The sequence below is a fragment of the Planctomyces sp. SH-PL14 genome (genome assembly GCF_001610835.1).
Taxonomy (GTDB): Bacteria; Planctomycetota; Planctomycetia; order Planctomycetales; family Planctomycetaceae; genus Planctomyces_A.
Genome location: NZ_CP011270.1, coordinates 7,691,684 through 7,922,369 on the forward strand (window position 1 = coordinate 7,691,684; position 230,686 = coordinate 7,922,369).

170 protein-coding genes and 10 tRNA genes (1 of these 180 only partly in view) are annotated in these 230,686 nt (G+C 65.6%); 100 read left to right on the plus strand and 80 right to left on the minus strand.

Features of this window, described 5'->3' with window-relative positions:
* The first annotated feature begins 315 nt into the window (after nt 1-315).
* From gap to accD, 4 genes are all read left to right on the plus strand, one after another.
* A complete protein-coding gene (gene gap, locus VT03_RS29620) occupies nt 316-1,341 on the plus strand; it encodes a type I glyceraldehyde-3-phosphate dehydrogenase (protein WP_075096342.1) in 1,026 nt (341 codons plus the stop codon).
* A 255-nt stretch (nt 1,342-1,596) separates the two neighbouring features.
* Nucleotides 1,597-2,301: a ribulose-phosphate 3-epimerase gene (gene rpe / locus VT03_RS29625; protein WP_075096343.1), complete on the plus strand. Its 705-nt coding sequence runs from the start codon at nt 1,597-1,599 to the stop codon at nt 2,299-2,301.
* Nucleotides 2,302-2,316: 15 nt separating this feature from the next.
* Nucleotides 2,317-2,940: a histidine phosphatase family protein gene (locus tag VT03_RS29630; RefSeq protein ID WP_075096344.1), complete on the plus strand. Its 624-nt coding sequence runs from the start codon at nt 2,317-2,319 to the stop codon at nt 2,938-2,940.
* A gap of 114 nt (nt 2,941-3,054) precedes the next feature.
* Nucleotides 3,055-3,939 (plus strand): acetyl-CoA carboxylase, carboxyltransferase subunit beta, encoded by an 885-nt coding sequence (gene accD / locus VT03_RS29635; protein WP_082846843.1) that lies wholly within the window; start codon nt 3,055-3,057, stop codon nt 3,937-3,939.
* Between the two features lie 332 nt (nt 3,940-4,271).
* Here accD and VT03_RS29640 read toward each other — a convergent pair whose 3' ends face one another.
* Nucleotides 4,272-9,047, minus strand: a complete 4,776-nt coding sequence (locus VT03_RS29640; protein ID WP_075096345.1) for a PQQ-binding-like beta-propeller repeat protein — start codon at nt 9,045-9,047, stop codon at nt 4,272-4,274.
* A 537-nt stretch (nt 9,048-9,584) separates the two neighbouring features.
* Complete coding sequence (locus VT03_RS29645; RefSeq protein ID WP_075096346.1) at nt 9,585-10,880, minus strand: Gfo/Idh/MocA family protein; 1,296 nt, start codon at nt 10,878-10,880, stop codon at nt 9,585-9,587.
* A 273-nt stretch (nt 10,881-11,153) separates the two neighbouring features.
* Between VT03_RS29645 and pckA the strand changes: the two genes are divergently transcribed.
* Together pckA and VT03_RS29655 are read left to right on the plus strand one after the other, a co-directional pair.
* The gene (gene pckA / locus VT03_RS29650) at nt 11,154-12,758 is read left to right on the plus strand and encodes a phosphoenolpyruvate carboxykinase (ATP) (protein ID WP_231870554.1); all 1,605 of its coding nucleotides are present in this window, start codon (nt 11,154-11,156) and stop codon (nt 12,756-12,758) included.
* A 315-nt stretch (nt 12,759-13,073) separates the two neighbouring features.
* Complete coding sequence (locus tag VT03_RS29655) at nt 13,074-15,896, plus strand: 2-oxoglutarate dehydrogenase E1 component (protein WP_075096347.1); 2,823 nt, start codon at nt 13,074-13,076, stop codon at nt 15,894-15,896.
* A 410-nt stretch (nt 15,897-16,306) separates the two neighbouring features.
* On the opposite strand, the gene VT03_RS29660 is transcribed toward VT03_RS29655, so the two are convergent.
* A complete protein-coding gene (locus VT03_RS29660; RefSeq protein WP_156514845.1) occupies nt 16,307-16,750 on the minus strand; it encodes a hypothetical protein in 444 nt (147 codons plus the stop codon).
* Between the two features lie 59 nt (nt 16,751-16,809).
* Nucleotides 16,810-19,143 carry a hypothetical protein gene (locus tag VT03_RS29665; RefSeq protein WP_075096349.1) on the minus strand — a complete coding sequence of 778 codons (2,334 nt, stop codon included), beginning with the start codon at nt 19,141-19,143 and terminating at the stop codon, nt 16,810-16,812.
* A 492-nt stretch (nt 19,144-19,635) separates the two neighbouring features.
* On the opposite strand from VT03_RS29665, the gene VT03_RS29670 reads away from it, so the two are divergent.
* The 3 genes from VT03_RS29670 to VT03_RS29680 all read left to right on the plus strand — a co-directional run bounded on the left by VT03_RS29670 (nt 19,636) and on the right by VT03_RS29680 (nt 23,594).
* Nucleotides 19,636-20,820, plus strand: a complete 1,185-nt coding sequence (locus tag VT03_RS29670; RefSeq protein WP_075096350.1) for a DUF1559 domain-containing protein — start codon at nt 19,636-19,638, stop codon at nt 20,818-20,820.
* A gap of 230 nt (nt 20,821-21,050) precedes the next feature.
* A complete protein-coding gene (locus VT03_RS29675; RefSeq protein WP_075096351.1) occupies nt 21,051-22,181 on the plus strand; it encodes a DUF1559 domain-containing protein in 1,131 nt (376 codons plus the stop codon).
* Between the two features lie 282 nt (nt 22,182-22,463).
* Nucleotides 22,464-23,594: a DUF1559 domain-containing protein gene (locus VT03_RS29680; RefSeq protein ID WP_197489120.1), complete on the plus strand. Its 1,131-nt coding sequence runs from the start codon at nt 22,464-22,466 to the stop codon at nt 23,592-23,594.
* A 609-nt stretch (nt 23,595-24,203) separates the two neighbouring features.
* Here the strand turns inward: VT03_RS29680 and ggt are convergent.
* Complete coding sequence (gene ggt, locus VT03_RS29685) at nt 24,204-25,901, minus strand: gamma-glutamyltransferase (protein ID WP_075097372.1); 1,698 nt, start codon at nt 25,899-25,901, stop codon at nt 24,204-24,206.
* Between the two features lie 311 nt (nt 25,902-26,212).
* On the opposite strand from ggt, the gene VT03_RS29690 reads away from it, so the two are divergent.
* Nucleotides 26,213-27,034: an inositol monophosphatase family protein gene (locus VT03_RS29690; protein WP_075096353.1), complete on the plus strand. Its 822-nt coding sequence runs from the start codon at nt 26,213-26,215 to the stop codon at nt 27,032-27,034.
* 198 nt (nt 27,035-27,232) lie between these two features.
* Here VT03_RS29690 and VT03_RS29695 read toward each other — a convergent pair whose 3' ends face one another.
* Nucleotides 27,233-27,556: a branched-chain amino acid aminotransferase gene (locus VT03_RS29695; protein WP_075096354.1), complete on the minus strand. Its 324-nt coding sequence runs from the start codon at nt 27,554-27,556 to the stop codon at nt 27,233-27,235.
* Between the two features lie 421 nt (nt 27,557-27,977).
* Here VT03_RS29695 and VT03_RS29700 point away from each other — a divergent pair, with 421 nt between their 5' ends.
* From VT03_RS29700 to VT03_RS29715, 4 genes are all read left to right on the plus strand, one after another.
* On the plus strand, nt 27,978-28,586 hold the full coding sequence (locus tag VT03_RS29700) for a nitroreductase family protein (RefSeq protein WP_075096355.1): 609 nt from the start codon (nt 27,978-27,980) through the stop codon (nt 28,584-28,586).
* Nucleotides 28,587-28,965: 379 nt separating this feature from the next.
* On the plus strand, nt 28,966-30,444 hold the full coding sequence (locus VT03_RS29705; RefSeq protein ID WP_075096356.1) for a DUF1501 domain-containing protein: 1,479 nt from the start codon (nt 28,966-28,968) through the stop codon (nt 30,442-30,444).
* 446 nt (nt 30,445-30,890) lie between these two features.
* A complete protein-coding gene (locus VT03_RS29710) occupies nt 30,891-31,352 on the plus strand; it encodes an SRPBCC family protein (RefSeq protein WP_075096357.1) in 462 nt (153 codons plus the stop codon).
* Nucleotides 31,349-31,657: a hypothetical protein gene (locus VT03_RS29715; RefSeq protein ID WP_075096358.1), complete on the plus strand. Its 309-nt coding sequence runs from the start codon at nt 31,349-31,351 to the stop codon at nt 31,655-31,657. Before VT03_RS29710 ends, VT03_RS29715 begins: the two co-directional genes overlap by 4 nt.
* Before the next feature lie 174 nt (nt 31,658-31,831).
* Here the strand turns inward: VT03_RS29715 and VT03_RS29720 are convergent, their stop codons facing one another.
* Complete coding sequence (locus VT03_RS29720) at nt 31,832-32,629, minus strand: DUF1571 domain-containing protein (RefSeq protein ID WP_197489121.1); 798 nt, start codon at nt 32,627-32,629, stop codon at nt 31,832-31,834.
* A 460-nt stretch (nt 32,630-33,089) separates the two neighbouring features.
* Between VT03_RS29720 and VT03_RS29725 the strand changes: the two genes are divergently transcribed.
* From VT03_RS29725 to VT03_RS29755, 6 genes are all read left to right on the plus strand, one after another.
* A complete protein-coding gene (locus tag VT03_RS29725) occupies nt 33,090-33,689 on the plus strand; it encodes a hypothetical protein (RefSeq protein ID WP_075096360.1) in 600 nt (199 codons plus the stop codon).
* An 85-nt stretch (nt 33,690-33,774) separates the two neighbouring features.
* Complete coding sequence (locus VT03_RS29730; protein WP_156514846.1) at nt 33,775-34,425, plus strand: hypothetical protein; 651 nt, start codon at nt 33,775-33,777, stop codon at nt 34,423-34,425.
* A 1,433-nt stretch (nt 34,426-35,858) separates the two neighbouring features.
* A complete protein-coding gene (locus VT03_RS29735; protein WP_075097373.1) occupies nt 35,859-36,632 on the plus strand; it encodes a FliA/WhiG family RNA polymerase sigma factor in 774 nt (257 codons plus the stop codon).
* Nucleotides 36,633-37,040: 408 nt separating this feature from the next.
* Nucleotides 37,041-38,372 carry a CpaF family protein gene (locus VT03_RS29745; protein WP_197489395.1) on the plus strand — a complete coding sequence of 444 codons (1,332 nt, stop codon included), beginning with the start codon at nt 37,041-37,043 and terminating at the stop codon, nt 38,370-38,372.
* A gap of 89 nt (nt 38,373-38,461) precedes the next feature.
* A complete protein-coding gene (locus VT03_RS29750; RefSeq protein ID WP_075096363.1) occupies nt 38,462-39,430 on the plus strand; it encodes a type II secretion system F family protein in 969 nt (322 codons plus the stop codon).
* Between the two features lie 129 nt (nt 39,431-39,559).
* Nucleotides 39,560-40,486 carry a type II secretion system F family protein gene (locus tag VT03_RS29755; RefSeq protein WP_075096364.1) on the plus strand — a complete coding sequence of 309 codons (927 nt, stop codon included), beginning with the start codon at nt 39,560-39,562 and terminating at the stop codon, nt 40,484-40,486.
* A 462-nt stretch (nt 40,487-40,948) separates the two neighbouring features.
* Here the strand turns inward: VT03_RS29755 and VT03_RS29760 are convergent, their stop codons facing one another.
* The 14 genes from VT03_RS29760 to VT03_RS29825 all read right to left on the minus strand — a co-directional run bounded on the left by VT03_RS29760 (nt 40,949) and on the right by VT03_RS29825 (nt 52,257).
* A complete protein-coding gene (locus VT03_RS29760; RefSeq protein ID WP_075096365.1) occupies nt 40,949-41,872 on the minus strand; it encodes a malate dehydrogenase in 924 nt (307 codons plus the stop codon).
* Between the two features lie 88 nt (nt 41,873-41,960).
* A complete protein-coding gene (locus VT03_RS29765; RefSeq protein ID WP_075096366.1) occupies nt 41,961-42,866 on the minus strand; it encodes a class II aldolase/adducin family protein in 906 nt (301 codons plus the stop codon).
* A 92-nt stretch (nt 42,867-42,958) separates the two neighbouring features.
* Nucleotides 42,959-43,240, minus strand: coding sequence for a EutN/CcmL family microcompartment protein (locus tag VT03_RS29770; protein WP_075096367.1), 282 nt, complete (start codon nt 43,238-43,240; stop codon nt 42,959-42,961).
* A 51-nt stretch (nt 43,241-43,291) separates the two neighbouring features.
* Nucleotides 43,292-44,041: a hypothetical protein gene (locus VT03_RS29775; protein WP_075096368.1), complete on the minus strand. Its 750-nt coding sequence runs from the start codon at nt 44,039-44,041 to the stop codon at nt 43,292-43,294.
* Between the two features lie 51 nt (nt 44,042-44,092).
* On the minus strand, nt 44,093-44,350 hold the full coding sequence (locus tag VT03_RS29780) for a EutN/CcmL family microcompartment protein (protein ID WP_075096369.1): 258 nt from the start codon (nt 44,348-44,350) through the stop codon (nt 44,093-44,095).
* Between the two features lie 25 nt (nt 44,351-44,375).
* Nucleotides 44,376-45,878: an aldehyde dehydrogenase family protein gene (locus VT03_RS29785; protein WP_075096370.1), complete on the minus strand. Its 1,503-nt coding sequence runs from the start codon at nt 45,876-45,878 to the stop codon at nt 44,376-44,378.
* A gap of 69 nt (nt 45,879-45,947) precedes the next feature.
* Nucleotides 45,948-46,421 carry a hypothetical protein gene (locus VT03_RS29790; protein ID WP_075096371.1) on the minus strand — a complete coding sequence of 158 codons (474 nt, stop codon included), beginning with the start codon at nt 46,419-46,421 and terminating at the stop codon, nt 45,948-45,950.
* A 12-nt stretch (nt 46,422-46,433) separates the two neighbouring features.
* Entirely contained in the window at nt 46,434-46,742 is a 309-nt protein-coding gene (locus VT03_RS29795) for a EutN/CcmL family microcompartment protein (RefSeq protein ID WP_075096372.1), read from the minus strand.
* 8 nt (nt 46,743-46,750) lie between these two features.
* A complete protein-coding gene (locus VT03_RS29800) occupies nt 46,751-47,941 on the minus strand; it encodes an acetate/propionate family kinase (protein WP_075096373.1) in 1,191 nt (396 codons plus the stop codon).
* A gap of 56 nt (nt 47,942-47,997) precedes the next feature.
* Nucleotides 47,998-48,264, minus strand: coding sequence for a BMC domain-containing protein (locus tag VT03_RS29805; RefSeq protein ID WP_075096374.1), 267 nt, complete (start codon nt 48,262-48,264; stop codon nt 47,998-48,000).
* 121 nt (nt 48,265-48,385) lie between these two features.
* Complete coding sequence (locus VT03_RS29810) at nt 48,386-48,688, minus strand: BMC domain-containing protein (protein ID WP_075096375.1); 303 nt, start codon at nt 48,686-48,688, stop codon at nt 48,386-48,388.
* Between the two features lie 116 nt (nt 48,689-48,804).
* A complete protein-coding gene (pduL, locus tag VT03_RS29815; protein WP_075096376.1) occupies nt 48,805-49,500 on the minus strand; it encodes a phosphate propanoyltransferase in 696 nt (231 codons plus the stop codon).
* Between the two features lie 74 nt (nt 49,501-49,574).
* Nucleotides 49,575-50,345, minus strand: coding sequence for a DeoR/GlpR family DNA-binding transcription regulator (locus VT03_RS29820; RefSeq protein WP_075096377.1), 771 nt, complete (start codon nt 50,343-50,345; stop codon nt 49,575-49,577).
* A 682-nt stretch (nt 50,346-51,027) separates the two neighbouring features.
* Nucleotides 51,028-52,257: a protein-L-isoaspartate(D-aspartate) O-methyltransferase gene (locus VT03_RS29825; protein WP_075096378.1), complete on the minus strand. Its 1,230-nt coding sequence runs from the start codon at nt 52,255-52,257 to the stop codon at nt 51,028-51,030.
* 511 nt (nt 52,258-52,768) lie between these two features.
* Here VT03_RS29825 and VT03_RS29830 point away from each other — a divergent pair.
* Nucleotides 52,769-54,091, plus strand: coding sequence for a hypothetical protein (locus VT03_RS29830; protein ID WP_075096379.1), 1,323 nt, complete (start codon nt 52,769-52,771; stop codon nt 54,089-54,091).
* Nucleotides 54,092-54,476: 385 nt separating this feature from the next.
* On the opposite strand, the gene VT03_RS33000 is transcribed toward VT03_RS29830, so the two are convergent.
* Complete coding sequence (locus VT03_RS33000) at nt 54,477-57,560, minus strand: outer membrane protein assembly factor (protein ID WP_082846638.1); 3,084 nt, start codon at nt 57,558-57,560, stop codon at nt 54,477-54,479.
* 735 nt (nt 57,561-58,295) lie between these two features.
* Here VT03_RS33000 and VT03_RS29855 point away from each other — a divergent pair.
* From VT03_RS29855 to VT03_RS29865, 3 genes are all read left to right on the plus strand, one after another.
* The gene (locus tag VT03_RS29855) at nt 58,296-59,294 is read left to right on the plus strand and encodes a zinc-dependent alcohol dehydrogenase family protein (protein WP_075096380.1); all 999 of its coding nucleotides are present in this window, start codon (nt 58,296-58,298) and stop codon (nt 59,292-59,294) included.
* A gap of 244 nt (nt 59,295-59,538) precedes the next feature.
* Complete coding sequence (locus tag VT03_RS29860) at nt 59,539-60,048, plus strand: hypothetical protein (protein ID WP_075096381.1); 510 nt, start codon at nt 59,539-59,541, stop codon at nt 60,046-60,048.
* Between the two features lie 525 nt (nt 60,049-60,573).
* Nucleotides 60,574-60,777, plus strand: coding sequence for a cold-shock protein (locus tag VT03_RS29865; protein ID WP_075096382.1), 204 nt, complete (start codon nt 60,574-60,576; stop codon nt 60,775-60,777).
* A 194-nt stretch (nt 60,778-60,971) separates the two neighbouring features.
* Here VT03_RS29865 and VT03_RS29870 read toward each other — a convergent pair whose 3' ends face one another.
* From VT03_RS29870 to VT03_RS29900, 7 genes are all read right to left on the minus strand, one after another.
* Nucleotides 60,972-62,240 (minus strand): AI-2E family transporter, encoded by a 1,269-nt coding sequence (locus VT03_RS29870; RefSeq protein ID WP_075096383.1) that lies wholly within the window; start codon nt 62,238-62,240, stop codon nt 60,972-60,974.
* A 134-nt stretch (nt 62,241-62,374) separates the two neighbouring features.
* Nucleotides 62,375-62,764 (minus strand): hypothetical protein, encoded by a 390-nt coding sequence (locus VT03_RS29875; RefSeq protein ID WP_075096384.1) that lies wholly within the window; start codon nt 62,762-62,764, stop codon nt 62,375-62,377.
* 225 nt (nt 62,765-62,989) lie between these two features.
* Nucleotides 62,990-63,391, minus strand: a complete 402-nt coding sequence (locus VT03_RS29880) for a hypothetical protein (protein ID WP_075096385.1) — start codon at nt 63,389-63,391, stop codon at nt 62,990-62,992.
* Between the two features lie 76 nt (nt 63,392-63,467).
* Complete coding sequence (locus VT03_RS29885; RefSeq protein ID WP_075096386.1) at nt 63,468-66,311, minus strand: ABC transporter permease; 2,844 nt, start codon at nt 66,309-66,311, stop codon at nt 63,468-63,470.
* Between the two features lies 1 nt (nt 66,312).
* Nucleotides 66,313-67,266, minus strand: coding sequence for an ABC transporter ATP-binding protein (locus tag VT03_RS29890; protein ID WP_075096387.1), 954 nt, complete (start codon nt 67,264-67,266; stop codon nt 66,313-66,315).
* Between the two features lie 53 nt (nt 67,267-67,319).
* Nucleotides 67,320-67,697: a GntR family transcriptional regulator gene (locus VT03_RS29895; RefSeq protein ID WP_075096388.1), complete on the minus strand. Its 378-nt coding sequence runs from the start codon at nt 67,695-67,697 to the stop codon at nt 67,320-67,322.
* Between the two features lie 430 nt (nt 67,698-68,127).
* Nucleotides 68,128-69,120, minus strand: coding sequence for a helix-turn-helix transcriptional regulator (locus VT03_RS29900; protein ID WP_082846640.1), 993 nt, complete (start codon nt 69,118-69,120; stop codon nt 68,128-68,130).
* 68 nt (nt 69,121-69,188) lie between these two features.
* Here VT03_RS29900 and VT03_RS29905 point away from each other — a divergent pair, with 68 nt between their 5' ends.
* From VT03_RS29905 to VT03_RS29925, 5 genes are all read left to right on the plus strand, one after another.
* Nucleotides 69,189-70,418, plus strand: coding sequence for a DegT/DnrJ/EryC1/StrS family aminotransferase (locus VT03_RS29905; RefSeq protein WP_075096389.1), 1,230 nt, complete (start codon nt 69,189-69,191; stop codon nt 70,416-70,418).
* 157 nt (nt 70,419-70,575) lie between these two features.
* Complete coding sequence (gene yajC / locus VT03_RS29910) at nt 70,576-70,914, plus strand: preprotein translocase subunit YajC (protein WP_075096390.1); 339 nt, start codon at nt 70,576-70,578, stop codon at nt 70,912-70,914.
* Between the two features lie 136 nt (nt 70,915-71,050).
* Nucleotides 71,051-74,026: a protein translocase subunit SecDF gene (locus VT03_RS29915; RefSeq protein ID WP_075096391.1), complete on the plus strand. Its 2,976-nt coding sequence runs from the start codon at nt 71,051-71,053 to the stop codon at nt 74,024-74,026.
* 85 nt (nt 74,027-74,111) lie between these two features.
* Nucleotides 74,112-75,050, plus strand: a complete 939-nt coding sequence (locus tag VT03_RS29920) for a hypothetical protein (protein WP_075096392.1) — start codon at nt 74,112-74,114, stop codon at nt 75,048-75,050.
* Between the two features lie 606 nt (nt 75,051-75,656).
* The gene (locus VT03_RS29925; RefSeq protein ID WP_075096393.1) at nt 75,657-78,158 is read left to right on the plus strand and encodes a DUF1549 domain-containing protein; all 2,502 of its coding nucleotides are present in this window, start codon (nt 75,657-75,659) and stop codon (nt 78,156-78,158) included.
* Between the two features lie 359 nt (nt 78,159-78,517).
* Here the strand turns inward: VT03_RS29925 and VT03_RS29930 are convergent, their stop codons facing one another.
* From VT03_RS29930 to VT03_RS29945, 4 genes are all read right to left on the minus strand, one after another.
* On the minus strand, nt 78,518-79,174 hold the full coding sequence (locus tag VT03_RS29930) for a hypothetical protein (protein WP_075096394.1): 657 nt from the start codon (nt 79,172-79,174) through the stop codon (nt 78,518-78,520).
* Nucleotides 79,175-79,258: 84 nt separating this feature from the next.
* A complete protein-coding gene (locus VT03_RS29935) occupies nt 79,259-79,888 on the minus strand; it encodes a peptidoglycan recognition family protein (RefSeq protein ID WP_075096395.1) in 630 nt (209 codons plus the stop codon).
* A gap of 163 nt (nt 79,889-80,051) precedes the next feature.
* Nucleotides 80,052-82,055 (minus strand): hypothetical protein, encoded by a 2,004-nt coding sequence (locus VT03_RS29940; protein WP_156514847.1) that lies wholly within the window; start codon nt 82,053-82,055, stop codon nt 80,052-80,054.
* A 404-nt stretch (nt 82,056-82,459) separates the two neighbouring features.
* Entirely contained in the window at nt 82,460-83,776 is a 1,317-nt protein-coding gene (locus VT03_RS29945; RefSeq protein WP_075096397.1) for a DUF1501 domain-containing protein, read from the minus strand.
* A gap of 327 nt (nt 83,777-84,103) precedes the next feature.
* Here VT03_RS29945 and VT03_RS29950 point away from each other — a divergent pair, with 327 nt between their 5' ends.
* From VT03_RS29950 to VT03_RS29965, 3 genes are all read left to right on the plus strand, one after another.
* A complete protein-coding gene (locus tag VT03_RS29950) occupies nt 84,104-86,569 on the plus strand; it encodes a DUF1549 domain-containing protein (protein ID WP_075097377.1) in 2,466 nt (821 codons plus the stop codon).
* A gap of 116 nt (nt 86,570-86,685) precedes the next feature.
* Nucleotides 86,686-87,516, plus strand: coding sequence for a hypothetical protein (locus VT03_RS29960; RefSeq protein WP_156514848.1), 831 nt, complete (start codon nt 86,686-86,688; stop codon nt 87,514-87,516).
* A gap of 149 nt (nt 87,517-87,665) precedes the next feature.
* Entirely contained in the window at nt 87,666-88,967 is a 1,302-nt protein-coding gene (locus VT03_RS29965) for an L-fuconate dehydratase (protein WP_075096400.1), read from the plus strand.
* Nucleotides 88,968-89,004: 37 nt separating this feature from the next.
* Here the strand turns inward: VT03_RS29965 and VT03_RS29970 are convergent, their stop codons facing one another.
* Together VT03_RS29970 and VT03_RS29975 are read right to left on the minus strand one after the other, a co-directional pair.
* Entirely contained in the window at nt 89,005-89,505 is a 501-nt protein-coding gene (locus VT03_RS29970; RefSeq protein WP_075096401.1) for a hypothetical protein, read from the minus strand.
* A 192-nt stretch (nt 89,506-89,697) separates the two neighbouring features.
* Nucleotides 89,698-91,827, minus strand: a complete 2,130-nt coding sequence (locus VT03_RS29975; protein ID WP_075096402.1) for a patatin-like phospholipase family protein — start codon at nt 91,825-91,827, stop codon at nt 89,698-89,700.
* Nucleotides 91,828-92,191: 364 nt separating this feature from the next.
* On the opposite strand from VT03_RS29975, the gene VT03_RS29980 reads away from it, so the two are divergent.
* From VT03_RS29980 to VT03_RS30010, 7 genes are all read left to right on the plus strand, one after another.
* Complete coding sequence (locus VT03_RS29980; protein ID WP_075096403.1) at nt 92,192-92,626, plus strand: VOC family protein; 435 nt, start codon at nt 92,192-92,194, stop codon at nt 92,624-92,626.
* 58 nt (nt 92,627-92,684) lie between these two features.
* On the plus strand, nt 92,685-93,164 hold the full coding sequence (locus tag VT03_RS29985) for a GNAT family N-acetyltransferase (protein WP_075096404.1): 480 nt from the start codon (nt 92,685-92,687) through the stop codon (nt 93,162-93,164).
* 252 nt (nt 93,165-93,416) lie between these two features.
* A complete protein-coding gene (locus VT03_RS29990) occupies nt 93,417-94,358 on the plus strand; it encodes a glycoside hydrolase family 43 protein (RefSeq protein ID WP_075096405.1) in 942 nt (313 codons plus the stop codon).
* Nucleotides 94,355-95,230 carry an alpha/beta fold hydrolase gene (locus VT03_RS29995; protein WP_075096406.1) on the plus strand — a complete coding sequence of 292 codons (876 nt, stop codon included), beginning with the start codon at nt 94,355-94,357 and terminating at the stop codon, nt 95,228-95,230. Before VT03_RS29990 ends, VT03_RS29995 begins: the two co-directional genes overlap by 4 nt.
* A 294-nt stretch (nt 95,231-95,524) precedes the next feature.
* Nucleotides 95,525-96,619 (plus strand): efflux RND transporter periplasmic adaptor subunit, encoded by a 1,095-nt coding sequence (locus VT03_RS30000; RefSeq protein ID WP_082846641.1) that lies wholly within the window; start codon nt 95,525-95,527, stop codon nt 96,617-96,619.
* A 172-nt stretch (nt 96,620-96,791) separates the two neighbouring features.
* On the plus strand, nt 96,792-100,085 hold the full coding sequence (locus tag VT03_RS30005) for an efflux RND transporter permease subunit (RefSeq protein ID WP_082846642.1): 3,294 nt from the start codon (nt 96,792-96,794) through the stop codon (nt 100,083-100,085).
* A 714-nt stretch (nt 100,086-100,799) separates the two neighbouring features.
* Complete coding sequence (locus VT03_RS30010) at nt 100,800-102,575, plus strand: TolC family protein (protein ID WP_082846844.1); 1,776 nt, start codon at nt 100,800-100,802, stop codon at nt 102,573-102,575.
* Between the two features lie 67 nt (nt 102,576-102,642).
* On the opposite strand, the gene VT03_RS30015 is transcribed toward VT03_RS30010, so the two are convergent.
* From VT03_RS30015 to VT03_RS30030, 4 genes are all read right to left on the minus strand, one after another.
* Nucleotides 102,643-103,380 carry a hypothetical protein gene (locus tag VT03_RS30015; protein WP_075096408.1) on the minus strand — a complete coding sequence of 246 codons (738 nt, stop codon included), beginning with the start codon at nt 103,378-103,380 and terminating at the stop codon, nt 102,643-102,645.
* Nucleotides 103,381-103,777: 397 nt separating this feature from the next.
* A complete protein-coding gene (locus tag VT03_RS30020; protein ID WP_075096409.1) occupies nt 103,778-107,950 on the minus strand; it encodes a ThuA domain-containing protein in 4,173 nt (1,390 codons plus the stop codon).
* Nucleotides 107,951-108,061: 111 nt separating this feature from the next.
* Entirely contained in the window at nt 108,062-108,967 is a 906-nt protein-coding gene (locus VT03_RS30025) for a phosphoenolpyruvate hydrolase family protein (RefSeq protein ID WP_082846643.1), read from the minus strand.
* A gap of 23 nt (nt 108,968-108,990) precedes the next feature.
* A complete protein-coding gene (locus VT03_RS30030; RefSeq protein WP_075096410.1) occupies nt 108,991-110,238 on the minus strand; it encodes a Tm-1-like ATP-binding domain-containing protein in 1,248 nt (415 codons plus the stop codon).
* A 272-nt stretch (nt 110,239-110,510) separates the two neighbouring features.
* Here VT03_RS30030 and VT03_RS30035 point away from each other — a divergent pair, with 272 nt between their 5' ends.
* Both VT03_RS30035 and VT03_RS30040 read left to right on the plus strand, forming a co-directional pair.
* Nucleotides 110,511-112,238 carry a phosphoenolpyruvate hydrolase family protein gene (locus VT03_RS30035; protein ID WP_075096411.1) on the plus strand — a complete coding sequence of 576 codons (1,728 nt, stop codon included), beginning with the start codon at nt 110,511-110,513 and terminating at the stop codon, nt 112,236-112,238.
* Nucleotides 112,239-112,411: 173 nt separating this feature from the next.
* The gene (locus VT03_RS30040) at nt 112,412-113,716 is read left to right on the plus strand and encodes a DUF1552 domain-containing protein (protein ID WP_075096412.1); all 1,305 of its coding nucleotides are present in this window, start codon (nt 112,412-112,414) and stop codon (nt 113,714-113,716) included.
* A gap of 368 nt (nt 113,717-114,084) precedes the next feature.
* Here VT03_RS30040 and VT03_RS30045 read toward each other — a convergent pair whose 3' ends face one another.
* From VT03_RS30045 to VT03_RS30055, 3 genes are all read right to left on the minus strand, one after another.
* Nucleotides 114,085-114,498 (minus strand): YbaN family protein, encoded by a 414-nt coding sequence (locus VT03_RS30045; RefSeq protein WP_075096413.1) that lies wholly within the window; start codon nt 114,496-114,498, stop codon nt 114,085-114,087.
* 59 nt (nt 114,499-114,557) lie between these two features.
* Nucleotides 114,558-116,657, minus strand: a complete 2,100-nt coding sequence (locus tag VT03_RS30050; RefSeq protein ID WP_075096414.1) for a hypothetical protein — start codon at nt 116,655-116,657, stop codon at nt 114,558-114,560.
* A gap of 145 nt (nt 116,658-116,802) precedes the next feature.
* On the minus strand, nt 116,803-117,552 hold the full coding sequence (locus VT03_RS30055; RefSeq protein WP_075096415.1) for a metallophosphoesterase family protein: 750 nt from the start codon (nt 117,550-117,552) through the stop codon (nt 116,803-116,805).
* 455 nt (nt 117,553-118,007) lie between these two features.
* On the opposite strand from VT03_RS30055, the gene miaB reads away from it, so the two are divergent.
* Both miaB and VT03_RS30070 read left to right on the plus strand, forming a co-directional pair.
* Nucleotides 118,008-119,648 carry a tRNA (N6-isopentenyl adenosine(37)-C2)-methylthiotransferase MiaB gene (gene miaB / locus VT03_RS30060; RefSeq protein WP_082846644.1) on the plus strand — a complete coding sequence of 547 codons (1,641 nt, stop codon included), beginning with the start codon at nt 118,008-118,010 and terminating at the stop codon, nt 119,646-119,648.
* A 394-nt stretch (nt 119,649-120,042) separates the two neighbouring features.
* The gene (locus tag VT03_RS30070) at nt 120,043-121,146 is read left to right on the plus strand and encodes a glycosyltransferase family 4 protein (protein ID WP_075096416.1); all 1,104 of its coding nucleotides are present in this window, start codon (nt 120,043-120,045) and stop codon (nt 121,144-121,146) included.
* Nucleotides 121,147-121,254: 108 nt separating this feature from the next.
* On the opposite strand, the gene VT03_RS30075 is transcribed toward VT03_RS30070, so the two are convergent.
* A complete protein-coding gene (locus VT03_RS30075; RefSeq protein WP_075096417.1) occupies nt 121,255-122,427 on the minus strand; it encodes a M24 family metallopeptidase in 1,173 nt (390 codons plus the stop codon).
* Nucleotides 122,428-122,711: 284 nt separating this feature from the next.
* Between VT03_RS30075 and VT03_RS30080 the strand changes: the two genes are divergently transcribed.
* On the plus strand, nt 122,712-122,975 hold the full coding sequence (locus VT03_RS30080) for a hypothetical protein (RefSeq protein WP_075096418.1): 264 nt from the start codon (nt 122,712-122,714) through the stop codon (nt 122,973-122,975).
* 27 nt (nt 122,976-123,002) lie between these two features.
* On the opposite strand, the gene argJ is transcribed toward VT03_RS30080, so the two are convergent.
* Entirely contained in the window at nt 123,003-124,208 is a 1,206-nt protein-coding gene (gene argJ, locus VT03_RS30085) for a bifunctional glutamate N-acetyltransferase/amino-acid acetyltransferase ArgJ (protein ID WP_075096419.1), read from the minus strand.
* A 181-nt stretch (nt 124,209-124,389) separates the two neighbouring features.
* Between argJ and VT03_RS30090 the strand changes: the two genes are divergently transcribed.
* Together VT03_RS30090 and VT03_RS34420 are read left to right on the plus strand one after the other, a co-directional pair.
* The gene (locus VT03_RS30090) at nt 124,390-125,772 is read left to right on the plus strand and encodes an SGNH/GDSL hydrolase family protein (RefSeq protein WP_075096420.1); all 1,383 of its coding nucleotides are present in this window, start codon (nt 124,390-124,392) and stop codon (nt 125,770-125,772) included.
* Between the two features lie 427 nt (nt 125,773-126,199).
* Nucleotides 126,200-129,202, plus strand: coding sequence for an ankyrin repeat domain-containing protein (locus VT03_RS34420; RefSeq protein WP_075096421.1), 3,003 nt, complete (start codon nt 126,200-126,202; stop codon nt 129,200-129,202).
* A 630-nt stretch (nt 129,203-129,832) separates the two neighbouring features.
* On the opposite strand, the gene VT03_RS30100 is transcribed toward VT03_RS34420, so the two are convergent.
* Nucleotides 129,833-130,255, minus strand: a complete 423-nt coding sequence (locus VT03_RS30100; RefSeq protein ID WP_075096422.1) for a hypothetical protein — start codon at nt 130,253-130,255, stop codon at nt 129,833-129,835.
* A 273-nt stretch (nt 130,256-130,528) separates the two neighbouring features.
* On the opposite strand from VT03_RS30100, the gene VT03_RS30105 reads away from it, so the two are divergent.
* Nucleotides 130,529-131,467, plus strand: a complete 939-nt coding sequence (locus tag VT03_RS30105) for a carboxylesterase family protein (protein ID WP_197489122.1) — start codon at nt 130,529-130,531, stop codon at nt 131,465-131,467.
* A gap of 55 nt (nt 131,468-131,522) precedes the next feature.
* Here VT03_RS30105 and VT03_RS30110 read toward each other — a convergent pair whose 3' ends face one another.
* On the minus strand, nt 131,523-131,849 hold the full coding sequence (locus VT03_RS30110; RefSeq protein ID WP_075096424.1) for a hypothetical protein: 327 nt from the start codon (nt 131,847-131,849) through the stop codon (nt 131,523-131,525).
* Nucleotides 131,850-131,981: 132 nt separating this feature from the next.
* Nucleotides 131,982-132,215 carry a hypothetical protein gene (locus VT03_RS30115; protein ID WP_075096425.1) on the minus strand — a complete coding sequence of 78 codons (234 nt, stop codon included), beginning with the start codon at nt 132,213-132,215 and terminating at the stop codon, nt 131,982-131,984.
* Nucleotides 132,216-132,934: 719 nt separating this feature from the next.
* Here VT03_RS30115 and VT03_RS30120 point away from each other — a divergent pair.
* Nucleotides 132,935-133,645 (plus strand): hypothetical protein, encoded by a 711-nt coding sequence (locus tag VT03_RS30120; protein ID WP_075096426.1) that lies wholly within the window; start codon nt 132,935-132,937, stop codon nt 133,643-133,645.
* A gap of 95 nt (nt 133,646-133,740) precedes the next feature.
* Here VT03_RS30120 and VT03_RS30125 read toward each other — a convergent pair.
* From VT03_RS30125 to VT03_RS30135, 3 genes are all read right to left on the minus strand, one after another.
* Nucleotides 133,741-133,813, minus strand: a tRNA-Phe gene (locus VT03_RS30125).
* A gap of 132 nt (nt 133,814-133,945) precedes the next feature.
* Nucleotides 133,946-134,506, minus strand: coding sequence for an isochorismatase family protein (locus VT03_RS30130; RefSeq protein WP_075096427.1), 561 nt, complete (start codon nt 134,504-134,506; stop codon nt 133,946-133,948).
* Nucleotides 134,507-134,603: 97 nt separating this feature from the next.
* A complete protein-coding gene (locus VT03_RS30135; RefSeq protein WP_156514849.1) occupies nt 134,604-136,121 on the minus strand; it encodes a pectate lyase in 1,518 nt (505 codons plus the stop codon).
* Nucleotides 136,122-136,197: 76 nt separating this feature from the next.
* On the opposite strand from VT03_RS30135, the gene VT03_RS30140 reads away from it, so the two are divergent.
* The 7 genes from VT03_RS30140 to VT03_RS30170 all read left to right on the plus strand — a co-directional run bounded on the left by VT03_RS30140 (nt 136,198) and on the right by VT03_RS30170 (nt 146,272).
* Nucleotides 136,198-137,442, plus strand: coding sequence for a DEAD/DEAH box helicase (locus VT03_RS30140; RefSeq protein WP_231870555.1), 1,245 nt, complete (start codon nt 136,198-136,200; stop codon nt 137,440-137,442).
* Between the two features lie 309 nt (nt 137,443-137,751).
* A complete protein-coding gene (locus tag VT03_RS30145) occupies nt 137,752-138,207 on the plus strand; it encodes a hypothetical protein (protein WP_156514850.1) in 456 nt (151 codons plus the stop codon).
* A gap of 63 nt (nt 138,208-138,270) precedes the next feature.
* Complete coding sequence (locus VT03_RS30150; RefSeq protein ID WP_075096429.1) at nt 138,271-139,818, plus strand: TolC family protein; 1,548 nt, start codon at nt 138,271-138,273, stop codon at nt 139,816-139,818.
* Nucleotides 139,819-140,250: 432 nt separating this feature from the next.
* Nucleotides 140,251-140,703: a hypothetical protein gene (locus tag VT03_RS30155; protein ID WP_075096430.1), complete on the plus strand. Its 453-nt coding sequence runs from the start codon at nt 140,251-140,253 to the stop codon at nt 140,701-140,703.
* Between the two features lie 195 nt (nt 140,704-140,898).
* Complete coding sequence (locus VT03_RS30160) at nt 140,899-142,407, plus strand: efflux RND transporter periplasmic adaptor subunit (RefSeq protein ID WP_075096431.1); 1,509 nt, start codon at nt 140,899-140,901, stop codon at nt 142,405-142,407.
* A gap of 31 nt (nt 142,408-142,438) precedes the next feature.
* Complete coding sequence (locus VT03_RS30165) at nt 142,439-145,666, plus strand: efflux RND transporter permease subunit (protein ID WP_075096432.1); 3,228 nt, start codon at nt 142,439-142,441, stop codon at nt 145,664-145,666.
* A gap of 60 nt (nt 145,667-145,726) precedes the next feature.
* The gene (locus VT03_RS30170; protein ID WP_075096433.1) at nt 145,727-146,272 is read left to right on the plus strand and encodes a hypothetical protein; all 546 of its coding nucleotides are present in this window, start codon (nt 145,727-145,729) and stop codon (nt 146,270-146,272) included.
* A 356-nt stretch (nt 146,273-146,628) separates the two neighbouring features.
* Here VT03_RS30170 and VT03_RS30175 read toward each other — a convergent pair whose 3' ends face one another.
* Complete coding sequence (locus tag VT03_RS30175) at nt 146,629-147,804, minus strand: glycosyltransferase (protein ID WP_082846646.1); 1,176 nt, start codon at nt 147,802-147,804, stop codon at nt 146,629-146,631.
* Nucleotides 147,805-148,225: 421 nt separating this feature from the next.
* Here VT03_RS30175 and VT03_RS30180 point away from each other — a divergent pair, with 421 nt between their 5' ends.
* The 6 genes from VT03_RS30180 to wbaP all read left to right on the plus strand — a co-directional run bounded on the left by VT03_RS30180 (nt 148,226) and on the right by wbaP (nt 156,841).
* Nucleotides 148,226-149,065 carry an ABC transporter permease gene (locus VT03_RS30180; RefSeq protein WP_197489123.1) on the plus strand — a complete coding sequence of 280 codons (840 nt, stop codon included), beginning with the start codon at nt 148,226-148,228 and terminating at the stop codon, nt 149,063-149,065.
* Between the two features lie 127 nt (nt 149,066-149,192).
* Nucleotides 149,193-150,626 (plus strand): ATP-binding cassette domain-containing protein, encoded by a 1,434-nt coding sequence (locus VT03_RS34425; protein ID WP_075096435.1) that lies wholly within the window; start codon nt 149,193-149,195, stop codon nt 150,624-150,626.
* 229 nt (nt 150,627-150,855) lie between these two features.
* Complete coding sequence (locus VT03_RS30190; RefSeq protein WP_075096436.1) at nt 150,856-151,944, plus strand: UDP-galactopyranose mutase; 1,089 nt, start codon at nt 150,856-150,858, stop codon at nt 151,942-151,944.
* 65 nt (nt 151,945-152,009) lie between these two features.
* Complete coding sequence (locus VT03_RS30195) at nt 152,010-154,076, plus strand: glycosyltransferase (RefSeq protein ID WP_075096437.1); 2,067 nt, start codon at nt 152,010-152,012, stop codon at nt 154,074-154,076.
* Between the two features lie 77 nt (nt 154,077-154,153).
* Nucleotides 154,154-155,167: a glycosyltransferase family 8 protein gene (locus VT03_RS30200; protein WP_156514851.1), complete on the plus strand. Its 1,014-nt coding sequence runs from the start codon at nt 154,154-154,156 to the stop codon at nt 155,165-155,167.
* Between the two features lie 150 nt (nt 155,168-155,317).
* A complete protein-coding gene (gene wbaP / locus VT03_RS30205) occupies nt 155,318-156,841 on the plus strand; it encodes an undecaprenyl-phosphate galactose phosphotransferase WbaP (protein ID WP_197489124.1) in 1,524 nt (507 codons plus the stop codon).
* Between the two features lie 537 nt (nt 156,842-157,378).
* Here wbaP and VT03_RS30210 read toward each other — a convergent pair.
* Nucleotides 157,379-157,452: transfer RNA gene (locus VT03_RS30210), tRNA-Val, on the minus strand.
* Between the two features lie 173 nt (nt 157,453-157,625).
* On the opposite strand from VT03_RS30210, the gene VT03_RS30215 reads away from it, so the two are divergent.
* Nucleotides 157,626-157,982 (plus strand): metal-sulfur cluster assembly factor, encoded by a 357-nt coding sequence (locus VT03_RS30215; RefSeq protein ID WP_082846846.1) that lies wholly within the window; start codon nt 157,626-157,628, stop codon nt 157,980-157,982.
* A 26-nt stretch (nt 157,983-158,008) separates the two neighbouring features.
* Here VT03_RS30215 and VT03_RS30220 read toward each other — a convergent pair whose 3' ends face one another.
* From VT03_RS30220 to VT03_RS30230, 3 genes are all read right to left on the minus strand, one after another.
* Nucleotides 158,009-158,845: a hypothetical protein gene (locus tag VT03_RS30220; protein ID WP_075096439.1), complete on the minus strand. Its 837-nt coding sequence runs from the start codon at nt 158,843-158,845 to the stop codon at nt 158,009-158,011.
* A 184-nt stretch (nt 158,846-159,029) separates the two neighbouring features.
* On the minus strand, nt 159,030-159,821 hold the full coding sequence (locus VT03_RS30225; protein ID WP_075096440.1) for a hypothetical protein: 792 nt from the start codon (nt 159,819-159,821) through the stop codon (nt 159,030-159,032).
* A gap of 370 nt (nt 159,822-160,191) precedes the next feature.
* A complete protein-coding gene (locus VT03_RS30230) occupies nt 160,192-161,832 on the minus strand; it encodes a ThuA domain-containing protein (RefSeq protein ID WP_075096441.1) in 1,641 nt (546 codons plus the stop codon).
* 491 nt (nt 161,833-162,323) lie between these two features.
* Here VT03_RS30230 and VT03_RS30235 point away from each other — a divergent pair, with 491 nt between their 5' ends.
* From VT03_RS30235 to VT03_RS30245, 4 genes are all read left to right on the plus strand, one after another.
* The gene (locus tag VT03_RS30235; RefSeq protein WP_075096442.1) at nt 162,324-163,238 is read left to right on the plus strand and encodes a ThuA domain-containing protein; all 915 of its coding nucleotides are present in this window, start codon (nt 162,324-162,326) and stop codon (nt 163,236-163,238) included.
* Between the two features lie 179 nt (nt 163,239-163,417).
* On the plus strand, nt 163,418-165,775 hold the full coding sequence (locus tag VT03_RS30240; protein ID WP_075096443.1) for an FAD-dependent oxidoreductase: 2,358 nt from the start codon (nt 163,418-163,420) through the stop codon (nt 165,773-165,775).
* A gap of 62 nt (nt 165,776-165,837) precedes the next feature.
* Nucleotides 165,838-165,975, plus strand: coding sequence for a hypothetical protein (locus VT03_RS33890; protein WP_156514853.1), 138 nt, complete (start codon nt 165,838-165,840; stop codon nt 165,973-165,975).
* A 243-nt stretch (nt 165,976-166,218) separates the two neighbouring features.
* Nucleotides 166,219-168,438, plus strand: a complete 2,220-nt coding sequence (locus tag VT03_RS30245; protein WP_075096444.1) for an NfeD family protein — start codon at nt 166,219-166,221, stop codon at nt 168,436-168,438.
* 93 nt (nt 168,439-168,531) lie between these two features.
* On the opposite strand, the gene VT03_RS30250 is transcribed toward VT03_RS30245, so the two are convergent.
* Nucleotides 168,532-170,544, minus strand: a complete 2,013-nt coding sequence (locus tag VT03_RS30250) for a hypothetical protein (RefSeq protein WP_075096445.1) — start codon at nt 170,542-170,544, stop codon at nt 168,532-168,534.
* Nucleotides 170,545-170,834: 290 nt separating this feature from the next.
* Here VT03_RS30250 and VT03_RS30255 point away from each other — a divergent pair, with 290 nt between their 5' ends.
* Nucleotides 170,835-172,109, plus strand: coding sequence for a lactate racemase domain-containing protein (locus VT03_RS30255; RefSeq protein ID WP_231870557.1), 1,275 nt, complete (start codon nt 170,835-170,837; stop codon nt 172,107-172,109).
* 3 nt (nt 172,110-172,112) lie between these two features.
* Here VT03_RS30255 and VT03_RS30260 read toward each other — a convergent pair whose 3' ends face one another.
* Both VT03_RS30260 and VT03_RS30265 read right to left on the minus strand, forming a co-directional pair.
* Nucleotides 172,113-174,008, minus strand: a complete 1,896-nt coding sequence (locus tag VT03_RS30260) for a HEAT repeat domain-containing protein (RefSeq protein WP_075096447.1) — start codon at nt 174,006-174,008, stop codon at nt 172,113-172,115.
* 54 nt (nt 174,009-174,062) lie between these two features.
* On the minus strand, nt 174,063-175,931 hold the full coding sequence (locus VT03_RS30265; protein WP_075096448.1) for an ABC transporter ATP-binding protein: 1,869 nt from the start codon (nt 175,929-175,931) through the stop codon (nt 174,063-174,065).
* Nucleotides 175,932-176,759: 828 nt separating this feature from the next.
* On the opposite strand from VT03_RS30265, the gene VT03_RS30270 reads away from it, so the two are divergent.
* The 8 genes from VT03_RS30270 to VT03_RS30310 all read left to right on the plus strand — a co-directional run bounded on the left by VT03_RS30270 (nt 176,760) and on the right by VT03_RS30310 (nt 187,400).
* A complete protein-coding gene (locus VT03_RS30270) occupies nt 176,760-177,077 on the plus strand; it encodes a hypothetical protein (protein ID WP_075096449.1) in 318 nt (105 codons plus the stop codon).
* 133 nt (nt 177,078-177,210) lie between these two features.
* Nucleotides 177,211-178,407, plus strand: coding sequence for a HEAT repeat domain-containing protein (locus VT03_RS30275; protein ID WP_075096450.1), 1,197 nt, complete (start codon nt 177,211-177,213; stop codon nt 178,405-178,407).
* Nucleotides 178,408-179,343: 936 nt separating this feature from the next.
* Nucleotides 179,344-180,384 (plus strand): rod shape-determining protein, encoded by a 1,041-nt coding sequence (locus tag VT03_RS30280; protein WP_075097384.1) that lies wholly within the window; start codon nt 179,344-179,346, stop codon nt 180,382-180,384.
* A 291-nt stretch (nt 180,385-180,675) separates the two neighbouring features.
* Entirely contained in the window at nt 180,676-181,566 is an 891-nt protein-coding gene (locus VT03_RS30285) for an ABC transporter ATP-binding protein (RefSeq protein WP_075096451.1), read from the plus strand.
* A gap of 42 nt (nt 181,567-181,608) precedes the next feature.
* Nucleotides 181,609-183,246: an ABC transporter permease gene (locus tag VT03_RS30290; protein WP_075096452.1), complete on the plus strand. Its 1,638-nt coding sequence runs from the start codon at nt 181,609-181,611 to the stop codon at nt 183,244-183,246.
* The gene (locus tag VT03_RS30295) at nt 183,243-184,604 is read left to right on the plus strand and encodes a hypothetical protein (protein ID WP_075096453.1); all 1,362 of its coding nucleotides are present in this window, start codon (nt 183,243-183,245) and stop codon (nt 184,602-184,604) included. The genes VT03_RS30290 and VT03_RS30295 overlap by 4 nt, the downstream gene beginning before the upstream one ends.
* Before the next feature lie 362 nt (nt 184,605-184,966).
* Nucleotides 184,967-186,538 (plus strand): 2-isopropylmalate synthase, encoded by a 1,572-nt coding sequence (locus tag VT03_RS30300; RefSeq protein ID WP_075096454.1) that lies wholly within the window; start codon nt 184,967-184,969, stop codon nt 186,536-186,538.
* A 553-nt stretch (nt 186,539-187,091) separates the two neighbouring features.
* Nucleotides 187,092-187,400 (plus strand): hypothetical protein, encoded by a 309-nt coding sequence (locus VT03_RS30310; protein WP_156514854.1) that lies wholly within the window; start codon nt 187,092-187,094, stop codon nt 187,398-187,400.
* A gap of 68 nt (nt 187,401-187,468) precedes the next feature.
* Here the strand turns inward: VT03_RS30310 and VT03_RS30315 are convergent, their stop codons facing one another.
* Nucleotides 187,469-188,137: a hypothetical protein gene (locus tag VT03_RS30315; RefSeq protein WP_075096457.1), complete on the minus strand. Its 669-nt coding sequence runs from the start codon at nt 188,135-188,137 to the stop codon at nt 187,469-187,471.
* 274 nt (nt 188,138-188,411) lie between these two features.
* Between VT03_RS30315 and VT03_RS30325 the strand changes: the two genes are divergently transcribed.
* The gene (locus VT03_RS30325) at nt 188,412-189,503 is read left to right on the plus strand and encodes a formylglycine-generating enzyme family protein (RefSeq protein ID WP_075096459.1); all 1,092 of its coding nucleotides are present in this window, start codon (nt 188,412-188,414) and stop codon (nt 189,501-189,503) included.
* Nucleotides 189,504-189,573: 70 nt separating this feature from the next.
* Here VT03_RS30325 and VT03_RS30330 read toward each other — a convergent pair whose 3' ends face one another.
* Entirely contained in the window at nt 189,574-190,503 is a 930-nt protein-coding gene (locus tag VT03_RS30330; RefSeq protein ID WP_075096460.1) for a hypothetical protein, read from the minus strand.
* A 359-nt stretch (nt 190,504-190,862) separates the two neighbouring features.
* Nucleotides 190,863-191,438 carry a YceI family protein gene (locus VT03_RS34430; RefSeq protein ID WP_075096461.1) on the minus strand — a complete coding sequence of 192 codons (576 nt, stop codon included), beginning with the start codon at nt 191,436-191,438 and terminating at the stop codon, nt 190,863-190,865.
* Nucleotides 191,439-191,788: 350 nt separating this feature from the next.
* Between VT03_RS34430 and VT03_RS30340 the strand changes: the two genes are divergently transcribed.
* The 5 genes from VT03_RS30340 to VT03_RS30355 all read left to right on the plus strand — a co-directional run bounded on the left by VT03_RS30340 (nt 191,789) and on the right by VT03_RS30355 (nt 193,435).
* On the plus strand, nt 191,789-192,250 hold the full coding sequence (locus VT03_RS30340; protein WP_075096462.1) for a MarR family winged helix-turn-helix transcriptional regulator: 462 nt from the start codon (nt 191,789-191,791) through the stop codon (nt 192,248-192,250).
* 139 nt (nt 192,251-192,389) lie between these two features.
* Complete coding sequence (locus VT03_RS30345) at nt 192,390-192,752, plus strand: hypothetical protein (protein ID WP_156514855.1); 363 nt, start codon at nt 192,390-192,392, stop codon at nt 192,750-192,752.
* 387 nt (nt 192,753-193,139) lie between these two features.
* Nucleotides 193,140-193,210 (plus strand) — tRNA-Gly (locus VT03_RS30350).
* A gap of 34 nt (nt 193,211-193,244) precedes the next feature.
* Nucleotides 193,245-193,327: transfer RNA gene (locus VT03_RS33895), tRNA-Ser, on the plus strand.
* A 36-nt stretch (nt 193,328-193,363) separates the two neighbouring features.
* Nucleotides 193,364-193,435 (plus strand) — tRNA-Val (locus VT03_RS30355).
* Here the strand turns inward: VT03_RS30355 and VT03_RS35300 are convergent.
* Complete coding sequence (locus VT03_RS35300) at nt 193,396-194,703, minus strand: tyrosine-type recombinase/integrase (protein ID WP_082846847.1); 1,308 nt, start codon at nt 194,701-194,703, stop codon at nt 193,396-193,398. The two genes, VT03_RS30355 and VT03_RS35300, sit on opposite strands and share 40 nt — an antisense overlap.
* An 84-nt stretch (nt 194,704-194,787) precedes the next feature.
* Entirely contained in the window at nt 194,788-195,255 is a 468-nt protein-coding gene (locus VT03_RS30365) for a hypothetical protein (protein WP_156514856.1), read from the minus strand.
* Between VT03_RS30365 and VT03_RS33900 the strand changes: the two genes are divergently transcribed.
* The 4 genes from VT03_RS33900 (at nt 195,244) to VT03_RS30390 (ending at nt 201,167) form a co-directional block, all read left to right on the plus strand.
* Nucleotides 195,244-195,444, plus strand: a complete 201-nt coding sequence (locus VT03_RS33900; RefSeq protein WP_156514857.1) for a hypothetical protein — start codon at nt 195,244-195,246, stop codon at nt 195,442-195,444. The two genes, VT03_RS30365 and VT03_RS33900, sit on opposite strands and share 12 nt — an antisense overlap.
* A 1,159-nt stretch (nt 195,445-196,603) precedes the next feature.
* Complete coding sequence (locus VT03_RS30375) at nt 196,604-197,815, plus strand: putative sensor domain DACNV-containing protein (RefSeq protein WP_075096466.1); 1,212 nt, start codon at nt 196,604-196,606, stop codon at nt 197,813-197,815.
* 651 nt (nt 197,816-198,466) lie between these two features.
* Complete coding sequence (locus VT03_RS30385; protein WP_075096468.1) at nt 198,467-199,270, plus strand: hypothetical protein; 804 nt, start codon at nt 198,467-198,469, stop codon at nt 199,268-199,270.
* 832 nt (nt 199,271-200,102) lie between these two features.
* The gene (locus tag VT03_RS30390; protein WP_156514859.1) at nt 200,103-201,167 is read left to right on the plus strand and encodes a WD40 repeat domain-containing protein; all 1,065 of its coding nucleotides are present in this window, start codon (nt 200,103-200,105) and stop codon (nt 201,165-201,167) included.
* Nucleotides 201,168-201,286: 119 nt separating this feature from the next.
* Here VT03_RS30390 and VT03_RS30395 read toward each other — a convergent pair whose 3' ends face one another.
* From VT03_RS30395 to VT03_RS30425, 9 genes are all read right to left on the minus strand, one after another.
* A complete protein-coding gene (locus VT03_RS30395; RefSeq protein ID WP_156514860.1) occupies nt 201,287-201,805 on the minus strand; it encodes a hypothetical protein in 519 nt (172 codons plus the stop codon).
* Nucleotides 201,806-201,949: 144 nt separating this feature from the next.
* Nucleotides 201,950-202,462 carry a hypothetical protein gene (locus VT03_RS30400; protein ID WP_075096471.1) on the minus strand — a complete coding sequence of 171 codons (513 nt, stop codon included), beginning with the start codon at nt 202,460-202,462 and terminating at the stop codon, nt 201,950-201,952.
* Nucleotides 202,463-202,596: 134 nt separating this feature from the next.
* Complete coding sequence (locus tag VT03_RS30405) at nt 202,597-202,875, minus strand: hypothetical protein (RefSeq protein ID WP_075096472.1); 279 nt, start codon at nt 202,873-202,875, stop codon at nt 202,597-202,599.
* Between the two features lie 215 nt (nt 202,876-203,090).
* Nucleotides 203,091-205,073, minus strand: a complete 1,983-nt coding sequence (locus VT03_RS30410) for a hypothetical protein (protein ID WP_075096473.1) — start codon at nt 205,071-205,073, stop codon at nt 203,091-203,093.
* A gap of 617 nt (nt 205,074-205,690) precedes the next feature.
* Nucleotides 205,691-205,900 (minus strand): hypothetical protein, encoded by a 210-nt coding sequence (locus tag VT03_RS33905; protein WP_156514861.1) that lies wholly within the window; start codon nt 205,898-205,900, stop codon nt 205,691-205,693.
* A gap of 52 nt (nt 205,901-205,952) precedes the next feature.
* Nucleotides 205,953-206,165 carry a hypothetical protein gene (locus tag VT03_RS33910; protein ID WP_156514862.1) on the minus strand — a complete coding sequence of 71 codons (213 nt, stop codon included), beginning with the start codon at nt 206,163-206,165 and terminating at the stop codon, nt 205,953-205,955.
* A 209-nt stretch (nt 206,166-206,374) separates the two neighbouring features.
* Nucleotides 206,375-207,907 carry a DUF3987 domain-containing protein gene (locus tag VT03_RS30415; RefSeq protein WP_075096474.1) on the minus strand — a complete coding sequence of 511 codons (1,533 nt, stop codon included), beginning with the start codon at nt 207,905-207,907 and terminating at the stop codon, nt 206,375-206,377.
* Nucleotides 207,908-208,028: 121 nt separating this feature from the next.
* The gene (locus tag VT03_RS30420) at nt 208,029-208,268 is read right to left on the minus strand and encodes a helix-turn-helix transcriptional regulator (RefSeq protein ID WP_156514863.1); all 240 of its coding nucleotides are present in this window, start codon (nt 208,266-208,268) and stop codon (nt 208,029-208,031) included.
* Nucleotides 208,269-208,518: 250 nt separating this feature from the next.
* The gene (locus VT03_RS30425; RefSeq protein ID WP_075096476.1) at nt 208,519-209,343 is read right to left on the minus strand and encodes a hypothetical protein; all 825 of its coding nucleotides are present in this window, start codon (nt 209,341-209,343) and stop codon (nt 208,519-208,521) included.
* Nucleotides 209,344-209,555: 212 nt separating this feature from the next.
* On the opposite strand from VT03_RS30425, the gene VT03_RS30430 reads away from it, so the two are divergent.
* The 7 genes from VT03_RS30430 to VT03_RS30450 all read left to right on the plus strand — a co-directional run bounded on the left by VT03_RS30430 (nt 209,556) and on the right by VT03_RS30450 (nt 213,597).
* Nucleotides 209,556-209,629, plus strand: a tRNA-Asp gene (locus tag VT03_RS30430).
* Between the two features lie 438 nt (nt 209,630-210,067).
* A tRNA-Ser gene (locus tag VT03_RS33915) sits at nt 210,068-210,149 on the plus strand.
* A 221-nt stretch (nt 210,150-210,370) separates the two neighbouring features.
* Nucleotides 210,371-210,442, plus strand: a tRNA-Cys gene (locus tag VT03_RS33920).
* Nucleotides 210,443-210,548: 106 nt separating this feature from the next.
* Nucleotides 210,549-210,624: transfer RNA gene (locus VT03_RS30435), tRNA-Leu, on the plus strand.
* 392 nt (nt 210,625-211,016) lie between these two features.
* Nucleotides 211,017-212,126 carry a slipin family protein gene (locus tag VT03_RS30440; protein ID WP_231870558.1) on the plus strand — a complete coding sequence of 370 codons (1,110 nt, stop codon included), beginning with the start codon at nt 211,017-211,019 and terminating at the stop codon, nt 212,124-212,126.
* 338 nt (nt 212,127-212,464) lie between these two features.
* Complete coding sequence (locus tag VT03_RS30445) at nt 212,465-212,824, plus strand: hypothetical protein (protein ID WP_075096477.1); 360 nt, start codon at nt 212,465-212,467, stop codon at nt 212,822-212,824.
* Nucleotides 212,821-213,597, plus strand: coding sequence for a hypothetical protein (locus tag VT03_RS30450; protein WP_075096478.1), 777 nt, complete (start codon nt 212,821-212,823; stop codon nt 213,595-213,597). Before VT03_RS30445 ends, VT03_RS30450 begins: the two co-directional genes overlap by 4 nt.
* A gap of 251 nt (nt 213,598-213,848) precedes the next feature.
* Here the strand turns inward: VT03_RS30450 and VT03_RS30455 are convergent, their stop codons facing one another.
* The 3 genes from VT03_RS30455 to VT03_RS30465 form a co-directional block, all read right to left on the minus strand.
* Nucleotides 213,849-215,846: an ATP-binding protein gene (locus VT03_RS30455; RefSeq protein ID WP_156514864.1), complete on the minus strand. Its 1,998-nt coding sequence runs from the start codon at nt 215,844-215,846 to the stop codon at nt 213,849-213,851.
* Between the two features lie 29 nt (nt 215,847-215,875).
* Nucleotides 215,876-217,399 (minus strand): ATPase domain-containing protein, encoded by a 1,524-nt coding sequence (locus VT03_RS30460; RefSeq protein ID WP_075096480.1) that lies wholly within the window; start codon nt 217,397-217,399, stop codon nt 215,876-215,878.
* Nucleotides 217,400-217,858: 459 nt separating this feature from the next.
* Nucleotides 217,859-218,209 (minus strand): VOC family protein, encoded by a 351-nt coding sequence (locus VT03_RS30465; protein WP_075096481.1) that lies wholly within the window; start codon nt 218,207-218,209, stop codon nt 217,859-217,861.
* A 210-nt stretch (nt 218,210-218,419) separates the two neighbouring features.
* Here VT03_RS30465 and VT03_RS30470 point away from each other — a divergent pair, with 210 nt between their 5' ends.
* The gene (locus tag VT03_RS30470) at nt 218,420-218,686 is read left to right on the plus strand and encodes a VF530 family DNA-binding protein (protein WP_075096482.1); all 267 of its coding nucleotides are present in this window, start codon (nt 218,420-218,422) and stop codon (nt 218,684-218,686) included.
* Nucleotides 218,687-218,953: 267 nt separating this feature from the next.
* Nucleotides 218,954-220,156 carry an ankyrin repeat domain-containing protein gene (locus VT03_RS30475; protein WP_075096483.1) on the plus strand — a complete coding sequence of 401 codons (1,203 nt, stop codon included), beginning with the start codon at nt 218,954-218,956 and terminating at the stop codon, nt 220,154-220,156.
* Nucleotides 220,157-220,302: 146 nt separating this feature from the next.
* On the opposite strand, the gene VT03_RS30480 is transcribed toward VT03_RS30475, so the two are convergent.
* Nucleotides 220,303-220,773: a VOC family protein gene (locus VT03_RS30480; protein ID WP_075096484.1), complete on the minus strand. Its 471-nt coding sequence runs from the start codon at nt 220,771-220,773 to the stop codon at nt 220,303-220,305.
* 425 nt (nt 220,774-221,198) lie between these two features.
* On the opposite strand from VT03_RS30480, the gene VT03_RS30485 reads away from it, so the two are divergent.
* The gene (locus tag VT03_RS30485) at nt 221,199-221,747 is read left to right on the plus strand and encodes a pyridoxamine 5'-phosphate oxidase family protein (RefSeq protein WP_075096485.1); all 549 of its coding nucleotides are present in this window, start codon (nt 221,199-221,201) and stop codon (nt 221,745-221,747) included.
* A gap of 205 nt (nt 221,748-221,952) precedes the next feature.
* Here VT03_RS30485 and VT03_RS30490 read toward each other — a convergent pair whose 3' ends face one another.
* Complete coding sequence (locus VT03_RS30490; RefSeq protein WP_075096486.1) at nt 221,953-222,447, minus strand: hypothetical protein; 495 nt, start codon at nt 222,445-222,447, stop codon at nt 221,953-221,955.
* A 138-nt stretch (nt 222,448-222,585) separates the two neighbouring features.
* On the minus strand, nt 222,586-222,978 hold the full coding sequence (locus VT03_RS30495) for a hypothetical protein (protein ID WP_075096487.1): 393 nt from the start codon (nt 222,976-222,978) through the stop codon (nt 222,586-222,588).
* Nucleotides 222,979-223,121: 143 nt separating this feature from the next.
* On the opposite strand from VT03_RS30495, the gene VT03_RS30500 reads away from it, so the two are divergent.
* The 3 genes from VT03_RS30500 (at nt 223,122) to VT03_RS30510 (ending at nt 226,109) form a co-directional block, all read left to right on the plus strand.
* Nucleotides 223,122-224,867, plus strand: a complete 1,746-nt coding sequence (locus VT03_RS30500; protein ID WP_075096488.1) for an alkaline phosphatase family protein — start codon at nt 223,122-223,124, stop codon at nt 224,865-224,867.
* A 123-nt stretch (nt 224,868-224,990) separates the two neighbouring features.
* Complete coding sequence (locus tag VT03_RS30505) at nt 224,991-225,275, plus strand: hypothetical protein (protein WP_075096489.1); 285 nt, start codon at nt 224,991-224,993, stop codon at nt 225,273-225,275.
* A gap of 102 nt (nt 225,276-225,377) precedes the next feature.
* Nucleotides 225,378-226,109 carry a hypothetical protein gene (locus tag VT03_RS30510; protein WP_156514865.1) on the plus strand — a complete coding sequence of 244 codons (732 nt, stop codon included), beginning with the start codon at nt 225,378-225,380 and terminating at the stop codon, nt 226,107-226,109.
* A gap of 136 nt (nt 226,110-226,245) precedes the next feature.
* Here VT03_RS30510 and VT03_RS30515 read toward each other — a convergent pair whose 3' ends face one another.
* Together VT03_RS30515 and VT03_RS30520 are read right to left on the minus strand one after the other, a co-directional pair.
* Entirely contained in the window at nt 226,246-227,727 is a 1,482-nt protein-coding gene (locus VT03_RS30515) for a hypothetical protein (RefSeq protein ID WP_075096491.1), read from the minus strand.
* Nucleotides 227,728-228,362: 635 nt separating this feature from the next.
* Nucleotides 228,363-229,166 (minus strand): sugar phosphate isomerase/epimerase family protein, encoded by an 804-nt coding sequence (locus tag VT03_RS30520; protein ID WP_075096492.1) that lies wholly within the window; start codon nt 229,164-229,166, stop codon nt 228,363-228,365.
* A 403-nt stretch (nt 229,167-229,569) separates the two neighbouring features.
* Here VT03_RS30520 and VT03_RS30525 point away from each other — a divergent pair.
* Nucleotides 229,570-229,643, plus strand: a tRNA-OTHER gene (locus VT03_RS30525).
* A gap of 498 nt (nt 229,644-230,141) precedes the next feature.
* Nucleotides 230,142-230,686, plus strand: the start of a protein-coding gene (locus VT03_RS30530) for a hypothetical protein (protein WP_156514866.1). It continues 1,339 nt past the right edge of the window; 545 of the gene's 1,884 nt are visible here — the first part of the coding sequence; its start codon is at nt 230,142-230,144; the stop codon falls past the right edge of the window.

The window sequence follows — 230,686 nt, forward strand, 5'->3', positions numbered from 1 at the left end:
AGTTTCCACCCCCTCCGTCGCCCGTTCAATCGTGGTGACGTTCCGGGGATCCGGAATCGATTCCCGATCGTGTCGCGCTCGACCAGAACCTTCGGGATCGACCGCAGCAGCGGCTGTCAATGGATGCAAGGTCCCGGGGCCGGACAGGTTAGTTTTCGCGGTCGTGTCGACGCGGTAAACCTTGATGCGTGCGGTGGTTTCCGTCGTTTCGGAAAAGGTCTTGCGACCATACCATTCCTTGTGACCCGCGGTGTGCGCTTGTAAACTCTCGCCGCGCAATTAAGCGAAGAACCGCATTTTCGGAGGAAATCAGAAGTGGCAGTTGCCGTCGGTATCAATGGATTCGGTCGAATTGGACGTATCTCGCTGCGGGCCATGCTTAAGCGTGGCGGTGAATTCGATGTGCTGGCCATCAACGACCTCAGCGATCCGAAGGCGCTGGCTGTTCTCTTCAAGTACGACAGCATCCAGGGTCGCTACGAAGGCGAAGTGAAGGCTGAAGGGGACTCGCTCATCATCGACGGCAAGAAGATCAAGGTCGTCGCCGAGCGCGATCCGGCCAAGCTGCCGTGGAAGTCGATGGGCGTGAAGGTCGCCCTCGAGTCGACCGGCTTCTTCACGAAGCGGGCCAACGGCGACAAGCCGGGCTACGACAGCCACCTCGCCGCCGGTGCCGAGAAGGTCGTCCTGTCGGCTCCGTCCGACAAGGACTCCCCGACGGACTACACCTGCGTCATGGGTGTGAACGACGCCGGCCTGACCGCCGCTCACAAGACCGTCTCGAACGCGAGCTGCACCACCAACTGCCTGGCCCCTCTGGCCAAGGTCCTGGATGAGCAGTTCGGCATCGAGAAGGGGCTGATGACCACGGTTCACGCCTACACGAACGACCAGCGCGTCTCGGACCAGATCCACAGCGATCTCCGCCGGGCCCGTGCGGCCGCTCTCAACATCATCCCGACCTCGACCGGTGCCGCGAAGGCGGTCGGCGAAGTGCTGCCGAAGCTGAACGGCAAGCTGACCGGGATTTCGCTCCGCGTTCCGGTTGGAACCGGCTCGGTGACCGACCTCGTCGCCGTCATGGGCAAGACCGTGACCGTCGAGTCCGTCAACGCCGCGATCAAGGAAGCGGCCGAAGGTCCTCTCAAGGGGATCCTGGTTTACAACACCGACCCGATCGTCTCGAGCGACGTCATCGGTCACCCGGCTTCGAGCATCTTCGATGCGAGCTGGACGCAGGTCATCGGCGGGAACCTCCTGAAGGTTCTCAGCTGGTACGACAACGAGTTCGGCTACTCCAACCGGACGGCCGACCTGATCGCCAAGATTGCGAAGCTCTAAGAGTCGAATCACGAGAGCCATCTGCGGCACGGTCCGGAGATGGCTCTCGGTCTATACCGAACCTGTTACGTGCGTTGCTTTTCCGTTTGCCCCTCCGCTGAGGTTCCGCGAACGGAGTGTTCGCTCTGGACGCAACCCGGGCGACTTTGCACAATTTACACTCCCTTCAGATACGCAGTCGGTCGGAAGCGATCGAATGCGAAGCGGAACCAGGATTCTGGTGACCGCATCATTCCTTAAGGATATCCCCTACTGATGGACTATTCGGTCCATGTGCAACGACTGCACGCTCAGCGTCCCGCTATTGCGCCTTCGATGTTGAAGTGCGATTTCGGCGATCTGGCGGGGGATCTTCGGCGGCTTGATGAAGGGCAGGCTCCGGTCATTCACTGGGATGTGATGGACGGGCATTTCGTTCCGAACCTGTCCTACGGGGCGATGGTGATCGAACGGAATCGGGCGCGGACGAAGACCCTCTTCGATGCGCACCTGATGGTGTCCGACCCGGCCAAGTACCTGGACGAATACGTCAAGGCGGGCTGCGAACTCATCACATTCCATATTGAAGCCGTTCCCGACCCGGTCCCGCTGCTCAGACGGATTCGCCAGTCCGGCTGCGGCGCGGGAATTGCCCTGAATCCAAAGACCTCCGTCGAGGCGATTCGGGGCGCGGTCGGAGAATGCGACCTGGTTCTCGTGATGAGCGTGGAACCGGGGTTCGGCGGACAGTCCTTCATCCCCTCCGCTCTGGAGAAGGTGCGGGAAGTCCGGCGGACGTTCGGCAAGGAGGTCCTGATCTCCATCGACGGTGGGATCGGGACAAAGACCATCGCTTCCGCGGCTGAGGCTGGCGCGGATGTGTTTGTGGCGGGTAGCGCCATTTTCGACCAGCCCGACTACCGCACGGCGATCAACGAGCTCAGGCAACTTGCCGAGCAGGGTCGCCGCGGCGCACATTGAGAGCCTTCGGGTTCCATGTCACAGATTGTGATTCGCCCCGGCGAAACGGATTTCGATGTCCAGCATCGGATTCAAGGGGCCCTCGACCTCCCGCTCACCGAGCGGGGCCGGTCGCAGATTAACGAGATCGTGAATCAGCTTCGCGGCCACGATCTCGACGTCATCTACACCTCTCCTTCCGAGCCGGCCCGCTCTACGGCCGAGGCGGTCGGCGAGATCCTCGATGTCCCCGTTCAGCCGATCCCCGGGCTCTGCAATGCCCATCTGGGATTGTGGCAGGGGATGCTCGTCGACGAGATCCGCCGCAAGCAGCCTCGCGTCTTCAAGCAGTGGGAAGACGAGCCGGAGGCGATCTGCCCTCCCGAAGGGGAGTCGTGCGAGGACGTCTATCAGCGGGTCCATCGGGGCCTCCGGAAGCCGATGCGGCGGGACGAGAGTTTCGCCATTGTCGCTTCGGAGCCGGTGGCGACCGTGATCGTCTCGGTCCTCAAGGGGAAGCAGCCCGAGTTCTGCGGTCCCCATACGGGAGGATGTTCCCGGCAGCTCGTCGAGTTTGTTGACGCGGACGCGGAACGTTCCGATGATCTCCTGACTTCCTCCAACCCGTTTTTGTGGTGGCGGGGCGTGGCACAGCAGTGACCGTCTCGGACGCACGGTGGAGGTCCGGGGTCGAGAGTTCAGGGTGAGAGCTGAGCGCGAAACGCCCTCGGCCCTCGCCTTTTGAACCTGGCTTTTCCCTCCCGGGATCCCGAAATGGATGCGGACGCCGTCAACGCGACCGAGAACGGTCTGCCTCAGTCTCCTCCGGATGCCCCTGCGCCGCTGAAAGAGCCGCGCAAGAAACGTGGCGTTCCCGAGGGGCTGTGGATCCGCTGCGAGCGCTGCCAGGCGCCGAACTTCCGCAAGCACCTCGAGCAGAACCTGAACCTCTGCCTGGAGTGCGGCCATCACTTCTACGTCCCGGCCAAGTTGCGGATCGCGCAGCTGCTGGACGCGGACTCGTTTGAAGAGTGGTTCCCGAACCTCATGCCGGTCGATCCGCTCGGGTTCACGGACAAGAAGGCCTACAAGGTCCGTCTGGTCGAGGAGCAGAAGAAGACGGGGATGAACGACGCGTGCGTCGTCGGCAAGGGGTATATGCGGGGCCGTCCGCTCGTCTTCGGCCTGACCGACTCCTCGTTCATCATGGGGAGCATGGGCTCGGTCGTTGGCGAGAAGCTGACGCGGGCGATCGAAGAGGCGACGAAACAGAAGCTGCCGCTCCTCATCATCAGCGGTTCGGGGGGCGGAGCCCGGATGCACGAGGGGATTTTCTCGCTCATGCAGATGGGGAAGGTTTCGGCGGCGCTGGCCCGTTATCACGAATGCGGCGGGCTCTACATTTCTGTCCTGACGAACCCGACGATGGGTGGTGTGGCCGCCAGTTTCGCTTCGCTGGGGGACATCGTGATCGCTGAGCCGGAGGCGCTGATTGGCTTCGCCGGGCCGCGGGTCATCGAGGCGACGGTCAAGCAGAAGCTTCCCGAGGGCTTCCAGAAGAGCGAGTTCCTGCTGAAGAAGGGCTTTGTCGACCGCATTATTCCTCGTCCGGAGCTCCGGACGGAGATTTCGCGGATCATCGACTACTGCACGCGGTAGATCACCGGGTCCAGGGGCACCCTGGTCAGGGGGTGCAGGGGGCAGAATGCCCCTTGCCCGCCGGAGGCCTAGCCGTCGGGGACTGTCTGAAGGAGCACATGTCCAAGCGGGGACAACGTGCCGGATGCCCCCTCACCAACCCGCGGGGATTGCAAAGCAAGCGGTGTCGATTGAGGGAGTCCTCATAGCCGGGACCACAAAACGGACGTCCGTTGTGTCCCACGGTTCCTCATGGAAGTGCCTCCGGCGGCAAGGGGGCGAGGCCCCCTTGACCCCAGCGGCCGTGGCACGTTGGGTTTGAGCCAACAGAACCGCGTCGGCCAGCATGCGGTTTAAATCTCTCGCGCGGGCTCCGTCTGCGGCGGCGGCCCCTCCTTCGGAACCTCCGGCTTCTTGCGGTTCCTCCGACTCTTCGCCCGCTCCGCGTCCGCCGCGTTCGACGGATCGTACAGACGAATGTCGAACACGTTCATACTGTGCTCGACACTCAGGCGATTGAGCGCCTCCGCCTTCCACTGGTAATACTCCTTGTTCCGCAGCCGCGAGAGCTCCTGCGACTGAATCGTCGTCCCCTTCCGCGTGTCGACGACATCGACCGAAGCGGTCCAGGTCTTCGTATCGAGATCCTTCTCCTCCAGCACCATCAGGAACGGCCAGCGGGCGGGACAGTTGTTGCTCACGATCAGCGCCCGGTACTGCGCCGCGTCCCGCTGCCAGATCTTCCGGCCATCGTGCCCCACCACGAACAGCGGCCCCGTGAACTCCGTCCGCAGGTACGACTCGAAGTGCCGGGCCAGGCTGTAAGCATGGATCTGCCGCCGCCGCGGATCGGACTTGTCGGGCTGCTCCCGGTATCCGGTGTTGCCGTAGGTCCACGTGAAGATCCCGTACCGGTGGCCGTCGTCCCGGACGACGAACCCGTCGAGCTTCGGAATCGCGGCCAGCTCCGTCCGGAAGAGCGTCTCACCGGTCCGGAAATGGACGATCTCGAACGCCCCTTCCGGAGTCAGGAACGCGAGGTTCTCGCCATCCGCGGAGGTCCACTCCGTCCCCGGCGGGAAGGCGCGGTTCCAGACGTCGGCCTTCTTGACGGGATCGAACATCCGGTAGCGGATCCCCTCTTTGCTCACCGCGGCGGCCAGGATGTGCCGTCCCCACTCCGCTCCGCGGCGGCTGCGGACGACGTCCTTGGGGACCGACGCTTCCCCAACCTGCGCCCCGTCGGCGGTCCGGTAGATCTGGAGCAGCGGAGAGAATGGAGCGCACAGGACGACGTATTCCTCGTCCATCAGGATCTCGCACCCTTCCGGGAGCTCGCTTCGCGTCCAGTGCAGCTGGCCGGTTGCCGGGTGGACGCAGAACAGGCGATTGCCACGCTGGTAGCACAGGGAGTCGAACGTCGGCTGGCCGACGTTGCCGCAGTGCCCTGCCCCGGTCGGTCCCGGGACGAGCGGCGCCCGGATCCCTTCCCGCAGCTCTTCGGGCATGATCGATCGTCCGCGGAGCTGGCCGGAGAACTGCGACTGCGGGGTGTCGACGAGCGGCTCGTTGAGGACTGATTCACCGGTTGCGGAGTCGACGACCAGGACCCGGTCGACCGAGACATAGACCACCATCCGGCCGATCGGGGCGACGTACCGAGCTCCGAAGAGCCCGTGCCCCGGCTCCACGCCGGTGGCCGCTCCGAGCTGCGTGTCGAACCCGTAGCGGTCCCGCGCCGTGAGAGTCTGTCCGTCCGACGAGACCGCGAACTGCCATCCGTCGAGCGGCCCGCGGGTCGGCCCCCGGACGAGAACCGGCGTGAACTTCGCGTCGGCCGAGCCTTCGGTCGGGGCGTCGGATTCCATCACCGCCGTTTCCCACTTCGGTCGGAGCACGAGCGCTCCCCCCATCGCGGCGTCCCCCTGCCACTGTTTGAGGAGCTGCTCGCCCGTCGTCTCGCCGCGGACCTTGACCTGAGCCCAGTCCGTTTCGAACCGGTCGAGGAGATCGCTGACCGGCTCCGCCTTCCCCCGCCGCAGCCGGAGCTCCACGAGCCGGGCGGCGGCGACCGCCGCGGACTCGTCGGCCGTCGGCCGGGCCGCGACCTGCCAGAGGAGCTGTTCGAGCTGTCGCTCCGCGCGGAGGTTGCCGTCGGGGATGGGAAGTTCGGAGATCGACCGCGCGAGCTGGGGGCTCAGTCCGCCCCGCTCAAGGGCCGCGAATGCGAGGGAGGCGTCCTTCTGGCGGACCGTTTCGATCCAGGCGCGGGCCGATTCCCTCAGCTCGGCGGCATTCGCGGCCGACGAGAGAAGCCGTTCGATCCGTCCGCGGATCCACCGCTCATTGGAGACCGACAGGTTCGCTTCCAGCTCTTGGGAGCCCGGGGCAAACGGGATCTGCAGGTACTCGTCGAGAGCCTCCGCCGTCCGTCCCGCTTTCTCGAGCCCCTCGGCGCTCGCCAGGTGGAGCCAGAACTTCTGCTCGGGATCCTGCGCCAGTTTGCGGATCTCCTCCACGTGGACCTGGCCGCGGGCGTAGTCCATTCTCAGGACCGCCAGGAGCGACTGGACGAGGAGGCGGCGGGTCGCGGCGGAATCCCGGGCTTCGAGCGCCGTCCGGAGATCCTGCTGTCCTTCGGAGCTGCTCCCTTCGTGGAGCCGCAGCGTTCCGCGGTCGGAGAGGGCGTCGGGATCGCGGGGGTTCTTGGCGAGGGTGGCCTCGATCTCCTGCCGCGCGCGGTCGAGCGCGGGGAGGCCGCAGACGCGCGTTGCCGTCTGGAGAATGATCTGCCCGTTCCCGGCCGCGAGGTTGGTCGACCGGACCCCGTCCGGCAGTGCGGACTGGGCGAGGATCTGCCCGTTCCGGAGGTCGATCGTGGCGAGTTCCCCCTGGGCGAGGGGGAGCGTGAGCCGCCCGTCCTGGCGGAAGCCGCGACCGGAGACGCCGGGGGCGTCGAGGGAGCACCGCCACAGGAGTTTCCATGACGCGATCTCGCGGGCCTCCACGGCCCGCTGTTCCACCACGATCACCCGGTCCGGCTCGGCGGCGGCGATGTAGAGCCCTTCCCCGCGCTCCCGCGGAGGCCAGAGCGGGGTGCCGGTTTCGAGATCGAGGGCGTGGAGGCGGTTGTCGTCGTTGGGGGTCAGGAGCACGGTCCGGCCGGCGATTGTCGGGAGCGAGTCCCACCAACCGATCTCCCGCATCTGGTCCTGTACGACCATGTCTTCGCCGTTATGGCCGGCGTTGATCTGCTGCATGAACATCAGATTGCGGTTGGGCTGCGGATCGGCCGGCCGGTAGCGGTGCGACCAGACGACGCTGCGGAGCGTCGGATCGACCGCGGTGACGACGCCGTCCGCGAGCTCGCAGACGAGGAGCCCCTTGTCGAGGACCGGCATCAGCCCCCCCATCCGCCGGGGGACGTTGTCGAGCAGCGACGCGTTGGTCGTCGGGTTCAGCAGGGGGAGCGACCACAGGACTTCGCCGTGCGCGGCGGCGGGATCGGGCGAAAGGGCGAACAGTTTCACCTGGCCCCGGTCCTCGCCCAGGACATACAGGACGTCGTCCGCCGGCAGCGGCGGCCCCAGGAAGTAGACTCCCGGCAGGCCCACCGGAAGATCATCGGCTGGGGTCGGCTGGTCGCGGGGGCCGGGCGGGAAGTCGGCGAGCCCTCCGACGGAGGGGCGGCCTCCCATGCTCCAGCGGATCGTCCCTTCCGTCGCGATGTCGAAGGCGACGAGGCGGTTGTCGGACCGGGGGGGCGGGGCGTTGCGGGCGACCATCGGACCGAAGGGAAGCGTCCGCGGCGAGACCATCATCCCCGTGTCGACGATGGCGTAGACGCGGCGTCCGTCGGAGGAGAGGTTTGCGGCGGTGCGGTTGACCCACGCCCGTTGGGAGAGGAATGCGTCGAGCAGCCGGCTGGGAATCAGCGAGCCGTCGGTCTTGGTGTTGAGGCGGTTCAGTGTCTGGAACGTGCCGTCGACCTCGACGGTGGTCCAGCGGAACGCGCCGGTCCGGGCGTCGAAGGCCTTGAGCGAGGCGGGCCCGGAGACGATCACCGTCCCGCCGACGACGAGCGGCATTCCGGCGGGGGCCAGCGGCTGCTTGAGGAGGTTCTGCGCGACGAACTTCTCTTCCAGCCCCTTGAGCTTGTCCTGCACGGACTTGACGTTGGCCAGGATGCCGGGCTCGGTGGGGAAGATCGGATCGATGTCGAAACCGTCGATCAGCGTTCCGGCCCACGCGCCGCGGGCGATCGGCGAAGCGGGCATCGCGCGGGTCGGCCCGGAGGCGGAGCCGCGGGGGAGGCGCCATTCCTGTACGGCCGATTCCAGGGGCGCGCGCGGGGCGACGCCGGTCACCTGGGTGAGCCAGCGCGGGGCGTCCCCTGCCCCGTCGAAGAGGGGCCCCTGGCGGCCGAGGGCCGAGACCGGAGCGGGGTGGGCGGCTTTCAGGCGGGCGAGGACGTTGGCGGCGGCGAGTTCGTCGCCGGAGGCTCGCCAGAACTGGGCGGCGGAGAGGGCGAGGTCGGGGCGGTCGGGAAGGCGCTGGCGGCGGGCGAGGTGTCCATCGAGGACACGGGCGGCGCGGTCGAACTCACCCTGGTCGGCGAGGGCGTTGGCGAGGCCAGCGAGGGCGGCTTCGCCGGTGGAGGTCCAGCCGAACCGGCGGACGACTTCGGCGAGGCCGGCGACGCTTCGATCGGTGAGGGCCTGATCGAAGAGCTTGCGGGCTTCGGGATTGAACTGGCGGTCGTAGACGGCGCGGAATTCGGCGGGGGAGCGGGCGAGGAGTTCGTCGATCCGGGCCCGCATTCCTTTGTCGACGCGGTAGTCGGCGAGGAGGAAGTAGTCGTAGGGTTGGTCGAGGAGTTCCTGGAGGGATTCGGCGGCCTTGGCGTATCCGTCGGCTCCGCTGGCGAGGGCGGCTTCGACTTCGAGGAGCAGCGATTGCGCGCGGTAGTCGCGCGGCATTTGCTGGGCGTGGATGACTTCGGGGCTGGCGGCGGGTTCGGCCTGGGGGAAGTTGAACTGGGCCGGCAGAGTGCTGGGGAGGAGCAGGAGGAGGGTCAGCGCGGTGGCTGTTCTCCACCTGTTCAGTCCCTGAAGCCGGCATCCTGTCATGAGAGTCTCCAACGCGATCTCTGGTTGGAAAAACCGGAGGATCTAGCGAAGCGATCGGCGCAGTTTCAAGAATACTGGTTGGTGATGCGGCGGGTCTACGGAGAGTGGCGTGAGGGAAGGAAAGCGTTGTTGAACCGGGTCCAGGGGCACCCTGGTGGGGAGTGCAGAGGGGCAACGCCCCTTTGCCCGCCGGAGGCTTGGCCGTCGGGAGATGTCTGAAGGAGATCGTGTCCAGACGCGGACAACGTGCCGGATGCCCCTCACCAACCTGCGGAGATTGCAAAGCCAGCTGTGTGATGTGAGGGAGTCCTCAACGCTGGTCCCACAAGGGGGACGTCCGTTGTGTCCCACGGTTCCTCATGGAAGTGCCTCCGGCGGCAAGGGGGCGGGGCCCCCTTGACCCCAGGCTGCCGTCGCACGTTGGGTTTGAGCTATGGGAGTCGTGCCGGCACGCAGGTTGTTCGAGCGGCAATGAAAAGACCCCTCGGCGAATGTTCGCCGAGGGGTCGAAGGATTCATCGCGATGAAGCGACCCGCTTACGCCTTCACGCCCGGCATCGCCACCGGAGCGACCGGGAGATCCGTCCAGGCATATTCCGACGGGCCCAGCTTCGTCTCCGACTTGAGCAGGTCCTCCCAGGTGATCCGCTTGCCCGTGTAAGCAGCTTCGCGGCCCAGGATCGTCATCAGCGTGCTGTTGACCATGTACGCGCCATTGTTGATCGGCTCACCCTTCCGGATCGCCGCGAACAACGCGTTGTGCTCCAGCTGATACATATCGCCGCCGAGCTTGTCCGAGCTCCACGGCTTCTCCCCTTCGATCCGGGCCTTGTCGCTCTGGATGTGGCAGAGTCCCTTGGTCCCATAGATCGTGTCGGAGACGTCCGGATAGCACCCGGCCTGCTGACGGCACCGGCCAAACCCGCGAACGCCGTCGTCGTACTCGTATTCGACCGCGAAGTGGTCGTAGATGTGGCCGTACGCGGCATCGGTCCGGGTCTGACGACCCCCGGTCGCCGAGGCGGCAATCGGAGCCTTGTCGCCGACGGCCCAAGCCATCTTGTCGACGCTGTGGATCGCCTGCTCGGAGAGGTGATCCCCCGAGAGCCACGTGAAGTACAGCCAGTTCCGCATCTGCCACTCGACGTCCGACCACCCCTCCTTGCGGCCGTGGTTCCACAGGCCGCCGGTGAAGTAGCTGCACCGCATCGCGACGACATCGCCGATGTCGCCGGCGTGCACCCGCTGCATCGCCTCCCGGATCGCCGGGTGGTACCGCCAGCACAGGCCGGAAACGACGTTGAGCTTCTTCTCCTTCGCCTTCTCGCACGAGGCGAGGACCGACAGCGAGCCGGGGACGTCCACGGCGATCGGCTTTTCGGCGAAGATGTGAATCCCCTTCTCGACCGCGGCCGCGATCTGGGCCGGGCGGAAGTGCGGCGGCGAGGCGAGCAGGACGACGTCGACCCCGCTGTCGATCAGCTTCTGATAGCAGTCGAAGCCGACGAACTTGTGATCGTCCGCGACGTCGACCTTGTCCTTGAGGTCCTTCTGACCGCTCAGGATCGTGACGCACTGGTTGAGGCGGTCGTCGAAGGCGTCGGCCACCGCGACGAGCTTGACGTTCGGGTCGGCCCGCAGAGCCTGGCTGGCGGCGCCGGTCCCCCGGCCTCCGCAGCCGACGAGGCCGACCTTCAGGACATCGCTCCCCGCGGCGTGGACCGCCGAAGCGGCGCCGAACGAGGAAAGCAAGCCGCCGCTGAGCGCCAGTCCCGTGGACGTTTTCATGAACTCCCGGCGGGATCGGTTCTCAGACGGTTTCACTTCGGACATGCGGACTTCTCCACAAAACAAGACGGACAATTTCGGACAACGCGTCGCTTCAACACAACGTCGCTGAGGACCCCACCGCAGCGGGGGCGAGCAAAACCAGTGTAAACGGCGCGAGGCGGGAAGTCACCGGTATCGAATCTTTCCGATGGGTGCGGTCCGCCCGGCGGTGACGCTTGGCAGGCGCGGCGGTGGTGTCGATCATAAGGCCGACGCTCACTGCTGCGACCCGGCCGCGCCTCGCCGGTCGCCCCGCAAGGAAAGGAACTCCCGACCGTGGCTGACATCGACGACAGCGCCGCACCGTTCGACCTCGCTTCGCTGGGACTGACCGTTGCCGAAGTCCACCGCAACCTCTCCCCCTCCGTCCTGTACGAAGAAGCGATCCGCCACGAGCCGGGAACGACCATTTCCGATACCGGGGCCCTGATCGCCTACTCCGGGAAGAAGACCGGCCGGTCTCCGAAGGACAAGCGCGTCGTCCGGCATCCGGAGTCGGAGCGGGATGTCTGGTGGGGACCGGTCAACTTCCCGCTCGATGAGATCACGTTCGCCATCAACCGCGAACGGGCGATCGACTACCTCAACACACGGCCGCGGCTCTATGTCGTCGATGGCTACGCCGGCTGGGATCCCGCGACGCAGATCAAGGTCCGGGTCGTCTGTGCCCGGCCCTACCACGCGTTGTTCATGCACAACATGCTGATCCGGCCGACGGACCAGGAGCTCCGGACGTACGGGCAGCCGGACCTGGTGATCCTGAACGCCGGCCGCTTCCCGGCGAACCGCTTCACGACCGGCATGACCTCGACCACGAGCGTCGACCTGAGCCTGGAGAAGAAGGAGGTCGTGATCCTGGGGACGGAGTACGCCGGCGAGATGAAGAAGGCGGTCTTCACGTACATGAACTACGCGATGCCGCGGTCGGGCATCCTCTCGATGCACTGCTCGGCGACGGCGGACCGCGCAACGGGGGACTCGGCAGTCCTGTTCGGCCTCTCGGGGACCGGCAAGACGACGCTTTCGGCGGATCCGAAGCGGGACCTGATCGGCGACGACGAGCACTGCTGGTCCGATACCGGGGTCTTCAACATCGAGGGGGGCTGCTACGCCAAGGCGGTCTACCTGACCCGTGAGGCGGAGCCGCAGATCTTCGACGCGCTCCGGTTCGGCGCGGTCCTCGAGAACGTGGTCTACGACAAGGCGCACCACCACGTCGATTTCGGGAACACGAGCATCACGGAGAACACCCGCGGGGCGTATCCGATCGAGTTCATCCCGAACGCCAAGGTCCCGTGCATCGCCGGGCATCCGAAGCACCTCATTTTCCTGACGTGCGACGCCTTTGGCGTGCTGCCGCCGGTGGCCCGCCTGACCCCGGAACAGGCGGAGTATCACTTCATCAGCGGATACACGGCCAAGGTGGCGGGGACGGAAGTCGGCGTGAAGGAGCCCGAGGCGGTCTTTTCCCCGTGCTTTGGCGGGCCGTTCCTGGTGTGGCATCCGGGGAAGTACGCCGAGCTGCTCTCGGACAAGATCCGCCGGCACGGTGCGGATGTGTGGCTGGTCAATACGGGATGGTCCGGCGGGCCGTACGGAGTCGGAGCCCGGATGAAGCTCGGCTACACGCGGGCCATCATCGACGCCATCTACAGCGGTGAACTGCGGGACGCTCCGACGAAGGTCGACCCGACATTCGGCATTCACACCGTCCTCAAGTGTCCCGGTGTGCCGGACGCGGTTCTCGATCCTCGGACGACCTGGCCGGACAGTGCCGCCTACGATGCGGCGGCGGCCGATCTCGCCAAGCGGTTCCATGCCAACTTCGCCCGCTTCAAGGACGGAGTGCGGCCGGCGGTGATCGAGGCGGGACCGCGGTAAGACGCCGTGAGAGCCGCGGTTCCGCGAAAGGGGCTCTTCTCTGCGGTCGATTATGCATTCGCGGGAGCCATCCGCTGCTCGATTCGAGTAGCGAATGCTGCTCCCGCGATGGGATTCGGCGGGCCAATACAGACCGATTCCCGATGAAAATACCCAGGCGGCAGATTCCGCAAGGTCGTCCCAGGCTTCCCGTTTCGACATTGATTTCCGCTGGGCGGTCCCCTATGGATTCCACAGTAGAGGTTCCTGCTCGATGGGAATGACGCCGGGTTTTCGCGTGGAAATCCGCCTCTTCTCCCGCATCCGCGTACCACCATGGCCGTCCCCGCCACGATCTCTCCCCAGCTCAGCAGCCAAAGTCTCTCCTACATCGAAAGCCTGTACGCCGACTACACGGCCGGCAAGACCGACGCGGTTCCGGCCGAGTGGCAGGCCTACTTCCATGAGCTGAGCAACGGTCACGCGAACGGGACGACGACGACGACCTGGTCCGACCAGCCGCCGTTCCCGCAGCACAGCATCTTCAACCCTCCCGGGGCCGGGGCCGCGAAGCAGGACTTCCGCGACGAGCAGCGGATGGGAGCCGCCGCCCAGCAGGAGCGGCTGGACGACCTGATCCGCAACTACCGCGTCATGGGCCACATGGCGGCCTCGCTCGACCCGCTCGGGACGGTCCGCCCCGCCCCGCCGGAGCTCGATCCGGCCAACTACGGATTCACGAAAGAAGACGAGAACCGCGAGTTCTCCACCTACACGATGGGTGGTCCGGACGTCCGGACCCTCGGGCACATCGTCCACTGGCTCAAGCAGACGTACTGCCGGTCGATCGGCGTGCAGTACATGCACATCAACAACTCCAAGGTCCGCGACTGGCTCAAGGAGCGGATGGAGTCGACGGGGAACCGGGCCAAGCTCAGCCGGGACGAGCAGAAGCGGATTCTTGAGCGTCTCTGTGACGCGGAGCTCTTCGAGGAGTTCATCTCGGTCAAGTTCCAGGGAGCCAAGAGTTTTTCGCTGGAAGGGGGCGAGGCCCTCATCCCGATGCTCGACATGGCGATCGAGCGGGCCGGTGAAGAAGGGGTCCGCGAGATCGTCATCGGGATGGCCCACCGCGGCCGCCTGAACGTCCTCGCGAACATCATGGGGAAGAACCCGCGGCAGATTTACCGCGAGTTCATGGACCAGGATCCCAAGCTCCACTACGGCCGCGGCGACGTGAAGTACCACATGGGGTACAGCACGAACTACACCGCGAAGAACGGCAACCGGGTCCACCTGTCGCTCTGCTTCAACCCCAGCCACCTCGAATACGTCAACACGGTGGCCCAGGGGCGCATGGCGGCCAAGATGGACCGCTTCAAGGACTTCGACCGCCGCAACGGCTGCGTGTTCCTGATCCACGGGGACGCGGCGTTCATCGGCGAAGGGATCGTGCAGGAGACGCTGAACCTCTCGCAGCTCGAGGGCTACAAGGTCGGCGGGACGATCCACATCATCATCAACAATCAGGTCGGCTTCACGACCGATCCCTCCGACGCCCGCTCGACGGAGTACGCCTCCGACATCGCCAAGATGCTGGAGATCCCGATTTTCCATGTGAACGGCGAAGATCCGGAAGCGGTCGCCCAGGTCGTTCGTCTCGCAATGGACTTCCGCAAGGAGTTCCAGCGGGATGTCGTGATCGACATGTACTGCTACCGTCGTCGCGGTCACAACGAAAACGACGAGCCCGAGTTCACGCAGCCGCTGATGTACAAGAACATCAAGCAGCGGCCGTCGGTGTTCGACGCCTACCTCAAGGGGCTCAAGTACCTGACGAAGGAGGAGTCGGACTCGATCGAGGCGGAGCGGAAGGCGAAGCTGGAAGCGGAGCTCCAGGCCGCGAAGGCAGAGGACTTCAAGCGCGAGTTCCACCACATGGGGGGGATCTGGGCGCACTTCACCGGGGGCCTGGCCTCGAATGCCGACAACCCGGTGACATCGCTCGACCGCCTCAAGGCGATGGATCTGCTGCAGGCGGTGTCACAGGCGCCGTCCGGCTTCACGCCGCATCCGAAGGTCGCCCGCGTTCTCGACGGCCGGCGGAACATGGCGGCCGGCAAGCAGCCCCTCGACTGGGGCGGCGCCGAGATGCTGGCTTACGCCTCGATTGTGGCGGACGGCCACCGGCTCCGCATGACCGGTCAGGACGTCCGCCGCGGCACGTTCAGCCATCGGCATGCGGTTCTGACCGACTACGAGAACGGGACGCCTTACCCGCTGCTGTCGAATATCTCGAAGGACCGCGGCCGGGTGGCGATGTTCAACAGTCCGCTCTCCGAGGCGGGAGTGCTGGGCTTCGAGTATGGCTACAGCCTGGACATGCCCGAGGGCCTGACGGTCTGGGAAGCGCAGTTCGGCGACTTCGCCAACGCGGCCCAGGTGATCATCGATCAGTTCATCTCGAGCGCGGAGGACAAGTGGGACCGCCTGAGCGGTCTCGTGATGCTCCTGCCGCACGGTTATGAGGGACAGGGGCCGGAGCACTCAAGTGCCCGGCTGGAGCGGTTCCTGAGCCTGGCCGCGGACGACAACATGCAGATCGTCCAGCCTTCGACCCCGGCTCAGTTCTTCCACATGCTTCGCCGGCAGGTGAAGCGGAAGTGGAAGAAGCCGCTCGTCGTCATGACGCCGAAGCAACTCCTCCGCTGGCCCGCCTGCATCTCGTCGCTCGACGACATCACGCACGGTTCGTTCCAGTCGGTCATTGGCGATCCGGTGGCGGAGGCCAAGGCCGGAGAGGTGAAGCGGATCCTGCTCTGTTCAGGCCGTGTGTACTACGACCTGGTCGACCAGCGGGCGAAGGCGGAGCGGAGCGACGTGGCGATCATCCGCGTCGAGGAGCTTTATCCGGTTCCTGAGGCGGCGCTGAAGCAGGCGCTCGCTCCTTACAAGGACGGGATTTCGGCGATCTGGGTGCAGGATGAGCCGGAGAACATGGGGGCCTGGCGGTTCCTTCGCGTGATGCTTGGGGAGAAGCTGTTCAAGCGGTTCCCGTTCTATTACGTGTCTCGTTCGCCGTCTCCGAGTCCGGCGGTTGGTTCGGGCCGGATGCACAAGGATGAGCAGGCGGAGATTCTGGGCCGTGCGTTTATGTGATTTGAGTGTTTGATGAACAGGACCCGTCGTTTGCCGTTGTGGTGGACGACGGGTTTTTGTTTGCGCGGGTGAATAAAACCGGGGTCCAGGGGGCTACCCCTGGTGGGGGATGCAAGGGGGCCACGCCCCCTTGCCCGCCGGAGGCCTGGCCGTCGAGAGACGTCTGAAGGAGATCGTGTCCAAACGCGGACAACGTGCCGTATGCCCCCTCACCAACCCGCGGGGAGTGCAAAGCGAGCGGTGAGTCCTCAACGTCGGTTCCACAAAGGGGACGCCCGTTGTTTACCACGGTTCCTCATCGAAAATGCCTCCGGCGGCAAGGGGGCGTGGCCCCCTTGACCCCAGGCTGCCGTCGCACAATGGGTTTGAGCGAACAGCACTTCGCCGGCGAGGACGGTGTTCGCGCGACCTCAGGCTGCTTCCATCCGCCGCTCGAGCTCCGCCGTCAGCGCCTTGTGACAGACCACAAACGCTCCCACTCCGTCCTCATCCGTCACATACGCCTGAATCAGCGCCGTCTCCCACATGTCATCCCCGGCCGCCCCATGCCGCTCCGCCAGCGCCGACCGCACCGACGCCACCGCATCGCCGCCAAAGAAACCGTGCAGCACCGCCACGGTGTCGTCGACGCACTCGACGAGCAGCGTCTCCACCACCCCGCCCAGCACCTCGAGCTTCGCCGCGTCGGCATCGATCGACACCCGGCGGATTCCCCGCTTGATCGACGCCGGAGTGTTCAGCTCCGGAGCGTCCTCCAGGGCATCCGCGGCGAAACGGGAGAAGAGATCCGCCAGCGTCGTCTCGCCGACATAGATCCCCGCAAGTTCAAAGGCGTTTCCGGAAGCGGCAGACATCGTGACCTTGGAGTAGACAAAGGAAACTGCAAAGAACGGAACCGGAACATCCCGGCCGCTCACTTCTGTATGTCGATCTTGGCCCACACCGGCCGCTCGCGGTCCCCCGTGATCCCCAGCCGCTGCAGCGTCGCCGAGACATCGGGCTTCACGAAGTCCCGGAACCGCCCGCCGTTGTTGACGTGCACCGTGATCCGCTTGTCGAAATCGACGAGCTCCGGCGTCAGCCACAGCGTCGACCGCCGGCCGGGATTCGAGACGTAGATCGTCCCCCCCGCCGTGATCTTCCCCGAGACCGTCATCGGCGTGATCTTCGCCCCCGGCGAGTCCCACAGCGGCGGCCGCAGAATGTCGGCCGGGAACGCCGAACAGGTGAGCCAGCCGAACTCGTTATCGGTTACGCGGAGCGTGCTCGCTTCGAACGTCCCCCGGTCTTTCAGCGGAGGGCGGCGGACGGTCTCGAGCCAGTCGAACAGCCGCGGAAGCTCCTCGCGGTAGTTCTCGTAGCCGCGGGCCTTGAAGTCGCAGATCGTCACATCCTGCTTGACCCGCATCCGGTTGAGGTCCCGGGCGTTGTCCTGGCGGACGCCGGGAGACTCCCGCTCTCCGGAGACGACGTACCACGCAATGTCCTGGGCGTTCTCATAGAGGTGCGACGATGACCGGTAGCTGTGCCCGCAGATCGGCACCGCCCCCGCGAACAGGTCCGGGGTCGCGGTCGCCATGTCGAACACCGCGTCGCCGCCGGCGCCGTGTCCGGCGATCGTCACCCGGTCGGAGTCGATCGAGAACCGCTTCCGCGCGTGCAGCAGCGTTTCGATAATCGCCCGGTGGGCCTCGGGCGAGTGGCTGTAGGCGGTCTCGCCGTCGGCGAAGTAATGCGGGGCCAGCACGATGTAGCCGCGGCGGATCGCCCAGCCATCGGGCCCGCCATCGCCGGCACCCGCCCACCAGCGGAGCTCGTCTTCCGGAGTCTTCCCCACGTCGTGCAGGACGACGATCGCCGGGTAGCGATGACGGGGAGAGTATTCGGGCGGAAGGATGGCGGAGTACTTGACCGGAGCGCCGACGTTCATCGGCTCCGTGATCGCGACGTCGTGGACCGTGCGGGGCTGCGTGGAGACCGGCTCGAATGGCAGCGGGAGCTGCGGAACCATCTGGACCAGCTTCTCGACCGTCAGGTTCTCGACTCCCCTCAGCTCTTCGAACAGCTCCTCCTGGCGGGGAGGATTCCGCTCCGCCCGCAGGGCTTCGAGGGCCAGGAACCGCGCGTTCCACAGGCGGACCGCGTCCTGGATCTCGAGACCGGCCGCGGCGTCTCCCAGCACCCAGCCGGAATAGGCGAGGGCCAGCTGCTGCTTGGGAGTCAGGTCGGGATCCCGCTCCGAGCGGACGAACGTCGCCAGCCGCGGCAGCGTCTCGTAGTGCAGCTCGTCCGCGAGCTGCGAGCGGAGCGGCCGGAGCCGGTCCGCCAGCTCCGGCTCGACCTTGGCCTGAAGCTCGTCGAGCCGCATCAGGATCCGGTTGCGGGAGTCGAGAGCGGCGTCGTAGGTGGCCAGGATCTCGTCCGCCTGCCGGACGATCTCGGCGCTGATCCCGTCGCGGGGGAAGACCCGGGCGTATTCGTAAGCCAGGGCATGCTGCCCCGCCGCGATCCGCCGCTGGATCTCGTTGATTCCTTTGAGCGCGAACCCCTCGGCAATCTGCGGCCGGAGAGAATCGGCCCAGTCCTTGAGTGACGGAAAGTCCTGGACGGCGTTCTGCAGCTCGCTGTCCGCCTCCGGATACATCTGGGCCTGAATGAAGAGGAGCACGACCGCTTTGCGGTCCTGTTCGTTCTTGGGGTCGATCCCGAGTTCGAGGACCGATCTGAGGGTCTCGACCGGGAGCGAGCTCGGGAGGACCGCGAACTCCCAGCTGTAGTCGAGCCCTTCGACTTTGACGGCATCCGGCGAGATTTCCGTGATCCCCAGCGAGATCGCGAGGTCCTTGTTCCGGACCGTCAGCGTCACCATCCCATGGCCGGTGTCGTTGAAGGGCCGGACATCGCGGAACCCGCCGATTACCTCCGGCCCGCTCGTTCGCCCGGTCTTCCGCTGCGGAATCTTGATCCGGACCCGACCGGCGAGGTCGTCCACTTCCTTGAGGTCCGCCACCCGTTTCCAGGGGACGAAGTACTGGCGGACCTCGTCGTCGATCATGACGAAGGGGTTGCTGACGGTCGGGCCGGCGTTGTTCTGCTGGGCGGTCCGGTTGTTGAGCCCCGGAACCCGGCTGGCGATCCCCCGGTAGATGAGGCCGTTCTTGAGCCGCACCGTGTCGGCGGACGCGGAACTCCCCGCAAGGAGCGACGCGACGAGCAGGAGCGCCGGGAGGGAGACGCGATCGATCACGGACCGGATACCTCGGGATCGTTCACTCCGGTGTCGACTCGTCGACACCGATTCGGGCAGAGAGCGGAAGAACGGCGGCGGGATCAGGGGAGGTCGGAACGGGGAACGGGGCTGGCAGGAGGATCGATCGAAACCATCGGCCGCGGGGGCGCGGCCGTCCCCGACATGATCGAATCCTCCCGCCGCGAATACCAGAAAAATTCCGGGCAACCGCTTCCGCCGCGACGACCCGTTTCCCTTGCCCAAGGCTCACAGTCGGAACAGCTTTCCCGACGCGTCGCGGATGAGGCCTCTTCACGCGGTATGAAGCGGACGTCAAGAAGAACTTAAGTTTCGCTGTGGCAAGGGCTTCGACCTGGTCGGATTCAGCTCGATTTCAGGCAATCGCGCGGAACCTCGCTCCCCGCGCCGCGATTCAGGTCCAGCTTCGCGAATACGGGCAAGCCGCCAGGTCACGGGCGTCTTTTCATTCTTTTCTATGAAGGCAGGAGCATGCGCACTCGAGTCGGACAACGGGGTTTCACACTCATCGAATTGCTGGTCGTCATCGCCATCATCGCCGTCCTGGTGGCGATTCTCCTCCCGGCCGTGCAGCAGGCGCGGGAAGCGGCCCGTCGCAGCACCTGCAAGAACAACCTCAAGCAGATCGGGCTGGCTCTCCACAACTACGAGTCCGCCTACAAGCGGTTCCCGAGCGGCGGGAAAGGGATGGATGCCGTCGCCAGCACGACGCAGGCTTCGAGCCTGAAGATCGGCTCGGTCGGATACGCGCCGAACTGGGACGGCACCGCCGGCAAGTACGGCGTCGGAGTCGATCCGCACTCGACGCTGACCTCGCTGCTTCCCTACGTCGACCAGGCGCCGGTCTACAACACGATGTCGCTGGCTCTCCCCTACAACTCCACGCTCGGCACCGTCGGGGCCCGGAACAAGGATGCGACCTCGACCAAGGTCGCGGCGTTCCTGTGCCCCAGCAACGGGGTCTATGTCGACGATGCGGCCGGTTTCGGGCAGACCGACTACGCTCCCACGGTCTTTACCGACGTCGAGACGACCGACGGCAGCACGACGCTCGGCCAGAGCCGGCCTCCCGTCCCTGGTTCGTCCACGACGGCGCTTGGCCGGCGTCCAGGCGCTCTCGCTCTCGGGGGAACGGCGATGGGGCTGCTCGTCGACGGTACGAGTAATACCGTGGCGATTGCGGAGTCCGCCGGCCGGGAATGGGCCGTCGCCAACAGCAGCAGCAACTTCGGCTTTGGTGCGGATCCCTACAGCGGGAACACGGTCCTGGGGGTCGTGACCGCCGACACGTGCGGAGGAAACCGCTGTCCGAACCGCTGGGGCGAGCCGGCGAGCGGAATGGGAGTGACCGGGGGATGCGGCAACTCGGCCGCCACGCCGGGGTCGACTTTCAATCCGGGCCGGCTCATCAACAACCACAACCGGCCGACCGGCGGGAATGTGGCGGCCGTCGCTCCGGACACCGCCGCCAGCCTCTGGTCGACGCGGGACTGCGGCCCCAATGACGAGATGTTCAGCTTCCACACCGGCGGGATCCAGGCCGTGTTCGCTGACGGGGCCGTGCGGTTCCTGTCTGAGAACACGGACGCCTCCGTCGTCGCCCGGCTCATTGCCCGGGCTGATGGGGAGCAGGTCGATCTGCCGTCCACCAACTGAAGCCGTTCTTCAAAACGACACAGTCTTTTTGCAGCGGAGGCTCTGTCTAAGCGCCGGCCACCGCACCCGACGACGGGGGCGGTGGCCGGTTCGATCACCTTAAGAGAAAGAGAGAAAATCTCCAGAAGTCCCGATTTTCAAGGATGCGTTCAGGAAATGATCAGGTTACGTTAACGCTCTCTTCTTGTTGAATTAACGTTCCGTTCATTTCTCATTTCTGGAGGTTCGCTATGGGACGGTCTCGTCGAGGTTTTACTCTCATTGAGCTGCTGGTGGTCATTGCGATCATCGCAGTGCTGGTGGCGATTCTGCTGCCGGCCGTGCAGCAGGCACGGGAAGCGGCTCGCCGCAGCACCTGCAAGAACAATCTGAAGCAGTTGGGACTGGCTCTCCACAACTACGAGTCCGCCTACAAGCGGTTCCCGTCGGGTGGCGAAGGAACGGACTGGACCGGGACCGCCGCGTCGTACCTCGTGAACCCCGGGTATCCGATGCCGCCGATGGCGGGCACCCAGATGGGAACGGCGTTCGATACGCACTCGACATTCACGTCGCTGCTGCCGTACTTCGACCAGGCTCCGGTCTACAACTCGATGGACCTGAAGCTGCAGTACAACGCAGCCGGGACGTCGACGGCCGCCACGAACAACCGTGCTGCCGCGAAGACGAAGATCGCCGCGCTGCTCTGCCCGAGCAACGGGGTGTATGTCGACGACGCGAATGGCTACGGCCAGACCGACTACATGCCGACCGTCTACACGGACATCGTGGTCGCGACGACCGACCTGACTGGCATGACGAGCACCAGCGTCGCTCCTGGCCGCCCGAACCCGGCTGCGGCTCCGAACCGGAACTCGCGCCGTGACGGCTGCCTCGCTCTGGGCGGTACGGCCATGGGCCTGATCACCGACGGAACGAGCAACACGATCGCGCTCGGCGAAGACGCCGGGAAGCAGTACCTGATCGCCAACGGCGGCATGCGGAGCCCGTACACGGCTCCGACCGCGAACGGCGGCGTGACGGAAGGTTGTGCGGACAGCGGTGGATCGGGTACGGCCAACCGTTGCCCGAACCGCTGGGCCGATCCGGACAACGGTGCCGGCGTGAACGGCCCGGGTTGCGGAACGTTCCGCCTGATCAACAACAATAACCGCCCGACCGGCGGTATCCCGGCTTGTCCCTGGACGCAGAACAACATCGGTCCGACCGGCGAACTGTTCAGCTTCCACACCGGCGGCATCCAGGCCGTGTTTGCTGACGGGGCCGTGCGGTTCCTGTCGGAAAACGCGGACGGAGCCGTTGTGGCCAAGCTGGTCGCCCGGTCCGACGGAGAGCAGGTCGACCTGCCGTCCACGAACTGACCTTACGGAGTTGTCTCCCCTCGAACCGTGTTCGTCACGGTTCGAGGGGCTTTCCCCCGACCCGAATGCGGGGCCATTCAGGAAGGCTTTATCGACTGGACGAACTTCACGGGCGGATCGGGATTCGCCGGTGAGGCGTCACCGGAGCGATGAAACTCCACATATCGGGGGTCGTTTACCGTTTCAGCTTGACATTCTTTGAAGAAACTTCATCCTAGACACTGAATCTCTGTTCTGGAGATTCGGTCGTTTTCCCATTTCTTCTTTTTGGGGATGAAGTCGATGCAAAGGTCTCGTCGCGGTTTTACTCTCATTGAACTGCTGGTGGTCATTGCGATCATCGCAGTGCTGGTGGCGATTCTGCTGCCGGCCGTGCAGCAGGCACGGGAAGCGGCTCGCCGCAGCACCTGCAAGAACAATCTGAAGCAGTTGGGACTGGCTCTCCACAACTACGAGTCCGCCTACAAGCGGTTCCCGTCGGGTGGCGAAGGAACGGACTGGACCGGCACCGCCGCCTCGAACCTCGTGAACCCGGCGTATCCGGCGCCTCCGGCTGCCGGCCCGGCGATGGGAACGGCGTTCGATACGCACTCGACGTTCACGTCGCTGCTGCCGTACTTCGACCAGGCTCCGGTCTACAACTCGATGGACCTGAAGCTGCAGTACAACGCAGCCGGGACGTCGACGGCCGCCACGAACAACCGTGCTGCCGCGAAGACGAAGATCGCCGCGCTGCTCTGCCCGAGCAACGGGGTGTATGTCGACGACGCGAACGGCTACGGCCAGACCGACTACATGCCGACCGTCTATACGGACATCGTGGTCGCGACGACCGACCTGACCGGCATGACGAGCACCAGCGTCGCTCCTGGCCGCCCGAACCCGGCTGCGGCTCCGAACCGGAACTCGCGCCGTGACGGCTGCCTCTCCCTCGGTGGTACGGCCATGGGCCTGATCACTGACGGAACGAGCAACACGATTGCGATCGGCGAAGACGCCGGCAAGCAGTACCTGATCGCCAACGGCGGCATGCGGAGCAAGTACACCGCTCCGACCGCGAACGGCGGCGTGACGGAAGGTTGTGCGGACAGCGGTGGATCGGGTACGGCCAACCGTTGCCCGAACCGTTGGGCCGATCCGGATAACGGCAGCGGCGTGTCGGGCCCGGGCTGCGGGACGTTCCGCCTGATCAACAACAACAACCGCCCGACCGGCGGCATCCCGGCTTGCCCTTGGACGCAGAACAACATCGGTCCGAACGACGAGCTGTTCAGCTTCCACACCGGCGGCATCCAGGCCGTGTTCGCTGACGGAGCCGTGCGGTTCCTGTCGGAAAACATGGACGGAGCCGTTGTGGCCAAGCTGGTCGCCCGGTCCGACGGAGAGCAGGTCGACCTGCCGTCCACGAACTGATCGGTCCTGCTGGACTTGATGGAATGCCGAAAGCCCTCCTGAGCAATCAGGAGGGCTTTCTTTTTTGATGGATCGTCAGCGGGATACGGGCGGAAGCTCTGCGGCTGCGATGGGGATCGAGGGACAGTGGTTCTGCCGGTCAGGGGCCGGATTGGTGAGGTGAGGCGAGCCGGGGGCCGGAGAGGTCCGTGGGTGGGGCGCGGTTCTCGAGCAGAGAGCGCGAGTCCATCGTCTGCGCGAACCGCGTCCTTGCCGGCACAGCGTCCATTGCTCAAGCCCAACGTGCCACGGCAGTCGGGGTCAAGGGGGTCTTGCCCCCTTGCCGCCGGAGGCACTTCCACGAGGAACCGTGGAAAGCAACGGATGTCCGCTTTGTGGAACCGGCTATGAGGACTCCCTCACCCGACACCGCTCGCTTTGCAATCCCCGCGGGTTGGTGAGGGGGCGTCCGGCGCGTCGTCCTCGCTTGGGCACTCACTTCTTCAGACATCTCTCGACGGCCAGGCCTCCGGCGGGCAAAGGGCCAAAAAACAACACAGGCCCCTCTGCACTCCCCACCAGGGGGACCCTGGACCCGGTGAGTGAATGGCATGGCCGCTTTATTGCTTGCTAATAGCCTGCGGCCGAGCCGTCTTTTCTCGCTTCCGTTCCACCATGCAGCACGCCCCGCGGACGATCGATCAGGATCCCCTGGAAACCGCCGTAACCGCCCGGAGAGACGATCACCGTGTGCCCCCGCTCCCCGAGCGCCTTCCGCACCCCCTCGGTGATCCCGCTCTCCACATAGACCGTCCCGCCATTCGGCGCGGCCGGCTCGCCGGTCGGCGACGCGGAGCCGCGGTGCAGCACGCGGGCCGCGTCCCCCGCCGCCTGCACGTTCATCTTGAAGTCGATCAGGTTCACCAGCACCTGCACATGCCCCTGCGGCTGCATGTCCCCCCCCATGACGCCAAACACGAAGTACGGCAGGCCGTCCTTCGTCACCATGGCCGGGATGATCGTGTGGAACGGCCGCTTGTGAGGCTCGAGCTTGTTGGGATGCTGTTCGTCGAGAGCGAAGAGGCACCCCCGATTCTGCATCGCGAAGCCGACCTGCCCGGGAACGATCTGGCTTCCGAACCCAAAGTACAGGCTCTGAATCAGGGAGCAGCAGTTCCCCTCGGCATCGACCACGCTCAGGCAGATCGTGTCCCCTTTCTTGAGCGGATCGCCGGGGGGAACCTCGGGAGCCGCCTTGTTCGGGTCGATCCGCTTCCGCTGCCGGACCGCGTAGTCCTTGGAGATCAGCTCCGCCGTGGGGACCTGGGCGAAAGCGGGGTCCGCGTAGAACCGGGCCCGATCGGCAAAGGCCAGCTTCTTGGCCTCCACCAGCAGGTGCAGGTAGTCCGCCGAGCCGGGCCCCATCTTGGAGAGGTCATAGGCTTCCAGGATGTTGAGCATCTGCAGGACGGCGATCCCCTGCCCGTTGGGAGGAAGCTCCCAGACGTCGAAGCCGCGGTAGTTCGTCGAGACCGGCGAGATCCATTCGCTCGTGTGCGCCTCGAAGTCCTTCGGAGTCAGGTATCCGCCGTTGGCGGCGCTGTACTCGCAGATCTGCCGGGCGATCTCTCCCTTGTAAAAGGCGTCCCGCCCTTCCGTCGCCAGGCGACGGTAACTCGCGGCCAGCTCGGGGTTGGAGAAGACTTCGCCCACCGCCGGGGCCTTCCCCTCGCGAAGGTAGGTCCGGGCCGCGTCCGGGGACATCGCCAGCGAACTGGCGGCGTCGGCCCAGTGTCCGGCGATCACTTCGGTGACGGGGAATCCTGACTCCGCGATTTCGATTGCCGGTTCGAGTAGCGCCTTGAGGTCTTTCCGCCCGAACTTGGCGCGGAGCTGTTCCCAGCCGTCGACGCAGCCGGGAACCGACCAGGAAAGGGGGCCGGACTCGGGAATCTGCGTCAGTTTCTTCTCGGCGAAGACTTCCCGCGTCAGCGAGTAGGGGCTCCGCCCGGAGGCGTTCAGTCCGTAAAGCTTCTGGGTTTTGGCGTCCCAGTACAGGACGAAGAGGTCGCCGCCGATTCCGCAGCTCATCGGCTCGACGGCGCCGAGGACGGCGTTGGCGGCAATCGCCGCGTCGGCGGCGGTGCCCCCCGCGCGGAGCATCTCGAGACCGACCTGCGAAGCGAGCGGGTGACTCGTCGCGACCATCCCCTTGCGTCCGAGGACCGGGGAGCGGGACTGATGCGGAAAGGGGCCGGGACGGTCGTACGCTGTGGCGGACGTTCCCCACACGGAAAACAGCAGGGTCGCCAGAACAACCGACCGCATCGACATCATCTCCCCCCTCCCCCCCGGGCCACGCGTGAGGACACTACCGGACAGGTTGCCGACGTCGCAAGTTCTCCGGTGAACAGGGGAAGAAATTTCGCTCGACGGTGAATTCACGCCCCCGCTCGCGGCCGGGTTTACCCTGCTCTTCGCTCCCGGATGGCCCCCTTCACCACCCTGTTTCGGACGGGGAGGCCGCCCGATCCCGTCAGTGTCCGTTGATGGAAGCCGCCCGGCAGCCTGGGGTTTCTGGACGCGCGCGGCCCGGTCGTCCAAGCTACGGCTGGTCGCGAAGTCCCCAGAGAACAGGCATGGCTCCTCAGAACCTTCCTCCGCATCCGCAACTCCGAACCGCCGTCGCGGCCGCCGACGTCGCGGGAGAGATCCTCAAGTCGTACTTTCGCGGGACCTTCAACGTTCACGTGAAGGATGGTCCGGACGTCGTGACGCAGGCCGACCTCGACGCAGAAAAGGCGATCCTGGCGCGAATCCGGGAAGAGTATCCGGACGATCAGTTCCTGGCGGAGGAGAGCGCCCGGGATGCGGTGGAGTCGCCGCGGCTGTGGATCATCGACCCGGTCGATGGGACGACGAACTTCCTGCACGGCGTGCCGCAGTTTGCGGTTTCGATCGCGTACTACGAGAGCGGCCGGCCGGTGTGCGGTGTCGTCTACAACCCGATCCTGGGGGACTGGTACACGGCGCTCGCCGGGAGCGGAGCGTGGTACAACGATGAGCCCGCCCGGGTTTCCTCGGCGACCGAACTCGAGAAGGCGCTGCTGGCGACCGGCTTTTACTACGATCGCGGTCCGCTCATGGAGGGGACCGTCGAGGCGGTGCGGGAGGTGTTCCGCCGCGGGGTGCACTGCGTCCGGCGGATGGGGGCGGCCTCGCTGGACCTGGCCTACGTGGGGACGGGCCGGTTCGGGGCGTACTTTGAGTACCTGCTTTCGCCGTGGGACTTCGCGGCGGGGCGGCTGTTTGTCGAGGAGGCAGGAGGGCGGGTGACCGATTGCCTCGGAGCGCCGCTCCCGATGGCGCGGACGCACATCCTGGCGACGAACGGTCCCCTGCACGGTGTCGTTCAGGAGATTGCGGGAAAGCACCTTCCCGCTGCGTCGCCGAAAAACTAGCCCCTGTTTGGAAGCTCACACCAGCCCGATGCGCAAGCGAGGGACGACGCGGAAATTCCCTCGCTTGCGCGTCGGGCTGGTGTTGGCAGGACGCTTTCGAGATCCGTTTTCAAGCAGAGCCAGTCCCGGAAAACGAACATGCCTCGCGTGAAAACGCGAGGCATGGCGAGGGAAAAGTCCCGATCCGGGGGCGTTGGCTCAGTCGTGGTACTTGCCCGACTCGCCGCGGCTGCCGCTGTTGTCGCAGGAGAGGTCGTACTGGCCGTCGCAGAAGTCTTCGCCGTCTTCGAAGCAGCTTCCCTTGACGCAGCCCTTGTGGCCCGAGACGCCGCTGTAGCGGAACGTCTGGTTGACGCTGCCGTAGGCCGAGCCGACGTCTTCGAGTTCTTCGTTGATGCCCCAGGCCACTTCGGACAGGCCGACGACCATGCTGAGCACGGCGATCGTGGCGATGAGGACGAGTTCGGCGGACACAACGAAACCGGCTTCGTCGGCGATCAGCTTGTGAGCGAGATGAATCATGATGTCTCCACGGGAATCGGGGGTTGAGTGTTCCCCGGTGTGATCTCGGTACCGGGGTGGTGTTCGTACGAGATGTAAAGCAGGGTGAATGCCAATCTTTCTTGACACCGAAAAACGGCGAGCCTGTTAGCGGCTGGCGGATTTGTAAACTGCTCTGGCGATGGCGTTTACGGCGATGCTTCTAATGTTTCGTCCGTCCCCGGACTGAACTGCCTCTCCAAGGCCCGATGTTGCCCGGCGGCAACAGACGACTGTGTCGTGGCCCGCTTCGCCTCGCGAGCCCTGATGTTTTCCAGGGTTTCGCTCGATGTGATGCCGAAAGGGTGCATGTTGCCTCGACGCAACATCCTTGTTCCGGTGCGGGGGCTGGGCGAAACTGGTCACGACATTTTCCTCCACGGTTCCCTTCTGAAGTCCTGCCATGACGGAATCCTCCCGCAGCGCCCGGCCCGATCATCCGATCCATGAGGCGCTCGTTCGCCGCTGGAGTCCGAGTGCTTTTTCGTCGCGGTCGGTTCCGGCCGGGGATCTGCGGTCGATCTTTGAGGCGGCGCGGTGGGCGCCTTCGTCGTACAACGAGCAGCCGTGGCGCTATCTGGTTGCGACGCGCGAGACGCCGGAGAGGTATGAGCAGATCCTGAAGTGCCTGGTGGATGCGAACCAGGCGTGGGCCAAGTCGGCTCCGGTTCTGGCGATCGGATGCGTCCACCTCAAGTTCAGTCGGAACGGGCGTCCCAACGGGGTGGCGCTGCATGATCTGGGGGCGGCGAGTTCGTATCTGACGTTTGAGGCGACGGCGCGCGGCTTGTTCGTTCACCAGATGGCGGGGATTCTGCCGGACCGGGTCCGGTTGCAGTTTGGAGTTCCGGAGGACTACCAGCCGGTGACCGGGCTGGCGATCGGCTATCTGGCTGATCCGCAGGACGTTCCGGCGGATCTTCGGGCGCGGGATACGGCGCCGCGGGAGCGGAACCCGTTGTCGACGTTTGTTTTCGAGGGTGGGTGGGGAACGCCTTCGAGTTTCGTCTGAAGCGAAACCGTCCTCGCCGGGACGACGTTGATTGCTCAGACCCATCGTGCCACGGCAGCCGGGGTCAAGGGGCTCGCCCCTTGCCGCCGGAGGCGCTTCCATGAGGAACCGTGGTCAGCAACGGACGTCCGCTTTGTGGAACCGGCGTTGAGAACTCACCGCTCGCTCTGCAATCCGCGCGGGTTGGTGAGGGGGCATACGACACGGCGTCCGCGCTTGGACACGCACTCCTTCAGACATCTCTCGACGAGAGGGCCTCCGGCGGGCATGAGGGCTTCGCCCCCCTGCACCCCCCACCAGGGGCCAGCCCCTGGACCCCGGTGCGACGAACCGGTGGTGCCGCTATGATCAAGGACGACTGATCCGAGGAGCGCTCCCGATGTCGTCCGATCCGAACCGACTGTTTCCCTCTCTCTCTCGCCGGGACCTCCTCCAACAGGCCGGCTGCGGCGCCGGCATCCTGGGACTGGCATCCCTCCTCAAGGATGAGCAACTCCTTGCTGCCACCCCATCGGCCCAGGTCGACGCCCTCAACCCCCTCGCGGCGCGGCAGTCACACTTCCCCGCCCGCGCCAAACGCGTCATCTGGATCTTCGTCAACGGCGGACCCAGCCACGTCGACACCTGGGACTACAAGCCCGGCCTCGAAAAGTGGAACGGAAAGACGATCAAGGAGTTCGACTCCTCCTTCACCAACACGACCGGCTTCTTCAAGGACGCCGTCGGGGCCCTGATGAAGTCCCCTTTCGAGTTCACGCCGCGGGGAGAGTGCGGAAAGAAAGTCTCGTCGATCTTCCCGCACCTCGGCGAACACGTCGACAAGATGGCGTTCATCCACTCCGGCTACTCGACATCGAACAACCACTCCCCCGCCCTGTTCATGATGAACTGCGGTTTCACCCGGATGGGGATGCCGTGCGTCGGCTCGTGGGTCACCTACGGCCTCGGCAGCGAGAGCAGCAACCTTCCCGCCTTCGTCGTCATGAGCGACCCCAAGGGACGCGGGCTTCCGAAGGGGAACGCCGCCAACTGGACCGCGGGTTTCCTTCCCGGTGTCTTCCAGGGGACGTACCTCAAGCCCCAGGGGGACCCGATCGACAACCTGCAGCGGCCGTCCCAGATGACGGACCAGTCGCAGCGGACGCAGCTCGACCTTGTGAAGGCGCTCAACCAGATCCACGAACGGGACCGTTCGGCCGACGGCGAACTGGCGGCGCGGATCGAGAGCTTTGAGCTGGCATACCGGATGCAGTCTGCCGCTCCCGAGGCGATGGACCTCACGGCCGAGCCGGAGCACATTCAGAAGCTCTATGGGATGGGCGATGAGCGGTGCGACCACTTTGCCCGGCAGTGCCTCACCGCGCGGCGGCTCGTCGAGCGGGGTGTGCGGTTCGTCCAAATCTACTCGGGCGGGATGGAGAATCAGAGGTCGTGGGACGGGCACAACGACATCGAGGGGAACCATTCGCAGTTCGCGGGGGAGACCGAGCAGCCGGTGGCCGGGCTGCTGACCGATCTGGCGGCTCGCGGGATGCTGGAGGACACGCTTGTCATCTGGTGTGGTGAGTTCGGCAGACTGCCGATTGCGCAGACAGGGGGGAAGCCGGGACGGGATCATAACCCGCACTGCTTCACCGCCTGGCTGGCTGGCGGGGGGACGAAGGGGGGGACGACGTACGGGGCGTCCGATGAGGTGGGTTACAAGGCGGCGGAGAACAAGGTCAGTATTCACGACCTGCACGCCACGATCCTGCATCTGCTGGGGATGGACCATGAGCGGCTGACGTACAAGTACAACGGCCGCCGGTTCCGGTTGACTGATGTTGAAGGCGAGGTCATCCGGCCGATCCTCGCTTAAACCGTGTCCTTGCCGGCTCGACTCGATAGCTCAAACCCAACGTTCCACGGCCGCTGGGGGTCAAGGGGCCAAAAAACAACACAGGCCCCTTGCCGCCGGAGGCACTTCGATGAGGAACCGTGGGACACAACGGGTGTCCGCTTTGTGTTCCCCGCGCTGAGGACTCCCTCAACCCGCACCGCTTGCGATGAAATCCCCGCGGGTTGGTGAGGGGGCATACGACACGGTGTCCGCGTCTGGACACGTGCTCCTTCAGACATCTCTCGACGGTCAGGCCTCCGGCGGGCAAAGGGGCGTGGCCCCTCTGCACTCCCCACCAGGGTACCCCTGGACCCGGTGAGAAATGCGTCTCGTGACTGCGGGACTGGCCCCCGTCACTCCCGCGGAATAGAGTGGCGGAATCTTTCCTGCCGGCCTCCGCCGCACCACTCCGAGAACTGCCATCCATGCCGCTGTTTGAAGACGAACTCGTCGTGAACTGCCCCATCGACCGGGTGTTCGACTTCCTCCTCCGCCCGGCCAACGTCGTCCGGATCAGCGACCCCTCCATGGGACTCCGGTTCCTCAACGCCCCGGAAATCGTCGAGCTCGGAAGCCGCCTCACCTTCCAGATGATGGGGATGGGACAGGTCCAGGAGTGCGAGCACCACATCGTCTCCATCACCCCTCCCCAGCTCATCGTCGAAGAGCAGACCAAGGGGATCATGCGGAAGTGGCGGCACGAGCACATCTTCGAATGCCAGGGTGACGGGACGACCCGGGTCATCGACCGCATCGAGTTCGAGCCGCCCGGCGGAATCGTCGGCTTCATCGTCACCGAGAAGAAGATCCTCGGCGCCCTGGAAGACGGCTTCTTTCACCGGCATCAGCAGCTCAAGCGGATCCTGGAAGCGGAGTGCCGCTCATGACCGCCAAGCCCCGTCTGCCCGCGCGGGAACGGCCGATCACCCGGCAGGACCGGGACGGCAGCACGTTCCTGGCGCTCGGAGTCGTGATCGCGATCGCCAGCGGACTCATCGCCCTGACGGCGATGGTCTTTCCGGGCCTGGCGAGCGTCGTGGGGCTGATGGCGGCGGCGGGACTCTTCTTCGTCCTGCACTACGTCACCTGGGGCCGGGCCATGATGAACGCCCGTGCCCGAGAGGGCTTTCAAGACGAACCGCTCCCCACCCCGCCGGACCCCGAAGGCCTCGGAGACCAGGGCGACGTCTGACCCGTCAGCGCCGCGTGCGCGCGACGGCAGAGACCGGAAGAGTTAAACACCAAGACACCAAGTTTCCACCAAGATCACCAAGGAGACTCGCGCGAGACGGGATCCTTTGTGACCTTTGTGCCTTCTTGGTGTCTTTGTGTTTAACGACTTGGCTTCCGCGTTTTCCAACGACGGCTAGTAGTTGTAGCGCGGGTTGTTGACGTCGAAGTCCTGGGCCACGAGGGCCACGTTCGTCTTCACCGCCGTGAAGAAGTAGTCCTCGACGAGCTGAGGGGCTTCGTTCCGACGCTGCGGGAAGGCGTAGTTCTGGATCCGGATCGGGAGCGACGTGGTCGCTTCCAAGTACAGGCGGCAGGATTGGAACAGGCGGCCGGGTGCGGGCTTGGCGTAAGACATCTCGATCGCCCGGCAGGCGACGTCGCCGATCTTGGCCTTGGGGAACAGGTTGACCGTCCCCCCTTCGCCCGTCTTGTCGCCCAGCAGCGCCACCAGGACGCCGTGGGCCATGTTCTTCATTCCGAACGACGTGATCGGATACCGGTTCTCGTCCAGGGCCCGGCGATCGGTCGGGGCGACCGTCACCGTCCCGATGAGCGAGGCGAACCCGGTCTCATGGGCGAGCATGTTGCCGTTGTTCTGACCTTCGACGTAGATCACCTCCCGCCCTTCGTGCGGGGTGACGTACTTCATGTAGACGCTGAACGGGTTGTGGCGGACCTTGACGGTGCACTGGCTGCTCAGCATCTGCCGGCCGATGAGCTCGTTCTTGATGAACGTCGCTTCATAGCCGTCGATCCGGGAGACCGCCTCATAGGCTTCGGCCGCCATCTTCATGGCGGGGAGGAACGGGTGGGTTTCCGGGACGACCGCGATCTGTTCGGCGATCGTCGGCGCGGCCCAGATCGGGCGGGCGGGAAGTGAGCAGACCGCGGCCGTCGCCGCCCCGAGAAATGCCCGCCTTGAGATGGCCATCGTTCCCGTCCCTGAGAGTCGTTCGTTGCCCCCGGATCCGCTGGGGGCCATTGCACTGTTTCGGCAGGAATCCGCCGATCCGTCGCGTTTCCCTGGTCGGGGTGCTTCATCCGGACCAGCCCCGAAAGTCACCGCCTTCGGACCGGTCGAGCGTCGGGCGGGACAGTACTCGATCGACGGGGGACCGAGAAGAGGCGTCGCAAGTCGCCGTCACCGCGGTAGTTCGTTCGGAAGGAGCCATCAGGAGCCGCGGACCGTCCTGGAGGGATCTGACGGAACTCGGTGTGAAACCGCTGCTTCCTGCAAATGGTCGATGTCGGGCGGACGCGGAAGAACTGGGAAAAATCCTGGCAGCGGGCAGGCGGGCGACGGGGAGATCGGCGGATTCCGCAGGTTTGCAATTCGCTTCCCGTCGTTCGACAATCGCCGCATCAATCCTCTCTTGTCGGAGTCGCCTGAGATGTCCTTCCGAAGTCGTCTGCTTGTCGCTGCGGCCACCCTGCTCTGCACCTGCTCCCTGTGGGCTCCGACCCCGGCCGTGCGGGCCGAGGAGAAGGCCGCCAAGACCCAGGAAGTGACCGCCGGGGAACTCAAGCTGACCGTTCCGGAGGCGTGGCAGAGCAAGCCGCCGACGAACAACCTCCGGCTGGCCCAGTTCACCGTTCCCGCGGCGGAAGGGGATGAGAGCGGTGCGGAAGTCGTCATCTTCCCGCCGTTCGGGGGATCGACGTCCGCGAACATCCAGCGGTGGGTTTCGCAGTTCGACGCGGACGGCCGCGAGCTCAAGATGACGCAGGGGAAAGTCGACCAGGGGGATTACGTGCTGGTTGAGCTGAAGGGGACGTACAAGAAGCCGATCGGCCCGCCGATCCAGCAGCGGACGGAAGCGGCTCCCGGCCACAAGATGGTGGCGGTGATCCTCAAGTCGAAGGCGGGCGGAAACTACTTCCTGCGTCTCGTCGGTCCGGAGAAAACGGTGGAAGCCAACGCCCCGGCCTTCCGCAAGGCGTTCGGCGCGGACGCGGCCAAGGAAGAGAAGTTCGAGCTTCCCGCCGAATAGTCGGCCGGAAGGGTCGGCGGCGGGAGACGGAGCCGCCGCCACGGAGGTCGTGACGCTCCGTCAGAAGTTTTCCCAGGACGTTCGCGTGAGTGGTCTTCTTCCTCCCGGCTTCTGTTTTCGCTGGGAGTTCGCCGTTCCCGAGATCTCGACTCCGGGCTCGAACCGCAAGCTCCTGAAGCTGCCGGAATCGGCAAGGATTGCCGCTCCGGATGCGAAGAACGCGGTCAGTCCGTTGCGGATCAGCGTGGGCTGGAACGCCGAGGGGCTGGGGGTGGTTTGCGAGGTGACGGGGAAGCGGCTGGCGCCGTATTGCGACCTGGACCGGCCGGGCGAGTCGGACGGCGTGTTCCTGTGGATCGACACGCGGAACGTTCAGGACGTGCACCGCGCGACCCGTTTTTGCCATCTCTTTGGTCTGTTTCCGCTGGGCGAAGGGGCTCGCGGTGATGAGCCGGGTGTCCGGCAGGTTCCCGTGCCGCGGGCTGCGGCGGATGCTCCCAGCATTGATCCGGACGATGTCCTGATGTCGGCCGAGGTGGAGAAGACGGGGTATCGGCTTTCGGCGTGGTTTCCGCGGTCGACGTTGAACGGGTTCGATCCGGTTTCGCAGCCGAAGTTGGGCTTTTTCTGTGAGCTCCGTGATTCGGAGCTGGGCCGGTTCCCGCTGCTGTTGGACGAGGAGTTTCCTTACGACGGCGATCCGAGCCTGTGGTGTTCGCTCTCGCTCGTGGGATAGAGGCGACTAACCGGGTCCAGGGGGACCCTGGTGGGGAGTGCAGAGGGGCAACGCCCCTTTGCCCGCCGGAGGCCTGGCCGTCGAGAGACGTCTGTAGGAGTACGTATCCAGGCGCGGACACCGTGCCGTATGCCCCCTCACCAACCCGCAGGGATTGCAAAGCCAGCGGTGTGATGTGAGGGAGCCCCTCCACGCCGGCTGCCGTGCGTAAGGGACACGGGCCCGGCCAGGACATCGTTCGCTTCCGAACCGTCGCGTCGCCGCCGGGGGTGCGATCCGCGGTGCGACACATTCCTGCCGATTCGCTGCGGAGCGTGTCGTCGATCCGGCAGGAGACGCCGGATCGACGGACCTCGATTTCCGCCGCGGGCGAACCCTGAAGATCGCGATTCTGTTAAGGAATTTCCAAGGTCCGGGGCCTGTTGTCGTTTCGCGGTCCGGTCGCCGCGGACCCTTTTGAGCCGCTCCATCATCTGGACGACACGGAAGGGGCTGTCATATCTATCCGCTCCCACGTCGATCGTCTCGCACGATCGATCACACCCCTGAAACACACCCCGCTTCGTCCGGCGGAAGAGCGGCTTGCCGCACTTCCATGAGCGGTCGGTTCCCCGACCGTTGTGCCGAACCGCGGCCCCCCCGTCCCCTGTTCCGGCGTCGGTCGAAGCGTCCTGCTTCTGTCCGGTCTGCCCGATTTCGTCGCCGCTCATCCGCGCCCGTTCGCCGGAGCCTCGCTTCGGAGAGGCCCGGCCGCGGCGTCCCGTCCGACTATTCCCCTGTCACTTTTCCGGCGTCGATTCGGTCGCCGGGAGATTTGGCTCGCTCGGCCTGCCGTTGGATTCGGCGGCGGGCGGGTTGTTGTCCGCGTGCGCTCGTGATGTTCGAGCGGCGACGGACCGCGTCGAATCAACAGGTCGCCGTGCGGCTCGCGCTGCGGCGCGCCGTCACACGACTACAGACACCGGCTGAACCGCCGGACGGGTTCCTCGCGCCGATGAGGTGCGGCCATGGGGCCAATCACAAGACAACTGTCCGTCGCCAGACGTTGCCGTCCTCTCTCTGGAGAGACAACGGCGGCGCGCCGCGACGGCCCTGACGAACCACACGGGAGGAACTCCGTGGCGTGCCGGCGCGACTTATGTTGCGCCGACAGGCCAAGGGGGACCCTTCCGCAGCGGACATCATGACCGACCTTCGGATTCGACCCGGCCACGGCCTGCGCCGCTGCCGCTCGACCGACAGGGGGCTCATGGTTCCAGAGCGCAGGATGCCCTCTGGCAAACATTGACGATTGTGTGAAGTTTGCGGGTGAGCCCGTCGATAACTGATGTGCTCGACTGTCTCGCCTGCAGCGCGGCGCCATTGCTGTCTCGATTCACCTCTCGGTTGCCAGGGTGGAGCGCGATGCAGTGGACAGACTCATGGAGGAGTGCATGGCCACCGACACAACGACGGACATCCATCAGGTCTGGCTGGAGTACCGCCAGAATCCGACGGAAGACCTTCGCAACCGTCTCATTGAACGATTCTTTCCCCTGGTCCGCTTCAACGCGGAGCGGGTCTGGCAGAAGCTGCCCGACGGAGTGGATATCAATGACCTGATCTCTGCCGGCGTGTTCGGACTGATGGACGCCATCGACGCTTTCGACCTCGACCGCGGGGTCAAGTTCGAGACGTACTGCGTCCCCCGGATCCGCGGGGCGATGCTCGACGAGCTCCGCACGATGGACTGGGTGCCGCGCCTCGTCCGCAGCAAGGCGAGCAAGCTGGAGCACGCCCGCAAGGAAATCGAAGCCTCGACCGGCCGTCCGCCCACGGACCCGGAACTGGCCGACAAGATGCAGATGCCGCTGGACGAGTTCCAGAAGATGAAGTCCGAGGCGAGCGCCGTCGCGCTGGTCAGTCTCAACAAGAAGTGGTACGAGACCGACAGCTATAAAGACGTCCGCGAGATCGACATCATCGAGGACACCAAGGGCGAAGACCCGACGAACGGGATCCAGAAGAAGGATCTCATGAAGCTCGTCACCAAGGGTCTCAACCGCAACGAGCGGCTCATCATCATCCTCTACTACTATGAGGAACTGACGATGAAGGAGATCGGCCAGACCCTGGGCCTCTCCGAGTCCCGCGTGAGCCAGATGCATTCGAGCATCGTGTCGCGTCTGAAGGACCAGCTCCGGAAGCGGCGCCCCGAGTTCGCGTAGCCGCCGGGCAACAATTCGAGATTCTCCAACGGGCGTGATCCCTTCGATCACCGCCCGTTTTTTCGTTTCGGGCTGCGTTTCGAAAGCGGTCCGCCTCGCGGGAGTTCAGGGATTTCGGCTCCGGGCCGCCGATTCCCGGGCGGACCGCGACGGGGGCGGCGCATCCGGCTTCTTCCGGCAATCCGGCAAGTCCGTCCTGCTGCGGAATTGCAACATTTCTTCCCGATCCTTCCCGCCTCGCCGCGCGGAGTGACCTATGTTCATCACAGGGGATGGTCCGGAGTCTTGCCATCGGGCGTGCAGGACACGTCGGGCAAGCAGCCGCCATCCCTCTCCGTCCCCCCGGATGACATCGTTCCTCGGGTTTGCCGAGTCCGTCAGGAGAAGTTCATGGCCCCCGCTCGTCCCATGCCTCAGAAGCCCTTCCCCGTCGGAGGCCGCAGCGGATTCGGTCGCGGCGAGTCGTCCCAGGAAGACTTCGAGAACCTCAAGCGGCTGATCCACAGCAAGCTGGTCGACAAGCTCGACCTGAACCGCCTGGGGGAACTGCAGGGGGACACGCTGCGGCGCGAGATCCGGCTCGTCGTCGAGCACCTGTGCGACACCGAGAACCCGCTGCTCAACCGCTCCGAGCGGGAGCGTCTCATCGAGGAAGTCCTCGACGAGACATTCGGCTTCGGTCCGCTGGAAGTCCTCATGAAGGAGGACGGGATCGCGGACATCATGATCAACGGACCCAAGAAGGTGTTCGTTGAAAAGCACGGCAAGATCATCAAGCACGATGTGACCTTCCGCGACAACGACCACCTGCTCCAGATCCTGGACCGCATCGTTTCCCGCGTCGGCCGCCGGGTCGACGAAACGTCTCCGATGGTCGACGCCCGTCTGCCCGACGGCTCGCGTCTCAACGCCATCATCCCGCCGCTGGCTCTCGACGGCCCCTCGCTCACGATTCGTAAGTTCGGTTCCCGCCCGCTGACCCTCGAGGATCTCCTCAACTTCGGCGCCTTCACGCCGGAAATGGTCATGCTCCTCGAAGGCTCGATCAAGGCCCGCCTCAACATCATCGTCAGCGGCGGTACCGGTTCCGGTAAGACGACGCTGCTCAATACGCTGTCGAGCTTCATCCAGAGCGACCACCGCGTCATCACGATCGAGGACGCGGCGGAACTCCAGCTCCAGCAGGACCACGTCCTGCGGCTCGAGACCCGGCCGGCCAACATCGAAGGCAAGGGACGCATCACCGCGACCGACCTCGTCAAGAACGCCCTGCGTATGCGTCCCGACCGCGTGATCATCGGGGAATGCCGCGGACCGGAAACGCTGGACATGCTCCAGGCCATGAACACCGGTCACGAAGGATCGATGACCACCGTCCACGCCAACAATCCCCGCGACGCCGTCTCCCGCGTCGAGACGCTGATCCTGATGGGGGGCTCGGAGCTCCCTCTCAAGGCGATCCGGCACCAGGTCGCCTCCGCGGTGAACATGATCATCCAAGCCAACCGCCTCCAGGGGGGGCCCCGCAAGATCACCTCGATCACCGAAGTGGTCGGGATGGAGCAGGACACGATCGTGACCCAGGAGATTTTCAAGTTCGTCCAGGACGGGATCGACGCCAACGGAAAGGCGTTCGGCCACTTCGAGGCGACCGGCGTCCGGCCCTCGTTCATGTCCCGGCTGGAAGCGTCCGGCGTGCGGCTCCCGTCGAACCTGTTCGCTCCTCGGGCATTGGCTTGAGAGAGTTTTCCGTTGTCAGTCGTCAGTTTTCCGTCGGTTGGAGCGTTTGCAGCCGTCTTTGAAGCGGCCGCCGTTGTCGGGGAAGAGTCATGAATCCCATGTATGTCTCGATTGCCGCCTTCGTCGGGGTCACGGGAGTGATCGGCGCGGTGATCCTGCTCATCGGCGAGTTGCGGAGCAACTCCGTCGAGGACCGCCTGGAAGTCCTGGCCCGCAAGAAGGGGGCCGCCGGCGAACAGACCAAGGTCACGCGCGAAGCCCTCGTGCAGGAGAGCGTGAAGGGACTGCAGGGGATGATCGGCGGGCTCGCCGCCCGGTTCGTCAACCTGAAGATGCTGTTCGCCCAGGCGGACATGACGATCGCGATCGAGACCTTTTTCCTGATCTGCCTCGGAGCCGCCTTTGTCCCGACGGCGATCGCGATCGCCGTCGGCGTGAATCCGATGTTCGCGCCGCTGATCGCTCTGTGCTGCGGCGTCCTGCCGCTGGGGTTCGTGGTCTGGAAGCGGGGGCGGCGGTTCAAGAAGTTCGCCGCGCAGCTTCCCGATGCCATGTCGCTCATCGCCCGGGCCCTGCGATCGGGACACAGCCTCGCGTCGGCCATCAAGCTCATCGTCGACGAGATGCAGGACCCGATCGCCAAGGAGTTCAACGCCGCTTACGAAGAGCAGAACCTGGGGATCCCGCTCGAGCAGTCGCTCAAGAACGTCTACAACCGGATGCCGAACCTGGACTTCAAGTTCTTCGCCACGGCGGTCGCCATCCAGCGGCAGTCCGGGGGGGACCTGGCGGAGATCCTCGACAAGATCGCCCATATCATCCGCGAGCGGTTCAAGATCATGGGGCAGGTCCAGGCCCTCACCGGCGAAGGCCGCATCAGCGGAATCGTGCTGATGGCTCTCCCGGTGGCCCTGTTCTTCGCCGTGTGGCGGATGAACCCGAGCTACGTGATGCTCCTCTTCACCGATCCCCTGGGCCGGCAGATGGTCGCCGTGGCGCTCTTCCTGCAGGTCCTGGGCGCGGTGACGATCAAGAAGATCATTGCAATCAAGGTGTAGGAGAGGCGGAAGGCTTAAGGCTGAAGACGGAAGGGAGAGAAGAGCCCCCTCGCCGAAGTCCTCGCCTCAGCGGCTGCCGACTGACACTTGATATCTGAAACTTGATACTTCCCCCCGGGGGACCCTGCGATGTCCATGACCACCCTCCTGCCGCTCGCCATCTTCGGCGCCATCACCTTCGGGGTGTGGGCGATCCTCTCCATGTTCACGGGCGGGGAGAGCCGGGCCGCGAGCCGCCTCAACGAACTGAAGGACCCTCGCAAGCGGAACGCGGATCCCCAGGAGAACTCGGTCGGCTCGATGCTCAAGATGGCGGCTCCGGCGCTGTCGAAGGCGATCCAGCCCAAGACGGAGCTGGAGCAGAACGAGCTTAAGATCCGGCTCTCCAACGCCGGGTTCCATTCGCCCCACGCCGCCACCCTGTTCCTGGCGATCAAGATGATCAGCCTCTTTGCCGGGGCGGTGGTCGGGGGGGCCGTGGCGGCCTTCACGACCGGACTCAACACCGACGGCTTTCTTCGCCTGGGAATCGGGGCGGGGCTGGGATTCTATCTCCCGGAGCTCGTCCTCACGGTCCTCAAGAAGACCCGGCAGGAGGCGATCTTCTTGCAGACCCCGGACGTCCTCGATCTGCTGGTCGTGTGCGTGGAAGCAGGCCTTGGTCTCGACATCGCCCTCCGCCGCGTTGCGGAGGAGCTGGTCGAGGGGGCGCCCGAGATCTGCGGCGAGATCTCCCTCTGCAACCTTCAGATGCAGATGGGGCGTCCCCGCCGCGAGGTTCTGCATGACTTTGGCATCCGGACCGGCGTCGACGACGTCAAGGCGCTCGTCGGGGTGCTGATCCAGGCGGAAAAGTTCGGGGGTTCGGTGGGGAGCGCCCTCCGCGTCCAGTCCGATTCGATGCGCGTCAAGCGGCGTCAGATGGCGGAAGAGAAGGCTCAGCAGACGGCCGTCAAGATGATCTTCCCGCTGGTGCTGTTCATCTTCCCGGGGATCTTCGTGGTGCTGGTCGGCCCGGCCGCGATCATGATGATCCGCCAGCTCCTGACGGACTGAGCTCTGGGAACAATGGAAAACACGAAGAGCCGCCGATCCTGTGATCGGCGGCTCTTTTCGTTCGTGAGCGAGAGAGGAGTGATCTGCCCCGAACCACGTCCTTGCCGGCACGACTCTGATAGCTCAAACCCAAGGTGCCACGGCACGCTGGGGTCAAGGGGGCCACGCCCCCTTGCCGCCGGAGGCGCTTCTATGAGGAACCGCGGTACGCAACGGACGTCCGTTTTGTGGTACCCGCTATGAGGACTCCCTCAAACCCCACCGCTGGCTTTGCAGTCCCCGCGGGTTGGTGCGGGGCCATCCGGCACGGTGTCCGCGTTTGGACACGTGCTCCTTCAGACATCTCTCGACGGCCAGGCCTCCGGCGGGCAAGAGGGCGTTGCCCCCTTGCATCCCCCACCAGGGTGCCCCTGGACCCGGTTCTGTGAGTCACATCAGAAGTGGAAGCAACCCGGCGCGGCCTTACAGAACCTTCTCGATTGTCTCGCGGAGAACCGCACCCGACTTCTGGAGAGCAGTCTTCTCCTTCGGCCACATGTCGATCTCGATGTGCTGCAGCGCCCCCTTGCGGCCGACAACCGTCGGCACCGAGATCGCCACGTCGAACAGGCCGTACGCCCCGTTCTGCAGCGTCGAAACCGGCTGAATGCGGTGGCTGTCGAGAGCAATGTCGTGGATCACGTCGGCGATCGACACACCGACCGCGAAACCCGCCCCCGCCTTCTTCTTGATCATCTCCGCGCCCGAGGTCCGAGCCCGCTTTTCGATTTCGAGCAAGGCGGCCTGATCGACGCCGGGCCACTTATCGAGCGGAAGACCGGCGATCTGGGCGGCAGACCACAGGGCGACCATGCTGTCCCCGTGCTCGCCAAGCATCATCACCTGCACCTGCGTCGGCGGCACGTCGAGCTTCTGAGCCAGGAGCGCCCGGAAACGGGTCGTGTCGAGAACCGTCCCGAGGCCGATTACCTGCTGGGCCGGGAGGCCGAGCTCGCGGGCGGCGAGGTACGTCAGGATGTCGACAGGGTTCGACACCACGAAGATGATGACGTCCTTCTTGTGGCCGACCTTCTTGACGTCCGCCAGCAGGCTGCGGAAGAGGGCCACGTTCCGGTTGATGAGGTCCAGGCGGCTCTCATCCGGCTTGCGGCGGAGGCCGGCGGTGATGCAGATCACGTCCGCATCCTTCACCTGCTCCGTCGTTCCGCCATAGATCCGCTGATCGTGCAGCAGCGGTGCGCCGTGCAGCAGGTCGAGCGCCTGCCCGTCCGCCAGGTCCTGGTTGACGTCGATGAGGGCGATGTCGCGGACGATGCCGCCCGTCTGGAGAGCGAAGCCCGCGCACGAACCAACCAGTCCGCCGCCGCCGATGATGGCTACTTTCATGGGGAGTTTTCAGTCGTCAGTGGTCAGTTTTCAGTGAGACGGGCCGGAGGGCCGCACGTGTTCGCGAGGCGGCAGACGATCGAGGGGACTACTGCTTGAGGGCCGCCAGGACCTGTTCGGTGATCGCCTGAACGAGCGCTTCCATATTGATCTGGCCGCCGCCCCCGCCCACGCCGCCGTTCGTCTGGTAGGTCGGCGTCTGGAGGTAGCCCGGATACACCGGAGGAGGAGCGAAGGCCGAGACCTGCGGGGCTTCCCCTTCCTTGTAGCCGTCGCGGAAGGCGGTGTTGCTGCACAGGTCGCAGTTCTCGTTGTGGAACCGCGGGTCGTCGAAGCCGAGCCGCTTCTTGAGGTCGAGGAGCTCGCGGGACTTCTGCTCGTTGAGATAGGTCACCCCGCCGAGCTGCTGCGTCAGGATCAGGATCCGGCAGTAGGCGTCGAGGATCTCGGTCTTCCAGTAGGCCTCTTCGAGCGTGGCGCCGAAGCTGACCGTCCCGTGGTTGGCGAGGATGATTGTGTTCGTCGCCTTGAGGAACGGGCTGACGGTGTCGGCAAAGCCCTGGGCGCCCGGCGTTTCATAAGGAGCGAGCGGGACTTCCCCCATGAAGACTTCGATTTCCGGCAGGATGCACTGCGGGATCGCTTCGCGGCGGACGGCGAAGGCGGTCGCATGGGGCGGGTGACAGTGAACCACCGCCTTGACGTCTTCCCGCTGCCGCATGATCGTCAGGTGCAGGAGGATTTCGCTGGTCCGCTTCTTCTTGCCGGCAAGCTGCTTGCCGTCCAGGTCGACCATGCAGATGTCATCCGGGGTCATGAACCCCTTGCAGATCATCGTCGGGCTGCACAGAACCTCGTTCGGACCGATCCGGTACGAGATATTCCCGTCGTTCGCGGCGGCGAAGCCCTTGTTGTAGACGCGGCGGCCGACCTCGCAGATCCATTCCTTGATCGACTTGGCTTCGGCGCTGTTGAAGAGCGGGTGGTAGGACATGGTTCCGTCTTTCCGGTTCAGGTTGTCTCGCGCTGACAGCCGTCACCGGCTGCGTGTTCTGTCTGCTGACTTGTCTGGTCGAAGGCGGCCGGTCAGGCCAGGTTGATCGAGTCGAGGATCGCCGCGTTGTAGGCGTCGATCGGCTTCTGGTTTGGCGTGAACGGAGCGGCCGCTTCGGCGGACTCGCTCAGGGCGATCATGTGTCCGTTCCCCGCTCCCAGATCGTCATAGGCGACAATCGGCTCGCCGCGGCCCGCCTCGTCCCCTTCGATCCCCGCCCGCGTCAGCGGCACGACGACCTTCCACGAGCACCCCTTCAGCGTGGGATGCACGCGGTTCAGCGTCACTTTGCCGATGACCTGGGCGATTCGCATGGAGGGGGAGGAGGAGGATTCAGGAGTTAGGATTTAGGATTCAGGAGGCCGTTACTTCTTGGATTCGGGCCAAGGGGCGGTGAAGGCGGCGATGATGTTTCGCAGCTCGAAATAGGTCTTGGCGGTCGGGTCGATGACGATCGCGTTGAGCCGCATCTGGTCGCGGGCCGCCCGGACCCCGGCGGGCTCGGTAATGTAGGCCGCCCGGACCTTCTCGTGGCGGTTGGCCCGGCAGGCGGCCCGGTAGGACTGCGTGGCGGCGATCACGACGCCATCGACCGCGCCACGGCTCAGTTCGCTGATCGCGAGCGCGGCGGCATCGTCTGGACAACCGAGCAGCTCGCGGGACCAAGCTCCACCGAGTTCGCCGAACAGCTTTTCGAGAGCGGGCGAAGTCCGGACGATGGCGAGCTTCCAGCGGGCCGTCGCCGAAGTCGCCCCCTTCTCGCCTGTCGTCACACCCGCGGTGGCGCGAGTCACTTCGAGGCGGTGAATGCGGATGTAGTCGTGGGCGGTCGGCGTCAGGAGGGACTTCGCTCCGATGACGAGCGGGACCTTCTGCCCTTTGATCTTCTCGGCCAGCAGATCGCCCGTGATCACCCGGTCAAGAATTGCGACCGACGACGTGGAGACCGGAGTCGGCACAACGATCGGTGCCGGTTTGGGAGCCGCGGCTTTCGCTCCGGTCACAGCGGGCGTGGATACAGCGGCAACCGCCTTCACCGGCGCAGCGACCGACGACGGGCTGATCTGCTTCAGCACGTTCTGGACGATCCGGTCGATGGCAGCGCTGTCGAGCATGAAGGGCTTGGACTCTCGCCTCTGACTGACAACTGAAAACTGACGACTTCCTTACTCGTCCACCAATCCGATGATCACGAACCGGACCGGCGTATCGGGGCGTCCCATGACGTCCCGCACCGCGGAGCCGTCCGCGGTGATCACAACTTTGGTGCCGACACTGCTTCCGAGGTGATCGATCGCAATCTGCGGGTCGCCGTCCGGACCGCTCTTCTGGTCGAGCGGCTGCACGACCAGAAGCCGCCAGCCGTTGAGGGCTGAGTGCTTGATCGTGGAATTGACCCGGCCGATGACGGACGCGAGTTGCATCGGGCACCTCCTCCAATCACTTGGCTCAGACCACCCGCAGTTCGTCGACCAGCGAGCAGCGGCGGACGCGGCAGAAGGTGAGCGGATTCGTCACCCCTTCTCCGGTCGGCGTGGCGACGCTGAACGACAGGTACCCTTCCCCGCCCAGTCCCAGGCCGGCCATCGACGGGCCGTTCTTGACGAACAGCGTCGTGTCCATCAGCCGGCCCATCGTGGTCATGTTCCGGACGTTGCGGGAGTGGATGATCGCCGTGTGGCGGTAGCCGTGCTCGTACTCGTGAGCGAGTTCGATGGCGTGCGTCGCGTCCTTGGCCCGGATGAACGGGACGAAGGGCATCATCTGCTCTTCGCTGACGTACGGGTTGTTCGTGTCGGTTTCGCCATAGAGGAGCTGCGTGTCCTTCGGGACGTTGAGGCCGATCTGCTGGGCGAGGTAGGTCGCGTTGCGGCCGATGAAGTCGCGGTTCAGGACCCAGTGGTCGCCGGGCTTCGGCGGCGGGGCGAAGGCAAGCTTCGTCAGGGCTTCGATCTGCTGGGCGTTGAGCCGGAACCCCTTGGCGCGGCTCATCTCGTCCATCAGGGCGTCGAAGATCGACTGGACGGCGAAGACTTCCTTCTCGCCGATGCAGAGGAGGTTGTTGTCGTAGGCGGCCCCGCTGACGATGCAGCGGGCGGCATGAGCCAGGTCGGCCGACTCATCGACGACGACGGGGGGATTCCCCGGACCGGCGACGACCGCCTTCTTGCGGGCTCCGAGAGCCGCCCGGGCGACCGCTGGACCGCCGGTGACGCACAGCATCCGGACGCCGCGGTGCTGGAAGATCTGGTCGGCCGACTCGATCGTCGGCTTCTCGATGATCGTGACGATGTTCTCGATGCCGATCGCTTCGGCGAACGCCTTGTTGAAGCGGCGGACCCCTTCGCAGGCGATCCGGGCTCCGGACGGGTGGGGGTTGACCACCATCGTGTTCCCGGCCGCCACCATGTTGACGATGTTGCCGGCGAGCGTCGGGAGGGAGTGGGTCACCGGCGTGATCGCCCCGATGACACCGAACGGGGCGTACTCTTCGATCGTGAGACCGTGGTCGCCGCTGTAGGTGTTCGACTTGAGGAACTCGGTCCCGGGGACCAGCTTGATGATCTTGAGCTTCTCGATCTTGTGATCGAGGCGGCCGATCTTCGTCTCTTCGAATTCGAGGCGGCCGAGCTCTTCCGCCTGCTGCTCGCACATCGTCTTGACGATGTTCAGGATCTTGGCCCGGTCGGCGATGGTCTTCTTCTTGAGCTGGATGAAGGCGTCGTTGGCGGCGCCGACCGCGTCATCGACGTTCTGGAAGACGCCGTAGTTCCCCGTCGACCGGGTGCCGGGAGCGGAACCGCCGCCGATCGCCGGGCCGGACTTCACCGGAATGCCGTTGGGCGACGACTTCGACTCGGCAGCAGCGGGAGCGGCTCCCGCCGGCTTGGTCGACTTGCCCAGCTTGGACAGGACCTCTTCGACGACGGCGCGGATGGCGGTTTCGTTCATGGCGAGGTTTTCAGTGTTCCGTCTTGAGTTGTCAGTGGCGGAGGCGGAGAGGTCGTCGGGTGGTTTCGACTATCCCCGCATCTCCATCTCCTTGGTCTCGAGCCAGTGGTGGACTCGAGTGGTGGTCGGGATCTGGCTGGCCATCCAGAGGACGAGTCCTCCGACGATCAGCAGGGACCACCAGTTGTGTTCCTGCATCAGGGCGACGAGGTTGAACATGGCCGCCCCTTCCAGGAGGGCGCTCGCCACGATCGTCTTCGTCACGAACAACCGGGTCAGGCCCCCGGGGTCATCTTTCAGGTTCGGTACGGTCTGGCGAACGATCAGTTCTGGAACGACGAGGTGCATCACGAAGGCGGTGGCGGCAAACCCCGCCCCGATCAGGCTGAGCAACTCTCCCTGCGGAGCGTTGTTCAGGGCTCCCAGGAGCACCACGACCACGGTCCCGAACGTCAGCACCCCGGCAATCAGGGCCACGGTGATGATCTGCAGGAGGCGGACCGCATCCTGCGTCGACGGTCGTACCGGTGTGCTGGAACTCATGGAACGGCCTGATCACTCGTTCTTGAAGATCGTCGCGTCTCCCACGTTCACTGCATCGACGATGCCGATGATCGTGCAGTCGACCGGCAGTTTCTTGGTCTCGTCGCAGAAGCGGGCGCTCGATCCCTGCACGATCAGGACCGTTTCCCCTTCTCCGGCTCCGACGACATCGACGGCGATAAAGGTCCGGCCCGTCCCCGTCAGTTCGGACTTCGACTTCTCGTTGATCCGCATCGGCTCCACGACGAAGAGCTTCTGGCCCTTCATCGAGTCGACCTTCTGCGTGGAGACGAGACTGCCGGTCACCTTGGCGATAAACATGGCGTGGCCTATTTCCCCTTCACAGCTTCGACGGACTGACGGGCCACGACGATCTCTTCGTTCGTCGGAACGATCCAGATCTCCGTCCTGCTGCCGGCGGCCGAAATCCGGCCTTCTCCCCTGGCGGTCTTGTTCAGCTCGGGATCGAGCTGAATTCCCGCGAAGTCGAGATTCTTGAGCGAGTCCCGCCGGATCCGCTGGCTGTTCTCCCCGATCCCCCCGGTGAAGACGATCGCATCGGCCCCGTTGAGGACCGTGAGATACGCCCCGATGTACTGCCGGATGGAGGCGGCAAAGACATTCAGCGCCAGGTCAGCCCGGGGATTCCCCTCTGCGGCGGCCTTCTCCACGTCCCGCGCGTCGGCGGACACTCCGCTCATCCCCAGCAGCCCCCCCTTGTTCGAGAGGTCTTCCAGGATCTGCGGAAAGGTCTTGCCCGTGGCCCGCATCAGGACCGGGATCGCAAAGGGATCGAAATCCCCGACCCGGTTGTTGTGCGGCAGTCCCGTCTGCGGAGTCATGCCGAGCGTGTTCGACTGCGAAACGCCGTCGAGCATCGCGCACAGCGAGTTGCTGCCTCCGAGATGGCAGGAAATGACCTTGAGGCCCTTCCGACCGAGGAGCTGGGCGACTCGCCCGCCAATGAACCGGTGGCTCGCCCCGTGGAACCCCCACCGCTGAATCCCGTACTGCTCCTGCCATTCGTGGGGAATGGCGTAGGTCCGGTACTCGGCGGGGATCGTCTCGTGGAAGCCGGTTTCGAGGGCGGCGACCAGGGGCATCGCCGGGAACGCCTTCCGCAACTGCCGCATCGCTCGCGCGTAGGGCGGGTTGTGGGCGGGAGCGACATCGGCCAGGGCCTCCATCGCGTCCAGCAGCTCGTCGTTGACGATCCGGACGCCACTCAACTTGCCGGCGAAGACCGCCTTGAAGCCGATGGCGGCCACTTCGTCGACCGACTTGAGGCACCCGGTGGCGGGATCGGTCAACTGCTCGAGGCAGATCGCGACCGCTTCGGCGTGGTCCTTGATCCGTCGGGACATTTCCTGGCGGCGGCCGGCGATCTCGACGAAGCAGGACCCTTCGGCATCCTGGCCGATCCGCTCAATCCCGCCGCGCGCAAGCTGGGCTTCGTTCGACATATCGAACAGCCGGTACTTGAACGAGGTGGAGCCGAGGTTGGCGACCAGAACCTTCATGGGGCGTCTTCCGGGATCCGAGGGGAGCCGTCAGTTCGATGCACCGCCGGAGTCGACTAGATGAAGTTCTTCATCAGGCCGGCTTCGGGGCGGGGAATCACGTGGGCCGAGACGAGCTCGCCCACCTTGCTGGCGGCGGCGGCGCCCGAGTCGACGGCGGCGCGGACCGAACCGACATCGCCCTTGATCACGGTCGTGATGAAGGCGGCGCCGATGTTGATCTGCTTGACGAGGGTGACGTTGGCCGACTTGAGCATCGCGTCCGCCGCTTCGACGGAGGCGATGAGGCCCTTGGTTTCGAGGAGTCCGATGGCTTCGTTCATGGGAGTGGTCGGAGTGGGAAGATGGATTGAGGTCTGCCGTCGGCCGTGTGCCGTCAGCAATCAGGGGGTGGTCGTTCGGGCCTGCCGCGAGCAGAGCTCAGCGGTCCGTCCCGAAGCGGGCTCAGGCGCCGGTCGGGCTGCTGACCTTGGCCTTGGGGAGGATCGCCTGGAGCTCGTCGTGCGGGCGGGCGATGACCTGGACGCTGGCGACGTCGCCGACCTTGCCGGCCGCGCTCGCGCCGGCGTCGACGGCGGCCTTCACCGCGGCGACGTCACCGACGAAGAACCCGGTGACGAAACCGCTGCCGATCTTGTCCCAGGTGACGAACTGAACGTTGGCCGCCTTGAGGGCGGCGTCCGCTGCTTCGATGAGGGCGATGAGACCCTTGGTCTCGATCATCCCGAGGGCTTCCATCTTCGCCATTGCTGACCTTTCAAAGGAATGAAACGTGAATCCGGTTCGGTGCGTGACGCGGGCGTCCTCGCCCGCGGAATGTTCGGTGTTCTGGTGGCAGGCCGGCGGTCGCCGGGCCGCGGGTCTCAGTGCTTGCAGCCGCAGGCGGCGGGCTTGATCAGGTCGACCTTGGTCGCCTTCTCGAGGTTGACCGCGTTTCCTTCATCCGTGTCGAGGTGGACTTCGAGGCGGATCTTGTCGTCGCCGCCGCGGACGAGGACGTTTTCGAGGACCGTCGTGCAGCCCGGCGATTCGATCCGGAGGTGCATCTCGTCACCGCCTTTGACGCCGAACCAGGCGAGATCCGCCGGGCCCATGTGGACGTGCCGCATGGCGCGGATCATCCCGAACTGAAGCTGAATGCTCCCCTTGGGGCCGACCAGGAGCCCCCCCGGGGTCCCCTTGATGTCGCCGCTGATCCGGACCGGCAGGTCGAGGCCGAGCGAGATCGAGTCCGTGAAGGCGAGCTCGACCTGCGAGTCGCCGCGGCAGGGGCCGAGGACGCGGACTTCCGGGAGCATCCGGCGGCGGGGGCCGACGATCGCGACCGTTTCTTCGGCGGCGAAGTAGCCCTCCTGGTACAGCCACTTCTTGACGGTGAGCTGGTGCCCCTTCCCGAACAGGATCTCGACGTGCTCCTGCGTCAGGTGGCAGTGCCGGGCGGAGATGTTGACGACGAGCGGGTTCGGCTTCTCGGCCGGCTTGGCGACCGCGCCCCCGCCAACCTGCTTCATCAGCACGTCGCGGACGATGCGTTCAACGTCAGAGCGAGCGATCGACATGAAAGGGTCGTTCTTCTGTTGTGGGTCTGGTTGAAATCGGGGCTGGTCGGAACCAGGGGGCCGGTTGGAATCGGTCAGGCGTCGCGGGAGCCGGATTCGGCGATGACGAGGTCGATCCCCGCCTCCCGGATTCGCGTCTGCCACTCGGTCGGCAGTCCGGAGTCGACCACCATCCGGGCCACCTGCTTGAGGGAACAGAGGTGGACCAGTTCGGAATGTCCGAATTTTCCGCTGTCCGCGACGACGATCAGCTCGTCCGCCGCTTCCAGCATCTGCCGTTCTGTATCGACGAGGAGGGAGTTCTGGTTGAACAACCCCGCCTCGGTAATCCCGCCGACTCCCATCACGACGCGGCGGGCGTGGATCTGTTTCAGGGCTTCGATCGTCAGGCTGCCAAGGGCTACCCCGGTTTTGGGATAGAGGTAGCCGCCGAGGTAAATCAGTTCGATTGTCGACACGCTGACGAGCTGGTTGCAGATGGGGAGCGAGTTCGTCACCACCTGCAGGGACTTGCCGGCGAGGTTCCGGGCGACTTCCAGGGTTGTCGTCCCGCCGTCGAGGATGATCGTCTCCCCCGACTGGATCAGGTCCGCCGCCGCCCGTCCGATCGACTGCTTTTCGACCGACGCCCGATGGCGGCGCTCATCAAACGCGGTCAGGGACTCCCCGACATAGGCGGCGCCCCCGCGGGTGCGCCGAATCTGTCCAATTCGGTCAAGATGCTCCAGATCCCGCCGAAGCGTACTTTCGCTCACTCCCAAGTGATCGACGAGCTCCTGAAGGGAGACAAATCCCTTGGATTCGATCAGCTCGAGAATGTTTCCCCGCCGCTGGTCCAGCAGCATTCTGCGAAAGCCTGAGGGTGATTGTGCTTCCCAACTTCTCTAGTGTGAATCACGTTGACGCCGGTTGCAAGCGTGATCGATCACGTCTTGTCACAATCTTTCAAAAGCCGCCATCAACGAAGCCCGGGGAAGGCCTTTCGAAGATCGACCCGGGGGAGGGCCGGACTGGCGTTCCTCACCCTGTCAAACCGCCGATTCCGGAAACGAGCCGATCCGTCAACGATCGGTTGCGAGCTGCCGGGGGAAGGGGTTGGTCCCGGAGCGCTGCTGTGGAGGCGTGCGGGGGGACGACTTGGTGAAAACGCGGCGAAGCGGATGGATTCGCTCAAGGTCCCGGCGTCTCGGAGCATGTCCTTGCCGGCACGGCTCCCGTAGCTCAAATCCAACGGGCGACGGCAGCCTGGGGTCAAGGGGGCCACGCCCCCTTGCCGCCGGAGGCACTTCCTGTGAGGAACCGTGGGACACAACGGATGTCCGCTTTGTGTCACCGGCGTTGAGGACTCACCGCTCGCTTTGAAATCCCCGAGGGTTGGTGAGGGGCATCCAGCACGTTGTCCGCGCCTGGATACTCACTCCTTCAGACATCTCTTGACGAGAGGGCCTCCGGCGGGCAAGAGGGCGTTGCCCCCTTGCATCCCCCACCAGGGTGCCCCTGGACCCGGTGAAAGGGCCTCCACCCGCCTCAGCGTTCGCGGCGGATTGGCGTCATCCGAATATTGTCGAGACACATCGCTCCCATCGCACCGTTCAGACCGACCTGCACGATCGCCTCGCGGGCCTGCTTCGGCACCGGAATCCTGCGGCCAACCTCGTGCCACGTCGTCTCATCCGCCAGCCACGGTCCGATCACCGCGTTCCCGAGAGGCACCCGTTTTCCGTCATAGAAATGGATCACGAACCCCGGACGGTCCTGAGAATCGGGACCGGGGCGAACCCCCTCAATCTTAAGCGTCATCCGGACATCGAGCTCCCCGACGACCGATCCGTCAATCCCCATCCCCTGCAGCAGGTGCGCGGACCGGCCGAGCTCGGTCCCCTCCATCCGGAGATACCGCTTACCCGTCGCCGGAAAGTCGGTGAGCACCCGCGACCGCCGCTGGTAGTGCCAGCCGGTCGCGAGTCCCTCGTCGGTCAGATCCTCGAAGTCGCCGTTGACGATCTTCGGGTTCGCCGGGTCGGGCTTCTGCTCCCGCAGTTCCTCCGACCGGCCGGTCATCGGGACAAAGAGAGTCGGGAGCAGTTTCTTCGTCAGGAGCTGGCCATCCTTCTTCTCGAGCAGGTGAAACACCTGCTGATACCGCTCGCCGAGAGGGATGATCATCTTCCCCCCCTCCTTCAGCTGGTCGACCAGGGGCTGCGGGACGTTCTCCGGGGAGCAGGTGACGATGATCTTGTCGAAGGGGGCCGCCTCGTCCCAGCCGGCGTAACCGTCACCGACGCGGCAGTGGACGTTGTCGTAGTCGAGTTGCTTCAGCAGGGCGGCGGCCCGCTTCCCGAGGGGCTCGACGATCTCGATCGTGTAGACCTCGGCGACGAGGCTCGACAGGACCGCCGCCTGGTAGCCGCTTCCCGTCCCGATCTCGAGGACCTTGTCGGTCGGCTGCGGATCGAGGACCTCGGTCATGTAGGCGACGATGAACGGCGGAGAGATCGTCTGCTTGAAGCCGATGTCGAGGGCCTGGTCGGTGTAGGCGAGGTTCCGCAGGTCATTGCGGACGAAGAGGTGCCGCGCGACCGACCGCATCGACTCCAGGACCTTGGGGTTGCGGATCCCCTCCCCTTCGACCGACTCCGTGACCATCTGTTCCCGCCGGGCGGAGAAAGCGTCGCTCGGAGGCGCGGCCGGGCCGACGGCCGCGTAGCACAGAACGACGCAGATGGGGGCCAGTCCAGCCAGCAGCAAGCGGTTCATCGAATCCGTCCCGAGACCGGTGTTTCAGCAGCGACTGCAGTATAAGTCGAAGAGCGGCTATGACTTCAAGCGGAATCTCCCGCCGGGGATCCGGAGTCGTCCGGCGGCCGTCCGGGGAGGCCGAAACGGGTCGACCGGCTTTCCTCACGTCGTCAGAGGCGCCAAACCTTCGCCAGCCTGTGTGGTGGACACGCTTTCACTGTGGAGTGTCCCTTTCCCGCAATTTACTTGGAAACGGCATGGCGGGTTGCTAGCGTGTCATGAACCGTTTTGGGGTACGGGGCGTTTCCGGAGGGGTCTGGAGGCGTCGCGAAGCCGGGTTGGGTCAGAGCTTCCCGGGGATCCCGAAGGCCATTGATGTTTTCGGTGGAAATGGAGTTGGCCTCCATCGCCGCTGGTGCAGACGGCGTGGATGCGCTGTGATGGGGTGCCGGAACGGGCGCGATCATCATGCACGGACGGAGAACGTTCGCCTATCGCGCGCTCGTTCGTTCAGGGGAGTGGGTCCTAAATGGAGATCTTGCTGCAAGGCTACGCCGTCAATCCGGCGACGTGGTTCTATTTGTCCACGCTGCTGATCCTGGCGGTCTTCTTTCGCTTCAATCGTCTGTGGTCCCTGAGAAACGTCGACCTGCTGCTCCTGCTCAGTTTCACGCCGGGGCTGCTGCTCGTCGATTCAGGAAATGACGTCGCCCGCCCGCTCGGGTATGTGTGGCTGTTCAGCGTGAGCGGCATGTACGTGGTGCGGCTTCTGGCGGACCAGTTTCCGTTCCGCCGTCCGCTGCTGGCCCCGAACCTCAATGCCGGGGGACTGGCGTTTCTGTGCGTTTCCGCGGCCGCTTTCCTGACGGCCCAGGCGGTGAAAGAGACCCTGCCGGTGTCGACGCAGGCGACGGTTGTCGAAGCAGAGGCGATGGTGAAGCGGCAGTCGACTCCGGTGCCGGAGCACGGCGCTGTCGACGAGCCGGTCGTCGGTCCCGCCGCGACGCTCATTGCCGCGCCCGTCGGGATCGTCTTTGAGGATCTGGCGGCTCGCGTGCTGTCGGTCCTGGCACACGCCGCGGTTGTGACCGGGCTGCTGATGGCCGGGAAACGGCTGTTTGGAGATGCCCAGCTTGGCCTGGCGATGGCGACGCTGTACCTGCTTCTCCCCTGTACCGCGTTCCGCGTGGGCGAGTTCAACCAGGTGCTTCCCTCGGCCCTCATCGTGTGGGCGATCGTCTGTTACCGGAATCCGATCGTTTCCGGGATCTTGATGGGGCTGGCGTGCGGGACGATGTTCTTCCCGGTGTTCCTGCTTCCGCTTTGGATCGCCTTTTACGGCCGCAAGGGGTTTGTGCGGTTTAGCGGAGCCCTGGCGGTTGTGGCGCTCGTCATGGTGGGGTGTCTCGCTCTGACGTCGAGCGATGCTTCGGCTCTGATCCGGAAGACGCTGGGGACGATCGATCTGGCGTCGATTGCCTTCCGAGGGGACGGCATTGCGGAGGGGTTCTGGAAGGAGACCGAGTATCTGTCGGTGTACCGGATTCCGGTGATTGCGGCTTATGCGGTGATGCTGCTGGGGCTGACGATCTGGCCGATGAAGCGGAATCTGGAGCTGCTGATTGCTCACTCGACGCTGGTGATTGTGGGGACGCAGTTCTGGTATCCGCGGCAGGGGGGCGTGTTCATCCTCTGGTATTTGCCGCTGTTGCTGATGGTGGTGTTCCGGCCGCGGCTGGTGCATCTGTTGCCGCCGACGGTGGTGCCGGAGGCGGAGGAGTCGAATGTGCGGCCGGGGACTTCGCCGGTGATTGCGACGCGGGCGATTGATCGCTCGTCGGTGTTTCGGTGAGGCAAGCGGCGTTCACTCGAACGCGTCCTCGCCAGCAAGACTCTGATAGCTCAAACCCAACGTGCCATGGCAGCCGGGGTCAAGGGGGTCACCCCTTGCCGCCGGAGGCGCTTCTGTGAGGAGCCGTGGCACACAACGGGTGTCCGCTTTGTGGCCCCAGCGTTGAGGACTCCCTCACATCAGACCGCTGGCTTTGCAATCCCCGCGTGTCGAGGTGGGAGGCATACGGCACGTTGTCCGCGCTTGGACAAGTGCTCCTTCAGAAAGAGCTCTACGAGACGGGCCTCCGGCGGGCAAAGGGGCGTTGCCCCCTTGCATCCCCCACCAGGGTGCCCCTGGACCCGGTTCTTGGCCGATGACGCGGGGGGCGGTGAGAAGTGCACGCTTACCGCGTGAAGCCCACCGTGAAGCTGAACACCCGCTCCTGGTCCGTCTGCTTCTGCATCAGCGGCCAAGCAAAGTCGAACGCCAGCGGTGCCGGACCCATCGCCGGAATCGTCAGCCGGAAACCAAAACCGGCCGTCACACGGAAATCGTTGATCTGAGCATTCGGCTCGATCGTACCAAAGTCCGTGAAGGCGATGACCCGGACCGAGTCGCTCGCCGTGATCGGCACGAGGTACTCCGCCGTGCCGAGCATCATGAAGTTGCCCCCGACACGGTAACCATTGTCGACCGGCGAAACCCCGCGGAACGCGAAGCCGCGGAACGAGGAGTAACCCCCGGCATAGAACCGCTCGAAGATCGGAGTGTCGTCACCCGTCCACCCGACCTGGCCCTGGAAGTGGACGATGTGCTTGCCGAACCCGTCCGGACGCTGGCGGACCGTGAACAGCTGGCTGCCGGTCAGTTCGAACCGCGAGTAGTTGAAATCGCCGAACGCCTGCTCGTACGAACCTTCGATCAGGTTTCCCGAGGAGGGAATGAAGGCGTTGTCGCGGGTATCGCGGGTCAGGGTGAAGACCGCGCTCGACAGGAAGTTGTCGCCGCGGACCTTCTGCAGGTCGGCCGGCGGGGTCGCTCCCTGCGGCAGGATGTTGACGTTCTCCAGCCGGACGCTCGCCCCGGCGGACCAGTACTCGTTCAGGAGGTAGCCGAGGCCGACCCGGCCCCCGAGCCGCTCTTCGCTCCACTCGTCGTAGAACCGGCTGTAGTAGAAACCGCTCGTGCTCAGGCTGAAGTCGGTCCGCAGGAAGAACGGGTCGGTCCAGGTCGCCATATAGCGGCTGACCTGGGTTCCGGGCTGGGCTTCCAACCGGAAACTCTGGCCGGCTCCGCGGAAGGCGTAGCCGTTAATGATGTCCGACCAGCTCGTCGGCGGACGGAGCAGGTCGAAGTTGTCTTCCTGCAGGACGAACGAGCCGACGATCCCCGCGTTGCTGTTGACGCCCACGCCGAACATCAGGCGGCCGGTGCGGCCTTCCGTAACGTCCACATTCACGTCGACGAATCCCGGCTCCTGCGGAGCGCGGAGCGCACTGCCGAACGGATTCCCCTGCGGCGAGACCGAGGTGATCGGATCCTGCGGGACCGGATTGCCGTAGTGATCGATGCTCTGGCCGCGGACGACATCGTCCGATTGGGCGCGGATGATCGGGCCGACCGGATCCTCGCCGATGCCGTTCTCGAAGAGGGCCGTCGGATCGACCTCGTGGTACTCCGGCTCGATGGCCGCGGAACCCTCCGGACGACCCCAGCGGGCCGGCGCCTCGGTGGCGGCCAGCATCTGGTTGCCGACCGGACGGGGAACGCGTCCCGTGGACGCGTTCCGTTCTTCGGGGGTCAGGAGCGCGGCGGGCCGGGCAGGCGCCATCGCCGGGCGGGCGACTTCCTGCTCGACCGGATCGGCGTAGGTCGCCTTGCCGGCCGGTTCCTCATCCGCAGGGGCCGCCGGAATGTCGACGTTCGCTTCGAAGGTGTTGGGGCCGCTGCTCCGCTCCCAGAGGGGCGGAAGGTAGTCGTAGCGGACATCCCGCGGCGTGTGGCGGGCCGGTGATTCCGGGGCCATGCTGTGACCGGAGAGGGGGCCTTCTTCCTCCGCGGCGTCCGCGAAGACGTCGTCGACGGAGTTCTGGGCGCGGGCGATCTGGGTGGAGAGGTACTCCCGCCCTTCGACGCGGACGATGTTGAACGTCGGGGACTCCTGCTGGTCCCACAGATTCGAGCCCATGATGCGGGCCTGGGCCATCCGCAGCTTGCGGCCGTTGGCCAGTTCACCCGGCTTGGCCCAGCGGGCGACGTTGTTGAGGAGGACGTCCTCGCGGGTGTGCGGGTGGTCGCCCCGGATGTGGGCGTTGACGCTGCCGACGAGGTACGGCTTGTCCTCATCGATTTCGTAGACGAGGTCGAGCTCGCCGGGCGTGTCGAGGAACCGCGGGATCGGGTCGACCTTGGCGAACAGGCGGCCCAGTTCGTCGTACTGGTCCTTCATGTGCTTGACGTCGAGCCCCATCAGGCGGGCGTTGAACGCGTCGCCCGGCTTGAGCTTGGGCTTGCCCCAGAGTTTGTTGCGGCTCAGGACGTCGTGGCCGACAAGGTCGATGTTCCGGACCTTGTACTGGATCCCCTCTTCGACCTTGAAGACGACCGTGACCCAGGCCCGGTCGTCGGACTCCTCTTCCTTGTGCTCGATCTTGACGTCGAAGTAGCCGAGGTTGTGGTAGTACTCGGTGAGCGTGTAGACGTCGTTCCGGATCTTCTCCGGGTCGTAGTCCCCGCCGATGTACCAGAGGATGACGTTCTTGGTCGCCAGCTTCGTCTTGAGGACGGAGTCGCTGATCGCCTTGTTCCCTTCGAAGCGGACCCACCACACCCGGACCTTGGGGCCTTCCTGGATCACGAAGGAGACTTCGCGATCGTCCTGGCTTCCCCCCTTTTCGAGGTCGACTTCGGCGTAGAAGTAGCCCTTCTCGCGGTAGAGGCTCTTGATCCGCGAGACCGCCTGGCGGTTGGCCGAGACGTCGAATCCGTGGCCGACCGAGATCCCGACGTGGGCCTGAAGCTCCGACGTCTTGACCTTCTTGTTTCCCTTGAACTCCACGCTCCGCACCATGGGGCGTTCGCGGAGGCGGTAGATCAGCACGGGGCCGTCGTCGGTCATCTGGAGGACCGGCTTGACGTTGTAGAACCAGTGCGTGTCGAGCAGCGAGGCGACGTCGTCCTGAATCTCCTGCCGTGTGACGGGCCGTCCTTTGCGGCACTTGATCCGGGACTGGATCGCGTGGGGCTGGATCGTCGTGTTTCCTTCGATCACCACGTCGGCGAGCGGCTTTTCGAGGCTCGCGTCGGTGATGTCCTCGTCCGTTCCACTCGCCTGAATCACGGGGGGCCGGGCCAGGACCGAACGCTGGCGGCGTTCGGGAGGTTCGGCCGCGACGACGGAAGCGGCCGCGCACCAGGCGACGACCAGCACGCACCGCAGCAGGCGGTGGTCAGTCGACCGACTTGATCGGGGTCGAACGCCGTCCATGGAGTTCTTTGGGTTTGTCCCGGCGTCATGCCGGAACGAAGGGGAGGTGGGAATCGGACATCGCGAGGAGGGAAACGGTCGGATTTCGGAAGGGCCGCCGAGGGCGGATCGATCGAAATCGGGCGACGGAGATTCGCGATTTCTGATAGGTCGAGGGTGTGTAGCCGAAATTTGTGCGGGCGGACAAGATGAGTTTCATCCGACCGGGCCTCCTCTGCCGATTGGCGGGCTTGCGCCGAGGGGAATCCGGTGGCAGGTACGGCGGCTGGATGGGGGGCCGGTGAAGGTAGGAAGGATGGCTCATTCCGCTGACGCGAATCGTGTCGTTGCCGGGATAGCGTCCATAGCTCAAACCCAACGTGCGACGGCAGCCTGGGGTCAAGGGGGCCACGCCCCCTTGCCGCCGGAGGCGCTTCCATGAGGAACCGTGGGACACAACGGACATCCCCTTTGTGGTACCGGCGTTGAGGACTCCCTCACATCACACCGCTCGCTTTGGAATCCGCGCGTGTTGGTGAGGGGGCATCCGACACCATGTCCGCGTCTGGACACGCCCTCCTTCAGACATCTTTCGACGGCCAGGCCTCCGGCGGGCAAGAGGGCGTCGCCCCCTTGCATCCCCCACCAGGGTGCCCCTGGACCCGGTGGGGTGGAGGCTTCGACGGATGTTCCCCTGCCGGCGCGGGTGACCGCGGACGTGTGACAACCCGCGCAGAATCTGAAATGCTCCCCGGCATGAGAGCCGCCGTATTCGACAAGCCCGGGACGCAGGGAGGGACGCTCTCCCTCCGCGAACTTCCCTCCGAACCCCTGCCACCGGGACACGTGCGGGTCCGGATGAAGTTTGCGCCCATCCATCCCTCCGACCGACTCTATATCGCCGGGACGTACGGCAAGGCCCCCGAGCGGTGGCCGGCCGTCCCCGGCTTTGAAGGAGTGGGGACCGTCGTCGAGGCTCGCGGGCTGCTCGGACGCTTCCTGAAAGGACGGAGAGTCTGCGTGCTGGCGGCGGGCTCAGGGACCTGGGCGGAAGAGGTCATCGTCCCCGCACGGCGCGTCATTCCGATCCCCGCCGGACTGTCGGACGAACAGGCCGCGACCTTCTTCATCAACCCGGCGACCGCGCTGGCGCTGACCCGTCACGTTCATATGCTCCGCGCCGGGGAGTGGGTGGTTCAGACCGCCGCCAACTCTCAGGTCGGGCGGATGGTGATCCGCCTCGGCAAGGCGGCGGGGTTTCGGACGATCAACCTGGTTCGGCGGCCGGAGCAGATCGACCCCCTGCGGTCGCTCGGGGGGGATGTCTGCCTCGTCCACGATGCGGAGACCGCGGATCCGGAATCGCTCCGATCTCAGATCGAGGCTCAGGTCGGGAAGGCGCCTCTCCGCGCGGCGATCGACCCGGTGGGGGGACCGCTGGGATCGACGGTCTTTTCCCTTCTGGGAGAGGGGGGCCTGTTCGTGGCGTACGGCAGCCTCGACTCCCGACCGCTTGCGATCCCGTCCCGCTCGCTGATCGCGGGGGACCGCCGTGTCGAAGGCTTCTGGCTCGGGCCGTGGATGGAACGGAAGTCGCTCCCCGCCAAGATCGCCCTGATCCGCGAGATGCGGCGCTTCCATCAAGAGAAAGTCTTCGAGACTCAGGTCACTGCGACTCATCCGCTGGCCGACGTTCAGACGGCTCTCCAGCAGGCAGAACGATCGGGCGGCAAGATCCTCCTCGATCTCCGCTGAAAGTCGCGGTTCCGTCTCTCCGCATTTTCCTCTGCGCCTCTCTGCGTCCTCTGTGTTTCAAACCTCTGCGGCAGCGGCACTGGAAGCACAGAGATCAGAGGGAACAGAAGCGCCGAGAGGCCGGAGCGGCGGGCCTCCTGAATCGTGGGGCGGGTGGCCGCCGGAAATTCTTCTGGACACCCGGTACCGTTCTTGCGACAACGGCGGGAGACCCCTGTGATTGCCTCCCTGCGAGTCCCCTTCCATGAAGAATGCCCGGACACCGATCGTTGTGGCGGGACTGCTGTTCGTCGGCTTCTGGCTGGGGAACCTGTTCCGCGGGTTCGGGCCGGGAGGTCCCAGCACCGGGACCGGAATCGGAACGGGGGATGGCACCGAGCAGGTCGCGGAGGTTCGCGATCCGAACGCGCAACGGGTCGCGTTGGGAGAGCCAGCCAACATGCCGACGATCGCGGGACCGACTGACGCGTCAGTCAGTTCTGCGTCCCTCCCGGCTCCCGGCCACCCGCTGACGGTCGTCATCGATGGTGCGGGGTACGCGCTGATGGGGGCGGCGGGGGAAACGACGCCCACTTCGCTGGACGAGATCCGCAAGCTGGCGGGGGAGAAACAGGGGGACGACCAGGGGGTCCGCGTCCGGATCCTGCGGCGGAAGAACGCCCAGGCCGGCGCGAAGGCCGACTTGCTCGCGGCCTTGGAGGCGTCAGGAGTTCCGTCCGATGCGGTTCAGGAAAAGATGGGCTTTGTCGACTAGCGCGGCAGCCGCTTTGCCGCTCGTTACCCGCTAACCGATCCGTCAGCTAACGATCAAAAGACGGTCGGCGTGGTCGCGTCTCTAGAGCGGCTCCTAGCCCGTCCGTCTCCGGAGGCCACGCCATTCGGAGTCGCCTCGGACGGGCTGTTGACCCTTAGCGTGCGAAGCGATCTCCGCGTCGCGCGGGCAGCGGAAATGCAGGCGAGAGCGTGGTTTGAGATAGCAATCGCAAACATCGGACGTTACTTTTCTGTTCAAGTCAGAGGTCGTACGTATTTTTGCCTTGGCAATCGATGTTCGGACCGACCCCTCTCAGTCCTCTCCAGACGGTCTAAGCAGTCGACGCTTTCAATCCGGACCCGTTCGGGTCGTTCCCTTTGAAGCGGCGTTGCGACGGTGAGTATTGTCAGCGGGTTATGCGGGTCAAAGTGCTCCGGCATGTTGGCCCTGCAGTGGAAAGTGCAAAGTGCTCGGCGGCGGCAGACCTCTTCATGTCAAGTTTCACGTCTTTGAGGAAGGGCTGCCATGCAGCGTGGTACGATCAAGAAAATTGTCGCGGACAAGGGCTTCGGATTCATCGCGGGCGCCGAGCGGGGTAAGGACCTGTTCTTCCACGTGTCGGCCGTCAAGGAATCGGACTTTGAATCCCTGTACGAAGGCCAGAACGTCGAGTTCGAATCCGAACAGGGCCCGAAGGGAGCGCGGGCTTCGATCGTTCGGCCGGTCTAGTGGAGTGGCGGCCCGTCTGTCCTGACCGTCGACGGATGCTCGAAAACATGCCTCCCGGTGCTGAGCCGGGAGGTTTTTTATTGCGCTTGCCCGAGAGAGCTCGGCTGTCCGCGAGCGATCCGCCGTCTGCCTTCAGTGATCCGCGTTGAGTCCCGGCTGCGCAGGGGACCATGCCGCGGACGGCGGAGCCGTCGTCACGCGGGAGAGGCCGGCGGCGCACCGGCGGTAGGGGCGGGGGCCGGAGCGGCCGGCACGGGAGCGGGCATTGTCGAGTCGGGCGAGAGCGTCGCGGTCGGACCGGCGGCAATGGCGGGCGTTCGCTCCTGCGTCAGCTGGACGAGTTCCTTGTTGAAGATCTCGATCAGGGCGTGCAGGCAGGAGGCGACGATCGGCCCGATGAACACGCCCCACAGGCCCATGACCTCGAGCCCTCCGAGGACGCAGATCAGGGCCAGCAGCGGGTGGAGCTTGGTCTCGTTGTTGAGGGCGTAGGTCCGGACCACGTTGTCGAGCGTTCCAACGACGGCGATGCTCCACAGGGCCAGGCCGACCGCATTGCCCCAGCTGCCTGCGACGACCAGGCTGATGGCGCACGGAACCCAGACGAGCGATGTGCCGACGAACGGAATCAGCGCGGCCAGCGTCGCCGCGACGAGGAACAGCGCCAGGTGGGAGAACCCGAAGAACCACAGGCCGATCGTGAGGGCGATCCCCTGCGCGAGGGCCGCCAGGAAGGTCGCGGAAACGACCGCCCGGACCGCCCCGGCGAACTCTTTCAGCATGTGCCGCTGGTAGTCGGCCGGGACCGGAATCATCGTCTCGGCGGCGTTGAGCAGGGCCCGGCCGTCCGCCAGAAAGTAGTAGAGCGCGACTGAGAAGATGAACAGGCTCGTCGCCATCGAGACCGCGGTGGCGACGGCGAGCGCCGCGATGCCGGCGGTCGTGCCGGCCGCGGTGCCGAGCGCCTGTCCGGCGACGTTGAGCGAGCGGGTCCCGATTTCGGTGAGGTTGTCGCGGACCATGGCTTTCACCTGGGCCTGGACTTCTTCCGGCGTCTGCCGCCGATCAGGAGGGAGGATCTGGTTGGCGAGCCGGGTAACCCGTTCGAAGACCGTCTCCGTCTGGGCCACCGCCTCTGTGCGGATGCGGTTGAAGAAACGGGCCCACTGGTCGTCGCTGGTGACGTCCTGAGCGAAGGCGAAGAGCTGTAGCGCGGCGACGATCGTCCCGATCATCAGGGGGATCATCACGATCGAGAGGACGGTTCCCGTGGTGATGCCGGCGACGACGCGGGGATGTGTGGGCCACTTGGAGGCGAAGTAGCGGACGAGCGGCTGGGACATGATCGCCGCGATGGTGGCCAGGAAGAGTTGCAGCAGGAAGGGGGCGATGACCTGGAAGAACGTGATCCCGAGGATCACGATCAGGAACAGGAGGACGAGGAGCGAAACGATCCGGGCCATGTCGTCGGCATCCCGCAGCGTGACGTGGAGAGAAGGGTGACGTCACGATAGACGCTGCGCCCCGGTTGCCGCCAGATGGAGACGGGGGCAGTCAGGCCAGAGAGCACCGGCTCAAGCGCGGGAGCCCGCAGGAGTCAGTCGCCCGAGACGCTGATCCCCACCTCCAGAATGGTCTCGCTCGAGGCGCGCGCGGCGGGCGCCGGCCGGCCGCCGTCGGTGACGACCCAGAAGTCGGTCATCCCCTCATAGGAGCGAGTCGGCTCGTGCATCCGGTAGCGATAGGTGCGTCGTCCGTCGTGGATGGCATGGACGGTCTCGGCGAGCTCGAACAGTCTCGAGAAGTCCGCGGTCGTCTTCCCGACAAAGTCCCGCTGGTAGTCGGTCGCGAGGAGGGACTCGATCAGCTCCCGGGCTTCCGATCGTTCGACCGTCGAAAGCTCCCGCTGTGTCAGGAGCGACGCCGAAGGGGCTGGTCCGCATCCGCAGAGAATGGCCAGCGAGACAAACAGCCAGGAACGAAGCATGTCCTTCTCCTCGCGAGAGCTTCGATTCAGACGGAATGAGATTGGGGGGCCCGGCCACGTTCTGGGCGTCCGGCCACTCCGCGGCGGGACGTGCGACGCCGTCGGTCTGGCCCTCGTTCCGGCCCGACGTTGACTCAACACACAACGCGGTGCACGCGTATTCGGATCACGGCGTGCGAACATTCCGTGACGCGGTTTCTCGAACTCGCGGCGTCCCCTGCTCCGCTAGTCCCAACCGGCGGGTCCGCTCCTTTGGCAAACGTCTGATCGCTGGCACCGTTCCTCAAACGGGTGACGCCGGTGCCCGACGTCGTCCTGGACCGGAGGGCCTTCGGAGAAGGGATCGAGCAGCGGACACCACCGTGGCGAGAGTGATGGAAGACCAGCTGCGTCCGCGATGCCGTGAGACTGGCGACCCGCGCGCCGACGCGGCGACATCCAGTCCACGTTCGGGAGCGGCAGCCGCCGGGGCCTATGGTCGTCGATCGCCACCTTGAGGGCCGCCTCCCACTCGAGATCGGCGAAGCAGTGGCCCCCCACGATCGCCAGTCCCCCTTCGAAGGCGACGCTGCTCAGGAACAGCGTGGCGACGATCAGGAGCTCGAAAGTCGGAATCGCGGAGCGCATCGTCTCCCTCCTCCCGTGGCCGCGGAGCAAGCGCGAGGGGGGCCCGCCCCCCCTCGGTTTCAGTGAAAGCCCGAATTCAATCCAGAATCAGAAACCGGACGCGCTCGGTGTCCGGTTTGTCCAGTTCGCCGAATGCGTCGCCGAGCAGGAAGCCGGTCCGCAGCGGGGTCTCCCGCGGAACCGCTTCCAGATGGTCGTCGCCTACCTCGCGATCGTGCAAGACGCGTGCGTCTCCGGGGCCGACGCTCAGCAGCAGGGGCTGTCCGGCGGGGATCGAGCGCTCGCGGTCGGGGCCGGACGGGATTCCGGCTGCCTCGTTGATGTCGAACCGCAGCGGAAATCCGGCGGGATAGTAGAGGAAGTCGGTATCGGAGAAGGGATCGGACGGGACGGCGCCGCTGCCGTCTTTGACCAGGGCGTCGAGCGTGTCCGGAAACGTTCCGTGCCGCAGCGCGTGCCGCCGGAGGCGCAGGGTGATTTCCGTCCCGCGGACGCTGGCCAGATGGCACCGCGCCTGTTGCGGGAAGAAGGTCAGCAGGACGTAGCGTCCCAGCCGGGAGACGTAACGCACGTGGGACTTCACGGGGACAATCAGCGCCATTCCCCCCCACCTCAGGTCCGGCGGGAGCAGAATGGTCGTTTGCATCTTCCGGTACAGGTCGAGCGGCTCGGCCATCGCCCGCCTCATCGACGACCAGGTGGCGGCCGCGGTCCAGTACCGCTGAAACTGGTCGTCAGCCAGGCGGCCGCTCCGACTCAAGTCGATCAGCTCGCGGACCGCTTCCATTTCGCCGACCGTGATCGTCTCCATGAGTCGCCGGGTCCGTTCGATCTCACCGCTGGCGATCCCCATCGCCATCAGCGTCGTCGACAGCTGGAACTCTCCCATCGAGGAGCCGCTGATGTCCTGGCCGTCGAGGAACTGCCGCCAGCGGATATAGCGGTTCTGCAGCATCGGAAGCGGCGTCAGGATCTCGTTCTCCCCGCGGATGTCGGCGATCGCCCGCGCGAGCCGCTCGTCCGTCTGGCGGGGATCGGTGGCCCAGTCTCTCGCCATCATCAGCACGAACTGCGTCTGGTTGACGCACTGGTTCCACTCCATCCAGTTTTCGACCAGCTCCGAGTGCCGCCGGATCTCGGCCAGCATGTCGCGGATCGCGGTCCACTCCCGGTCGAGCTCGCCCGCTTCCCGCAGGGACTTCGCCGCTTCCCGGAAAGCCAGAACCATGGACAACACCGTGTGTCGCAGCGGCTCCTGGCCGGTCGTTCGCAGGGCTTGTTGCGCGTCGATCGCCAGCAGCTCCCGGAGGACCGGCGAGCGGAGGTCGATGAGCCATCCGGCCGGGAGCTTGACCCCTTCCCAGGCGATCTGGGTCGGCCGGGAGACCGCGACCGTTGCGATTCGATAGGTCCGAGCCGCGAGCAGGACGGCCACCACCGGGAGAGCGATCCACGCGGCGCGGCGGCCGAAGGCGCGCCACGAGCGGTCCTCGAGCAGCCACTGCGGACTCATGTACGCGGTCGCCGCGAGTCCGGCGGCGACGAGGGGCCAGGAGGCGAGCGGCAACGGGACGTCGCCTGCCACCAGCGTGAACTGCCAGGCGCTCACCAGGAAGCTCAGCCCCACCCCGACGGCGGCCCCCACGACCGGCTTCTGATGCCAGAAGGCGGCCAGCTGGCCCACCACGAACAGGAGCATCCAGGTCGAGGCGATGAAGTGGCGCTGGAGCACGCGGGACTCCACGCTGGGCGATTCCCCCGGCGGAGGAGGCTCAGACCCGGGCGCCTGGATGTTCTGGCGGATCTCCGCCAGAAGGTTGAGCGTCCTGCGGCCGTACGGGTCGGGCCGGCCGTTGGCGACGGCGTCGACGAGGGCGAAGAGGGCCGTCAGCGCGATCCCCGCCAGCAGCCAGGTCGCAATCTTGACCGTCCAGATCCGATACGGCGAGACACCCCGGTCGGTGAGGAAGCGGTAGGTGTGACGTCCCTGGTCGCTCCCCCCCGCCATGAACCCGCAGGCGATCGGGATGAGATAGAAGAAGAGTCCGTTGAAGGGGATTCCCCCTTCCCAGCGCATGCCGACCACGACCGTCAGGAACCCGAGCAGGGAGAACCCCAGGAGGAACGGAACGATGCTGCGGAGTTCCCGCCAGAGGAGCGCTCCCGTGGCGCGGGAGGCCGGCATTCCCCGCGCGGCGAGACGTTGCAGGAGGCCCAGCCAGCGGGACCTCCGTGCCGCGCGGCCGGCCGTCCGGTTCGAAAGCGTTTCGCTCAGCGAAAAGTTCGCGCCGGCGGCCCATCGCGCGGCGAGGCCCAGGTCGAGGCCGAGCACCGCGAGGACGATGGTCCAGTACGCGACGTCGCGCGCGCCGTCGCCGAAGAGGTTTCCGGTGACCGCGACGGTGGCGAACTCGGCGATGATCGCGAATCCGAGCGCGTTGATGACCCGGTCCAGGAGGAGCGAGAAGAGGAGCCCCCACGCGGCCGCTCCGATGAGGGATCGGGCGATGATGCCGGCGTTGGGCAGCAGCGGCCCGGTTCCGGAGCCATTGAGCGCGGCGATCGTCAGCGCCATGGCGATCCCGACCGCGAGCATCGCCAGCCCGCTGAGCACGACGTAGGTGAGCTTCCCGCCTAGCAGCGAGGCCCGGGGAATGGGAAATGTCCGCAGGAAGAGGGCAGTCTCATCCTCCCGCTCGCCGGCGAACAGGATCGCGCAGCTCGCGGCGGAATGGCAGACGCCGACGACGATGGTCACCGCCAGCATCGCCTGAACGTGATCGTTCCCGATGCGGGACTCCGACAGGAGCATGACGGAGGTGATGAGGAACTGCAGGAGCAGGATCCCGATTGTCAGGGCGAGCCAGACGTGGGACTGGGCCCGGAACTCCTTCCAGAGGACGCGGGTGAAGGTGATCATCTCAGCGCTCCTCCGTTCCGGCGTGGGCGGCGGCCGGGGCGGTCGCCTCTTCGCGGCTCTCGGCGGCGCGATGCCGCGACTCGCGGAGCAGCGTGAGGAGGATGTCTTCCAGGCTCGGGCGGCGGACTTCGTACGCGAGGTTGGCCGCCGTCATCTGCGGACCGAGAAGGTCTTCGTCGAGATCGCGGATGACCAGGATGTGTTCATGCCCGAAGGCGGCCCGGCCCAGGAGCCGCCCCGGAAGATCGGGGGGCGGGGTCTTGAGGTCGGGCATCGTGATGACGACTTCGCGGGCAGACTGCTTGAGGTCCTCGAGCCGCTCCACGCAGACGAGCTTGCCGTTGAGGAGGATGGCGACGGTGTCGGCCACCCGCTCGACCTCGTGGACCTGGTGGCTGGAGAGGAGGACCGTCCGCCCTTCGGCGGCGATGTCGATCATGCTCTCCAGGAACTCGCGGCGGACGAGCGGGTCGAGGCCGGAGGTCGGCTCGTCGAGAATCAGGAGGTCGGGGCGGTGGGCCAGCGAGAGGGCGAGCGCGACCTTGGACTTCATCCCCTTCGAGAGATTGCGGATCTTCTGCCGCTCATCGAGGCCGAAGCGGTCGACGTACTGCTGGTAGACCCGCTGGAAGCCGCTGGGGTAGAAGCCGGCGGCGAACCAGCCGATCTCCGCGACGGTCATCCACTCATAGAGGGACGGCCGCTCGGCGACGTAGCCGACCCGCTGCCGGATCTCCAGTCCGTGGGTCGCGCTCGACATCCCCAGGACTTCGGTCTTGCCGGAGTCCGCCTGCTCGAGCCCGAGCAGGATCTTGAGGGCGGTGCTCTTTCCCGCGCCGTTGGCTCCCAACAGCGCGCAGACCGAGCCGGGGGTGATCTGGAGCGAGACGTCGTCGAGGGCCTGTACGTGGCCGAAGCGCTTGGAGACGCGATCCAGCCGGACAACGGGATTCATGGGACCTCCAGAGGGACGCGCGAAATGTCCACAGATACGAGGAAATGAGTCGTTCAAGCGAAACGAAGAAGTTCCGATTCGACCAATTGCCGGATTTCTTCGGGGGTGATTTCGTTCTGCCGGGCCTCGGAGAGGACTGACCGGAGTCGGTCCCGGATGAGTTCCAGGCGTTCGGACCGGCACCGCTGCGGAGCCTCGGGGGTGACGGCCAGCCCGGTCCCGCGGATGGGGATCAGGATTCCGGCCGCCTGGAGTTCCCGGTAGGCGCGGGCGACGGTGTTGGGATTGACCGCCAGCTGGGCGGCGGCTTCCCGGACGGAGGGGATGTGTTCTCCCACCACGAGGCCGCCGTTGGCGACGGCGAACTTGATGTGGCGGACGATCTGTTCGTAGATCGGGATGCCGTTGGAGAAGTGCAGAGCGAAGTGCATGTGTGCCACCTACTGTGTTACCACGATAGTACAGTACGGCGGCGGAGAGAAATTCGCAAAGGAAATCGGCGCGGATTTTTGGATGCCTGCGAGGAGTGTCCTTGCCGGCGCGGCTCCGATAGCTCAAACCCAACGTGCCACGGCAGCCTGGGGTCAAGGGGGCCACGCCCCCTTGCCGCCGGAGGCAGTCCGGTGAGGAACCGTGGTGCACAACGGACGTCCGTTTTGTGGTACCGGCGTTGAGGACTCACCGCTCGCTTTGAAATCCCCGCGGGTTGGTAAAGGGGCATGCGGTACGTTGTCCGCGTCTGGATACGATCTCCTTCAGACATCTCTCGACGAGAGGGCCTCCGGCGGGCAAGAGGGCTTCGCCCCCCTGCACTCCCCACCAGGGGTGCCCCCTGGACCCCGGTGAGTTAACGAGTGGGGCTCAATAGTGCTTGAGCATGTTTCTGGCATGCTCCACGATCGCCTGCTGCAATGCCGGCGGCTCCAGCACCTGCGCGTGCTGACCATAGCCCAGCACCCACGACGTCACTTCGGCCAGACCGCTGACAGTCGCCTCGAACTGCAGGCTCCCATCGTCGTTCCACCGCGTCTCCTGCGTCTTATGCCACCGGACCTGCTCGACGTCGGCCGCCCGGGGAGGAAGAAAGCGAATCACGATCCGCACATCCTTGGCAGCAGTCGGGATCAGGTTCCACGCATTTCCCAGGAACCGCGCGATCGTGAAGCGGGGAGGAATGGTGAAAGGGTCCGTAGTTCCGGTCGCACTCAGGATCCGCGAGAGGTTGAAGGTGTGGACCGACCGGTGGACCGATGACCGCCCCACCAGGTACCAGGCCCGCACTCCGAAGAACATTGCATAAGGAGAAACCAGCGTCGAAATCCGCTGCCGCTCCGCAAGACTGTCGTAACCGACCCGCACCTTGGTCCGCGAACTGAGACCGTCGAACAGGACCTGGAACACCGACTCCACCGGCTCGGCCTTAACCATCGCCCCCAGGTGGATCTGGATCGTGTCGCCGATGTCCTTCAGCTCCGATCGGGCTTCCGCCGGGAGGTGCCCGAGCAGCTTCAGCGCGGCGTCGCGGGCCGGGCGGAGAAAGGGGACCCGCTTTCCGAGTTCGTCGCACGCCAGGAAGATGCCGACCGCCTCCTCCTTGTTGAGGGACGACGAGGTCGGAAACGTCCGCTCGCTCGGGATCCAGTAGCCCTGCCGGCTGTCATCGTGAGTGATGGGGAGCCCGGCGTCGGTCAGGAGCTTGATGTCGCGGAAGGTTGTGCGGACACTGCAGGAGCAGAGGTGGGCGAGTTCCGCCGCGGAGTGGCGGCGTCCGGTCTGGAGTCGCTCGACGACCTTGAACAGCCGCTGGATCTTCCGGACCTGGCCGGAGCCGCGGTTCCCCTTCGGCATCACCATGACCGCTCTCCGCTCGAGTCGCTTCGAGTTGAGGCACACTACATCAGCACGATCCCGGCGCGGCAGGCATGACCGATTTGGAGTGGACCACTCTTGTCAGCGAAGCCGCTTTGCAGCCTCGCCTTCTCAGTGGCGCCCCGGCCCTTCCCTGCACACACGCCTCGTCCGCCAGAACGGATGACGCCGTTCGGGCGGTCCTGGCAGAGCTGGCCGCGACGCGGGCGTGGTCCGCGTACGAAGGGCCGGCTCTCAGGAGACTATCCGACAGCCTCGGCCGAATCCATGAAAAGTTACCGAGTTGCCTTTGCTGCAGCGGCACGGTCGGCGTCGAACTCGGGTTGAAGGGGTTGAACGTGGGCCCCGGGGATGAAGTCATCCTCTCCGCTTACGATTTTCGTGGCAACTTCAGCAACGTCTGTCATTTGGGAGCGACCCCCGTCCTGGTCGACCTGCGGCCCGAGGATGGACAGGTCGATCCGGAGCAGATCGCCTCCGCAGTCACTGGCAAGACCCGTGCCGTCGTCGTGTCGCATCTCCACGGCGGAATTGTCGACATGCCGCGGGTCCGCGAGATCGCCGACTCGCACGGCATCGGAGTGCTCGAGGACGCCTGCCAGGCACCGGGGGCGGAGGTCGCCGGGCGTCCCGCCGGAGGGTGGGGAGACGTGGCCGTCTGGAGTTTCGGGGGCTCGAAGCTCGTGTCGGCCGGCCGGGGAGGCGCCGTGGCAAGCGCCCGGGACGACGTGCTGCAGCGGGTCCGGGTCTATTCCCGCCGCGGGAACGACGCCTACCCGCTCTCCGAACTCCAGGCCGCGGTGGTCGAGCCGCAGTGGGAGCGGCTGGCCGAAGACAATGCGCGCCGCGCTCAGGGGGCGCAGTGGCTGTGCGAGGCTCTGCGGGAGGCGAAGGTCGACAGCCTCGTCCCGTGGGTGACGGCGTTCGAGGGGCGGGCCTTCTATAAGCTCGGGTTCTGGTACGACGCGTCGCGGGCCGGGGGGCTCTCCCGGGATGCCTTCGCCGCCGCGGTGCGGGCCGAGGGGGTTCCGCTCGATCCGGGATTCCGGGCCCTCCACCTCTCGCACGCCCGCCGCCGGTACCGGGCGGTCGGACCGCTCCCGCACGCCACGGCCGCCGACGCGTCGGTCCTGACGCTGCATCATTCACTTCTCCTGGCGGATCGTCCCGCGATCCTCGGGGCCGCGGCGGCCATTGCCCGCGTGGCGGCCCACGGGGAGGAGATCCGCCGCCGCGGCCTTGCGGAGCCGGTCCGGCCGGCCGGCGCTCTCGAGAGCGAATGAGATCGGGCCGCCCGGACCGCGCGTTCCCGGTTCGCGCAAGTCGTTGGGCGGTCTGGACAAACTGACAGGGGTGACTAACATGCCCGCTTCGCTGCGGCTCGGCGGGAGAATTCCGCTCCTGTCTGATCCGGGGCAACGTATTGTCGCGTAATCGGTTATGGAAGATTCACTGGTCACGCTCGCCCAGGCGCAGGCTCCCGGTTCGGGAGGCGGCCTTTCGAGTTCCGGGCTGATGCTCGGAATGATCGGGGCGATCGTGGTCATGCTGTTCATGCAGTTCCGCTCCCAGCGGCGCGAGCACGGCGAACGGATCTCCATGCTGAAGGCACTGAAGAAGGGGGACCCGATCCTGACGACGTCAGGCATTCTCGGGACCGTCGTCTCGGTGGCGGAGGACTTCTCTGAGATCGTGGTCAAGGTGGATGACAACTGCCGACTGCGAATGAAGCCGGAAGCGATTCGTGACGTGATCCGAAAAGTCGAGTCAAAGTCATAGGCCGAAGACGCAGTCGTTTCGGACGGTCTTCTGCTCCCGGCGAGTCGGCGGGATGTCGGCAGGGAATGCGCGCGGGGGCGGAGGGGGCCGTTCGGGACCGGAATTTCCCTCGGATTGAGGGTGGAGACACGGATCGATGAACTCCCTGGGTAACCTGGTTCTTCTCGCTCAAGATCAGGCCATGACGGCCGGCGCCGCCGCGAACGAGGCCGCTCCTGCGGCGGGCGGATACGACTGGAAACTGATCGCCCTCCTGGTCGGCACGTTCGTCCTGCCGGTCATCCTCGCGCAGCTCATCGCTCGGGGCCTCCGCCTCAAGGAGTATGCCGGGCGGATCGGCGTGGTCCTGTTCGTCCTGTTCCTCTCGCTGGTGCCGTTCCTCTCCCAGATCGCCAACGGCCAGTCGGTCTACGACGCCGTGACGTGGGGGATCGACCTCGCCGGCGGAACGAACATGGTGTTCGAAGTCGACGAGGCCGCGGCCCGGGCGACCGGCAAGCCGGTGACGGCCGAGGTCATGACCCAGATGGAAGGGGCGGTCAAGACCCGCATCAACCCGTCCGGGGTCGAGGAAGTGACGGTCCGCAAGGTGGGCCAGAACCGGATCGAGATCATCGTTCCGGGGGCCGACACCGAGAAGGCTCAGCAGATCAAGGAGCGGATCGTCAACCTCGGGGAGCTCGAGTTCGATCTCGTCGCCAACAACCTCGAGTTCGACTCGATCATCAAACTCGCTCAGGAAGAAGCCAACAAGGACAAGAGCGAGCTCTACGAAAACGGGAAGCTCGTTGCCAAGTGGCGTCGGTCGGCCAAGTCCAAGAAGACCGGCGAGTGGATGGTCGACGCCGGGGGCGGCGCCTACGAAAACGGCGTCGTGCGGGAGCGGGACGTCAACGGCCAGAAGGTCCGTGAAATCCTCGTGATCAACGAGCCGGACCCCCGGCGGCGGATCACCGGCGAACTCCTGTCGCAGGCCTCCGGAGGGATCGGCGAGACGGGACCGAACGTGCACTTCCGCTTCAATTCGCGGGGCGGGACCCTGTTCAGCCAGCTCACCTCGTCCCACCTTCCGCGGGAAGGGACGAACTTCCGGACGCGCCTGGCGATCCTGCTGAACGACGAACTCTATTCGGCCCCGACGATCAACTCGGTCATTTCGGACTCGGGGGAGATCACCGGGAGCTTCACTCAGGAAGAAGTCGACGAGCTCGTCTCGGTCCTGAATGCCGGGGCCCTGCAGGTTCCGCTCAAGAAGCAGCCGGTCAACGAATACACGGTCAGCCCGCTCCTGGGGGTCGACATCCAGCAGAAGGGGCTCCGCGCGATCGGGCTGTCGGTCATCGGGGTCATCCTCGTCACCGCCGGCTACTACCTCTGGCCGGGGGTGATCGCCGACATCTCGCTGATCCTGAACCTCATCATCCTCCTGGGGGCGATGGCGGTCATCGACGCCACCTTCACCCTCCCGGGCCTCGCGGGGATCGCCCTGACCCTGGGGATGGCGATCGACGCCAACGTGCTGATTTACGAGCGTATGCGTGAAGAGCAGGCCAAGGGGGCCAGCTTCCGCATGAGCATCAAGAACGGCTTCGACAAGGCCCTGCCGACGATTCTCGACTCGAACCTGACCACGATGATCACGGCAGTCGTGCTGTACTACATCGGAACGGACCAGGTGAAAGGCTTCGCGGTCACGCTGTTCGTCGGTCTGGCGATCAGCATGTTCTGCGCGGTCTACGTCGGCCGGCTGATCTTCGACATCGCCGAGAAGAAGAAGTGGCTCACCGAGCTCAAGATGATGAACCTTGTCCCGTCGAAGAACTTCGACTTCGTGGGCAAGCGGTTCTTCTTCATCGGTCTCTCCGTCACGGTCATGATCCTGGGGCTCCTGGTGATCGCGTACCGCGGCCGGGACAACATGGACATCGACTTCCGCGGCGGATCGATGGTGACGTTCCAGTTCGCCGGGGACACGCAGCCGACGGTGGACGCCGTGCTGGACACCGTGCAGCCCAAGTTTGAAGACCCGGTCTCGCTGGAGAAGCTGACGATTCCCGCCAAGGGGACCCAGAAGGCACGGGAGCTGTTCCGTCTGCGGACGCTGGTGGACAATCCGATCAAGACCCGCGACGCGCTGCGGGACGCTTTCGCCACCGGCGACAACAAGCTGATTCTCCAGAGCTTCAGCGCCGGCGAGATCAAGCCGATCGCGCCGCTCAAGGAAGGCGAGACTCCGACCGAGGCGAACCGGTACGCCGGCGGCCGCGAAGTCGAGTTCACGGTGTCGCAGCCCCTCTCGGCCTCGACGCTCAACGGCGAGGCGGACGCCGTGTTCGACGGCATCAGCGCGGAGCGTTACGGCAAGGCGGACACGTTCGTCGTCGTGAATCCGGTGGGGAGCGACACCGAGCCGGTCAAGAAGCTCGTCCTCCGCGCCACTCCGGACGTCCCCGAAGCCGATTTCAAGGCCGCCTCGGAGGCGCTGGTCCAGCGTCTCGACAAGCAGCCGGTCTTCGAGGAACTCAACACCTTTGCGGCTCAGGTGGCGACCGACACGCAGGTCTCGGCCCTGCTGGCGATCTTCTTCAGCCTCCTGGCGACGACGATCTACCTGTGGATCCGGTTCAACGGCGTGACGTTCGGGCTGGCGGCCTCGATCGCCTGTTTCCACGACGTCCTGATTACGCTGGGGATCATGGCGGCGGTCTCGTACCTCGGCCTGACCTCGTTCGGCCAGTCGATCGGTCTCCTGGACTTCAAGGTCAACCTGACGATCGTCGCCGCCGTGCTGACGGTCATCGGTTACTCGCTGAACGACACGATCGTCGTGTTCGACCGGATCCGCGAGGTCCGGGGCAAGAGCCCGACGGTGACCTACGAGATGGTCAACCGCAGCCTGAACGAAACGCTCCCCCGGACGTTGCTGACGTCGTCGACGACGCTGCTCGTGCTCGTGGTGCTGTACCTGATCGGCGGCGAAAGCGTCCGCGGGTTCTCGCTCTGCCTGATCCTGGGGATCGTGATCGGAACGTACAGCTCGATCTACGTCGCCAGCCCCGTGCTGGTGTGGATCATGAGCCGCAATTCGGGCAAGAAGCCGCTGATGTCGTAGAAGTTGTCAGTCGTCAGTTTTCAGTTTCCGACCAGTTTGAGTTGAGCGTCGTCCTTCGGCGCTCAACTCTTTGCGTTTGAGGCGCATGCACGCGTTCTACGGATTGGATGAAGCGGGTTTCGGTCCGAACCTCGGCCCGCTCGTGGTCTCGGTGACGCGGTGGCGGGTCCCGCGGGCGGCCAGCGGGATCGATCTGTATGAGGAGCTGGCGGAAGTCGTCAGCATCGAGGCGGACGCGTCCGGAACCCGGCTGCATCTGGCGGACTCGAAGGTGGTCTACAGTCCCTCGCGGGGGTTGGCCGCGCTTGAGCTGTCCGCCCAGTGTCTTCTGCGGCTGGCGGGAATTGATGCCGCCACGTTCCATTCGGTCTGGATCGGCCTTGTCGGGGCGCTGCCGTCCGACCTGGAGCCCTGGTTTCTGACGGACTTCGCGGTCCCGCTGGCGGCCAAGCCCGGCGAGATCGAGCGCTTTGTCTCGGGATGCCGGACGGCTTTCGATCGGCAGGGGATCGTCCTGTCGGCGATTGCCAGCGATATCGTCCAGACGCGGCGGTTCAACGAGCTGACGACGTTCCATGACAGCAAGGGGGCCGCGCTGTCGCGGATTACGCTGGGGCTCTTGGGGCGGAACTGGACGCATCAGCAGGTCGATAAGGCGCTCGTGATCCTGGACAAGCACGGCGGCCGGAACCGGTACGACAACCTGTTGATGTCTGAGTTCCCGGATATCCTGCCGCAGTGCCTGTGCGAAGGGCGGGAGTGCAGCCGGTATCGATTGGGCCCGCATGAGTTCCGCTTTCAGATGAAGGCCGAGGCCCATCTTCCGGTGGCGGCGGCGTCGATCATTTCGAAGTATGTCCGGGAGCTGGCGATGGAGGCGTTCAACCGCTTCTGGCTGGCGCATGATCCGGGGCTGCGGCCGACGAAGGGGTATCCCGGGGACGCGAGCCGGTTCCGGGCCGATGTGCAGGTGTTGAAGGCGCGGCTGGAGATTCCGGACGAAGTTTTCTGGCGCATGCGCTGACCAGGGACTCGCCAAAAACCGGGGTCCAGGGGTCCCCCCTGGTGGGGTGTGCAGAGGGGCAACGCCCCTTTGCCCGCCGGAGGCCGTCTCGCCGGACAATGTCTGAAGGAGCACGTGTCCAAGCGCGGACACCGTGCCGTATGCCCCCTCACCAACCCGTGGGGATTGCAAAGCGAGCGTTGAGTCCGCACCGCCGGTACCACAAAGGGGACGTCCGTTGTGTACCACGGTTCCTCACAGGAAGTGCCTCCGGCGGCAAGGGGGCGTGGCCCCCTTGACCCCTGGCTGCCGTGGCACATTGGGTTTGAGCTAACGAGTCGTGCCGGCAAGGACGCGGTTTGCATAGCCCCCTTTCTCCCCTCCAAAGGCCCAATCCGGGTATTCCTGATCCGCCGGATCCCGAATAATTCCAGCACGCTGGCAACACCCCCGCCCTATCGCGTTCCCATCTGGACAGGCGTGATCGCCTTGACACAATAATGGGCGCTGATATGTTCGGTGGATTGGCCGGGAGCCTGCACTCGCCCCGGGCGATTCCTCCCTGTTTGCCCGCGCTCGTCCCACCTGCAATTCGTTCCTCCCCGATCCATCCCCGGAGGCTCCAACATGAAGTGCCGCGCCCCGTCCCTTGTCAGCTCGCTCCTGACCGTCTGGGGAATTCTCCTCGGCGCCGCCGGAGTCGCTCTCGCCGCCGATGGGGCGCCCGCCGCGATTCCCGCACCGGAATCGCTCCTGTTTGAGACGGTCCCCGGCGGACGGTTCCTGCTTCGCGGCCCCGATGCCCGCCTCCAGCTCCTCGTGAGCGGGAAGGCCGGGAGCCGGCAGTTCGACCAGACGCGGCTCGTCACCTACACCGTGGAACCCCAGGGGATCGTCACCGTCGACGCGACCGGGATGACCCGGCCGGTGGCCGATGGCCAGGCGACCGTGAAGGCCCGCTCCGCCAACGGACAGGAAACGTCCGTTGCCGTCGCGGTCGAGCATTTCGAAAATCCCCCGCCGATCAACTTCGGCAACCAGATCGTCCCGATCTTCACCAAGCTCGGTTGCAACGGCGGCGGCTGTCACGGCAAGCAGGGGGGCCAGAACGGCTTCAAGCTTTCGCTCCTCGGCTTCTTCCCGGAAGACGACTATGAGTTCCTCGTCAACGAGAGCCGCGGCCGGCGGCTGAACGTCCCTGCCCCGTCGAAGAGCCTGCTCCTCACGAAGCCGGTTGGCCAGTCCCCTCACGGCGGCGGCAAGCGGATGGACGTCGACAGCGACGAGTACCGCCTCCTCTACCGCTGGATCGAACAGGGGATGCCAGCCGGAGCGAAGGACGCTCCGACCGTCGCCTCGATCAAGTGTCTTCCGGAAGGCCGGGTCATGGACCGGGCCGGCGAGCAGCAGATCGCCTGCTACGCGACCTATACGGACGGGACGGTGGAAGACGTCACCCGCATGACCCTCTACGAGCCGAACGACACGCAGCTCGCCGAGAGCGGCAAGACCGGCCTCGTCCGGACGCTCGATCTCGCGGGCGAAGTGGCGATCATGGCCCGCTACCAGGGGCAGGTCTCGACCTACCGGGCGACGATTCCGCTGGGGGCTCCGATCGCCGGGATGCCGCCGGTCCGGAACTTCATCGACGAGGCGGTCTTCGGAAAGCTCCAGCTGCTGGGAATTCCCGCGTCGCCGATCGCCGATGACACGACGTTTCTGCGGCGGGTCTACATCGACATCACCGGGACGATCCCGACCGAGGCGGAAGTCCGCGCGTTCCAGGCCGATTCCGATCCGGCCAAGCGGGACCGCGTCATCGACCGGCTGCTCGACAGCCCGGCTTACGCCGACTACTTCGCGAACAAGTGGAACATGGTTCTCCGCAACAAGCGGAAGCAGCCGGACGATCAGGCGGGGACGTACGGCTTCCGCCAGTGGATCTGGGACAGCCTGTACGAGAACAAGCCGTACGACCAGTTCGTGGGCGAGATCCTGACCGCCTCGGGGGACTCGCAGGTCAATCCGCCGGTCGTCTGGTACCGGGAAGTGACGCAGAGCAACGAGCAGGTCGAGGACGTGGCGCAGCTCTTCCTCGGCGTGAGGATCCAGTGCGCCCGCTGCCACCATCATCCGTTCGAGAAGTGGAGCCAGAACGACTACTACCATCTCGCCGCGTTCTTCAGCCGGATCGGTCGCAAGGAGCCGGCCGACCCGACGATGAAGCAGGCGCGGGAAAAGCGGATCTTCCATAACGAAGGTCAGCCGACGGCCCAGAACCCGCGGACGGGACAGAACCTGGCTCCGGCCGGTCTGGCCGCGACCGCCCTCGAGGTGCCGGCGGACCAGGATCCGCGGGTCAAGCTGGTGGAGTGGATGACGGCCAAGGACAACGCCTTCTTTGCCCGTTCGCTGGCGAACCGCTACTGGAAGCACTTCTTTGACCGGGGGATTGTCGAGCCGGAGGACGACATGCGGGAGACGAACCCGCCGACGAATCCGCAGCTCCTCGATCAGCTGGCGAAGCACTTTGTTGAGTCGGGGTTCGATCTCAAGAGTCTCGTCCGGACGATCTGCCAGTCGTCGACCTATCAGTTGAGTGCCCTGCCGAACGAGTACAACCAGAAGGACAAGCAGAACTTCTCGCGGTACTACCCGAAGCGGTTGTCCGCGGAGGTCCTGTACGACGCCTTCCATCAGGTGACGGCGACGTCGGAGCGGTTCAACGGGCTGCCTGAGGGGACCCGGGCGACGCAGCTGCCGGATGCTTCGATTGCTCCATACTTCCTGAAGGTGTTTGGTCAGCCGCAGGGGGACACGGCGTGTGAATGCGAGCGGTCGCAGGAGGCGAACCTGGCTCAGAGCCTGCATCTGCTGAACAGTGCGGAGGTGCAGAACAAGGTTTCGGCGGGGAATGGCCGGGCGGCAACGCTGGCTGCGGACAAGAACCGGACGGATGACGAGAAGCTTCGTGAGCTGTACCGGTGGGTTTATTCGCGCGAGCCGGATTCGGACGAGCTGCAGATTGCCCAGGCGCATATTGCCAAGCATAAGGACAATCCGAAGGTGGCTTACGAGGACATCGTGTGGGCGTTGATCAACACGAAGGAATTCCTCTTCAACCACTGATGTGCACCGCGTCCTTGCCGGTGCGGCTTTGCTCGCTCAAACCCAACGTGCCCGGCCACTGGGGTCAAGGGGGTCTCACCCCCTTGCCGCCGGAGGCGCTTCCATGAGGAACCGTGGTAAGGAACGGACGTCCGTTTTGTGGAACCGGCGTCGAGGACTTACCACTTGCTTTGAAATCCCCGCGGGTTGGTAAGGGGGCATGCCGCACGGTGTCCGCGCTTGGACACCCGCTCCTTCAGTAAGGTCGAGACGAGACGGCCTCCGGCGGGCAAAGGGCCGAAAAAACAACACAGGCCCCTCTGCACTCCCCACCAGGGTGCCCCTGGACCCGGTGATGGGCGTGATGTCGAGGTGGGCTGCTATCGGTAGACGCTGTCGACCGGCGACAGAATCCAGTTCATGAGCTCCCGCGCCGCCGTCTGCCGGGTCGCACACGAGACCGACTCCACCACCAGCCCCGCCTGCCGCTGCACCACTCGTTCGCCCGGTTCGCCCGCCGCCATCTCCACCACCAGCAACCGCCGCTCCATCTCCCGCTCATCCTCACACACCGGCAAATCCATCTCCGGCAGCGGATCAATCGCCACCGCTCCACAGAACCGCTCGGCATCGAGACACGCCAGCGAAACCGCAACCTGAGCCGCCATCCCGCGACCCGCCAGAACAACCCGATCCGGATGAATGCTCAGCTCCGCACTCAACTCCGCAATCGCCGTCCCCACATCGTCGAGCGTTGACCACAGCGCGAGCTCATCGGTCCGCCACGCCGCATTCCCCTCCCCGCCCCGGCCCGACGGAGCCCTGAGAGCCAGAACGATGCAATTCCGCGATGAGGCCGCCGGGAACCACTGCCCTGCCTCAGGACGCTCCGCCGCAGGATCTTCCAGCCAGCAGACGAGCGGATACCGGTAGCGGGGCTCATAGCCCTCCGGGACAAAAACCGCCGTCCCCTCCCCGTGAATCCACGCGGCGGGAGATGTAGTCCGGACCTGCGGCTGCGGAAGCGAACGAGGCATAGCGGTATCCTCCCTGAGTGGTTCGAACCGGGAGGCGAGCGAACGCACTCCCTCGTTTCGAACGGACCATTCCCTTGGACTTCGTTACCGGCTCACCCGGACCGTCGGTGCGGCCGAGACTGCCGGGACCCGCGCCAGTTCCTGGGCGGGAAAATGCTTTCCGGGACAGGCGGTCGCTTTCACGTCGCCATGCTTCAGGACACGGTCAGTGGGGATCCGGAACTCCCCCTTCAGGTAACCGACCAGCCGCCTCGCGGCAGCCAACTGCTTCTCGGTGGGCGGGGCCTGCTCGAAATTCCCGATCAGGCAGATCCCGATTCCCTGCTCGTTGAATGTCGCCTCTCCCGCGTGGGCTCCGGCGGACTGGTCTTTCCAGCGGAAGGTCGGCTCGATCTGGCCGTCCGCCATTCCGTGGCCGTTGCCGATCACGAAGTGATAACCGATCCCCCTCCACGGGTTTCCGCTGGCGTCCCGCCGGGCCCGGTGCTCCGCGTCGATCGATGCGACCGAACCGGACTCCGTGGCCGAGTGGTGGAGCAGCACGTACTTCCAGGGGCCGGCCGCCGTTTCCGGCTGCCATTGCTGGGGAGCCGCCGCGGGGACCGAAATGGTTCGCGAGACCGGCGCGGCGGGAGGCTGGGCCTGTGTGCCGCAACCAACGATCAGGACGAACAGTCCCAGGGCCAGCCGGACTCGCAACTGATAGTGTGCCATGGACCGATTCCAAGGCCGCGGGAGCATGCGGCTCAACCGGAATCTAAGTCCCCCGGCGCAGGGGGTCAATTTCCGTTCGACTTTTCTGAAGAGGTCGCGGGCTCCGGCGGAAAGACCGGTAGCGATTAGTCCGGTCGCAGCGGTCAGGGAATCTGGGCAAGCATCAGGGTGTCGCTGGACCCGGTTTTGGCGTGTCGGCCGCGGCCGATTTCGCGGGGAGCCGCTTGCCAACCCCCTTCAGACTCCATCGTTCACGGGCCACGGGGACCGTGGAGCCGAACTCCGCGATGCGGGCGTCCGTCTGCACGATGCCGAATGGCAACGTTTCGTTCGTCCAGACGTCGCGGATGTACGAGCGGGATCCCCCCGGCGCCGCGGCGTCCGGGACGGCGCAGCTCGAGTAGATCAGGAGCGTCGGGAGGGCATCCTGTTCCAGGGGCGTCTTGACGTACCGGACCGAGGAGACGGCGTAGCTCTTCCCCTGCGGAAGTCCCTGGAAGAAGACTCGGTCTTCTTCGGTCACGTCCCCCGCCAGGACGCTCTCCGCCGCGAGCCCGGACATCAGGGCCTTCGGGTCGACGTACAGAATCTGCGAGACCGGCTCGTCCGCTCCCCGGGCGCGGATCACCTTGATCCCCCGCAGACGGCGTCCCATCGTTTCGAAGGGGCCGGCGTCTTCCAGGCGGAGCACCTGCCGGACGCCGTCCGCCGAGAGGGACTCGAGTTCGGTCCAGTAGTCGGGATCGGGGCCGGCGGTTTCCGGGAGCGTGTAGATCCAGCTCGAAATCGGCCGCGGCAGCGGCGGGCGAAGATCGCTGTAGTCGATCCACTTCCAGCGCTCCATGAGCGAGTAGATCCAGGGGCTCGTCCAAGGACCGTCGGCCGGATACCAGGCGGAAAAGGCGGACAGACCGAAGGCCAAGAGCACCGGCCCGCGCGACCAGCGGGCCTGGCAGAAGAGATCGAGCGCCGGCAGGAGCGCCAGCCCCCAGAAGGGAGTGACCCACAGCATCCACCGCAGCGCCTGGCTCTTGCCGCCGAAGTTGTAGTGCTCCGGCTGGAGCATGTAGAACGCGAAGACGATCACGGAAACGGCCCCGCCGAGACGCATCAGGCCCCGCAGCGGATGATTCCGCAGTCCCCCGGGGAACCACGCCAGGAGGCTGAAGAGGAAGATGGGCGTCAGCGAGAACCAGCCGTGGTGGCCGATCGTGCAGTGGAGCAGGTAGGTCTTCCAGGAGTCGCGGTTCGTGTCGAGACCCTTGGGATTGGTCCAGTAGCTCGGGACTCCCTCGTGGGTGAAGACGTAGAGCTCCTTGCCGTACGACGCATAGAACGGCTTCCAGGAGCCGGTCGCCTGATAGGTCGTCCAGAAGTAGAGGGCCAGTGGCAGCAGCGCGCCGACGATTCCCCAGGTGAGCGTCTTCCGCGGCGAGAGCCTCATGAGCCATAGGAAGAGGAGGCCGGCAAAGGCGGCCGCGGGGAGTTCGTTGCAGACGGTCCAGGCGGCGAAGAGGCCGGCCAGGAAGAACCGCCAGCCATCGCGGCGGCCGTCCAGGAGGATCGGGATCGCGGCGGCGAGGGTGAAGACGACGGCCGCCGCGGCCGGGGTGTGGTTGTTGAAGGTGGTCAGGAACGGCGTCAGGAGCGAGCCGAGGGTACAGGTCAGGACGGTGACGACCGCGGCCAGCGGTGTCTGGGCGAAGCGGAGGGCCCAGCGGACGACGATGACCCAGGAGAGGGCGGCTGGCAGGACGTTAATGAGGAAGAGAAGGGTTCGCGTGACCCATTCGAGGCGGGTGTCGAAGGTCCAGCCGGTGAGGCGGTAGAGGCCGAGATAGAGCTGGGCGGTGATCCAGGAAAGGATGGGGGGCTTTGTGGAGTAGAAGTGGCCGTCTTTTTTGACGATGTCGATCGTGTCCCAGCCGGGGCGCTGGCGGATGTCGTCGATCTGGTAGGTCCCCTGGTGTGCGAGGGAGTAGACGGTGCACCAGCGGGAGCGGTCGTTTGCGCTGCTGAGCGGCATGGCGGTCAGCAGGCGGGCGGAGACGAGGGCCAGCGCGAGGACGACGAGGCTGCGGAGGACGATGGGCGGGACGGACGGGGCCGTGGGTGGAGGAGTGGGGGCCGGGGTGGTTGAAGAAGTTGTTTTGGGGGGGGCGGGCACTCTGTCACCTCGTGGTCAGGTGGGAGTGTTGCGGTTGGGCAAGGGGCGGGCAAGACGCCTCGCAAAAACCGCCGCAAAAACCGGGGTCCAGGGGGTCACCCCTGGTGGGGAGTGCAGAGGGGCAGCGCCCCTTTGCCCGCCGGAGGCCTAGCCGTCGAGCGATGTCTGAAGGAGCGCGTGTCCAAGCGCGGACACCGTGCCGTATGCCCCCTCACCAGCCCGCGGGAATGCAAAGCGAGCGTTGAATCCTCAACGTCGCTTCCCCAAAGGGGGCGTCCGTTGTGTCCCACGTTTCCTCATCGAAGTGCCTCCGGCGGCAAGGGGGCGTGGCCCCCTTGACCCCAGTGGCCGTCGCACGTTGGGATTGAGCTACCAACGTCGTGCCGGCGCGGGCGCGACCGCGATCAGATCCACTCGCGGATCGGTTCCCCTTCAATCAGACGGATTGGACGGCCGTCCGGCGCCTTCGCATGCAGATCGAGCGGCAGACCCAGCTTGTGATAGATCGTCGCCGCAATCGCCGACGTCGTGTACTCATCACGGACCGGCTTCCCACCCTCTTCGTCCGTCGCCCCGATCACCGAGCCGCCCGGAACGCCCGCCCCCGCCATGATCGCAAAGCCCGCGCTCGCCCAGTGGTCTCGCCCGCTCGCCGAGTTGATCGCCGGAGTCCGCCCAAAATCGGTCAGCCAGACGACCAGCGTCGAGTCCAGCATCCCCCGCTCTTCCAGGTCCTCCAGGAGAGCCGGCAGCGCCTGGTCGACCGGCGGGACGCGGTTGTTCTTCAGGCTGTTGAAGTTGTTGCCGTGCGTATCCCACCCGCCGTCGGTGAGGGTCACAAACCGCACCCCCGACTCGATCAGCCGCCGGGCCAGCAGAGCGCTCTGGCCGAACTTCGTCCGGCCGTACCGGTCGCGGAGCTCGGCCTTCTCTTCGTCGATCTGGAAGGCCCGCTTCGTCTCCGGGGCCGTGATCATGTTGAGGGCTGCCTTGTAGTGCTCATCGAGCGCATCGAAGGCTTCCGGCTGCAGCTCCGCGCGGCGCTGCAGGTCGTCGACGGCGGTCAGCATCTTGCGGCGACGGTCGATCCGCTCGGACTTCATGCCGTTCGGCGGAGTGATGTCGCGGACGGCGAACTGGGCCGCGTTCGGATCGGCCAGCATCTCGAACGAATTGTGCTGCAGCCCCAGGATCCCCGCCCCGCCGCCGCCGAACCGCCGGTCGATGGAGCTTCCCAGCTGGACATACGGAGGAAGGGCCGAACGAAACCCCTTCTGCCAGCTGATGACGGAGCCGTACGTGGGATAGTGGACCGAAGGATTGAACCGGCGGCCGGAGAGGGCCCACTGGTCGGCGTGGCCGTGGCTGCCGTTCTCCGGGTTCCAGCTCCGGAGCAGGCCGAAGCGGTGAAGCTCGCGGGCCATGTTCGGGACGATCTCGGCGAACTGCACTCCTGGCACCGCGGTGCTGATCGTGCCGAACTCCCCTTTCACGCTGACCGGGGCGTTGGGCTTGGGATCGAATGTGTCGTGGTGGCTGGTTCCTCCCTGCGTCCAGATCAGGATGCAGTTCGCCCCTTCGGCGGCCGCGGGGGAGTTGGCGAGCGCCTGCCGCCACATCGGAAGCGTGATCCCCAGAGCCGACAGTGCACCGACTTTGAGCAGTCCCCGACGGGTGACGCGTTCGCAGTCACGGAGGGAGCCCGGGCAGAGGTCCAGCATGGCAGGATCCTTCAGGGTGGGAACCGGAGACCCGAAGTGGAGAGGTCGGGAGACCGGCGAAGGGTGACCAACAGGTGGGACGGAGCGCAGGAGCCCCGCAGTGTCGGCCATCGTAGTGGTTCGACCGCAGCCAAATCAACGGATCAGTGGATTTTGACCTATTCGGAACTTGAGGATGGAATAGAACTTGGACGATCGCAATAATCGTTGCCGATGCTCGGACCGTCGATTCCGGGGACCTTCCCGACCGACTGTCAGAACATCCCCGCCTCGCGCCGTCCCGCCTGCCTCGCCTCCGTCCCCTGCCCTCCTTCGCGGAGCTCTGCCATGCCTCGCTGCCTGGCGTGTCTGTTCGCCTTCATTACCCTGTCGCTGTCCGCGGGGGCGGAGCCGACGGCGCTGACGATCATTCCGGAGTCGGTCGAGCTGAAGGGGAATTTTGCGCGGGCGCAGGTTCTGGCCGTTGAGGCCCAGGATGCCGCCGCGGTCAACGAAAAGTCGGCCGACCTGACCGGGGCCGCCAGCTTCCGCTCCTCCGATCCGGCCGTCGTGATGGTGGACTCCTCCGGCCGGCTGACGGCGGTCGGCAACGGTCGGGCCGAAGTCGAGGTCTCGGTGGGGGGGATGGCGAAACGCGTTCCCGTCGCCGTGACGGAGATGGTCGATGCCCCCCGGCCCGGGTTCCGCGAGTTCATCACCCCGGTCCTCAGCAGCGCCGGCTGCAATGCGGGGTCCTGCCACGCCAGCCAGTACGGCAAGGGGGGCTTTGTCCTCTCGGTGATCGGCTTCGATCCCGACCTCGATCATCGCTCGATCGCCCGCGATCGACTGGGACGGCGGATCAACCTCGTCGAGCCGGAGCAGAGCCTGATCCTCCGCAAGCCGACGATGCAGGTCTCCCACGGGGGCGGAGCGCGGCTCAAGAAGGGCTCGGTCGACTATGAGATCCTGGTCGCCTGGATCAAGGCGGGAGCGGCTGCGTCGTCGAACGAGGCGGATGTCGTCGGGATCGAGGTCTTCCCTCGGCAGCGCGTGCTGGCGGTCGATGCGAAACAGCAGCTCCGCGTCGTGGCCAAATACAGCGACGGCCGCGAGCGCGACGTGACCGCCTGGGCTCGTTACGACTCGCTCGATGACGCCGTGGTGTCGGTCAGCCCGGAGGGAGTGGTGACGACCGAGGGACGCGGGCAGGGTTCGATCATGGTCCGGTTCGTCGGCCATGCCCGGATCGCGCTCTTTGTCTCCCCCTTCAACTCGTCGAGCCCGTTTGCCGGTTGGAACTCCCCGAACCTCGTCGACCAGCACGCCGAGCGCAAGTTCCGGGAGCTCGGTCTCGTCCCCTCGGGCGAGTGCGACGACACGACGTTCCTGCGGCGGGCGTTTCTCGATGCGATTGGCGGCGTTCCGTCGGTCGAGGAGACCCAGGCCTTCCTCGCCTCGTCCGATCCGGAGAAGCGTTCGAAGCTCGTCGACCGTCTCCTGGGGCTGACGGGGGATCCGGCGCAGGACCTCTACAACGATCGCTACGCCGCCTACTGGACGCTGAAGTGGTCCGACCTGCTCCGCAACTCGAGTGACGGACAAGCAGTCGCCGAGCAGCGGATGTGGGCCATGCACAACTGGATCAAGGAGAAGTTCCGGACGAACCGGCCGTTCGACGAGTTCGTCCGCGAGCTGATCGTCGCCAAGGGCTCGGTCAATTCGAGCGGACCGGCCAGCTTCTATGAAATCAACCGCTCACCGAACGATCTGGCCGAAGCCTCGGCGCAGCTGTTCCTGGGGACCCGCATCCAGTGCGCGCAGTGCCACCATCATCCCTTCGAGAAATACGGCCAGGAGGACTACTTCGCCTTCGCGGGGTTCTTCTCCAGGGTCGGAACAAAGACCAGCGAGGAGTTCGGGATCTTCGGGCGGGAGCTCGTGGTCACCGTGAAATCGGCCGGCGATGCCCGGCATCCCAAGACCGGCAAGACGCTTGCTCCCAAGGCTCTCGACGGGCCGCTGCTCGATCATCCCCTCGACCGGCGGATCGCCCTGGCGGACTGGCTGACCGCCAAGGAGAACAAGGCGTTCGCCCGCTCGGTCGTGAACCGCTACGTCTCGTACCTCCTCGGCCGGGGACTCGTCGAGCCGGTCGACGACATGCGGGGGACGAATCCGGCTTCGAACCCGGAACTGCTTGACGCCCTGTCCGACGAGTTCATCGCGGGCGGCTACAACCTCAAGCCGCTCATCCGGACGATCATGACCTCGAAGCTCTACCAGCGGGACTCGCAGCCGACGCCGGAGAATGCCGCCGACTCCAAGTTCTTCAGCCACTACCGGGTGAAGCGGATCGCCGCGGAGCCGCTCCTGGACGCGATCGACCAGGTGACGGGATCACCGACGAAGTTCAGGAATCTTCCGAAGGGAACCCGCGCGATAGAGCTCCCGGACGCCGAGTATCCGGACTACTTCCTGAACACGTTCGCCAAGCCGAAGCGGGCCAGCGTCTGCGAGTGCGAGCGGACGCCGGACGAGAGCCTCGGTCAGGCGCTGCACACGCTGAACGGCGACATCCTGGCAAACAAGATTGCCGATGGCGGGGGCTTTATCTCCAAGCTCGTGAAGGAGAAGAAGTCCGACGAAGAGGCGATCGGCGAGGTCTACCTCCGCGCACTTGCCCGCCCCGCGACGAACTCCGAGATCGCGTCCGCCAAGGAACTCCTCGCGGGGACGCCGAACCGGACCGAGTTCTACCAGGACCTGCTCTGGGCGCTGATCAACTCGAAGCAGTTCCTGTTCGTGCACTAGGTCGGTTCTGGGACGGTGTGCTCCCCTCTCGGAGACACGGTCAATAGACATGCCGGCGAAGTGACTCCAATCTCGTTGCAGGCACATCTCCACCGCCTGGCAGCGATTGGGTCGAATTGGGGCTGGAAGTCAAAGAGAGATTCGAAATGGGCCGTTTTCAACAGCTTCTCCTGATCGTAGCTCTGCTCCTGGGAGGTCATTGGAGAAGGGCATCCGCGGACGTCAATTTCATGCCGGGGGACGCTTTTTATACAGGCTTCTGCGATCAAAACGATCTTGAAGCGTGGACCGAACAACGGGAGATCTCTCTGGCGTATATGCAGCCAGAAACCACGGGAAGCTTCAATGGGGTCTGCGGGTTCTCAACCCTGAAAGTCAGGCACTTTACTCCGGAGGTCGCCAACCGGCTCAAGTTGGTCCTGGCCGCCTACGAGGAACGAGTCGCCGCCGCTAAGCAGAGAGGAGAAAACCCATTTGCGTGGTCGATCTTCGAGACGCCGCCCCCTCGGCTCCTTGTGTACAACAAAGATTTTGATGTCGGCCGCCACAGCCTGTTTTTGAAGTACAACGAGTCATGGATGAATCTGGCAAAGCAGTTTCCGCAGGATGCCCATCGGCCACTCAACACGGAATACAGCTCGTTCGTTCCGGACAATGCCGAAGCAATCTTGGAAGATTGGCAGTTGGGCGAAAAGATCCCCGGCTTGAGAGTCGACGTCCCCCAAGACGCGAAGTGGTGGATCAAGTGGAAACCCGTTGAGCCCCCCGTCTCCATTGACATGAAAGACGTCAAGATTGTCATCCCAATGCTCGGCCCCCCCAGCGACTACTACGATCTCGACGAAGGACTCGAGATCTTTGTGCTCACAACAGAGAAACTGGAACATCGACGCGTAACGCTGCAGAAGGAGGAGTTTTTGGGTTGGAAGGTCGAGGTCGTCAAATAGCGTCGCCTGCTCCTTCTTTCGTCGGGAGTTGGAGGCTGATACCGCTCAGGCCGTTTCGATTCTGAGTCGTGACCCGGGCCAGCGATCGCTAGATTTCGCTCCGGAGCAACAAGCTCAGATCTCACGCGTTCCCACCGCAACTGGTTGCGATGCCTACTACGATCACCCGCGTCTCCGTCCATGACCTCCGCTTTCCGACGTCGAAGACCCTCGACGGCTCGGACGCGATGAACCCGGATCCGGACTACTCGGCGGCGTACGTCATCCTCCACACGGATCGGCCCGACGGGCTGGCGGGCCACGGGATGACGTTCACGATCGGCCGCGGCAATGAGCTGTGCTGCCAGGCGATCGAATCGCTCGCGGCGCTCGTCGTCGGGCGGACGCTGGAATCGTTCACCGACAACCTGGGGGCCTTCTGGCGGCACGTCACCGGCGACAGCCAGCTTCGCTGGGTCGGGCCGGAGAAAGGGGTGATCCACCTCGCGACGGCGGCGGTCGTCAACGCGGTGTGGGACCTCTACGCCAAGGTCGAGGGGAAGCCGTTGTGGCGTCTCCTGACGGACATGACGCCGGAGGAGATCGTCCGGGCGATCGACTTCCGCTACATCACCGATGCCCTCCGGCCGGAGGAGGCGGTGGCGATTCTTCAGGAGAAGCGGGCTACGAAGAGCCAGCGGATCGAGGAACTGGAGCGCGACGGGTTCCCGGCCTACACGACGTCCGCGGGCTGGCTCGGCTATGACGACGAGAAGCTGCGGGCGCTTTGTCGAAAATGTCTTGCCGACGGCTGGTCCTGCTTCAAGATCAAAGTGGGCCGCGACCTGGAGGACGACGTCCGTCGCTGCCGGATCATCCGCGAGGAGATCGGCTGGGACCGCCGCCTGATGATGGACGCCAACCAGGTGTGGGACGTCGAGCAGGCGGTCGCCTGGATGGAGAAACTGGCCGAGTTCAAGCCGTGGTTCATCGAGGAGCCGACGAGCCCGGACGACGTCCTGGGACACGCCGCGATTGCCGACGCCGTGGCGCCGATCCTCGTCGCCACGGGGGAGCACTGCGCGAACCGGGTCATGTTCAAGCAGTTCCTCCAGGCGGGGGCGATCGGCGTCTGCCAAATCGACTCGTGCCGGATCGGCGGCGTCAACGAGATCCTGGCGGTGATGCTGATGGCGGCCAAGTTCGGCGTGCCGGTCTGCCCGCATGCCGGCGGCGTCGGGCTGTGCGAGTACGTCCAGCATCTTTCGATGTTCGACTACGTCGCGATCAGTGGTTCGATGGAGGACCGGCTGACGGAGTACGCCGCCCATCTCCACGAGCATTTCCTCGCACCCGTCGTCCTGCGGGACGGCCGGTACATGCCGCCGACGGCGCCGGGCTACAGCATCGAGATGAAGCCGGAGTCGATCGCCGACTACACGTTCCCGACCGGGGCGCGGTGGCGGGGCTGATCGACCACTCCGAGTCCCCCTGGGATGCGTCCCAGGGCTACTCCTCAGCAACGGGCAGCTTTGCGAGGAGGCCGTTCAGGATGTGGCGGACCGAATCGATCGTGTAAGGATCCTCGGCGTCGGGGGGCGACCCCGCTCTCTGGAAGTAGGGACGCTGATCGAAGATCTGCCCCCACTCGACATCGGCGCGGCGGACGAGCTCCTCCAGCAGGTAGGACGATCCGAGGATCTTCCGGCAGTAGCGCCCCAGGACCGCCAGCGGTTGATCGGGGCTCTTCGACAGGAGTTCGCTTTCCCTCACGTCCCGGAGCACGACCACTTCCAGTCCCCGGCCCGGATCGGTGAGGTGGGCCCGCAGCCAGTTCTCGATCTCCGCGCCCGCCTGCTGCAACCGCGTGATCGGCGACTCCCCTTTCATCGCCCCCGGTCCGGCCATGCGGCCGATCGCCTCCGCCAGGCTGAACTTCCGCTCCTTGAGGATCTCCCGCTCCAGCTCGGCATCCGCTTCTGATCGCCGCGGTTTCCGCTCGTCGCTCATGGCTTCTCCGTCTCCGTGACCGGCTCCCCGTTGCCTGCTGTGCTGTCCGCTGCGCCGCCGCGGTTCGGATGGGCATCGCCGGTGCCGACTTCGGAGCGACGCACCAACGTGGATCCCCGAATTCTCCAGCCGTGACGCGGCCCGGCGGACTCGCGAGCGCGCCGGCAGCCGCTTGTCAGAGCCCTCCTGGTCCTATCGATAGTACCACGTCAGCTCATAGGTATAACCCGGTTTCAGCGCCAGCAGCTTGAAGGCGAGGATGGAAAAATCGTCCGCCAGATAGCGGGTGACGACATCGACGTGCTCGACGGCGTCCGGCTTTGTCATCTCGTACCGCATCAGGTGGTAATTGCGGAACTCCCGCCCTTCGGGGAGCAGCAGCCAGCGAGTCAGCTCCGCCGTCTCCGTGTCGACATCGAAGGCCAGCGTGGCCGAGCCGCTTCCTTCCCGCACGAACAGCCCGGGCGAAAGGTGCTCATAAATGATGTCGACCGATTCGCCGCGTGGAACCTGACGGAAGTCCGCCTGCACTTCCCAGTGAACGCGCTTTTCCCCCCTCTCCACTGCGGCCGGCGCTCTCTGTGAATGGAGAGTGGGGGTCAACCGCTGCGGTGGAAAGCGGACCTGCGTCTTCGGGCTGAGCGCCAGCACGCTGGCCCGGAACAGCGGCGGTCCCCCGGGCTCATCCCGCCGGAGCACCTTCAGCCGCCGATAACCATAAAGGTACGACTGCGAATCGGCCGCCTCGTCGGGCTTCCATCGTCGCAGGTCGAGGATGCGGCAATCCTGCAGGATCAGGAATCCCGCATTGTCGGGGCGGGGATTGCCGACCAGTTCCCCGGCGGTCTCGCCGGTCCAGGGGGGGACGGGCCCCTCCATCAGCTGCGTCATCTGCTCCAGATCCTGGGTGTTCTGGGCCAGCGACTCGACGATCTGACTGACCTGGTGCGACCGCTGGTAGACCCGGTACATCACGTAGGGCATGACCGTCAGGAGCGGGACCAGAATCGGGACGTAGATGTAGGAGCTCCAGTCGCGGTAATCCAGCAGGGTGCTCCAGATCCTCCGGATCGCGGAGTGCTGCAGGGACCGGGCCTCCGCCGTGACGGTCCTCATGGCGCCGCTCTCCCCTTCCGGCGGCCGCAACGTGATCGAGGAGGGCGGCGATGTCGCTCCATGCGACTCCGGAAAGGGATCCCACGGCGGGGTGGACGGCAGGTCCGAGCCGAACAGATCGGGGCGAGCCCGGCAGACCTTGCGGCCGACGCAGTAGCCCTGGCGGACCAGGCAGCTGATTTCGAGCGGTGAGAAGCGGTCGAGATCGGTCCGCATTCCCGGCAGCTGCCGCTGGATCTCGGGGTGCGGCGCGGTCGGGTCGTCTTCCGGCTCAACGATGTCGACGACGCGGGCGAAGACGAAGCCCGGCGTGTCCTTGAAGGTTTCCGTCTCCAACTGCCAGACGCGGTCCATCAGGATATCGCTGGCCCGCATGCTCGTCCGGACCATCCCCCCTGTCCGCTGCTGCTGGCTGCGGATCGCGATCGGCTTCCCCACGTCGCTGATCAGGACCCCATCGAGGTGGAAGTCCTCCCCCGCCAGGACCCCTTCGAGATAGTGGAACATGCGGACGCCGAGATTGTCGAAGACCCCGCCGTCGGTGAAGGCCTGCCGGTCGAACTCTCCGTCCGCCGCCCCGACGTCCGCCCCCGTCAGCTCGACAGGCGGGAAGAAGCCCGGAAAGGCGGACGAGGCCGTCACCGCCATGGAGACGGTGGCCAGGCTCGCCCGGATCTGATCGACGCGAATGCTGTGACCCGGTCGCCGCCGCCGCATCATCAGGAGGCCGTCGCGGTGGAACGAGCAGAGACAGCCTTCGCTCAGGTTCGTCGCGAGGATGTGAAGCTGCGGAGAGGCCGGCAGTTCGAACAGGCTTCGATCGCCGAAGAGATGCCTTTCGTAGTGGTCTTCCAGAAGGCCGGTCCGCGTCAGCCTGCGGTTGGAGAGGCCCAGCAGCCGCCGCCCCCAGCGGACGGCGAAACCGAGCGGAAACCGGCGGACGATCCGGTTGCGGACATCGAGCCCGATGAACGTCAGGAGCTCATTCGCAGCCGCTTCGAACTCGCTGTCCGATCCGTTGTACCGGCCCCAGTTCAACGCCAGGTGGGCGGCCAGGATGCTCCCGCCGGAAACGGACGTGATATGGGTCACGTTGGGCAGGATGCCGGCGTCACGCAGGAAGCGGACCAGCCCCAGATGGTAAAGACTCGCCCGGAAGCCGCCGCCGGACAGGGAGAGGCCGATCTTCTTGGTGGGGCGATCCATGGCAGTCCGCAACCCGCGCCGAGCTGAGAAATGGTGACTCGCGACCGGTCGGATCGTGAGAGTCGCCTCGGAGTGTCAGCGGGAGGAAATCGTGCCCGGCTCTGCTTCCCGACGCAGGAGCCACCGCGGTTGAGACGCCGAAGCGAGAACTGACTGCAGTATACCGTTCTTCGATACCGGACGGCGAATTCGTCGGAAACCCGGTCGCAGGGTGGTCGGGCTGAGTGACGGAAGTCGCCACCGGTCGACTCGGCAACCGCCTGCCTTGGTCGCGTGTCTGCGGTCAACACGGTGATTGACGAGCTTTCGACCGGCCGCTTATCGTCAGCCCGATCCGGTTGGAGAGCGCGGGGAAAGGAACGAGATGACGCTGAAGCGGATGGATAACGTCCTGATCGTGGTCGACGATCTCGAAGTCACCAAGGCCTTCTTCCTCGAACTGGGCCTCAGACTGGAGGGGGAGACGACCGTCGAAGGGCCGTTGGTCGGCAAACTGATCGGGCTCGGCGATGTCCGGGCGACCCTCGCGATGCTTCGGACGCCCGATGGGCAGGGGATCGAGCTGGACAAGTTCCACACCCCCGCCCCGGTCCGGTTCGGGCCCGTGGACGCGCCGGTGAACACCCTGGGGCTCCGCCGCATCATGTTCGCCGTTGAGGAGATCGACGCGGTCGTGGCCCGGATGCGGGCCCACGGGGCGGAGCTCATCGGAGAAATGGAGTACGGGGACATGTACCGGCTCGCCTACATCCGCGGGCCTGAGGGGATCATCGTCGCGCTGGCCGAGCAGCGGGGCTGATGCGGGCGCGGTGGGTGCCGCGGATCACCGGTTTCAAACTCGTTGCCAGTTCACCGATATGGATCCACTCGTCATCAGTCGTATCCGCCTGCGTGAGATCGCGGAGGACGATCTGCCGCGGATCTACGAGTTCAATCTCGATCCCGACGCCAATCGCCTCGCGGCGACCCTCCCTCGGAGCGCCGAACGCTTCCAGGCGCATTGGACGAGTGTGCTGGCCGACTCGAACGTGGTGGCGAGAGCGATCGTTGTTGAGGACCGGTTGGCGGGGACCATCTCGTGTTTCCAGAGCGGCGGGCTTCCTTATGTCGGCTATTGGGTGAGCCGGGAGTTCTGGGGACAGGGAGTCGCTTCCCGAGCGCTGGAACTGCTTCTCGGCGAGGTCACGGTCCGTCCGTTGTACGCCCAGGCGGCGACCAGCAATCGGGCGTCGATGCGGGTGCTGGAGAAGTGCGGATTTGTGGTTCGAAGCGTTCGAATCTCCCCTGCGGATGAGCGCTATCTGGAATGTGAAGAGGCCCTGCTCGTTCTCGAGTGAGCATTCCGGTGGGCCGTTGCGATGCCGGTTTCGTTCGGAAATGGCGCCGGGTGAAGGAGCCGCGCAGCGACTCTTCGGCTCTTTCCGCAGTCACATGGGCCGGTTGTGCATGGCAGTTCGATCGCCCCCGAAGCGATCGCGGTTTTGCTGTGCCCGGGGCACAGGACGTGGTCCCGCAGGCGCGGTTTTTGCGACCGGGATGGCCCGAGGGACGCGGAATTCTCCAAGGCCACGTTGTGGAGAGCGCCAACGATGGAACAGACGTTTACGGCCGCCGGCAATCCGATCGTGCGACACGTCTTTACCTCCGATCCGTGCGCGCTGGTGCATGATCGGCGTCTTTACGTCTACACCGGGCGCGACGAGGCGCCGATAGGCCACGACGGATATGTGCTGACGGAGTGGCTCTGTTTTTCGACCCCGGACCTGCTCCATTGGACCGCGCACGGCGTTCCGCTGAGGCCGACCGATTTCGCGTGGGCGACAGGGGATGCCTACGCGTCGAAGGTCGTCGAGCACGGCGGCCGGTTCTACTGGTACGCGCCCGTCACCCACGCGACGATTCCGGGAAAGGCGATCGGCGTCGCGGTCTCGGACCGCCCGACCGGTCCCTTCCGGGACGCGCGGGGTTCGGCCCTGATCACCAACGACATGACCTCGGCGGCGGGCAGCGTCCGCGCCGATGACAAGGACGACATCGATCCCACGGTGCTGATCGACGACGACGGACAGACGCACCTGTTCTGGGGCAATGGCCGCTGCTATCACGCCCGACTGGCGCCGAGCCTGGTCGATCTCGACGGGCCGATCGCCGTTGTCGACTTGCCGGACTTCGCCGAAGGGGCGCACATCCACAAACGCGACGGGTGGTATTACCTTGCCTATGGGTACCAGAACCCGGAGAAGGTGGGCTACGCCATGAGCCGCGACGTCGACGGCCCCTGGGAGTTCCAGGGGGTGCTGAACGACGTTGTCGAGAACTGTGAGACAAACCGCGCCGCCATCGTCGACTTCCGGGGAAAGTCGTACTTCCTCTACCACAACGGCGCGCTGCCCACCGGGGGGAACCACCGCCGTTCGATCTGCATGGACGAACTGCACTACAACCCGGACGGCACTCTCCGCCGCGTCGTCATGACGGCCGCGGGCGTGGCGGCCGTGGCAGCGGCGGATGAGCGAGGAGGGCCGCCATGAACCTGGCGACCCGCCGCCGACTTCGCCTGTCCGGCGGAACGGAGCTCTCCTTCCTCACGGCAGGAGATCCCTCCGGCCCCGCCGTTCTGCTCCTGCACGGATCTCCGAGCTCCTCGCGGATGTTTCGAGAGGTCATTCCCGAACTGTCGCGGATCGCCCATGTGATCGCGCCCGACCTGCCAGGCTTCGGCGAGTCCGACGTGCTCCCCTCCCCGTCCTTTCCCGCCTTCGGCGAGGCGGTCTCGGAACTGCTGGACCGGCTTTCGATCGGACCGCGATACCTCTATCTGCATGACTACGGGGCCCCGGTCGGCTTCGACATCGCGTTGCGGGAGCCCGAGCGCGTTCTGGGCCTCATCATCCAGAACGCCAACGCCCATCGAACCGGGCTCGGTCCGCAATGGGATGCGACGCAGACGCCGTACTGGTCCCACCCGACGCCGGAAAACGAGGCGGCCGCCACCGCCCACCTCACTTTCGAGGGGACGCGCGGGACCTACACATCCGGTTGTCCGGCGGACGTCGCCGCGCGGATTCCGCCCGAAAGCTGGGAGGAGGACTGGCGGGTGATGAACCTGCCGGGGCGGATGGAGACGCAGCGGGCGCTGATCCGGGACTATGGGAACTACGTCGCCCGGTTCGACGCCATCGCGGACTACCTCGCGCGGCGGCAGCCGCCGGCCCTGATGGTCTGGGGCCGCCACGACCCGTTCTTCGAACTCGACGAGGTCCTGTCCTGGATGAAATCGCTGCCGAGGATGGAGGCCCATGTCCTCGATGCGGGGCACAAGCTTCTCGAGGCACACGCGGCGGCGGCCGCCGCGCTGATGCTCGACTTCATTCGACGTAACCAACGCGAGCGTAAAGGATAGGAAACCGTGAGCCACGCCCGTGCCCGCCGACTCGCCGTGGCTCAGAGCCTCGAAAACACTCGTCTCGCACGGGCCGAAAACAGGCTATATTTCCTTCATCAGGCCCGCTTTGCCGGAGTCCGACAGGACCTGCAGGATGTAAGAAGGGATTCGGTGGATGAAGGTTACAACTTCTTCAGTCCTTCAAAGCGCACGTTTACCCGACCTCAAGGCGCGAATATTGTTGCCCGACGTCGTTGAAGAGTCGGTCGGCTGCCACGCGATCTCTTCGGCCCACTCCATAGTGAGAATCCTTTGAAAGCTTCCGCGTTTCTGGCCGGTTTCACCGGACTGTTGTTTGTGTCCTTCTCCGGGTGTAACAAGCACCACGAAGAACACCATGAGGAAGCTCACCGGGTCGTGGCGACTACCCCCGTGGCCAAGGACGTCACGATCACTCAGCAGTATGTCTGCCAGATTCACTCTCAGCGTCACATTGAGCTGAGGGCCCTGGAAGGGGGATATCTCGAACAGGTGACCGTCAAGGAAGGGCAGGCGATCAAGGCCGGGGAGTCGGTCTTCACGGTCCTGCCGATCCTCTACAAGACCAAGTACGACGCCGAGAAGGCCGAGGCGGATCTGGCTCAGTTGGAATACAACAACACCGAGCGGCTGGCGAACGACAAGGTCGTCTCCCAGAACGAGCTGGCACTCATCAAGGCCAAGCTGAACAAAGCTCTCGCCAAGGCGGAGCAGGCGAAGGCCGAGCTGAACTTCGCGAACGTCAAGGCCCCGTTCGACGGGATCATCGACCGCATCCACCACCAGCAGGGGAGCCTGGTCGAAGACGGGGACGTCCTGACGACGCTGTCGGACAACAGCGTGATGTGGGTCTACTTCAACGTCCCCGAGTCCCGCTACCTGGAGTACAAGGAAAAGCTGGCGAAGCACCAGGACGAACTGCAGGTCGAGCTTGTTCTGGCCAACGGCAACAAGTTCCAGCAGATCGGCAAGATCGGAGCGATCGAGGCCGACTTCAACAACGAGACGGGCAACATCGCCTTCCGGGCCGACTTCCCCAATCCGGACCGGCTGCTGCGGCATGGCCAGACCGGCACCGTGCTGATCAAGCGGGTCATCCCGAACGCTGTTGTGATCCCGCAGCGGGCCACGTTCGAGATCCTCGACAAGCGGTACGTCTACGTCGTCGACAACGAGAACGTGGCGCACCAGCGAGAGATCTCCATTCAGAACGAGCTGGATGATATCTTTGTGATCAAGGGGGGCCTGGCGGTCGACGACACGATCGTTCTGGAGGGGGTCCGTCAGATCCGTGACAGCGACAAAGTGGAGTTCGAGGCGAAGGAGCCAGCCGAAGTCATGGCCTCGCTCAAGAACGAGGCCGAGTAGTTTCGACCGTCCGGTCTCTTCGCTTGTTGCTGCCCGCACCTCAGGTCCTTATCGGACCTGAGGACTGCACCCGCCCCGCGCCCTTCCCGGCGCCGCCTCGGTCGTTCTCCCGCCTCTCCTCCCCCGCCCCCTCCCCTCTCGGCCCGCCGAACAACCGGACTCGCCTCCAGCCATGTTCTCACAGATCCTCCACCGGCCGGCGCTGGCAATCGTCATCTCGCTGCTCATCCTGTTCCTGGGTGGGCTGGCGATCAACACGCTTCCGATCTCTCAGTTCCCCAACGTTGCGCCGCCGAGCGTGATCGTCTCGGTCTCTTATCCCGGTGCGAGCGCGAACGTTCTCACGGACTCGGTGCTGGTCATCCTGGAACAGGCCATCAACGGCGTCCAGGACATGCGGTACATGGCCTCCGCCGCGACCAGCGCCGGTGAAGGGGCGATCCAGATCGTCTTCGAGCCCGGGACCGACCCGAACGTCGCGGTGCTGAACGTCAACAACCGCATCCAGATCGTGAAGAACCGGCTCCCGAAGATCGTGGAGCTGGAGGGGATCATCGTTCAGCAGGCCATGACGAGCATGCTGATGTACGTGAACATCTACAGCACGGACAAAAGCCTCGATCAGAACTTCCTCTACAACTACGTCACCGTCAACCTGATCCCTGAGATCCGCCGGATCCGCGGGATCGGCAGCGCGAACATCCTGGGGAACCGGGCGTACGCCATGCGCATCGAGCTCGATCTCGAGCGGATGCGGGCCTACAGCATCTCCGCCGACGAGGTGATGAAGGCGATCGCCGACACCAGCATGATCGGGTCTCCCGGACGGCTCGGACAGGCGACCGGCCGGACGTCGCAGACGATCGAATACGTGCTGACGTACGTCGGCCGCTACAACAAGCCGGAGCAGTACGAGAACATCGTTCTCAAGGCGAACCCCAAGGGAGAGATCCTCAAGATCAAGGACGTCGCCCGCGTCGAGCTGGGGTCGTCGTTCTACGACCTGTACTCGGACATCGACGGCAACGCGTCGGCGGCCATCGTCCTCAAGCAGCTCCCGGGAACGAACGCCGCCACGATCATCGAGGAGGTCAAGCACCGGCTCGAGGTGGCGCAGAAAGAGATGTTCCCGCCGGGAATGCACTTCGAGGTCAGCTACGACGTCTCGGCGTTCCTGGAAGCCTCCATCGAGCAGGTGCTCCACACGCTCTTCGAGGCGTTCGTGCTCGTGGCCCTGGTGGTGTTCCTGTTCCTCGGCGACTGGCGATCGACGCTGATCCCGACGCTGGCCGTCCCCGTGTCGCTCATCGGGACGTTCTTCTTCATGCTGATCTTCGGCCTGTCGATCAACCTCATCACGCTCTTCGCGCTGGTGCTGGCAATCGGGGTCGTCGTCGACGACGCGATCGTCGTCGTCGAGGCGGTGCACGAGAAGATGCACGCGAAGCACCTCTCGCCGTATCGAGCGACCAAAGAGGTCATGAACGAGATCAGCGGGGCCATTATCGCGATCACGCTCGTGATGACCGCGGTGTTCGTCCCCGTCACGTTCATGTCCGGTCCGGTCGGGGTGTTCTACCGGCAGTTCGGCCTGACGATGGCCATGTCGATCGTCCTCTCCGGGGTCGTGGCCCTGACGCTGACGCCGGTGCTGTGCGCGATGATCCTCAAGCCGCACTCGGGACCGAAGAAGATCCGCGGGCCGATCGCCCTGATTCTGCACGTGTTCGACAAGTTCATCATCAAGGTGACGGGGGGCTACGCCGCCTTCCTGCGGCCGATCGTCACCCTCCGGACGATCACGCTCATGATCGTGGCGGGCTTCAGCGTCGCGATCTATGCCGTCAACACCGTCCTGCCGAGCGGTTTCATCCCGCTGGAAGACCAGGGGATGATCTACGGGATCATCCAGACCCCGCCGGGGTCGACTCTCGAATACACGAACTCCAAATCGCACGAGCTGCAGGTGATCGCCAAGACGGTCGACGGGGTCTCGTCGGTCTCCTCGCTGGCCGGTTACGAAGTGCTCACCGAAGGCCGCGGATCGAACGCGGGGACCTGCCTCATCAACCTGAAGCCGTGGGCCCAGCGGAAGATGACCTCGAAGCAGATCATCGCCGAGCTCGAGGAGAAGGGGCGTCATATCTCGAACGTGAAGCTCGAGTTCTTCGAGCCCCCCGCGGTCCCCGGCTTCGGGGCGGCCGGGGGGTTCTCTGTCCGCGTTCTCGACAAGACGAACACGACGAACTACCAGGCCCTTGGCGAAGCGACCGACAAGTTCATGGCCGCGCTCTCCAAGCGGCCCGAAGTGAAGGGGCTGTTCACGTTCTTTGCCAGCAACTATCCGCAGTATGAGCTGGTGATCGACAACGACGTGGCGATGCAGAAAGGGGTCACCATCAAGGAGGCGATGGACAACCTCTCGATCGTCGTCGGAAGCACGTGGGAGCAGGGCTTCGTCCGGTTCGGCCAGTTCTTCAAGGTGTACGTCCAGGCGAAGCCGGAATTCCGCCGGTACCCGGAGGACCTCGAGAACATGTTCATCAAGAACGACACCGGGGAGATGGTCCCGTACTCGTCGTTCATGAAGATCAAGAAGCAGCAGGGCCTGAACGAAATCAACCGCTACAACCTGTACCCCTCCGCCGCCATCCAGGGGGCTCCGGCTCCGGGTTTCAGCACCGGGCAGGCGATCCAGGCGATCAAAGACGTTGCCAAGGAGACCCTCCCCCGCGGCTATGACATCGGCTGGGAAGGTCTCTCTTACGACGAGGCGAACAAGGGGAACACGGCCGTGTTCATCTTCCTGATCGTCGTCATCTTTGTGTACCTGGTGCTTGTCGGGCAGTACGAAAGCTTCAACCTGCCGCTGGCGGTTATCATCTCCCTGCCGATCGGGCTCTTCGGATCGTTCGTATTCCTGCAGGCGATGGGGCTCTCGAACGACGTCTACGCCCAGATCGGCCTCGTCATGCTGGTCGGTCTGCTGGGGAAGAACGCGATCCTGATCGTCGAATTCGCCGTGCAGCGGAACCGTGAAGGGGTGAGCCTCAAGGACGCGGCGATCGAAGGGGGCCAGCTCCGGTTCCGGCCGATTCTCATGACGTCGTTCGCGTTCATCGCTGGTCTGATTCCGCTGGTCCGGGCGACCGGTCCCGGGGCGATCGGAAACCGGACGATCGGAACCACGGCGGTCGGCGGGATGCTCGTCGGAACGGTCATCGGGGTCCTGGTGATCCCGGGGCTGTACTACATCTTCGGCGGCCTGGCTGCCCGCGGGCAGCTGATCCCCGGCGAGTCGGACGAGCCCCTCAGCGAGCTCCTGGAGCACAAGGATCCGCACGACCACGATGACGACCCGACCGCTCCGGCCGATCCGCACCATGGCGGCCCGCACCACGGCGAACCGGCGTCGCACGGAACGGTCGCGGAAGGGACTCCTCCGCCGCCTCCGGCCCCGCACTAGGTCCGATTCCGGAACAACGAACGGCAAGAACGCCTCTCCGGGCCGCATGGTCCGGGGAGGCGTTTGCGTTTCGCGGTCCGGCGCGGAGGTCACTCGGGCGGCAGCGGTGCAGGCGTCGCTCTCTGTCAACAGCCCAGTGCCCTGCTCGCAGCGGCTCCGATGCGGTTGCGGCGGTCGATCGCGTGCTGAGAGGGCTGTGGGCTTCCCGGAGAGTCGTCGCCTTCGTGAGGCTTCCCGCTAGCGCAGGGGATACGATCTCGCCAGGCAAAACGCTGTTGTTGTGAGACGAGGGCCGCCGCAATGACGGCCATCGGAGATCGTCGTCGCGCCCCGTCGCCGACCGTCCTGCGGCACCTTCCGCCGGTCGAAAACCTCGGCCGGGAGGCCCCTCGCAACCGGTGCGTGCGGCGTGCAATCAGCACGACCGGCACACCTCTCAAATCGGATAGAACCTCTTCGACAACACCGCACGACACTCCCGCCTTTCAAGTAGATTACATTGAGCGTAATGCGTGCTTTCGCTTTCCAAATTCTTTGGCTCTCCGTCGAAAGAAACAGCAGGTGATCCTGCGAGCGTCCCAGGGACTGGCTCCAGGTTCACCGTGGCCAGCGCGATGACGGCGATCCTTTAACAGGGGCCCGCGTCGTTCCGAGGCCTCATGACTTGCCGGAACGGATTTTCCGGCAAGGACGCGCCTTTCAGGGATGAGTCCGATGCTCCACCTCTCTCGTTCGTCGGGTTTCCGGTCCAAGACGCCCGCGCTCGGTGCGGCCCTGCTGGCCGGCAGTCTGCTCCTCCCCTCCTGCCGCATTCCCTGCCTCCCCGGCGCGGAACCGGCCCACAGCCTGCCGAACGACTACAACGGCACGGTCACCGCGGACAACTCGGCCGAGATCGGCTTTGAAGAGTTCTTCAGCGATCCGATGCTGACCTGCCTGATCCTGGAAGGCCTCCGCGGCAACCAGGAGCTGAAGATCCTCTGGCAGGACGTCCAGATCGCGAACAACGAAGTCCTGAAACGCCGCGGGGCCTACCTGCCGTTCCTCTCGCTGGGAGCCGGAGCGGGGATGGACCAGGCCAGCCGGTACACGCGGAACGGGGCTGTCGACAGCTCTCTCACGATCGCCCCCGGGAAGCCGTTCCCGGCTCCGCTCCCCAACTTCCTGCTCGCCGCGAACGTCTCGTGGGAAGTCGATATCTGGCGGGCCCTCCGCAACGGCCGGGACGCGGCGGCCCTCCGCTATCTAGGCACCTCCGAGGGACGGAACTACGTGGTGACCCGCCTCGTCGCGGAGATCGCCGAGAGCTACTACGGGTTGATCGCGCTCGACAAGCGGATGGAGATCCTGGACCAGACCATCGCGCTGCAGGAGCACAGCCTGGAGATCGCGAAGGCCAAGAAGGAAGCGGCCCGCGAGACCGAACTCGCCGTCCAGCGGTTCCAGGCCGAAGTCCGCAAGAACCAGAGCGAGAAGCTGATCGTCCGGCAGGAGATCATCGAGACCGAGAACCGGATCAACTTCCTCCTCGGACGGTTCCCGCAGCCGGTCCCCCGTCCGGCGGTCGAATTCGTCGACCTGAACCTCCGTCCGCTCAGCGTCGGGGTTCCTTCGCAGCTCCTCCAGAACCGGCCCGACATCCGCCAGGCGGAGCGGGAACTTGAAGCGGCCGGCCTCGACGTCAAGATCGCCCGGGCCCGCTTCTATCCCCAGCTGGTCATCACCGGCAGCATCGGGTACGAGGCCTTCAACCCCCGTTACCTGTTCACGCCGGATGCCCTGGTGGGGAACCTCGTCGGCAACCTGGTGGTTCCGGTCGTCAACCGGGCTGCGATCAAGGCGGACTACCAGTCGGCGAACGCCGTGCAGCTGCAGCGGATCTACGATTACCAGCGGATCATCCTGAACGCGTTCACCGAAGTGATCAACCGCGTTTCGATGGTCGAGAACTACACCCAGAGCATCGAGATCAAGAAGCAGCAGCTCCTGGCTCTCGAAGCGTCGGTCGACAGTGCCAGCCGGCTGTTCCAGGCAGCCCGGGCGGAGTACATGGACGTGCTGTTCGCCCAGCGCGACCTGATGGAAGCCCGGATGGTCCTCGTGCAGACGAAGCGGGAACAGCTCGGGGCGATCGTCAACGCCTACCAGGCCCTGGGTGGCGGCCTCTACCAGCATGCCAATTACGAGTCGGTGACGGTCCTGCCGTCCGAGCCCCTCCCCGCCGCGCCGGGCGGTGGCGAGGTTGTTCCCGTCCTTCCCGAGCCCGCTGATCCGGCCGGGCCGCTGCCGATGCCGAAAGCGGAGGACCGGAAGAATCCCGTGTCGGTCGAGGTGGCGGCGGAGGAGGAAGAGACCGGGGCCGCTTCCCTGGAAACGAACAGCGAGATCCCGGTGCGGGTCGCCGAGGCGCTGGATGGCGAAGAGGCCTCCGACGACGACGAGCAAGCTCTGATGCCGGAGATGGCGAAAGAGGAAAGCGTCGAGGAGTAGGCCGGGGGCGTTGGCGGTCAGGCACGCGATGACGGAGCCGGAATCGCTGCGGATCGGATCGCGCGATTCAGTGCGGATGTCCTCCGGTGGCCTCCTTCCCCGCGGCGATCTCGAGGACGACGGGGAAGGTCAGGATGCGGTCGTTGTGACGAAACTGCCCCCAGGCCTTGTAGAGGCCGGCGGACGGCAGGTGCGCTTCAAACGCGACGATGCCATCGGGAGCTTCCTTCGCCTCGTTCGCCGGGTGGGCGTGAACGTAGTCGAGGCTCCCCGCCCGGATGACGACCAGATGGCCCATCGCGCCGAGATAGGGCTGAAGCGTCGAGATGGGGCGATCGTCTGCGTCGGTGATCCGGAAACGGATGGAGGTGGCGGCGGCCCCCTGGTCGACCTCGACCTTCGCCCGCAGCCCGCCCTCTTCGATGGGCGCGGCGGTGTTCGCCACAAGCGTCGGAGCGGGCGGGGCGTCGCCAGCGACGGTCAGCTCTCCCACGGCGAGTGACGGCACTCCCCCTGCCGGCTGGTAATCGACATACAGGCGATAGCGGCCGGGCTTCGGGAATGCGTGCTCCGTGCGGAGAGTGCCATCTTCGCTGACCTCCGGATGCAGATGGGCGAATTCGTCCAGGCCGTCGCGGACGATAATCAGATGCGCGAGCTTCTCATGGAGCGGCTCGAACCGGCGGACGACCGTCTTCGCCGGATCGGTAATCTCCAGCGAAAGCCCAATGGCCTCCCCGGCCGCCGGCTGTTCGGGCGCGGTCAGGACCCGGAGCGTCGAGGGGGGCGCCTGTGCGCCGGCCACGCCGTGACCTCCATGTCCACCATGCTCCCCATGGGATACGTGGGCCGGAACGCCGGGGGAGGGACCTGTCGCCGAGTCCTTTGGTGGAGCACCGGCGGGCCGCGAACACCCGGCGGCCAGCAGCATGAGGGGCGCGCTGAAGGCGATGAGGCGGAGGAGATTCCGCCATGGGATGTGGAGATCACGGGGCGGGTTCATGGCGACGGCGCTCCTTTCGATGATGTCGCGGCGACGCTTGGCTTTCCTTGGCCTCGGCCGGCCTCCCGCCAGCGTCACTACCAGCTTACACCCCGTACCCCACTCCCGAGTCAAGCAAAAGAGATGACGAACGCTCCGAATCGGATCGCGCCGACGCCTGCGGCCGAGACCGACGAGCGGCTCATCACGCTGGACCGGATCAGCGGACCGGTGTCGCAGGGGCCGACGGGCCAGGGACCGAAGTGTCCGAGACCGAAGAGGGGCGGTATTCGATCCTCGCTCCGGGCGTGACGAGGTCGTTGAACCGGTCCACCGGTTCCCGCGCACTCCAGGCGATCCCCCGCAGGATCAGAACCCGGAACAGCGGATCGTCGAACGTCCACGAATAGTGCCCCAGGATCGAGACGAACACCCGCCCCCGGGCGGGCTCGAGCGTCCACAGGAGCGGCTGCTCCCTGTTCTCCTCGCGGCCGGTGCCGACCAGCGAGAGGCGGCTCGGATCCCCCGCCATCCCCCAGTAACTTTCGTCGTGAAAGTGAACGCGGCGGAAGTTGCGCGTGATCTCGTCCGGGCAGGCGTTGAGCAGCTCCAGGTCGATCGGACCGTGGCGAAACCGCGAGCCCGCCGTGAAGGCGAGTCCGATCCGCTGGGCAAACGCCGGGGCCTCGTTCCCGCCGTCGACGGCGTAGTGCAGGTAGACGAGCCCGCCGCCACGCGCGAGGTAGGCGTCGATCGCCCTGGCCCGCTCCGCCGTCCACCGCCCGTGCTGGTAGAAGACGATCGTGTCCGCCGTCCGGAAGTCGTCGTCGGTGGGCCATTCATCGGCCGCCGTGACGTCGATGCCGTCCGCCATCTGAAAGAGCCGCAGCCACGCCCCCTTCCAGGCGGGGTAGTCGTGCTCGCCGGGGCCGTGGTCCTTGGCGCCCGAGACGAGGACGATCTTCTTCCGCGCGGGCGTCTCCGGGAGCCGGCTTCCCTCCAGGACCGCCGCCACCTCGCTCCACGCGCGGGGGGCGGGGGGCTCGAGCGCGCCGTACTCCGGCATCCGGGGAGGGGGCGTGAGCAGGAACGTCAGCAGGTCCCGCATCCGATCGGGACCGACCTTCTGCGGGAGGCCGCTCGGCATGATCGAGATGGAGGAGGCCTGCATCTGCTCAACGTCGGCCCGCGCGATCTTCGCGGTCTTTCCCTCGGCGTCGCTCACGAGGAGATGGTCCCCCTCGGACCGAACCGCGCCGGTCAGGACGCGGCCGTCCGCATGGATGATCATGTGCGTCAGGTAGTCCGGGTTGATCGCGAAGCTGGGGGTGGCGATGTCCCGCAGGACCGAGTCGTAGTCGCGATGGGGGAGGTTCGAGAGGTCCGGACCGATCGCCGCTCCCTGGCCGTGGACGCGGTGACACTTGAAGCAGCCCACCTCCTCGCCGAAGAAGACGCTCTTGCCGCGGCGCCAGCTCCCTCCCTGGAGGGCAGGATGGTCCGTCGCCAGGAGCGCCGGGATGGCGGCCTCGGCGGTCGGGGCCCACGGCAGTCGGAACCGCCGGAGCGGGAACGCGCGGGGACGGGGATCCTCGTTCGTGCTCCAGGAGACGGTCAGGTCCGCTGCCTCGGAACCGGTCGGCAGCGCGATCTCGACCGCCGCCCGCGGATCACCCGTCTCGATGACCGCCTCGAAACCGGGTTGGCCGTCGCGCGGTTGGACGGGGACGGATGTCTTGTCCGCCAGGAGCTCGAACGGCTCGCGGGACCGGAACAGGACGCGGACCCGCTCGGGAGGGAGTTCGTACCCGACCGGGGAGCCGGGCTGGACTTCGGGGCGGAGCATCCGGCGGAGGTCGAGCGTCGTCCGGAGCCGCAGAGTTCCGGGCGCGGCAATCGTCTTCCGGAACGAGGCGTGCGGATCGCTCCCCTGCGTCAGCTCGAAGGAGACGCGCGGATCGAGGTGCGGGAGCCAGAGCGCTTCGGACGCCGCCGAGGCGTCGTCGCGGCCCCGCCATTCGGCCTGCACGCCGTCGAGGTTGTAGGCCAGGTCGGTCTCGGGGACCTGTGGCCGGCCCTGCGGTCCCGCGGGGGCGTCGGCCGCGCGTCCGAGTCCCCGGAGCGTCAGCGCGTATCCGGTCGACTGGGCGTGCGCATCGGTCGCGAGGATCAGGGTCCGGCGGTCGGGGCTGACCTGCAGCGAGCGGACCGCCAGCTTCTTCCGGGGAGCCATCTTCTGGTCCTGGACCACGTTGTAGCCCGGCCACAGGGCTTCGAAGCGGTCCCCCGCGGCGACCGCCGCCCCGCTGTCGATCGCGGCCCCCCCTTCGACATTCCGGAGCTGCTCCGCCGAGAGCGGGGCGTCGAACGTCACCCGGACCTCGCGCGGTCCCTGCGGCCACGCCAGCACGGGACGCGGGACATCCGCGAGCGAGTGGATCTTGTAGAGTTTTCCCTTCCCCGCCGCCCCGCTTCCCCAGTCCGGTCCGCCGCCGTGGGCCGCGATGACGAGGTCGCCCGCCGGCGAAAGACAGGCGTCGGCGGGAAGCATCGGCAGGCTCGCGAGGAGCTGACTCTGGGCGACGTAGCCCGCATCGGTCGTCACCAGCTTCGTCCGGTACAGCTTGCCCCGGGAATACCCCGTGACGAGGGCGTCGTCCTTCCACCACGCCGGGCCGAACGCCCGGTTCCCCTCCGCCGGGGAGTTGAAGTTCAGGCCGCAGGTCGACTGGTGCTGGGGGGCGTAGTCGAAGACGCTCGGCTCGTCGATCACGTTCGGCAGATGCTTCGGATGTCGCGGCGGGAAGCCGTAGTGCCGTCCCCGCTCGATGTGGAGCAGCTCGTCGAACGGGTTGCCGTTCGAGAGCCAGGTCGCCCCCTCCTGATCGGTACAGAAGAGGTTCCCCGACGGATGGAAGCGGAGCGCGACCGGAAAGCGGATGCCGGTGGCGATGATCTCGCGGCTCGAGAAGTCCGGGGCGATCCGCAGAATCGTCCCCCGCTCGCTCTCGATCGAATACGGGATCGCGTCCTTCGCCGTGCCGTAGGCGTCGGTGTAGTTCTGGCAGCCGAGCCCGAAGTAGACGCTCCCGTCACGGCGGTCGACCGCCACGCCGAGGGCGTCGACTCCGTGCGGAAGCTCCTGCCAGCCGTTGGCGATCTCCCGCTCGCGGTCGGCGACGTCGTCGTTGTCGGTGTCCTCGACGAGCAGGCACTTTCCCTTGGCTGCGACGACGACCCGCATCCCCTCCCCGGGCTGCGAGGGGAGCAGGTCCATGCCGATCGGCCCGAGCAGCTTTCCCCGTCCCTCGAAGAACGTGGCGGTCCGGTCCTCCAGGCCGTCCCCGTCGGAATCGGTCAGGAGCAGGATGTCGCCGCTGTAGGCGAGGGCGACGAGCCGGCCGTCCGGCCGGTAGAGGAGGTTGTTGACGTTCGTCAGGTCGAGCGGGAGCTCGCGGACCTCGAAGCCGGGGACGAACATCTGCACCGGAGGGGGGGACTTGACCCGGACCAGGCCGCTGCCGCCGCTGAGAGCGCTTTCCGGCAGCAGGACCGCGGCGGTCCCCGCGTACTTCGCCTCCAGGTACTTTTCGACATCGTTTCGCTCCGGCTCGTCGAGAGCCCGGTCGTAGAGCAGGACCTCGGCGATGTCCCCTTCGTAGAAGCCGCAGACCTCCGCCACGATCCCGTTGCCGTACTGGCGGGCTCCGACGACCAGCTCATCGAGGCGGAGGACCGAACCGGCGGCGCGATCGCGCGCGTTCCCCGCCTCGCCGTTGACCCGCACCGAGATCCTTCCCGGACCGGGGGCCGCGACGAACCCGATGCGGAGGAGCCTTCCGAACGGCGACGGTTTCTTGAGGAGGTTCGCCGCCCCGTTCGTCCCGGCTCCTTCGATGTTGATCGCTTCGACCGCGTTTGTGTGGAAGGGGCCAAAGTCGACGTTGAAGCCGGTCTGGTAGTCGTTCCGCTCTTTTTCGAACGAGGCGAGGAAACCCGTGAAGGCGCGGCGGTTGGCGTGCGGCGCGATGACGGCGAAGCCGGTGACGACGGGCGCCTCGATCCGGCCGGCCGACCGGCGGAGGAAGGTCTTCTTGCCGTCGAAGCGGACCGCGCGAAACGTGTTCTCGACGAGATAGTCGGGACGGGAGTCGGCGGTGGGGGCCAGGAGATCCCGCCCGTGTCCCGAGGCGTCGGGCCAGCGCTCGAGAGGGGTTTCGCCGTTGGGACCGGGGCGGCCGGCGGACTTCAACGCGTCGTCGAGACGCGAGGCGTCGTACCAGCCGACGAGGCCGCGGGTAACGGGGAGCCGGGGATCGGCCCACGGCTCCGCCGCAGGGGCGTTCGCGGCGATCCACAGGCTGACGACCAGGAGAACAAGGGAACGAGTCATGCGAGCGCGGCCTGTTGGCAGGTGGTCGGCGAACACAGTTTCCGCCTCGGCATCCCGAGAGGCGACTTCGGCCCGCGATGGGAAGGGCTCGCCCGGGGCGAGCGGAATCCCTCACTCCGGCGATGTCCGTCGCCGCGCTGCGGTCGCGCGGGAACCGTTCGCTCCCGGACCGCCGGCCGCATTGAGGTCCCGGTTTCGTTCCAGGCGGACGAACTGTTCGACCTGCCGGGTGATCGCGGATTCGGTCGGGAGCCGCTCCATTGAGCTGGCCCCGTAGAACCCTTCGATGTCGCAGCGGTCGAGAACGTACTTCGTATCCCCCGGCTCGGCGATCGGGCCGCCGTGGCACAGGACGAGGACGTCGGACCGGACTTCGCGGGCCGCCTGCGCGATCTCGTCAACCGCGGCGACGCACTGGTCGAGCGTCAGGGATGTGATTGCGCCGATCGTTCCCGAGGTCGTGAGCCCCATGTGGGCCACGATGATGTCCGCCCCCGCCTGGGTCAGCAGCCGGGCCTGGTCGGGATCGAAGGCGTAGGGGGTCGTCAGCAGCCCCATCTCATGGGCGGCGGCGATACAGTCCACCTCGAGCTGAAAGCTCATGCCGGTCTCTTCGAGGTTCGCCCGGAACGTCCCGTCGATGAGGCCGACCGTCGGGAAGTTCTGGATCCCGGCGAAGCCCAGCGACTGCAGCTCCCGCAGGAACGGCTCGCGGATCAGGAAGGGGTCGGTGCCGCAGACCCCCGCCAGGACCGGGGTGTGGCGGACGGCGGTCAGGATCTCGGGAGCGAGCTCCTTCACGATCTGGTTGGCGTTCCCATAGGGCATGAGGCCGGCGAGCGAGCCCCGCCCCGCCATCCGGTAGCGGCCGGAGTTGTAGACGACGATCAGGTCGATCCCCGCTGCCTCCTCACACTTGGCGCTGATGCCGGTGCCCGCGCCGCCGCCGATCAGGGGGCGTCCCTCCGCGACTTTGCGGCGGAAACGTTCGAGGATGGCTTGTCGGGATTCGCTCATTGTCTGGTCCTGTTGGAATGCGCTCAATGCGTTCCGGGAGCAGGCTCCCGGCGGGACGCGGCGTCCCACTGTTCAAGGAAACGGGTGACGAGAGTGTCGGCGAACGCCTTGTCGTTGATGTGGAAGGGGTGTGTTTCAATCCCGACGGCGGACGTCCCTGCGAGCCCGGAACGGAACGCCTCGACGAACGCGGCGTCCGCCTCCGGGTCGTGGAACGGCTGCCCCGGCGCGTCGAGCGCCGAGACCCCTCCCGCGGGGATGAGCACCGTAGCCGGCGATGTCGCACGGGCCAATTTGGCGGTCATCCAACGGGCGAACTGCCGGTTCTCTTCCGGCGTGGTCCGCATCAGTGTCACCTGGGCATTGTGCCGATGGAGCCGGCGGTCACGGAATGGGGCAGGCACAGTTTCCGGAGCGCCGAAGTTCACCATGTCGAGAGCCCCGAGGCTCATCACATACGGGACCTGCGACCGGAGGATCGCCTCGAACCGCGCCGGTCCCGCCGGGAAGACCCCGCCGACAACCTCGTCGGCGACCTCCGTCGTGGTGATGTCGAGGACCCCGCGGATCATTCCGGACTCGACGAGTTTTTCCATCGCCCGTCCCCCGGTGCCGGTGGCGTGGAAGACGAGGCAGTCGAAACCCCGCTGCTCGAGGGCGGCCCGGACGGCCATGACGCATGGGGTCGTGACGCCGAACATCGTCATTCCGACGATCGGCCGGTTCGCCACCTGCGGGGGCGAGTGGAGCACCATCCCGGCCATGGCGTGAGCGGCGTTCGACAGGATCCGGGTCGAGACCGCGTTGATCCCCGCGACGTCGACGATCGAGGGCATCATCGAGATGTCGCTGCAGTCCACGTAGGGGGCGACGTTACCGCTGGCGACGGTCGAGACCATCAGTTTCGGAAGCCCCGCCGGCAGGGCCCGCATCGCCCGCGTGATGAGGGCGGTTCCGCCGCTGCCCCCGAGGCCGATCACGCCGTCGAATGCCTTCGACGCGAGCTGCTTCAGGAGGAACGCCGCCAGGGCCTCCCCCATCGCGGCGACGGCGGCGCCCCGGTCAGTGTGTCCGACCGCGGCCCCGATCCCGTCGGGATGGTGCATGGCGACCTGGGTCCGCCCGACTTGTGGCGGGACCGTGGGGGCGTCAAGCGACCCGACGTCGACCATCACGGCCCGGACTCCGGCCCGCTCGAGCTGCTCGGCGACGAAGGCGAGTTCTTCCCCCTTCGTGTCCATCGTGGCGATCGCCAGGACTGTCGGCGGCATGGGGCGGGACCTGATTGGGGAAAGGTTGGGGAAGGATGGGGCGGGATGGGCGAGGGGCAGATGTTGCCTGCGTCTATCGATTTCGTCGACATCCGCAGAAGCGGTACCGTTCCCGGGACGATCCGCGGAGAACGTTGCAAACCATTTCTGCTCAATGACCTGCGGACGACAATCTCTCACAGGCCGGCCGAAATTCAGGGCGACGGAGGTTGTTACCTGTTACCTTGTAAGCGCCGACGGAGCACTTCCTCACTCGTCGTCGAAGTCCCAGCATGTTCGCATTCGATCCGTCCCGACTCCTCATCGCCGTCGCCGCCGGATCGGGGCAGGTGACGCGCGTCGCCATCGAGGCGGGCGCCGACCTCCTGCTGGTCCTGAATGCCGGCCGCTACCGGACGCTCGGAGCCGGCTCCCTTGCCTCCTTTCTCCCCTACGGCAACGCCAACCAGCAGACGCTCGAGCTCCTCGGCGACATCCTCCCCCGCGCGAAGGAGGTCCCGGTCGTCGCCGGAGTCTTCGGCTCCGACCCGGAGATCGTCCTCGATGAGCACCTCGACCGCCTGCGGGGGCTCGGAGTCTCCGGCGTCACGAACTGGCCGTCGCTGGGGTTCATCGACGGCCGGTTTCGCCTCGCCCTCGAAGAGGACGGGATCACCCCGGAGAGCGAGGTCGAGATGCTGGCGGCGGCCCGCGCCAAGGGACTGGCGACGATCGCGTTCGTCCATACGGAGGAGGACGCCGCCCGCTTCGCGCCGGTGAGCGACGGGATGATCCTGAACATCGGCCTCACGCACGAGATCGACAGCCGCCAGGATCACCGCGATCAGATCCAGACCGGCATCTCCCGGCTCACGGCGATGCGGAGCGCCGCCCGGCGGATCAACCCGGCGGTCTTCTGCCTGATGTTCGGGGGGATCGTCACGACCGCCCAGGACTTCGAGTCGGTCCTGATCCGCTGCGACATCGACGGCTTCGCGGGGGGCTCGGTCTTCGAGCGACTTCCGGTCCAGCCCGCGATCGAGTCAACGATCCGGCAGTTCCGCTACGTCACCCGCCTTGCCGCGCACTCCCCCGAGTCGACCGGCGACGGTCCGCTGATCGGCGAGACTCCCGTCATGCGGGAGTTGCGGCGGCGGATCACCCGCATCGCGCCCTTCGACGTCAATGTCTGCATCGAGGGGGAGACGGGGACGGGAAAGGAGCTCGTCGCTGCGGAGATCCACCGCCAGAGCTCCCGCCGCGAGGCCCCCTTCATCACGCTCAACTGCGGAACGATGACCGACTCGCTCCTGGAGAGCGAACTGTTCGGCTACGAGAAGGGGGCGTTCACCGGGGCCGACCGCCGGCACATCGGCAAGTTCGAGCTGGCGGACGGCGGGACGCTGTTCCTCGACGAGGTGGCGGACCTGACGCCGCGGGCCCAAGTCGCCCTCCTGCGGGCGATCCAGCAGGGGGAAGTCCTGCGGATCGGCAGCGAGAAGCCGATCCACGTCGACGTGCGGATCGTCACGGCGACGCACTACGACCTCCGCCGGCAGGTCGACGAGGGGCTGTTCCGGGCCGACCTCTACTTCCGCCTCAACCAGATGCCGCTCCGCGTTCCCCGCCTCGTCGAGCGGCTCGACGACCTGGACCGGCTGGTGAAGGCGATCCTGGCGCGGCTCGAGCCGCGGATCGGCCGGCGCTTGAGCGGGATCACCGCCCCCTTCGAGCGGCGGCTTCGGGCCTACGACTGGCCGGGGAACGTGCGGGAGCTCGAGTTCGTTCTGTGCCGCGCGGCGATCCTCGAAGAGGGCTCCCTCCTGAAGGGGACCGCCGTCGACCTCCGGACGACGGAGCCGGTCGCGCCTCTCCCCCCGCGCGGTCGGCCGGCCCCCGCGGGATCCGACCGTGACCGTGCCGAGGAGGCGATCCGCCGGGCGAAGGGGAACAAGTCGCAGGCAGCGGCGGAACTGGGCGTGTCGCGGAAGACCCTCTACGCGTGGCTCCGCCGGGAATAGGTCACAGAACGACCGAGGCCGCCGGTCGAGCGGGCCGCCGACCGCGACGGCTCGCTCCGGCGTTCGACGCGGGCGATGAGGCTATGTCGTTCTCCGCCGGAGTGGTTACAGTACCGTTTCGGGGCGTCAGGCCCCTGCGGCAGCCAGAAGGCTGAACTCCAACGAGGCCGAACATGAGTGCTCACTTCTTCTCGCGGCGGGCGTTTCTTCGGGGTGTGGGCGTCACGATGGCGCTCCCCTGGATGGAATCGCTGCCGGTGTGGGGCGACGCGACGGCCGCGAAGGTTCCTGGCAGCCAGGCGCCGGTCCGGCTGGGGGTGCTGTTCTGCGGGAACGGGTTCCACAGCAAGGAGTGGTGGGCCAAAGGGGAAGGCAAGTCGATGGAGCTGGGGCAGGTCCTCGCTCCGCTGGCGGACCTCAAGGAGAAGATGCTCTTCGTCCGCGGCCTCTACAACGAGCAGGCCCTCAAGGGGAACATCCACAGCTCGCAGACCGGGAACCTGCTCTCCGGCGCGCCACTGGCGGCCGGCGGCGACATCCGGTCTGGGACGAGCATCGACCAGTTCATCGCCCAGACTCACGGCCGTTCGACGAAGGTTCCGAGCCTGGTCCTGGGGTGCGAGAAGTCGAATCCGTCGGTCCACAAGAACTACTCGATGATCTACAGCTCCCACATCTCGTGGAGCTCCCCGACGACGCCGACGCCTCTCGAACTGTACCCAGCCCTGGCCTTTGACCGACTCTTCAAAGACGGAGCGCAGAAGGGGGACAAGAGCGTCCTGGATGCCGTGATGGCGGATGCACAGGACTTCCGGAAGAACGTCAGCGCCGCGGATCAGCGGAAGCTGGATGAGTATCTCGACTCGGTCCGCGAGATCGAAGTCCGGATTGAGCAGTCGGGCAAGCAAGGCGAGCTGCAAGGCTGGCGGCCGACGCTCGACAAGCCGAACATTCCGCGGCCGCCGGAAGGGATCCCGCAGAACATTGCCGAGCACATGCGGCTGATGTGCGACATCCTGGTCCTCGGTTTCCAGACCGACACGACCCGGGTGACGACGCTGAAGCTCAACAATGACCACAGCTCGCTGCGGTTCCCGCACCTGGGGGTGGACTACATGATCCACCATCTGCTGTCGCACTCGGACTCGGCGGACTGGCTCAAGGTGAATCAGTTCTTTGTCGACCAGCTGGCCTACATCGCGAAGAGGCTGGATGGGATCCAGGAAGGGGAGCGGACGGCGCTCGACAATTCGATGCTGCTGTTCTGCTCGAGCATGCTGAACGGCAACCACGACGCTTCGCAGCTCCCCGTGGTGCTGCTGGGTGGCGGCGGCGGGAAGATCCAGGGGGGGCGGGTGCTCGACTATCTCGGGAAGCCGAACCGGAAGATGTGCAGCCTGTACCTGTCGATGCTCGACAAGTGCGGGATCGAGCTGAAGGGGTTCGGGGATTCGACGGAGCGGCTTGCGGAAGTATAGGCCGACCTGCTCGGGATGCTCGAACGGCGTTCTTGCCGGACGGACCCTGCTCGCTCAGACCCAATGTGCGACGGCCGCTGGGGTCAAGGGGGCCTCGCCCCCTTGCCGCCGGAGGCGCTTCCATGAGGAACCGTGGTACACAACGGATGTCCGCTTTGTGGTACCAGCGTTGAGGACTCCCTCACACCGCACAGCTTGCTTTGCAATCCTCGCGGGTTGGTGAGGGGGCATCCGGCACGTTGTCCGCGTTTGGATACTCACTTCTTCAGACATCTCTCGACGGCCAGGCCTCCGGCGGGCAAGGGGGATTCTCCCCCCTGCACCCCCTGACCAGGGTCCCCCTGGACCCGGTCGATGGACCGTCGTTGCTAGCGTTCGCCGACTTCGAGGGGATCATTCGCCGCCGATGTCGATGAGACTGCGTCCGCACTCGGCAGATGCCAGACGACCGTCAATCCAATGACCCCGAGCACGATGATCAGGATCGTCCCGACCGAACTGAATCCTGTCGTGAAAACGGTTAGAGCGATCACCGACGGGACAACAACATAAGCCGTCCGCTTCGCTCGCCGAGGAACCGCCCTCCGCTCATCCCAGTCTCGAATCATCGGACCGAATCGAGGCAACCTGAGCAGCCACGCATGCCATCGCGGATCCGACTTCATGAAGGCCCAACTCGCCAACAGCAGGAACGGCGTCGTCGGAAGCACCGGGAGAAACGCACCGAGGACTCCCAGCCCCACGCTGACGAGTCCCGCCGATACGTACAACCATCTCCGCATACACCGGACTGTACCGGACGACCGCCAGAACGCCACCCGCGATCTTCAACGCGGCCGGCTCACTTCGCGGCCGTGACGCTGATGTAGAACGGCTTCGAACTCGTCGTTGCCTTCATCACGAAGTTGATCGACACGTTCGCCATCACGCTGCAGAGCTGCTTCTCGACCGGCGCGGCGTCCTTGGCGGCGACGAGCATCAGGTGCCCCTTCGTCGCGCCGCTCGTCAGGAGCGTGCTGCTCTTCTTGGCGTCGATCGTCACCCCCGGCGGGAGCGTGTCGCCGAACTTCTGCGAGAGGTGCTGGAAGAGGACATCGAGTGTCACGTTCTGCTTGAACTCGGGCGCCCGGACGATTTCGACGTCGACCTTCGCGGAGTCCCCCGCCGCGAGCTCGACGTGGTCCGTGCTGAGCTTCACTTCCGGGACGTCGGAACTCGGGGCCGAGGCGACGATGTGCTGGTCGACCCAGTAGTGGCTTCGGCCGCCGCCGGGCATGTAGATCTCCTGCATCGGATGCGCGGTGGCGACGAACTCCCTGGTGGAGCCGTCCGGCAGCTTGATCTGTCCGCGTCCGGTGACGGTGATCTCGCGGCCGACGATCGGACGATCCTTCGCCGCTTCCAGGATGATGCAGCCGTCGGTCGGCTTGCCGGCGAGGATCCGTCCCGGGGTCGCCGTGATCCCTTCCGGCAGGCCCTCGATCGCCAGCGCGATCTCGCCGTCGAACCCGTTCTTGCGGAACGCGCGGACGAACAGCACTCCCGCCCCGCCGGGGGGAAGCTGCGTCTTGTCGGTGTCGAGGAAGAGGTCGAAGTACGGCTGCGGACGCGTGGCCCGCAGGGCGTAGACGAACTCCGCCCCGCCGCGGAGGTGAAGGTCCCGCAGCTCGACGAAGTACTTTCCGTCGGCCGGAGCGGTCCAGTTTTCGATCCAGGCATCCTGCGATCCGCGGGGGCCCGTGCGGATGTCGTCGCTCTCCTGGAGCCGCTGGCCCTTCTCGTTGACGATGGCCAGCAGCGGATCGAGGCCGGAGTCGAGCCGCCGCGCGATCACCTCGAACGAGAAGGTTTCTCCCTTCTTGGCTTCGAAGGCGAAGACGTCGACATCCGCCGCCGTCTCCATCCGTCCGCAGACGGTCGACGGGATGGTCAGCGGCGATGCGGTCGCGGCGGTGTTGTTGTCGGAGGTTTCGTCCGCCAGCGGCAGGGATTCGACGAGGACCGTCACCGGGTTGGTCGGCTTGCCATTCAGGACGGGCCGCAGAGGATGCGGGCCATCGGCGAGGCCGGACGGGATCGCCTGCTCGACGAGCGTTCCCGCCGGGAGTCCGAGGCCGACGAGCTCCATCTTTCGCGGCGCCCCGGCCGCAACGGCGACGGGGTGGACGGTCTTGATGAAGGGCCGGTCATTGGCCTCAACGGAATAGGTCCAGTGGACGTTCCCCTGGTAGCGGGAGTCCCGGACTTCCAGGACGTATTCCCCCGGGCGGTCGAGCGGGCAGCTCAGGAGCGGGTCGGCGGCGTAGGTGTTGTCCGCCGCCGCGACGACCGAGCCGGTGGCGGACCGGACCGTGATGAGGGGGTCGACGTGGGCCTGGAGGTCATGGATCCGGTCTTCCAACCGCATCGCCCGGCAGTGGAACTGGAGCGTCGTCGGCTGCGAGATCGAGAACCGGAAGTAGTCGACGTCTTCGGCCTTCTCGATCGTTCCGCAGAGCGTGGCGGGGAGCGTGACGTTCTGGGCCTTCTCGAGGAGGTCGTTGTCCTTCTGCTCGTGGATCACCGGGTCCTGGGCGACGACGAGCTGGCCGATGGTCGAGGCCCCGGTCGGGCCGAGGAGCCGGAAGTCCCGGACGCCCGGGAGGGCATCCGCCGCAACCGTGAACCGCAGCTTGATCGACTCGAGCTTCGGCTCCTTGCCGTCCTTCCCGGGCTCCATCGGTGTGAGGACTTCCCCGGTGACGCCGGTTCCGCTGACGATGACCGTCGTGAAGCCGTACATCGAGGCCCGGGAGAGGAGCTCGTGCTCCGTGGCCCCGCCGATGGCCGCCGCCGTCGGCTTGAGGCTCATCAGCATCGGGTAGGACGTCTGGGCAGCCGCCGGACCCGCCAGAAGAATCAGAAGCGAAGAAATCCAAAGCGTGCGGCGGATCGAAGACATGGCCGGTTCCCGAACGTGTTCGACCCGGTGGTTGCGGGCGAGCCATCGTCGAGACGCCGTGTTCGACACCTGCGGCGCAGGAGCCGTCCCGGTGAGTCAGCGGATCGATCGAACTCACACCACAAGTCCAGCCGCGTCGCGGGGACTACCGGCCATCGCGGAGCCGGTCCCCGAGGAAGTTATCGAGCTCGGGGATAGCATAGATCTTCGAGATCGTTTTCTCGATGTCGTAGAGCACCCGGCGGAACTGGACAGTCTTCGCCGTCTGGTCGAGGACGATGTAGGCGGCGCGGGAATCGCCGTCGCGGGGCTGGCCGACTGAGCCGACGTTGACGAGGACCTTCCGGTCTCCCAGCTTCACTTCGCTCCCGATTTCGTCGGGCGAGGAAAATGAGTACTCCTCCTGGAAGACACCCGGAATGTGGGTGTGGCCCTGGAAGCAGTAGCTCTCGACCAGGCCGAAGATCCGCTCCATCTTCCGCTGGTTGTAGATGTCTTCCGGGAAGACGTATTCGTTGAGCGGGTTGCGGGCGGAGCCGTGCACGAAGAGGAAGTTGGCCTCGCGCCGCATCCGGGGGAGGTCGCCGAGGAACTCCCACCGCTTGTCATTCTTGGCGGTGTCGTCCGACTCGAGCTGCTTGCGCGTCCAGAAGATCGCCCGCTCGGCCTGCGGGTTGAAGCCTTCCGGATCGAAGAGAGCCGCGTTGTCGTGGTTCCCCAGAATCGTGACCGTGCAGTTCTGCATCACGAGATCGATGCACTCGCGCGGATTCGGCCCGTAGCCGATGATGTCGCCGAGACAGAAGACCTCTTTGATCCCCAGGGTGCGAATATCCGCGAGCACCGCCTCCAGGGCTTCAAGGTTCCCGTGAATATCGCTGATGATCGCTCTCAACTCAGATCACTCCGCCCGTGTGAACCTCTTGCGAAGCCAGCGACGGCCTTGGGGGGAAACGGGACGCGCCGCGACTCCGGGAAATCGGGCCGGGAGCTGGCGGCGCGGGCGTCTCAGGGACGGCCCGTCTCACTCAAGTCCATTGACAGGAACACTCTTCGACGTCTTTCGGCAAGTCTAGGGGAGCAAATGAAGGAGGGTCAAGCGCCATGGTAAAGGTGGCGTATCCGGTCGATTCGGCGGCGGATGGGGGGCGGGCTTGAGCGCGGCGAGCGGAATGTCGGGGATTTCGTAGGGCGAAAAGAAGCAGGCACCACTCTGGTGGGCCGTCGGAGCACCGCGACGGGATATCAGCCGGTGGACCGGCCGCCGGCAGAATCGCGCTCTTTGTTGGAACCGGACCATCTCATTACCATGCGGAATTCGAAACGTCGCCCTTTTTGTGCTCCTCGGTCATGCCTCACAACGGCAAGCTCTACATCGAAACCGTCGGCTGCCAGATGAATGTTCTGGACAGCGAACTCGTCGTCGCCGCGCTCCGGCAGCAGGGGTACGCCCTGACCGACGACATGAAAGAGGCGGATACCGTCCTGTTCAACACATGCTCGGTGCGGGAGCATGCCGAGCAGAAGATCTACTCGCAGCTCGGCCGGCTCCGCGTGGCGCGGAAGAAGAAGCCGGACCAGGTGATCGGCGTCATCGGCTGCATGGCCCAGAAGGACCAGGAGCTGATCTTTCAGAAGGCGCCGCACGTCGACCTGATCGTCGGGACCGGGCAGCTGGCCGAGATCCCCCGGCTGATCGACGAAGCCCGCCGCGACCGGAAGCCGGCGATCGCCGTCAGTCTGGACCGCAAGGAAGGCTCGCGGCTCGACGTGGCGAGCTCGTTCGAGAGCTATGACCCGCTCCGCGACCCGGAGATGCGGCCGAGCCCGTGGCAGGCGTATGTCCGGATCATGTTCGGGTGCGACAAGTTCTGCACCTACTGCGTCGTCCCGATGACCCGCGGGCCGGAGCAATCTCGGGCCCCGAGCGAGATCATCCGCGAGGTTCAGTCGCTGGTCGCGCAGGGGGTCCGGGAGGTGACGCTGCTGGGGCAGACGGTCAACAGCTACAAGTTCACTGAGAACGGGCGGCAGTCGCGGATGAGCGATCTGCTGGCGGCGATTCATGACACGCCGGGGCTGCAGCGGATCAAGTTCGTCACGAATTTTCCGAAGGACATGACGGACGACCTGCTGCAGGCGATCCGCGATCTGCCGAAGGTGTCGCGCTACCTCCACGTGCCGCTGCAGCATGGCTGCGATGAGGTGCTCAAGCGGATGAAGCGGGGGTACACCGTGGCGGACTACCGGGACATGATGGCCCGGATTCGCGAGACGGTTCCGGGGGCGGCGGTGTCGAGCGACTTTATTGTGGGGTTCTGCGGGGAGACCGAGGAGGCGTTCCAGAAGTGCATGGACGTTGTCCGGGAGTTCCGTTTCAAGAACAGCTTCATCTTCAAATACAGCCCGCGCCCGGGGACGAAGGCGAACGAGTTGTGGTCGGATGACATTCCGGAGGAGGTGAAGCGCCGCCGGAACAATGAGCTGCTGACGCTGCAGAACGAGATCAGTGAGGAGGACAACGCGGAGTTTCTGGGCCGGACGGTTGAAGTCCTTGTTGAAGGTCCGAGCAAGCGGACGACGAAGGCGAAGGGGACGACCTCCGGTCAGATGGCGGAGGACGCGAACCTGAATTATCCGATGCCGGGGGTCGTGGAGTCGGCGGTTCTTGCCGGTCATGTGCATCGGGATCATGACCACGATCATGATGATGCGGGGTGTGATACCGGCTGCGGGACGGGGGCGCTGGTGTCGCTGGATCTCGGTCGGTCCGGGTCGACGGTGGCGGCGGCTGCGTCGCGGACGGAGCCGGTTCAGCTGGTGGGGCGGACGCCGTGTGACCGGATTGTGGTGTTTGACGGGCAGCCGCGGCTGGCGGGTTCGATTGCCGAAATCCACATTCACGACTGCACGCCGACGACGCTGTTGGGCTCGATCGTGACGCGTCAGATTCAGCATGGAAACGAGACGTTGCTGCCGATCCTGATGTAGGCCAGAGCTGGGTCCAGGGGCACCCTGGTCAGGGGGTGCAGGGGGGAGAATCCCCCTTGCCCGCCGGAGGCTTGGCCGTCGAGAGATGTCTGAAGGAGGGTGTGTCCAAACGCGGACAACGTGCCGTATGCCCGCTCACCAACCCGCGGGAATCGCAGAGCGAGCGGCGAATTCTCAACCCCCGTGACACAAAGGGGACATCCGTTGCTTACCACGGTTCCTCACAGGAGTGCCTCCGGCGGCAAGGGGCGTGGCCCCCTTGACCCCAGGCTGCCGTCGCACGTTGGGTTTGAGCTATGGACGTCGCGCCGGCCAGGACGTGGTCTTGCGTCGATTCTTGTCCGGGTCCTAGCATCGGCCAGTTGAAACGCTTGCGGTGGAAAGGAATCCTGCCATGGCACCCGCCATCTCCCGACGCATCCTCCAGGTCATCTCCCCCTCCCACATGTCGGGAGCCGAGATGCAACTGGTCCGCCTGACCAAGCAGATGCAGGCCCGCGGCCACCTCCTGCACACCTGCTCCAAGAAAGGGAGCTCCGCCAACGAGGAGTTCCGCGTCCGCGGCATCGACGCCGAACCTCTCTCCATCGGCGGAAAGTTCAGCCTTACCGCCGTTCCCGCCCTCGCCGCCGCCGCCCGCCGACACAAGGCCGAACTCATCCAGTCGACCCTTTCCAGCGCCAGCTGGTGGTCCGGCTGGCTCGAAACCTTCGGCGGGCCCCCCTCGGTCGGACACGTCCAGGGCTTTACCTCCGCTGCCTGGCACCGCCGCCAGTCCCACCTCATCGCCGTCTCACAGGCGGTCAAGGACGACATGGTCGTCCAGGGGATCGCGGCCGAGCGGATCACCGTCATGCACAATGCCCTCGCCCCGGAAGAATTCGTTCCGAAGCGGGCCCCGCTCGAAGTCCGACAGGAATTCGGCGCCGACGCCCGGACCCCGGTGATCGGAACCTTCGGCCACCTCTCGGAGAAGAAGGGCTACCGCGATCTCTTCCCGGCGATCCCGCAGGTCCTCAAGCAGTTTCCGACGGCTCAGTTCTGGGTGATCGGCGTCGGCAAGCTCCGCGAGGAGCTGGAAGAGTACGCCCGCGCGAACGGCTTCCTGGGACAGGTCCGGTTCACCGGCTACCGCCGCGACGCGGCCGACCTGATGGGGGCCATCGACATCATGTGCCTCCCATCGCACCGCGAGCCGTGCGCGCTCGTCTACGTCGAGGCGGCCCTCTCGGAGAAGCCGATCGTCGCCTGCCGCGCCGGCGGGGCTCCGGAGTCGATCGCCGACGGCGAGACCGGACTGCTCGTGCCGGCGAAGAACAGCGATGCGATCGCCGTCGCGATCAAGACCCTGCTGGACAACCGCGACCGGGCCATCGCGATGGGGAAGGCCGGCCGCACCCGGGCCCTCGAAATCTTCGGCTGGGACCGCTGCATCCAGACCCTGGAATCGATCTGGACGCGAGTCCTCGACGAACGCCGATCCCGCAAAGCGGCTTGAAGGCTTCGGATTAAACACAAAGACACAAAGATCGCACGAAGAACACCAAGAGATTCCTTGGTGACCTTGGTGCCTCCTTTGTGTCTTGGTGTTTAACTCTTCCGGCTCTCAGGTCAGCGAGATCTGGTGCTGGCTGAGACGCTCGTAGCCGGTGTCGGTGATCAGGTAGTTGTGCTCGATCCGCATCCCGCCGAGGCCCGGCTGGTACGCGCCCGGCTCGAGCGTGACGACGTCGCCGGCGAGCAGCACGTCGACGCTGTCCGGAACGAGGATCGGAGCTTCCGGATGGGCCAGGCCCAGGCCGTGGCCGGCGTGGTGCGTGAAGAGGGCCGTCTTGCCCGCCTCGACGTACGGCTTGTTGACCGCGGCGTAGACGTCGCTCGCCTTGGCGCCCGCCTTGAGAGCCTTCTCGCCCCCCGCCATCCCGGCCTGGCAGATTGCGAAGAGTTCCTTCAGACCGGCGGCAGGCTCGCCCACCGCGAAGGTGTTCGTGAAGTCGCTGCGGTAGCCGTCGAGGACGACCGAGTAGTCGAGGGTGTAGAGGTCCCCCTCTTTGACGCGGTACTGGGTCGGGAGGCCGCCCGCCTTCGGCTGCTCCGCGGTCATGGAGCGGAAGTCGCCGTAGATGTAGCAGGCCTTCCCGGCGGCGGTGACGACCGCCTTCTGGATCTCGACAAAGCACTCCAGCTCGCTGACGCCGGGCTTCAGCACGTCGCGGACGCGGGCCATTCCGGCCTCGGCGGCCCGCATGCAGGACTTGAGGAGGGCGATTTCGTCGGGCAGCTTCTGGCGGCGGGCCTGACGGATCGCGGAGCCGAGGTCGGTGGTGACGCCGGGGCCCGGGACGTCTTCCGCGACGGAGGAGACAACGTTAGCGCCTTCGAGAGCGGTCAGGGCTCCGCAGGGGAGCCACTCCGCTTCGACGAGACCCTTCGTCCCCTGGAGGCCCGGAGCCGCCTGTTTGAGGGCGTTGATCAGGGCGTGGTCGCGATTGATGATCGAGTGCTTGTGGTCGTACCACTTCTCGACGATCTCGTTGTCGACGAAGGGCGTGCTCGCCGCCGCGCGGATCGCGAAATTGTCGCCGAGGAGCGTCGATCCGCCATTCCGTTGGAGTAGCAGCCAGCCTCGCTCGCCGCCGGAGAAGCTCAGGGTCTGGACGGCGAAGTTGGCGAGGTACTGCAGGTGCCGCGGATCCGCGACGAGGAGCCATTCGACGTCGGCCGGCACGAGATCCCAGACACGCTTCTGACGGGCGAGGCAACCTTCTCGGGTCAGCATGATTCACTCCACGTTTCGGGCGGAAAGCTCTGCCGCGAACCCTACCAGAAACAGGGCCAATTCAAAGCCAGCGTCCCGCTGGACCGGGGTGGCCGTGGAACGATGGGATTGAGCAATGGGAGCCGTGCCGGCAGGTGCGGTCGTGGAAACCACCGCCGGCGAACGGGATGCAATCCGGAGCCCAGAGCGTCCCGCTCGCGTACCGGAAGCGCCGTCGATTCCCGGTTATTGGCACGGTGCTTGCATTCCCTTCTCACACCCACTTCGTGAGAAAGGAGAACCGCATGTCCTACGAAGCGCATCAAGGCTCGACGGCCAACGTGATCGCCGCCCTGGCGAGTTTTTTCCTTCCCGGTCTCGGCCAGTTGATCCAGGGCCGTCCGATCATGGCCCTTGTCCACTTCGTCCTGGCGGGCGTGCTGTGGCTTGTCCTGATGGGGTGGATCATCCACCTGTGGTCGATCATCGACGCCGCGCGGTGGACTCCGCGGTATGTCGCGTATCGCGACGACCGGTATCCGGGCGACTACGAAAGCCGGCCACTTTAGTCAGCTGCCGAGGTGACCCGTTCCGCCTCACGTCGTGTAATCGGCGTTGAGGCGGACGTACTCGGCGGTGAGGTCGGTCGTCCAGAACCGGACGACCGACGACCCACGGGTAAACTTGAGATCGATGTGGATCTCCCCGGTCCTCATGGCGGCCGAGACCTCACCCTCGTTGAACGGCAGCGGGACGCCGGCCTGATAGAGCTCAAATCCGTTGACGACGAGCGAGCATTCTTTCTCCGCGAACGGAATTCCTGCGTAACCGGCGGCGGAGACGATCCGGCCCCAGTTCGGGTCGTTCCCCGTGATCGCCGTTTTGACGAGAGCGCTGTCGCAGACCGCCTTGGCGATCCGGGTGGCCGCTTCGACCGACTCCAGTCCGCTCACGTCGACCGTGACGAAGTGCGAGGCCCCTTCTCCGTCGCGAATGATCTTCTGCGACAGCTCCATGCAGACGTCGTCGAGCGCCGTCTGGAACGCCGACAGCTCCTGAGCCGATTTCGGGGCGGCGCCGCTCGCTCCGTTGGCGAGAAGTAGCACCGTGTCGCTTGTGCTCGTGTGGCCGTCGATCGTGATGCAGTTGAAGCTCCGGTCGACCGCCTTCTTGAGCAGGCCGGGTAACTGGCCCGCCTCGATCGCCGCGTCGGTCATGACCACGCAGAGCATCGTCGCCATGTTCGGGGCGATCATCGCTGCCCCTTTGGCGGCCCCGCTGATCCGCACCGTGGTCCCTGCCAATTCGACGGTCCGCGTGACCTGCTTGGGGACGGTGTCGGTGGTCATCATGCCTCGCGCGGCCCGCTCGAAGCTCTCGGTCTTGGCGTCTACGCTCTTCGCCACGACAGGGATCCCCGCCGCGAGTTTGTCGATGGGAAGCAGTCGGCCGATGACGCCTGTCGAGCAGACGAGGACGTCGTCCGCGGCACAGCCGATCCCCTCGGCGACGAGGGCGGTCATCCGCTTGGCGTCGGCGATCCCCCGGTCTCCGGTACAGGCGTTCGAGTTCCCCGAGTTGATCACGACGGCCCGCGCCGTCCCGCGTGGGAGCCGCTCCCGGCAGACTTGGACCGGCGCTCCGCAGACGCGGTTCTGCGTGAAGACCCCGGCAGCCGCCGCCGGGCGGTCCGAGACGAACAGGGCCAGGTCGAGCCGGTTCGGATCGGCCTTGATGCCGCAGGCGTGGCCGTTGGCGGAGAACCCGAGAGGGAGGATGGGAAGCGGCGCGGAAGTGGTCATGGCGTGAGGATCCCCGGGGGCAAAGTTCGCGAATGATAGCGGGAACGGGGCACCGGACACGCGCGCGGAAAACCGGTTCTCCGGAATCGTGGCCGGGCGGGACGGTCTCCGTTAGCATCGGCCCTCTCTGATCCGTGGCCGGCCCTTCCGGCTCCGATCCCCTTCCCTCTCAAGGTTTGTCATGCCCCGACTTGTTCCTCGCCTGCTGGCCGGTCTGCTGATCAGCCTCTCGACCGCGCCGCTCGTGGCTCCGGTCTCTGCCCAGGAAGCCGCCCCGCCCGCCAAGCCGCTCAAGTCCCCCCTCGCCAAGCTGGAGCTCCAGGACGGCGACTCGATCGTGTTCCTGGGGGACAGCATCACCCACCAGTGCCTCTACACGCAGTACCTGGAGGATTACCTCTACACCCGCTTCCCCAAGATGCGGCTCAAGATCCACAACGCCGGGGTCGGCGGGGCCCGTGCGTGGGACGCCCTGCAGCGGTTCGAGAAGGACGTTGCCTCGTACAAGCCCAAGTACGTCACGATCCTGCTGGGGATGAACGACGGGACCTATCGTCCTTATGACGATCCGACGTTCCAGACCTATCGCACCGACATGGTGAAGGTGAACGAGGAGATCACGAAGATCGGCGCGACGCCGATCCTGATGACGCCGACGATGTTCGACTCCCGCGCCGCCCGTGCCAGGCCGAACAAGCGGGAGGCGGACAGCACCGCTCTCTACAACTCGACGCTGGCCTACTACGGCACGTGGCTGCGGGAAGTGGCCGTCGAGGAAGGGTTCGGGTTCGTCGACATGTGGGGGCCGCTGAACAATCTGACGCTGGAGCAGCGGGAGAAGGATCCGGCTTTCACGCTGATCAAGGATGCCGTGCATCCGGACGCTCCGGGCCAGCTCATCATGGCGGCGGCGATCATCAACGACATGGGGTTCAAGCGGCAGGTCGGCGCGATCCGCGTCAACCTGGCCAACAAGAAGAAGCCGGTCCAGGGGAACGGCGGGACGGCGAGCGATGTGAACGCGACGGACGACGGGATTGAGTTCACGTGGCAGGCGGAATCGCTGCCGTGGGTCGTTCCGGCGGAAGCTCAGGAAGGGGCCAAGCTGGCGAACCTGGGGCATCGGCTGAGTGCCGAGGCGATTGAGGTTCACGGTCTTCCGGCTGGCAAGTACACGTTGTCGATCGACGGTCAGGAAGTGGGCACGTACACGGCGGAGCAGCTGGAGCGGCATGTCGAACTGCAGGGGAATGACAAGACTCCTCAGTATCAGCAGGCCTTGAAGGTGGCTGAGCTGAACAAGAAGCGAAATGACGGTCCGGTGAAGGCGCTCCGTGGGGAGTGGGGCCGGTTCCAGGGGTACGCCCGCAAGCGGTTGGAGGCGGAGAAGAGTCCGGACAGTGCCGCGACGAAGGATCAGCTCGCCATGCTGGAGAAGCAGATTGAAGGGATGGACGAGCGCGTGGCGGAGCACAATGCGAAGGCGAAGGAGATTGAGGATGAGATCTTCAAGACGAATGTGATTCCTGCCCGGAAGTATGTTTTGAAGAAGGCTGCGAACTAGCTGTTAACAGATGGTTACATGAGGCCCGGTCGCGGATTGTTCCGTGGCCGGGCTTTTTTGTTTTTCGCGTCCTTGCCGGCACGACGTTGATTGCTCAAACCCAACGTGCTACGGAAGCCGGGGTCAAGGGGGCAACCCCTTGCCGCCGGAGGCGCTTCCATGAGGAACCGTGGTAAACAACGGATGTCCCCTTTGTGAGACCGCGGGTTGGTGAAGGGGCATACGGCACGTCGTCCGCGTTTGGATACTCACTCCTTCAGACATCACTCGACGGCCAGGCCTCCGGCGGGCAAAGGAGCGTTGCCCCTCTGCACTCCCCACCAGGGGTTACCCCCTGGACCCCGGTCAGCTGAGTTCGCGCCCGTTGTTCCTCTCCGCACTTCGCGGGTAGACTCCGTTCCCAGAGTCACCACGCTGGGGGCCGTTCATGTCGCTGACTGCGAAGAACTACGCGGAATGGTGTCGGCTGTCCGGCCTCTATCTGGCCAACCTGTCACACGTCGACCGCTACCGGACCTACGCCAAACTCCTCTCACCCGCCGGACTGACCGTCGCCATCGTCAGCGAGTTCCTCGAAGACGCGAACCCCGCCCTCGACGTCAACGACTGGCGAACACATCGCGTCTACGAATTCGGCCCCGAACAGGCCGAACGCGTTGAGCGCACCGTCTCGGCCCTCCAGGAAATTGGAGCCGACGGCCTCGCCCAGGCGGTCGCGTCGGCCAGGAGCCGTTCGCCGTTCGATGCCATCCAGAACATGCTTACGGGAGGCGTCCCCGACTTCACAGCCCTCGGAATGCAGGCCAATCCCTTCGACATGCTCAATTCTCTGCGGGAGTCGCTGGGACGGATGCTCCCGGGAATGGAAGGAGCGCCGACGTCGAACGACGCCGACACGCCGCTCGATACCCCCGACCCGATGAAGGAGGACCGGCGACGCGTCGACGAACTGCTCGAGCGGTTCGCCGCCTCCCACGGCGCGGCACTCGGCGAGGACATCGACCGCCACGGCGATCCGCGGCGCGAGCCGGGATTCACGGTCGAGCGGCGGATGAAGGAGCTCGGGGCCCTGCGCGACCGCTGGCTGTCTCATCAGGCTCAGGCCGAGGCGATCGAGACGCTGACGACGATCATGGCGAAGCTCCCCAAGGTCAGCGGACAGAAGACGGCAGGGAAGGAGAAGAAGGCGGCCCAGCACATCCGGCAGCTGCTGCGGCAGTACCGCGAGAAGACGAAGGAACTCCGCCAGATCGCCCCGGACGATCGGAGTGATCAGCTCGAAGCGTTCCAGCCGAAGTGGGAAGCGTTCGAGACGGAGTACGCAGATCTCGTCCGCCCCGACGTGATCGGAAGCGCCGCCCTTCGCCGCGCGGCGGAAGAGATCGGGGAGTTCTCCGCCGAGTCGGAGCGGAAGTCGACCACGCTGGAGTGGAGCGGACCCCGCGGCTTCGAGTGCGACTGGACGACGTTCGCCCTCACGGTCGACGTTCCCGCCAAGTCGAAGACCGCCATCGCGGCATCCCTGAAAGCGGTCGAACGGCTGCGCCAGGAGTTCCCCCGTCTGCAGGAGGAGTGGCGACGGCAGACGCTTGAGTCGTTCCGCGAGAACTATCAGGGGCAGATGGATGACGAGGAACTCGAGGAGTACGACCTCGACGACAACGGAGAGCCGACCGACTCCGGAATCCTGCGGCAGGTCGGGGCCGGTTCCCTCGTCCTGTCGACCGCCGACCCCGAGGGACGCAGCTTCAGCCTGACCGCTCACCTCCAGGTGGACTGGGATCAGGAGCACGGCTTCGAGCTCGAATGTGATATCGAGCTGGACAACGGGGACGCGCCGCCGGCTGCGGAGTTCGATCCGGGCGATGTCACGCTCACTGACACGGGACCGCAACTCTCGGCGGAAGACCTTCAGCGGTTCGAGTCGACTTTCGAGATCGCCATTCCCGCGGACTATCGGGACTTCCTGCTCCGATTCAACGGCGGCGTTCCATCGAAGACGTATCTCGTCCGCAATCAGGACGGCGTCGAGAACAACTGGCACGTCGTCCGGTTCCTGTCGGCGGCGGGGACCTCCGCCGCGTCGTTTCCTCCCGGCAGCCTGGAGGCGTCCCTGCATCTTCGCGACGGATCGCGAATCACCTCCCATCTGCTCCCGATCGCTCAGCTCCGGAAGGGGAGCTTCGATCCGATCAACCGGGGCGCCGTACTGGCGATCATTCGGTCCGGAAAGCGGGCGGGGAAGATCGGCGTGTTCGATGCCGAGATGATGCTGGAACCGCTCGTGGGCCAGGGGATCCCGCTGGAGGCGGCTCTCGACGAGGTGATCCGTTACCCCCTCCTCATGGCGGCCAGCTTTGCGGCTCTGTGGAGCAAGCTCCAGCCCGCTCCGGAGATCGTGGTCCCCGACTGGCTGCGGTTCATCCGGCAGAACGACGTCGAAGCCTTTCTCGCCTGGGCGACGGCGGGGGGGAAGCTCAACGAGCGGCTTGTCGAACCGGGGGCCGAACTGCAGCCGACCGTCGTTGACCTCCTGGCGGCCGAGGCCTCCGATGAACTCCTCGCTGCCGTGGTGAAGCAGAAGGTCGTCCCTCCGAAGTCCCTCAAGGTGTCGTGGCGGCAATATCTGTTCATCGACGTTCCGCGGTTTCGGAAGCTGATGCCACACCTGCCGAAAGACCACTGGCCCGTGGTCCTCGCGTCTCCCGTTGCGTTCGACCATCCGGACCTGCTGGACGAACTGGCCGCGGCGGGGGTCAAGATCGATGCGCCGATCGATGACGAGGGAGCGACGCCGTTACACCTGGCGGTTCAACTCGGACGCAAGGACGCCGTCCGCTGGCTGCTCGATCGTGGGGCTGATCCGAAGAAGAAAGATCGCTACGGCCGCAGTGCCCTGCTCTGGGCCGAGAACGGCCCCGGCCACGCCTGCCTGGCGATGCTGGAAGGCCGAGCCGAACCGGCTCCCACGGGGGCAGCTTCCACCGACGCGGCGGGTGTCGCCGCTCTGGCCCAGGCCGCCGCCGCCCTCGGTCCGGGACTGACTCTGCGGCTGCAGATAGAGATGACTTCCCCTCCGGTCACGCGGATCGAGAAGGTCTACTATGCGGACGTCGGGTGTCACTATCGACTGACGTTCGAGGTCAACAACGGACAGGTCACGTTCAACGACACGCGTTCGCCGCGCCAGGATTACCTTCGGGGGGCGACATGGACCGAGGCGCTGTTCGCGCCGATTGTGCAGTGGCCGGAGCTGACGCCGTTGTGGGAGACGCTGTCGGTCTCGGAGTTCGACGTCGGGAGAGCGATCAGGAGCCGGAAGTACCAGCCGCCGCCGCGCCCCGATCTCCAGGCCGCCGCCCGTTCTGCGCTGGAGCAGGCGTTTGACCCGCGGGAGGCGGCCGCCCGCGGAATCAACATCTCCAAGTGACACGCCTCGCGTCCAGCCGGATCAATGCCCGGCGACGAGCCAACCACAAGACTGCCGGATCTGGGTCAGCCCGTCGCCGGGGCTTTGCACTGCAGGGATCGAGGACCGATCGCTCGGAGCGCGGAGCCTCACGGGACCGCGCTCACTTTGCGTCGGAGCTGCGTTTCTCACGATGCCGATCGCGCCGGCATCGCGAGAATCAGGTCATACGGAGGGCGAGGACCGCATCGTCATCGCTGGAGGGGAGCGGGGCGCGGATGAGCGCCGACATCACTCCTGAGCACGAGACAACCGGGCGCAAGACAGAGCGTCTCACCAAAGGACTCCACAGAGGGTGTGGGGATCCAGTGCGAGTCAGCTCCACCCGGCAGTGGCTCTGATCACGGGAACTGCCAACAACGATCGAACGATTGCATCGAACCGCCGCAGTCTGCTCGCCGAAAAAACCGCCTGCGGACACGCTGGGTGTTCAATATTCCAACGGTTCGGTTGAGCCGAATGAAGCGGATTGAACGCAACACTCCGGCGCACCGGGGATTCTCCGGGCGCGCCCATTGACGATGGTGTTCTCTCGGTTGGACCGTTTGGCGTCGAAAGGCCTCCGGCGGCGCGTTGACACGCAGCTCTCTCTCACCCCGGCTCGTCCAGCACGGGAGTCTTCGTCCACCCCTGCTCCGACGAGAAGTCGGGGAAGGATTTCTCCGACCACCACAGCTCGCGTTCAAGGCCAAGAGACAAGAACCAGTCCCTCGCCTTCAGGACGATCTCCTTGATCAACGGCGATTCCCTATTCCGGAGCCATGCCATCCAGCTCCGGCGATTCGAGATCATCACAAAGCAGTTGCCGAGCTTGGACTCAAACAACTCCGCCAGCACGATCTCCACTCGATGTCCGTCACTCCCCTGGACCAGAAACTCGGCTCCCGTTTCATACCACGCGTCGACGTCCGCGCACCGATAGGTCGCCGAGAGTCGCGAGTGGAAGCCGGACAGAAGCTCGATCGGATCACGCGGCTCGACCTGAATCGCAGCGAGGTACGGAGTCTTTTTCATCGGCCCCAACTCCAGGTTTGGCCCCGCCGCCTCGTGGCGAACGCTGTTCGCTCTCGATCGAGAAGAGCGTAGCATCCGATCATCGCAGGCTCCTCTCGCGAGGGGCGTCAAGCGAATCGCCCCACCCTCCATGCTGCTGCGGTCTCCTTGGCGCGATGCCGGAAGAAGGCAGAATGCGATCGAGATATGGAACCCATCGACCGGGCTCGGTCGAAAAGCGGGAGAGGCGAAGTGAGGGACTTCATTCGGAGTGTGGCCTGTTGGGGGGCCATCGTGGCGCTTTCGATCACCGCTGCCGACGAGGCCGCGGCTCAGACGCCGGTTCAGAAGCCCCCTGCGCCAGCCGGCCCTCCCGCGACGGCACCCTCGCAGCCGCCGCCGACCGAAGCGGATGTTTCCTTCGGCCCGCATCCGCATCAGCTGCTCGACATCTTCATTCCGACCGAAGGGACCAAGCCGTTTCCCGTCCTGGTCTGGTTCGGCGGATTGTGGGAGCCTCGCAAGCAGGCACCCGATGCGCGGCGGTTCCTGTCGCAGGGGATCGCCGTCGTGGCGGTCCAGTCTCGGACGCTGAAAGACGGAGTGGCGGAGAAGGCGGACCCGCCGGTCTCGTATCCCATGAATGATGCCTGCCGGGCCGTGCAGTTCGTCCGGGGGAATGCGGCGCGGTGGAAGCTCGATCCGCGGCGGATCGGCGTCGGGGGCGGCTCGCAGGGAGCGCTGCCGGCGCTGTTCGTCGGCTGCAGTCCGGATCGGGCCGATCCGAAGGCCGACGATCCGATCGCCCGGCTCTCGACTCGGGTCACGTGCGTCGCGGCGTTCCGCAGTCAGCCGAGCATCGATCCCCAGCGGATGCAGGAGTGGGTTCCCGGAGTGCAGTGGGGAGCGCCGGCCTTCGGCTGCAGCTTCGAGGAGTCGCTCAGGCGGCGAGAGGAGCTGTTGCCGCAGATCCGGGCATGGTCTCCGGAGACGCTGCTGTACGCCGAGAGTGCGCCGATCTACTTCGAGAACAACTGGGGGCTGACGCAGCCCGCGGGAGTGACCGAGATGGACTACAAGGTCCATTCGCCCGCCTGGGCGCTCGGGTTTCAGGAACTGGCGAAGAAGGCCGGAGTCGAGTGCCACGTGAAGTATCCCGACCATCCGACGGAGGGGTATCGGGACACGTGGGATTTCCTGACGAAGAGGCTGCTCGCGGATTCTGGAACGTAGGGCGCGGTTTCGCCGGACTGATCGAAGGAGGCCGGCTGACCATAGAGATGGCTGCTCAGTACTTCGTCAGCGGCTTGTTCCAGAGGAGGAGGTGGACGATCAGGGAGAGCGTCCAGCCCACGCAGAAGGTCAGGGGCAGCCAGGAGAGGATGCGAGTGCGGAGAGGGATGTCTTCGGGCTTTGCTCCCTCGACGGTCAGCGAGCGGTAGGCGTCGCGAACGGAGATGATCCAGAAGATATTGGTGACGAGTCCGAGGAGAGAGACGGCGGCCCGATGCAGATTGGTGTCGGCCGTCCCGAGGGCGGCCACGAGGAAGCTGCTGGGGACCAGGAACAGCTCGGTGACTTTGACGAGATCCGGGTGCGGCGAACTGGTGGACATCGGTTGTTCGAACGAAGGAGAACGCGAGGATTGGGTCGCGGATGGTAGCCGCTGGAGTTCCTCGGCGCGGAGTGTGCGGCCAGTCTCGTCAAGAACGGTCGCCAGCCGTCGGGAATCCTGACTCGGATCCGCCTACGGACCGGTCTCGTGTTCGCGGCAAGCACGCGACATCGGGGGCGAAGCGGAACTCGTCTTTCGCGGCGCGTGTCCCGGACGGAGGGTCTTGGACCAGCGGCCGTGCCCGTCGGGCCGGAAGCCGCGCTGCAGGAGGAGGGCCTGAGCCTCTTCGACCGAGACCGCCGTGCCGACCTGGGCGCAAGTCGCGCGGAATGCGTCGAGATCGATATCGACGACCTGGCCGGACATGGACCGGGGCTTTCCTGAATCGGGAACTACGGAAGGCGAACGAGCGCGGCACGGGACTGTGCCGGGAATCCGCCGTGGGGAGGAGCCGACCTCCGGGCGCAATTCCTCGGTCGCCTGCTGCCGGCACGATGCCTTTGGCCTCGTCGAGCGCGCCGTGCAGGATGCACGGGGGTGCCGATTCGGAAATCGACGCGCATCGATTCCCGAGAACGGCGGCTCATGTCTGTGGCCCCAGAACATTGTGCCGTATTCCCGAGAGATCGACCGCCAGGCCGCTCGGGGTGAATGGAATCTGATGAAGTGCGATGCCGCGGGTGAATCCTGTTATGACGCCTTTTTCGAACGCGTCCGAGGGAGCCGTCACTCAGGGCAGTCGTCGAGCGGCCCGGAGGTCGATGCGTTCAACGACGAGGCCGTGAGCGATGCGACGCCGTCACTCTCTCAAACAGGCTCAGGAGAAGAAGCAGGCGAGCTCTGCGGCTGTGGCGTCTCCCACTGCTGCTCCAGCGACACCGCAGGCAGCCATCGCCCCCACCCCATGTGTCGCGCCGGTGACTTGGGAGCACCGCGGCCTTCGTCGGCGACGGTAGACGGTTCCCGTGTGGCAGGCCCCCCCATCCTTCGGGTGATCCGGCTCTGGACAAGGACGGGATCGATCGCTCAAGTCGGTGATCGCCGGCTCTGTGGCCGCGAAACGAACAGACCGAGAGGGCGGATCCATGAACACGCGCGGCGGGCATTTGCCCACCCTCCTGATGCTGGTCGGATTCGGCTGTTCTCCCGCTCCGGAGCCGCCCAAGGCGCTGCAGCCCGCGCCGGTTGTCGAGAAGCCTGCAGCACCCCCTGCGAGGCCTCCGATCGTTGCTGCTCGCGTTCAGCGACCGGACCGCTACGACTTCAACGGGGAGATTCCGGGCGTCCAGACTCTGGATGAGTTTCGAGCTCGTCACCCCAAGTCCACAGAGCAATCCTACATGAGCGCGGGCCACAAGGTCCCGGGGGTGGTTCAGGGCATCGTCGACCAGCACCAGCTGACGGTCGCTGGGAGGGACGTCCTGCGAGCCGAGTACACGTTCGTCGACGGCATCCTGGCACGGATCGATCTCTACTGTGAGGCACAACGCCTGCACGAGACGGCCGCGACGATCCGGGAGGAACACGGCGATCCGGACGAGGAATCGGCGGGACGACGCACCTGGGAAGGGACCCGCGGAAACCTTCGGCTGACCATCCGCGAGCAGTCACTGGTCGTGACATTCGAAGATCAGCAGTTGTCCGCTGAAATCGTCCAGCGGGTCCTGGCCGCTCAGAGCTTCAGGCCAGAGCCGAATTCCGAGGCCCCTGACCGTTCGGGCCGCCGCGGCCAGACGGCACGGGGGGTCGACCTGAGCGACTTCTTCTCAAGAGCGAGCAACGATCCGGGCCGCTGACCGACCTGCAGCGGACGTTTCGCAGAAAACTCCGCCGCGCAAACAAAAAGGGGAGTCCACCATCACAGCGAACTCCCCTTTGTCCCGATCGAAAGTGGTCAGAGCCGGGATCGAACCGGCGACACATGGATTTTCAGTCCATTGCTCTACCAGCTGAGCTATCTGACCCGATTCAGCGAACGGATCGGGGTGCGGGAGTTTAGCGACGTTCGCTGCGGAACTTCAAGGCATCCTCCCGGGACTTTCCCACGGAGGGGCGGTCCGCACAATCCGGACAATCCCTGCCGTCGTCCGGTTCGGTCAGCCCTCCTTGACGAGCTGGCTGATGGCTTTGAATTCGGACGTTCCGGCCTGCTCGCACCACTCGAACAGGACCGATTCCGTGGTGACGTTCGTCACGCCGTAACGGTCGAGACGGCGGAGAGCGATTTCGCGGTCGAGCGGGTTCCGGCTGCCGATCGCGTCGGCGACCACGACGGCGCTGTAGCCCATCGCTTCGAGGTCGCAGGCGGTCTGGAGGAGGCAGATGTGAGCCTCGAGCCCTGCCAGCACGACGAAGCGACGGGTCTCTTCCGTGCGGCAGAAGTCCCAGTTCAGGCACTCGGCGGCGCTGAAGCGGAGCTTGGAGGGGCGGTCCGGGATCCGCTCGGCGAGCGGGGCGACCGTCGGGCCGAGGCCCTGCGGATACTGCTCTGTCGCTATGAACGGGACGCCGAGGAGTTCGGCCCCCTTGAGCAGCTTGAGGGTGTTCTTGAGGACCGCTTCATGCCCGGCGATGTGGGGGAGCAGCTTCTCCTGCATGTCCACGATCAGCAGGCGGGAGTTGTGGCGGGAGAGGAGTTCGGGGTTGCGGCGATACATGGCTTCTGGCGGAGTCGGATGTCTGGCGGGCCGGAGATTCTTTGCGCGATCCCGACCGTCTCTGGCGAGAGACAGACGGGTCGGTCGTCCGAGCGGATCACGGGGCGGGCTGCAGGAGGAAGTTCGCCAGGGTTTCGAGGTTCCGGCTGAAGGTCTGGCTCGACAGATAGGCTTCGCCCGGCTTGAACTTGGGCTGGCCGACGAGCGGTTCGCCATTGGCCTTCGAAACCCACCGCCCCTGGGGATCGAGGGCCTGGATCAGCTTCCGGACCTCCTCCGGCTTGACCTTCTTTGGTGCGGGTTTGGGAAGCGGCTTTCCTGCCGGTCTCTTTTCAGACTGTGCCAGGAGGAACTGCTTCTCGATGCTGGCCAGCCGCGACTTGATCTTCCAGCCGTAGTGGGTCGGGACGTCGGAGTCGTCGTAGGTCAGTTCGTACTTCGACGTCATGTAGAGCGGCCGGTTCGTCTTGAGCTCATAGAACCGGGCGAGCTGGCCGTCAGGCAGGAGGCTGCCGTTGAGGTACTTCAGGGCGGCGGGGATTGGGGCGAGGTACTTCTTGTCCCCCGTCAGCCGGTAGATCTCGATCAGGGTTTCGAGGACGTCCTGGGATTCGTTCCCCGTAACCGCGGGAGGCTCGAACTTACGGGCCCACGCGGGCTGCATGTCGTAGTGGTACTGCTGCGCCCAGGCGGGTTGCGGCTCGGGCATCTGGGCCAGGATCAGAAAATCGCCGAGACGGCGGATCGCCGCGAGGCACTTGTCGTCGCGGTAGATCTCGTGCGCGGCGGCAAGGGTCTCGGTCACGTCCCCGGCAAGCTGGTCGTTGAGGGTGTAGAGGTTCCAGTACTCCTTGACCCGGTTCTCGGTCCGCCAGTCGTAGTCCGGATACTTCGCCGGGACGATCGGGTGCGGGGCGACGGGCCCCGTCCAGACCTGCGGGAAGGCGCCGTTGGAGTACTGCGCCGCCAGGAGGCTGTCGAGGGCGAAGCGGGCCGCCTCGTGGACCGTCTGGTCCTTGAAGTCGAGCGCCTGGTCGAGCGTCATCAGGCACACGAGCGCGGCCTGCGTGGCGCCGTCGTCTAGGGTCGACGTGTTGGCTCCTTTGGCCTTCCCTTTCCCGTTCCGATAGTTCGCCGCGAGCGTCCCCTGCGGGTCGAAGTCGATCGCATTCCGCCAGCCGCCCGACTTGAGCTGGCCGTAGATCAGCGCGGCTCCGGCGTCCCGGGCGGCGTCGAGGAACAGTTTTTCGTTTGTGGCCCGGTAGGCTCGCAGGAACGCCAGGCCGACGGTCGGCGTGGCGGGCGGCTGGACCCAGATCTGCTCCGGCGACGCCTTCCCTTCGCCGAGGCGCTGCTGGCCGTCGAGAGAGACGAAGTAGACGTATCCGCCGTGGACGGCGACCTTGTCATGGAACGCCCCGGCCGCTTTTTTCATGGCCGCGACGACTTCGTCCCGGGGGACCGCGTCGTCGGCAGCTTGGGCTGAAGGAAGGTCCGTGATCGTGCCGCCGGCCACCGCGCAAACGAGCAGGAGGAGGGCGCGCCGGAAGAATTGTCGCCGTCCGTGAATTCGCGCGGGTTGAGCGACCTGCCCGCAAAAGTCCAGCGTCTGCATGGGGACTCCTTGACCGGAACCTCCGCCGTTCTCATAATCTTGCCGTGTAAGATTTGACAGCACAAGGAGTAATGACTTGATTTCGAAGAAGGATGGAGCCGCGACATCGTTCGCCGACCTGGGTCTCGGCAAATTGATGATGCGGGCCATCGACCGCGTCGGCTATACGGCCCCGACGCCCATTCAGCGTGATTTCATTCCCATCGCCATTCAGGGCGTGGATTGCACCGGCCAGGCTCGCACGGGCACGGGGAAGACGGCTGCTTTCGTCATCCCGATTCTCGAACGCATCGACCACTCGCTTCCCGAAATCCAGGCCCTCGTTCTCTCGCCGACCCGCGAGCTGAGCGAGCAGGTTGCCGCCGAGGCCCGCAAGCTTGCGGGAGACCACGGCTGCGATCCGGTCCTGCTCGTCGGGGGCCGGCCTCTCGGTCCGCAGATCCGCCAGCTCCAGCAGCGGCCCACGATCGTCGTGGGGACCCCCGGTCGCGTCATCGACCTCATGCAGCGGGGCTCGCTCAACCTGGGGACGGTCAAGATCGTCGTCCTCGACGAAGCGGACCGGATGCTCGACATCGGCTTCCGGCCGGACATCGAGCGGATCCTGAAACGCTGCCCCTCCGAACGCCAGACGCTGCTCCTCTCCGCCACGATGCCCGAGGCGGTCGAGCGGCTGGCGAAGCGGTACATGCGCGACCCGCAGCGGGTCGACCTGTCGCAGGACGGCGTCGGGAACCAGATCGAGCAGTTCTACTGCACGGTCGACAAGGACAAGAAGTTCGGCCTCCTCGTACGGCTCCTGCTTGCCGAGCGGCCGCAGCAGGCGATCGTCTTCTGCCGCACGAAGCGCGGCGCGGACGACATCTACAACCGCCTCCGTCGCAAGCTCCCGGATATCGGGGCGATGCACGGCGACCTGCAGCAGAGCCTGCGGGACAAGGTCATGAAGCGGCTCCGCTCCGGCGAGCTGCGGCTCCTGATCGCCACCGACGTGGTCGGCCGCGGCATCGACGTGAGCGGGATTTCGCACATTATCAATTACGACCTCCCGGAGGATTGTGACGATTATGTGCATCGCGTCGGCCGGACCGGGCGTCTCTCCTCGGAGTATCCGGGACGGGCGTTCAGCTTCGTGATGCAGGAAGAAGGGGAGCAGTTGACCCGCATCGAGATGCGGATCGACCGACTTCTCGACGAAATGCACTTCCCCGGAATCGACGCCTACCGCTCCCGTCCCAAGCGGGTGCATATCGCCGAGGACCTCGAGACTCCGGTGACGCCGGTTCTCGATACGGACGCCTGGGATGCGATCGAGCTGTAAGCAACGGGCTCGTCGCACATTGATCGTCCGGTTGTGTTGGAACGGTTCTTCAACGGAGCGCCTCCGGTGGCCAGGGGCGCTTGGGCAGAACACAGCCCTGTGGGCCCCCGCCCCTCCGCCTCGCGGAGAAGCGGTCGTGGTGGGCTGAGACCGGTTGAGACGGATGTGACGGTCGCCGCGCGGGAGTCCCGGCGGCACGGGGGTGACGCGGCTCTTGACGTCACCCGCTTTCACGACCCTCTCCGATAGAGGAAGAGACGCGGCCCGTCATGAGACCGCGGCGCGTCCCCTCACGGATGAGGTCCGCTCGTGTCCTGGCGAAGGAGAGCCGCCGCTGCGCTGCTGTCGCTCGTCTGCGTTCTGCAGATGCTGGCTCCCTGTCGGTGTGTGGCCGATCTGGCACTGGGATCGATCTGCCGCTCCGACGGGACGCACATCCATCTGGCACGCACCGCTTGCTCCCACGTCCACGCCGATGCCCACACGGACGGGCAGTCGACCGGGACCGTTGCCGATGACGGGACCTGTCCGGAGCCCGAACACCATCTCTGCCCGCGCTGCCGCGGTCATGTGAGTCCGCCGCTCGAACGCGTCGAGATCAATCGCACCCCTGCCGGCGGTCCGCCGCGCGATCCGCTCCTGTTCTCCGCCCGGACGCCGGGCGTTTGCCGCGAGATTTCGCGCACCGCGCTCCATCGAGCGACCATCGACGACTGGATCGTCGGAGCACGCCCGAAATGGGCGCCGGTGAGGCTGCAGATCTAGAGGCCCTGTGAGTCCCTTGATCTGACCGAAGCCTCTCTCTCCTCTCTCGTCCGACCGACTCACATGAAGACTCAAAACACCGCCGCACTCACGCTGGCCTGTCTCGGACTGGCCGGTTCCTTCGGATGCCAGGCCACGCCGCGGTCGACTGCTCTTCCGACCGCCTCGCACTTCCGTCCTTCGGCGGTTGAGACCTCGGAGCAGTCAGCCGTCGCCCGCAAGAAGAAGGAGGCGGCTCCGGCCCGTTCCGAAGATCCCGCACAGATCGAGTTGGCGTCTGCGGAAACGCCGGCCGCCGAGTCGAAAGGGGGCGCGTCCGGACCGACGCCGGCGGTCAAGCAGGCGGCTGAAGGGGCGGAGGTTCCGAAGGAGCCGAAGGGATCGGAACCGCTGGTCGAGGTGCTGTCGCTGCCGGACCTCGAGCGATTCGCGCTCGAACACAATCCCGCTATCCGGCAGGCCGCCGCGGCGGTCTCGAAGGCGGTCGGGTTCCGCGAACAGGTGGGCCGGTATCCGAACCCGATGGGGGGATACAACGGGACCCAGCTGGCGGACCAGGGAACGGACCAGCATGTTGGTTTCATCGAGCAGGAGATCGTCCTGGGGGGCAAGCTGAAGCGGAACCGGCTCGTCCTCGAGCAGGAAGTCCAGGCTCAGCTCTGGCAGGTCGAGATGACGCGGCTCCGCGTCCTGACCGACATCCGTGTCCGGTTCTATGAGACCCTCGCCGCCCAGCAGCGGCTCAATCTGGCGGTCGACTTTGAAGGGGTGACCCGAAAGGGCGTGGACGCCGCGCAGAAGCGGCTCGATGCCCTCGAAGGAAGCCGCCCGGAGCTGCTCCAGGCGAAGATCCAGCAGAGCGAAGTCGAGCTGGTGCGGCAGAAGGCGGAGATCGCCTTCCGGGCGGCGTGGAACAGCCTGTTCGCGACGGTCGGGATGCCGTGCCTCAATGACGAAGCCCTCGCCGGCTCCCTGGAGATGCCGACGGAACCGCGGGACTGGGAGGAGCTCTACGCGCAGCTCATCGAGGTGAGCCCCGAAGTCCGCATGGCCTGTTCGCGTGTCGCGCGGGCCCAGGCCAATCTCGACCGGCAGCAGGTTCAGCCGATTCCGAACCTCTCGGTGATGGTCGCCGGCGGTTACGACAACGGGACCGGCTCCAACATGGTCAACACGCAGGTCGGCCTGCCGATCCCGATCTTCAACCGCAACGACGGGAACACCTCCGCCGCCTGGGCGGAATACTGCCGGGCGACGCAGGAGATGCAGCGGATCAAGCTTGACCTGCGGACGCGGCTGCTCCAGGCGGGGCGGGAGTACGACTCCGCCGCGGTGCAGGTGAATCGCTATCAGTCCGAGATTGTTCCGAATGCCCGCGAGGCGCTTGATCTCTCTGAGCAGGCCTACCGGGCGGGTGAGTTCGAGTTCCTGCAGGTTCTGATCGTCCGGCGGACGTACTTCGATTCGAGCATCCTGCTGATCGATGCCCGGACGGGATTCGCGCAGGCGAATGCGCTGGTTGATGGCCTGCTGCTCTCGGACGGGCTGTCGCAGTCGACCGATACGGATGTCGATGATGGACTCCGCGGGCAGACGCTTGGCGGGCAGTAAGGCCACTCCTCGCGCGGCACGGCAGAATCTTGCTCCCTCCTCTGGGCTTCTCTGCGTCCTCTGTGTTTCAAAATCTTCAAAGGCATTGAAACACAGAGGACGCAGAGGGCACAGAGAGGAAAAGGGACGAGGTGCGTGCAATCTGCGGTGGGGCGGTGGGGCCGATCTCTCAGGGGACAGGAGTGTCTCGTCGCGGCGGCGCGGCGCCGTCGTTTCGAATTCGCCATCCGAGAGAGCGGATGGCGGTCTGGCGGACGGACGCCGGAAAAACGCGGGTCCCGATGTGGCGGGAACTTTTTCCTCGGCCCGCACGTCCTTTGCTTGTCACTTCCTGGATCGGCTTGACGGTCCATCCACGGCGGCCGGCGAAATCGTCTTGACCCCTGCCCCGTTGGGCGACAAGATTCGACCGGCCTTGCCAGGGAGCTTGCGTTGTCGACGTTCGTGCACAGCCTGATGATCGGAGTGATGCTGCTTCACAGCGTCGTCGGTTGCTGCTGGCACCACGCCCACTCACACGCTGCCCCCATCTCCGAACGGCACGCCACCTGCCACGGTCATGCGGCGTGCAGGACGTTCTGCCGCGCGGAGCATGACCACGACGACGATCACGACCACTATCAGCATGGGCCGGTCGGCTCCCAGGACGATTCCGACTCCGAAGAACCGCACGACATGTGCGAACACGGGGAATGCGTCTACGTGGCCGGGAAGTCTGTAGAGCTGAGCGCCCCGGTTGCCAGCTTTGCTCCCGCCCCCGTTGTGGTTGAGCTCGTCGACTCCGCGATCGTCGCGATGCCGGTCCGGGCTCCGAAGACCGGGTGGCGCACACCCTCGGAGACCGCGCTGGCGGTCTGCGCGCGCCTCAGCGTCTGGCGCATCTAGCAGGGCGTGCTTGCCCTCTTCGGCCTTTTGGTTCCGCCGCCTTTACGGCGGGCCCTGTCCATAGGCTGAGCCGCTCCGGCTTTCTCTCGTGGAAGCGTTTCGTCCACGGCGAATCATCCGCGGAGCGCGTCCCGTTCTCTTTTCCCGAGTGCCCCGGACGGACTCCGGCCCTCGCGATCTCTCTTCGAGGTCCTCATGAACATTGCCTCACCCCCAACCCCGACTGGCGGCCGGAAATGGATTGGAATCCTGGCCGCCGGCGTTCTTGTCCTGATCGTTCTCGGAACGAAAAACCTCTGGTGGCCGGGGCTCAACCGGATGCTGGACCGTGTTGTCGGAAAGGGGGCCGCAGGGAGCGGTGAGGCACACGATGCGCACGGTCACGGCGCGGAACCCCATGACGACCATGGCCACGCCGGTCACGACAACGCCAACTCCCTGGAGCTCTCCCCGCAGGCGCGGAAGAACCTCGGGCTCAACTCGGACTACCTGAGGCCGATTGCCCTCTCGACGTTCCGGAAGACGATCTCGATCCCGGCCCTCGTCGCCGAGCGGCCCGGTCGGACGCAGATCGTCGTCTCGACGCCGATGACCGGCGTCGTCACCGACGTCGCAGCCGTTCAGGGGGCGGCGGTCGAGCCGGGCGCACTGCTGTTCCGTATCCGCCTGACGCACGAGGATCTCGTGCAGTCGCAGACTGACTTCGTCCGGACCCTCGGCGAACTCGACGTCGAGGGGCGGGAGGTCGCGCGGCTCAAGAGCGTCGCGGAAAGCGGCGCGGTGGCGGGCAAAACGCTTCTGGAGCGGCAGTACTCCAAGGAGAAACTCGAAGCGCTCCTCGGGGCGCAGCGCGAGGCGCTGCGGCTGCACGGCCTCTCCGACCGGCAGATCGAACAGATTTCCCGCGACCGCCGTCTCCTCAGCGAACTGCGGATCGTCGCCCCTGGAGTCGACGGCGAAAGCCGTGCGGACGAGCTGCAACTCACCGACCGACTCGACGGGAGCTCGGTGGCCTTCTTCGCCGGGGACCCGCCGCGGGCCGGGCAATCGCCGCCGTCGGGCGGGACGCATCCCCTGGTCGTCGAGCGGCTGGACGTTCAGCGCGGTCAGTCGATCGAACAGGGAGGCCGGCTCTGCTCGCTCGCCGACTACAGCCGGCTCTACATCGAAGGGCGGGCCTTCGAGCTCGATTCGGGGGCGATCAACGCCGCTGCCGAAAAGGGCTGGACGGTGGCGGCCGCGTTTCCGGACGGCTCGATGGTCGAGTCCCTCCCGCTGGAGTTCATCGCCGGGGAAGTCGATCCCGACTCGCGGACGCTCCGCTTCTACGTCGACCTCGTCAATGAAGTGATCCGCGACCGGACGACACCCGATGGCCGACGGTTCATCGTGTGGAAATACCGGCCGGGCCAGCGGCTCCAGATCCGGGTGCCCGTCGAGGAGTGGAACGACCAGATCGTGCTGCCGGTCGATGCCGTCGCTCAGGAAGGTCCGGAGTCATTCGTCTTCCAGCAGAACGGGAAGCACTTCGACCGCATCAGCGTCCACGTCCTGTACCGAGACCAGAGCTCGGTCGTGATCGCCAACGACGGCTCCGTCTTTCCCGGATCGGTCGTCGCATATCGCGGAGCGCATCAGATGCAGATGGCTCTCAAGAACCAGGCGGGGGGCGGGATCGACCCGCACGCCGGCCACAACCACTGAATGACCGGCGAAAGGAATTTCCGCACTCATCATGCTCAACGCCGTCATTCGCTTTGCCCTGCATCAGCGGCTCCTGACGATCGCCATCGCCCTGTTCCTGACGGGATACGGCGCGTGGATCGCCACACGGATGCCGATCGACGTCTTTCCCGATCTGGACCGCCCCCGCGTCGTCGTCATGACCGAAGCGCCGGGACTGGCGCCCGAGGAGGTCGAGACCCGGATCACGTTTCCGCTGGAGACCGCTCTCAACGGCGCCAACGGGGTCCAGGCGGTCCGCAGCACCTCCGGGATCGGCCTGTCGGTGATCTATGTCGAGTTCGACTTCGGCACCGACATCTACATTGACCGGCAGGTCGTCGCCGAGCGGCTCGCGACCGTGGCCGACCGGATGCCCCCCGGGGCACGGCCCCAGCTGGCGCCGATCTCCTCAATCATGGGGCAGATCCTCGTCCTGGGGATGTGGAGCGACGACGGCCAGACCGATCCGGTCGAACTGCGGACGCAGGCCGACTGGGTCGTCCGGCAACGGCTGCTGACGATCCCCGGCGTCGCCCAGGTCTTTACGATGGGAGGCGGGCGGAAGCAGTTTCAAGTTCTGGTCGAGCCCGCGTCCCTCCTCCGCTACGGCGTCAACCTGGGCCAGATCAAAGACGCCCTGGTCCGCAGCAACGAGAACGCCACGGGGGGCTACCTCGATCAGCAGGGACCGAACGAACTACTGGTCCGCGGCCTTGGCCGCCTTCAGACCGTAGAAGACATTCAGAAGGTGGTCGTCACGATTCGCGACGGCCGCCCGGTCGCGCTCGCCCAGGTGGCCCGGATCGTCGAGGCCCCGCAGGTCAAACGGGGCGACAGCTCCGCCTTTGTCCGCGAGCCGGGCGGAAAGGCGTCCGGCGGGCCGGCGGTGGTCCTGACGATCAGCAAGCAGCCGGGGGCCGACACGCGGGCGATCTCGGAGTCGATCCTGCGGGCGGTCGAGGAACTGCGGCCCGCGCTCCCCAAAGACGTCCGCATGGCCCCGCTCTACGCGCAGAAGCACTTCATCGATCGGGCGATCGACAACGTCATGGAGGCCCTCCGCGACGGGGGGATCCTGGTGGTCGTGATCCTCTTCCTGTTCCTGATGAACCTGCGGACCACCTTCATCTCGTTGACCGCGATTCCGCTCTCTCTGCTGATGACCGCGATCGTCTTCAAGTGGACCGGGATGTCGATCAACACCATGACCCTCGGCGGGCTGGCGGTGGCGATCGGGGAACTGGTCGATGACGCGATCGTCGACGTCGAGAACATCTTCCGCCGGCTGAAGGAGAACAAAGCCGCCGGGAATCCGAAGCCGACGCTGCTGGTGGTCTATCAGGCGAGCACGGAGGTCCGGAACTCGATCGTCTTCAGCACGATGATCGTCTGTCTCGTCTTCGTGCCGCTGTTTGCGCTTGGCGGGATGGAGGGGCGGCTTTTCACGCCGCTCGGGATCGCCTACGTCGTGTCGATCCTGGCGTCGCTCGTTGTGTCGCTCACGGTCACGCCGGTTCTGTCCTACTGGCTCCTGGGGAACAGCAGCGGTTCGCTCCATGAGCACGATGGTCCCCTGCTCCGCCTTCTCAAGTGGATCGCGGCCAAGGTCATCCGTTTCAGCTTGGCGTGGCCGCGGTTCAACCTGCTCGTCGTCGGGATCGCGGTGGCGATCTCGGGGCTGTGTGTCGTCCGGCTCGACCGGGATTTCCTGCCGCCGTTCAACGAAGGGGCGGTCCAGCTCAACGTCCTGCTCCCACCGGGGACTTCGCTCGCCACGAGCAACGAGGTCAACCGGATCGTCGAGCAGCGACTCCTGGCGGTGGAGGATGTGATCGCCTTCGTCCGCCGGACCGGCCGGGCAGAGCTCGACGAGCATGCCGAGCCGGTCAGCGCGAGTGAGTACATCATCGAGATGGATCCCAAGTCGCCCCGCGGGCGGGAGGCCCAGCTCGACGAGCTCCGCGAGGCGATGGCCGATATCCCCGGCATCGTCACCGCGGTCGAGCAGCCGATCTCGCACCTGATCTCGCACATGCTGTCGGGGGTCAAGGCGCAGATCGGGATCAAGATCTTTGGCGACGACCTGGATCTGCTGCGCCGCAAGGCGGAGGAACTCAAGAGCGTGGTCGGGGCGGTTCCAGGCGTGCGGGACCTGATCGTCGAGCAGCAGACGATCATTCCCCAGTTGCGGATCGAGCTCGACCGGGACCAGCTCCTGCTCAACGGGCTCAATGCCGCGGACGTCAACGAGTTCATCGAGACCGCGATGAGCGGACAGGTCGTCTCCGAGATCCTCCAGGGCCAGCGGACGTTCGATCTCGTCCTGCGGCTCGAGGACGACGCGCGGGAGAACCTGGAAGTCCTTCGCCGGCTGTCGATCGACCTTCCCGAAGGGGGCCAGGTCCCGCTGGAGTCGATCGCCCGGATCTACACCTCCGGCGGGCCGAACTCGATCAGCCGCGAGAAGGTCCGGCGGCGGATTGTCGTCCAGTGCAACGTGGCCGACCGGGGGCTGGTCGATGTCGTGGAGGAGATCCAGGCCCGGCTCAAGCCGCTGCAGGAGTCGCTCCCCGAGGGGTACTACCTGGAGTACGCGGGGCAGTTCGAGAGCGAGCAGAACGCCTCGCGGCTGATCGGCCTCCTGTTCCTCGTGTCGCTGGCGGGGATCTTCCTCGTCCTGTTCACGATGCTGCGATCGGTCAACCTGGCCCTGCAGGTCATGGCGGCACTGCCGATGGCGTTCATCGGCTCGGTGGTGGCGCTCGTCGTGACGCGGCAGAACCTGACGGTCGCGGCGATGGTCGGCTTCATCTCGCTGGCGGGGATCGCGTCGCGGAACGGGATCCTGCTCCTGAACCACTATCTCCACCTTGTTCGTTACGAAGGTGAGGCCTGGACGAAGGAGATGATCGTCCGTGCCGGGCTGGAGCGGCTGGCTCCGGTGTTGATGACCGCCCTGACGGCGGCGATCGGGCTTGTTCCGCTGGTCCTGGCGGCCAACGAGCCGGGGAAGGAAATCCTCTATCCCGTCGCGACCGTCATCCTGGGGGGAGTCATCAGCTCCACGCTGCTCGACTTCTTTGTCCACCCTGCCCTGTTCTGGCTGTTCGGGATCCGCGAAGGGGAGCGGGTGGTCCGTGAAGCCCACAACGAGATCGAACTGCACGAAGAGAATCACGCTGCGGCGTCGTCCGCGGCTCCTGCTTCTCCGCCGGCATCGATCGCCCCATCCACTTAGAAGACCGCCGTGACCGGCGACCGATATCGAAACGTTTCCTCAAACTCCGAAAGGACTCTCATGCTTCGTTCCATCAAGTTGACCGTCGTGGCCCTGCCGTTGCTGGCGGTGGGCTGCGAAACCGGTGCTCCGCCGCCGCAGGCCGAGAAGCCTCGCGCCACGGATAGCCATGACCACGATCACGACCATGACCACGGCAAGGGGGATCATGGTCATGGGAGCGAGGGGCCGCACCATGGTGCGCTCGTCGAGCTCGGGGGCGATGAGTACCACGCCGAGGTCGTTCACGATGATGCCAGCGGCGCGGTGACGGTGTATCTGCTGGACGGGTCGGCGAAGAAGGCGGCGGTGACGGAGGCTCAGGCCGTCACGTTGAATGTGAAGCTCGATGGGAAGCCGCAGCAGTTTCAGTTGGCGGCGGAGCCCGATATGGGGGATCCGGCCGGGAAGAGTTCCCGCTTCGTGTTGAAGTCGCCGGAGCTGATCAAGGCTCTGGACGACAAGGGGGCGGAGGCGACGCTTTCGCTGACTGTGGGGGGGACGCCGTTTTCGGGGAAGGTCCCGGCCGGTCATCCGCACGATCATGATCATGATCACGATCACTGAGTGGTGGCGGCCCCTCGGCAATTGCCCACACCGGGGTCCAGGGGGAACCCCTGGTGGGGAGTGCAGAGGGGCAACGCCCCTTTGCCCGCCGGAGGCCTGTCCGTCGAGAGACGTCTGAAGGAGTGAGTGTCCAAGCGCGGACAACGTGTCGTATGCCCCCCTCCCAACCCGCAGGGATCGCAAAGCCCGCGGTGTGGTGTGGGGGAGTTCCCAACGCTGGTATCACAAAGGGGCCATCCGTTGTGTCCCACGGTTCCTCACAGGAGTGCCTCCGGCGGCAAGGGGTTGCCCCCTTGACCCCTGGCTGCCGTGGCACGTTGGGTTTGAGCTATGGGCGTCGTGCCGGCAAACGCCTTTCAGCGGGCCGATGACGCGGGAGTCCAGGTCTCAAACCGCTCCCCACGAAACGCTCGCCACACGCCATACATCGTGGCGACAAACGCCAGAAGAACTTCCCACACACTTCCCAGCTTGGGGACACCCGCCCGGTTGAGCAGCCACGCCGCCGCCACGCCGCCCACCGCCAGAGCCGCGACAGCAAAGCCCGCCACAGGACCGTAGCCCGAGAACGCGAACAGAATCACGCACAGCGAGGCCAGCACCAACCACAACGCCGTGTGCCAGCGAACCCACTTGTGCGAGTAATACTTGTACCGGTTCCACAACGACATCCGCCGCAGCGCCGGCCGCAGCCGCCGATGACAGTTGATCGCCCGGCACGCGATCCGCACCTTGCGGAAAAACTCCTGACCCGACTGCGTGACGCTCTTCTCCCACGCGAGCGCATCGGGACAACGCACGATCCGGTACCCCTGGGACAGGATGCTCATCGACGTGTGGAAGTCATCGTCGACATCCTGCGGCGCCGGAACGTGAAGCCGCCGCCGGATCGCAAAGGCGGACCCGTCCGCCCCCATCACGGAGCCGGTCTCCGACTCCAGCTGCTTGATCGTCTCCTCCAGCCGCCAGTACGACGTCCCCGCGCTGGCGGTGGCGGTCTCTTCGTTGACATAGACGAGATGGCTGCAGGCGACGCCGACCTCGGGATCGCGGAAGACCCCCGCGAACGACCGGATCAGCTCCGGCGACAGCATCACGTTGGCGTCCGTGAAGATCACGATCTCCCCCGTCGCCCGCTCGACGAGCCGGTTCATCCCCGTGCTCTTCCCCGCCCGCGCCTCGCCCCGGAGGAAGTCGATCCGGCCGGCGTAGCTCCCGAGAATCTCCGGCGTCCGGTCCGCAGAGCAGTCGTCATAGACAAGGATCTCCAGCTCGAACTCGGGACACGCGGCCCGCAGCCCGAGGAGATTGTCGAGCTTGTCGGCGAGAACCCGTTGCTCGTTGAAGGCGCAGAAGACGACGCTCAACTTCGTCGGCGGAGCGTCTGAGGAAACAGAGTTCGGCCGCGCCCATCCGAGGCGGCGGGCGATTCCCAGCGAGAGGGGGTAAGTCAGAAACGGATGGAGCGCCAGGCCGAGGAAGAGCAGCGCTCCGCATCCCAGCAGCATCGATGGCAGAAGATTGTCCGGCATCTTGGAACGCGGGCGGAGCGTCTCCTCCGGAGGTGGTCCGTTCGCGCCGACCGCCGGGACCCGGCGTCACTCGGACAAACCGGAAACGGCCCTCGGGAACGGTTGTTCCCGAAGGCTGTTTGACGAGCGGAGCTCCCCCCGAGTGTCCGGCGCGCCGGGAGGGGACGCAACCCATTTGCCGGTGGATTTCGACCGCGTCGGGGGCCGCGCGCGGCCGGGAGGGCCGGTTTTCCGATCGTCGGGAGGGGGCCACGATCGGGCGGCAAAAACTTGCAATGCCTTGAACCGCGTCAGTATCGTGGCTCCTCGCAAGACAAGCAGCCGCATGGCCTCCCGCGCTTCGTCGCGGACAGTTCCGGCTCGGCATGCCGGTGGGGCGCGGGCGGCGAACAGTCTTGCGCGCAGGGATATCGTGGAATCTATGGACTCATCCTCCGGGCCAAAGCCCCATGTGACGATCCAGGCCGGCGCGCCCGCCTTCTGGAACCTCGCGGAACTCTGGACCGATCGGGAGATCCTTCTGGGGATGGTCTGGCGGGACGTTTCCGTCCGCTACAAGGAGACGGTCATCGGGTTTCTGTGGGTTGTCCTGCAGCCGATCCTGATGATGCTGATCCTCTCCACCTTCTTCCGGCAGCTGGGGGGACCGTCGGTCTCCGACGTGCCGATCCACGTCCGGATTTTTGCCTCGCTCCTCGTCTGGGACTTCATTGCCTCCAGCGTGGAGCGGGCCGCCGTGAGCCTGATCGCGAGCGCCGGCGTGATCTCGAAGCTCTACTTCTGCCGGCTCGTGCTCCCGCTGACGCCGGTCGGCGCGAGCGCGTTCGATCTGTGCATCAAGTTCCTGCTGCTGGTCATTCTGATGGCGATGCACGGGATCGCCCCGTCCGTCAATGTCGTCTTCATCCCCGCCGTCCTCCTGTGCACGCTCGTCTTCACGATGTCGCTGTGCATCTGGCTCGCGGCTCTCACGGCCTTCTACAAAGACGTGGCCCTGGCGATTCCTTTCATCCTGCGGGTGTCGTTCTTCCTCTCCCCGATTTTCTACGAGGCGGCCCAGCTCGTGCCGGTCCAGTACCAGACGTGGTATCATCTCAACCCGGTGACTGCCCTGATCGAGAGTTTCAATTTTCTCCTGCTGGGGACCGACGTCTTTCCGGCCGGGGGACTCATCTTTGCTGTCGTCCTGAGTCTGGTCATGCTGGTGACCGGGCTGTCATTTTTCCGGTACGTGGAGACCAGCATCGTGGACGTGCTGTGACGGCGGGCGGGAACGGACGGGCCGCGAACGGAGTGGCGGAGAACGGAGGCCATGGCCGGCCCCGGACAGGGTGCCGGGGCGGGATTCGGCGGGGATGGCGCCCCCGCCCCACAGAGAGGTCGGTGCAGTGAGTCAGGTCATCATTCGGGCGGAGTCGGTCGCCAAGAAATATCGCCTCGGGCACGTCCAGGACCCCACGTCCTTCCGGGGCGTGCTGAGGACGATCCGAGCCGCGTTCGACGAGTCGCGGAGGACCCCCGATCGTTCGGTCGACTTCTGGGCGCTGAAGGACGTCTCCTTCGAGCTCCGCGAGGGGGAGTCGCTGGGGATCGTCGGCAGCAACGGTGCCGGCAAGAGCACCCTGCTCAAGATCCTGTCCCGGATCACCGGGCCGACGCACGGACGGATCGACATCTGGGGCCGCTCGGCGAGTCTCCTCGAGGTCGGGACCGGCTTCGTTCCCGTCCTGACGGGACGGGAAAACGTGTACCTGAACGGCTCGCTCCTGGGAATGAAGCGGTCGGAGATCAAGGCCCGCTTCGACCAGATCGTCGACTTCGCCGAGGTCGAGAACTTCATCGACGTCCCGGTGCAGCGGTATTCGTCGGGGATGGCGGTCCGCCTCGCGTTCGCCATCGCGGCGCATCTCCGTCCGTCCCTGTTCATCATCGACGAAGTGCTGGCCGTCGGCGACCAGCGGTTCCAGGACAAGTGCCAGGCCGCCATGCGGCGGTACGTTCAGGAAGGGGGGACCGTGCTCCTCGTCAGCCACGTCCTCGATACGATCCGCTCCTTCTGCCAGAAGGGGATGTGGCTGAAGCGCGGCCAGATCGAGATGATGGGGGATGCGAAGTCGGTCTGCGACAGCTATTCGGAATGGTGCCGGTCGCCGGAGACGCACCGCGGGCAGGATCCGCAGGTCCTGTTCTCGACCCTCGAGTTCGACGAAGGGCTCCGCGGCATCGAGCTGATGCTGACCCCCGGCGCGGACAAGCACCACCTGCGGCTGGCCCTCGTTCACAACTGGCATCTCAAGGACGCGATCAGCGTGACCGGCAGCAGCGTGGTGAACGAAGGCCAATGGCACTGCGTGGCCGCGACCTACTCCGGCGAGAAGACGCACAACGCCGTCCGACTGTATGTGGACGGTGAGCAGGAGACCCGCTTCGAGGAGGTGTTCGGCCAGGGGCTGACCGGGGCGATCCCGACGGGACAACCCTTTCACCTCGCCGGCCGCGTCGGCGGAAGGGCGCGGCTGCACGGCCAGATGTGCATCATCCATCTCGAGAACCGGCGGCTCAGCCCCCCGGAGGTTCGGGAGATTTCCCTGCGGGCCCTCGACTCCGAGGAGTCGCTCTGCAGAAATGCGGTGTCGACATCTGTTCACGCGGAGGATTCGTCGGCCGCCAAGTTGCCGGTCTTTCCGATCAACCCGAATCAGCCGTTCACGGCGGTGGTCGCGTTCCGGATGCTCCGGGAGGAAGTCACGGCGAAGCTTCCGGCGGGGGGAGAAATCGAGCGCGTGGCCGGAAACGTCGTCTCCCACGCGGTCGGAACGTGATTTGGGGCCCCGCCGCGTGAATTTGGTTGTCAGGGATCTTGCTTCGCCGACAGACTGGCGACACTGACCGTCCGTCCCGGCCGCCGGCGGGCCGTCGCGGTCCGTGGCTCACAGGCCGGGCTACGTGAGGCGTCAGACCAGGTCCGGACTGACTCGAGCCGGACGAATTGATGCGGATCCGGATCGCTCCGCGCCGGCCGCGCGGCCGGTCCGGCCGAGAGGGGGAGGAGTGACGGCTGTCGACTACCTGATCGTCGGCTCGGGATTGACCGGGGCCGTCATCGCCCGCGCGCTGCACGACGCGGGAGAGGAGGTGCTGGTCGTCGACCGGCGGGATCACGTCGGCGGCAATGTCCACGACCACGCCCATCCGAGCGGAATCCGCATTCACACCTACGGGCCGCACTACTTCCGGACGAACTCGGAAGACCTCTGGCGCTTCGTGAACCGCTTCTCTGCGTTCTACAAGTACGAGGCGGAGCTCAAGAGCGAAGTCGACGGGGCCTATGAGAACTGGCCGATCGCCGGGAGCTACATCCGCCGCACCGTCGGGAGCGACTGGAAGCCGGAGTTCGTCGGCACGCCGGCGAACTTCGAGGAAGCCTGCCTGGCGATGATGCCCCGGGCGATCTACGAAAAGTTCGTCAAGGGCTACACGGAGAAGCAGTGGGGGGTGCCGTGCACCGAGCTGTCCGCCGAACTGGCGACGCGGTTCGACGTCCGGGAGGACGACGAACCGCGGCTCAAGACCCACAAGTACCAGGGGATTCCGGTCGACGGATACGCCGTATTCATGAAGAACCTGCTGGCCGGAATTCCGGTCCTCCTGAACTGCGACTACCTGAAGCGGCCTGAGTCCTTTCCGCACCGGAAGAAGCTCGTCTTCACCGGCCCGATCGACGAATACTTCGGCTTCTCCCGGGGGCGGCTGGCGTACCGGGGGCAGCGGCGGATCCATGAGGACCACCCGGAGGTCGAGGGGTGCCTGCTCCCCTGCGGCCAGGTCAACAGCCCGGACGCGTCCCGCGCGGAGCACATCCGGACGCTGGAGTGGAAGCAGATGATGGATCCGAAGTACGCGGAGCGGATTCGGGGAACGGTTCTGACGCGGGAGATCACGGTCACGCCCCACGATCCGTCGCACTACGAATACCCGTTCCCGGACGCAGCGAACGCGGACCTCTATCGCAAGTATCGGGAGATGGCCGCGGCGCTCCCGGACGTCCTCATCTGCGGGCGCCTGGGCGAGTATCGCTACTATGACATGGACCAGGCGATCGCCCGGGCCCAGGTCCTGGCCCGGCAGATCCGCGACTGATTCCCCTGTCCCCCCACCCTGCCCCAACCCAGATACGGTTTGCCCCCTGAGGGGAATTCGCCGGAATGCCACAGACGATTCAGATCGCGTTCTCGATCGACAACGACCGCGTCAAGCCGCTGCTCGTGGCGCTGACGAGCCTGGTCGAGACGACGACGTCCGCCGTCGCCGTGACGATCCTGGATGGCGGGCTCTCCGAGTCCCACGCCGCGCGGCTCCGCACGGCGGCGGATCTCCTCGGAACGCCGCTCCGCATCGTGCCGATGGACCGGGGCTTCCTGGGGAATTTTCCGGTCAGCGATCGCGACCGGCCGGCGACCTACGCTCGCCTGCAACTGCCCGAGGTGCTGCCGGAACTGGACCGGGTGCTCTACCTCGATTCGGACCTGATCGTCCGTCAGGACATCGCGGAACTGTGGAACGCGGACCTGACGAACGTCTCGGCCGCCGTGAATGAGGACGTCGACGGTAACCCCTCAAGTCCGCTCCGGACGGCCCTGAGGCTCGGCCCCGAGGAGGCTCTGTTCAACTCCGGGGTGATGCTTCTGAACCTGGCCCGTCTGCGGGCGACCGGTCTGGCGAACCGGGCGATCGCCTACGCGAAGGAGCATCCGGACCGGGCCGCGATCGCTGGTCCGGGGATCCTCAACGTCCTGCTGAAGGACGACGTCGCCCGTTTCCCGTTCCGGTGGAACGTCACCTCCTGCCAAGATGGTTCCGGCGGCGGAGAGGGGCGGCCGGAGCCCTCCGCGCGGTCCCGCGGGGAGGATCGGCGCGACGCCGAGCGGAGCCCCGCGATCGTGCACTACGCCGGTCCGGTCAAGCCGTGGCACTGCAGTCCGGCCGCCCGCCGGCATCCGTGGTACGAAGACTACTTCCGAGCGGTGGACCGGTATCACGAGCGATTGGGACAGGTCGCCGAGCTGCGGGAGGCGCCGCGGATTTCGGTCATCATGCCGTGCCGGAACGTGGAGCCGTTCCTGCAGCAGGCGGTCGAGTCCGTGCTCGGGCAGCGGGTGGGGGCAATCGAGGTCATTGCGATCAATGACGGATCGACCGACTCGACCGGCCGAATGCTGGATGACTTCGCCCGCTGGGACCGCCGGATCACCGTCCTGCACCAGGAGAACCGGGGGCTGGGCGCAACCTACAACCGCGGACTCGATCGGGCCGCGGCCGAGTACATTGCCTTCGTCGAGCCCGACGACTGGGTCGACCTCGACGGCTTCGAGTCCCTGATGCGGCAGGCGGACCGGGTCCGGTGCGAAATCGTCAAGGGGGACTTCTTCCTCGTCGAAGGGACGGAGATCAACCGGTACTTCAAGTACCGCAACGAGCGGCTGCCGGAGATCTGCCGGTTCCAGGACATCGAGGTCGCGGCCCACGGCCATGTCGGGTTCTGGGCGGGACTCTACCGCCGGGAGTTCCTGAACCGGCACGGGATCCGGTTCCTGGAGCTGCCGGGGGCCGGTTACGTCGACGCCAGCTTCCTGTGGATCTCGCACGTCCTGGCGGAGTCGATCAGCGTCCTCGACCGCGGCGTCTACTACTACCGCCAGCATCCCGCCGCCTCGATCGCCACGGCTGCCTTCTCGAAGAACTGGCGGCTGCTGATTCGGAACTACGACGTGGCGATGGACTTCCTGGTGGCGAAGGGGGTGGTGCCGCTCTATGCCGACAACATGCTCCACGTGCTGTACCTCGCCGTCGCCCATATGCTCGCCCTGCTGGAGCCGGACCAGCACGGCGAACTGATCCAGAGCGTGCGCCCCCTGTTCCTGATGATGCCCGATGTCGACCGCACCCGCGTCCCGCTTCCCCCGGAGGTCCGCCGGGGGATCCGCGCCATCCAGCGAGGGGCCAGCCCCGTGGCCAACGGCGTGAAGCAGCAACTGAAGCGACGGTTCCGCTGGATCACGAAGGACCCCCGGACCGCGGCGGATGTCAGCCGGATCCGGCACTCGCCGATTGTGCGGGCTGTCCAGGGAGGCATCCGGTGGGGCAGAGAATGCCTGTCCCTGGTGGTCGCCTCGGGACGCGTCTGCCATCACGCGGTCCGGTCTCTGTTTCAGCGGCCGCGTGAGTCCAATCCGCCCGTGGGAGCGTCCTCGGTCTCCCAGGGCCGGAAGTAGCGGTCGGTCGAGCGGCGGATGCCCTTTCCGAGCCAGTGTTATTCTCATCGCGATCGAGAGTTCCGGACGTGGAGACGTTGAGCCCCGCGAATATCGTCGTGGCGACGGACGAGCGGTTCGCCATGCCGCTGGCGGTGACGCTCCGTTCGCTGCTGGAGACCGCCGACCCCGGCGGCCGGATCCGTCTGTTCATCCTGGACGGGGGCCTGACCGACGAGACCCGGCAGCGGCTCGCCCGGAGTTGCGCGGATTCCCGGATCGTCGAGATCTGCTGGCTGCCGATCGACGCGACCACGGTCGGGGAGTTGCCCGTTTCGGGGCACTTCAGTCCGGCGGGTTACTACCGGATCCTGATCCCGAAGGTTCTGCCGGCGGACGTCGGTCGCGTCCTGTATCTCGACGGCGACCTGCTGATCCGGAGGGACGTCCTCTCCCTCCTCTCGCTGGAACAGGGGGATCACCTCTGTCTCGCCGCGCAGGATTCCGCGTGTCCTTACTTCGACAGCTTCGCGGCGCTCGACGACTACCGTCGCTCGGCGCCGTACATCGTCGCCCGCCGGCCTGTTCCCAACGCTCCAGAACTGGGGATCGAGGGACGTCAGCCGTATTTCAACAGCGGTGTGATGGTGATCGACGTCGACGGCTGGCGGCGGGAATCGGTCTGCGAGCGGCTCGTCGAGTGCCTTCGCGTCAACCGGGACTTCGTGCGGTGGTGGGACCAGTACGCGCTCAACGTGGTCCTGGCGGGGCGGTGGGGGCCGCTCGACCTCCGCTGGAATCAGGGGACGCACGTCTTCCAGTACCCCTCCTGGCGGCAGAGCCCGTTTCCGCGGGAGACATTCGAATCTCTCCGCGACGATCCATTCATCGTCCACTTTAGCTCGCCCGTCAAACCGTGGCACGCGGAGTGTCGCCACTCCTACCGCGACGAGTGGATCCGGCACCTCGACCGAACGGAGTGGCGGGGCTGGCGGCCGACGCTCCATCCGCTGCGGCGGCTGGGGAAACAGGCGTACTGGCTGCTCCGGGAACGGGTTCGACGGTCCTTGCGGCGAACCCAACTCATTCTCAATGAGGGACTTGTGCGTTAGTGGCCGGCGGCCGCGGTGGCAAGCTGCCGCCGCCGGATTTCTGGAAATCCCATGAAGACCCAACTGGTCAGGGGTCTCGGGGGGTGGGTAGTGTGAGGCCGTGATATTCAGGAGTGCCGCGCTCCGCCGACCCTGTTGCGCCGGGTGACCGTGAACGCAGGACCCCCATCCTACACCCTGATCGACCCCCTCATCTCGACCGCCACGGTCGACACGATCGAGGGGACGCATCCGCGCCGCCGCGCCGCTGTCCGAGTGCAGCGGCTGCTGCTGCCCCGTTCCGTGGTCACGAATGCCCCGCTCGTGGCGTTCGATGTACTGCTGTCCGTCGCCGTGCTCCTGGCGGCGTTCTCCGTCACGATCTGGATCAGCCAGGCCCCTCACGACGTGCGGCAGCTGGTCAACTTCCACACCTCGCTGGCGGTCCTCTCGCTCTCAATGTCCGTCGTGCTGGGACTGCACCACGCCTCGGGAATGAATCCGGTCCTGGAGCTGCGGCAGCAGGTCCGCGCCGTCACGGCGTCCCATGTTCTGCTGCTGATGCTGGGAGGGATGTTCGGTTCGGTGGCGGGGTTCGAGACCTGCGCCGTGGGACTGAGCTGGGCCGGCGGCTGTGTCTTCCTCCCCGTGGGGCGGACGATCCTGCGCAAGATTCTGGGGCGGCAGCGGTGGTGGGGTGAGCCGGCCCTGATCGTCGGCGATGGGACCGGCTGGCAGGAGATCGTCCGGTTCGTTCAGGACTGCCCGCAGCGCGGCCTGCGGATGGTCGGTTCGCTGGGAGTCGCGGAGGCCTTGGCCGTCCCCTCGGCGGAAACCAAATCAAAGTCTCCGACCTCCACTGGCCTGGGTCGGCTGATCGGCGAGATCCATCCGGACTGGGTGATCGTCGCCGCTCCCGATCAGGACATGACGGTCGTCCGCAAGGTCGTCTCGGCTTGCGCTGGCGTGCGGAACATCGTCATCCTGAACGGCGCCGCGGCAATCCCGACGCTGTGGACCCGGTCCTACGAGTGCGCCGGGATGTTCGGGACCCACCTGCAGGACCGGCTCCTCTCCCGCCGGATGCAGTTCCTGAAGCGGGCGGTCGACATCGTCGGCGCCCTTGCGATCGGGCTCCTCGCCCTGCCGGCGATGATCGTCGCGGCGATCATCATCAAGATCCGTTCGCCGGGGCCGGTGTTCTACCAGCACGTGCGCGTCGGGCGGGGGGGACGCTGGTTCAAGACCCTCAAGTTCCGGACGATGGTCAAGGACGCGGACCGGGTCCTGAAGGACTATCTGGCCCGCCATCCCGAGCTCCAGGAGGAGTGGGACCGCGACCACAAGCTCCGCCACGATCCGCGGATCATTCCCGTCGTGGGTCGGCTGCTGCGCCTGACGAGCCTCGACGAGCTGCCGCAGCTCTGGAACGTTCTGCGGGGGGAGATGAGTCTCGTCGGTCCGCGGCCGATCGTTTCTGAGGAGGTGGCGAAGTATCAGTCCTGGTACTCGCTTTACACGCAGGTCCGGCCGGGGCTGACCGGGCTGTGGCAGGTCTCGGGCCGCAACGGCACGTCTTATGAGGACCGAGTTCGTCTCGACGCTTACTACGTTATGAACTGGTCGCCGTGGATGGACATGTACATCCTGCTGCGGACGGTGCGTACGGTGTTGTGGTGCGAAGGGGCTTGCTGAGACCGTCGCAGTCGGTTGCTGAGCCGACGACTGCACGACGGGGGCATCGGCGAAAACCGAAATCGCCAGCCAACCGGGTCCAGGGGCACCCTGGTCAGGGAGTGCAGGGGGAAGAATTCCCCTTGCCCGCCGGAGGCCTGGCTCGTCGGAAACTATCTGAAGGAGCACTTGTCCAAGCGCGGACCACGTGTCGTAGGCCCCCTCACCACCCCGCGGGGATTGCAAAGCCAGCGGTGTGATGTGAGGGAGTCCTCAACGCCGGTTCCACAAAGGGGCATCCGTGTGTCCCACGGTTCCTCATGGAAATGCCGCCTGGGGTCAAGGGGGCGAGGCCCCCTTGACCCCAGGCGGCCGTAGCACGTTGGGTTTGAGCTATCGAGTCGTGCCGGCAAGGACGCGGTTCGGGCCGGCGGGACAAGCCATTCTGCCCCACGCCTCCCGCGCGGAACACCCTCTGTCGCCCGGTCGCGACTCCCCGGTGCCGCGGACGCTCAAGAATCGCTCGATCAAAGCTGTATCACCGGAGTGACCGGCGAGTGGGCGATGAGGGACTCGAACCCCCGACATCCACTTTGTAAGAGTGGCGCTCTAACCAACTGAGCTAATCGCCCCGGAAAAGGGATCGCGAATTCTGCGGGGCATTTCTCCCTCTGTCAATTCGCATCCCGCTGCGGTCCGGTAGAATACCACACCGGCCCCTCCCGCGGAGGGACGGCCCGGTTTTCCGCCTGTTCCGAATGGTCCTCCGATGGTTGATCCCGTCCTTCCCGTCGTCAATCCCGAGATGCCCCCCATCATTCCGACGGAATCGGCCGGCAATCCGGAGGCGGTCAATCATCCGGAACCGAAGGAAGAGCAGCTGATCGAAGCCCTCAAGCAGGTCATCGATCCGGAACTGATGGTCAACATCGTCGACCTGGGACTGGTCTACACCGTCCAGATCGAGGACCGACAGGTCCAGATGGAGATGACCCTGACGAGTCCGACCTGCCCCGCCGGGCCGCAGATCATTCATCAGTCCAAGATGGCCCTGGAACAGGTTCCCGGCGTGGCGAAGGCGAATATCCGCCTCACGATGTCGCCTCCCTGGACGCCCGCCCGGATGACGGACGACGCGCGGGACATGCTGGGGATTTTCTAAGAGAGCTGCCGCCGCGGCCGAGAAGCTCAGGCGGATTCGAACTGCCGGACGGGCTGGACCTGGTAGATGTCGGTCAGGCGGATCATGAGAGTCCGCTCGAGACGTCCTTCGCGATTGCCGCGGAAGAAACAGTGGCCCAGGCAGTGCTCCGCGCGGTCCTGGAGGCCGATGACCGCCATCTCCTGCACGTTCAGCTCGACGGCGAATTTCAGCTCGTGGAGCCCTTCGACCTCCTGGCCGCGGTCGTACATCCAGCCGTGTTCGGTGGGGACCTGCCGTTCGATGTTCGGCCCGTGATGGATCTCGGGGGTGAACTCCAGCCGGGCCCAGCCGTCTTCGACCTTCTCCATCCGGATCCGGAGGACACAGCGGGCGGTCTCGAACCGCCGCTTCTGTGACGTCTTGTCCGGCGTGGGGATCGAGCACTCCAGGAGCGGAACTTCCGGCCACGTCTCGACGAGGTGCTCGCCGCCCGAAGGGAAGCCGTAGGGAAGGTGCTGGATCCGCTGCGTGGCGGATTTGCTGTCGGCCGCCAGGAGGGACTGGATGGCGAACGGCGGCGTCGAGGAGGCGAGGCCGTACTGAAAGCCGTTGTCCGCGAGGAGGCGGTGGCTGGCCGGGGAGGCGACGCTCACCTCGTTGAGATTGTTCCAGAGCGCCTTGCCGATCATCGGATCGCCGACGGCCCGGTCGGCCAGCATGATGTCGACGGAGACGGCGTCCTTGGGCTTGATGAGCGGGGGGAGGAACGGTTTGGCGGTCTGGTTTTGCACCGCTTTGCCGATGCTCAAAACGGTGCAGCCCGTCACGCTCGTGGGGAGCGCGAGGCAGGCGATCGATTGGAGCCAGCGCCGTCGGTTCACGATCTGTCGCGACAGAGTCTCAGCGTGCCGGCTGCGGATGTCGCAGCGGTCCGGAGGGCTTTTAGGCCGGAGACAGGGGCGCGGCAATTCGAAGTTCTGCCGGCGGGTGGCCGGAGGCGTTGGACCGGCAGGAGTTGCGGCTCAGGACTGCATTGCGGCGGCACACCCGGGATGGCGCCCGAAATCAGTCGCGGAGGTCATCGGCCAGACGCTCGATGATCGGCGGGAGGAAGGCGCCGAGGCGGCGGGCGGCGTCCTGGGCCTGGTCGCGGAGGCGGAGCAGGTCCTTGTAGCTGGACCAGCGTTTCCAGAGGGAGCCGAGGACCGCTCCGGCGCGGAGGAAGCCGCTCTTGCCGAAGATGGTGAGAATCTCGGGAGGGAGGTCTTCTGAGAGGTCGTCGCTGATGCAGCGGATGGCGAGGAACCGGACTTTGCGCTCGACGCAGACCTTGGCGACGGCGAAGGACTCCATGTCGACGGCGATCGCTCCGGTCCGCGCGGCGAGGGCCTGTTTTTCGGCGATGGTGCGGACGACTTCGTTGACTTGGAGGAAGCGTCCAACGTGGAGTCCCTTGGCCGGGTCCGCGGACATGCCGACGTCGATCTCGAGGGAGTCCTGGCCGTCGGAGATGGAGTTAGCGACGACGATGTGTCCGCGGCGGACTTCCGGGGTCAGGCCGCCGCTGAATCCGACGGAGAGGACCCATTGCGGCTCGTGGGCGTCGAGGAGGGACTGGGTGGCGCGGGTGGCGCGTTTGGTGCCGGGGCCGGATTCGACGGCGGCGATGCGGGTGTCGTCGTACATAGCGCCGCGGAAGACGAATTCGCCGCCGGTGTATCTCCGCAGGGGGAGGCAGCGCTCGAGGAACGGGGCGAGTTCCATGTGGAGGGCGGCGACGAGGCCGATGTCGGCGTGGGCGGCGCTGAGGCCCTGTGCGGCGTCGTGATCGGCGGATTCGTCGTGTTCGGTAGTCATCTCGCGGTTCACGGGGTGGGTCTTCTGGCGGGCTGAGGCGGTGGTGGGTTGTCTTTCATCATGGAGCGCCGGTAGCCGCGGTCAAGCGACCAGCGTCCCGCTGGACCGGGTGGGCGCGTTCGCTGGATGACGGCGGTCGGTGGGTGTGACGTTCAAAACCGGGTCCAGGGGGACCCTGGTGGGGGATGCAAGGGGGCCACGCCCCCTTGCCCGCCGGAGGCCTGGCCGTCGAGAGATGTCTGAAGGAGAGCGTGTCCAAACGCGGACAACGTGTCGTATGCCCCCTCACCAACACGCGGGGATGGCAAAGTAAGTGGAGCAATTTGAGGAACTCCTCCTCACCTCTTCGCACCTCAGCGCCTTCTCAGACTCAAATCTTCTTCTCCGGCTCCGGCCCGTTCTGCGGAAGGCTTTCCGGAACCGGGAGTCCGGAGAGCTCGCTCAGGGCGTTGAGGAGGAGCTTCTGGAAGGCCGGGTTCTCGAAGTCGTCGGTGTTGCCAAGTGATGCGTAGAAGGAGGTCCCGCCCCCTTTGCGGGTGAAGGTCCAGGCGATCGGTTCGGCCGGGGCTCCTTCGATGGTGCCGGTCAGGATCGGAGCGGTTCCGGAACGGAGAGGAGCGACCTTGTAGAGCGAGGCGGTCGAGGTGAACCCGTCGGCGGGGAGGCCGCGGGGGAGAGGGCCGTTGGAGGCGTCGGCGATCAACGTGACCTTCGTCGTCTTTCCTGCCGGGTGGTGATTCGTGTAGTTCCCGCCGAAGGCCTCGGCGTCCCATTCGGGCCACGCTTCGAATCCTTCCGGAGCGGGCATGTTCCGGAGGGACCAGGCGTGGCTGGCGGTCCGGATTCCGAGGATCGGCTTCTTGCTGGCGGCGAAGTCCCGGAGGTGCTTCATCGCCTCGGGGGCGAGGACGCGGCGGCGGGCGCTGACGAGGAGGATGTCGGCGTCGTCGATCAGGTCGAGGTTCGGAATGACGTTCCGCTCGGTGTCGCTGCCGAAGAGGAGCGTGACGTCGAAGTCCCGGCCGAGGACTTCACTGGCGAACTTGGGGAGCGTGACTTCCGTTTTGTATTCGTCTTCCGCAATGACGATGGCGAGACGGGGGCGGCGGTCGTGCCGGAAGCGGAGGGGGCTTCCGCCGAGGACCTGATCGCTCGTGATTGTGGGGCAGACGAACTTCTCGATGTGCTCGACGACGCGGTCGGTCCCGGTGAAGTGGCTGACGTAGGGCCAGCGGGCGGGGTTGTACATGGTGTCCGTCATGTCCCGCATGAGGACGACGTGGCGGCCATTCTTGGCCATCTGGCGGAGGCCGAACGGGCGGCCGAGGACGCACATGTTGGTGTGGACGCCGGCGAGGATGACGTTCTTGATGCCGCGGGCTTCGAGGATGCTCCAGACTTCATCCCCTTTGTCCGAGACGTAGTCCTTGGCTTCGTCGATCTCGATGGCGTCGGCCTGCTTCTTCCAGGGGAGGCGGGGGTTGCGTCCCTGGGCGGCGAGGATCTTGGCCCACTCGGCGTGTTCCTGTGGTTCGTCGTCTTCGCCGCCGTCGGACTGGTCGACGGGGTAGGTGCCTGCTTCTTCGGCGGGGATCTTGCGGCACCAGGAGGTGATGTCGGCGGGGAGCGTTTTCGACTTCAGAGTCGATCGGGCCCGGTCGCGGGCGGGCGATTTCTCGTAGTAGGCCATGCAGTCGCTGGGGGCGTGGATGACGGTGGCCCCCTGCCCTCGCAGGGATTGGACGACTTCGTTCAGGCGGGGGGCGAGTTCGGCTCCGCGCTGGACGGCCCGGAGGCAGTGGTGGGCGTCCCAGACGTCGCAGAGGATGATGGCGGTTTCGGACGGGGCCCAGGATTCGGGGGTGGTCCGGAGGTGATAGCGGCCGGAGCCAGTGGTGGTTTCGACGCGAGCGCGGAGGTGGAACTGGAGTGGTTTGGCGTCCTCGGCGGAGGATGTGGACCACAGGCTGGACAGGCAGAAGAGGGCGAGGAGCGGGGCAGCGATCCGCACGGGGGCGTCTCCAGGGAGGCCGTGGGGGAGGGACAGTGCGATTGTGGCTGTCGGGGCCGCGGTGTTCAACGGCGCACCTGCCGGCATAGCGTCCATTGCTCAATCCCAACGTGCTATGGCAGCCGGGGTCAAGGGGGCAACCCCTTGCCGCCGGAGGCGCTTCCATGTGGAACCGTGGGACACAACGGAGTTCCCTTTGTGGTACCGGCGTCGAGGACTCACCGCTCGCTTTCGAATCCCCGTGGGTTGGTGAAGGGGCATCCGACACGGTGTCCGCGCTTGGATACGGGCTCCTTCAGACGATGTCCGACGAGACGGCCTCCGGCGGGCAAAGAGGCGTTGCCCCTCTGCACTCCCCACCAGGGTGCCCCTGGACCCGGTTCTATGACACACCCTCCCCACCGAGTGGACTTGCGAATCCGCTTTCCATAACGTCCCAAACACGCTTCAACCGAAGCCACCAATCGACCCCCATGCGGACGGAGAGAGGAATGCGAAGCCTCGCGTGTTGCTTGATTCTCGTCGGGACCCTGATGCTGTCCCGACCAGCCCCCGCCCACGCCGCTGAACCGATCCGCGTCCTGATCGTCGACGGCCAGAACAACCACGACTGGCAACGGACCACCCCCTACCTCAAGTCGCTGCTGGAAAAGACCGGCCGCTTCGAAGTCTTCGTCTCGACCGCCCCCCCCGCCAAATCCCCCCCGGAACGCTGGAAAGGCTTCCGCCCCCAGTTCTCCGACTACGACGTCGTCCTCAGCAACTACAACGGCGAAACCTGGCCCGAACACGCCCGCAAAGCCTTCGAGGACTTCGTCTCGGCTGGCGGCGGAGTGGTCAACGTCCACGCCGCCAACAACCCCTTTCCCGACTGGCCTGCTTTCAACGAGATGACCGGCCTCTGCTGGCGACCCGCGGCCTTCGGCGACCGGGTCACCGTCGATGATGCCGGAAAGGTTGTCACGACCCCCAAGGGTGACGGCCCCGGAGCCGGCCACGGTCGGCAGCACCCCTACGCGGTCATCGTCCGCGACCGCGAACACCCGGTCATGAAGGGCCTCCCGGCCGAATGGATGCACCCGCAGGACGAGCTCTACCACGGCCAGCGCGGTCCGGCGACGAACATGAGCGTCCTGGCGACCGCGTTCTCCGACAAGGAGACCGGCGGCACCGGAGCCCATGAGCCGATGGCCTGGTGGATCCCCTACGGCAAGGGAAAAGTGTTCACGACGGTCCTGGGACACGTCGGCGGCGGACAGCCGCCGGAAACCTGGCCGATGCGCTGCCAGGGATTCCAGGCAATCGTGACCCGCGCCTGCGAATGGGCCGCGACCGGTGACGTCACGATCCCGCTTCCGAAGGAACTGCCGACCGCCAAGGACGTGAGTCTCGCGCCCGCGTGGTAAGAACGAAGCGGGCCGGCTGCAGCCATCGTCCCTGCGATTCTCCGCGGAGAGACACAGAGGCGGGGAGGAGATGTGACGGGTTCGCCCGTTTCTGGTCTGACTTTCGATCTGCATTTGGCCCGGTGCTTCCTGGCCGGGTACACTCGCTTGTTCGCCACTTTCGTCCTGGGACGTCTGTCATGAAGTTCAAGTCGCTCACTGTTCTGGTCGCCGCGCTGATCGCACTCCTCGGCGGTTCCGTTCGCGCGGAGTCGGTCTTCCTGGAAGCGGAGAGTTTCACGAGTCCCGGGGGCTGGACGATCGACACCCAGTTCACCGCCCTGCCGGCGATCGGATCGCCGTACCTGATGGCCCACGGCATGGGACGGCCGGTCGCGCCTGCGACGTCCCACTTCGAATCCCCGAAGGCGGGCACCTATCGCGTCCTCGTCCGGACCAAGGACTGGGTCGCGACGTGGAAAGTGCCCGGCACGCCGGGACGATTCCAGGTGGCGTTCAATGGGACGCCGCTGAAGCAGGAGTTCGGGACCGAAGGGGCCGAGTGGCACTGGCAGGACGGCGGCACGGTTGAGCTTCCCGCCGGGAAAGTCGCCATCGAGCTCCGGGACCTGACCGGTTTCAACGGCCGGTGCGATGCGATCTACCTGACGACGGACAAGAACGAGACGCTTCCGAATCAGGATCCCGAACTGCGGGCCTTCCGCCGCAAGGGACTCCATCTGCCGGCCACGCCGGAAGACCTCGGCAAGTTTGATCTCGTCGTCGTCGGCGGCGGGTACGCCGGAACGGCGGCCGCCATCTCGGCCGCGCGGCAGGCCCTCAAGGTGGCGCTGATCCAGGACCGCCATGTCCTCGGCGGCAACGGCTCCTCGGAAGTTGGCGTCTGGGCCCAGGGCGGCACGCTCCGCGGGAAATACCCGCACCTCGGTGAGATCGTCGAGCAGTTTGCCGACCGCGCGCCCGACAGCCCCGCCGCTCCGGAGCACTTTGTCGACGACCTCAAGGAACGCGTCGTCCGGGCCGAACCGAACATCTCGCTGTTCCTGAACCACTACGTCTACGAAGCCAAGACGAACGCCCAGACCGGCGAGATCGAGCAGGTCACCGCCCTCGACGTCCGGACTGGCGCCGACAAGACCTTCCGCAGCCACCTGTTCGTCGACTGCACCGGCCACGGACACCTCGGCGAATTCGCCAAGGCGAAGTTCGAGATGACCGAGAAGGGCCACATGGGGACCTCCAACATGTGGTACTGGCAGAAGGCCGACAAGGACCAGCCTTGGCCGGCGACTCCCTGGGCTCTGGAACTGGAAGAGGGGAAAGACTTCCCGGCGACTCACCTGTCGAAGTCGGAGTACGAGGGCGAAAGGTTCTATAAGGGAGAGTGGTTCTGGGAGAGCGGATTCGACCAGCACCCCATTCATGACCTCGAGAAGATCCGCGACTGGAACCTCCGCGCCGTCTACGGGGCCTTCACCTCGATCCACTCCAAGCCCGAGAACGCCACCGCGATCCTGCGGTGGATCAGCCCGGTCGGCGGGACCCGTGAATCGCGGCGTCTCGAAGGGGACGTCGTCCTGACCCGCGACGACATCGTCCAGCTGCGGGACTTCCCGGACGGCTGCGTGCCGACGACCTGGGACATCGACCTCCACTATCCGAAGCAGCAGTACACCAAGAAGGTGCCCGACAACCCGTTCATCTCGCGGGCCGAGTTCGGCTCCGGCGTCGATCGGAAGAACGGGTTCCCGGTTCCGTATCGCTGCTTCTACAGCAAGAACATCCCGAACCTGTTCATGGCCGGCCGGTGCATTTCCGTGACGCACGAGGCGCTCGGGACTGTCCGCGTCATGCGGACCTGCGGGATGATGGGCGAAGTGGTCGGCAAGGCGGCGTACGTCGCCCGCAAGCACAGCACCGATCCCCGCGGCGTCTACGAGAAGTACTGGGACGAGCTGAAGGTCCTCCTCGAGCAGCCCGGACACATGCGGCGGGAGAACTCCGTTGATCCCCTGAAGGCGGACGAGAAGAGCCTCGCCACGTTCCCCGTGAAGGGGACCTACCCGCCACCGAAGGCCGACTCGCCGAAGAACGGTGTGGCGGAGTTCGTGGGGGTGAACAAGCTGGAAGGGATCGTCATCGACGACACCGAGGCCAAGCTCGTCGGAACCTGGACCGCGGGAGCCGGGCTCCCGGGTTACATCGGCGACTGCTACGTCTACGCCGGCAAGGGGACCGATTCCACGGCGACGTACGAGTTCCAGGTCCCCAAGACCGGTAAGTACGAAGTCCGGATGTCGTGGGCCCCGCACGAGAACCGGGCCACGCTCGCCCCGGTCGTGATCCGCGGCGCCAAGGAAGGGGAGAAGACGCTCACCGTGAACCAGCGGAAAGAGGCGCCCCTGCCCCACGGCTTCGCGTCGCTCGGCGTGTTCACGTTCGAAGCGGGTGTTCCGGCCAGCGTTGTGCTCAACGCCAAGCTGGCGGACGGATTCGTCCACGCCGACTGCGTTCAGGTTCTCGCGGTCCAGCCGTAGCGGCCGCGAGTGTCGACGGACGCCCCCACGGACGTCCCCACAGTCCCCGAGGGAGATCGACGATGTCGAAGCGATCCGGTGGGCCGGCGCGGCGTCCGGCGACGATCAAGCCGAACCTCCAGAAGAAAATGCGGTCTCAACTGCGTCCGCTGAAAACGGTCTCCTCGAAGTCAAAGTCGGGGAAGTCCGGAACACGGTAGGTCGGAGACGCGGGACCGTTCCGGTTCCGTGGCGGCGTTTCTTCGGGAGCGGCCTTCTCCGGGGGGATTCAGACCCTGGCGACGCTTCAACTTGCGTCAACAGCGCTGGTTAAGATTGTCGACACGCTGCGGATCGGCACATAGGAATCCCGCCGGGCCGGCGTATCATGGATTGGGGTGATCTGCGGGTCGCCTCATTCCGTTCAGGAGAACGGTGTCCGGTCGCGAAGGAGATCCTGCCGAATGACCGATCGTCGACTGCGGGCCTTGGCCCTCCTCCTGCTGGGATTCCTGCTGCGGGCCGCGTGGCCGGAAGGGACGCTTGCGGCCGCTCCCGCCAAGAAGGCGGTCGCGGACGCCGCTGGAGACCGCGTCGGGCAGTTCCTGACCGTTGACGCGCCGCTGACGGACGACATCGTCCTCAACATCCGCCGTACGATCGACTCGCTCAAGACCCAGGCGGTCCAGGGGAAAAAGGCCTATCTCGTCCTCGAGATCCGCAAGGCGAGCAGTCCCTTCCACCATGCCTACGCGCTGGCGGACCTGATCTCGTCGAACGCCACGGTCGGCGTGACCGTCGTCGGGTGGGTTCCCGAGAAGCTGACCGGCATCCACGCCTTTCTCGCCCTCGCCTGTCACGAAGTCGTGATGGATCCCGAGGCGATCCTCGGCGATCTGGGGAACGGCCAGCCGCTCTCTCACGACGAGCGGCTCATCGTCCGCTCGATCGCCGAACGACGCCGCAACCGCAAGATCTCGCCCGAGATCGTCGACGCCCTCCTCGATCCGCAGGTCTCGCTGGTCCAACTGTCCATCGAGACCAAGCCCGGCGAAACCGAGAAGCGGATCACCACCTCCGACGGGGCCAAACGGCTCCGCGAGACGGGGGCGATCATCCGCGATTCGAGCGTCGTCAAAGAGGAGGGGGAGCCCGCCGTCTTCACGGGCGAGCAGGCCCGGGCCCTCGACATCATCGCCGTCCAGACCGCCCGCGACCGGGGAGAGATCGCCACCCTCTATGACCTCCCGCTGGAAGCGCTCCGCGAGAAGAAGATCGACGCCGGGCCCGTCCAGGCGGCGGTCATCGAAGTCCGCGATTCGCTCGACGCCGTGAACGCCGCGTTCATCAAGCGGCAGATCGACCGCGCCCGGAGCGGGAACGTCCAGGCGATCGTGTTCCTCCTCGACGGACCCGGGGGCTACAACTACGAGTGCCTCGACCTCGCCCAGACGCTGGCCAGCCTCGAAGGCCAGAACGTCCGGACCGTCGCCTTCATCCCGAAGCAGGCGACCGCCGGGGAGGCGATCATCGCTCTCGGGTGCGACGAGATCTACCTGGCGCCGGCCGCCACGATCGGCGAGATCGGCCTTGCGATCGAGCGGCTCCCCTTCCGCGACCGGGAGAACGCCCGGCGGATTCTGGAGCAGAGCCTCGAAAGTCTGGCGGAGGCGAAGAATCGCCCCACCGGGCTGCTCGACGCGATGCTCGATCCGGACAAAGAGGTTTTCGAAGTGACCCACGCCCAGAAGGGGACGCGGTCCTTCATGACCGAAGACGAGATCGCCCGCGCCGGCGGGGACTGGGTCAAGGGGGCGCTCGTGCCGGAGTCCAAGCGCGGCTCGCTCCTCAAGGTCGACGGGATCCGGGCGACCGAGCTGCGGATCGCCCAGGGGACGGTCTCCGATCTCGATGAACTCCGGAATCAGCTTGGGATCGCCCCCGATGCCGTGCTCCGTCCCATGAAGAAGACCTGGGTCGACAGCCTGGTGTTCCTGCTTAACCGGCGGGACGTCACGGTGCTGCTGTTCTTCATGATGATCCTCGCCTGGTACTTCGAGGCGGTGACCGGGACCGGGGCGTTCGCCATCCTTTCCTTCCTCTGCATGGCCCTCTTCTTCTGGAGCCGCGTCCTGGGAGGGACGGCGGACATGCTGGAACTGGTGCTGTTCGTGGCTGGGGCGGGATTCCTGTTACTCGAGATATTTGTGATACCCGGATTCGGGGTCTTCGGAGTCAGCGGCATCTTGCTCATGCTGGCGGCGGTCATCATGGCCAGCCAGACCTTCGTGGGCTCGGTCGATCCCGAGCGGGACATCATCGCGGCGGCGAAGACGCTCACCTCTCTTGGAGGGGCGGTGACGGCCGTGATCGTGGCCGGGGTGATCCTCAGCCGGTTCCTGCCGCGGATCCCGGTCCTGAGCGACATCATCCTGGCTCCGCCGAACGTTGAGGCTCTCTCAGAAGGGCCGCGGCTGCGTCCCGACGTACTGGATGAAGCGGCGGTCCTGATCGGAAAGACCGGGAAAGCGGTGACGATGCTCCGCCCCGCCGGCAAGGCGGAAGTGGACGGCCGGCTCCTGGAAGTTGTCAGCGAAGGGGGCTTCATCGCCGAGGGGGCGCCGATCGAGATCATCCACGCCTCGAAGCAGCGGGTCGTTGTCCGCGCGGCCACGCTGGCGTAGGTCGCACTTCCCCCAACCGTTTCCGCGAAATGAAAAACGCCGGCCCATTCGGGCCGGCGTTCGTCATTGGCAACCGGGACTTGCACCGATCGACTACTGGATCGGCGGCGGCGAAGGAGGCAGCGTCGCCGGGTTCACCGGGGCGAGCGGGGCTCGCGGCGGCGGGGCGAAGAAGTCTCCGGCCGAGATCACCTTCGGCATCGGCGTCGTGGCGGGTTCCGGCGTCGGAGCCTGGGCAATCCGGGTGACCGGAGCCGGAGCGGCCTGCGTCACCGGCGCGGCCGGAAGCGCGGGAGCGACCGGGGCGGCCACGGGAGCCGGCTTCGCGGGGGCAGCCTGTACCGGAGCGACCGGAGCCGCGGCGACCGGCGGAGCCACCGGAGCGGGCTGGATCACCGGAGCCGGCTGGACCGTGATCGCGGGAGCGACTGGCTTCGCGACGGGCTGCATGGCGGCCTGGGCCGCCGGCTGAGCCGGTGGGACGGCCGGCTGGGCCGGAGTCTGGACGGGAGCCGGAACCGGAACCGCGGCCTGCTGCCGAGGCTGGACGGCGGGCTGCTGGGCCTGGACCGGCTGCCCGGGCTGGATCGGCTGCCCGGGCTGGATCGGCTGACCAGGCTGAGTCGGCCGCTGCGGCATCGCCTGCTGCTGCGGCTGGGCGGTGCGCTGAGCCGGCGCCGGCTGCTGCGGCCGGGCGGCGGTCGCGGCAGGCTGGGCAGGCCGCTGTTGCGGTGCCGCGGCCTGCTGAGCGGGACGCTGCTGTTGCTGCTGCTGCGGGACCGTGGCGGCCCGCTGCTGCTGTTGCTGCGAAACCTGGTTCGGCTGCCGCGTCATCTGCGGCTGGTTCGCGACCGGCTGGCGAGCCTGCGCCGCGGCGGGCTGCTGGACGGTTGGCTGCTGGACGGCCGGAGCCTGCGGAGCGGTGGCCTGAACCGCCGGAGCGGCCGGGGCCGCGGGAGTGGCGACGGGAGCCGGGACGGCCGGCGTCTTCGGGGCCACCGGGGTCTGGGGAGCGGCCGGAGCCGCGGCCTGCGGAACGGCGGCCGGCTGCGGGATCGGAGCGGGGTTCGCCGCTGTCTTCAGCGGGGCCGGCTGCTGCGGAGCGGGCTGCTGGGCCACCTGCTTCGGCTGAGCCATGTTCGAGCCGGTGAAGGCGAAGACCTTCGGGTCGTCGATGATCCACGGCGTGGACCAGGTCCGGCCGTCGTCCGCCGAGCAGACGTTAAAGAAGATCGTGTTGAACGTCTGGCCCGGGATGCCGTAGGGCAGCGACGAATAAATGTGGTCGCGGGCGGTCAGATCATCGACGCCGGGGCTGGCGAAGTAGTGGCAGCGGGCGTCCGGCGAGACCGACATCCCGAAGGTCCACCAGCCGGTGGCGGTGATCTTGGGACCGGGGACTTCGTGGCCCAGGCCGTCGGCCCGAATGAGGATCAGGGCGTGATCCCCTTCCTTGTTCCCCGGCATGCTCTTCGGATTGAACTGGATGAAGAAGCCGGGGTAGTACGGCTCCATCTCGGTCACGGTCTCCATCCGCGACCCCTTGAAGAGCCGGCGGCCAAAGCTGACTTCCTTCTGCTTCTCCATCGGACCCTGCATCCCGGCCCGGATGCCGAAGGTCACGCCGTTCCGCTGTTCCCACTGGTCCCACTCGGGGAGATAGACCCGGACGGTGTAGTTCGGCTGGGCGCCGACCCGCATCGGCTTGGCGGCCAGGATGAAGTCGTCCTGGGCCTGCTTGTGGCCCGGGCGGCCCGGAATGCCGGAGTCGCGGGTCCGCAGGTAGAGGGCGCCGGTGCTCCCCGGGAGGCCGTTCGGCGGCGTGTCGACCCGCTTGATGACGTCCGGGCTGCCGCGCTTGGGGCTTTCGTTCCACTTGCGGTTCGAGGCGAAGCCGAGCGGCTGGCGGATCTGCTCGTCTTCTTCCTTGCTGCTCTTGGGCCAGTTGTGGGTGTAGCCCCAGTTGGCGTCTTCGAGGTCGTCCGTGTTGACGAGCGTTCCCGTTCCCGGAACGACCTGGGCGGACGCGGTCTGGCCCCCAACGACGGATCCGGCCAGCAGAGCCGCTCCGAGAATTCCCTTATGCCATCGCAAGAGTGCGGTCATGAGCAGTTCTCTCATCCTGACTGCGAGATCGTAGCGCCCGCCCCCATGCGTTCGCCGACCAACATTGGCTGAGGTATCGGCGAGGGCGGATTGGTGACTGACGCAATTGGCTGCAAAGTCCGCGCGGGCGGGGCGGGCAAGATGGGAAGACGCCGAGGGCGCGGGCGACTGCAGCCTTCCGGGAACGTTCCGTGGGGCCGGCCGCCGCCGCCGGATACACTGCAGCGGCTGTTTCCGCCGATCCCCGCGCTCACTCCTTCCACACCATGCCTCTTGTGCCACTTCCCCGGATGGTCCGCGTTCATCAGACCTTCGAGTCGGTCCGGATCGACGACATCCGCGCCGCCACGCTCCGCGAACTGGAGCGGCTCGATCTCGGCCGGAAGGTGAAGCGGGGCGAGACGGTGGCGATCACCGTCGGGAGCCGCGGGATCGCGAACATCGCGACGATCACGAAGGGGATCGTCGACCACATCAAGACTCTCGGCGGGGTCCCGTTCATTGTCCCCGCGATGGGGAGCCACGGCGGCGCGACGGCCGAAGGGCAGCGGGACCTGATCGCGGGCTACGGCGTGACTGCCGAGGCGATGGGCTGCGAGGTCCGTTCCTCGATGGACACGGTCGTCGTCGACACGACCCCGCAAGGGATCCCGGTCCATTTCGACCGCAACGCCTCGGAGGCGGATCATGTCGTCGTCGCCGGGCGGGTCAAGCCGCACACGGGGTTTGTCGGCGAGATCGAATCGGGGCTCCACAAGATGATGCTCATCGGCCTCGGGAAGCACCGCGGCGCCTGCATCTACCACAAGGCGATCAAGGATTTCAGCTTCGGCGAGATCATCCACGCGGTCGCGGACGTGGTCCTGCGGAAGTGCCGCGTCCTGGCGGGACTGGCGATCATCGAGAACGCATCGGACGAGACGGCGCTGATCGAAGCGGTGGCCCCTGCCGACTTCTTCGAGCGCGAGCGGGCCCTGCTCAAGCAGGCTCGCGCGTGGCTTCCGCGGCTGCCGGTGGCGGATGTCGACCTGCTGATCGTCGACGAGATCGGAAAGAACATCAGCGGGACCGGGATGGACACCAACGTCGTGGGGCGGAAGTACAACGACCACGCGGCGACGGAGCTCGACGACGCCCGCTGCCGGCGGATCTATATCCGCAGCCTGACGGAGGCGACGCATGGCAACGCCTGTGGGCTGGGTCTGGCCGAGTTCACGAACCGCCGGACGGTCGAGCAGGTGGATCACGCCTACACGAAGGTGAACTGCATCACCGCCGGCCACCCGACCGCCGGGATGATCCCGCTGGTCTACGAGACCGACCAGGAGGCGATCAGCGACGCCCTCCAGACGATCGGCCTGACCGCCCCCGAGAATGCCCGCGTGGTCCACATCCAGAACACGCTCCAGCTCCACGATGTCTACGTCAGCGAGGCGTGCCTCCCGGAGGTCCGGAAGGCGTCGCACATCCACGTCGAAGGCGAACCGGCCGCGATGGCGTTTGACGCTGATGCGAATTTGCGTTCCGTCAGAGAGCAGTGCGGCGGGACAGAATCCCAGCCGTGAGAGTCAGGGAGCGGCGATCTTCTCCGCGGCATGCTGGGCCATCACTTGGACATAGACGTGCGGGTCCCTTGCCACGTCTTCCAGCGAGGGGAGCGCCGGGCGGCCGGCCGGCCCCAGCTCGCCGAGAGCTGTGGCGGCCGCGGCGCGGACATCCGCGTACTCGTCTTTCAGGGCCGCGATCAGCGGCTTGATCGTGGTGTCGGCCTCCGCTCGGAAGTGTCCCAGCCCGGCAGCGGCCTTTGCTCGCACGGAGGCCCGCGGATCGCGAAGGGTCTTCAAGAGCGCCGGAACGACGACGTCCTGAGGCAAGCCGATGTCCCCCAGGGCCAGCGCGGCTGCGGTGCGGACGTTCCGATCCTCGTGCTCGAGCCGCGCGATCAGAGCCGGGACAGCCGATTCGGCTCGTGCTCCAAAGCGGCCGAGTGTTTCGATCGTCCGAAGGGGCGGCGTCTCCAAGGGGGATCGAACCTTGGTGAGCTCGGTAACCAGCAAAGGGATCATTTCCGGACCGATGTGGACAAGGACCTCCGAGGCGGCCGCGCCGACGAGAAAATCCTCTAGGTACGAAACGAGGAGTGGGCCCGCTTCTCGGGCCGAAGGGCCGATGTTGCCCACGATCGTGATGAGCTGCTCGTCTGGCCAGTCGGCCTCTTTGAGCTTTGTCAGTATTGCCGGCAAGGCGGCTGCCGCACCTGGCCCAATTCGGAGAAGGACGTCCTCCACGACGGTCAGCTCCGCGTCCTTCTCGGCCTGCAAGGCTTGCTGCAAAACGTCGCGGTTGGCCTCCAGGTCCAACCCGACGAGCGCGGCCCCCGCGACGGCCTGGACTGACTGTTTCGGGGAAGCGAGCAGTTCCCTCAGGGGGCCGATGACTGACCTGGCAGCCGGTCCGATCTTGACGAGGGCGACGGCAGCCTCAGCATTGCCGCTTCGGACCTTGTCCAGCACGAGGGGCACGGCATCGGCTGCTGTCGGGCCGAATTCACCGAGTGCCTTCAGAAGCTCAGACTGAGCAAACTGCAGATCCGGGTGTTCCATGGCCTTCATCAGTGGTTCAACCGATTCCGTTCTCTTGTACTTGGCGAGCGCAAAAGCGGCATGCACCGCTACCTGCCTTAGCCCGGCGAGGTCATTCGAAACCGCGTAGTGATACGCTTCCGAGTCCTCCAGGAGTGCCGTCAGAGTCGGAACGACGCGGTCTCCCGCAATACCGATGTCGCCCAACGCGGTGGCGGCCGCGCCGCGTACTGATGGCCCAGAATCTTTCAGCATCGAAATCAGAACCGGCACCAGCGGAGCGGCCCTCTCGCCATGCTGTCTAAGGCAGTTCACCGCCAAGACGCGCACGTGCTCGTCTGGATCCTCCAACAACCGCGCAAGAACCGGAATGGTGACGTCCCCGGAGGTGTCGATGCGCGACAGAGAGAAGAGGATGGCTCGACGGAGGGGGATGTCCTCGTCGCTGAGTCGCCTTATCAGCGCTGGAAGTGCTCCCTGCGCGCGGGGGCCAACTTTCCATAGCGCCAGGACCGCCTTTCTGGCACTCACCACACGGCCAGTGGCGACGACGTCGCTTAATGCCGGAACCGCTTCTGTGCCGATGGCTTCCAGAGCCTCTTGCGGCGTCCTCGCTGTTGGGAGTACGGAAGGAATTCGCCCTTCGTCCTCCAGAAGCTTGATCAGGCTGGGAATTGCGGATCTCGCTTCCGGGCCGATCGCAAACACGGCGTCCAATGCCGCGTCCTGCCTCTTCGGGACGCCGCTTTCCAGAGCGGCCACGAGTTCGGGCAAGTTCTCGGGTGAGGGGGGAGCTGCCTCGGAGGGGAGCGAATCGAACATCACCGGCCAGAGAACGACCAGCCACGTCAGGCATCGGCGAAGGGAATAGACGGCGTTCATCAAAGGCCGACGTTCAAGGGGATCTGGCCTTTCCCTCGGCCGGAAGGCGATCCTTCACAACTTCGGAGCGGACGACGATGCTGCCGATCGTTTCTGCGACCGCTCGCGAATCTTGGCAAGGGAGGCTTCGGGAATCGACTTGATGAGCTCCCGCGTGTACTCCTTGATCGGAGCCGCATAGATCAGGTCCGAAGGGCCCGCCTCGACAATCTTCCCCGACTGCATGACCACCATCATGTCGGACATGAACTTCACCACGCTCAGGTCGTGGCTGATGAAAATATAGGTCAGTCCGCGGCTCTGCTGCAGACGCTTGAGGAGGTTCAGGACCTGCGCCTGGACGCTGACATCGAGGGCCGAGACCGACTCGTCGCAGATGATGAACTGCGGCTCCACCGCGACCGCCCGGGCAATCGAGATCCGCTGCCGCTGGCCGCCGGAGAACTCGTGGGGATACCGCCCCAGGTGGCTCGGATCGAGGCCGACCTCCGTCAGCAGGCTCGCCGCCCGATTGCGACGGTCGGAGCGGGAGGTCCCGAGTCCGTGGACCGACATCGCCTCCGTCAGCATCGCTTCGACGGTCATCCGCGGGTTCAGCGAGCTGTACGGGTCCTGGAAAATGATCTGCAGGTGCCGCCGGTACTCCTTGAGCTTCGCGCCGCTAAGCTCGGTGATGTCCGCCCACCGGAAGAGGATCTGGCCCTCCGTGATCGATGCCAGCCGGGTGATCGCCCGGCCGGTCGTCGTCTTGCCGCACCCCGACTCGCCCACGAGGCCGAGCGTCTGGCCGGGGTAAACGTTGAAGCTGACGTTGTCGACCGCCTTGATATGGCCGACCGTGCTGCGGAACACACCTTTGCGGATTGGGAAGTAGACCTTGAGGTTCTTCACCGACAACAGCGGCGTCGTCCCCGGCGCGACGAACTGCGTGTCGGACGGGAGCTGCGCCCGGAGCTCCTGCTCGGTGCCGCGGCCGATCTCGGCGACCGGCGAGAGGAGCCGGCCCCGGCCCATGGTCGTCATGTCGAGGAGCCGCTTCGGATCGAGCGACTTCTCGCGGATCTCGTACGACCCGTCCTCGCGACGGGTTGAGTCCATGAAGTCGGCGACTGTCGGCAGGATGCGGTACTTGGTGTCGAGCTGCGGCCGGCAGGCCATCAGCCCCTTTGTGTAGGGATGTTTGGGCGCGGCGAAGATCTGGTCGACCGGCCCGTACTCGACGAGCTGGCCGCGGTACATCACGGCGACGTCGTCGGCGATCTCCGCGATCACCCCCAGGTCGTGGGTGATGAAGACGATCCCCATGTGCCGGTTGTCGCGGAGGTTCCGAAGGAGGTCGAGGATCTGCTTCTGGATCGTGACGTCGAGGGCGGTTGTCGGTTCGTCGGCGATGAGCAGCTTGGGGCTGCACGAGAGGGCCATGGCGATCATGACCCGCTGCTTCTGGCCTCCGGACATCTCGTGGGGATAGCTGTCGATCCGCTGTTCGGGGTTCGGGATGCCGACTTCCTTGAACAGCTCGATCGTCCGCCGGCGAGCCTCGGCCGCGGACACCTTCTGGTGCTGGCGGATCGCCTCGGCGACCTGGTAGCCGACGCGGTAGACCGGGTTCAGCGAAGTCCCCGGCTCCTGGAAGATCATGCTTGCGTCCGCGCCGCGGACTTTCCGCATCTCCGCTTCCGGGAGATGGATGATGTCCTTGCCGAGGAGGGTGATCTTCCCCGCCGCGATCTCGGAGGAGGCTGCGGGGAGCAGACGCATGATCGTGAGCGACGTGACTGACTTTCCGGATCCCGACTCGCCGACGATCCCGAGGGTGCGTCCCGCGTCGACGGAGACGCTCAGTCCGTCGACCGCTTTGACCACTCCCCCTTCCGTATGGAAGTAGGTTTTCAATCCCTCGATCTGCAGCAGTGGGGCCATCCAGCCTGTCCTTTCTCGATCCAGTCGTTTCTGGAGGATGGTCAAGCTGCGAAAGCCTGTCAACGAGTGTCCGGTGCATTCGCCACTTCGAACCGCGTCCTTGCCGGCACTGGTCCGTCACAGAGCCCGGAGTGCGTCCGCGTCTGATCCTTGGTCAGGCTTGGTGGGCTCCGTGTTTCGCGAATCGGAAGGTCTCGAACCAACGAGGCACGGAGGGGAGGAAGAGGGGGCCGCAGATGAACACGGATGGACACAGATAAGAGCCGGAGTGCGCGGCCCGAACGGGCATCCGGCACTTCTCCGAAAGCAGACCGGCAACTCGGCCCACCCCGTCGTCGTGCCTCATCAGCCTTTGGATTTTGAAACACAGAGGGCACAGAGACGTCAGAACCCAGAGGGCGCACGGGACTGGGGGCATCGCATTCCCTGCCTTGATCTGTGTCCATCCGTGTTCATCTGTGGCTCCCCTTCCTCTCCCGGAAGCACTTCACGACCTCTCTCGTTCGTTGGTCCCTCTCCGCGTTCTCTGTGACTCTGTGTTTCAATCCTCTTCTTCTTCCGGCCTTCTCCGATGAGGTAGCTGCAGATCGCAACGATGACTCCGCCACAAAGCCCACTCTTCTGGACCTCGGCTGGGGGGATCGACATCCGGAGATTGCCCATCCTCTCCGCGTGACCTGATCTGTTGTGGAGGGCCCGCGATTTCGAACGAAGTCCGGCCGGTATGAGATGAAACTCTTGCGAGTCCGCACGAGCCGTGGGTAATCTCCCCCTCCACACCCGACGCATGGAATTCGCGTCGACGACGACATCATGGAGGATCGCTGAATGGGCACGCTGCGCCTTTTCTCTCCCGACGCTCTCGTGGATCAGGCGGATGACTCGGAAGTCGCCATCCTGCCACTCCGTCGCCCCACTGTCCGGTCGCGATCGACCGATCAGCTTCGCATCCTGAACCGCGCCCGGATGCGGTTCGCGAACCGCATCTGCCCCTGCTGCTGCCGGGCGGCGGTCGCCCCCGTGGAACTCAAGGATTGCGAATACGACCGCTGCGGCCGCGAAATCCCGGGGACCGGCACCGTCGTCGGATTCAGCTGCGAACGCTGCGGCCACGAATGGCCGGCGCATCGGCCTGAAGCGGTCTAAGGCGACGTGGTCGGGCGGAGGGACATCCGGAGTTCGTGAGAACTCCCTGTCACACCGGGGTATTCAACCGTTGCCGTCCGCGGCGAATGGCGGAGAATGAGGCGTCTGTCCTCAGTCCCTCACCACTCCCTGAATGCGGCACCTGGCGACCATTCTCGTCTTCGTCCTGGCAGGCGGGTTGTCCGCTGCGAAGGAACTCTCGGCTGACGGACCGCGTCTCTACGGCGGACGGACGCTGTCGGAGTGGGACGACCGGATCAAGGCGTTTTCCTACTCCTCGCGCGAAGCGGCCGATGCGGTTCCGGCGCTGATCGAGATTGTCGAGGACGCGGCGGCCCCCTGGGAGAGCCGGCGGCAGGCTGCCCTCACGCTGGGGCGGATGGGGCGTCCGGCGATCGAAGCGGTTCCGGCTCTGATTCGTCTGGCCGGTCGGTCGTCGACGGAAGAAACGCGGCTGTGGGCGTTGTCGGCGCTTGGGCGTTTCGGGCGGCTGGCTCCCGAGGCGGCTCCGGCGATGATTTCGTTTCTGAACTCGAGGGGCGAATCGCACCTCGTCCATATGGGGGCGGCGGAGGTTCTAGGGCAGATCGGACCGGCCCATCCGGCGGCGATTCCCGCGCTGATCGACTGCGTGTCGCGACTCGGCTCCGACCCGTCGGAAGTCTCGTCCGGGACTGATCTCCGAGTGGCCTGTACGGATGTCCTGTCGCTGTCCGGCGCCGCGGCGTCCCCGGCGATTCCGCTTCTGCTGCGGCTGATGCGCGACCCGAGCGAGCGGCTTCGGCAGGCGGCGCTGACCACACTGGCGGCCATGGGGCCGGCCGCCGAAATCGCGGCGCTTCCGGTCGCGGAGGTTCTCGTCAGCGACCGGGAAGAGCTCACCCGGGATCGGGCTGCCGAAGCCCTCGTCGCGATGCGGGCGGAGCCGGTCGTACTGCGACTGCTGTCGTTTCCGCGGCCGGAGATCCGGGCGCGGATCGCCACAGCGCTGAGTCGATGGTCAAAACCCCCCGAAGCCGTCCGCCAGGTGGTCGCCGAAGCCGCGCTTCAAGAGGGCGATCCGTCGGTCCGAGGGGCCGCTCTGTGGGCGGACTGGACCTGGACCCGCGACCGCGACCGTTTGGCGCCGGTCGCCCTGAGGCTGCTGGAGAACGAGGCCCGGATCGCGCGGAAGGCGGGATACCGTGTTCTGCGGGAGGCGGTCCCCTTCCCTCTGGAGGTCGAATCGCGGCTCGAGTCGCTGCGGGGTAGCGAAGACGCGGACCTCCGGCGGTTGGCGGATGCGCTCCTGCGGCACGCAAAATCCCAGGAGATCGACGCGATTCCGTGAGCGGTCCCATCGAAGAGAGCTGAAAGGCAAGGCCCGGCAGATGGCCAGTGCAGCCCGGTCAGAGGTTGCCCTCAGCGCGTAAAAAAAGCCATCCGCCCCGTGCATCCCGCTCGGGAAGGATGGCTTGCGGCTGGGGGAAGGCCCAGCCGCGAGCTGGCGGCAAGCCGCCTATCCGCAAGCCCGGTAGCAAGCGGAGTCTCAAGTGTATTTTGGCGTGGCGTTCGAACCTCCGCGGCCCTCACCGACCGATGTCGGCGCAGCGCCAAACGGAATCGACTCATACGAACAGGAGCTAGGCTCCAAGAGCACCGGGCCGGATCAAATCCAGACCGGTTGTGCGGGCACCGATCCAGTCCGGCAAGCCAGACCTCTCGGCAGGGGAAGTGCTTCGTGCAGGAGTCACAAGGACTCCACAGACTCCAGGGTTCTGTTCACGACCTCCAGTCAGAGTCCCCACAACACGACTCACCATATCATCCGATCGGGCGTGGTCAAGGCGTTCTGCGCTGTCGTTCGCCGGTTCCCAAAGGTCCAGTCGACGCAGGTTGTGGCGCGACTTCGGATTGAGAATTTGGCAAAAAATCCGCCGTCCGATCCGGCACGATTTCGGCGAGCCGGAGACGCCGATTTCCCAGGCGGCCGCAGCCGCCGAGACTCCCCGGTTTTCGCAGAGACGTTGTCGAGTAAGTGCTTTCTGATTCAGCTGTTGTGGAATTGTTAAGGAGCTGCGTTTCGATTGTGTTGAAGTCGCCCTGACAGAGTGTGAGCATCAAGCCACGAGCCGCTTCCGGCGCGGCCTCCCCAATCCATGGTGGTCGCCGCACGAAGGGCATATCACGGGCAGTGGGAATTGCCCTTCTCCTGTTCGGCGCGGCTGGGGTAAAAGCCCGGTGCCTCGCTCCCTCTTCCGGCTCGTGCCTCCTGCCGCCCCCTCCGATGATTCAACGCGTTGATCGCTGGTTCCGCGACTGCGTTTCCCTGGATCTGGGGACGACGAGCACGCGCCTGGCGGTCGCGGGACGCGGCATCCTGGTCGACGAGCCCTCGGTCGTGGCGATCGAGCGCGAGACCGGGAAGATCCTGGGACGAGGCCACGCCGTCGGCGTCCTGGCCCGCCAGATGCTCGGCCGAACCCCCGATTCGATGATGGCGGTGCGGCCGGTGCAGGCGGGGGTCGTCACCGACTTCCGGCTCGCCGAGGCGATGATCGGATACTTTCTACGGAAATCCGGGGCCCGAACTCGCCTCCGCCCCCAGGTGGCGATTGCCGTCCCCTCCGGACTGACTCCAGTCGAGTCCCGGGCGGTGATGACGAGCGCCGAGCGGAGCGGTGCCGGACGGGTCTTTCTGATCGAACACGCGGTCGCAGCCAGCATTGGTGCCGGGCTGCCGATCACCGAACCGCTTGCCAATCTCGTCTGCTCGATCGGCGGGGGAACCACGGAAATCGCGGTCCTCTCGCTCGGTGAGGTGATTGCCAGCCGCTCCCTCCGGATTGCCGGGGACGAGTTCGACGAGGCGATCTCCGAATTCGTCCGGCTCAACTACTCGATGCGGATCGGCAGGACGACCGCCGAACAGCTCAAGCAGGACGTTGGCAGCGCAACCCCATTGCCCGATGAGATTTCCGCGGAGGTCCGCGGTCTCGATACGGTGAGCGGCATTCCCCGCAAGGCGGCGATCACCAGCGAGGAGATCCGTCAGGCGCTGGCCGATCCGCTGGCGCGGATCATCAATGGAATCCGGAGCGTCATCGAACGCTGCGACGCCGAGCTCGTCGGGGACCTGACCGAGACCGGCATGCTTCTCACCGGAGGCTCGGCGCAGCTGCGGGGCCTCCCGGCGTTTCTCGAGGCCCAGCTGGGAATTCCCGTGCGGATCGACCTGGCGCCGACGACGACGGTCATCCGCGGGACGAGCCTCTGCCTGGACCATCTCCCCCAATGGCGGAGCCGCTTCCTCCGGTCGCGCGACTGAGGCCCCCGGATTCCAAAGGGAACCTTAAGGATTGTGCCGGCCTCGCGGACCTGTGGCTGATCGGAAAGCGAATCGCCGTCGCTTCTTGCCTTCTTCACATTGCCGGGTGCTTGAAGGGGTTCACCCGCTCTCGTAGAGTAGGACTCGCGTCTTGACACGGTCGGGCTCCGTCTGACCGCGGGGATTTTCGTTTTCTCTTTAATAACCCCTGCTCGAGCGCAACGTATTAGTCCTGTGTGATTTCATACCCGCGATTTCCATTGTTCAGTCGCGGCCCGTGACGAGGGGTGTATGCAAGCAGACTCCGTGATTGAGATTCGCAACCTGACGAAGGTCTACCTCGACTTCTGGGGGCGAAAGAAGGTTCGGGCGGTCAACTCCCTCTCGCTGGACGTGAAAAAAGGGGAGATCTTCGGTCTCCTCGGTCCGAACGGCTCGGGCAAGACGACCACGATCAAGATGCTCCTGGGGCTGCTGTTCCCCACGGAAGGGGACCTGACGGTCCTCGGCAAGCCGGCCCACGACGTCTCGAAGAACGAGCGGCTCGGCTACCTGCCGGAAGAGTCCTACCTCTACCGGTTCCTGAACGCGGACGAGACCCTCGAGTTCTACGGCCGCCTGTTCAACATGTCCGCCAAGCAGCGCAAGGAGCGCCGGGACCAGCTGATCGAGATGGTGGGGCTGCAGCACGCCCGCCGCCGCCAGCTCAAGGAATACTCCAAGGGGATGACCCGCCGGATCGGTCTGGCGCAGGCCCTCATCAACGACCCCGAGCTGATTCTCCTCGACGAACCGACCAGCGGTCTCGACCCGCTCGGAACGCGGGACATGAAGGAGCTGATCCTCAAGCTGAAGGCCGAAGGGAAGACGGTTGTCATGTCGAGCCACCTCTTGGCGGACGTTCAGGACGTGTGCGACCGGATCGCGATCCTCTATCAGGGCGAGCTCAAGGTCCTGGGGACCGTCAAGGAACTCCTGGAGTCCCGCGAGGAGTCCCAGGTCCTGACCTCGAAGCTCAGCGACGACGCCATCCGCGAAGTCGAGGCGGTGCTCAAGAAGCACGGAGCCTCCGTCCGCAGCGTCTCTCATCCGACCGCCACGCTCGAGGACCTGTTCCTCAAGACGGTCGAGGAAAGCAAGGCCCACCCGGGCCGTCGTTTCACGCCCGACACCAAGGGCTGATCCGCAGGCAATTGTCGAAACGATCGGACACCCGGGTGACCCATGGAATTCATCAAAGACTTTGATATCAAGCAGGCCCTGCTGCATTGGGCCATTGTGGCGGCGATCCTGGTCGTTCTCGGGGCGCTGCTTGGACTCGTCGGGGCGGTCACGTCGGCCGGGATCGGCCGGGGGCTCAAGGCCTTCGGTCAGATGCTGGGGATTGGCCTCAACGAGATTTTCGTGATCGTCCCCCGCCGCATCCTGGCGGTGACGATCCTGACCGTGAAGGAGTCGATCCGCCGCAAGGCCCTCATGGTCGGCGGCGTGTTCCTCCTCCTGTTCATGTTCGCGGGCTGGTTCCTGCGGTCGTCCGCCAACGACACCCCGGCCAAGCCGTACGTGACGTTCGTCTTCACGACGACCAAGTTCGTCCTGTTCCCGATGACGCTGATCCTGGCGTGCTGGGGGCTGCCGGCGGACATCAAGGACCGGTCGATCCACACCGTCGTGACCAAGCCGGTCAAGCGGAGCGAGATCGTCCTGGGACGCATGCTCGGGTACAGCTTCCTGGTGACGATCCTGGTGGCGCTCGTCGGAGGCATCGGATATGTCTGGCTCGTCAGACAGGTGCCCGAGTCATCCAAAGAGCAGCTCATCGCGCGCGTCCCGGTCTTCGGTACCGTCCGGTACCTCGACCGCCAGGGAAATCCCGGCAATCTCGTGAACGTCGGGGACACCTGGGACTACCGCAGCTTCATGGAAGGGGCGACCAATGCCCGCGCGATCTGGACGTTCTCCGGACTCTCCGAAGCGGACCTCCACGACGACGGGGCGCTCTGGATGGAGCAGAAGTTCGAAGCGTTCCGGACCTACAAGGGAGTCATCGACGAGCAGATCCGCTTCTCGGTCGAGTTCGTCAACGAGGCGAAGAAGCTCGTCGTTCCGTGGGACGTCTTCCCGGTCTACGAGTTCTCGGCCTCCCCGACACTCCCGTTGATGAAAGTCCCCCGCGAGCTGCGATATCGCCCGCTCGATGACGCAGACGGCGAGGAGAAGACGGTCGACCTCATCAACGACCTCCTCGACAACGGCAAGCTGACGGTCCGCATCGGCTGTATCGACGCCCAGCAGTACATCGGGGTCGCCCAGCGGGACATGTTCCTGCGGATGCCCGACCGTCCGTTCTTCCTCTCCTACCTCAAGGGGATGATGGGGCTGTGGCTGATGCTGCTCATGATCGTGGTGATCGGCACGACGGGGAGCACGTTCCTCAAGGGACCGGTCTGCACCATGATGACCCTGGGGCTTGCCGTGATCGGGGTCAGCGGACTCCGCGAGTTCATGACCGAGCAGCTCCAGCAGTTCACCCAGAACAAGGGATACGTCGTCGGCGGGGGCTCGCTCGAGTCGCTCTACCGCACCGTGACCTGGATGAACCAGCAGTCCCCGTTGCCGGACAACTGGGGGACCCGGATGATCAAGACGATCGACCTGGGGATCTTCCGCGTCCTGGAACTCCTCCAGGGGGTGCTCCCGAACCTCAACGGGTTCGACACGCAGGCCTATGTCGCCAACGGGTTTGATGTCCCGTTCGCCAATGCGGTGCTGCCGAGCATCCTGACGCTGATCGGCTACCTGATCCCCTGTTACATCCTCGGCTACTTCGCCCTGCGTGTTCGCGAACTGGAGGCCAAATGAACAACCTCAACTCGTTCCAGCGCAAGATGGTCTATCTCGTGGGGATCCTGGTCCTCATGGTGCCGATCTTCCTGCTCGGTTCGACCGAGGCGGGCGTCGGGTTCAAGTACGGCCTCGCCCGTCTGCGGCAGGACTACAAGCTCGGCGAATCGAGCCTCGGCAAGGTCGACCCTGCCAGTTCCACGTTCAACGTGGTCCTGCTGGGCTTCCGCGGCGTCGCCGCGAGCGTGCTGTGGCAGCAGGCGGAAGAGCAGAAGGCGACGAAGAACTTCGCCGAACTCGCCCAGACCGTCGAGTCGATCTCGCTCCTCCAGCCGCACTTCCACAAGGTGTGGCAGTACCAGGCCTGGAACCTCGCTTTCAACGTCTCCGCCGAGTGCGACGACGTGAAGGACCGCTTCCACTGGGTCAAGCAGGGAGCCAAGTACCTGCTCCGCGGGATCGCCGCCAACGAGCGGTCGCCGGAGCTCCAGTTCGACATGGGGGAATTCGTCGGCCGGAAGATCGGCCGGTCGGATGAGAAGGAGTCGTTCCGCAAGTTCTTCCGCGTCGACCCGCGGGAAGACCTGTACGCCGGCAAGGCGGACCCGGACATCAATCCGAACAACGAGGACAACTACCAGCGGGCCAAGACCTGGTTCCAGCGGTCGAACGACCTGATCGAGGCGGGCGAAGAGCAGCACCGGATGGATACCATCCTGATGCTCGCTTACCCGTACCACTCGACCCGGGACTACGCCCAGGCCCGCAAGGACGAAGGGCTGCTCGACGCCGAGACGACCTCCGCCTGGCAGCAGTTCTACACGGAGTGGACCGAAGCGTACGGCAAGAAGGAGTTCATGAGCCCTGGCGGACTCATTTACTTCGAAGCCGTGACCGACGACCGCGTCCGGGCCCTGTGCGCCAAGGAGGGGGACAAGTACCCCTTCGAGGACAAGAAGCACTGGGTCGCCCGCTACCAGTCGACCGCGAACTACCGCTTCTGGCGGACCCGCGGCCAGTTCGAAATGCAGCCGACGGTTCAGGAAGCGACGAAGGCCCTGACGGTCGGCCGGAAGCTCTACTTCAAGCAGGAGCTCTCCGCCTCGCGGGAGAACATCGAGAAGGGGCTTCGGGAAATGAAGCTCGCGATCGACACCCACGTCGGCCTGACGAACAACGATTCGGTCCTGACGGACGACGACGACCTGGCGGAACTGATCCTCAAGGCGATCCTCGTTTACCAGCGGGTCCTCGATCTCCAGGAGAAGAAGCCTCTGCCGGACGACTTCCCGCTGCGGGCCGAGTATTGGGATAATCCGAGCTGGTCGCACAAACGGCAGGAGCTCGAAGACCTGTTCCGCCGACTGAGTTCGTAACGCGGTGCTGTCGGGACGGCCGCAATCGTCCGGTGCTCTCTCTGGAGTGTCGGAACGATGTGTGGCAAAGGATTTCGGGCGAACTTCGTTCGCCGCCGCGTGTCCCGTGAACGTCCGGCCCGTCCCCGCGGCGGGCTGGCCGTTGTTGACAGACTTCCCGAATCGCGCATAATTCGACTCATGTCCACGATCCTTCTGAGCCTCGGCCTCCTTAGCCTTCCTCCCCAGCGGAGGTCTTAGGTCGGTGCTCTGATTCTGCGTGTGAATCCACCCCTGAGACGTCCCGGTCTCAGGGGTTTTTTTGTTTCTGGAGGGTGGTTCGGCCCCGGCCTTCCCCCTCCGCCTTCAGCCTCAACCCTGCCATGTCCGACTTCATCACGATCTTCGACACGACTCTCCGCGACGGCGAGCAGTCTCCCGGCTGCAGCATGGACACCGAGCAGAAGCTCGAAGTGGCGAAGGCGCTTGTCGAGCTCGGCGTCGACGTGATCGAGGCGGGGTTCCCGATCGCGTCCCCCGGCGACTTCGACGCGGTCCAGAAGATCGCCCGCAAGTATGGCGACCAGTCGACGATCTGCGGCCTGGCCCGCTGCCGGACCGAGGACATCGACCGCGCCTGGGAGGCCCTGAAAGACGCCCAGAACGTCCGGATCCACATCTTCCTGGCGACGAGTCCGATCCATCGGCAGTTCAAGCTCAAAATGGCGGAGGAAGAGATCATCCGGAAGACGGTCGACATGGTCCGCTACACCGCCGACCGGATGAGCGAGCGGTCCGACATCACCCGGCCGAACGTCGAGTTCTCACCGGAGGATGCCGCCCGGACGGAGCTCGACTTCCTGTGCCGCGTGGTCGAGAGCGCCATCGACGCCGGGGCGACCACGGTCAACATCCCGGACACGGTCGGGTACGCGACCCCGAACCACTTCTACAAGGTGATCTCCTACCTCAAGAAGAACGTCCCCAACATCGAACGGGCGGTCCTGAGCACGCATTGCCACAACGACCTGGGGCTGGCGGTCGCCAACAGCCTGGCCGGGGTGGAAGCGGGAGCCCGGCAGATCGAGTGCACGATCAACGGTCTGGGCGAGCGGGCCGGGAACGCGGCGCTGGAAGAAGTCGTCATGGCGCTCAAGACGCGTCAGGACTACTTCGGCGTCGACACGCGGATCAACACGCCGAAGCTCTGTCCGATCAGCCGCCTGGTCTCCAGTACGACCGGGATGCGGGTCCAGCGGAACAAGGCGATCGTCGGTCAGAACGCCTTCGCCCACGAGGCGGGGATCCACCAGCACGGCATGCTCCAGAACCGCACGACCTATGAGATCATGCGGCCGGAGGATGTCGGCTACACGGGCCAGAACATGGTCCTGGGGAAGCACAGCGGCCGGCATGCGTTCCGCGATCACCTGAAGCGGATCGGTTACGAGCTGACGGACGAAGACTTCCAGCGGGTGTTCGACGACTTCATCGCGCTGTGCGACCGCAAGAAGGATGTCTATGACGCCGATATCGCGGCGCTCATCGACAAGCAGATTCATCACGGGCCGGAGACCTGGAAGCTGGTGAGCTTCCACACATTCGGCGGGACCGGGACGATTCCGACGGCCACGGTCGAGCTGCAGCATCTCGACGGGAAGAAGGTGAAGGACGCCGCGCCGGGGGATGGACCGGTGGACGCTCTGTTCCGTTGTCTGGACCGGATCACGCACATCACGCCGACGCTCGAGGATTACAGCGTGCGGGGGGTCTCATCGGGGACCGATGCTCTGGGCGAGGTGACGGTCGAGGTGGAGCAGCAGGGGCGGACGTACCATGGCAAGGGGGTCAGTACCGACATCATCGAGGCGAGCGGTCTCGCGTACCTGCAGGCGCTGAACAAGATCGCGGCCGGTCTTGGTGCGGCGACGATTCATCCTCAGCACGGTGTCTGAACCGTTCTTGCCGGGATGGCTCTCTAGCTCAAGCCCAACGTGCGACGGCAGTCGGGGTCAAGGGGGCCCGAGAAAACAACACGGGCCCCCTTTGCCCCCCCCACAAGGGCGCCCCTGGTCTCGGTTCAGTCCTTCCAGCGAGTCGTCGACGAGGGCTCCAAGGAAGAACGCTGGTTTCCGGCGACACTCCTGAACGGCCCGACGACCATCGTCTTCGACAAGGTCCGGCTCAACCCCGAGTTGCCGGACAGCACGTTCTCCCCGCCCCTGCCGCCCGGAACGCAGCTCCACACCGGACGAATGGTGCTCGACCCGATCTCCAACCGGATGGTCCCCGAGGTGATTGTCATCGGGGGTGAGGAAGGGAAACGCGTCCTGTCCAGGCGACAGGCGAAACTCCGGGAAGAGGGAGCCCGGATCGAAAGGGAACGGGCTCAACCACCGCCGGATCCCTAGGCAGGAGTGGCCGGCCACCCCGTGGCGGACGCCTTGCCCACTCCGATCGCGAACGCCCCCTGACGCCCTGCCGATTCGACGACGGACGATGAGCACCATGAATCCGCTCGACACCCTTTACCTGGAGCATCTTCGCCTCGGCTTCCTGATGCTGAGGCTGGCGGTGGACAGCAACGATGCGAGCTGGACCCGAGCCGAGACCGAGCTGCTGCACAACATCCCGAGTCTGATCTGCGAGACCAACCCGCTCCGGCACATCTATTTCTGGGAGGGGGAAAGAGAGCTGTACATCGACTGGTCGAACACGCGCGACGAGGAAATGCGGGCCAGGATCGATTGCTATTACCTTCCCATCTGGGAGGCAATGCAGCCGCTGATCTCCGCGCTGCCCCGTGACGGCGGATGAGGCTCGCCCGCAGGCACGGCGTTGGCCCTGTGACGAACGACGGGCATCCCCTTGACCGTTCTCCTCGCTCACTCGTCATCCAGTCCGGCGCGGCGGATGAGCTCTTCGGCCGAGAGGTTGGCTTCGTCGACGGGGGCGTCCAGGGCCCCCTGGGCCTTGTAGTCCTGGGGCTGGATGGCGGGGAGGGTCGCCAGGAACTCCGGGCCAGCCCCCGTGAGCCACACGACCCGGCCGTAGTACTTCGTCGGCTTGAACCACAGCTTTGAGGAATCGAACACGCACATCAGCATGAAGACGACGCCCGTCAGGACCGCCGCGAAGGCGATCCAGTTGTAGAGGGCGATGTCCATGAAGCCGAGTTCGCCCGGGGGAACGATCACGGCCCCCATCGCCCGCTGGCTGGCGACGAACGCGATCCCCAGGACCGTCATCCCGGCGCCAATCCCGAACAGCCGCAGCCGGCGGCCCTGGTGCCAGGCGCAGAGCGGAAGGTCCGCTTGAACCGGCCCGGTGTACCTGGCGCCCGTGGCCAGGTCGGACGCGGCCCGCGCGATCGACTGGACGGCGGCCACCTCGACGTACCGCTGCCGCTCCCGCGCGAAGGTGAAGTCGACGAGTTCGACCTCATCCTCTTTGTTGCAGATCGCGCATCGCCCCGGACATCTTGTCCCTTCGCGGATCACCAGGAGCTTGCCGTCCCGATACAGTCCGCTCGTCGAACGCTGTTTCTTCTTCATGCTGTCAACGCCCAGGCGCAGATCGTTCCAGCCTCAACGTACGCACTCGACAACAGCCCTCCCGTCAGCGGGCCCCATTCTGCTCCTGCCTGCGACGCCGGGTCAAGCGCGTCCCGGTCCCGTCGCGCGGCGTGGAAACTCTCCGCCGCACTCTCCATCATCTTCGACAGCCACGGGCCAACCATCACGTCGGTCGGTCCGGCTGAACTCCTCGCACGACATCCGAGTCGACCGGGACGCGCTCCTCCGGACGAGCTTCGAAGGGTTTCCGACCATGCGTATCGCGATGATGGTGCTCATCCCCACTTTCTGCGGAGCACTCGCTTCCAGCCTCCTCCAGCCGGCCACCGCGCGGTGCGCCGAGCCAAAACAGGGAGCGGTCACCAAGGCCGACCTCGGTGGAGGGGTGGCGCTGGAAACGGTCTACATCCCCCCCGGCCAGTTCCTGATGGGGAGCTCGCCGGAAGAGAAGCTCTGGGCGACCGGCATTGAGGGGGGAGCGACGCCGAACACCGAACGGGAGTCCTATGAAGGGGAGAAGCCGCGGCTCACCCGCGTGCCGCACGGCTTCTGGATGGGCCGCACTGAGGTCACCGTCGGCCAGTTCCGGAAGTTCGTCGAAGAGTCGAAGTATGTCACCGACGCCGAGAAGCCCGGCGGACACACGCAGTGCTTCGACCCGAAATGGACCGCGTACAACCTGACGACCCAGGTCGTGCATCCCTGGGAGCCGATGGCGGGCAAGAGCTGGCGCGATCCGAACTTTGCCTTCCCGCTCCGCGAAGACTTCCCCGTGGTCTGCGTGAGCTGGAACGATGGCCGGGCCTTCGGCAAGTGGCTCACGAAGCACGAACGTGACGCGGGACGGCTGCCGGAAGGACTGGAGTACCGGCTCCCGACCGAGGCCGAATGGGAGTACGCCTGCCGCGGCGGGCGTCAGGACAGCACCTCTTACTGGTGGGGGAACGAGCTGGGTGACGGCGAAGGCCGGTTCAATATCTCCGGGCTCGACCTGCTCCCCGGCCGGACCCGGAAGTGGCCGCTGGCGAGCGCGCCGTGGAGCGACGGCTTTTCATTCGTCTCGCCGGTGGACCACTACGGCGAGAAGGGCCGCAACGGCTTCGGCATGGCCGACATGTGCGGGGGTGTGTGGGAAGTGGCGCTGGACCACTTCGATCCCAAGGGAGGACATGAGGAGCTGTACGTCGTGAAGGAGAACCCGCGGCCGGTCTGCCGCGGCGGCAACTACTTCGACGTCCCCGGCAATGCCCGCTGCGCCGTCCGCCTGGGTCTGGCGGGTCCGAGCTATTCGGACTCCCGCGACGGCTTTCGCATCTGCCTGGGTCCGGCCGTTGGCAAGGAGTGACTGAAACCCAGGGTAGCCCGCGTTGCGGGAAATCGCCGGCCGCTGCGCCTCGCCTGACGTGTGGTCCGATTCAGTAGCCCAGGTAGTCGTTGAGCGACGCTTCGCCCGTCCCCGCGCTGGCCGCAGGGCCGGCGGAGTCGGCTGCGAACTTCTGCTGCGCGAGGGCGAGCGCGACGACCACCGGTGTCGCGGCCAGGGCGATTCGCAGTCCCGTTCGGGTCTTTCCCCCCAGCCTGACCAGTGGCCACAGTTCCGGGATCCAGGCCGCCAGGGGCGCGGCGAGCAGCAGCGCGGCGTTGGCGGTTGTGAGTCCCGCGAAGAGGCGGCCTACGACCAGCAGTCCGAAGAGCGCCGGCAGGATCACGCCGAGGCTGGCGGCCGTTTCCGCTCCCGCTCCCCCGGAGGAGTGCCGGCCCCCCACAAGGACCAGCACTCCTCCCGCTGCCGCGGCGGCCGCCAGCGGCACACCGAGTTGTCCCCCCGCGGCGTAGCCCGAGAGCATGATCGTGATCCCCGCCCCGGCGGCCGTTCCGGCGAACGCGAGGGCCGCGGAGGTGGGGCTTCGTCGCGCCAGCCGGTCGAGTGCTGTCCAGGAGAGGAAGAGGGCCGCCGCGAGTCCGGCGAACAGTCCCGCCGCCAGCCCTGGAGACCACTCTCGAGTGCCGGGGCCGGAGAGATCGGCCACGTAGCTCGAGCCATGGACCAGCACCGGGACCGCGCCGGCCGCGACGGCGAGACGCATGAGCCATCCCCAGCGAAACGGCGCGACGCACTCGGCGAGGATGGCTCCGGGCACGAGCAGCAGGAGGAGGCGTTCGAGGGCGTCGCGTGGGGGAAGGTGCGGCGCGAGGCCGAGGCCCCAGGCTCCGGCCAGGATTCCGAGTCCTGTGCCGAGCGCGCCGCCGAGTGGCCGGGAGAGGCGGGCCAGGAGCCAGGTCACCAGGGTGGTGACGAAGGCGGCCAGGGCGGCGGCCTTGGCCATGACGAGGGGATCGGGCATGGAGACTCCTTGAGAGGGACTGAGCTCGAACCGCGTCCTTGCCGGTGCGGCGATGCCACGTCAAACCCATCGTGCCACGGCGGCCGGGGTCAAGGGGGCAACCCCTTGCCGCCGGAGGCACTCCTGTGAGGAACCGTGGTACGCAACGGACGTCCCCTTTGTGGTACCGGCGTTGAGGACTCCGCCGCTCGCCTTGCAATCGCCGCGGGGTTGGTGTGGGGGCATGCGGCACGGTGTCCGCGTTCGGACACACAAGGTTTTCAGCGGTTCTCGACGGCCAGGCCTCCGGCGGGCAAGGGGGTGTGACCCCCTTGCATCCCCCACCAGGGGTGACCCCCTGGACCCCGGTTCCTTCCTTCTTACTTGTGGGTGCCTTCAAAACTCACCGTCACATGCACCTCATCACCAATCGCCTCCAACATCTTGTCCATCCCGAACTCACTCCGCTTGATCTTGAACTCGCCCGAGAAACCCGTCCGGTGCACACCCTTCGGGAACTCCGCCGTCTTCCCCCCATGTAAATTCACCGTGATCGGCTTCGTCACCCCGTGCAGCGTCAGATCACCCGTCACCTGATACCCCCCGTCCAGCGGCTTGACCGACGTGCTCCGGAACCCAAGGGCCGGGTTCTGCCGCGTGTCGAAGAAGTCCGGACCGCGAAGATGCTCGTCCCGCTTCACATTGTCCGTGTCGACGCTGTCCGCTTTCGCCAGGATCGCAAACGACGTCGCCGCCGGATTGGCGGCATCGATCTTGAACGAGCCACTCACGTCCTTGAACCGCCCGTGCGTCCAGCTCAAACCGAGATGCGAGATCTGAAACGTGACCGCGGTATGGGTCGTGTCGAGGGCGTACTCCTGAGCCCGCGCCGGGGGGGCAACCAGTCCGGAAAACGCGAAGGCCAAGGCGGTGAGCGCAAACTGTCGAACGTTCATTCCAATCCTTCTGGGAACAGAGTCCACATCAAAACGCCGCCGCAATCGACGCGGCGGACGGGAAAACGCGACGGGGCACAAAAGCTGCGGACCCGCGGCCAGACGGCTCCAGGCCGCCGCACCGACAGGCGTACAATCCGAACAGCACAGACAACAGTCACCGAGCCGGTCACATGGGCCGGCTCGTCCGCACAACAGGGTGGCGGTGTCAGGATGGTTGCGGTACACAGAAGATCGCCGACGCGGTCTGCACCGGACTCCCTGGCGGACGGCTGGGGAGCGAACTCGGACGTCAGATCCGCGGCTGCGGCGAACTGTAATGCACAGATACATAATGTACCATTTCAGTAATGTCAACAGGACCTGATCCCCTCGTCGACCTGCCAAAGCTCTTCCACGAAACCTCGCGGATTTTCGAGCGGTGGATGGATGCGCACTGCGAGAAGATCGGGACGAGTCCCGCCCGCGCCCGGCTGATGAGCCTGCTGCACTGCGGCGGCTCGCAGCGGATGACCTGTATTGCGGAGGCGCTCGGGGTCTCGCCGCGGAACGTGACGGCGCTGGTTGACGGGCTTGAGACGGACGGGTTCGCCGAGCGGGAGCCGCATCCGGTCGACCGTCGGGCGACGATGGTCCGGCTCACCCCCGCAGGTCTGAAGTGGGCGAAGCAGAACCTGTGTCCGCTGTTTGAGCAGTATTCCGCGGCATTCACGAAGCTGCCGAAGGCGGACCGTGTGGAGTTGGCGCGGCTGTTGTCGGCGGTGCGTGAGACCTTGCAGGCGCACGCGAGCTGCGGCGGCGACAAGGGCTGAGACCCTACCCAGTACCGGGTCCAGGGGTACCCTGGTGGGGGATGCAAGGGGGCCCGTGTTGTCTTCTTGGCCCCCTTGCCCGCCGGAGGCCTGGCCGTCTCTAGATGTCTGAAGGAGATCGTGTCCAAGCGCGGACGAAATGCCGGATGCCCCCTCACCTCCTGTTGGTTTGCAGTCGCGACCCGCGCGATCGGCGGCCACGCTTCGCATCCGGTGGCTCCTTATTGCGACAACCCTCTACGTCGGCGTGTACGTCGCGCTGTCGGCGAGCGGTGGGTACGGAAGCGCGTCGTCGGGGCGGCTTCGTTACGGCGGCGGGTTGTCGGTGTCGGACCTTCAAGTGTGGCAGCCCCGGTTCTGCCGCTGGCACAGCCGGACGCAGATCGACGGCTCGTGGACGTTCAGTGCCAACCCGCCCGGAGTCTTCTTCGCGCCGCTGATCCTCATGGACCGGTGTTTCGTCCATCCCACGGTGAACCTGTTCGACCAGCGGCCTCAGTGAAGCCGGCGGGACATGCGGCCCCGTCGCGCCGTACGCGTCCCGGCCGTCCGGAAAAATGGGGCAATCTCCGTGAACCTTCGCCGGACGCGGGGCGTCTCGTAGGCGGCGGGCCGCAACGATGGCCAGGTCCCGTTGGAGAATCCCCGTGTCGTGCTCACAACCCCGTTCGACGTTGCAACAGACCAGCGCCCTATGCGGTTTCGGTCCCTGCGGCGCCGTCGTGAGTTCCGGCGAGGACTCTCGATATCGCGAGACGCGTCGGTGATGTCCGGCCCTCCGTGGAGCAGAACTCCCCGGCCCGGCGTCATCGCGACGCCGGGCTTTTTTCTTGCCGGTTCTCCATTCACACCGGACCGGTCCGCGAGGCGGGCCGTTGCCGATCCGAACGCGCCCATGATGTAACGGCGGCCTGCCGCTCTGCCAGAGCGGTCGTGCGGGTTCGACTCCCGCTGGGCGCTTCCTGAAATCGAAGGATCACTTCGGAATCACCACGGAAGTCATCCGGCCGGATGAGGGCCCTGTCTCGAAAACAGGCGCGGTGCAGACCGTTGTGGGTTCGAGTCCCACGGCTTCCGCCTCGACAGTTCTGACACAGACGCGCACGCGCACACGGTCCCGTGGTCCAGCGGCCACGACTCCTGGCTTACATCCAGGCAACGATGGTTCGAGTCCATCCGGGATCACTAGTTCTCTTCAAGGAGGGAAGGCTTTTTCCTCGCTTTCTTGGTTTTTGCTTGGCGTCGTCCATGTGGGTGTCACCGTCGGGCACACTCGGACCGTCGCCGGCAGTCACTGACAAGTGTGCAGAGTAGTGTGCAGCATCGGTCGCCCGGGAGAAGTCCTCGTCGCGGACTTGGAGGTAGTTCTTGCTGGCGACCTGCACTGAATGTCCGATCCATTGGCAGACGACGTGAATGGGGAACTCGGCCGCCAGTTCGGTCTCTCGGGTGGCCCGCAGGTTATGGAACAGCTTGCCCCAGGGCTCCAGGCCGGCGCGACGGATCGTCTGCAGGAGACGCGTCCGCAGGTTGCAGCTCCGGTCTCGATACCGCGTGATCACAAAGCCACGTTTGTCTTCCGCCGCGGCGTAGAGCGACTGGAGTAGCGGACGCAGCTCCGGGAACAGGGGAATGGTCCGGCTTCCCTTTCCGCTGTGTCGCTCAGTCTTGGGTGACGTCACAACGATCCGTCCTTTCTTCCAGTCGACGTCCTTCCAACGAAGTGACAGATGCTCGGACGGGCAGCGGAGACCTCCGAATCGGCCCAGGGCGAACACAAGCCGCCATTCGTCGTCCAGGCACGCCGCCAGGACCTTGTCAGCCATCTCACGGGTCACGAAGAAGTCTCGCGATCTGTTCTCCCGGACAGTCCGAGGGATGTCGCGGTGAATGAACGGATTCCGGTTGACGACCCCGCGGTCGGCTGCGTCGGTGAAGAACTGACTGGCGATCGAACACATCTTGCGGACCGTGTTTTCGGACAAACCGCGGCCCGGCCCCCTGCCCTCTCGAAGCATCCAGTGTCGGAAGTCCTTCGCTTCCCCCAGCGAGACAGATTCGATGGGGCGGTCGTCGCCGAAGACCTTCACCAGATAGCGACGGCAACGTCTCCAGAGGACCTTGCTCCCTTCGCACACATCGCCACGGCCGGAAATGTAGTCGGCGGTGAAGCCCCCAATGGTGACCGGCTTCGCTTCTGCGGTCGGCCTTGCGATCAAGCCGTGCGTGTAGAGCTTCTGCCGCATCACGTCGCCGCAGTCCGCAACCCAGGCCGCCGTTTCCGCGGGGACCGCCGTGCTGGCTGTTTGAGAGGTCAACAGTTGTTCCAGATGCCGCTTGACCCCCTCTGCCGCCTTCTTGGGCATCTTGCCGGGATAGAACGACTTCTGGACTCCGTCGCGGTCCACGTAGCGGATGTTCCAGGCGTTGCGATTCTTTGAGAGAGATGCCATCGAGACTCCGTTGTGCTGGGAAAAGAGAAACGCCCCGTCAGCCGCGAGGGCCGCCGGGGCGAATAGCCGATGGGACCTGCCGCCTCAGATGCGGACGCCGATGGAACGGAGCGCCTCATGGGCCTCCTGCTCCGCCGCGACCGGGCAAGCCTGATTCAGGACCACGAGGCGGACGTCGGTGACGCCGGCAATGTCGAACTCGTGGCGGCCGACCTTGGAGAGCCGGACCAGGCCGGCAGGCTCCACAGGCTTCTCCGCGGGCCGCCGAACCGGGCGACCGGCCGTCAGGGTGGCGAGGCACTCGCGGGCCTTCTGAACCGCAACCTCGTCGTCTCCAAACGAGTTGGATACGAGAATCTCGACGTCCTCAAACCCAGGGATCTGAACGAGACGACGATCATCCCGGCCGACCGCCAAGTCGACTTCCGGACCGTAGCCGGAGGCAACGTCGAGGGCCTCGGCCGCCGTCAGGCAGAAGCCGGCGAGCGCCCTGAGTTCTTCTGCCGCGAAGTCGGCAGGACTCGCCCCGGAGATGTCCGAATGGCGACGCACTTTCAGGACTCGGTAGCCCTCTCCCACATCTTCGATCCGCACGTCGCCATCGAACGTGTCGTCGATGATGTGCTGGACCTCTTCCAAGCTCAGAACCTTTTCTTGTTTCACTACGTCGATCATCTGGATAAACTCCGTGAATTGGTCTCCGCCGCGTTGTCGGCAAAACTCTTCGGCGGAGACTGGTGACTTCGGCCGTGGGGAACGTCCCCGCGGCCTTTTCTTTTGACACGTCCCCCGCGGGAAACGTGACCTCGCGGACTCGCCGGGCGTCCAACATGCTGCCGATGGCCTCTTGGGCCATCACCAACGCCTCGTCTTGGTTGCCAGCGTTGTGGACAAGGATTTCAACGCTCTCGTAGCCCCGAATCTCGAAGCGGTGGCGTTAGCCCCAACGAGGGACAAGCGAGGGCAGCCCAGCGTCGAGGCCAGCGGCCTCCGCGATCTCGTCAGCAGCCGCAATGGAACGCCCGGAGACCTGACGCATCACGGACGAAACGAACTCCGCAGGAGACGCTCCGGGCGGCGATCGGAAAGCCTTCGGCCTGATCCAGACGCGAAGCTCGCCGGCCGCGTTCCGGGACACGCCGGCCTGCCCGTGGAACGCCTTTCCCACTGTGATGCGGGCCTCCCCGAGGCTCGATTCTTGGGCCGGCTCGGCCGTGTCGATCATCTGTCGACCTCCCTTCAAAAGAGAAACCCCGCTGGCCGCCAAGGGTGAAGCTTGGCGACCGCGGGGTCGGAGCATCGGACGGCCAGCACGCCGCCCGATCGATTGTTTTGCCCTCCACCCCGGTCCCTTCACCGAACCAGCGTGGCGTGTTGGCTGGGAATATAGAGCCCTTTCCCCCCTGCGGAAAGCACAAAATCACTATGTGCTTTTCACAAATGCACCACACAGTGCGTAAGTGATTTGCCGTTCATTACTTGCCGTCTCTAGGATTTTTGAACAGAGGGGGCAAACTTGGCGCGTTCCACCGTCACGCTGACAGAGATTGAAGCCTTGGCCGCGGACCTTGAACGGTCCGCTGGGCGGCTGCGCAAGGCGATTGCGGACGCCAGGGCTTCGGGGATTGATTCGCTACAGCTTCATTGGTCGAGGGCCAGCGGAGCCCATTTGTCAGCAATTGGCCGGGTGGCAAAAGATGCTGAGGTTCAGGCAGATGACGCCGCAAGGGCCAAGAGCCTGGGGATCAAGACGGCGGCGGAGTCGTACAAGGCTACTGCGGCGAAACGTAAGGCTCGCGGATAGGCACAGTCGCTCTCCAGGCTTCGTTGTGAAGCCGGTTTACCCCACACGGAGGCCGGGGGTATTCTTCGGCCACACCCCGTGTTAGGAAGGGTCCACATGCCATTCGCGTATCGTGACACGGACGGCAGCTTTAGTGTCGTCCACTCGGCGAATGCCGCCCCCGGAGACGTCGAGGCATTCGAACTCCCCGCCGACTTTCGAAAGTGTCCTGGAAGCGCATACAGGAGGGAGGGCGACTGCCTCGTCCCTGACACGCAGAAAAACTTCGAACGCGAAGAAGCTGCTCGATCCGCCTGCGCCAAGGAGGTCAGCGAAAACTGGACAACCGGACTAGACATGCCTGAGCCCGTAGTTCTGGATCCAGAATCGGTAACGTTTGGGGATGCGGACCAGTTTTCGCAATCAATTGTAGAAAAGGCCGCCGCCCGTGGCCTGATTTTGATTTCATCTTCCGTTCGTAAGTTGGTCAACTTGGCGTTCTACGGGAGCCTTGAAGAGGAAGAAGGACGCTGTTATCCGATTAGACTAGAGCTGATTGCCCCGGGCGCATTTCCTCGCCACAGAGGTGAGATTCTGCGATTCGAGGATAGCAAGGAAGTGACACCTCGCGTACTGGCGAGATTGGCTCCCGGGCTCGACCCAACGCAATCAAACTTCTTGATTGAGCAAGGCCCGCCATTGAAACTTTGGGGGATAGGAATTCGCGACAGGTCGCTGTACCGATGGACGACCAATGACTTAAACACGTCCGACTTCTCTCGGCCTCCGCGGGGCTTGGTTGTACGGAGCGTCGGCCCGGGACACCTGATTGCCGAATACGCCAATACTCGCTTGGGTGAGTTTAAACGAGGCGTGTTCTTCGAGAATTTTGTACAAGTGTTTTCGGACGACGGCCCAATAAGGCGATTCCTAGACGGAAACAAGCTGGATGTGCATTTCGCCGACTCATCCATCCGTGACACTACGCACCGCCTCGTTTCGAAGTGTGCGGAGAGCGGCCACGGTGGGCTCATCGCCATAGTTGGGAACAACGATTTGGAGGCATTGGCATCGGGCGGCTTAATTGATCGCGGCGTGTCAATCGGCTGGCCGGCCGTTGAGTCATACTTGAAAGGTAGAGGCGAACTTTGTGAGAGGCCCGGTGCCAAGTACGACACGTCAACCGACGAAGCCATGAGTGATATTTGGCTGACGGGCACAGGGGCAATCCTGAGAGACAAAGCTTCCATGATGTATTCATATCGGCACTTGCAATGGCTAGCATCGCTGAAAGGAGCGACCGGACGTTATGAAGCTGCCGAGGAATAATGGCGACTTCGAGCAGGCGAATTAATCGATGCAATAGACGCGGTGAGTTTCTTGGCCCATCCTGACGGTGCATTGATACTCGGCACCGGCCTGCAAGTGTACTCATTCTCCTCGAAGATTCAGAATGTGCAGCAGGTGTCGGTATATCGTGCAAAGGATGCATCGGCCTCAATGATTGAGCCGTTTTCATCCAAAGAACTTGGGACGCGACATCGTTCCGCGATTTGGCTAGCAAGCTGCCTTCCGAACAGTTGTGTTTTTGTAATTTCCGAGGATGGGGTCGTTTCCGCCATAAGACAATGGAAAGGCAGGCTCATCCTTTGGCGGCCAATTACTACCGGCAGGTTCGACACGGTTTCAGGAACGAATTAGCGTGCTTGTCAAGTTGCTTCCTACTAAGCCCGCCGCGCGGTCGTTGGGAGCTTACGCCACCGTGGACTTGCATCCGGATGAATTCCGGGACTGGCCTGCGAACCTATAGGTCTGCCATGAGTCTATCGGGCAGAGCGTTTTAGAAGTCAGGCAAGAACCTTCCCGTGTTACGGCGAGATCCCGGCAAGCCACTGAAGAGATAATCTTTCGTCGCAGGTGACCAGGTGAATTCGCGGCAGTGTCGGTTGTTGTTCAGTACGTTGTTGACGAGGCAAATTGATGGAAGACGCTGCCTGCTACATGTGCGACCGGCCAGCCACGTCGAGGGAGCACGTCCCCCCGAGATGTCTTTTCCCCGAGATGAAGGACATCGGCGAGAATCACCGCGTCAACCTCCTGACGGTCCCTTCCTGCGACGAACACAACAGCGGGAAGTCAGCCGACGATGAGTTCCTGATGGCAAGTTTGGCCGGCATGACAGGGAACAACCGAGTTGGAATTCTGCACAAGTTCTCAAAGGTCAACAGGGCGATCTTCCGTAGTTCTTTCGGCCTGCTGGACCAGGCGCTGTCGGACCAAACGATCGAATGGCTTGAAGTCTCGCCTGGGACGTTCCTAGATGTAACTTGGGGAAAGCCAGACTACGCCCGCTTGGCAAGGTGCTTCGAGCGAATCGCACACGGAATGCACCTCTGCCACTTTGGACAAAGATTTCGAGGGACACTGAAATACTTGTTCGACTTTCCGACCAAGGATGGGCACTGGTCGGAGTCGGATGACGTTGGACGAAGGAAGTTCGTCGAAGAATTCGACGGAAAACCGCGTCTTGGAAGTAATCCGGAGGTGTTCACCTACCAGTTCTCGATACCGGACCAATTAGGAGTGGCCAGCGCGCATTTTCAGTTTTACGGCAGTATGAACATCTATGTCGCCTTCTACCCCGGCCAGATCCAGCGTCTCATAGAACTGATGAATGAGGCGCGTGGAGTCGCCAAGCCCGTGTACGCGTGGCTGGGAGGAAAGCTCTACGCATTGAATTCAGCCGCGGTTGAAGATGACGGTGCATCACTCAGGGACCTTTGAAAATCCCCTCCCCAGCCCGGCCTTTCGACCGGGACAGGGTTCATCGAAGGAACCCGACGAGAAGGCGATTCCAACCGCGTCCGCCAAGGTCCTCTGTCTGGGGCGATTCTCGGCGTCACTCAAGGGGCAGCACTCCGTTCAGCGATTCGCTTGTTTGACCGATAGACGTGAAATGACCCCACTCCCCACAGGTCACTCCAACGCAGCAGCGATATCGCCACGCGATGTTGCCCATCATGCAGCATCATGACCGGCAAGAATGTTTGCTCCCAAGGACTTGTCTCCCTGACCAGTCGGCGACGGGCCTCAAGAGGCAACGCCGAGATCGAATCGTCCGAGCCCTGAATCAGGCGGGCGAGAGGCGCGTATAAGAGTGGGTACGCAAGCATCGCGACGACACACAGGACGGCGTATCGAATTCGTCTGGTCAAGTCACACCCCCTGCAGGTCATCGTAGCCTCCCTGTCACGGAGTCAGATGCTATTCCTCGACGCCATACCCTGTTTGTGCTCCTAACGTCCCCGCACTCCGGCGACCAACCGGCGACGGGGATCATCCAAGTTACCACAGATCAGGGTCCGCAGTTGCGGACGGTTCAGCACGACTAGAACGCGAGCTGCGTCACCCGCTGCTGATCGACACCCGGTGCCGAGTCTCTCGCTGGCCAGGATCAGAGCAGCGACCTTTGTCGCTGGCCCGCACGTTCTCGCCGGGCGAATGAGTCGCGGGAGCCCATTTCGTGAGGTAAAATCCGAGACCTCCAAGACACCCGCGTGTGCCTGGGCAGTTGCCAGAGGATGGTTGGGGCCGTGTTTCAATCGGAGGAGCCGAGATGCGTTGTCATTGGGCAAGAGGCGTGTTGTGTCTTGCCGCCGTTTTGACGTCGTTCCTGTTTTATCCGGTGGCCGCCGCCGGCCGCATTTTTTCGTCAAAGTTGAGCCTCAGCTTTTCGGCGGATGGAAGACAGATTGCGGTCGGCGGCCGGGGACTGCGAATCTTCGACGTCGCCACCGGTCAGCTCCTGGAGACGTTCGGAGATCCCCACCAAGACTTGTTCACCTGCGTCCTCTGTTCCCCCACCGATACGTCGCTAATCGCGGCGGGCGTACATGGAAAGGGCTTCAAACTGTTCCGGCGCGGGTCGGCCGATCCGATCGTGGAATACCGGACGAATCAGCCTCTAAACCGCGAAGCGATCTTCAGGAAAGATGGCCAGCGTCTTCTGACCTCGTCCGGCAGAACCGATAACGCAGACCTGAGAAAGTACCAGCTCTGCGAATGGGACGTGACCAGCGGCAAGCAGATTCGCTCCCTCGAACGCGAGGGGGAGATTCGGGCTTTGGCTGTCTCGCCGAACGGACGTCGGCTGGCCTTCTGTTCCCGAGGCAATGTGGAGGTGCTGGACTTCGAAACGTGGGACGTATTCGGCGCCGCGGAACTTCCGTTAGGCGAATTCATTGCCAACCCGCGCGTGACGACAGCGGTGTTTGCCGCCGATGATGGGCCTCTCCATCTCTTCGGAATTGCCAGCCTTCCCGCCCCGCCTAACGGCGTCAACACCAGCACGCGGTGGGTCGTCGACTTTGAGAAGGATGTGATGCTGCACCGCGAGACAACGTCGGGGGCTCTCTTCGGGGTCGGCACGGCGAACCGCGACGCCATCATCGAAGTGTTCGACGAGCCAGGGCAGGGGCAGACAGTTCGGTCCCGGCTGGAAAATGGTCATGTCCAGTGGAGATTCCAGACGCCCTTCCGGTGGAAAGAAATGACGTCTCCTTACAGCATCCAAGTCTCGCCGGATGGAAAGTGGGTGGCGTGGTGCAATGGTGACGCGGTCTGTCTGTTGGACGCCGAGACGGGGACGGACCTGCGAACAATCGAAGTTTCAGACGAGTAGGACGCGAAAACGATACCGATAGCCTTTATCCCCCCGCACGCCGGCGAGCAACCGGCAGCGGCGATCATCCGAGTTGCCAAAGATCAGATGTCCGCAACTCTGCGGACGGCTTCAGGGCATCACACAGCGAGGACGGACGCCGAGGACCTCAGTCGCCGCAGCTTGGACGTGAGCTCGACGAACCACCGGAGGTTTGCCACGCGGGCCGCTCTACGCTTCTCGATGAAGAACCTGAGATCATTTTGCTTCTGAAGTACCGCCCGGACGATTGGGTGGCGTCGGACCATCCTCCATGAGTACGCGGCCGGAATTCGCTGTCCCTCAATCGGGTCGAGAAACCCGGCCGCCCGAAGCTTCACCTTTGCGGCCTCCTCGGCCGGCTCCCTCTCGGCCTCGCATTTGTCGAGACGAGCCTTTGCCGTCTCCAGGACCTTCCGGACATAACCCTCGTAGGCGGTCCGGAACGCGATCTCTTGCTCCATGAGGGAAGGGATCGAGCCCTCGGGGGCCTCCTGCCGGTTCAACACGAGGTCCTCTCGCAACGACCAAACCACCCGCCGTTCCTGAATCAGTGAACGCGGGAGCCACTCCGCCGCCGGGACGACCGGGAGTGTCGAATGCCGCGAATGTGTTCCCATTGGGGCTCCGTGTGATGGCCGCGGTCGAGAGCCAGGGGGACCGCGGCGGGGAAGTGTGTTTGTGTCCGGGGCAAGAACCCCGGACGCGGGGAACGACCGCAGGAGATCCCACGGTCGTTCGCCTCGCGTCGGGTCATCAACGGGCTACACCGCCAGGATCGCGGCGTCACGAAGCGTTTCGAGCCGCCTCGTGAGGGTCGCCACTTCCTGCTGGTTGGTCCGCATCAGCGACAGATATCCCTCGATCTCGCCGGCGACGCCGTCCCGCTTGTCCTTGGCCCCGCGGACGTGCGGGTGGCGGATGAGCATGTCCGGCGTATACGTTCCCATTGCCGGGGCACCATTGACGAGTTCGAGGTAGCCCATATCGAGCAGCCGGTCGCGGATCGCCTTCTCGGCCGCCTGGGCGTCTTCCCCGCACGTCGTCTCGTAGGCACGGCACTCGGCCACGAGGTCTTTGACGAAGCCGTCCAGTGACCGGCGGAACTGATACTCGGCCTGCAGCAGCGGGAGGAGTTCAAACTTCGTCGGCTTGAACGACGCGAGGTCGGCCGAGCGAGCGCGTTCCAGCGAAGCGACAACGGCCGCTCGCTTGGTTTCGATCGCCGCACGCTCCGCGGCAACGGCGTCGCGCAGCTGGTTGAGGGAGTCGGACAACCATTCCGGCGAGGGGACGGTCGGGAGCGTGGAGAAACTGGGCTGGGTAATGAGAGGTTCCAATATGGAAGAGAGAGGGTTTCGGGCCGAGGACGCCTCGGCCGTGACAGAGGTTGCCGGTCGTCCGGCGAGAGTCAGTTTGCCGGCGAGCCGAGTTCTTCGAGGCGGGCCTTGATGTCGGCCGTCCGCGTGCGGTTCTCAGCCAACAGCGGATCACCGACGAGCGACCGCCATTGCTCCGACCGAAGGAAGGCGGCGGACAGCGGGAGTTTGTTCAGGATCGCCCGGAACCGTTCGATGACCTCGCACGTCTGCGGCTCGACGCGGAGGGCGAACGCCTCCAATGCGGTCTCGAACGCCTCCGGGGCGGTCTGGGGGTTGGGAAGCTCGGAGATGGAAGGGGCAGTCGACACAGGGAAGCCTTTCACGGAATAGGAGTGAGAACGGACACTCAGGAATGGCCAGTCGTGGTGGCGGCCGGGCGATGTTCAAAGCGAGTCTCCAGCGTGGGGCCGGCACTGGCCCGAGAGGGGAGCGGCCCACAAGAGCCGCCCCGGTGAATCCGCCTCCGCCCGGACCCCCTTCGAGGCGGAGGCGTGTCCGGCTGGTCAAGCCGGACGTGTTTCGATCAGCCGTCTGTTTCGACGAGAGCGACGCCGTTCTGCGTCAGGTATTGATTGAGGTTCTTTGTCGCGATCAGAAGCTCGTCGAGCGTCCGGGCAGAGTCCGCCGTGTTCTTCGCGGTCTGGTCCTCGGCGTTCATCTTGCCGGCCTGAGCCGCCAGCAAACTCTTCTGGTCGTCGCTGATGCCGAGGTTGAGGGACTCTCGCTTTTGGACACGTCCTTCGAGTTGGGCAGTCTTCTCCTGTGCTGCCTCCAAACCGATCTTTGCCCGCTCCATCGCGGCGTCGCGGTCACTGAGGACACCGCCGGTCCGCAGGTCGTCGACCCGCTTAAGACGTTTGGCACGCTTTTCGGCCGGCGTCTCGTTGCTCTCGCGGATCTGGTCCGCCTCGGACGTCATCTGGTCGAAGTCCGCAACGGACCTCTCTACGAAGGGCTTCGTAGCCTCAGCCAGTCCTACCGCCTTGGTCGACATGTTCCGCCCCCATGACGAGGCATTCTTGAATGCCTTGAAGCCGAGTCTCTTGGCTACGTCGAGGGAGGACGCCTTCTTGGGTTCCGTCGCGGCCTGCTCGTCCTTGATCCTGGTCTCCTCATCCCGAAGGGCTTGGAGGTTCTCGCGATTGGCATCGCGTCTCGCCTCGGCGTCCTTGATGTCTTGGCGAAGGGAGTCCAGCTCGGAGGAGCCGGCTCTATTGTCCAGCGCCCAGTTTCCCCAAGTGTTGCTCTCTTTCAGGTTGTTCTCGGCGTTCGTCACTCCGTCGACAGACCCTTGCAGCTCGACCTCGGCCATCCGGATCTTCTCGGCGATGTCCTTCCGGCGGTCCCCAAGGTTGGTCTTGGCCCGGTTGTCGTCGAGGGACTTCTGCGTCCGCTTGCGATCGACGTCCTCAAGCTCGGAGTTCAGCCGCTTGGAGATGGCAAGCTGTTTGTTGTACTCCTCGGTCTGACTCGCCCATCGAGCGATTGCCGCACCGATCGCGGTGGCGATCGCCGCAATGGCGAGCAATCCCCCTCCGCCGCTCGCGATGGCCCCGATGCCCTTCATGGCCTTCATGACCCCGCCAGCGGCACTGACGACTTGGGTGAAGCCCAGACTGACGCCGGTCGCCGCGATGCCGAAGGCAGTGAGGGCCGATCCAGCGACCGCGGCACCGGCGGAAATCTTGCCGAAGGTCGTCACTGAATCTTCGTGCGTCTTCAACCAGGCCGTCGCCTGCGGGATTCCCTCCTTGAACCAGTTGATCCAGTCCGTCAGCTCGCCGGCCACGGCGGCCCCGATGGCGTTCTTGACGCCGCCGATCGCCATTTGCAGCTCGTCGAGAGCGTCGCCGAGGGCCGCGGCGGCCTGAGCGTCCTCGGTCGTCATCGTGATGCCGAGTTCCTCGGCCGACTTCACCAGCTCTTCGATCCCCTTCCGTCCGCCGGACAGCATCGGGATCAGCTCCGTTCCCGACTTACCGAAGACCTTCATGGCCAGAGCAGTCCGTCTCGACGGGTCCTCAACGCGGGACAGAGCCTCGGCGATGGCCAGGAGTGCCTGATCGGGGCTCTTACCCTTCAGGTCACCAACGGAAAGGCCGAGGTTCCGGAGGGACTCGACCGCCCCCTTTGACTCCTCGTCGGCGGAGTAGAGGGAACGGGACATGGCGACGATCGCCTTCTCGCACGCCTCGATGCTCGTGCCGCTCATTTGGGCCGCATACCGCAGCTCGCTGATGAACTTGACGGCAACGCCCGTCCGCTGGGACATGTCGTCGATTGCACTGCCGGCGTCGGCGTATGACTTCGAGAGGGCCAGCATTCCGGTTGCGGCACCCGCTCCGGCCGCGGAGAGCAGTGCCCCGGCCTTCGTCGCGAACGAGCCGAACGCTTTCAGGCGGTTCTGCATCGTCGTCAGCGACTTGTCGAGCTTGCCGTCGACGGCGACGAACGTTACGTGGGCCTTCCCGCTCTCAATTGAGCCCGCCGGGGCTTGTTCAGACAACGAAGACTCCTTGAATGAAATGGGGGGCTCGGCGCGGACCGTAGGCCCCGTGGAACTCGAAAACCTGTGGCCTGAAACCGCCTATGCGGTGGGCGGCGACTGCGTGTCGCCGGCAGCCCCGATTTCGCGAAATGCTGGAATTTGTTTACGCGTGTAAATACCTACAGGGTGGGCACCTCGCTGGCGTAGAGGGAAAAGCGTTTCGGCTCAGGAAGGACCCGCGAACCGCTCATGCTCCTCTGCGTTCATGGAACGCCTTGAACGGGTCGGCTAGATTGCTGGAGAACGCGGCCTTCTCGTCCATTCTCTTGCGAGCCTCCATGATCCTTGGAACGGTTCATTGTGGAACACACGGCGAGTGCCGCGGTGCTTTTGTGTGTCAGCATCTTGCCCGCGGTTCGGGCCTCGGCTTCTACCAGCCGGACGCTCCATCCTCTGAGGGCGATGAGATCGAAGAGGAAACTGCGTGGTGCGGAAGCTGTGAATGCGTGCGAGTGGAACAAGGGGGATGGAACGACATATCGGAAGCGTTCGCCTCTCCCGTCTTGATCTGTGAACACTGCTTCGAGGCGGTCCGTGGACGGAACGAGCAAGGCCACGAACAACGCAGCTAGGGGTCAGGCTTGCTCAGTCGTAACGATGCCCCACACTTTGACCGAGCACATCTTCTCGCTGACGTCCTTGTAGGCGTCTTTCGTGTTGATTTCCGAACCGGTCTGAAGAACCAGGACGGCAGTCCCGGTCGGGCTTCGGCGCACAACGGAGATCGAACCGAGTGGGATTGTGACCAGACCTAAACCCTCGGCGTGAACCTGTACTGCGGGCATTCATTGGTGTCCTGAAAGGGAAGTGGAAGAGGGACGAACCGGAGAGCGTCGACTACTTCGGCAGGCGAGAGATCGGCTTCCGAGGCCACTTGGCGGCGTCGAACCTCGCCTGCATCCTTGCGGCCTCAGCCTTCGCTGCGGTGGCCTCCGCCTGAGCCTTCCTCAAGTCCGCCTTCGCGACTTCGAGCTTCCGCACGAGGGCGGCCTCTCGCATCGCATCTGCAGCCTGAAACGAGCTGGGCTTCTTGATTCGGGAAACGTTCACTTCGAACTCCTGGGGGTTGGAATGGACAACGACTTCAACGACTTCAACGGTTTCACCCGGGTATGTGTTCCCGCCGAGGGGCCGTTGAATGTGGGTTTGAGAAGAGAAAACACGCCCGTGTGAAGCCGTTGAAGTTGTATAAGTCGTTATATGTATTTCTAGAAAACAGACTTACATCACCGACGACTTCACACATTTCAACGACTTCATCACGAGGCTGCGGCAGCCAGCTCACCGACGGCGACCGGCTCGGCCGGAGCGAACGCGGCGGCATAGAAGGTCGCCGTCCTGCTCTTCCCGCTCATCGTCTGGACTTTCCGAATGATGTCCGTCGCCTCAAGCTCGGTGACCAACTCGTAGCGATAGCGGGCACCCATTCGCTGAAACCGGATGGTGACCTGTGACTGCGTCGCTCCGCCGCGTCCCTTCTCAGTGATGAACGCGACAATGGCCGCCTTGTCTCGCTCACGTTCGTTCTCGCCGACCTTCGATGCACACTTCATGTTTGCAACGGTCAGCCAGTCGGTGAGGGCGATCGCCCAATCCATGTGGGCCTTCTCGATGCTGAAGTCTCGGTCGATGGGGACCTGTGAGGCCGCGAAGATGAGGGCGAGACTGCTGGCCCGTTCCGCGGCTCGGGCGTAAATCGAAGCTCCCTCGTCCTCGGTGTAGGTGGCCGCCAGGACGTCGCACCGGCGGCGGAACCGTTCCCAAGCGAGCTTGGCTTCCGGCGTCACGGGAATCGTCCGCATCTCGCCGGGCTCCCATGTCACGTCGCCCTCATGGGGCCGGTATTTCGCCGCAACCTTCATCCGGTTGAGGAGGGGCTCCGGGATCGGGACAGCTTCGACGCTCTGGTGGAGCGGTCGCGAGCTGTCGTCGCCGTAGAACACGAACCGCGAGTTGAATCCGTCTCGGTTGTTCTCCGCCGTCAGGAATCGAAGCGACTCCGGCGTGCCGGTCGCATAGATCACCAAATGCGGCATGTCGATGACGCGGTCCTTGTCTGAATCGGCGAACTTCTTCGGGACGAAGTTGCGGAGACCGCAGGACGTGAACAACCGCATGATGAGAGAGATCAGCAGCACGAGGGGGCCGGACGCCTTTTCGTCGTTGGCGACCCTTAGGAACTTCCCGAACTCGTCGAGGGGCCACAGACCGGCCGGTTGCGTGCTGAGGGCGTCTGCCAACGCGGAATCGCTCGTCATGTCGCCTGGCAGGATGTACTCGGGACAACCGGCGGCCGTGGCGACCTCATTGAACGCCTCCAACACGCGGTTCTTACCGGCTGCGGACTTCGCGAACGTCGCAACGAAGATGTTGCCCTTTGCCCCCAGCGACCTTTTGATCTTGCGGCCGATGAGGCACGAGACGAGGCAGATGCCCCCCAGCAGAGCGAGGACGGGCTGCGGACGCGGGGACGTCCGGACGGTGTAGTAGGCGAAGTCCACCAGGGCGCCGGCGTGTCCGTAGAACTCGCGGGGGAGTCCGTCCTGACCCGGCTCGATTTCGAACTCATTGCACATGGTCGAGACGAACTCATCGAAGCTCGCCTCATCGGGAATGCCGTAGTGGCGATGGCCGCTGTGGTCGTCGACGTAGTCTCTCAGCTCATCGGCCGACCAATCACGTTCCCTTGTCAGTCGTGCGATTGCCTTGATCGACGCCCGCATGAAGAGCTTGTCGAATCGGGACGATGGGTTGCCCGCGAGAAACGACAGGTCGCGGCTTTCAAAATCCATTTGGCTCGTTGCCTTCCGTTCACCTGAGAGAGTGTTTGAAGGCCGAGTGGGGAAGGCGAAGAACCCACCCGGCCGCCGCGGGACATGACCCCCGTGGTTTACGGTGCTGCGGACGATGCCGTTACGCGGACTGCGTCGTCGCCTTGCCGGGCTTCCGCTTCGGGCAGCCCGCCGCGAGCCAGGCGTCGATCGACAATCGCGTCCATCGTTTCAGCTTCCCGAAACGAACCGGCTGCGGAAGAGTTCCGTCCGCGTCCATTCGGCGAACCTGTCGGAGCGAGATCCCGATTCGCTTGGCGAGGTCCGCCGCCGAATGCGTGTCAGCATGGGTGGCGGGCGGCGTCTGATGGATCGATTTCATGTTCATCGCGTGTTCGATTGGTGTCTTTGAGTGTCCCTCTATAGAACCCGGGACTGTGGCCTCTGGTTTTCGCGCCGTAAGGGGTTGCGTCGACGCCAGTCGTTCCCGAATCGGCGCAAGTTATGTAAGGCTCCCCTGATAAAACCTGGGTCAATCTCGAAGATCGACGTAAGCGTTTCGGAACGCCTGGGCGCACATCTGGACTGCCCTGGAAACGAAAAGACCCGCCATTTGGCGGGTCCGATGCGATTCAGAAGCGTTGTTTCTTGGGCTTCTTTCTGGACTTGGCCCTTCGACGTTTTTCGCCCAGTTCCTGAGCGTCCTGACGCTTCATCCGTCCCCAATCGTCCTCCATCCAGCTCATGACGCGGTCGACCCGTGGCACCGTCCTCTTGTCTGTGTCGTTGGGGTCGACTTCGCTGGACCCCCAAAAGCTGAAGATCCTCAACCGCTTCAGACCAGACTGATCATCGTACCCCAGGTGATCGGAGATGGCCTTGTTGGTCATCTTGCCGCCGGAGTGGAACAGAAGCCCCGTGGCGATGACGTCCTTCCACTCGTCTCCGATCCGATCAATCGTGCCTTTGAAGTCGATCTGCGCCTCCTCTTCGGGCGAGTCCGGATGAAACACCATCTGCAGACGGATGCGGCGAATCAGGATGTGGGCGACGTCGCGAGCCGTATGCCAGCGGTCCCATAGACGGTCCGGAATCAGCCGCAGTTCTCCAGAGACCGGCGAAGCGTCGTGGATCGCCTCCAAGGCGTCGCACGCCCCCAGGAAGGGCGTAGTGTCGAACTGACGCGAATGGTCGCACCACGTTGCCAGGATGTTCGTCAGCGCACGGAACTCGGGCAGCTCCTCAAGGGCGTAGCTGGTCGCATCGTCCGGATCGGCGTCCTTCTGGCTCGGCCCCCAATTCGAGAGCCAGAGCCAAAGTTCCAAGAGGGTGTCGAGCGGCTCGCGGCCCTTGCCGAGCTTCTCGGCCCACGCCCTTCGCGACGCAGTTTCAGACAGCAGCCCTTTCGCGTAGCTCGCCCATTTGTCGACGTCTCCGCCGAAGTCGCTGACCTTCATCGTGAACCTCTTTCATCCTGACGGGGTCCAGAACATGCGTCCCGGGCCGCCTGTAGTGTGCAACGAAGTGTGCAGATTCGAAACCGGCCCTGTTTCCCTTGGGAATCGCAGCAGGTTTCAGGTCCATCCGGGATCAGTTTTTTTGAGTGGTCAGTTTTCAGTCGTCCGTTGTCAGTCATTCGGGATCAGAAGCATCGCCGGAGAGACATCAAGTCCTCGTGGAGTAGCCCGGAGTACTCGCACCCTGTCACGGTGGAGATCGGGGGTTCAAATCCCCTCGGGGACGCCTTTTCGCTCGCGCCGTGCGGGCGGAGAAGGGCCGCGGGAGTGTGTGTGCGTCTGGAAAGTCAGTGATCTGCCTCTCGGGCGGTGAAGCGTGATCGGCGGGAATCGGGAGGGCGAAGCTCCTGCTGAGCCGCGCAGGCTCCTGACCGCGTCCAGTCTCTCCTTTGGCCTGTGTCCAAAAATCATCGAGCGCGTCGGCCACCGCCGCGGCTCAGCAGGAGCCTCGCCCTCCCGGCAACATCAACTTTCGGGATGCACACTCCATCCGACTTGCTCGGGTCGAGAGCGGTGCCGTCCATTTCATTGAGCAACTTGCGTCGGCTGGGCATTGGTGAGCCCTGGTGGCCGTAACCCACCCGCCTTCAGGCTGTGGCGGTTCAACTCCGTCCCGACGCACTTTCGATTGCCTGGCGTTTCGCCCCGCGATCAGTTTCAGGAAGGGAGCCGGATACGGTTTGCCGGGCCGGCTTGCTAAGCCGTGCGGCCTCCGGGCCATGAGGGTTCGAGTCCCTCGCCTCCCGCTCATAGGAACTGGGCTACAGATGAACGCCGATGATCACGGCTCAAGAGAGGGATCTCCAACTTCCGCCGCGGAAAACTGAAGACTGAAAACCAACAACTGACAACCGTCCTCGGAGTGTGAGGGACAGCACGCGACCTTGCGAAGGTCGTAGATCAGGTTCGACTCCTGGCGAGGACATCGGAGCTGCGGCTCCACAGACGGAGCTGCGGCTCCTTCAACGACGCTGATGCCAGACGGTCTGGCGGCGGCCTGCAAAGCCGCCCCGCGCGGGTTCGACTCCCGACAGCGTCTCTTTCAGGCAAGAACCGTTGCCCCCTCTTTCCAGCGGCGGACGGCCGCCCCTTCCCGGGGTTCGGCCCGTCTGTTCCGGACATGGTTTGTGACTGGAGGGGATCGATGGCGGTTAGCTCAGCAGGTAGAGCACCAGACTCAGAATCTGGACGTCGCGGGTTCGACTCCCGTACCAACGCCGGCTAGTCACCGGCAGCACCCGGGGGTCTCTCAGGAGACCTCCACCATGAAGCCCCAGGGAGAAGAGCGTCTGCTGGATCGGCCTGTGTTGCGGTTCGCCGCGGCGAGGCAGCATGGCCAGCGGCCCTGAAGGGCGCGGAGTCCGCCGCGAGCCTCGTTCGGCAACGGGGCGTCTACGGTCCGATCGATGAGTCCCGCGGTTCGCCTCGGGTCGAAGACCGGTCTCGAAGACGCCTCGGCACCGATCGAAGCCACGGCTCAACCGCCCTCCGCCGCGATCCGTGTGATCGGCAGCTGTCTCGTCTGTCTGGGGTGTTTCTTCAAGCAAGCGCGTGTGCGCAGAAAGACCGGGGCCGGATGCTCCGGGCGGCTGGTCCTCCGAAAGGGGAGGTGGATGATGATGTTCCTCAAGCGTTTCAAGATTCGCAGCTATCAGGTCGGCCTCCTGTTCCGGGACGGCGAGTTCCGCGGACTGCTGGAGCCCCGCACGCACTGGTTCACCGATCCGAATGGCGAGGTCCACGTGGACGTCGTCTCGCGGCGCGAGCCGTGGCTCGTCCACGAGCAGCTCGACCTGATCGTCCGGTCGGGGGCTCTCGAAGGGCGGGCGATCGTGCTCGACCTCAAGGACCACGAGCGGGCCCTGGTCTGGATCGAGAACCGGTTCAGCCATGTCCTGCCGGCGGGTCTCTACGCCTACTGGACGGGCCTCAAGGAAGTCCGCGTCGAGGTGGTCGATGCCCGCGGCGTGCGGTTCGAGCACGCCGACCTCAAGCTCATCGCGCGGTCCGCGATGGCGCAGCGGGTCCTCGACGTCTGCACCGTGCAGCGCGACCACGCCGGCGTCCTGTTCATCGACGGCCGCTACGTCGACACCCTCGCTCCGGGGCTCTACGCCTTCTGGAAGGGAGAGTCGGACGCGGTCGTCGTCGAGGTCGATCTGCGGGAGACCGTGATCGACGTCGGCGGCCAGGACGTGATGACGGCCGACAAGGTGACGCTGCGGCTGAACGCCGTCGTGACCTGGAAGGTCGTCGACCCGCGGAAGGCGGCGAGCTTGGCGGACGACGTGCGGCAGGCGCTCTACCGCGAGACGCAGCTTGTGTTGCGGGGCGTGGTGGGAACGCGCGAGCTGGACCAGTTCCTGGCGGAGAAGGATGCCGTGGCGAAGGAGATCGAGGAGGCGGTCCGCCGGCGCGCCGGCGAGCTGGGCCTCGAGATCGCGTCGGTCGGTATCCGGGACGTGATCCTGCCGGGGGACATGAAGGACCTCATGAACAAGGTCACGGAGGCGAAGAAGGCAGCCGAGGCGAACCTGATCGCGCGGCGCGAAGAGACGGCGGCGATCCGCAGCCAGGCCAACACGGCCAAGCTGCTGGCGGAGAACCCCGTCCTGATGCGCCTGCGGGAGCTGGAGGTCCTCGAGAAGGTGGCAGCGGGTGGCAAGCTGAGCGTCGTGCTGGGCGAGAAGGGCCTGGCGGACCAGGTGGTCAACCTGCTGTAGAGAACGTTGCTTTCCGACGCGGCCGGTGGTTCGAGCACTCGAACCACCGGCTTCGTTCCTGCGCCACCGGATTCAGGGCCATAGTCCCGGCTGGGAAAACGGATGGTCCTTTGGGCCGCCATGCCGGATGTCCGCCGTCGGCGGAAGGAGATTGGACAGCGAATTCCGGCAGGAGCGGCGCTGCGACTCCGAACGCCCATCGGCAAGGAAAAACACTGACTGCGGGCCTCGCTTTCGGCGCATCGGCTTCGGGCCGAATCTGGTAGAATTCGGGCCGTGTTGACGGTCGGGCCAGGACGTTGTTGACGGGGCTCGAGAACGCTCAAAGAGGCGATGGGATGGCGGAGTCCAGCACGGCTCAGATCCTCGCGCAACTGGCTGCGCGGCGCCTGACGGGGCCGGAGTTCGATCCGCCCGCTCTGCAGCGGTCCATCCGGATGCGGGCCTCGATGTATGTCGGCGGGACCGATGCGCGGGGGCTGCACGAGACGCTGCTGAGGCTGGTCGACATCTCGGCCGACGAATTCCTCCACGGAGCCCAGTCCCTGGAGGTCACGTTGCGGGACGGACTGGCGACGATCGCCGACGACGGTCCGGGCCTTTCCGGAACGCCGATCGCCGCGCTCGACGGGCAGTCGCTGCCACGACCTTCCTTCTCGACGGCCGGCTCCGTCACGACGGAGCAGCGCGATCCGTGATCGACATCCCGGCGGCGGCCGCTCTCGCGGAGACGTTTCGACTCGAGTCCTGCCACCAGGGACGGCGGTTCGACTTCTCCATGATCCGCGGTGCCCCGACCGGTCCGACGCATGACCTCGGACCGACGGAGCGGCAGGGAACCCGCTTCGAATGGCGTCCCGATCCCGTGATCTTCCGTCAGCCGACGCTCGACGCTGACCTGGTCCGGGACCGGCTCCGGTTCCTCGCGGCGTACCGTCCCGGCCTCGTCGTCGGCTTCGAAGGGGAGGACGGTCGTCGCGAACGCTTTTCCTGTCCTGCCGGAATGGCGGACCGGGTCCGCGCTCTGGCGGCCGGCCGCTCCGCGTACCAACCGGTGTTCGCTGTGCAGGCCCGGATTCCAGGGCTCGCGCTCGACGTCGCCTTCCAGCACGTCCGCGGCGAGGAGACCGTGATCGAGACTTACGCCAACGGCCGCCGGACGACCGGCGACGGAGCCCACTGGCGCGGCTTTCAGCGGGGTGTCATCGGCCTGCTCCGCGCGAAGGCGCGGGAGCGCGCGGAGCACGAGCCGGTCCGCGTCGACAGCCCGTCGTTCGAGCGGGGGCTGATCGCCGTCCTGAGCGTCGACGCCGCGAACCTCCAGTTCGAGTCGCCGACGCGCGACCGGGTCACGAACGGTGAGATCGAGGAGCGGGTCGCCGCCGCGGTCCGCACGCAGCTCGGCGTGTGGCTCAGCGAGCATCCCTCGCTTCTGGAGACACTGCTGGCCCGTGCCGGGCGGTGCGATTGATTCGGCAAGCTGGTACGACTCGTCAAAGCGCGGCCCCCTGCCCCTGGAGACGACTGTCGGGGACTGTGCCATCAGGGGGCTGACGCCCCCCGCTCGCCTTGTCGCCACGACGGGCGGACCAGGCCTGTGCCGGGCGGCGCGATCGATTCGGCAAGCGGGCCCGACTCGTCAAAACGCGGCCCCCTGCCCCCGGAGTCTGACTGTCGGCGACCGTGCCATCAGGGGGCTGACGCCCCCCGCTCGCCTTGTGGCTACGACGGGCGGATCAGGGCCGCGATGCACTGCAGGAGGGTCTCCGCCGTGAACGGTTTGGAGAGATGTTCCTGGAAGCCTGCCTCGATCGCGCGGGTCCGGTCTTCGGGCCTTGCGAAGGCGGTCAGGGCGATCGCCGGGATCGTGCGGCCCGACTGCCGCAGCTCGCGGAGGAACTGATGCCCGTCCTTGTCCGGCATGCCGATGTCGCTCACGATCACGTCGGGCTGGACCGTCCGCAGGCATTCCCAGGCTTCGTCGACCGTCGCCGCCGGGAGGACTCTGGCGTTCCGCTCCGTGAGGATCCGGCCGAGGAACTCGCGGGAGTCCGCCTCGTCCTCGACCACGATGACCGTCAACCCGCTCAGGTCGGCTCCCGGCCCGATCGCCGCGGCCGTGGTCCGGGCTTCGTCGGCCGGTTCCTCCTCCTCGGGTTTGTAGAGCAGGTCGGGGAGCAGCAGCGTGAACCGGGCTCCCTTCCCGGGACCGTCGCTCTCCGCCCAGATCGTCCCGCCGTGGAGCTCCGCCAGGTGCTTCACGATCGACAGCCCCAGCCCCAGGCCGCCGTGCTTTCGCGTCGTCGAGCCGTCCGCCTGCCGGAACCGGTCGAACATGACCTGCAGGAACGACGGCTCGATCCCTTCCCCGGTATCGATCACCTGGATCTCGACGTGGAAATCGACCCGGCGGACGCGGACCGTGATCGTCCCCTCCGGCGGCGTGAACTTGGTGGCGTTCGTCAGCAGGTTCCACAGGATCTGCTGCAGCCGCTGCGGATCGACCTGCAGAGGGATCTGGGCCGTCCGGCCGTCCGCCCCGATCGGCAGGTCGAACACGACCCGCAGCTGCCGGGCTGTCATGGCCGGCCGGACCCCCTCGACCGCCTCCTGCACCGTCCGCACGAGCTCGATCTTCTCGATGTTGAGGCGGATCTTGCCCGAGACGATGCGGCTGACATCCAGCAGGTCCTCGATGAGCTGCGTCTGCGCGCGGACGTTCCGGTCGATGACCTCGACCGCTTCCTGCACGACCGCCGCATCCTGCGGCCCGATCTTGAGGAGCTGCGTCCAGCCGAAGATGGCGTTCAGCGGCGTTCGGAGCTCGTGGCTGAGGGTCGCCAGGAACTCGTCCTTGAGGTGGCTGACCCGCTCCACTTCCTGCCGGGCCGCCCGTTCGCTGTCGAGCAGCTCCTGCCGCTGCGCGGCCATGACCCTCGACTCGGTGACGTCCTGCGTCGTCCCGTCGAAGCGGATCGGCTTCCCTTCTCCGTCGAAATATGTCCGGCCGGTCGCGTGGATCCAGCGGAACTTCCCAGACGGCGAGACGGTCCGGTACTCGACGTCGTACGGAACCCCCGCTTCGACGCAGGCGTCGATGGCGGCGCGGGTCCGCTCCCGGTCATCCGGGTGGAGGATCGAAAAGAAGAGATCCAGGTCGATCTCCGCCTCCGGCGGGAGCCAGAAGTGGGCCTTGCAGCGGTCATTCCACTCGATCCGGCTGAGCGGGAAGGGACAGTGGAACGTTCCGATCTGGGAGGCGTCGACCGCCAGCGCGAGCTGCTGCTGCAGCCGGCGGGATTCCGCCTCGGCCCGGGCCAGGGACTCCATCTGCCGGCGGCTGGCGTACTGCCGCCGGCGGGCCCGGATTGCCGCGTGAAGGGCGCTCGAGAGGGTCACCGTCGACGTGGGACGCTCAAGGAGCGTCACGTTGGTCAGCGCGTTCTGCAGCTCGGCGAGCCGCGGCGACGCGTTGTCCCGCCGCAGCAGGAGGACGATGGGGATGTCCGACCAGGCGGGTTGCTCCTCGAGCGCCTGCCGGAGGAGCGGGAAGCTCTTGTCGGCGACGATGTCCTCCGTCAGCAGCAGGACCCCCGCCCCCCGCGGAAGCTCTTCCGCGACGTCGGCGCAGGACGCGCAGCAGTGCGTCTCGAGCCCCGTGGCGGCGAGCAGACGGCTCGTCACCTCCGCATCGCGGCGCGTCGGCGCGAGCAACAGCACCCGGAGTTCCCCGGCCTCGCCTGGCACACTCACTGGGGACTCGCTTTCGGTGCCGAACCGTTTTCCCGCTCCGCCTGTTCCTGCGTGATCTCGGTCGGAACGCCGGTCAGCACGCCCCTCAGCCGCGTCAGCGGTTCGCTCAGGTGGATTCCCTGCCGGTCGAAGCGAAGCTCCCGGATCGCTTCTTCGTGGGCCCCGCTCCGCTTCTTGAGGACGGAGATCGCCTTCTTGACCCGGCCCACGTGCTCGAAGTACCGGAAGAGGACCACCGCGTCGGCCAGGTAGCTCGTGTCCGCCGGCGTGCTTGCCGAACCGCCGAGCATCCCGTGCTGGGCGACGACCATGAACGTCGTGACCCCTTTCCGCCCCAGGTAGGTCAGCAGCTCGTGCAGCTGGAGGGTCAGGAAATGCTCCTCCGGCATGGCGTTCAGATAGCCGTTCAGACTGTCGATGACGACGACCCGCGCGCCGTCGACCTCGACCGCCCGGCGGATGTGATGCACGAACTCTCCCGGCGAAAGCTCGGCGGCATCGATCTGCTGGATGCGGACTTTTCCCGGGCCGGTGCCGGGCTGGAGCACGATCCCCAGGGCGTTCGCCCGCTTCATGAGGATGGAGGGGCTTTCATCGAAGGCGAAGACCGCGGCGTGCTCGCCGCGGGCGGCGGCGGCGGACGCGTACTGCAGGGCCACCGTCGACTTGCCCGCCCCGGCCGGTCCCAGCAGCAGCGTGCTGGTCCCGCGGTCGGGCCCCCCGCCGAGGAGCGCGTCGAGCGGCGCGACTCCGCTCTGCAGCTGGTCGAGCCCGTCCTGTTGAGTGTGTTCCGCCGCGATCAGCCGCGGATAGACCTCGAGCCCGCCGCGGAGAATCCGGTAGTCGTGATACCCGCTCCGATAGTCCGTTCCGCGGAACTTGGAGATCTGCAGCCGGCGGCGGGTGACGCCGTAGTCGGGGTTCAGCCGCTCCAGTAGGACGACGCCGTGGGCGATGCTCTGGACCTGCTGGTCGTTGGAGTCGGCGGTCTTGTCGTCCAGCAGCAGGACGGTGCACTTCCGTCCGACGAAGAACTGCTTGAGGGCCAGGATCTGGCGGCGGTACCGAAGCGGGTTCTGGGCAAGGAGCCGCAGCTCGGAGAGGGAGTCGAACACGACCCGCTGCGGGTTGCTCCGCTGGACCGCCTCCAGGACCTTGCGGGTCGTCTCGCTCAGTTCGATCTCGGAGGGGTGGACCATGGTGAGCTGCTGGTCGGCGGCGAGGTCCGAGTCCTCCGCCAGCAGTTCGAAGATCTCGATCCCCTCGAGCGACCAGCCGTGGGAGGCGGCTCCCGCGCGAAGTTCCTCGGCGGTCTCGGAGAGCGTGATGTAGAGGCAGCGGTCGCCGCGCCGTCTTCCTTCGAGGAGGTACTGCAGGGAGAGGGTCGTCTTCCCCGCTCCGGGGGTCCCTTCGAGGAGGTAGATGCGGTCGGAGATCAGGCCGCCATTGAGGATGTCATCGAGTCCGGCGATTCCCGTCCGGGAGCGCGGGACGTCCGCTGCGGTGGATGCGACGTTCATGAATCCAGGGTGCCGTTCGTGGAGTCGATTGCCGCGATGGAGGGACGAAGGTCCGGTCGATCGCGGGCGGATGGGTTGTGGCTGGCCCCGGCAGAAAGGCCTGTTCCGACATCATAAGGCGATCCCCCCCGAATCTCGACCAGGGGCGAGGCCCCTGGACCCGGTGGCCGTGGAGAGATGGGATTGAGCGGATGGGAGCTGTGCCGGCGGGCGCGGTGTTCGAGCGAATGTTGGAGAGCGTGCCTGGCGAAGGCGGGCTCGTTGCGCCACCCGCCATTGCTCGTCGACCGGGTCCAGGGTCACCCTGGTCAGGGGGTGCAGGGGGGACTGTGTTGTGTCTCCTGGCCCCTTGCCCGCCGGAGGCCGTCTCGTCGAGAACCATTAGAAGAGGGTTGTGTCTGACCACGGACCGGCGCGGTATGCCCCCCTGACCTCTTTGCGGGCCGCGGCGTCGCGAAGTTACCCATGCTGCAGAATGTTGAGCAGTTTGCCGAACGGGTCGCGGACGTAGAACCGGCGGACGCCCCACGGTTCGGTCGTCGGGCCGTATTCGATGGGGAAGCCGGCCGCGCGGGTCCGCTCGAGGGCTTCGTCGAGGTTGTCGACCTCGATCGACAGGTCGGGAACGGCGGTACCGGAGCCCCCTTCGGAGAGGATGCTGAGCTGGACGGGCATCGGGGAGTCCGCTCCGTACGTCCGGATCCAGCCGAAATCCATGAGGAGCGTGAGGCCGAGGACCTCTTCGTAGAAGGCTCGGGCTTTCGCCACGTCGGGGGTGGCGATGTTGGAGACGATGCGTTTGACCTTCACGAAATCCTCCTTTGCCCCGGAGCCGGGAGACGCCGACCGCAAGCCGCATGGGGTCGGACTAGGGGAAAGCATGTCCCGCGGTCCCGGCGCGGGTCAAGGTCCCGCGGGCGATCGGACCGGCCGCGGAGGGGAGACGATTGCCTCCCGGGGGGCGGGACCTATGATCCCCAGTCCCGCCGGAGTCGTCCTTTTCCGTCTTCTCTGCTCTGCATGTCCAGCCCCTCGAACGATCCGCTGCATGGCATCACGCTGGCGATGATGCTCGAACAACTTGTCGAGAAGCTCGGCTGGGAGGAGATGGCGCGAAACGTCGACATCCGCTGCTTCACGCAGGACCCGAGCGTCTCCTCCAGCCTGAAGTTCCTCCGGAAGACTCCGTGGGCCCGCGCGAAGGTCGAGCGGCTTTACCTGGACCGGATCGCCGCCCCGCCGCGTTCACCCCGGCCCCGTGGGCCGCGGAACGACGGGCCGCGCTGAGGGGCGGCGATGGCCACTCGCGCCGCACGCGAGTCGCCGAGCTCGGTGGCTTGCAGGGGACGGCTCATCTCCCTGACGCGAGATCACCACCGCTCCGCTCCGGCCGACGCATCTCTCCGCCCGGGCCGGCACATGTGCCCACCGCGGCCCCGTCCGGTGCCGGTCTTGGACACGTCACCCGGCCGACGGGTACTCTGATGGGGGAACTCATCGTCGCCCGTTCCTCGGACCGGGCGGCACGCTCGCGAAGCGGGAGGCAAGGGGGCCGTGATCTCGAAACGATGGCTTCGTCGGTCGGCGGGCGTTGCGGCGGTCCTTCTGTCCGCCATGGTCGTCCAGATCGTGTTGAGGTCCCGGCAGATCACGTGGGCCATCGCGGTCGTCGAGGAATGCGGAGGAGGAATCTCCGAGGACGAGTTTCCGCCCTATTTCAACGGCCCGTACTTTGTGACCTTCAACGTCCCCGGAATCCCCCGTCCCGTCCGTGACTCCGACGCGCCCCGGCTGGCGGACGCGCTTCCGGCCTTCCGTCGGCTGGAGCGGATCGACTTCTCCCATACGGCACTCGGCGATTCGTTCTTCGAGGAGATCGCGCCGCGGGTCTCGGTCCAGGACATCGATATCTCGCACACGCAATGCGGCCATGACGGGGCCTTCGCGCTGGCTCGACACCGCAGTTGCCGGACCCTTCGTATCCACGGCCTGAACCTCACCGAAGGGACCGTGCGGGCGCTGACGGACCGGGGGATCACCTGCGTGGGGCAGACCGCGGCTGGGAAAGCGAAGGAGCCCGGGTGGGGCGATGTTCCCGAATCTCCGCCGATCGTCCGAACCGTCACACAGGAGTTTGTCGAAGCGGCGTTCCGGGGGGACGTGGAGGCTGTCCAGCGGCACCTGCGGAACGGCGTGAGCGTCGATGTCCGCCACGGCGGACCGTCCACCGTCTTCCGAGGGGACGACGGCGGATATCCAGTTGCGGGGGCCCGCTGGACGGCGCTGCATGCCGCCGCTTCGGCCCGCCGGCCTGACATGGTCGCCTGGCTGATCGAGGCCGGAGCCGATCTCGACCTGGACGACGGGTACGGGGCGACAGCCCTCTACATGTCGGTCGACGTTTACGACCGCAAGAACCTCCACGATGAGTGCGCGCTCCTTCTGATCCGCGCGGGGGCGAAGGTCAATACTCGGACCGGCGTCTACATCGACGGGAACGGCGATAACACCCCGTTGCACCGGGCCGTTGTCTGGAACCAGCGCCGCGCCGTTTCGGCCCTGATCGAAGCGGGGGCCGATGTGAATGCCCGGACCGAAGGTGGAATGACACCGCTCCACGATGCCTACTTATGCGGGGCCGACCAGGAGATCATCGACGCCCTGCTGCCGGTGGGGGCGGACCCCATGGCGAAAGATGAAGACGGACGCATTCCGTCGGAGTGGAAGCTTCCCGCAGGCTTCCCGGAGCTCGAATGAACCTCGCTGGACAAGTCGAACGCAGCCCAGTGCCTCAGGACGGACGGTTGCGGGTTCATCAAGGGGGAGGGGGGCGGGAGGGAGGCGGCCGAACGACGGGGCGGGGGCGGATTCCGCCTATCAGGGATTGTTCGGCACGAACCGCCTCAGCCCCGGCGGGCCGCTTCGATGGCGGCGACGTCGATCTTCGTCATCGTCATCATCGCCGCGAAGACCCGCTGGCCTTCGGCCCCGCCGGCGGCGACCGCGTCGGCCAGGACCCGCGGCGTGATCTGCCACGAGAATCCCCAGCGGTCCTCGCACCAGCCGCACATGCTCTCCTTGCCGCCGTTGCCGACGATCGCGTTCCAGTAGCGGTCCGTCTCCTCCTGGCTGTCGGTCGCGATCTGGAACGAGAAGGACTGGCTGAACCCCGGACCGCCGTTGAAGGCGACGCAGGGAATCCCCAGGAGCGTGAACTCCACCGTCAGCACGTCCCCCGCTTTCCCGCCCGGGTAGTCGCCGGGAGCGGTGTGGACGGCGGTCACCCGGCTGTCCGGGAAGGTGGCGACGTAGAAGCGGGCGGCCTGCTCCGCCTCCTTCGGGAACCACAGGCAGACGATGTTCTTCGGTCTCATGGTGGCGTGCGACTCTCGACAGGCGTGAGGCTCGCGGCCGCGGCGTGGCCCGGCGGCCAGGGTTCCGGCGACGGATGGTCCCGGCGACGAAAGGTCCCGACCGCCGCGTGGCGGAGCCGAAGGACTGGGGGCGAGTGGCGGGCGGCCGGGGCGGTCCTCACAGGGTTCGGTTGGTGGCGATGGCCCCGCGGTCGGGCATTCTCACCCGCGGGGCCGCGGATGTCACGTTCCGCGGATGTGGCCTGTTCCTGGTGCGCCGGCACCGACCCTCTCTGGCCGCGCCGCGATCACCGCCCCCGGCCGCCGAAGCCACCGTGCGGGCTCGGACGAGCTGAATCCTGGCCGGCCGCTCCGGCAGCGTTTTTGCTTCCCGTACGACTCCTCACCCGACCGACTCACCCCGCACTCCGCAGGACGGCCCGCTCATGGACTCCATCAACAAGAACCAGCCCGAAGACCCTCGCCGGGACCTCGCGGGGCCGGACGCGGTCGCCAAGATCCAGGAGATCGTGGCGGCGGCCGAAAACTGCTTCTTCTGCACGACGTCCCTCGGCACCGAGGGAGAGGGCGGGACGCCGCCGGCCCGGCCGATGAACGTCCGCAGCGTCGACGACGCGGGACGTCTCTGGTTTCTCAGCGCCAGCGACAGTCACAAGAACCGGCAGCTCGCCCGGGATCCGCATGTCACGCTCTACTTCCACGGGACCACGCACGCGGACTTCCTGCAGCTGCACGGCGTCGCCACGATCTCCACAGATCGGCAGCGGATCGAGTCCCTCTGGAACCCGGTGCTGAAGACGTGGTTCACCGAGGGGGTGACCGATCCCCGCATCACGGTCATTCAGGTGACGCCGACCTCGGGCTACTACTGGGACACGAAGCACGGACGCGTCGTCGCCGGCATCAAGATGCTGATCGGAGCGGCGCTCGGAACGACCCTCGACGACTCGGTCGAGGGGACCGTCCGTCCGTGAGACCGTCCGCCGCGATCATCCTCCTCAAGACCGTCTGATGAGTCGATCACGTTCACCGGCCAGAGCAGGCGCGTCACTTCGCATTGGGCCGCCTCATCGTCCAAGCGCCAAGACTTCCCGGCGAGACACGTCCCCGCTGAAGCCAGCAGGGAGGCGTCGCCGGGCGTACTGGTCGAGACAGGTCTGCCGGCCGCCCGCGCGGGTCTCACACTCGCCGCACGGCTCCGTTCCGGTCGAGGATCGCCCGGGCTTCGACGCCGCGGGCCCCTCGGACGGTGACGATCGCCCGTCCCTTGCCGTACTCCGATTCGTAATAGGCGACGTCCTTGTCCGGGATTCCCATGCCGGCCAGCGCTCCGGCGACACCGGCGACGGCCGCTCCCGCCCCGGCGCTCGAGAGGAGCGCTCCGAGCGTCCCGCCGGCAATGGCGGGTCCGATCCCGGGAATCGCCCCGGCGAGGATCCCCATTCCCCACAGGGCTCCGAGCGCCGCCCCGGCCGCGACGCCGGCGGCGGCCCCCTCCCCGGCTTTCGTATCCGACTCCTTCGTCACCGTCCCGTCGCCGGACGACGGGGACACGAATCCGATCTCCTCTTCCGCGAAACCCGCCTGCCGCAGGTCCCGGACAGCCGCCTGAGCTTGAGCTTCCGATTCAAACGCCCCGGCAACAGTCCCGAGCGTAGTCGTGGTCGTGGTCATGAGTGCGAGCCTCTTCAAGTCACGGGATGGAACAACCGAACGGCTCGACGGAAAGCAATCAACGCGCCCATGCGGCGGGGGCCAGGCTTTTCCCAGGGAAGCGTCGCAGGCAATCGAATCCGCGGTCCGCGGCGCGCCTCAGCCCGGGAACTCCTGCCGGAACGACTCCGGCAGGAAGGGGAGCAGTTCCTCCCACGCCTCGCGGACCATCCGGACCGGGCTGAAGGGGTACAGAGCGGAGAGGCGAGTCCAGATCGTGCGGCGACGGCGGCCGGAGAGGATCTCGGCCTGCATCCAGTCGAGGTCAAACCCGTACCACTCGCCGACCATGCTCCGCAGGTTGTCGGCGACGACCGGGTACACCTCGTCCCAGAGAATGGTCTGGATCTCCGTGGGAGAGTAGCCCGACGCGACAAGGACCGCCGCGATCTCCTGGTGCCAGCGGTCGTCCAGCTCCGTATCGAGGAAGAAACTCGAGAGCGCCTCCCACACGGGACGGCGACGTTGGAGGTCCTGATCGGGCGGGGTCATGGGGCGCGGTAGTGGCGGCGGCGGCCGCCGCGGCGGGGACGAGGGGGGGGCGGAACCCGCGCGTTGCTGGTCCGCGGGGCGTGAGCGCTCTAACTTAACAGATTGGTGTTCGCGTCTGTCTTGTGAGTTGTGGAGAGTGCGTCGTGGGCAGTCCGTTTGTCCGTTCCCTGGTCCTCACGTTGATTGCCGCGGCGGTTCCCCTGTCGTCGCGGGCCGCCGAGCCGTCGCGGCCCCGGCTGCTGGTGCTCGTCTACTTCGACCAGTTCCGAGGTGACTACCTGCGGCGGTGGCACGACCAGTACGGCGAGGGGGGCTTCAAGCGGCTGGTGAGCGAGGGGGCCTGGTTCGCGAACTGCCACTACCCTTACGCCTACACCGTCACGGCGGCGGGGCATGCCTCGGTCGCGACCGGGTGTCCCCCGGCCGAGCACGGCGTGGTGGGGAACGACTGGTACGAGCGGTCCGTTGGGAAGAGCGTCAACTGCGTCGGCTCGGACCAGGCGGAACAGGTCCCCCCCCGCACCGCCGAAGGGGATGATGCCGACGAGAAGAAGGGGGCCAAGGGGGGCGTCTCTCCCGAACGGCTGCTGAAGCCGACGATCGCCGACGCCCTCAAGCTGGCGACGGCCGGCCGAGGGAAGGTGGTCAGCCTCTCCCTCAAGAACCGCGGCGCCGCCCTGCCCGGCGGAAAGACGCCGGATGTCTGCTGCTGGATGGACGGCGGCACGGGGCAGTTCGTCACCTCCACCTATTACACCGACAAAGGCGGCTCCGCGGGGCACCTCCCCGGATGGGTGGCGGATTTCAACGCGGGACGGCCGGCCGAGCAGTGGCGGGGGAAGATCTGGGACCGCCTGCGTCCCGAGCTCGACTACGTGAAGCTGAGCGGGCCGGATGACGTCGTCGGGGAGAGCCTGGGGGCAGCGGGACAGGGGCGGGTCTTTCCGCACCCGTTCGAGCCGGCGGATCCCAAGGCGAAGTCCGCGTACCTGAGCGCGATCTATGCCTCGCCGTTCGGCAACGAGCTGCTGCTGGCGGCGGCCGAGGCGGCGCTCGCGGCCGAGAACCTGGGCGGGGACGACGTGCCCGACCTGCTGACCCTCAGCTTCTCGTCCAACGACGCCGTCGGGCATGCGTGGGGTCCGGACTCGCAGGAGGTCCTGGACGTGACGCTCCGCTCCGACCAGATCATGAGCCGCCTGCTCCAGGCGCTCGACGCCAAGGTCGGCAAGGGGGGCTACGTGCTGGTGATGTCCGCCGATCACGGGGTCTGTCCGCTCGTCGAGAACAGCCTCCAGCAGGGTCGGACGGCGGAGCGGGTCCAGCCCGCCTCCGCTCCGAAGGTCGAAGCGTTTCTGTCGGAGCGGTACGGCGACCGGAAGAAGGGGAAGTGGGTCGAGGCGGTCTCGGGGCCGTGGGTCTATCTGAAGCGGGAGGCGATCACGGCGGCCGGCGAGCGGCCGGCGGAGGTTGAGAAGACGCTGGCTGGCTGGGTGCTGGAGCAGTCCGGCGTGGAGGGGGTCTACACCCGGACCGCGCTGACGACGCCGGGGGGGGCGCTCGACGCCACGGGTCGGATGGTGGCGTTGTCGTTCCATCCGGAGCGGTGCGGGGATCTCTATGTCCTGCTGCGTCCCTACTGTCTCCCTGGGTCGGCCGGGACGGGGACGACGCACGGGAGTCCGTGGGAGTACGACACGCATGTCCCGCTGGTCGTGTTTGGAGCGGGGGTAAAGCCGGGGGAGCGGGCCGACCGGGTGTCGCCGCTGTCGGCGGCGGCGATCCTGGCGAAGGCGGCGGGGATCGATCCTCCGACGGGGGCGGTGGCGAAGGTGCCGGAGGGGCTGTTCTCGGCGGAGCCGCAGACGGCGTCCCCGCCGGCAAAGTGACCTGGGCGCAACCCAACGTGATTCGGCCACCGGGGTGCAGGGGGTAACCCCTGCCCGCCGGAGGCGCTTCCATGAGGAACGCTTCAAGCCACACCGGCCATCGCCGTGCGACCCGGAGGAACGATGAACACGGGGGAACGGATCTACTGCTGGGCGGTCGGCGTGCTGACCGTCTCGGTGATTCCGGCGGTGCTGTTCGGCAAGAACCTCCCCATCGTCTACCTCGATCTGGCGATCGTGCCGCTCTACCTGCTGGTGCTTCTGTTCCCGACAGGAGTCGTCCTCGCGTTCTGCCGTTCCACGCGGCGGCTGGCGGCCAGGTTCGCCGTCGCCCTGCTGGTCAGCGGAGTCTGGTTCGCGTTGCTGTGCGTGGTTCCGGCGGTGCGCGGAGGGGCGGGCGTGGGATAGCCGGGCGTGTCGCCGGGATGTTCGGTTGACCGCGGACCACGGTCGCCGGGACAATCGAGCCCGAGGGTTGTGGCACGGCCGTTCCGCCAGACGAGGTCCGCCATGAGTTCCGGACACGCGTGGAGATGCTCCTTAGGCGTCGTGCTGACGCTGGGCCTGATGACCGCCGCCCTCGCCGATCCTCCGAGCGAGCCCCCCTCCCAGCCGGGGCGGATCGACGTGGAGGTCGAGATCGCCGCCTCCGGAGGGAGCGTCTTCTACGACGTCGCCGGACCGGACCGCTCGATCGTCGAGGTGGTTCTCACGGGAGGCCGCCTCACTCCCGAAGCACTGGCCTCGCTGGCGGCTCCCCTTGCGAAGCTGCCGAAGCTGAAAAAGCTGACGATCGCCAGCAAGCTCATTCGGGATGACGACCTGCGGTCCCTGGCCCTGCTCCAGCAGCTCGAGGATCTCCAGCTCAACTGCGACGTGACCGGCGCCGGCGTGGCGCACCTGGGCAGCCTGCAGGGACTGACGAGCCTGGGCTTCTTTTGCAGCCCACAACTGACCGACACGGCTCTGATCCAGACCCGCACTCTGCCGCAGCTCAAGCGCCTGCGGCTCGCCTACACGTCGCGGATCACCGACACCGGCCTCAAGCTCCTGCGGACTATGCCGGCCCTGGAAGAACTGACTCTCAAGTCAACGGGTGTGACGTCCGAGGGGCTCGACGTGCTCAAGGAGTTTCCGGCGCTCAAGCGGGTCTCGGTCAGCGGCTCGCCCGCGTCCTCCTTCACTCGGGAGCGGATCCGGCAGCTGAAAGCGGACCTTCCGGGGTGCGAGATCACGAACTGAAGGCGTGCCTTCGTTGATCCTTGATGCGGTCCGTTCGTGAGGATGTGGTTTGGTCAGGTGATGTCACGGCGCAAGAAAAGAGACGCACTTCACTTTGAAGTGCGTCCCCCTCCTCGATTGCGTCGGCTGCGCCTCGTCAATCCGCCTTCATCGCCTTCCGGAAGCTCGCCAGGTCAAACGCCGCCCCCTTCTTCGCCGCCGCGATCTTCCCCGGCCTGGAAGCTCCTCCCCCCTTCTCCGACGTCCCCGCCCCGGACTTCTCCTTCGCAGTCCGCGAATCAAACGCGGACGAATCGAAAACGGACGACGCCGGCTTCGTCCCCGACTTGGCGACGGATTTCGCTTCGGACTTCGTCTGCGGCACGCGGACACTCTCCGTCGGGAAGACCTCCCAGAGATTGTCCGCCGGATCGATCGCCAGCGACACCCGCACCGCGGAGTCGTAGAAGCACCGCTCCGCGTCTTCCCCCTCCTTGCCGCGATTGAAGCGGATCACGATCGGATAGACCCCCGCATGCTCCCGCGTGGCGCCGGGAGCCAGCTCGAAGGACTCTCCCCCCGCCTGATAGTGGAACGGAGCGTCCATCCCCACGCTCTCCATCGTCACCTTGAACTTGCGGCTCCCCAGCTGCCACCGGCCGTCCGCCAGCGTGAAGACGTACGTGCCGTCCGTCAGCGAGTACCGCGTCGGCGAACCGCCGTTCCCCGGATCAAAGCTGATCTCGCGGCTGCTGCCGGGGTTCACGTGCTCCCACCGATCGGCCTCCAGGCTGTAGCTCTGTCCGCCGAGAAGGAAGTTGACCGCCCCGCCGGTTTCCGAGTCGTTGTAAAGCCGGATTCCGGTCTTGTCGTCGGACACATCGGCAAAGCCCGCGTCGCTCGGACCGACCGGCAGACCGATCAGGTCGGCCGTCGTCGTCGTCAGGCACGCGATCGGCTCGCCCGGCTCGATCCCGGTGATGAGACCGCCGCCGGGGAGATAGAAGATCTGCCCGGGCGGGAGACCGGGGATCACCGCCAGATCGATCTCGTCCGACGGCAGGACGGGGTCGAACGGATCGGCCGGATACTCGTCGTCGAACATCCCCGCGATCTCGCTGCGGGTCTGCAGGTCCGTCGTCAGCTTGGCGATCCGCTTGATGTCGCTTTCAGTCAGCTCGTCATTCTTGTCCGCCACGGCGGTCTCGAGCGCCTTCTCGTACGCTTCGATCATCTCGTCGGTGACCGGTTCCCCCGCCGCCACCTGGTCCTTGATGTCGTCCAGAGCTTCCTGAACGGCCGGAACGTCCCCGACGCCGAGATCGTCCGCCGCCGTCTGCAAGTCTTTGACGTCCGCGTCGATCGAATCTTTCAGCGCCTTCTGAACGGCCGAGTAGTCCTCATCCGCCAGAACGGCGACGTCCGCCGGATCGTACTCCAGGGTGTTGTCCGTCAGCGGAGCCGCGATCGGCGGCGGGACGTTGGGAACGTTTTGCGGGACGACGTTCGGCTGCGGCGTGATGACCACCGTCGGCCCCCGCTGCAGAGGCTGCGGCTGAACCGGGATCCGCTGTGGAACGACGTCGGGCTGCCGCGGGATGTAGTCATACCGCGGCGGGTTGTTCGTCTGCGGCCGCATTCCCCCCTCAGGAAGGATCCGCCGGCCATTGTTCGGCTGTTGGGGTTGCGCAGGCCGTTGCGGTTGTTGTGGGATACCCCGTAGCGCGTCTTCCAATAATCTCGCTGCGTCCTGCCCCGACAGGTTCCGATTGTTCTGCGGCGCGCTCTCTGGAACAAAGCCTTTGGGAAACAGGTTCTGGTTCGGCTGGGTCCGGGGCCGGACATTCGTGTCGGTCTCGGCCTTGATCCCGCCGCTCGGTCGCGACGCCCGGTTGCTGCGCGCATTCTGCGCCCGGATCGGCGACACCGACAGACAGGCCGCCAGACCAACACCGCAGAAAAGCCCCCAACGCCATGTCCGACGCATGATTCTCGCCCCGTTCGTGAAGACTGCACCGCCCCATCGCCCACGCCGGGCCAGTCTAACGGTGCTGCAATCCGCCCCACAGAACCCCAGCACGTCTTTAGGATTTGTAATCCAATCGCGATTGCCAGTCCGTTCGTGCGCTTCCGTTTCGACGGTGGTCGGAGCGACGCAGCCCGGCGACGCGTCCAGTCTCCCCCCCCCGGGGCGAGTGACCTCCCCGCCTCGGCGCTCGCCAGACCACCCCCTCCGCACAGCCTCTCCGGCGTTCCATACGCCCCCGCTTCCCCTCAGTCGAAGACGAGCGTCAACCCCGCCCGTTGCAGCGTCGCCAGACTGCGGCGGATCCCGTCTACCGTGTCATGCAGCGGCTCGTACTCGATCAGGTACACCCCATCAAACCGCATCCGGCTCAGCAGCTCCGGATAGTCCAGGTCATCGTCTCCCACGCCGCACGCCTCCCACCCCGAGCCGACCCGCCTCCAGTCCTTGAGATGACAGTAGTTGATCCGCGAATCGAGCAGATCCAGGTGCAGCGCCGTCGCAGACCCCTCCGCCGCCTTGATGTTCCCAGGGTCGTAGTTAATCCCGATTGCGGCCGGCATCTCCCGAAGCAGCCTCTCGAGCGCCTGCCGATCGGTCGTCACCGTCGGCTGGTGAACCGCTTCGCCGGCGGGACCGGCCGCGATGGCGCCGTGCGTCTCGATCGCAATCCGCAGGTCATGGTTCCCGGCCTCGACGGCACACATCTCCAGGGCCGTGAGCAACTGCCGCCAGAGGGGTTCAGTCATTGAAGCCAGGGGCGTGAACCCCGCGAACAGCCGCACGTGCGTCGCCCGGCAGGCGTCCGCGACCCGGATCTGCCGGAGGACCTTCTCCAGCATCGCCCGGTGCGCCGCGGGATCGGGGAGGGTGAAGTCGTTCTCGATGCAGCAGAAGGGGGTGACGATGTCGAACTCGTCGCCGAGCCGGAGGAACGCGTCGATCTCGTCGTTCGCAGGCTCCTCCGCGAGCCGGCCGAGACGTCCGCCGCCGATCCCGAACTCCAGGACGCGAAAGCCGAAGTCGCGGGCGATCTCGAAGTGCCTCCGCATAGGAAGGTCCCGAAACCCCCACTCTCCACAACCGACGCGCAGCGGACGAAGCCTTCGAGCGGTCACAGCATGCTCCTTCCCATGAACGGGGGAACGACATCCTAAGACGGGCGAGATGGCGTGACCACAGCATGGGTGCCTGTCCGTTGCGCGGCTTCACGGGCATGGAGTTGTTGCCGCTGCTCCAAGTCCCCGAGAACACAGCCGCACAAAGCCGGTGCCAGGCCACGCCGCGGTTGCGGCCTCCTTCTTGAAGCCGACATCTTGCAATATATTCGGATCTCTGACGCGTCAGCGGATTCGAAGGCAGATCCGTCAAGGACCTCATTGCCACCGAATGGCGATTCGACCTGGGCCGGCAGGCGCGTTCGAACGTTGGCGTGTCGAGGTGAGTGCAAATCATTCCGGGGTAGTTCAGCGGTAGAACGCTCGGCTTGGACCGAGTGGGCGCTGGTTCGAATCCAGCCCCCGGACCCAATCTGCGGTGATCGTGAGATGGCAGAGCGCGCACAAGAACCGGGCGGCGAGGTGAAGCCGACAAACGTGAGCCCGGGGTACGCCGCTTTCCAGATCGCAAAAGCTCTGACGACCAGCGAGCAACACGATGACCCAGCGACCCGGCAACGGGCGAGGGAGAAGATCTCCCGCTGGGAGACGGTCCTCAAAAACATCCTGACGGGGTCCGTCCAGTACGGGGCGAGGACGCCCATCGAAGGAATCCCGGGCTGGGCCACTCTGGAAGTTGCCGCCGGTGGCTTTGCCACGGGCGAACTCCTGGCAGGTGGTCCTCTCCAGGAACACGAGGCGACGTTCCTCGAACGCATCCCGGGAACTCCGGCAGGTGACGAGCGTCTCGCACTGAATGCTCATTTCCTGTCCGACGCGGGCCTCGCCGAACTGACTGGCCGGATTCATTCAGGCTGCTACGACGTATCCGTTCCGGAGGAGGGGGCCCTGCTGGTCACGGCATGGCTCGTGGAGAACGGGCACGTCGAGGAGGCCCGCGAACTGCTCAACGAGCTTTCGCCGTTCTTCCCGCGACTTCGCTTCTACCCGGTTCCATTGGAGCAACCGCACCGATTCGGTTCACGCATCCACCTGCAGGACGTGCGCAAGACGATCGAGGACCTCCGCAGGATCAAACCCAACCCGCGCATCGCGGCGCAGCGGAGGGCCGTCCGCGTTTGGCTCCCGCTCCACGACCGCATCATTGCGATGTTCCTCGAAACCGTCGTGAATGGCTGGCCCTGCCAGCACTACCCCGACGCTTGGCCGCAGCGCGCCCTCGGCATCCTCCGCGAGTGGTCGGCGTTGAAAGAGGAGCAAGCCCCCGGTGGAAAGACAGAACGGCCGCATGGACATGCCGCTCAGCTTCGTCAGTTCCTCGACAAGTGCGCCCGATTTCCGGGCAGCTTGACCGGCCGCGAAGTGGGACGCGTTCGCCACATTCTCGATCGCTACCTGACGAAACGGGGGGCGCCGGATTCCCCACGTTGCGTCGAGGCGCGACGACAGCAAGC

Bases quoted from the DNA above. Each gene is read 5' to 3' on its own strand.
- VT03_RS30250 (WP_075096445.1), bottom strand. From the start codon at position 170,544: ATGACCGCACTCTTGCGATGGCATAAGGGAATTCTCGGAGCGGCTCTG.
- VT03_RS30235 (WP_075096442.1), top strand. From the start codon at position 162,324: ATGCGAAGCCTCGCGTGTTGCTTGATTCTCGTCGGGACCCTGATGCTG.
- VT03_RS30440 (WP_231870558.1), top strand. From the start codon at position 211,017: ATGATGATGTTCCTCAAGCGTTTCAAGATTCGCAGCTATCAGGTCGGC.
- VT03_RS30175 (WP_082846646.1), bottom strand. From the start codon at position 147,804: ATGCCGGACAATCTTCTGCCATCGATGCTGCTGGGATGCGGAGCGCTG.
- VT03_RS30240 (WP_075096443.1), top strand. From the start codon at position 163,418: ATGAAGTTCAAGTCGCTCACTGTTCTGGTCGCCGCGCTGATCGCACTC.
- VT03_RS30325 (WP_075096459.1), top strand. From the start codon at position 188,412: ATGCGTATCGCGATGATGGTGCTCATCCCCACTTTCTGCGGAGCACTC.
- VT03_RS30080 (WP_075096418.1), top strand. From the start codon at position 122,712: ATGTCCTACGAAGCGCATCAAGGCTCGACGGCCAACGTGATCGCCGCC.
- VT03_RS29675 (WP_075096351.1), top strand. From the start codon at position 21,051: ATGGGACGGTCTCGTCGAGGTTTTACTCTCATTGAGCTGCTGGTGGTC.
- VT03_RS29890 (WP_075096387.1), bottom strand. From the start codon at position 67,266: ATGAATCCCGTTGTCCGGCTGGATCGCGTCTCCAAGCGCTTCGGCCAC.
- VT03_RS30295 (WP_075096453.1), top strand. From the start codon at position 183,243: ATGAACAACCTCAACTCGTTCCAGCGCAAGATGGTCTATCTCGTGGGG.
- VT03_RS29875 (WP_075096384.1), bottom strand. From the start codon at position 62,764: ATGCTTCGTTCCTGGCTGTTTGTCTCGCTGGCCATTCTCTGCGGATGC.
- VT03_RS34430 (WP_075096461.1), bottom strand. From the start codon at position 191,438: ATGAACGTTCGACAGTTTGCGCTCACCGCCTTGGCCTTCGCGTTTTCC.
- VT03_RS29630 (WP_075096344.1), top strand. From the start codon at position 2,317: ATGTCACAGATTGTGATTCGCCCCGGCGAAACGGATTTCGATGTCCAG.
- VT03_RS30225 (WP_075096440.1), bottom strand. From the start codon at position 159,821: ATGACTACCGAACACGACGAATCCGCCGATCACGACGCCGCACAGGGC.
- VT03_RS29645 (WP_075096346.1), bottom strand. From the start codon at position 10,880: ATGTCCGAAGTGAAACCGTCTGAGAACCGATCCCGCCGGGAGTTCATG.
- VT03_RS30425 (WP_075096476.1), bottom strand. From the start codon at position 209,343: ATGAAGGTCAGCGACTTCGGCGGAGACGTCGACAAATGGGCGAGCTAC.
- VT03_RS30180 (WP_197489123.1), top strand. From the start codon at position 148,226: ATGGACTCATCCTCCGGGCCAAAGCCCCATGTGACGATCCAGGCCGGC.
- VT03_RS33890 (WP_156514853.1), top strand. From the start codon at position 165,838: ATGTCGAAGCGATCCGGTGGGCCGGCGCGGCGTCCGGCGACGATCAAG.
- VT03_RS30135 (WP_156514849.1), bottom strand. From the start codon at position 136,121: ATGCAGACGCTGGACTTTTGCGGGCAGGTCGCTCAACCCGCGCGAATT.
- VT03_RS30345 (WP_156514855.1), top strand. From the start codon at position 192,390: ATGCCGGATGCCCCCTCACCTCCTGTTGGTTTGCAGTCGCGACCCGCG.
- VT03_RS30310 (WP_156514854.1), top strand. From the start codon at position 187,092: ATGAATCCGCTCGACACCCTTTACCTGGAGCATCTTCGCCTCGGCTTC.
- VT03_RS30045 (WP_075096413.1), bottom strand. From the start codon at position 114,498: ATGCGGAGATGGTTGTACGTATCGGCGGGACTCGTCAGCGTGGGGCTG.
- VT03_RS30020 (WP_075096409.1), bottom strand. From the start codon at position 107,950: ATGACTCGTTCCCTTGTTCTCCTGGTCGTCAGCCTGTGGATCGCCGCG.
- VT03_RS29920 (WP_075096392.1), top strand. From the start codon at position 74,112: ATGCACGCGTTCTACGGATTGGATGAAGCGGGTTTCGGTCCGAACCTC.
- VT03_RS34420 (WP_075096421.1), top strand. From the start codon at position 126,200: ATGTCGCTGACTGCGAAGAACTACGCGGAATGGTGTCGGCTGTCCGGC.
- VT03_RS30070 (WP_075096416.1), top strand. From the start codon at position 120,043: ATGGCACCCGCCATCTCCCGACGCATCCTCCAGGTCATCTCCCCCTCC.
- VT03_RS30115 (WP_075096425.1), bottom strand. From the start codon at position 132,215: ATGTCCGGCCAGGTCGTCGATATCGATCTCGACGCATTCCGCGCGACT.
- argJ (WP_075096419.1), bottom strand. From the start codon at position 124,208: ATGACCACTTCCGCGCCGCTTCCCATCCTCCCTCTCGGGTTCTCCGCC.
- VT03_RS29780 (WP_075096369.1), bottom strand. From the start codon at position 44,350: ATGCAACTCGCGTCCGTCATCGGCCGGGTCAATTCCACGATCAAGCAC.
- VT03_RS29660 (WP_156514845.1), bottom strand. From the start codon at position 16,750: ATGTCTGCCGCTTCCGGAAACGCCTTTGAACTTGCGGGGATCTATGTC.
- VT03_RS30090 (WP_075096420.1), top strand. From the start codon at position 124,390: ATGCCCCGACTTGTTCCTCGCCTGCTGGCCGGTCTGCTGATCAGCCTC.
- VT03_RS29790 (WP_075096371.1), bottom strand. From the start codon at position 46,421: ATGAGTTCCAGCACACCGGTACGACCGTCGACGCAGGATGCGGTCCGC.
- VT03_RS29880 (WP_075096385.1), bottom strand. From the start codon at position 63,391: ATGCGCTCCGCGATTCCGACTTTCGAGCTCCTGATCGTCGCCACGCTG.
- VT03_RS29860 (WP_075096381.1), top strand. From the start codon at position 59,539: ATGAAGAATGCCCGGACACCGATCGTTGTGGCGGGACTGCTGTTCGTC.
- VT03_RS30470 (WP_075096482.1), top strand. From the start codon at position 218,420: ATGTCCAGCCCCTCGAACGATCCGCTGCATGGCATCACGCTGGCGATG.
- VT03_RS29755 (WP_075096364.1), top strand. From the start codon at position 39,560: ATGTCCATGACCACCCTCCTGCCGCTCGCCATCTTCGGCGCCATCACC.
- VT03_RS29965 (WP_075096400.1), top strand. From the start codon at position 87,666: ATGCCTACTACGATCACCCGCGTCTCCGTCCATGACCTCCGCTTTCCG.
- VT03_RS30395 (WP_156514860.1), bottom strand. From the start codon at position 201,805: ATGGGAACACATTCGCGGCATTCGACACTCCCGGTCGTCCCGGCGGCG.
- VT03_RS29995 (WP_075096406.1), top strand. From the start codon at position 94,355: ATGAACCTGGCGACCCGCCGCCGACTTCGCCTGTCCGGCGGAACGGAG.
- VT03_RS29805 (WP_075096374.1), bottom strand. From the start codon at position 48,264: ATGAACGAAGCCATCGGACTCCTCGAAACCAAGGGCCTCATCGCCTCC.
- VT03_RS30215 (WP_082846846.1), top strand. From the start codon at position 157,626: ATGCCCCCCATCATTCCGACGGAATCGGCCGGCAATCCGGAGGCGGTC.
- VT03_RS29640 (WP_075096345.1), bottom strand. From the start codon at position 9,047: ATGACAGGATGCCGGCTTCAGGGACTGAACAGGTGGAGAACAGCCACC.
- VT03_RS29820 (WP_075096377.1), bottom strand. From the start codon at position 50,345: ATGCTGCTGGACCAGCGGCGGGGAAACATTCTCGAGCTGATCGAATCC.
- VT03_RS29970 (WP_075096401.1), bottom strand. From the start codon at position 89,505: ATGAGCGACGAGCGGAAACCGCGGCGATCAGAAGCGGATGCCGAGCTG.
- VT03_RS29905 (WP_075096389.1), top strand. From the start codon at position 69,189: ATGACCGATTTGGAGTGGACCACTCTTGTCAGCGAAGCCGCTTTGCAG.
- VT03_RS30340 (WP_075096462.1), top strand. From the start codon at position 191,789: ATGTCAACAGGACCTGATCCCCTCGTCGACCTGCCAAAGCTCTTCCAC.
- VT03_RS30510 (WP_156514865.1), top strand. From the start codon at position 225,378: ATGAGTTCCGGACACGCGTGGAGATGCTCCTTAGGCGTCGTGCTGACG.
- VT03_RS29795 (WP_075096372.1), bottom strand. From the start codon at position 46,742: ATGTTTATCGCCAAGGTGACCGGCAGTCTCGTCTCCACGCAGAAGGTC.
- VT03_RS29735 (WP_075097373.1), top strand. From the start codon at position 35,859: ATGGCCACCGACACAACGACGGACATCCATCAGGTCTGGCTGGAGTAC.
- VT03_RS29830 (WP_075096379.1), top strand. From the start codon at position 52,769: ATGGAGATCTTGCTGCAAGGCTACGCCGTCAATCCGGCGACGTGGTTC.
- VT03_RS29975 (WP_075096402.1), bottom strand. From the start codon at position 91,827: ATGGATCGCCCCACCAAGAAGATCGGCCTCTCCCTGTCCGGCGGCGGC.
- VT03_RS30485 (WP_075096485.1), top strand. From the start codon at position 221,199: ATGGACTCCATCAACAAGAACCAGCCCGAAGACCCTCGCCGGGACCTC.
- VT03_RS29900 (WP_082846640.1), bottom strand. From the start codon at position 69,120: ATGGTGATGCCGAAGGGGAACCGCGGCTCCGGCCAGGTCCGGAAGATC.
- VT03_RS30515 (WP_075096491.1), bottom strand. From the start codon at position 227,727: ATGCGGCCGCAGACGAACAACCCGCCGCGGTATGACTACATCCCGCGG.
- VT03_RS30170 (WP_075096433.1), top strand. From the start codon at position 145,727: ATGCTTCGTTCCATCAAGTTGACCGTCGTGGCCCTGCCGTTGCTGGCG.
- VT03_RS30260 (WP_075096447.1), bottom strand. From the start codon at position 174,008: ATGAACGCCGTCTATTCCCTTCGCCGATGCCTGACGTGGCTGGTCGTT.
- VT03_RS30035 (WP_075096411.1), top strand. From the start codon at position 110,511: ATGTTCGCATTCGATCCGTCCCGACTCCTCATCGCCGTCGCCGCCGGA.
- VT03_RS30040 (WP_075096412.1), top strand. From the start codon at position 112,412: ATGAGTGCTCACTTCTTCTCGCGGCGGGCGTTTCTTCGGGGTGTGGGC.
- VT03_RS29750 (WP_075096363.1), top strand. From the start codon at position 38,462: ATGAATCCCATGTATGTCTCGATTGCCGCCTTCGTCGGGGTCACGGGA.
- VT03_RS30480 (WP_075096484.1), bottom strand. From the start codon at position 220,773: ATGAGACCGAAGAACATCGTCTGCCTGTGGTTCCCGAAGGAGGCGGAG.
- VT03_RS30300 (WP_075096454.1), top strand. From the start codon at position 184,967: ATGTCCGACTTCATCACGATCTTCGACACGACTCTCCGCGACGGCGAG.
- VT03_RS29725 (WP_075096360.1), top strand. From the start codon at position 33,090: ATGTCCTTCCGAAGTCGTCTGCTTGTCGCTGCGGCCACCCTGCTCTGC.
- VT03_RS30050 (WP_075096414.1), bottom strand. From the start codon at position 116,657: ATGTCTTCGATCCGCCGCACGCTTTGGATTTCTTCGCTTCTGATTCTT.
- VT03_RS29655 (WP_075096347.1), top strand. From the start codon at position 13,074: ATGGCCGTCCCCGCCACGATCTCTCCCCAGCTCAGCAGCCAAAGTCTC.
- VT03_RS30505 (WP_075096489.1), top strand. From the start codon at position 224,991: ATGAACACGGGGGAACGGATCTACTGCTGGGCGGTCGGCGTGCTGACC.
- ggt (WP_075097372.1), bottom strand. From the start codon at position 25,901: ATGCGGTCGGTTGTTCTGGCGACCCTGCTGTTTTCCGTGTGGGGAACG.
- VT03_RS30420 (WP_156514863.1), bottom strand. From the start codon at position 208,268: ATGAAATCGATCCATCAGACGCCGCCCGCCACCCATGCTGACACGCAT.
- VT03_RS29800 (WP_075096373.1), bottom strand. From the start codon at position 47,941: ATGAAGGTTCTGGTCGCCAACCTCGGCTCCACCTCGTTCAAGTACCGG.
- VT03_RS30265 (WP_075096448.1), bottom strand. From the start codon at position 175,931: ATGGCCCCACTGCTGCAGATCGAGGGATTGAAAACCTACTTCCATACG.
- VT03_RS30415 (WP_075096474.1), bottom strand. From the start codon at position 207,907: ATGGATTTTGAAAGCCGCGACCTGTCGTTTCTCGCGGGCAACCCATCG.
- VT03_RS30290 (WP_075096452.1), top strand. From the start codon at position 181,609: ATGGAATTCATCAAAGACTTTGATATCAAGCAGGCCCTGCTGCATTGG.
- VT03_RS30030 (WP_075096410.1), bottom strand. From the start codon at position 110,238: ATGCCGCCGACAGTCCTGGCGATCGCCACGATGGACACGAAGGGGGAA.
- VT03_RS29775 (WP_075096368.1), bottom strand. From the start codon at position 44,041: ATGCTCGACAGCGCTGCCATCGACCGGATCGTCCAGAACGTGCTGAAG.
- VT03_RS29715 (WP_075096358.1), top strand. From the start codon at position 31,349: ATGACCGCCAAGCCCCGTCTGCCCGCGCGGGAACGGCCGATCACCCGG.
- VT03_RS30075 (WP_075096417.1), bottom strand. From the start codon at position 122,427: ATGCTGACCCGAGAAGGTTGCCTCGCCCGTCAGAAGCGTGTCTGGGAT.
- VT03_RS30160 (WP_075096431.1), top strand. From the start codon at position 140,899: ATGAACATTGCCTCACCCCCAACCCCGACTGGCGGCCGGAAATGGATT.
- VT03_RS30285 (WP_075096451.1), top strand. From the start codon at position 180,676: ATGCAAGCAGACTCCGTGATTGAGATTCGCAACCTGACGAAGGTCTAC.
- VT03_RS29695 (WP_075096354.1), bottom strand. From the start codon at position 27,556: ATGATTCATCTCGCTCACAAGCTGATCGCCGACGAAGCCGGTTTCGTT.
- VT03_RS30385 (WP_075096468.1), top strand. From the start codon at position 198,467: ATGGAAGACGCTGCCTGCTACATGTGCGACCGGCCAGCCACGTCGAGG.
- VT03_RS33900 (WP_156514857.1), top strand. From the start codon at position 195,244: ATGGCGACGCACTTTCAGGACTCGGTAGCCCTCTCCCACATCTTCGAT.
- VT03_RS30130 (WP_075096427.1), bottom strand. From the start codon at position 134,506: ATGTATCGCCGCAACCCCGAACTCCTCTCCCGCCACAACTCCCGCCTG.
- VT03_RS29760 (WP_075096365.1), bottom strand. From the start codon at position 41,872: ATGAAAGTAGCCATCATCGGCGGCGGCGGACTGGTTGGTTCGTGCGCG.
- VT03_RS30005 (WP_082846642.1), top strand. From the start codon at position 96,792: ATGTTCTCACAGATCCTCCACCGGCCGGCGCTGGCAATCGTCATCTCG.
- VT03_RS29785 (WP_075096370.1), bottom strand. From the start codon at position 45,878: ATGAACGAAACCGCCATCCGCGCCGTCGTCGAAGAGGTCCTGTCCAAG.
- VT03_RS33000 (WP_082846638.1), bottom strand. From the start codon at position 57,560: ATGGACGGCGTTCGACCCCGATCAAGTCGGTCGACTGACCACCGCCTG.
- VT03_RS29895 (WP_075096388.1), bottom strand. From the start codon at position 67,697: ATGCACTTCGCTCTGCACTTCTCCAACGGCATCCCGATCTACGAACAG.
- VT03_RS29925 (WP_075096393.1), top strand. From the start codon at position 75,657: ATGAAGTGCCGCGCCCCGTCCCTTGTCAGCTCGCTCCTGACCGTCTGG.
- VT03_RS29825 (WP_075096378.1), bottom strand. From the start codon at position 52,257: ATGAACCGCTTGCTGCTGGCTGGACTGGCCCCCATCTGCGTCGTTCTG.
- VT03_RS30275 (WP_075096450.1), top strand. From the start codon at position 177,211: ATGCGGCACCTGGCGACCATTCTCGTCTTCGTCCTGGCAGGCGGGTTG.
- VT03_RS30445 (WP_075096477.1), top strand. From the start codon at position 212,465: ATGGCGGAGTCCAGCACGGCTCAGATCCTCGCGCAACTGGCTGCGCGG.
- VT03_RS30460 (WP_075096480.1), bottom strand. From the start codon at position 217,399: ATGAACGTCGCATCCACCGCAGCGGACGTCCCGCGCTCCCGGACGGGA.
- VT03_RS29980 (WP_075096403.1), top strand. From the start codon at position 92,192: ATGACGCTGAAGCGGATGGATAACGTCCTGATCGTGGTCGACGATCTC.
- VT03_RS30330 (WP_075096460.1), bottom strand. From the start codon at position 190,503: ATGCCCGATCCCCTCGTCATGGCCAAGGCCGCCGCCCTGGCCGCCTTC.
- VT03_RS29950 (WP_075097377.1), top strand. From the start codon at position 84,104: ATGCCTCGCTGCCTGGCGTGTCTGTTCGCCTTCATTACCCTGTCGCTG.
- VT03_RS29870 (WP_075096383.1), bottom strand. From the start codon at position 62,240: ATGGCCCGGATCGTTTCGCTCCTCGTCCTCCTGTTCCTGATCGTGATC.
- VT03_RS30025 (WP_082846643.1), bottom strand. From the start codon at position 108,967: ATGAGCGAATCCCGACAAGCCATCCTCGAACGTTTCCGCCGCAAAGTC.
- yajC (WP_075096390.1), top strand. From the start codon at position 70,576: ATGGAAGATTCACTGGTCACGCTCGCCCAGGCGCAGGCTCCCGGTTCG.
- VT03_RS30490 (WP_075096486.1), bottom strand. From the start codon at position 222,447: ATGACCACGACCACGACTACGCTCGGGACTGTTGCCGGGGCGTTTGAA.
- VT03_RS29670 (WP_075096350.1), top strand. From the start codon at position 19,636: ATGCGCACTCGAGTCGGACAACGGGGTTTCACACTCATCGAATTGCTG.
- VT03_RS30110 (WP_075096424.1), bottom strand. From the start codon at position 131,849: ATGTCCACCAGTTCGCCGCACCCGGATCTCGTCAAAGTCACCGAGCTG.
- VT03_RS30270 (WP_075096449.1), top strand. From the start codon at position 176,760: ATGGGCACGCTGCGCCTTTTCTCTCCCGACGCTCTCGTGGATCAGGCG.
- VT03_RS29690 (WP_075096353.1), top strand. From the start codon at position 26,213: ATGGCTCCTCAGAACCTTCCTCCGCATCCGCAACTCCGAACCGCCGTC.
- VT03_RS30315 (WP_075096457.1), bottom strand. From the start codon at position 188,137: ATGAAGAAGAAACAGCGTTCGACGAGCGGACTGTATCGGGACGGCAAG.
- VT03_RS29765 (WP_075096366.1), bottom strand. From the start codon at position 42,866: ATGTCCTACCACCCGCTCTTCAACAGCGCCGAAGCCAAGTCGATCAAG.
- VT03_RS29720 (WP_197489121.1), bottom strand. From the start codon at position 32,629: ATGGCCATCTCAAGGCGGGCATTTCTCGGGGCGGCGACGGCCGCGGTC.
- VT03_RS30165 (WP_075096432.1), top strand. From the start codon at position 142,439: ATGCTCAACGCCGTCATTCGCTTTGCCCTGCATCAGCGGCTCCTGACG.
- VT03_RS29705 (WP_075096356.1), top strand. From the start codon at position 28,966: ATGTCGTCCGATCCGAACCGACTGTTTCCCTCTCTCTCTCGCCGGGAC.
- VT03_RS30375 (WP_075096466.1), top strand. From the start codon at position 196,604: ATGCCATTCGCGTATCGTGACACGGACGGCAGCTTTAGTGTCGTCCAC.
- VT03_RS30245 (WP_075096444.1), top strand. From the start codon at position 166,219: ATGACCGATCGTCGACTGCGGGCCTTGGCCCTCCTCCTGCTGGGATTC.
- VT03_RS33905 (WP_156514861.1), bottom strand. From the start codon at position 205,900: ATGCCCGCAGTACAGGTTCACGCCGAGGGTTTAGGTCTGGTCACAATC.
- VT03_RS29745 (WP_197489395.1), top strand. From the start codon at position 37,041: ATGCCTCAGAAGCCCTTCCCCGTCGGAGGCCGCAGCGGATTCGGTCGC.
- accD (WP_082846843.1), top strand. From the start codon at position 3,055: ATGGATGCGGACGCCGTCAACGCGACCGAGAACGGTCTGCCTCAGTCT.
- VT03_RS29810 (WP_075096375.1), bottom strand. From the start codon at position 48,688: ATGGCGAAGATGGAAGCCCTCGGGATGATCGAGACCAAGGGTCTCATC.
- VT03_RS29770 (WP_075096367.1), bottom strand. From the start codon at position 43,240: ATGCGAATCGCCCAGGTCATCGGCAAAGTGACGCTGAACCGCGTGCAT.
- VT03_RS29885 (WP_075096386.1), bottom strand. From the start codon at position 66,311: ATGATCACCTTCACCCGCGTCCTCTGGAAGGAGTTCCGGGCCCAGTCC.
- VT03_RS35300 (WP_082846847.1), bottom strand. From the start codon at position 194,703: ATGGCATCTCTCTCAAAGAATCGCAACGCCTGGAACATCCGCTACGTG.
- VT03_RS29865 (WP_075096382.1), top strand. From the start codon at position 60,574: ATGCAGCGTGGTACGATCAAGAAAATTGTCGCGGACAAGGGCTTCGGA.
- VT03_RS30010 (WP_082846844.1), top strand. From the start codon at position 100,800: ATGCTCCACCTCTCTCGTTCGTCGGGTTTCCGGTCCAAGACGCCCGCG.
- VT03_RS30280 (WP_075097384.1), top strand. From the start codon at position 179,344: ATGATTCAACGCGTTGATCGCTGGTTCCGCGACTGCGTTTCCCTGGAT.
- VT03_RS29945 (WP_075096397.1), bottom strand. From the start codon at position 83,776: ATGCTGGACCTCTGCCCGGGCTCCCTCCGTGACTGCGAACGCGTCACC.
- rpe (WP_075096343.1), top strand. From the start codon at position 1,597: ATGGACTATTCGGTCCATGTGCAACGACTGCACGCTCAGCGTCCCGCT.
- VT03_RS29930 (WP_075096394.1), bottom strand. From the start codon at position 79,174: ATGCCTCGTTCGCTTCCGCAGCCGCAGGTCCGGACTACATCTCCCGCC.
- VT03_RS30120 (WP_075096426.1), top strand. From the start codon at position 132,935: ATGAACACGCGCGGCGGGCATTTGCCCACCCTCCTGATGCTGGTCGGA.
- miaB (WP_082846644.1), top strand. From the start codon at position 118,008: ATGCCTCACAACGGCAAGCTCTACATCGAAACCGTCGGCTGCCAGATG.
- VT03_RS30150 (WP_075096429.1), top strand. From the start codon at position 138,271: ATGAAGACTCAAAACACCGCCGCACTCACGCTGGCCTGTCTCGGACTG.
- VT03_RS29990 (WP_075096405.1), top strand. From the start codon at position 93,417: ATGGAACAGACGTTTACGGCCGCCGGCAATCCGATCGTGCGACACGTC.
- VT03_RS29935 (WP_075096395.1), bottom strand. From the start codon at position 79,888: ATGGCACACTATCAGTTGCGAGTCCGGCTGGCCCTGGGACTGTTCGTC.
- VT03_RS30255 (WP_231870557.1), top strand. From the start codon at position 170,835: ATGGTCCGCGTTCATCAGACCTTCGAGTCGGTCCGGATCGACGACATC.
- VT03_RS29700 (WP_075096355.1), top strand. From the start codon at position 27,978: ATGACGGAATCCTCCCGCAGCGCCCGGCCCGATCATCCGATCCATGAG.
- pduL (WP_075096376.1), bottom strand. From the start codon at position 49,500: ATGTCGATCGCTCGCTCTGACGTTGAACGCATCGTCCGCGACGTGCTG.
- VT03_RS29985 (WP_075096404.1), top strand. From the start codon at position 92,685: ATGGATCCACTCGTCATCAGTCGTATCCGCCTGCGTGAGATCGCGGAG.
- VT03_RS29710 (WP_075096357.1), top strand. From the start codon at position 30,891: ATGCCGCTGTTTGAAGACGAACTCGTCGTGAACTGCCCCATCGACCGG.
- VT03_RS29915 (WP_075096391.1), top strand. From the start codon at position 71,051: ATGAACTCCCTGGGTAACCTGGTTCTTCTCGCTCAAGATCAGGCCATG.
- VT03_RS30100 (WP_075096422.1), bottom strand. From the start codon at position 130,255: ATGAAAAAGACTCCGTACCTCGCTGCGATTCAGGTCGAGCCGCGTGAT.
- VT03_RS30520 (WP_075096492.1), bottom strand. From the start codon at position 229,166: ATGCGGAGGCACTTCGAGATCGCCCGCGACTTCGGCTTTCGCGTCCTG.
- VT03_RS30195 (WP_075096437.1), top strand. From the start codon at position 152,010: ATGCCACAGACGATTCAGATCGCGTTCTCGATCGACAACGACCGCGTC.
- VT03_RS30495 (WP_075096487.1), bottom strand. From the start codon at position 222,978: ATGACCCCGCCCGATCAGGACCTCCAACGTCGCCGTCCCGTGTGGGAG.
- VT03_RS30390 (WP_156514859.1), top strand. From the start codon at position 200,103: ATGCGTTGTCATTGGGCAAGAGGCGTGTTGTGTCTTGCCGCCGTTTTG.
- VT03_RS29855 (WP_075096380.1), top strand. From the start codon at position 58,296: ATGAGAGCCGCCGTATTCGACAAGCCCGGGACGCAGGGAGGGACGCTC.
- VT03_RS29680 (WP_197489120.1), top strand. From the start codon at position 22,464: ATGCAAAGGTCTCGTCGCGGTTTTACTCTCATTGAACTGCTGGTGGTC.